Origin of the sequence: Nonlabens ponticola (assembly GCF_003966335.1) — a bacterium.
GTDB lineage: Bacteria > Bacteroidota > Bacteroidia > Flavobacteriales > Flavobacteriaceae > Nonlabens > Nonlabens ponticola.
The window spans coordinates 1015244-1245929 of record NZ_CP034549.1; the positions used below are offsets into that span (position 1 = coordinate 1015244).

Annotated in this window: 183 protein-coding genes, 7 tRNA genes and 2 riboswitches (2 of these 192 cut by a window edge); of the genes, 119 read left to right on the forward strand and 71 right to left on the reverse strand. The window is 41.8% G+C overall.

The features are described from left to right. The 3 genes from EJ995_RS04580 to EJ995_RS04590 all read right to left on the reverse strand — a co-directional run. A protein-coding gene (locus EJ995_RS04580) for a hypothetical protein (protein WP_126446054.1) crosses the window boundary here: on the reverse strand, positions 1 to 1122 show its 5' portion. It extends 390 nt beyond the left edge of the window; 1122 of the gene's 1512 nt are visible here — the first part of the coding sequence; its start codon is at positions 1120 to 1122; its stop codon lies beyond the left edge, outside the window. A gap of 381 nt (positions 1123 to 1503) precedes the next feature. Beyond that, on the reverse strand, positions 1504 to 2760 hold the full coding sequence (gene metK / locus EJ995_RS04585) for a methionine adenosyltransferase (RefSeq protein WP_126446056.1): 1257 nt from the start codon (positions 2758 to 2760) through the stop codon (positions 1504 to 1506). A gap of 242 nt (positions 2761 to 3002) precedes the next feature. Next, positions 3003 to 4238 (reverse strand): tail fiber domain-containing protein, encoded by a 1236-nt coding sequence (locus EJ995_RS04590; RefSeq protein WP_126446058.1) that lies wholly within the window; start codon positions 4236 to 4238, stop codon positions 3003 to 3005. A gap of 373 nt (positions 4239 to 4611) precedes the next feature. After that, positions 4612 to 4728, forward strand: a riboswitch (SAM riboswitch). Between the two features lie 123 nt (positions 4729 to 4851). Between EJ995_RS04590 and EJ995_RS04595 the strand changes: the two genes are divergently transcribed. The 15 genes from EJ995_RS04595 (at position 4852) to EJ995_RS04665 (ending at position 20836) form a co-directional block, all read left to right on the forward strand. Further along, entirely contained in the window at positions 4852 to 6144 is a 1293-nt protein-coding gene (locus tag EJ995_RS04595) for an O-acetylhomoserine aminocarboxypropyltransferase/cysteine synthase family protein (protein ID WP_126446060.1), read from the forward strand. Continuing rightward, entirely contained in the window at positions 6145 to 7125 is a 981-nt protein-coding gene (locus EJ995_RS04600; protein WP_126446061.1) for an alpha/beta fold hydrolase, read from the forward strand. A gap of 18 nt (positions 7126 to 7143) precedes the next feature. Then, on the forward strand, positions 7144 to 8235 hold the full coding sequence (locus tag EJ995_RS04605; protein ID WP_126446063.1) for a homoserine dehydrogenase family protein: 1092 nt from the start codon (positions 7144 to 7146) through the stop codon (positions 8233 to 8235). A 45-nt stretch (positions 8236 to 8280) separates the two neighbouring features. Further along, positions 8281 to 8691, forward strand: a complete 411-nt coding sequence (locus EJ995_RS04610; protein WP_126446065.1) for an RrF2 family transcriptional regulator — start codon at positions 8281 to 8283, stop codon at positions 8689 to 8691. A gap of 96 nt (positions 8692 to 8787) precedes the next feature. Then, positions 8788 to 9057, forward strand: a complete 270-nt coding sequence (locus EJ995_RS04615) for a DUF2061 domain-containing protein (protein WP_126446068.1) — start codon at positions 8788 to 8790, stop codon at positions 9055 to 9057. Continuing rightward, positions 9054 to 9674: a phosphoadenosine phosphosulfate reductase domain-containing protein gene (locus EJ995_RS04620; RefSeq protein WP_126446070.1), complete on the forward strand. Its 621-nt coding sequence runs from the start codon at positions 9054 to 9056 to the stop codon at positions 9672 to 9674. The genes EJ995_RS04615 and EJ995_RS04620 overlap by 4 nt, the downstream gene beginning before the upstream one ends. After that, positions 9667 to 10566 (forward strand): sulfate adenylyltransferase subunit CysD, encoded by a 900-nt coding sequence (gene cysD, locus EJ995_RS04625; RefSeq protein WP_126446072.1) that lies wholly within the window; start codon positions 9667 to 9669, stop codon positions 10564 to 10566. The genes EJ995_RS04620 and cysD overlap by 8 nt, the downstream gene beginning before the upstream one ends. After that, positions 10567 to 11811 carry a sulfate adenylyltransferase subunit 1 gene (locus EJ995_RS04630; RefSeq protein ID WP_126446074.1) on the forward strand — a complete coding sequence of 415 codons (1245 nt, stop codon included), beginning with the start codon at positions 10567 to 10569 and terminating at the stop codon, positions 11809 to 11811. Between the two features lie 308 nt (positions 11812 to 12119). Next, entirely contained in the window at positions 12120 to 13196 is a 1077-nt protein-coding gene (locus EJ995_RS04635) for an NAD(P)/FAD-dependent oxidoreductase (RefSeq protein ID WP_126448867.1), read from the forward strand. After that, positions 13189 to 13509, forward strand: a complete 321-nt coding sequence (locus EJ995_RS04640; protein WP_126446076.1) for a 2Fe-2S iron-sulfur cluster-binding protein — start codon at positions 13189 to 13191, stop codon at positions 13507 to 13509. The genes EJ995_RS04635 and EJ995_RS04640 overlap by 8 nt, the downstream gene beginning before the upstream one ends. Before the next feature lie 305 nt (positions 13510 to 13814). Continuing rightward, a riboswitch (SAM riboswitch) is annotated at positions 13815 to 13917 on the forward strand. Between the two features lie 197 nt (positions 13918 to 14114). Continuing rightward, positions 14115 to 15077 (forward strand): homocysteine S-methyltransferase family protein, encoded by a 963-nt coding sequence (locus tag EJ995_RS04645; RefSeq protein WP_126448868.1) that lies wholly within the window; start codon positions 14115 to 14117, stop codon positions 15075 to 15077. Further along, positions 15070 to 17784 carry a methionine synthase gene (gene metH / locus EJ995_RS04650; RefSeq protein ID WP_126446078.1) on the forward strand — a complete coding sequence of 905 codons (2715 nt, stop codon included), beginning with the start codon at positions 15070 to 15072 and terminating at the stop codon, positions 17782 to 17784. The genes EJ995_RS04645 and metH overlap by 8 nt, the downstream gene beginning before the upstream one ends. 14 nt (positions 17785 to 17798) lie before the next feature. Next, the gene (gene metF / locus EJ995_RS04655; protein ID WP_126446080.1) at positions 17799 to 18752 is read left to right on the forward strand and encodes a methylenetetrahydrofolate reductase [NAD(P)H]; all 954 of its coding nucleotides are present in this window, start codon (positions 17799 to 17801) and stop codon (positions 18750 to 18752) included. Between the two features lie 15 nt (positions 18753 to 18767). Further along, positions 18768 to 19961 carry an acyloxyacyl hydrolase gene (locus tag EJ995_RS04660; RefSeq protein WP_241234690.1) on the forward strand — a complete coding sequence of 398 codons (1194 nt, stop codon included), beginning with the start codon at positions 18768 to 18770 and terminating at the stop codon, positions 19959 to 19961. Further along, positions 19958 to 20836 (forward strand): head GIN domain-containing protein, encoded by an 879-nt coding sequence (locus tag EJ995_RS04665; RefSeq protein ID WP_241234691.1) that lies wholly within the window; start codon positions 19958 to 19960, stop codon positions 20834 to 20836. Before EJ995_RS04660 ends, EJ995_RS04665 begins: the two co-directional genes overlap by 4 nt. Here the strand turns inward: EJ995_RS04665 and EJ995_RS04670 are convergent. Both EJ995_RS04670 and EJ995_RS04675 read right to left on the reverse strand, forming a co-directional pair. Next, positions 20833 to 21432, reverse strand: a complete 600-nt coding sequence (locus tag EJ995_RS04670) for a DUF2911 domain-containing protein (protein ID WP_126446084.1) — start codon at positions 21430 to 21432, stop codon at positions 20833 to 20835. The genes EJ995_RS04665 and EJ995_RS04670 overlap by 4 nt on opposite strands. Positions 21433 to 21465: 33 nt before the next feature. Further along, positions 21466 to 22254, reverse strand: coding sequence for a tRNA pseudouridine synthase A (locus EJ995_RS04675; RefSeq protein WP_126446086.1), 789 nt, complete (start codon positions 22252 to 22254; stop codon positions 21466 to 21468). Between the two features lie 66 nt (positions 22255 to 22320). Here EJ995_RS04675 and EJ995_RS04680 point away from each other — a divergent pair, with 66 nt between their 5' ends. Together EJ995_RS04680 and EJ995_RS04685 are read left to right on the forward strand one after the other, a co-directional pair. Beyond that, the gene (locus tag EJ995_RS04680) at positions 22321 to 22620 is read left to right on the forward strand and encodes a DUF6364 family protein (RefSeq protein WP_126446088.1); all 300 of its coding nucleotides are present in this window, start codon (positions 22321 to 22323) and stop codon (positions 22618 to 22620) included. Then, on the forward strand, positions 22617 to 23021 hold the full coding sequence (locus EJ995_RS04685; protein WP_126446090.1) for a type II toxin-antitoxin system VapC family toxin: 405 nt from the start codon (positions 22617 to 22619) through the stop codon (positions 23019 to 23021). Before EJ995_RS04680 ends, EJ995_RS04685 begins: the two co-directional genes overlap by 4 nt. Positions 23022 to 23117: 96 nt before the next feature. Here the strand turns inward: EJ995_RS04685 and gldA are convergent, their stop codons facing one another. After that, complete coding sequence (gldA, locus tag EJ995_RS04690) at positions 23118 to 24020, reverse strand: gliding motility-associated ABC transporter ATP-binding subunit GldA (RefSeq protein ID WP_126446092.1); 903 nt, start codon at positions 24018 to 24020, stop codon at positions 23118 to 23120. A 332-nt stretch (positions 24021 to 24352) separates the two neighbouring features. Between gldA and EJ995_RS04695 the strand changes: the two genes are divergently transcribed. From EJ995_RS04695 to rlmN, 13 genes are all read left to right on the forward strand, one after another. After that, positions 24353 to 25168 (forward strand): prephenate dehydratase, encoded by an 816-nt coding sequence (locus EJ995_RS04695; RefSeq protein WP_126446094.1) that lies wholly within the window; start codon positions 24353 to 24355, stop codon positions 25166 to 25168. Next, positions 25165 to 26328 (forward strand): pyridoxal phosphate-dependent aminotransferase, encoded by a 1164-nt coding sequence (locus EJ995_RS04700; RefSeq protein ID WP_126446096.1) that lies wholly within the window; start codon positions 25165 to 25167, stop codon positions 26326 to 26328. Before EJ995_RS04695 ends, EJ995_RS04700 begins: the two co-directional genes overlap by 4 nt. Then, entirely contained in the window at positions 26325 to 27185 is an 861-nt protein-coding gene (locus EJ995_RS04705; RefSeq protein WP_126446099.1) for a prephenate dehydrogenase, read from the forward strand. Before EJ995_RS04700 ends, EJ995_RS04705 begins: the two co-directional genes overlap by 4 nt. Then, positions 27175 to 28257 carry a bifunctional 3-deoxy-7-phosphoheptulonate synthase/chorismate mutase type II gene (locus EJ995_RS04710; protein WP_126446101.1) on the forward strand — a complete coding sequence of 361 codons (1083 nt, stop codon included), beginning with the start codon at positions 27175 to 27177 and terminating at the stop codon, positions 28255 to 28257. Before EJ995_RS04705 ends, EJ995_RS04710 begins: the two co-directional genes overlap by 11 nt. Before the next feature lie 53 nt (positions 28258 to 28310). After that, entirely contained in the window at positions 28311 to 29315 is a 1005-nt protein-coding gene (rsgA, locus tag EJ995_RS04715; RefSeq protein WP_126446104.1) for a ribosome small subunit-dependent GTPase A, read from the forward strand. Continuing rightward, positions 29312 to 29794, forward strand: a complete 483-nt coding sequence (dtd, locus tag EJ995_RS04720; RefSeq protein ID WP_126446106.1) for a D-aminoacyl-tRNA deacylase — start codon at positions 29312 to 29314, stop codon at positions 29792 to 29794. The genes rsgA and dtd overlap by 4 nt, the downstream gene beginning before the upstream one ends. A gap of 69 nt (positions 29795 to 29863) precedes the next feature. Next, positions 29864 to 31771 carry a DUF3857 domain-containing protein gene (locus tag EJ995_RS04725; RefSeq protein ID WP_126446109.1) on the forward strand — a complete coding sequence of 636 codons (1908 nt, stop codon included), beginning with the start codon at positions 29864 to 29866 and terminating at the stop codon, positions 31769 to 31771. 7 nt (positions 31772 to 31778) lie between these two features. After that, complete coding sequence (locus EJ995_RS04730) at positions 31779 to 33755, forward strand: DUF3857 domain-containing protein (RefSeq protein ID WP_164549870.1); 1977 nt, start codon at positions 31779 to 31781, stop codon at positions 33753 to 33755. Then, positions 33752 to 34078, forward strand: coding sequence for a nucleotide pyrophosphohydrolase (locus EJ995_RS04735; RefSeq protein WP_126446114.1), 327 nt, complete (start codon positions 33752 to 33754; stop codon positions 34076 to 34078). The genes EJ995_RS04730 and EJ995_RS04735 overlap by 4 nt, the downstream gene beginning before the upstream one ends. A gap of 2 nt (positions 34079 to 34080) precedes the next feature. After that, positions 34081 to 35322 carry a 3-phosphoshikimate 1-carboxyvinyltransferase gene (locus EJ995_RS04740; RefSeq protein ID WP_126446117.1) on the forward strand — a complete coding sequence of 414 codons (1242 nt, stop codon included), beginning with the start codon at positions 34081 to 34083 and terminating at the stop codon, positions 35320 to 35322. Positions 35323 to 35390: 68 nt separating this feature from the next. Continuing rightward, a complete protein-coding gene (queA, locus tag EJ995_RS04745) occupies positions 35391 to 36443 on the forward strand; it encodes a tRNA preQ1(34) S-adenosylmethionine ribosyltransferase-isomerase QueA (RefSeq protein ID WP_126446120.1) in 1053 nt (350 codons plus the stop codon). Positions 36444 to 36541: 98 nt separating this feature from the next. After that, positions 36542 to 38248, forward strand: a complete 1707-nt coding sequence (locus tag EJ995_RS04750; protein WP_126446123.1) for a T9SS type A sorting domain-containing protein — start codon at positions 36542 to 36544, stop codon at positions 38246 to 38248. A 32-nt stretch (positions 38249 to 38280) separates the two neighbouring features. Continuing rightward, positions 38281 to 39327 (forward strand): 23S rRNA (adenine(2503)-C(2))-methyltransferase RlmN, encoded by a 1047-nt coding sequence (rlmN, locus tag EJ995_RS04755; RefSeq protein WP_126448870.1) that lies wholly within the window; start codon positions 38281 to 38283, stop codon positions 39325 to 39327. On the opposite strand, the gene EJ995_RS13135 is transcribed toward rlmN, so the two are convergent. Beyond that, positions 39324 to 39479, reverse strand: coding sequence for a hypothetical protein (locus EJ995_RS13135; protein ID WP_164549871.1), 156 nt, complete (start codon positions 39477 to 39479; stop codon positions 39324 to 39326). The two genes, rlmN and EJ995_RS13135, sit on opposite strands and share 4 nt — an antisense overlap. Here EJ995_RS13135 and EJ995_RS04760 point away from each other — a divergent pair. From EJ995_RS04760 to EJ995_RS04795, 8 genes are all read left to right on the forward strand, one after another. Further along, on the forward strand, positions 39441 to 40418 hold the full coding sequence (locus EJ995_RS04760; RefSeq protein ID WP_126446126.1) for a polyprenyl synthetase family protein: 978 nt from the start codon (positions 39441 to 39443) through the stop codon (positions 40416 to 40418). The two genes, EJ995_RS13135 and EJ995_RS04760, sit on opposite strands and share 39 nt — an antisense overlap. Positions 40419 to 40559: 141 nt before the next feature. After that, positions 40560 to 41864 carry a ribosome biogenesis GTPase Der gene (gene der / locus EJ995_RS04765; protein WP_126446129.1) on the forward strand — a complete coding sequence of 435 codons (1305 nt, stop codon included), beginning with the start codon at positions 40560 to 40562 and terminating at the stop codon, positions 41862 to 41864. A 43-nt stretch (positions 41865 to 41907) separates the two neighbouring features. Then, entirely contained in the window at positions 41908 to 44679 is a 2772-nt protein-coding gene (locus tag EJ995_RS04770) for an outer membrane beta-barrel protein (RefSeq protein WP_126446132.1), read from the forward strand. Between the two features lie 219 nt (positions 44680 to 44898). After that, on the forward strand, positions 44899 to 45396 hold the full coding sequence (locus tag EJ995_RS04775; protein WP_126446135.1) for a toxin-antitoxin system YwqK family antitoxin: 498 nt from the start codon (positions 44899 to 44901) through the stop codon (positions 45394 to 45396). Positions 45397 to 45452: 56 nt separating this feature from the next. Continuing rightward, positions 45453 to 46154 (forward strand): glycosyltransferase family 2 protein, encoded by a 702-nt coding sequence (locus EJ995_RS04780; RefSeq protein WP_126446138.1) that lies wholly within the window; start codon positions 45453 to 45455, stop codon positions 46152 to 46154. Next, entirely contained in the window at positions 46151 to 47638 is a 1488-nt protein-coding gene (locus tag EJ995_RS04785) for a cellulose synthase family protein (RefSeq protein WP_126446141.1), read from the forward strand. The genes EJ995_RS04780 and EJ995_RS04785 overlap by 4 nt, the downstream gene beginning before the upstream one ends. A 1-nt stretch (position 47639) precedes the next feature. Beyond that, positions 47640 to 49043: a glycosyltransferase 87 family protein gene (locus EJ995_RS04790; protein ID WP_126446144.1), complete on the forward strand. Its 1404-nt coding sequence runs from the start codon at positions 47640 to 47642 to the stop codon at positions 49041 to 49043. Between the two features lies 1 nt (position 49044). Further along, a complete protein-coding gene (locus EJ995_RS04795; protein WP_126446147.1) occupies positions 49045 to 49701 on the forward strand; it encodes a peptidoglycan-binding domain-containing protein in 657 nt (218 codons plus the stop codon). Positions 49702 to 49792: 91 nt separating this feature from the next. Here the strand turns inward: EJ995_RS04795 and EJ995_RS04800 are convergent, their stop codons facing one another. From EJ995_RS04800 to EJ995_RS04870, 15 genes are all read right to left on the reverse strand, one after another. Next, on the reverse strand, positions 49793 to 50449 hold the full coding sequence (locus EJ995_RS04800; protein WP_126446150.1) for a hypothetical protein: 657 nt from the start codon (positions 50447 to 50449) through the stop codon (positions 49793 to 49795). Between the two features lie 25 nt (positions 50450 to 50474). Beyond that, complete coding sequence (locus EJ995_RS04805) at positions 50475 to 52010, reverse strand: bifunctional GNAT family N-acetyltransferase/carbon-nitrogen hydrolase family protein (protein WP_126446153.1); 1536 nt, start codon at positions 52008 to 52010, stop codon at positions 50475 to 50477. A gap of 4 nt (positions 52011 to 52014) precedes the next feature. After that, complete coding sequence (locus EJ995_RS04810) at positions 52015 to 52422, reverse strand: hypothetical protein (protein WP_126446155.1); 408 nt, start codon at positions 52420 to 52422, stop codon at positions 52015 to 52017. A gap of 154 nt (positions 52423 to 52576) precedes the next feature. Further along, positions 52577 to 53545 (reverse strand): deoxyhypusine synthase family protein, encoded by a 969-nt coding sequence (locus EJ995_RS04815; RefSeq protein ID WP_126446158.1) that lies wholly within the window; start codon positions 53543 to 53545, stop codon positions 52577 to 52579. 48 nt (positions 53546 to 53593) lie between these two features. Beyond that, entirely contained in the window at positions 53594 to 54532 is a 939-nt protein-coding gene (gene speB, locus EJ995_RS04820; RefSeq protein ID WP_126446161.1) for an agmatinase, read from the reverse strand. 50 nt (positions 54533 to 54582) lie between these two features. After that, on the reverse strand, positions 54583 to 55977 hold the full coding sequence (locus tag EJ995_RS04825; RefSeq protein WP_126446163.1) for a type III PLP-dependent enzyme domain-containing protein: 1395 nt from the start codon (positions 55975 to 55977) through the stop codon (positions 54583 to 54585). An 85-nt stretch (positions 55978 to 56062) separates the two neighbouring features. After that, positions 56063 to 57040 (reverse strand): pseudouridine synthase, encoded by a 978-nt coding sequence (locus tag EJ995_RS04830; protein WP_126446166.1) that lies wholly within the window; start codon positions 57038 to 57040, stop codon positions 56063 to 56065. Positions 57041 to 57249: 209 nt separating this feature from the next. Further along, positions 57250 to 57849 (reverse strand): hypothetical protein, encoded by a 600-nt coding sequence (locus EJ995_RS04835; RefSeq protein ID WP_126446169.1) that lies wholly within the window; start codon positions 57847 to 57849, stop codon positions 57250 to 57252. Between the two features lie 133 nt (positions 57850 to 57982). Further along, entirely contained in the window at positions 57983 to 58378 is a 396-nt protein-coding gene (locus tag EJ995_RS04840; RefSeq protein ID WP_126446172.1) for a carboxypeptidase-like regulatory domain-containing protein, read from the reverse strand. 117 nt (positions 58379 to 58495) lie between these two features. Continuing rightward, a complete protein-coding gene (locus EJ995_RS04845) occupies positions 58496 to 58747 on the reverse strand; it encodes a hypothetical protein (protein ID WP_126446175.1) in 252 nt (83 codons plus the stop codon). Positions 58748 to 58773: 26 nt separating this feature from the next. Then, positions 58774 to 59724 carry a carbon-nitrogen hydrolase family protein gene (locus EJ995_RS04850; protein ID WP_126446177.1) on the reverse strand — a complete coding sequence of 317 codons (951 nt, stop codon included), beginning with the start codon at positions 59722 to 59724 and terminating at the stop codon, positions 58774 to 58776. Then, the gene (locus EJ995_RS04855; RefSeq protein ID WP_126446179.1) at positions 59724 to 60659 is read right to left on the reverse strand and encodes a geranylgeranylglycerol-phosphate geranylgeranyltransferase; all 936 of its coding nucleotides are present in this window, start codon (positions 60657 to 60659) and stop codon (positions 59724 to 59726) included. Before EJ995_RS04855 ends, EJ995_RS04850 begins: the two co-directional genes overlap by 1 nt. A 124-nt stretch (positions 60660 to 60783) precedes the next feature. Continuing rightward, complete coding sequence (locus EJ995_RS04860) at positions 60784 to 61722, reverse strand: mevalonate kinase family protein (protein ID WP_126446183.1); 939 nt, start codon at positions 61720 to 61722, stop codon at positions 60784 to 60786. A 13-nt stretch (positions 61723 to 61735) separates the two neighbouring features. After that, complete coding sequence (locus tag EJ995_RS04865; protein WP_126446186.1) at positions 61736 to 62794, reverse strand: diphosphomevalonate/mevalonate 3,5-bisphosphate decarboxylase family protein; 1059 nt, start codon at positions 62792 to 62794, stop codon at positions 61736 to 61738. Positions 62795 to 62869: 75 nt separating this feature from the next. Then, positions 62870 to 64123 (reverse strand): ABC transporter permease, encoded by a 1254-nt coding sequence (locus EJ995_RS04870; protein ID WP_126446188.1) that lies wholly within the window; start codon positions 64121 to 64123, stop codon positions 62870 to 62872. Positions 64124 to 64265: 142 nt separating this feature from the next. Between EJ995_RS04870 and EJ995_RS04875 the strand changes: the two genes are divergently transcribed. The 7 genes from EJ995_RS04875 (at position 64266) to rodA (ending at position 72154) form a co-directional block, all read left to right on the forward strand. Then, positions 64266 to 64835 carry a hypothetical protein gene (locus tag EJ995_RS04875; protein WP_126446191.1) on the forward strand — a complete coding sequence of 190 codons (570 nt, stop codon included), beginning with the start codon at positions 64266 to 64268 and terminating at the stop codon, positions 64833 to 64835. 158 nt (positions 64836 to 64993) lie between these two features. After that, on the forward strand, positions 64994 to 66541 hold the full coding sequence (gene purH, locus EJ995_RS04880) for a bifunctional phosphoribosylaminoimidazolecarboxamide formyltransferase/IMP cyclohydrolase (protein WP_126446194.1): 1548 nt from the start codon (positions 64994 to 64996) through the stop codon (positions 66539 to 66541). Positions 66542 to 66593: 52 nt separating this feature from the next. Continuing rightward, positions 66594 to 67628, forward strand: coding sequence for a rod shape-determining protein (locus EJ995_RS04885; protein WP_126446196.1), 1035 nt, complete (start codon positions 66594 to 66596; stop codon positions 67626 to 67628). A gap of 3 nt (positions 67629 to 67631) precedes the next feature. Beyond that, positions 67632 to 68459, forward strand: a complete 828-nt coding sequence (gene mreC / locus EJ995_RS04890) for a rod shape-determining protein MreC (RefSeq protein WP_126446198.1) — start codon at positions 67632 to 67634, stop codon at positions 68457 to 68459. Continuing rightward, positions 68452 to 68958: a hypothetical protein gene (locus tag EJ995_RS04895; protein WP_126446201.1), complete on the forward strand. Its 507-nt coding sequence runs from the start codon at positions 68452 to 68454 to the stop codon at positions 68956 to 68958. Before mreC ends, EJ995_RS04895 begins: the two co-directional genes overlap by 8 nt. Before the next feature lies 1 nt (position 68959). Next, complete coding sequence (gene mrdA / locus EJ995_RS04900) at positions 68960 to 70867, forward strand: penicillin-binding protein 2 (protein WP_126446203.1); 1908 nt, start codon at positions 68960 to 68962, stop codon at positions 70865 to 70867. A gap of 3 nt (positions 70868 to 70870) precedes the next feature. After that, on the forward strand, positions 70871 to 72154 hold the full coding sequence (gene rodA, locus EJ995_RS04905; RefSeq protein WP_126446206.1) for a rod shape-determining protein RodA: 1284 nt from the start codon (positions 70871 to 70873) through the stop codon (positions 72152 to 72154). Here rodA and EJ995_RS04910 read toward each other — a convergent pair whose 3' ends face one another. From EJ995_RS04910 to EJ995_RS04920, 3 genes are read right to left on the reverse strand one after another with little or no spacing between them, the layout of a single operon-like run. Then, on the reverse strand, positions 72155 to 72946 hold the full coding sequence (locus tag EJ995_RS04910; protein ID WP_126446209.1) for a DNA/RNA non-specific endonuclease: 792 nt from the start codon (positions 72944 to 72946) through the stop codon (positions 72155 to 72157). It lies immediately after the preceding gene. Next, positions 72943 to 74052, reverse strand: coding sequence for an ABC transporter permease (locus EJ995_RS04915; RefSeq protein WP_126446212.1), 1110 nt, complete (start codon positions 74050 to 74052; stop codon positions 72943 to 72945). Before EJ995_RS04915 ends, EJ995_RS04910 begins: the two co-directional genes overlap by 4 nt. Then, positions 74052 to 76190, reverse strand: a complete 2139-nt coding sequence (locus EJ995_RS04920) for a carboxy terminal-processing peptidase (protein WP_126446215.1) — start codon at positions 76188 to 76190, stop codon at positions 74052 to 74054. Before EJ995_RS04920 ends, EJ995_RS04915 begins: the two co-directional genes overlap by 1 nt. 124 nt (positions 76191 to 76314) lie before the next feature. Here EJ995_RS04920 and surE point away from each other — a divergent pair, with 124 nt between their 5' ends. From surE to EJ995_RS04945, 5 genes are read left to right on the forward strand one after another with little or no spacing between them, the layout of a single operon-like run. Further along, entirely contained in the window at positions 76315 to 77097 is a 783-nt protein-coding gene (gene surE / locus EJ995_RS04925; protein WP_126446218.1) for a 5'/3'-nucleotidase SurE, read from the forward strand. Further along, positions 77087 to 77386 (forward strand): hypothetical protein, encoded by a 300-nt coding sequence (locus tag EJ995_RS04930; RefSeq protein ID WP_241234692.1) that lies wholly within the window; start codon positions 77087 to 77089, stop codon positions 77384 to 77386. The genes surE and EJ995_RS04930 overlap by 11 nt, the downstream gene beginning before the upstream one ends. A gap of 3 nt (positions 77387 to 77389) precedes the next feature. Next, positions 77390 to 78502 (forward strand): lipid-A-disaccharide synthase, encoded by a 1113-nt coding sequence (lpxB, locus tag EJ995_RS04935; protein WP_126446221.1) that lies wholly within the window; start codon positions 77390 to 77392, stop codon positions 78500 to 78502. A 1-nt stretch (position 78503) separates the two neighbouring features. Then, the gene (locus tag EJ995_RS04940) at positions 78504 to 79145 is read left to right on the forward strand and encodes a C40 family peptidase (RefSeq protein WP_126446224.1); all 642 of its coding nucleotides are present in this window, start codon (positions 78504 to 78506) and stop codon (positions 79143 to 79145) included. An 8-nt stretch (positions 79146 to 79153) separates the two neighbouring features. Further along, a complete protein-coding gene (locus tag EJ995_RS04945) occupies positions 79154 to 81235 on the forward strand; it encodes a ComEC/Rec2 family competence protein (RefSeq protein WP_126446227.1) in 2082 nt (693 codons plus the stop codon). On the opposite strand, the gene EJ995_RS04950 is transcribed toward EJ995_RS04945, so the two are convergent. The 3 genes from EJ995_RS04950 to EJ995_RS04960 form a co-directional block, all read right to left on the reverse strand. Beyond that, entirely contained in the window at positions 81232 to 81759 is a 528-nt protein-coding gene (locus tag EJ995_RS04950; protein WP_126446231.1) for a thioredoxin family protein, read from the reverse strand. The two genes, EJ995_RS04945 and EJ995_RS04950, sit on opposite strands and share 4 nt — an antisense overlap. Before the next feature lie 76 nt (positions 81760 to 81835). Continuing rightward, complete coding sequence (locus EJ995_RS04955) at positions 81836 to 83431, reverse strand: peptide MFS transporter (RefSeq protein ID WP_126446234.1); 1596 nt, start codon at positions 83429 to 83431, stop codon at positions 81836 to 81838. A gap of 19 nt (positions 83432 to 83450) precedes the next feature. Next, positions 83451 to 85604 carry a S9 family peptidase gene (locus tag EJ995_RS04960; RefSeq protein WP_126446237.1) on the reverse strand — a complete coding sequence of 718 codons (2154 nt, stop codon included), beginning with the start codon at positions 85602 to 85604 and terminating at the stop codon, positions 83451 to 83453. 148 nt (positions 85605 to 85752) lie between these two features. On the opposite strand from EJ995_RS04960, the gene EJ995_RS04965 reads away from it, so the two are divergent. Continuing rightward, complete coding sequence (locus EJ995_RS04965; RefSeq protein WP_126446239.1) at positions 85753 to 87063, forward strand: hydroxymethylglutaryl-CoA reductase, degradative; 1311 nt, start codon at positions 85753 to 85755, stop codon at positions 87061 to 87063. Continuing rightward, positions 87063 to 87995 (forward strand): GYDIA family GHMP kinase, encoded by a 933-nt coding sequence (locus tag EJ995_RS04970; protein ID WP_126446242.1) that lies wholly within the window; start codon positions 87063 to 87065, stop codon positions 87993 to 87995. Before EJ995_RS04965 ends, EJ995_RS04970 begins: the two co-directional genes overlap by 1 nt. A 70-nt stretch (positions 87996 to 88065) precedes the next feature. On the opposite strand, the gene EJ995_RS04975 is transcribed toward EJ995_RS04970, so the two are convergent. The 11 genes from EJ995_RS04975 to gldJ all read right to left on the reverse strand — a co-directional run bounded on the left by EJ995_RS04975 (position 88066) and on the right by gldJ (position 99046). Next, a complete protein-coding gene (locus EJ995_RS04975; RefSeq protein WP_126446244.1) occupies positions 88066 to 90183 on the reverse strand; it encodes a peptidylprolyl isomerase in 2118 nt (705 codons plus the stop codon). Positions 90184 to 90369: 186 nt separating this feature from the next. Beyond that, positions 90370 to 91644 carry a hemolysin family protein gene (locus tag EJ995_RS04980; protein WP_126446246.1) on the reverse strand — a complete coding sequence of 425 codons (1275 nt, stop codon included), beginning with the start codon at positions 91642 to 91644 and terminating at the stop codon, positions 90370 to 90372. After that, positions 91644 to 91838, reverse strand: coding sequence for a hypothetical protein (locus EJ995_RS04985; RefSeq protein WP_126446248.1), 195 nt, complete (start codon positions 91836 to 91838; stop codon positions 91644 to 91646). Before EJ995_RS04985 ends, EJ995_RS04980 begins: the two co-directional genes overlap by 1 nt. Beyond that, positions 91831 to 92373: an LPS export ABC transporter periplasmic protein LptC gene (lptC, locus tag EJ995_RS04990; protein WP_206482267.1), complete on the reverse strand. Its 543-nt coding sequence runs from the start codon at positions 92371 to 92373 to the stop codon at positions 91831 to 91833. The genes EJ995_RS04985 and lptC overlap by 8 nt, the downstream gene beginning before the upstream one ends. A 32-nt stretch (positions 92374 to 92405) precedes the next feature. After that, positions 92406 to 93764, reverse strand: coding sequence for a hypothetical protein (locus EJ995_RS04995; protein WP_126446250.1), 1359 nt, complete (start codon positions 93762 to 93764; stop codon positions 92406 to 92408). Between the two features lie 18 nt (positions 93765 to 93782). Next, on the reverse strand, positions 93783 to 95033 hold the full coding sequence (locus EJ995_RS05000) for a hypothetical protein (protein WP_241234693.1): 1251 nt from the start codon (positions 95031 to 95033) through the stop codon (positions 93783 to 93785). Next, positions 95030 to 95755 carry a type III pantothenate kinase gene (locus EJ995_RS05005; RefSeq protein ID WP_126446252.1) on the reverse strand — a complete coding sequence of 242 codons (726 nt, stop codon included), beginning with the start codon at positions 95753 to 95755 and terminating at the stop codon, positions 95030 to 95032. The genes EJ995_RS05000 and EJ995_RS05005 overlap by 4 nt, the downstream gene beginning before the upstream one ends. Before the next feature lie 13 nt (positions 95756 to 95768). Beyond that, positions 95769 to 95843: transfer RNA gene (locus EJ995_RS05010), tRNA-Val, on the reverse strand. 55 nt (positions 95844 to 95898) lie between these two features. Continuing rightward, positions 95899 to 95971: transfer RNA gene (locus tag EJ995_RS05015), tRNA-Phe, on the reverse strand. Between the two features lie 93 nt (positions 95972 to 96064). Beyond that, positions 96065 to 97306, reverse strand: a complete 1242-nt coding sequence (locus EJ995_RS05020; protein ID WP_126446254.1) for a UDP-N-acetylmuramoyl-tripeptide--D-alanyl-D-alanine ligase — start codon at positions 97304 to 97306, stop codon at positions 96065 to 96067. Positions 97307 to 97369: 63 nt separating this feature from the next. After that, positions 97370 to 99046 carry a gliding motility lipoprotein GldJ gene (gene gldJ, locus EJ995_RS05025; protein WP_126446256.1) on the reverse strand — a complete coding sequence of 559 codons (1677 nt, stop codon included), beginning with the start codon at positions 99044 to 99046 and terminating at the stop codon, positions 97370 to 97372. A 194-nt stretch (positions 99047 to 99240) separates the two neighbouring features. Here gldJ and porU point away from each other — a divergent pair, with 194 nt between their 5' ends. The 7 genes from porU (at position 99241) to EJ995_RS05060 (ending at position 109470) form a co-directional block, all read left to right on the forward strand. After that, positions 99241 to 103086 carry a type IX secretion system sortase PorU gene (gene porU / locus EJ995_RS05030; RefSeq protein WP_126446258.1) on the forward strand — a complete coding sequence of 1282 codons (3846 nt, stop codon included), beginning with the start codon at positions 99241 to 99243 and terminating at the stop codon, positions 103084 to 103086. Between the two features lie 43 nt (positions 103087 to 103129). Beyond that, positions 103130 to 104302 carry a type IX secretion system outer membrane channel protein PorV gene (gene porV, locus EJ995_RS05035; RefSeq protein ID WP_126446260.1) on the forward strand — a complete coding sequence of 391 codons (1173 nt, stop codon included), beginning with the start codon at positions 103130 to 103132 and terminating at the stop codon, positions 104300 to 104302. A 3-nt stretch (positions 104303 to 104305) separates the two neighbouring features. Then, on the forward strand, positions 104306 to 104788 hold the full coding sequence (cdd, locus tag EJ995_RS05040) for a cytidine deaminase (protein ID WP_126446262.1): 483 nt from the start codon (positions 104306 to 104308) through the stop codon (positions 104786 to 104788). A 152-nt stretch (positions 104789 to 104940) separates the two neighbouring features. Continuing rightward, positions 104941 to 105939: a pyruvate dehydrogenase (acetyl-transferring) E1 component subunit alpha gene (gene pdhA, locus EJ995_RS05045; protein ID WP_126446264.1), complete on the forward strand. Its 999-nt coding sequence runs from the start codon at positions 104941 to 104943 to the stop codon at positions 105937 to 105939. A 3-nt stretch (positions 105940 to 105942) separates the two neighbouring features. Next, positions 105943 to 107697 carry a pyruvate dehydrogenase complex dihydrolipoamide acetyltransferase gene (locus EJ995_RS05050; RefSeq protein ID WP_126446266.1) on the forward strand — a complete coding sequence of 585 codons (1755 nt, stop codon included), beginning with the start codon at positions 105943 to 105945 and terminating at the stop codon, positions 107695 to 107697. A 101-nt stretch (positions 107698 to 107798) separates the two neighbouring features. Continuing rightward, positions 107799 to 108794: a M20/M25/M40 family metallo-hydrolase gene (locus EJ995_RS05055; protein ID WP_126446268.1), complete on the forward strand. Its 996-nt coding sequence runs from the start codon at positions 107799 to 107801 to the stop codon at positions 108792 to 108794. Continuing rightward, positions 108787 to 109470 carry an SDR family NAD(P)-dependent oxidoreductase gene (locus tag EJ995_RS05060; protein ID WP_126446271.1) on the forward strand — a complete coding sequence of 228 codons (684 nt, stop codon included), beginning with the start codon at positions 108787 to 108789 and terminating at the stop codon, positions 109468 to 109470. Before EJ995_RS05055 ends, EJ995_RS05060 begins: the two co-directional genes overlap by 8 nt. A gap of 205 nt (positions 109471 to 109675) precedes the next feature. On the opposite strand, the gene EJ995_RS05065 is transcribed toward EJ995_RS05060, so the two are convergent. Further along, entirely contained in the window at positions 109676 to 110815 is a 1140-nt protein-coding gene (locus EJ995_RS05065; protein ID WP_126446274.1) for a 5-(carboxyamino)imidazole ribonucleotide synthase, read from the reverse strand. Positions 110816 to 110875: 60 nt separating this feature from the next. Here EJ995_RS05065 and EJ995_RS13290 point away from each other — a divergent pair, with 60 nt between their 5' ends. The 6 genes from EJ995_RS13290 (at position 110876) to EJ995_RS05090 (ending at position 116360) form a co-directional block, all read left to right on the forward strand. Continuing rightward, positions 110876 to 111001: a hypothetical protein gene (locus EJ995_RS13290; RefSeq protein WP_262707153.1), complete on the forward strand. Its 126-nt coding sequence runs from the start codon at positions 110876 to 110878 to the stop codon at positions 110999 to 111001. 67 nt (positions 111002 to 111068) lie between these two features. Continuing rightward, on the forward strand, positions 111069 to 112172 hold the full coding sequence (locus tag EJ995_RS05070) for an adenylate kinase (RefSeq protein WP_126446276.1): 1104 nt from the start codon (positions 111069 to 111071) through the stop codon (positions 112170 to 112172). Between the two features lie 59 nt (positions 112173 to 112231). Then, positions 112232 to 113125: a tetratricopeptide repeat protein gene (locus EJ995_RS05075; RefSeq protein ID WP_126446278.1), complete on the forward strand. Its 894-nt coding sequence runs from the start codon at positions 112232 to 112234 to the stop codon at positions 113123 to 113125. A gap of 134 nt (positions 113126 to 113259) precedes the next feature. Continuing rightward, the gene (locus EJ995_RS05080; protein WP_126446280.1) at positions 113260 to 114429 is read left to right on the forward strand and encodes a T9SS type A sorting domain-containing protein; all 1170 of its coding nucleotides are present in this window, start codon (positions 113260 to 113262) and stop codon (positions 114427 to 114429) included. 194 nt (positions 114430 to 114623) lie between these two features. Next, the gene (gene obgE / locus EJ995_RS05085; protein ID WP_126446282.1) at positions 114624 to 115634 is read left to right on the forward strand and encodes a GTPase ObgE; all 1011 of its coding nucleotides are present in this window, start codon (positions 114624 to 114626) and stop codon (positions 115632 to 115634) included. A gap of 6 nt (positions 115635 to 115640) precedes the next feature. After that, on the forward strand, positions 115641 to 116360 hold the full coding sequence (locus tag EJ995_RS05090) for a hypothetical protein (RefSeq protein WP_126446284.1): 720 nt from the start codon (positions 115641 to 115643) through the stop codon (positions 116358 to 116360). A gap of 84 nt (positions 116361 to 116444) precedes the next feature. Here the strand turns inward: EJ995_RS05090 and EJ995_RS05095 are convergent, their stop codons facing one another. Genes EJ995_RS05095 through EJ995_RS05105 form a run of 3 tightly spaced genes read right to left on the reverse strand, consistent with a single transcriptional unit; the run spans position 116445 to position 118776 of the window. Continuing rightward, complete coding sequence (locus EJ995_RS05095) at positions 116445 to 116888, reverse strand: DUF1569 domain-containing protein (protein WP_126446286.1); 444 nt, start codon at positions 116886 to 116888, stop codon at positions 116445 to 116447. Positions 116889 to 116912: 24 nt separating this feature from the next. Continuing rightward, complete coding sequence (locus EJ995_RS05100) at positions 116913 to 117458, reverse strand: hypothetical protein (RefSeq protein ID WP_126446288.1); 546 nt, start codon at positions 117456 to 117458, stop codon at positions 116913 to 116915. After that, complete coding sequence (locus EJ995_RS05105; protein ID WP_241234694.1) at positions 117451 to 118776, reverse strand: exo-beta-N-acetylmuramidase NamZ family protein; 1326 nt, start codon at positions 118774 to 118776, stop codon at positions 117451 to 117453. The genes EJ995_RS05100 and EJ995_RS05105 overlap by 8 nt, the downstream gene beginning before the upstream one ends. Between EJ995_RS05105 and EJ995_RS05110 the strand changes: the two genes are divergently transcribed. The 29 genes from EJ995_RS05110 (at position 118757) to EJ995_RS05250 (ending at position 175185) form a co-directional block, all read left to right on the forward strand. Further along, positions 118757 to 119989, forward strand: a complete 1233-nt coding sequence (locus EJ995_RS05110; protein ID WP_126446290.1) for an ABC transporter permease — start codon at positions 118757 to 118759, stop codon at positions 119987 to 119989. The two genes, EJ995_RS05105 and EJ995_RS05110, sit on opposite strands and share 20 nt — an antisense overlap. Before the next feature lie 121 nt (positions 119990 to 120110). Beyond that, positions 120111 to 121100: a PLP-dependent cysteine synthase family protein gene (locus tag EJ995_RS05115; RefSeq protein ID WP_126446292.1), complete on the forward strand. Its 990-nt coding sequence runs from the start codon at positions 120111 to 120113 to the stop codon at positions 121098 to 121100. Between the two features lie 57 nt (positions 121101 to 121157). After that, positions 121158 to 122450, forward strand: coding sequence for a DUF2851 family protein (locus EJ995_RS05120; protein ID WP_241234695.1), 1293 nt, complete (start codon positions 121158 to 121160; stop codon positions 122448 to 122450). A 38-nt stretch (positions 122451 to 122488) separates the two neighbouring features. Then, entirely contained in the window at positions 122489 to 122716 is a 228-nt protein-coding gene (locus EJ995_RS05125; protein ID WP_126446294.1) for a PspC domain-containing protein, read from the forward strand. Positions 122717 to 122721: 5 nt separating this feature from the next. Further along, positions 122722 to 123720, forward strand: coding sequence for a potassium channel family protein (locus EJ995_RS05130; protein WP_126446296.1), 999 nt, complete (start codon positions 122722 to 122724; stop codon positions 123718 to 123720). A gap of 84 nt (positions 123721 to 123804) precedes the next feature. Further along, the gene (locus EJ995_RS05135; RefSeq protein WP_126446298.1) at positions 123805 to 125595 is read left to right on the forward strand and encodes an alanine/glycine:cation symporter family protein; all 1791 of its coding nucleotides are present in this window, start codon (positions 123805 to 123807) and stop codon (positions 125593 to 125595) included. 8 nt (positions 125596 to 125603) lie between these two features. Further along, entirely contained in the window at positions 125604 to 126455 is an 852-nt protein-coding gene (locus EJ995_RS05140) for a helix-hairpin-helix domain-containing protein (RefSeq protein WP_126446300.1), read from the forward strand. 17 nt (positions 126456 to 126472) lie between these two features. After that, positions 126473 to 127642 (forward strand): acyl-CoA dehydrogenase family protein, encoded by a 1170-nt coding sequence (locus EJ995_RS05145; protein ID WP_126446302.1) that lies wholly within the window; start codon positions 126473 to 126475, stop codon positions 127640 to 127642. A 101-nt stretch (positions 127643 to 127743) separates the two neighbouring features. Further along, a complete protein-coding gene (locus EJ995_RS05150; RefSeq protein WP_126446304.1) occupies positions 127744 to 129108 on the forward strand; it encodes an alpha-amylase in 1365 nt (454 codons plus the stop codon). A 100-nt stretch (positions 129109 to 129208) separates the two neighbouring features. Then, positions 129209 to 129403, forward strand: coding sequence for a 30S ribosomal protein S21 (gene rpsU, locus EJ995_RS05155; protein ID WP_126446306.1), 195 nt, complete (start codon positions 129209 to 129211; stop codon positions 129401 to 129403). Positions 129404 to 129468: 65 nt separating this feature from the next. Further along, positions 129469 to 130362, forward strand: a complete 894-nt coding sequence (locus tag EJ995_RS05160) for a tyrosine-type recombinase/integrase (RefSeq protein WP_126446308.1) — start codon at positions 129469 to 129471, stop codon at positions 130360 to 130362. Positions 130363 to 130504: 142 nt separating this feature from the next. After that, positions 130505 to 130578, forward strand: a tRNA-Thr gene (locus tag EJ995_RS05165). Between the two features lie 32 nt (positions 130579 to 130610). After that, positions 130611 to 130691: transfer RNA gene (locus tag EJ995_RS05170), tRNA-Tyr, on the forward strand. A 36-nt stretch (positions 130692 to 130727) separates the two neighbouring features. Then, positions 130728 to 130800 (forward strand) — tRNA-Gly (locus tag EJ995_RS05175). Between the two features lie 55 nt (positions 130801 to 130855). After that, positions 130856 to 130927 (forward strand) — tRNA-Thr (locus tag EJ995_RS05180). A 117-nt stretch (positions 130928 to 131044) separates the two neighbouring features. Continuing rightward, a complete protein-coding gene (tuf, locus tag EJ995_RS05185; protein ID WP_126446310.1) occupies positions 131045 to 132232 on the forward strand; it encodes an elongation factor Tu in 1188 nt (395 codons plus the stop codon). Between the two features lie 134 nt (positions 132233 to 132366). After that, a tRNA-Trp gene (locus tag EJ995_RS05190) sits at positions 132367 to 132439 on the forward strand. Positions 132440 to 132518: 79 nt separating this feature from the next. Next, entirely contained in the window at positions 132519 to 132716 is a 198-nt protein-coding gene (gene secE / locus EJ995_RS05195) for a preprotein translocase subunit SecE (protein WP_394342066.1), read from the forward strand. A gap of 9 nt (positions 132717 to 132725) precedes the next feature. Beyond that, complete coding sequence (gene nusG, locus EJ995_RS05200; RefSeq protein WP_126446314.1) at positions 132726 to 133280, forward strand: transcription termination/antitermination protein NusG; 555 nt, start codon at positions 132726 to 132728, stop codon at positions 133278 to 133280. Between the two features lie 66 nt (positions 133281 to 133346). Continuing rightward, a complete protein-coding gene (gene rplK / locus EJ995_RS05205) occupies positions 133347 to 133787 on the forward strand; it encodes a 50S ribosomal protein L11 (RefSeq protein ID WP_126446316.1) in 441 nt (146 codons plus the stop codon). 10 nt (positions 133788 to 133797) lie between these two features. After that, complete coding sequence (rplA, locus tag EJ995_RS05210) at positions 133798 to 134496, forward strand: 50S ribosomal protein L1 (protein WP_126446318.1); 699 nt, start codon at positions 133798 to 133800, stop codon at positions 134494 to 134496. Positions 134497 to 134506: 10 nt separating this feature from the next. Continuing rightward, on the forward strand, positions 134507 to 135022 hold the full coding sequence (gene rplJ / locus EJ995_RS05215) for a 50S ribosomal protein L10 (RefSeq protein ID WP_126446320.1): 516 nt from the start codon (positions 134507 to 134509) through the stop codon (positions 135020 to 135022). 52 nt (positions 135023 to 135074) lie between these two features. After that, a complete protein-coding gene (gene rplL, locus EJ995_RS05220) occupies positions 135075 to 135449 on the forward strand; it encodes a 50S ribosomal protein L7/L12 (protein ID WP_126446322.1) in 375 nt (124 codons plus the stop codon). A gap of 124 nt (positions 135450 to 135573) precedes the next feature. Further along, a complete protein-coding gene (rpoB, locus tag EJ995_RS05225) occupies positions 135574 to 139383 on the forward strand; it encodes a DNA-directed RNA polymerase subunit beta (RefSeq protein ID WP_126446324.1) in 3810 nt (1269 codons plus the stop codon). Between the two features lie 91 nt (positions 139384 to 139474). Continuing rightward, on the forward strand, positions 139475 to 143782 hold the full coding sequence (gene rpoC / locus EJ995_RS05230) for a DNA-directed RNA polymerase subunit beta' (RefSeq protein WP_126446326.1): 4308 nt from the start codon (positions 139475 to 139477) through the stop codon (positions 143780 to 143782). Then, positions 143782 to 144090: a DUF3467 domain-containing protein gene (locus EJ995_RS05235; protein WP_126446328.1), complete on the forward strand. Its 309-nt coding sequence runs from the start codon at positions 143782 to 143784 to the stop codon at positions 144088 to 144090. The genes rpoC and EJ995_RS05235 overlap by 1 nt, the downstream gene beginning before the upstream one ends. Before the next feature lie 345 nt (positions 144091 to 144435). Beyond that, on the forward strand, positions 144436 to 172200 hold the full coding sequence (locus EJ995_RS05240; RefSeq protein WP_126446330.1) for a T9SS type B sorting domain-containing protein: 27765 nt from the start codon (positions 144436 to 144438) through the stop codon (positions 172198 to 172200). Between the two features lie 48 nt (positions 172201 to 172248). Continuing rightward, a complete protein-coding gene (locus EJ995_RS05245; RefSeq protein WP_126446332.1) occupies positions 172249 to 173181 on the forward strand; it encodes a PorP/SprF family type IX secretion system membrane protein in 933 nt (310 codons plus the stop codon). Between the two features lie 15 nt (positions 173182 to 173196). Continuing rightward, complete coding sequence (locus EJ995_RS05250) at positions 173197 to 175185, forward strand: OmpA family protein (protein ID WP_241234696.1); 1989 nt, start codon at positions 173197 to 173199, stop codon at positions 175183 to 175185. 96 nt (positions 175186 to 175281) lie between these two features. On the opposite strand, the gene EJ995_RS05255 is transcribed toward EJ995_RS05250, so the two are convergent. Beyond that, entirely contained in the window at positions 175282 to 176901 is a 1620-nt protein-coding gene (locus EJ995_RS05255; RefSeq protein WP_126446336.1) for a peptide chain release factor 3, read from the reverse strand. 150 nt (positions 176902 to 177051) lie between these two features. Between EJ995_RS05255 and idi the strand changes: the two genes are divergently transcribed. From idi to EJ995_RS05275, 4 genes are read left to right on the forward strand one after another with little or no spacing between them, the layout of a single operon-like run. After that, the gene (gene idi, locus EJ995_RS05260) at positions 177052 to 177573 is read left to right on the forward strand and encodes an isopentenyl-diphosphate Delta-isomerase (RefSeq protein ID WP_126446338.1); all 522 of its coding nucleotides are present in this window, start codon (positions 177052 to 177054) and stop codon (positions 177571 to 177573) included. After that, positions 177570 to 177980, forward strand: a complete 411-nt coding sequence (locus tag EJ995_RS05265) for a 6-pyruvoyl trahydropterin synthase family protein (RefSeq protein WP_126446340.1) — start codon at positions 177570 to 177572, stop codon at positions 177978 to 177980. Before idi ends, EJ995_RS05265 begins: the two co-directional genes overlap by 4 nt. Continuing rightward, on the forward strand, positions 177980 to 178951 hold the full coding sequence (locus EJ995_RS05270; RefSeq protein WP_126446342.1) for a type I phosphomannose isomerase catalytic subunit: 972 nt from the start codon (positions 177980 to 177982) through the stop codon (positions 178949 to 178951). The genes EJ995_RS05265 and EJ995_RS05270 overlap by 1 nt, the downstream gene beginning before the upstream one ends. 37 nt (positions 178952 to 178988) lie before the next feature. Next, complete coding sequence (locus tag EJ995_RS05275; protein ID WP_126446344.1) at positions 178989 to 179255, forward strand: hypothetical protein; 267 nt, start codon at positions 178989 to 178991, stop codon at positions 179253 to 179255. On the opposite strand, the gene EJ995_RS05280 is transcribed toward EJ995_RS05275, so the two are convergent. The 7 genes from EJ995_RS05280 to EJ995_RS05315 all read right to left on the reverse strand — a co-directional run bounded on the left by EJ995_RS05280 (position 179250) and on the right by EJ995_RS05315 (position 184600). Continuing rightward, positions 179250 to 179966, reverse strand: coding sequence for a DUF4369 domain-containing protein (locus EJ995_RS05280; protein ID WP_126446346.1), 717 nt, complete (start codon positions 179964 to 179966; stop codon positions 179250 to 179252). The genes EJ995_RS05275 and EJ995_RS05280 overlap by 6 nt on opposite strands. A gap of 45 nt (positions 179967 to 180011) precedes the next feature. After that, a complete protein-coding gene (locus tag EJ995_RS05285; RefSeq protein WP_126446348.1) occupies positions 180012 to 181337 on the reverse strand; it encodes a DUF819 family protein in 1326 nt (441 codons plus the stop codon). Between the two features lie 109 nt (positions 181338 to 181446). Continuing rightward, entirely contained in the window at positions 181447 to 182394 is a 948-nt protein-coding gene (locus tag EJ995_RS05290; protein WP_126446351.1) for an alpha/beta hydrolase, read from the reverse strand. Further along, entirely contained in the window at positions 182391 to 183050 is a 660-nt protein-coding gene (locus tag EJ995_RS05295; RefSeq protein WP_126446353.1) for an SdpI family protein, read from the reverse strand. Before EJ995_RS05295 ends, EJ995_RS05290 begins: the two co-directional genes overlap by 4 nt. Beyond that, positions 183047 to 183310, reverse strand: a complete 264-nt coding sequence (locus tag EJ995_RS05300; protein WP_126446355.1) for an autorepressor SdpR family transcription factor — start codon at positions 183308 to 183310, stop codon at positions 183047 to 183049. The genes EJ995_RS05295 and EJ995_RS05300 overlap by 4 nt, the downstream gene beginning before the upstream one ends. A 360-nt stretch (positions 183311 to 183670) precedes the next feature. Next, positions 183671 to 183967, reverse strand: a complete 297-nt coding sequence (locus EJ995_RS05310) for a TIGR03643 family protein (RefSeq protein ID WP_126448876.1) — start codon at positions 183965 to 183967, stop codon at positions 183671 to 183673. Positions 183968 to 184018: 51 nt separating this feature from the next. Beyond that, the gene (locus EJ995_RS05315; protein WP_126446357.1) at positions 184019 to 184600 is read right to left on the reverse strand and encodes an alpha-ketoglutarate-dependent dioxygenase AlkB family protein; all 582 of its coding nucleotides are present in this window, start codon (positions 184598 to 184600) and stop codon (positions 184019 to 184021) included. Between the two features lie 96 nt (positions 184601 to 184696). On the opposite strand from EJ995_RS05315, the gene EJ995_RS05320 reads away from it, so the two are divergent. Both EJ995_RS05320 and EJ995_RS05325 read left to right on the forward strand, forming a co-directional pair. Then, complete coding sequence (locus EJ995_RS05320; protein ID WP_126446359.1) at positions 184697 to 185704, forward strand: 3-oxoacyl-ACP synthase III family protein; 1008 nt, start codon at positions 184697 to 184699, stop codon at positions 185702 to 185704. A gap of 222 nt (positions 185705 to 185926) precedes the next feature. Continuing rightward, entirely contained in the window at positions 185927 to 186289 is a 363-nt protein-coding gene (locus tag EJ995_RS05325; protein ID WP_126446361.1) for a CoA-binding protein, read from the forward strand. On the opposite strand, the gene EJ995_RS05330 is transcribed toward EJ995_RS05325, so the two are convergent. Then, on the reverse strand, positions 186276 to 187751 hold the full coding sequence (locus tag EJ995_RS05330) for a sodium:solute symporter (protein WP_126446363.1): 1476 nt from the start codon (positions 187749 to 187751) through the stop codon (positions 186276 to 186278). The two genes, EJ995_RS05325 and EJ995_RS05330, sit on opposite strands and share 14 nt — an antisense overlap. An 86-nt stretch (positions 187752 to 187837) precedes the next feature. Here EJ995_RS05330 and recR point away from each other — a divergent pair, with 86 nt between their 5' ends. The 4 genes from recR to EJ995_RS05350 all read left to right on the forward strand — a co-directional run bounded on the left by recR (position 187838) and on the right by EJ995_RS05350 (position 191346). After that, positions 187838 to 188455, forward strand: a complete 618-nt coding sequence (recR, locus tag EJ995_RS05335) for a recombination mediator RecR (protein WP_126446365.1) — start codon at positions 187838 to 187840, stop codon at positions 188453 to 188455. Further along, on the forward strand, positions 188455 to 189576 hold the full coding sequence (locus EJ995_RS05340) for a glycosyltransferase family 2 protein (RefSeq protein ID WP_126446367.1): 1122 nt from the start codon (positions 188455 to 188457) through the stop codon (positions 189574 to 189576). Before recR ends, EJ995_RS05340 begins: the two co-directional genes overlap by 1 nt. A 133-nt stretch (positions 189577 to 189709) precedes the next feature. Next, on the forward strand, positions 189710 to 191047 hold the full coding sequence (locus EJ995_RS05345; protein WP_126446369.1) for a dihydrolipoamide acetyltransferase family protein: 1338 nt from the start codon (positions 189710 to 189712) through the stop codon (positions 191045 to 191047). A 14-nt stretch (positions 191048 to 191061) separates the two neighbouring features. Continuing rightward, positions 191062 to 191346 (forward strand): hypothetical protein, encoded by a 285-nt coding sequence (locus EJ995_RS05350; protein ID WP_126446371.1) that lies wholly within the window; start codon positions 191062 to 191064, stop codon positions 191344 to 191346. Between the two features lies 1 nt (position 191347). Here EJ995_RS05350 and EJ995_RS05355 read toward each other — a convergent pair whose 3' ends face one another. After that, on the reverse strand, positions 191348 to 192484 hold the full coding sequence (locus tag EJ995_RS05355; RefSeq protein WP_126446373.1) for a glycosyltransferase family protein: 1137 nt from the start codon (positions 192482 to 192484) through the stop codon (positions 191348 to 191350). 30 nt (positions 192485 to 192514) lie between these two features. Between EJ995_RS05355 and EJ995_RS05360 the strand changes: the two genes are divergently transcribed. Next, on the forward strand, positions 192515 to 193351 hold the full coding sequence (locus EJ995_RS05360) for a glycosyltransferase family 2 protein (protein ID WP_164549873.1): 837 nt from the start codon (positions 192515 to 192517) through the stop codon (positions 193349 to 193351). 17 nt (positions 193352 to 193368) lie between these two features. After that, complete coding sequence (locus EJ995_RS05365; protein ID WP_126446377.1) at positions 193369 to 193776, forward strand: sugar 3,4-ketoisomerase; 408 nt, start codon at positions 193369 to 193371, stop codon at positions 193774 to 193776. Here EJ995_RS05365 and EJ995_RS05370 read toward each other — a convergent pair. Genes EJ995_RS05370 through EJ995_RS05380 form a run of 3 tightly spaced genes read right to left on the reverse strand, consistent with a single transcriptional unit; the run spans position 193747 to position 196490 of the window. Continuing rightward, complete coding sequence (locus EJ995_RS05370) at positions 193747 to 194688, reverse strand: glycosyltransferase family 2 protein (RefSeq protein WP_126446379.1); 942 nt, start codon at positions 194686 to 194688, stop codon at positions 193747 to 193749. The two genes, EJ995_RS05365 and EJ995_RS05370, sit on opposite strands and share 30 nt — an antisense overlap. Beyond that, a complete protein-coding gene (locus EJ995_RS05375) occupies positions 194689 to 195810 on the reverse strand; it encodes a glycosyltransferase family 1 protein (RefSeq protein ID WP_126446381.1) in 1122 nt (373 codons plus the stop codon). Then, positions 195807 to 196490: a cell division ATP-binding protein FtsE gene (locus EJ995_RS05380; RefSeq protein WP_126446383.1), complete on the reverse strand. Its 684-nt coding sequence runs from the start codon at positions 196488 to 196490 to the stop codon at positions 195807 to 195809. Before EJ995_RS05380 ends, EJ995_RS05375 begins: the two co-directional genes overlap by 4 nt. A gap of 121 nt (positions 196491 to 196611) precedes the next feature. Between EJ995_RS05380 and EJ995_RS05385 the strand changes: the two genes are divergently transcribed. The 3 genes from EJ995_RS05385 to EJ995_RS05395 all read left to right on the forward strand — a co-directional run bounded on the left by EJ995_RS05385 (position 196612) and on the right by EJ995_RS05395 (position 203144). After that, positions 196612 to 199650 carry a tetratricopeptide repeat protein gene (locus EJ995_RS05385; RefSeq protein ID WP_126446385.1) on the forward strand — a complete coding sequence of 1013 codons (3039 nt, stop codon included), beginning with the start codon at positions 196612 to 196614 and terminating at the stop codon, positions 199648 to 199650. A 6-nt stretch (positions 199651 to 199656) separates the two neighbouring features. Next, on the forward strand, positions 199657 to 201384 hold the full coding sequence (locus EJ995_RS05390) for a TonB-dependent receptor (RefSeq protein WP_126446387.1): 1728 nt from the start codon (positions 199657 to 199659) through the stop codon (positions 201382 to 201384). Positions 201385 to 201497: 113 nt separating this feature from the next. Then, on the forward strand, positions 201498 to 203144 hold the full coding sequence (locus EJ995_RS05395) for an amidohydrolase (RefSeq protein WP_126446389.1): 1647 nt from the start codon (positions 201498 to 201500) through the stop codon (positions 203142 to 203144). On the opposite strand, the gene EJ995_RS05400 is transcribed toward EJ995_RS05395, so the two are convergent. The 3 genes from EJ995_RS05400 to EJ995_RS05410 are packed head-to-tail and all read right to left on the reverse strand — an operon-like array spanning position 203126 to position 204525. Continuing rightward, the gene (locus EJ995_RS05400) at positions 203126 to 203560 is read right to left on the reverse strand and encodes a YkvA family protein (RefSeq protein ID WP_126446391.1); all 435 of its coding nucleotides are present in this window, start codon (positions 203558 to 203560) and stop codon (positions 203126 to 203128) included. The genes EJ995_RS05395 and EJ995_RS05400 overlap by 19 nt on opposite strands. Beyond that, the gene (locus EJ995_RS05405) at positions 203557 to 203973 is read right to left on the reverse strand and encodes a VOC family protein (RefSeq protein WP_126446393.1); all 417 of its coding nucleotides are present in this window, start codon (positions 203971 to 203973) and stop codon (positions 203557 to 203559) included. Before EJ995_RS05405 ends, EJ995_RS05400 begins: the two co-directional genes overlap by 4 nt. Positions 203974 to 203982: 9 nt before the next feature. Next, positions 203983 to 204525 (reverse strand): ClpP family protease, encoded by a 543-nt coding sequence (locus tag EJ995_RS05410; RefSeq protein ID WP_126446395.1) that lies wholly within the window; start codon positions 204523 to 204525, stop codon positions 203983 to 203985. A 217-nt stretch (positions 204526 to 204742) separates the two neighbouring features. Between EJ995_RS05410 and EJ995_RS05415 the strand changes: the two genes are divergently transcribed. Further along, on the forward strand, positions 204743 to 205426 hold the full coding sequence (locus tag EJ995_RS05415) for a DUF6090 family protein (protein ID WP_126446397.1): 684 nt from the start codon (positions 204743 to 204745) through the stop codon (positions 205424 to 205426). A gap of 48 nt (positions 205427 to 205474) precedes the next feature. Here the strand turns inward: EJ995_RS05415 and EJ995_RS05420 are convergent, their stop codons facing one another. From EJ995_RS05420 to EJ995_RS05440, 5 genes are all read right to left on the reverse strand, one after another. Further along, positions 205475 to 206497 (reverse strand): AI-2E family transporter, encoded by a 1023-nt coding sequence (locus EJ995_RS05420; protein WP_126446399.1) that lies wholly within the window; start codon positions 206495 to 206497, stop codon positions 205475 to 205477. Position 206498: 1 nt separating this feature from the next. Next, on the reverse strand, positions 206499 to 206738 hold the full coding sequence (locus EJ995_RS05425; RefSeq protein WP_126446401.1) for a DUF7218 family protein: 240 nt from the start codon (positions 206736 to 206738) through the stop codon (positions 206499 to 206501). 51 nt (positions 206739 to 206789) lie between these two features. Beyond that, on the reverse strand, positions 206790 to 207638 hold the full coding sequence (locus tag EJ995_RS05430) for an alpha/beta hydrolase (RefSeq protein ID WP_241234697.1): 849 nt from the start codon (positions 207636 to 207638) through the stop codon (positions 206790 to 206792). 1 nt (position 207639) lies between these two features. Continuing rightward, positions 207640 to 208185, reverse strand: coding sequence for a hypothetical protein (locus EJ995_RS05435; protein WP_126446403.1), 546 nt, complete (start codon positions 208183 to 208185; stop codon positions 207640 to 207642). 62 nt (positions 208186 to 208247) lie between these two features. Continuing rightward, a complete protein-coding gene (locus EJ995_RS05440) occupies positions 208248 to 209762 on the reverse strand; it encodes a helicase HerA-like domain-containing protein (RefSeq protein ID WP_126446405.1) in 1515 nt (504 codons plus the stop codon). Between the two features lie 106 nt (positions 209763 to 209868). Here EJ995_RS05440 and EJ995_RS05445 point away from each other — a divergent pair, with 106 nt between their 5' ends. After that, the gene (locus tag EJ995_RS05445; RefSeq protein ID WP_126446407.1) at positions 209869 to 210498 is read left to right on the forward strand and encodes a 7-carboxy-7-deazaguanine synthase QueE; all 630 of its coding nucleotides are present in this window, start codon (positions 209869 to 209871) and stop codon (positions 210496 to 210498) included. Here EJ995_RS05445 and EJ995_RS05450 read toward each other — a convergent pair. Continuing rightward, complete coding sequence (locus EJ995_RS05450; RefSeq protein WP_126446409.1) at positions 210495 to 211034, reverse strand: DUF2911 domain-containing protein; 540 nt, start codon at positions 211032 to 211034, stop codon at positions 210495 to 210497. The genes EJ995_RS05445 and EJ995_RS05450 overlap by 4 nt on opposite strands. A 161-nt stretch (positions 211035 to 211195) precedes the next feature. Here EJ995_RS05450 and gyrB point away from each other — a divergent pair, with 161 nt between their 5' ends. The 6 genes from gyrB (at position 211196) to EJ995_RS05480 (ending at position 220195) form a co-directional block, all read left to right on the forward strand. Next, on the forward strand, positions 211196 to 213133 hold the full coding sequence (gene gyrB, locus EJ995_RS05455) for a DNA topoisomerase (ATP-hydrolyzing) subunit B (protein ID WP_126446411.1): 1938 nt from the start codon (positions 211196 to 211198) through the stop codon (positions 213131 to 213133). Positions 213134 to 213230: 97 nt separating this feature from the next. Then, positions 213231 to 214310, forward strand: a complete 1080-nt coding sequence (locus EJ995_RS05460) for a DUF6588 family protein (protein WP_126446413.1) — start codon at positions 213231 to 213233, stop codon at positions 214308 to 214310. Positions 214311 to 214398: 88 nt separating this feature from the next. Next, positions 214399 to 215319, forward strand: a complete 921-nt coding sequence (mdh, locus tag EJ995_RS05465) for a malate dehydrogenase (RefSeq protein ID WP_126446415.1) — start codon at positions 214399 to 214401, stop codon at positions 215317 to 215319. A gap of 8 nt (positions 215320 to 215327) precedes the next feature. Next, positions 215328 to 215822, forward strand: coding sequence for a hypothetical protein (locus EJ995_RS05470; protein ID WP_126446417.1), 495 nt, complete (start codon positions 215328 to 215330; stop codon positions 215820 to 215822). Between the two features lie 284 nt (positions 215823 to 216106). Continuing rightward, positions 216107 to 219169, forward strand: a complete 3063-nt coding sequence (gene secDF / locus EJ995_RS05475; RefSeq protein WP_126446419.1) for a protein translocase subunit SecDF — start codon at positions 216107 to 216109, stop codon at positions 219167 to 219169. A gap of 120 nt (positions 219170 to 219289) precedes the next feature. Then, positions 219290 to 220195, forward strand: a complete 906-nt coding sequence (locus EJ995_RS05480; RefSeq protein WP_206482268.1) for an alpha/beta hydrolase — start codon at positions 219290 to 219292, stop codon at positions 220193 to 220195. Between the two features lie 38 nt (positions 220196 to 220233). Here the strand turns inward: EJ995_RS05480 and lgt are convergent, their stop codons facing one another. From lgt to folE, 4 genes are all read right to left on the reverse strand, one after another. Continuing rightward, a complete protein-coding gene (lgt, locus tag EJ995_RS05485) occupies positions 220234 to 221175 on the reverse strand; it encodes a prolipoprotein diacylglyceryl transferase (RefSeq protein WP_126446421.1) in 942 nt (313 codons plus the stop codon). A gap of 275 nt (positions 221176 to 221450) precedes the next feature. Next, on the reverse strand, positions 221451 to 221675 hold the full coding sequence (gene yidD / locus EJ995_RS05490) for a membrane protein insertion efficiency factor YidD (RefSeq protein ID WP_126446423.1): 225 nt from the start codon (positions 221673 to 221675) through the stop codon (positions 221451 to 221453). Then, entirely contained in the window at positions 221676 to 223163 is a 1488-nt protein-coding gene (gene cysS / locus EJ995_RS05495; protein WP_126446425.1) for a cysteine--tRNA ligase, read from the reverse strand. It abuts the gene before it with no gap. 75 nt (positions 223164 to 223238) lie between these two features. Continuing rightward, positions 223239 to 223910 (reverse strand): GTP cyclohydrolase I FolE, encoded by a 672-nt coding sequence (gene folE, locus EJ995_RS05500; protein ID WP_126446427.1) that lies wholly within the window; start codon positions 223908 to 223910, stop codon positions 223239 to 223241. A 219-nt stretch (positions 223911 to 224129) separates the two neighbouring features. Here folE and EJ995_RS05505 point away from each other — a divergent pair, with 219 nt between their 5' ends. Continuing rightward, a complete protein-coding gene (locus EJ995_RS05505) occupies positions 224130 to 226919 on the forward strand; it encodes a T9SS type B sorting domain-containing protein (protein ID WP_241234698.1) in 2790 nt (929 codons plus the stop codon). Positions 226920 to 227000: 81 nt separating this feature from the next. On the opposite strand, the gene EJ995_RS05510 is transcribed toward EJ995_RS05505, so the two are convergent. Both EJ995_RS05510 and EJ995_RS05515 read right to left on the reverse strand, forming a co-directional pair. Then, a complete protein-coding gene (locus EJ995_RS05510; RefSeq protein WP_126446431.1) occupies positions 227001 to 228524 on the reverse strand; it encodes an OmpP1/FadL family transporter in 1524 nt (507 codons plus the stop codon). Positions 228525 to 228539: 15 nt separating this feature from the next. Further along, positions 228540 to 229592 carry a hypothetical protein gene (locus tag EJ995_RS05515; RefSeq protein WP_126446433.1) on the reverse strand — a complete coding sequence of 351 codons (1053 nt, stop codon included), beginning with the start codon at positions 229590 to 229592 and terminating at the stop codon, positions 228540 to 228542. Positions 229593 to 229699: 107 nt separating this feature from the next. Here EJ995_RS05515 and proS point away from each other — a divergent pair, with 107 nt between their 5' ends. Beyond that, a protein-coding gene (gene proS, locus EJ995_RS05520; protein WP_126446435.1) for a proline--tRNA ligase crosses the window boundary here: on the forward strand, positions 229700 to 230686 show its 5' portion. It continues 492 nt past the right edge of the window; the window shows 987 of its 1479 coding nt (coding positions 1-987); it begins with the start codon at positions 229700 to 229702; the stop codon falls past the right edge of the window.

The following is a 230686-nucleotide window of genomic DNA, read 5'->3' on the forward strand; positions in this document are numbered from 1 at the left end:
TTTTGGTATGCCAACGTCTGCCGCAGAACAAGTGAAAGCATAGCCGTTAGTAACACCACCATCATAGTAATAGTTACCACTAGCAACATCATCACTCTCCATATTAATACCTGGCGAATCTACCGTCCAGAAATTGCGGAAGTTATATCCTGGATAAGTTCCAGCCCCAACTGCTCTTTCTCCAGCACCTAGAAAAACACATCCTTCTAATACCGCACTACCAGCAACGCCAGTAACTCCAGTCACATCAAAACCTGTATTACCTGCAACGACATTCATAAAACCAGATTGTTTCTGGATTAATTGAAAGGCACCTGTAATCGTTTCATAAGTGCCTACATTGTTTTCTAACCATCCTGTAGCGTTAAGCAATAAATAACCACCGCTATTATATGACACTCCTTGCTGACAATTTTGATACTGTACCACATCAAAAAACACAAGACCATAACCATCAACTTCACCTACATCGTTCATACCATTGATGATTACACTTTGAAGTACGAGATTTTGCGGTGTGGAGCCTAAAGATCCGGTGGCATCAAGATCAAAAGCTTTTGCGGTGCCTACAAAGGACTTGTCCACAGGATTTATTTTGCGGGATAAAGATAGATTTCTCACAGTACCACCGGTCGCTCCCTTAAATATCGGCTTGCTTTCTGAGTCTGCAAACAGCACATCCTTTTGCGCAAAACGACCATAAATAGTCGCATTATTCATGTCAATACTATTCGTTAAGGGTATAAAACCACTTATCTCATAAGAAAGATTTTCATCAAGTGTGATGACGCCATCTACAGGGTCTGGAAAATCACTTTCTTTTTCAATTAATACGGTGGTCTTGCGTTGCTGCTCATCGCTCTCAACATTGTTCCAATCGCCGTCAAAGTAACTGAATTGATTAAGATCCTTATTATAAGTCAATAGACCTTCAGCCGGATTTGTGATAGCGTCAATCTGCGCCTGTGTCATTCTAGGAATCAAAACTCCCGAAGTGTCAGATGCAATTTCGAGTGCTGCGGATGCGTGTGGATCTGCCGTGTTAATACCAACTTGTGCAGATGCTATGGCGCCAAGTAATAGAAATAAAAATGTAGAGTAGTAAGTGTAAAAAGTCTTCATGTACTGTGATCTTAGATTCCAAAAGTACAGGCATATCAAAGTGACAAAAACTCTATTAACATGTTGTTTGTAGTACAAAAACAGCTCTTAGTCGATAAAACTGTTTTACTAATCACATTAAACAATTGGCGTACAGCGTCTTACAATATTCACGCTAGGTAGAAGAGTGATATGATCCAGATTTGCATTTGTGATTTCCTTAACTCACTTAATCTATGAAAAGTGCTTTTAAACTTTTCAATGAATGGTTGTTAAAAGTAAATGGAAGATAAAAGTGAACAAAAGCATGCATTTGGTACTATTGAAAAAGCCAAAATACAATTGTATTCTGGCTTTAAATTTAATGCTAGCTTTTACAACAATAGCAAAGATTTCATCTATCTAGATTGAGAATCGTTCCTTGACCTTTTCTACAAAGTCTAACTTTTCCCATGTGAACAATTCCACCTCTTTGGTCACCTTACCATTGTATGGCGATTCAAAAACCTTAGTCATGGTACGTGGCTCGCGACCCATGTGACCATAGGCGGCTGTATCTCTATAGATAGGATTGCGCAGTTTTAATCTTTTCTCAATGGCGGCTGGACGCATGTCAAACAGTTCTGCGACGTGCTTTGAGATCTCACCATCAGTCATATCAACAGTAGAAGTTCCATAGGTATCTACAAGAATCGATGTAGGTTCTACAACGCCAATGGCATAGGATACTTGCACGAGTACTTCGCTGGCCAGTCCAGCAGCAACAAGATTCTTCGCAACGTGTCTCGCCGCATAAGCTGCGCTGCGATCCACCTTAGATGGGTCTTTTCCTGAAAAAGCGCCACCACCGTGCGCTCCTTTACCACCGTAAGTGTCAACAATAATCTTGCGACCAGTTAGACCAGTGTCGCCGTGAGGTCCACCAATTACAAACTTGCCCGTAGGATTGATGTGGTAGGTAATCTCATCGTTAAACAAGTTCTGCGCATATTCTGGTAGTTGATCTTTTACTCTTGGGATAAGTATCTCCACCAAATCCTTTTTAATCTGCGCCAGCATCGCATCATCATCCTCATTAAATGGATCGTGCTGTGTTGAGATAACAATCGCATCAATTCGCTGCGGTAGGTTATCATCACTGTATTCAATGGTAACTTGGGATTTTGCATCTGGACGCAAATAAGTGATGGCATCATTCTCACGACGCAGTTTTGCCAGCTCAATCAATATCTTATGAGAAATATCAAGTGCCAGCGGCATGTAATTATCGGTCTCGCTAGTCGCATAGCCAAACATCATTCCTTGATCACCAGCGCCTTGCTCTTCTTTACTCTCGCGATCAACACCTTGATTGATGTCTTGCGACTGCTCGTGAATCAAAGAAATAACACCGCAAGAATCACCAGAAAACTGGTATTCACCTTTAGTATATCCTATCTCGTTGATGATTTCACGGGCTATGTTTTGGACGTCTAGATAAGTGTCCGATTTCACTTCACCAGCAAGGACGACTTGTCCAGTTGTTACTAGCGTCTCACACGCGACCTTGGATTCTGGATCAAAAGCTAGAAAATTATCGAGCAGCGCGTCACTTATTTGGTCGGCTACTTTGTCTGGGTGACCTTCACTTACAGACTCTGATGTAAAAAGATATGGCATGTTTTAATTACGCTTTCGCGAAAGCGGAATCATCTTCAAACGCTATCGCACTATTATAAAATTGAAAAGGTAAAGAAAGACTGTGCAAGAAATACATCTGTTTTAGCATTTGTGTTTCTAGTAAAAGAAACGAGGTTGCAAGCAGTCAAATCAATCCTCAATGATGCAAATGTAAGCATAATCGCCACCTATAAAGTTTCGTCTAATAGATTTTCAAAATATCAATAGTCTAGGCATTGATACTATGGTCTGGCTTCAAGAGCTTCAATCCTTTTCTGTTGTTCTTTAATCGCATTAACCAGTATAGGGATGAGAGCGGTATAATCGACTGATAGTGTTTGCTCATCGTCATTACCCGTATGAACTACCTCAGGAAGGTCTTCTAACAAGTCTTGCGCCATGAATCCGTATTGCTCGCGCTCGCTGGCATCAGTTTTATAATTGTAACTGTAAGTCTTAAGCTTGAGAATCGTTTCAAGACCAAGTGATAGATCATTAATGTTTTCTTTTTTACGTCTATCACTTACCTGAGTTGCGTTCTGAAAGTAAAGAGTTCTCCACGGTCTGTCTGATCTACCTAAATCTTTAGTGTTTTGAATGGGGAAAAAGGCAAAATCAGTTAAGTGATAATCAACTTCTGATCCACCAGAAGGTCCTATGTTGATTCTCAGGCCACCATCTGCACCAGGGTCATTGGAGTGAACACCTTTAGTGTACACACGACGGAAATGTCTATCAGACCTACCAATATCATAAACACCATCTGTAGAAGAGAAGTTATTTGCGGCATCTATGCGTGGTAACAAATTGCTTTCTTCAAAATATAGTCGTCTTGAATTACCAAAGGCCATGCTTATTGTACCATTTATGTCAGTATGTTGCATATCAAAGAAGCTGCCATTGTTTATCATGTTGAAATCAAAGGAGGCAAAATCCAAACTTATACCATCACTTCCAGCTTCCGTTTTAAGAACCAGCGCTCTATTAGGATTTGTTACACCAGTACCTATCCCTATATTTCCATTTGCTGCTACTCGTATTCTTTCAATTGCGTTAGTTGCAATTGAAAGGCCTGCATTGTCACTGGTTCCAATGTAATTATTAGTATCAGCGCCAGGCGTTGTACCTGCGTTCCCATTTCTTGACCAATCATTGTTTGCTCCTGTTTGTGCCGCGTTGTCCCTACTTGTGGTCAATCTGCTCCAGCCTGTACCATTCCAATAATGATAACCAGTTCCTGTAATGCCATTAGTATTGTAAACTAATAGACTTTCTTCAATGGTTCCTTCTATTGGATTTTGACTATCAAGATCGGGAATATCTATTCTAGGAATCATGATTCCCTTATTTCCATCAACGGAATGCACATCCAGCATACTGGCACTATTAGGATCAATGGTACCTATGCCCACTTGAGCAAACAGTCCGGTTGTTGAAAAAAGGAGAGAGAAAATAATATAGCGTAAAGCATTATTCATAAATCATCGTATTGGTTCATCTATACTAACGGTGTTTTATCTAACTAGGTTTCAATAACATAGGTTAATGTGTTATAATTAACAGGTGTAATCACACATATTGTGTTTAATCCTGTAATTGAGCTCTTTGTCGGTTATTAAATTTTATAATACGTTAAGGCGTAACAAATGTGGAGAAATGCATGGATGTGTGTTAAATAAAGCAAAACTTTTAATACTAAAACATATTAGTTATACTATATCTTTGATCTAAATAGCTTTATTTCAATTAGTTGCGTTAATCCTACTAATTTACTAGGAATTAAACTAAAAATAATTTGGTCACGTCATTTTTGTTTTTGAATATTTGTACTCGACGTTCATAACCATATTGAAATTATCAAGAAAGGACGAGGGAACAGACCCATCGACTCCTTAGCAACCCTTCATTTTTGTCGACATTAAATGAAGAAGGTGCTAATTTCTGCCACGCAAGTGGACCAGATGATACTCATGTAAGTAGGTTATACTACCACACAGTTTCTTTTTTGATGTTATCTCACCACACTGGTGCGGCAACTCTGTATTTCAAACCGATTATGGACATTATTTATTGATGTTTAAAAGAAACAACATGTCAACTTCAAATTTTGCAACCCAGTCATTACACACAGGTCATGACTTCAAAAACAACGGTGGTACAAGAGCAGTGCCGCTCTATCAATCCACTAGCTATGTGTTCAACAACAGCGATCACGCAGCAAATCTGTTCTCGCTCGCCGAGCCTGGTTTTATCTACACCAGGATCAATAACCCAACGGTAGATGTGCTGGAACAGCGACTCACCGCTCTAGAAGGTGGTCTTGCAGCCGTGGCAACCGCCTCGGGAACCAGCGCCATTTCAACAACGCTACTTACCTTATTGCGTGCTGGCGATCATATCGTCGCTAGTAATTCGCTCTATGGCGGTACTTATAACTTGCTTTCGGTGACACTTCCTAGATTGGGTATCACGACCACATTTGTCAATCCTAATGATGATGACGCTTTCGCGAAAGCGGTACAAGAAAACACCAGAGCCATATTTGTAGAGTCTCTAGGTAATCCCAAACTTGATGTGTTAGATCTCAAAAAAATCAGTGTACAAGCCAAAGATGCCAAAGTGCCATTGATCGTAGATAATACAGTCGCCACACCTTACTTACTCAATCCTATTGAGCACGGCGCAAACATCGTCATTCATTCATTGACCAAGTATATCAACGGTAACGGTACAGCTCTAGGCGGCATCATCATCGACGCAGGAACCTTTGATTGGACAAACGGCAAATTCCCAGAATTTACAGAGCCATCGCCAGGATACCATGGTCTGGTTTACAGCGAAGCGCTGGAAGCTGCTGCCTTTATTGCCAAAGTGCGAATAGAAGGCCTGCGTGATCTAGGTGGTGCGATATCACCGTTCAATGCATGGCAAATCATTCAAGGTTTAGAAACCCTACAATTGCGTATTGAAAAGCACAGTCAAAGCGCACTGGAATTAGCTAAATGGCTACAAACTCAAGAACAAGTAGAATGGGTCAACTATCCAGGATTAGAGTCCAGCGATTACTACGATCTGGCAAAAAAATATCTGCCTAAAGGACAAAGTGGTATCGTTACTTTTGGAGTAAAAGGTGGTTATGAAAGTGCCAAAAAAGTAGTCGACAGCGCTCAGGTATTCTCTTTGCTAGCCAACATAGGCGATACAAAATCCTTGATCATTCACCCAGCAAGCACCACGCACCAGCAGCTTAAGGACGAAGATCAGCTTAGTACTGGTGTGACAAAGGATTTGATCAGACTATCCGTTGGTCTTGAAGATATAGAGGATTTGAAACAAGATCTCGTCAACGCATTTGCAGCCATCAAATCTGGAGTTACCGCCTAGATGTCAGTAAATCTTGAGACATATCAAATTCCAGATTTTGAATCGATCTCTGGTATCAAACAGGACGTCCATCTTACCTATAGAATATACGGGTGCGCGCTACACAGCGCACCCATAATTCTGGTCAATCACGCGCTCACAGGTAATTCTGATCTGGAAAGCTGGTGGTTTGAGATGGTAGGACCTGACAAACCGCTAGATACCAATCGCTTCACTTTACTAACAATTGATTTGCCTGGTAATGGTCATGATCGCGATGTAGATCATCTGGTTTACAATTACAAAGACTGGAACTTAGGCGATGTGGCGAGAGCATTTGTACGATTGTTTGAGCATCTTGGGATTCGGCAATTTCACTTAGGAATAGGCGGCAGCATAGGTGGCGCATTGCTTTGGGAACTGCTAGCTATCGAGCCTAGTTTATTTAAGACTATCGTGCCTATCGCGGCAGACTGGAAAGCTACCGACTGGTTGATCGCCTGTTGCTATGTGCAAGAGCAAATCTTGTCAACATCCAGCGCACCACTTGAGACGGCAAGAAAGCATGCCATGACTTTTTATAGATCGCCGCAAAGTTTAAAGCACAAATTTCAGCGAGCTCAAGTCAATGATCAGTTTAAAGTGAATGCCTGGTTAGATCATCACGGTAAAATTTTGAAATCCAGATTTACACTACCAGCATACAGGCTGGTCAATCATTTGTTGCAAAGCACGGATGCGGCGAGGTCACATAAAAGTATTGATGAAGTTGTAGGCAATACAGAAACCCAAGTTCATCTAGTTGCGATTGACAGTGATGGATTCTTTGTTCCTCAAGAAGATAGAGATACGCATCAACGATTTAGAGATACAGGAAAAGTGCATTATTATGAAATCAAAAGTTTGCACGGTCATGATGCATTCTTGATTGAGCACGATCAGGTCTCGCACATTATTAATCAAATTCTAGCTACCGTGGTAGTAGAAAATCCAGTCGTATAAAATGACGACGTTATAATTATGAAAGAAATTCACTTATATATATTCGGTATTGGTAATGTAGGCAGCAAGCTTATTGAACAAGTACTGCAATCACATTCGTTTTTTAAGATACGACATCATCTGGATGTAAGAATCGTTGGTCTAGCCAATTCAAGAAAAGTTCTCATTGAACCAGATGGTATTGATGATAACTGGAAGCACTCTTTTGAGAACGATGGTGTCGTCAGGCAACCTGATAGTTTTTACCAGCATGCCCGATATGTCGATGCCGTGCGTATTGCGGTTGATGCAACGGCCAGTAAAGAGCTGTCACACTTCTATCCAGAAATCGCTAGTGAAGGTTTCCACATAGTCACTGCAAATAAAATCGCCAACACGCTGGATCAGCAGTTTTATGATCACTTAAGAAGCGTGCTTAAAAACAATCAGGTTCAATTTTTATATGAAACCAATGTTGGTGCTGGCTTGCCCATTGTTCAAACGGTACAACAACTCACAGCTGCTGGTGAACAATTGCATGCGATCAACGGTGTGTTTTCTGGATCGCTAGGTTACATTTTCAACAGGTTTTCACAGGAAGATGTTGCTTTTTCGCAAATCGTGAAAGATGCCCTCGTGAATGGCTACACAGAACCTGATCCGCGTGAGGATTTATCGGGCAATGATGTTGCTCGCAAGTTGTTGGTGCTGGCAAGAGAAGCTGGTCGCAAATTAGAATTCAAGGATATTGAGATTGAAAATCTAGTACCAGCCGATTTACAAGAACTAGATACAAATGATTTCATAGAACGCTTGACGGAATTAGATGCAGATCTTGAGAAAAGAAAGCAAAATCTTGAACCTAATCACGTTCTCAGACACTTGGGAACTTTTAACGCGACAAACAACAAACTCAAGGTGTCCTTGCAGGCTGTTCCAGAAGACTCTGCGGCAGGACAATTGCGAGGCAGTGATGGCTTTTTTGAAATCTATTCAGAAAGCTATAGCGAGCATCCGTTAGTCATAAAAGGCGCTGGCGCAGGTCGTGAAGTGACAGCACGTGGATTGTTGTCAGATATTATCACGATCGCGAGATCGAGCGTAGCTAAACAGATTTTTGTCGAGGTGTAGCTGTCAATAAAATCCCATGTTTGATAATAATGGTAGCTTTGCCACGTGTTATCTAGAAAAACAAAGTACGGTATCAAGGCATTGACCTATCTCGCCAGACAGGAAAAGGAAAATCCTGTGTGCATCGCCACCATTGCCGAATCTGAAAATATACCGCATAAATTCCTGGAATCCATCTTGCTAGAGCTGCGCAAAAACAGTATTCTAGGCAGTCGCAAGGGAAAAGGCGGCGGCTACTATCTGCTGCAAAATGCAGATCAAATCAGGATGGCGACCGTGCATCGTATTCTAGAAGGTCCTATCGCTATGTTGCCTTGTGTGAGCCTTAATTTCTATGAAAAGTGTAACGATTGCCCTGATGAGGATGCCTGCGCGGTTAATCGACTCATGCTACAAGTGCGAGACAACACACTGGAAATACTCGAGAAACAAACACTTGCTGACTTGATTTCATAATCCAGCTATACTCAACAAAAACGTTTGCGTATTATTATCCTAGTAACCTTATAGGGTTTAAGGATTATGTCGTTAATTTGCACTTCATTTGAGTATATGATTCTGGATCAGTTTTTATACACCAGCGCCAAAACCCAAAAAACCACCACGGCAACTACCTCACAAGATTCAACGGTGCGCAGCATTGTAAAATCGGTTAGTTGGCGCGTTATCGGTACGATTGACACGGTTTTGATTTCCTATTTTTTGACCGGCGAGATCAACACGGCGTTTGCTATTGGTGGTGTAGAATTGATTACAAAAATGGTTCTCTACGTTGCCCACGAGCGCGTGTGGAACTGCATAAAATTTGGTAGACGACCATGATAGATCATAGCAATTATCAGGATTATAATTCCGCTTTCGCGAAAGCGGAACCCAGCAAAATTATCGATACAGTATTAGAGCAGGCGCACAAGCCTATAGTGACGACTAACTTCAGGCCGTATGAAGTAGCCATATTGCACGCTGTGGCAAGTGTGGATCCTAACGTACCAGTTGTGTGGTGCGATACAGGTTACAACACGCCGCAAACATACAGACACGCCATCGAGGTAATCGAGAAATTAGGTCTAGACGTGTCCACGTATGTGCCGCAACAAACGGTGTCTTATAGAAATGAAACGCTAGGAATACCTACGGTGGACGATTCCAATCATGCGGAATTTACTAGACAAGTCAAACTAGAACCTTTTCAGCGAGCGATGGCGCATTTTCAGCCAGATGTGTGGTTCACAAATTTGCGCGCAGGCCAGACCAATTTTAGAGATTCTATTGATGTCCTCTCATACAGTAAGGATGGCGTACTCAAGGTGAGCCCGTTTTATCATTATGATGATCAACAACTTGACGAATATCTAGCAAAACACGATCTACCCAATGAGTTTAAATATTTTGACCCAACCAAAGTCGAGTCAAACAGAGAATGCGGTCTTCATGCCTAAGGTTTTGATTACCAAGGAGTTGGAAGCCGAGGCGATCTATATCATACGTGAGGTCGTCGCGCAGTTTGAGAAACCAGTCCTTTTGTTCTCTGGCGGTAAGGACAGCATCACATTGTTGCATCTTGCCCGCAAGGCCTTTTTTCCCGCCAAAATTCCGTTCCCTTTATTACATGTAGATACAGGTCATAACTTTCCTGAGACCATAGATTTCAGGGATGAGTTGGTGGAGAAATATGATCTGGACTTGATCGTGGCTCACGTTCAGGACAACATCGATGCAGGAATCGTTAAGGAAGAAACTGGTCGCTATTCCAGTCGCAACCAACTGCAGACACAAACCTTGCTGGACGCCATTGAAGAACATGGCTTTGATGCCTGCATGGGCGGCGCGAGACGCGACGAGGAAAAGGCACGCGCCAAGGAACGTATTTTCTCTGTACGCAATGACTTCGGCGAATGGGATGAAAAAAACCAGAGACCCGAACTTTTTGATCTACTCAACGGCATGATCGAATTAGGCCAGAATGTGCGATGTTTCCCTATTTCTAATTGGACAGAATTGGACGTCTGGAATTATATAAGGAGTGAAAAAATCGAGATACCATCGATCTATTATGCCCACGAGCGATCTGTTTTTGAGCGTGACGGCTTGATCTGGAGCGACTCACCTTATGTATATCGCGATGATCATGAAGAGGTCGCAGTCAAATGGGTGCGATTTAGGACTGTTGGCGATATGTCCTGCACGGCAGCGGTCGCCAGCACCGCGACAGATATTGACACCGTAATTGAAGAAATAAGCGGCAGCACGATTTCAGAACGTGGTGCTCGCATCGACGACAAGCGCAGTGAGGCCGCCATGGAAACCCGTAAGCAACAAGGATATTTTTAAATGAATGTATTGAAGATTGCTACCGCAGGTAGCGTGGATGATGGAAAAAGCACCTTGATAGGCAGATTGTTGTACGACACGCAATCGCTACCTACGGACAAACTTGAGGCGATAAAAAAGAGCAGCGAGAAGAAAGGATACGATTACCTAGACCTATCGCTAGCTACCGACGGCCTTGTTGCAGAGCGTGAACAAGGCATCACGATTGACGTGGCGCACATCTATTTCTCGACACCAGACCGCAGCTACATCATCGCAGACTCGCCAGGCCATGTAGAATACACGCGAAATATGATCACTGGCGCCAGCACCAGCAAGGCCAGTATTATCTTGATCGATGCTAGAAAAGGCGTTGTCGAGCAGACCTTTAGGCATTTTTATATCAACCATTTATTGCAGACCAGTCACTTGATCATAGCGGTCAATAAAATGGATCTAGTAGATTATGACGAGTCCGCTTTCGCGAAAGCAGTACAACAATTCCAATCTCTGCTAGACAAACACCCGTCGGAAAAGCGAAAGGTGCATTTTGTGCCAGTAAGCGCACTCAAGGGCGATAACGTCGTGAGCAAATCTGCCGAAATGCCATGGTATCAAGGAAGCCCAATCTTAGAAAACCTATCCAAAATAGATACGATTGCGGAAGACTCGCAGAGTTTCTTACAAGTCCAGAATGTCATACGTCCCAAGACCGAAGAATATCATGACTACCGTGGTTTTGCAGGACGCATCAGAGGCGCACATTTATCAATCGGCGACCAGATTACCGTGCTGCCGTCCATGAAGACAAGCACCGTTGACGGTATTTATTTTAATGGCGCTAAGTATGACGAGGCGCCAGTGGGCAGTTCAGTTAGTGTGACTTTGAAAGATGAGGTCAACGTCGATCGCGGCGATATTTTGATGACGCAACCACCAGCCGATCTTGAACTAACCAAAAACATTCAAGCCACCATCTGCTGGATGGACAGCACGCCATTGCGACCGCGCACTAAATTTCACTTACAATACGGTACTCAACGCATGACTTGCCGTGTAGAGCAAATCACCTCAAAAAAATCAGCAGATTTCCACCAGGATATCATCGATGTCGATCAACTCGAACTCAATGACATCGCCACAATTCAGCTCAAACTGAGCAAACCTATTCCAGCGATCACATACGACCAATCAAAAGAACTCGGCCGCTTCATTCTTATTGATCCACAAAGCAGAAATACTGCTGCCGTTGGGTTCATTGAATAATGTGGTGTGAAAATAGATGATGGATTATAGATCAATGATCATGGAATAAATGTTTTTCAACTTCTACCGTAGGGCCACATCGAGGCTTCCGAAGAAAGTTTGTCCGCAGGATAGATGGAATAGACAATCAGCATATCGAACAAATGAATAGCATAGAACTCAAAGCAATTATCCATAATCTATATTCCATCAGCGCAGCGGTCTAAAATCCTCAACGCAACTGCTCATCCTAAACACTTGTTTACCTGCCATTTGCTCACGACCTTTGCAGCTGCTTAATTGGCGTAACATTTGCTATGGAAAAGGACATGATTACCACAGATATATTGATAATTGGAGCAGGCCCTACGGGACTTTTCGCCGTTTTTGAAGCTGGACTGCTGAAACTAAAATGTCATATCATTGATGCCTTGGCACAACCTGGCGGTCAGTGCAGTGAGCTGTATCCTAAAAAGCCTATTTATGATATTCCAGGTTTTCCTGAAGTTTTGGCTGGCGATCTAGTTGATAATCTAATGAAGCAAATCGAGCCGTTCCAACCTGGATTTACCCTAGGTGAGCGTGCAGAAACCATTGAGCGACAAGAAGACGGTAGTTTTATTGTTACCACTAATAAAGGCACTAAGCATCACGCCAAAGTCGTTGCTATTGCTGGTGGTTTGGGTTCTTTTGAACCACGCAAACCTATTATCGATTGTCTAGAGAAATATGAAGATAAAGGTCTTGCCTATATGATCAAGGATCCCGAAGATTATCGCGGTAAGCGAGTTGTCATCGCTGGAGGCGGCGACAGCGCCCTTGACTGGTCCATTTTCTTGGCAGATGTTGCCAGCGAGGTGACATTGGTTCACAGACGTGAAGAATTCCGCGGTGCGCTAGATAGTGTTGAGAAAGTAGAAGAACTGGTAGAGCAAGACAAGATCAGGTTGGTAACACCAGCCGAAATCCTTGACATTAACGGTGAAGGAAAGGTCGAGTCTGTTTTGTTGCAACACAACGACGAGGCAAAACGTATGGAAGTCATCGAGTGCGATGCTTTTATTCCACTCTTCGGTCTTGCCCCTAAATTGGGCCCGATAGCCGATTGGGGTCTCGAGATAGAAAAAAATGCGATCAAAGTTGATAACACATTAGATTATCAAACTAATGTTCCAGGCATCTATGCTATTGGTGATGTGAATACCTATCCAGGTAAATTGAAGTTGATCCTTTGTGGTTTCCACGAGGCGACATTAATGTGTCAAAGTGCCTACCAGCGAATTTTTCCAGACAAGCGTTATGTGATGAAATACACCACCGTAGGTGGCGTCAACGGTTTTGACGGTTCTAGAAAAGAAGCCGAAAAAGCAGTCGTCAAAAAAATAGGAAATAAGCAGAATGTCTGATATAAAAATGACCATCATCGATCGCGATGGCCAGCGCCACGAGGTCGATGCACCAACTGACATGAACATGAATGTCATGGAAGTCTGCAAGGCCTATGATTTACCAGTCCAAGCCGTTTGCGGCGGTATGGCCATGTGCGCTACTTGCCAGTGCTACATCATCAGCGACCACGATCTAGGCGAGCGCAACGACGATGAAGAAGCCATGCTTTGGGAAGCTCAAAACGTAAAAGACAATTCCAGACTGGGCTGCCAGATTCCGATTACTGAGGATTTGGAAGGATTGGTTATTGAGCTGGCGCCTGAGGAGTGATCCTCAATGTTAGATGTGAGCATTTTAAACATCCAACTCTTATCTTCCCTTAAGGGAAGACAATACTTCTATGATGAAATGATCTACAGTTTCGATCATTAGAGCAGTTGTTATAATATTCATCTCTTTTTGTATCCCTTTGCGGGAAATGCCGAAGTTTAAGGGTATCAGGACTGCCATTGGAAATAGTTTCGGTTGGCACCTCAATAGATAAAAAATCACCAAATTAGCACATTATCTAATTATCAAATTATTTGCGTAATCCAGCTTCATCGCCCATATTTGTATCAGTTCATTTGCATTTTGAGTTATAAAGAAAGGTTCAGGGATTAGACCCGTTGAGACCTTGGCAACCCTGCAACTGCAGAAGGTGCCTCATTCTACCACGCTTTTGTGGACAGATAACGAGCAATTAATCCGCACATCTTTCTTTTTTTGTATCGCTTTCGCGAAAGCGTAATTATTCTCAAATATCAAGTTAACCTTATAGATTTTCTATAGATCATACTTGGTTGCAAGTGAGCATTGAAAAACAAACACCAAGATTGGGAAACACAATATTATATAAGGCATTGCAAGAGCGTATCCTAGTGCTGGATGGCGCTATGGGCACGATGCTACAGCGACACAAATTTACTGAGGCCGACTTTCGTAGTGAGCGTTTCAAGAATTATCCGTATGATGTAAAAGGAAATAATGATTTATTGTCCATCACTCAGCCGGAAGCCATTGCAGATGTTCATGCGCAATATTTTGCGGCAGGTGCTGACATTGTGGAGACCAATACGTTTAGTGCAACCACCATCGCCATGGCAGATTACCACATGGAAGATCTGGTCGATGAGCTGAACATTCAAAGTGCTCAAATCGCACGCAAAGTCGCTGACGACTTCACGGCTCGCGAGCCGCACAAACCCAGATTTGTCGCCGGCGCGATCGGCCCAACCAATAAAACAGCTAGCATGTCGCCAGATGTTAATGATCCAGGCTATCGTGCGATCACTTTTGACGAGTTGCGCGTTGCCTACAAACAGCAAGCTGCTGGATTGATAAAAGGTGGCGTGGATATTTTGCTGGTAGAGACGGTCTTTGACACGCTCAATGCCAAGGCGGCTCTTTTTGCCATTTCAGAATTGAAAGAAGAACTAAATCTAGATATTCCGGTTATGGTAAGCGGTACGATCACAGATGCATCGGGAAGAACTCTAAGCGGTCAAACAGCAGAGGCGTTTATGATTTCGATTGAGCATATTCCGCTGTTATCTGTTGGTTTCAATTGCGCATTGGGCGCAAAACAACTCACACCTTATTTGGAAACCGTGGCAAGCAAATCGCCATTTGGCATCAGTGCCTATCCCAATGCAGGATTGCCTAATGCTTTTGGCGAGTACGATGAATCGCCAGAACAAATGGCATCTCAAATACGAGAATACCTCGACAAATCACTGATCAACATCATCGGTGGTTGTTGTGGTACGACACCAGATCATATTGCTGCCATCGCTAAAATCGCTGCAGAATACAAGCCGAGACCCATTCCTTCACTTCAAAAACTAGCGTATGCCTGATAAACAAGTGAACGAATTTAGACCACTCAAACTTAGCGGACTCGAACCGCTAGTCATTACTCCCGAAAGTAATTTTGTCAATGTAGGCGAGCGTACCAATGTAGCGGGTTCCAAAAAATTCTTGCGTTTAATCAATGAGGATAAATTTGACGAGGCACTGGAAATAGCAAGAGATCAGGTGGACAATGGTGCGCAGATCATCGACATTAACATGGATGATGGAATGATCAATGGCAAGGCTGCCATGGTCAAATTCCTCAATCTCATAGCAGCAGAACCGGACATTTCGCGGGTGCCTATCATGATCGACAGTTCCAAATGGGAAATCATCGAGGCTGGATTGCAGGTTGTTCAGGGAAAATGCGTGGTCAATTCCATCAGCCTTAAGGAAGGCGAGGAAGAATTTGTCAAACACGCCAAAGCTATCAAACGCTACGGCGCCGCCGTGATCGTCATGGCCTTTGATGAAGTAGGTCAAGCAGACACCTATGAACGCCGCATTGAGATTGCCAAGCGCAGTTACGATATCCTGGTGGATAAGATAAATTTCGCGCCAGAGGACATCATTTTTGACCTGAACATATTTCCAGTGGCAACTGGAATGGAAGAACATAAACTCAACGCACTCGACTTTATCAATGGCACGCGTTGGGTGCGAGAGAACCTGCCGCATGCCAGCGTAAGTGGTGGCGTGAGCAATGTGAGTTTCAGCTTTCGTGGCAATAACAAAGTGCGTGAGGCCATGCATAGTGCCTTTCTATTTCATGCTATAAAGGCTGGAATGAACATCGGTATCGTGAACCCAGCACTGCTGGAAGTTTATGACGATATCGATAAGGAACTGCTGGAGTATGTAGAAGATGTCTTGCTCAATCGTCGGGATGACGCCACTGAACGACTACTCGATTATGCCGAGAGCGTTACTCAAACAGTAAGAACCAGCACGATAGATAACAGTTGGCGTGAAACACCTCTACAGGATCGAATCACACGAGCTCTTATTAAAGGTATTGACGCCTACATCATAGAAGATGTCGAGGAAGCCAGACAAGTATCCAGCGCGCCGATCGAGGTCATAGAAGGTCACTTGATGACAGGTATGAATGTCGTCGGCGACCTGTTTGGTTCTGGAAAAATGTTCCTACCGCAAGTAGTCAAGAGTGCACGCGTTATGAAAAAGGCGGTAGCCTATCTGTTGCCCTACATTGAAGCAGAGAAAGAAAAGAATTTAAAAGAAAATCCTGATTTTCTTTCCAGCACCAGTTCGCCAAAGGTATTGATGGCCACCGTAAAAGGTGACGTGCATGACATCGGGAAAAACATTGTTTCGGTAGTACTTGCATGCAATAATTATGAGATCATTGATCTAGGCGTCATGGTACCACCAGAAAAAATTCTGGATGCTGCAATTGAACATCAAGTGGATATCATTGGCCTGAGCGGACTCATCACGCCGTCGCTGGATGAGATGGTTTATATCGCCAAGGAGATGAAACGACGCAATTTTGAGGTGCCTTTGATGATAGGTGGTGCGACGACTTCGCGAGCGCATACGGCCGTCAAGATTGCACCAGAATATGACGGAACCATCGTTCACGTGAATGATGCCAGTCGTGCGGTAACCGTCGCTGGAGAATTGACTGGTGATAAGGGTGATGACTATCACGCTTTCGCGAAAGCTAAAAAAGAAGAATACACTAAACTGCGCAATGACTTTTTAGGTAGGGCCAAGAAAAAGGATTTCCTAACGATTGAGCAGGCACGAGAAAATAAACTACAATTGGATTGGAGCAATTACCAACCTGTGAAGCCGAAGGAACTTGGCGTTCATGAGTTGGAAGCAATTGATTTAAAAGAAGTTGTTCCATACATTGACTGGTCGCCGTTCTTCCGCAGTTGGGATTTGCATGGTCGTTATCCTGATATTTTGACCGATGCCGTCGTGGGCGAGCAAGCGACAGATCTTTTTGCAGATGCTCAAGAAATGTTGAAGAAAATCATTGATGAGAATTGGTTAGTGGCAAAAGCACTCTACGGTTTGTTCCCAGCAAATTCCAATGAGCAGGATGACATAGAGGTCAAGGGAACTGATCAGGATTTTATATTCAGAACCTTGCGCCAACAATCCAAAAAAGCGGTTGGAAAACCTCAAATCGCACTATCTGACTTCATCGCACCACAGGAATCCGGCGTTCAAGATTATATAGGAGTATTTTGTGTGAGCACAGGTTTTGGTGTTCCAGAACGAGCTGCGCAATTTGAGAAGGATCACGACGATTACAATTCCATCATGCTCAAAGCTCTTGCCGACCGACTCGCCGAAGCGCTAGCCGAATATCTGCACCTAAGAATACGTAAGGAATTCTGGGGTTATGCCAGCGACGAGCAGTTGGAAAACAATGACTTGATCAAAGAAGCCTATAAAGGAATACGACCTGCTCCAGGTTATCCAGCCTGTCCAGATCACTTGGAAAAAGAGACGATTTGGGAATTGTTGCAAGTAGAAAAACGCATAGGCGTAAAGCTTACGGAAAGCCTTGCCATGTGGCCGGCAGCCAGTGTTTCCGGCTACTACATTGCACATCCAGAATCACGCTACTTTGGGCTGGGCAAGATTAAGGAAGATCAGGTCAAGGACTATGCAGACCGTAAAGGAATCTCTTTTGCGAAAGCGGAAAAATGGCTCAACCCAAACATCGCTGATTAATCCAGAAGAATTTAATGAAGATTACAGACCATATCAAAAACGCTGACGACACGCTCTTCAGTTTTGAAATTATACCGCCAGTCAAGGGCAAATCCATACAGGAATTGTACAATAACATCGATCCCTTGATGGAATTTAAGCCGCCATTTATTGATGTGACAACCTCGCGCGAAGAGTACATTTATATTGAAAAACAAGGTGGTCTTCTGGAAAAACGATTGACCAGAATGCGTCCTGGAACGCTAGGAATTTGTGCGGCAATCCAGAATAAATATGATGTAGATACTGTGCCGCACTTGCTTTGCGGTGGGTTCACCAAACAGGAAACCGAGTATTTACTGGTTGATTGTCAATACCTCAAAATTGAGAACGTCATGGCGCTGCGCGGCGATGCGAGAAAGGAAGAAAAACGCTTTGAAAGTACTGACGGCGGTCATGAGTTCGCAATCGATCTAGTCAAACAAATAGAAAATCTCAACCAGGGTAATTATTTACATGAGGTGATTGAGATCTCGTGCGATGTTGACTTTTGCATAGGTGTGGCTGGCTACCCAGAAAAACACGAGGAATCGCCATCCTTGCAATCAGATCTCAAGCGATTGAAAGATAAGGTAGACGCAGGTGCAGATTATGTGGTGACGCAAATGTTTTTTGACAATCAAAAATATTTTGCCTTTGTCAAAGCCGCTCGCAAGAGGGGAATTGAGGTGCCTATCATTCCTGGAATCAAGCCTATTGCCACAAAAAGACATCTTCAATTATTGCCGCAAACCTTTCATCTGGACATGCCGCAAGAATTAGTTGAGGCCGTAGAAAACTGCAAGAACAATAAAGACGTACGTCAAGTGGGCGTGGAGTTTTGCATTGAGCAGTGTCGTGAGTTATTGGAGCATGATGTACCTGTATTGCATTTTTACAGCATGGGAAAAAGCGATAATATTTATGACATTGCGCGCGCCATTTTTTAACGTAGTTTAGCGCAAATGACGTATCATGTTTTAATGTTGTTGGTTTGTTACGCCCTGCCTGTCGTGACCGCACTTGGGCAGGCAGGTTTCGCGAAAGCGGGCTTCTCACAATCTAATAGCAACTCTACCAGCAATGATAAAAATCTCGATAAAATTTTTACAATCGACGCTTCCTACCTGTACGGGACGATCCTGCAACACAATCCAGATATCTCGCATTTGATCACAGATCATCCTACGGCGATCCTTTTGAGTTATAACCGCAAGACTTATGGTGGCCAAGAATGGCAGTCGCGCTACAATTTCCCAGACTACGGTTTTAGTTTTGCCTATCAGGACATGAAAAATCGATTTCTAGGTGAGGCTTATGGTGCGTATGCGCATTATAACTTTTACTTTTTTAATCGCAACATGCAGTTTAGAGTAGGGCAAGGAATCTCTTACATGACGAGACCTTTTGACGTGGATAGCAATCCGCAGAATAATGCCTATGGTACCCGATTGACTAGTTCGACTTATTTGCTGGGTAATTATAGGAAAGAGAATTTATTTCATGGTTTTGGTTTTCAAGTAGGAGCGAGCATCATCCATTATTCAAATGCTAATGTGCGTGCGCCCAACAACTCTACTAATACATGGTTGTTCAACGCTGGTGTCAATTACACATTTAATCATGAAGAGATTCCAGAATATAAGATATGGCCTAAGAGAAAGTACACGGAGCCTATAGGATTGACAGCGGTCGCGCGTCTAGGTTTTAATGAGAGTGACTATCGCGGAAGTGGACAATATCCGTTTTATGATTTTAGCGTTTATCTGGACAAGCGCATCAACATCAAGAGCAGCCTGCATGCTGGTTTAGAACTTTTCATTGCAGAATTCTTAAAGGAATACCGTGATTACAGAGTTAATAGCTTTCCAGAAGATGATATTGATGGTGACGAGAATTTCCAGAGAGCAGGAATTTTTGTAGGTCACGAGTTGCACTTGGGAAAAACAAGTTTGCTGTCGCAGTTAGGTTATTACTACTACCAGCCCATACCTTTTGAATCCAGATTTTATAACCGTCTAGGATTACAACGCAGACTGACCGACAATATATTTGCCAGCGTGACCGTAAAAGCGCATGGCGCCAAAGCCGAAGGCGTTAGCCTAGGGATAGGCTACAGATTTGAGAATATCTTTAAATCAAAACTAGAGAAGTTATGAATTCAGAATTAGGACTTAAGAGTGAATTCAGAATTCAGAATGAAGAATCCAGAATTGGATTATGGATTATAGAATATGGAGAATGGAAGCTCTTCGCTCACAAGAATTTCAAGAAGGCGGTTTCGATCATCATATTTATGGCCGTTATATTAACAACAACCTCTTGCGATTCAGAAGAAGGCCTTAACTGTACCCAAGCTGCTGGTGATCTGGTAAGTACAGAGGTTGAGGTAGAACCTTTTAATAAAGTAGTCATTTTTGAGCGCATGGGCGCAACATTTATACACGGTGATGAGCAAAAAGTGGTTGTGCGCACTGGTGAAAACCTTTTAAATGACATTGAACTAAATGTGGTCGACGGTCAATTACAAGTGGTCAACAATAATGGCTGCAATGTGATGCGAGATTATGGCATTACACAAATCGAAATCACATCGCCCAACTTGACCGAAATAAGAACCAGCACTGGCGAAGACTTAAAAAGCGATGGTATCTTGAGGTATCCTAATTTGACCTTATTATCAGAAGATGAAAGTGTTGAAGAGGATTTCTACAACACAGATGGTCACATGCGTTTGAATCTGGATGTAGAAAACTTAATCATCATCTCAAATAATTTGAGTTATTTCTACCTAGAAGGAAATGTGGAAAATGCAGATATCACTTTTCTAGATGGAGATGGTCGCATCTATGCAGCAGATCTTGAGATCCAAAACGCACAGATCTTTCATCGAGGAACATCAGAATGGCGCATGGATGTAAAACAAAACATCGCCGGAACCATAAATGGCTACGGCGATGTGATATTGAATTCTAGACCTACCAACGTCGACGTTGATGTCACGTGGCGTGGTCGATTACTGTTTGAAAACTAGAGAAGCGTGATAGGCATTTCTGCTCTGTAATTTGCCCAGCCCATTTTTAAATGAACCACATTATCATCATTAGGTGAATACAGCGCGATGCTCAAATCCTCTAGGCTATCATCTACCGTGCTTACTGGAATTGTAATAGTCACGATGTCAAGAGCTGCATTGTGAGAGAAATTTCCCCAACCGTCATTCTCAGCATTAACATGAATCGTCCACTCATTCTTATTAGGAACCACAACTAGTGTGTAACGTCCTGCTACCAGTACCTGATCGCCTATTTTGGCATCTTGTAATAGCAGCAATTCTGTACTTTCATTAGCACCTAGACGCCATTTTTCACCGTATTTAGTAATACCAGCCTTGCGGTCATCACTTTCTCTAAAAAGCGTGCGACCCTTAAGTGATGGACGGCCGTATAATACTCTAATGGCTGGTTGCAGAGCAGCTTTTTGCTCGTCAGTTTTCGCGAAAGCTCTCTTAGGAGCATCTGCTGGAAAATAGGCGACATCCATCGGGCTCTTGTCGGCGCCAGCAAAATCTTGTGCGTTTACAGTAAAAGTCATTGCGGCTGCGGCAATGCATAAAATCAAATTTTTCATGTTGTTAATTATTTGAATTAAAGGTAAGAAACCTTAGATAAGATCTGTCTTGTATAGTATCAATCCGCTTGATGGTGCTATGTGCGATAGGTGGATTTTATTGCTGCCATCCAGTGTTTTCTCAAATTTTTTAAGAGTTAACTTGCCCATTCCCAGATCAAATAGCGCACCCATCATTAGCCGTACCTGGTGGCGTTTGAATCCTTTACCGCTTACGCGAAAGCAAAAGCTTTTCTCGGGAAAAAAGCTAGCTGTAAAGAGATGGTTCTCTTCGATATAACAGCTGTCAACCACGCTGGTGGTGATGGTTTCCGCTTTAGGTTTGTAGGTATATGACCAGAAATCTTTCTCTCCTATAAACATTTGGGCGGCAGTTTTCATAAGTTCTATATCCAGCTGTGATTTCATATAAACCATAAGCGACGCACAAAACGGATGGAACTTCTCGCCATGCGAAAATAGGTAGATGTATTCCTTGAGTTTTGCTGCCTGAATGATGTTGAAATCTGCAGTGGTTTCTTGAATTCCTAAGGCTCTTATATCACTGGGTAAGTTGAGATTGAATTCCTGTATGAACTCCTCAAGATCTGCGATAGGCTCGTCATCAAGAAATAATTCAATCGCTGTTTCATTTACTGACACACGAGCATCGGTACGACCTGCTGCCAGGATTTTGAAATTGGAATGATCAAACACAAATCTCAAGGTGCGCTGCACCATGCGCTCGACGGTAGGTAGATTTGGCTGCTTTTGCCAACCGTGGAAACGGAAGCCTAGGTATTGTAACTTAATGATGTAGTAGTGTCGCTGGTTGAATGGCATGTATCAAAGATAGGATTTGTAAGCGGTTGCGACTTTATACGTATCTTTATAAAATAGATACGTATAATGAAAAAGAAACTGACATTAAGTATAGATGAAGAAGTCATTAAGAAGGCTAAATCATACGCTAAGGAAACTGATCGCAGTCTGTCCGAATTGATTGAAGGTTATCTTGAAAAGATCACAGGTTCAAATCTTGTAAAAGAACCTGAGGCTACCTATGAAAAGCGTTCATCACAATCCGAGAATAAAAAACATGAAGCGAGTATTTATCGCAAAATGGCTGGCATCGTAAAATCTGATTGGGATCCAGTCGAGGATCGAGAGAAGTTTAGAGATGTGCGACTCGAGAAATATTTAAAATGAAGTACTTTGTTGACGTAAACATCATAATTGACCTATTTCTTACTCGTAAACCTTTTGTTGAGAATGCGGTTTTAATATTTGAAGCAGTCAAAAAAATAAATTGGACACTCTATACATCAGACAATGCTATAACAACTTCCTATTTCTATTTGAAAAAAGAGAATGGTGCGGTAGCTGCAAAAAAGACAATAGCCACTTTTTTGAGAGATATAGAGATTGTGCCTGTAAGTCGCGCGATGTTGATAACCGCAAGTACAAGTAAAATCAACGACTTTGAAGATGCTGTCCAATTTGAATGTGCCGCATCCATTAAAGGCATCGACGGTATTATCACCAGAAATAAAAAGGATTTCAAGCATTCTACCATTCCAGTATTTGCGCCTGAAGAGGTTTTGTTTTAGAGTACATAGTATTTAGTACAAAGTACAAAGACGCTTTTGAATACATTAGTTGCCTAGCACTTAACCAGGACCATTCAACTAATTTTGGTTATGTTTTTAATCACCAGTAAGTTCCTGAAACATCGTCTCAAGATTTTTGTTCCTCTTGTTTAAGGATAGAATCTTCAATTCATTATCGTGGGCAAAATCAAACACGCCGCTACGCTGGTCATCTTTGGTTTCAAAGATCAATCGGTAATTGAAGCCGTTCAGTTCTTTAACCTCACGCACCATAGGAATGCGTGCCAGCAATTCTGGTTCAACTTTGTAGTCAAATTCAACCTCGATTACTTGAGTGGCGTCGCTTTTTAGATTTTTCAAGTAATCGTCTGCGACAATCTTTCCCTTATTAATAATGATGACACGATCACACATTGCTTCAACTTCCTGCATGATGTGTGTACTCAATAAAATCGTTGTGCTTTCTGACACCTTGCGTATCAACTGTCTTATTTCCACTAGTTGGTTGGGATCCAGACCTGTGGTAGGCTCATCGAGGATAAGCACTTTTGGTTTGTGTAATAAAGCGTTAGCAAGTCCTACGCGTTGCTTGTAACCTTTAGAAAGCTCCTTGATTTTCTTGCCTTTATGAGAATCTAGACCAGTGAGTTCAATGACTTTTGTCACGCGATCCTTGAGTTGCTCAATGTTATATACACTGCCACTAAATTCTAGATACTCGCGCACATACATCTCTGGATATAGTGGGTTGTTCTCTGGCAAGTAGCCTATCGATTTCTGCACCTCTCGCGGCTCTTTGCTCACATCATGTCCATTGACCGTTGCCTCACCATCATTTGCATTGAGATAAGTGGTCAAGATGCGCATCATGGTAGATTTGCCAGCGCCATTGGGTCCCAAAAAACCAACGATCTCACCAGATTTGATAGAAAAACTAACATTATCCAGTGCTTTTAGATTACCATAATACTTTGATAATTGATCAACTTTTATAGACATAAGGTAAAGATAGGGATTGTTGGAATGTACAAATGAGTCAGATAGATGTTTAATAGGATTTTAAAAGTTACGCTTTCGCGAAAGCGTAATCGCCCAAAGCAGCATAACACGGTTTCTAAAACGTTGTAGTAAAATAATTATTGAAAAACGCTGCATTTTGCTTGTGGTTCAAAATAAGAGGTTTACATTAGTCACTTATTATGAATAACAATACTTATTTCTGGTACGGTTTCTACTTCTATTTTATGGAAGCGCGGACGGTATTGTAGAAATTCAAATTAATAATTTACAATAAAGTCCTGATCCAGTCAGGACTTTTTTTATAGATCAAAATGAAAGTAGCCATTCAAGGCATCGCAGGATCCTATCATCATCAAGCAGCAACAGCGCTGTTTGAAGAAGCCACCATGGTAGAATGCGACACCTTTGAACAGTTGGCACAATCAGTAGATCGTGGCGAGTCTCAGGCTGGTGTCATGGCGATAGGCAACTCTATTGCTGGTAGCATTTTACCAAATTATGGTTTGCTACAACAGTACCAACTTGTGATTACGGCAGAGTATTTCTTACCCATAAATCATTGCCTCATGGCGATCGCAGGTCAAACGTTGAAAGATATTGAAGAGGTTCAATCGCACCCAATGGCCTTATTGCAATGCAAGCCGTTTTTAAATGATCTAGAAAACACCAAGCTGGTAGAAACTGATGATACCGCAGCCGCAGTGATGAGAATAAAGCGGAACCACCTTAAAGGTGTCGCGGCCATAGCATCATCAATTGCAGCCAGCCTTTATGATCTTGAAATCATCGCACAAGACATTCAGGAAGAAAAGCTAAATGCCACCAGATTTGTTGTAGTTGAAAAAGCCTCGCAACCTGAGACTGAAAACTCCAACAAAGCAACATTAAATTTTACGACCACACATGAGGCAGGAAGCTTGAGCCGAATCTTGAGTCTATTTGCGCGTAAAGGTCTCAATCTATCCAAAATTCAATCCATTCCTATTCCTGAGCAGCCATTTCTATTCAGTTTTGTAGTGGATGTGGAATTTGTTGAGCTACAAATGTTTAAAGATGCCGTGCGTGAGGTGAAATCTCTAACCAAAGAATTTAATATTATGGGAATCTATAAAGCTGCCACGCTATGATCACACCAGCAGATAAATTAAATGAGGTTAAGGAATACTATTTTGCAACAAAATTGCGCGAGGTAAAGTCCTTAATCAATCAGGGCAAGCCTATTATCAATGCAGGTATAGGTAGTCCAGATTTGCAACCACCAGCGGCTGTAAATGAAGCGTTGATTGATGCATTAAACGATGAGAGAGCGCATCAATATCAAAGTTATCTGGGATTGCCCGAATTGCGAGAGGCGATGAGCAATTTTTATGCACGTCATTATAACGTCCGGTTAGATCCAGCAAGCGAGGTAATACCGCTCATGGGTAGTAAAGAAGGTATTCTGCATATTTCCATGTCTTTTCTCAATAAAGGTGATCAGGTGCTGGTTCCCAATCCAGGTTATCCTACCTACTCAAGTGCTACACGATTGTGTGAGGCAACGCCTATTTATTATAATTTGATAGATGAGAACGACTGGATGCCAGATCTTGAATCGTTGCAATCACAAGATTTGAGCAAGGTAAAAATCATGTGGGTCAACTATCCGCACATGCCTACCGGTGTGGCTGGTAGCTCTCAGGTTTTTGCACAGTTAATAGTCTTTTGCCAGAAGCATGACATATTATTAGTCAATGACAATCCCTATAGCTTTTTGGGATACGATAAAAAAATCAGCATCCATCAGTTTACAAATTCAAGAAACGCACAGGTGCTTGAATTGAACTCGGTAAGTAAGACGTTTAACATGGCAGGCTGGCGTGTAGGTATGTTGACTGGTAACGCCACACTCATTAAAGAAGTCCTTAAAGTAAAAACCAATATGGACAGTGGCATGTTTTATCCAGTTCAAAAAGGTGCGATCGCTGCTCTCAAGACTGAAGATGATTGGTACGCGACCCAATTAGAAATTTATAGAGAACGTAGATCAAAAATGGTTGAAGTTGCCAAAGCACTAGGTTGCGAACCCATAAAACAAGAAGGTGGATTGTTTGTTTTTTGCAAATTGCCTGTTGGTATCGACGACAAGCAGTTTGTCGATGATTTACTTCATGAGCATGATATTTTCATTGCGCCAGGAAGCATTTTTGGCAGTAATGGAGCTCGCTACGTTCGTTTTTCCCTTTGCGTGAAAATTGAAGATATAGAAATCATGCTCGACAGAGTTTCAAAAAAAGTTCAAGCATGAAAAATGTATATCTGATAGGAGTAGGATTGATAGGTGGCTCAATGTTGCTGGATTTGAGAGCTCATTATCCAGAAGCTGTCTTTTATGGAATCGATCATAATGATGATCATCTGGATCAAGCGATATCCTGCGGCGTTGTTGATCACAAAGCAACGATGGAAGATCTTATAAATGCAGATCTAGTCATCGTCTCAATTCCCGTAGATGCTACGGTCAATTTGCTTTCACAAGTTCTCGATAATATAAATGATGACAGTCTAGTCATGGATGTAGGATCGACTAAAGAGGCCATTTGCGCATCAGTAGCAAATCATAAAAACAGGCGACAATACCTCGCTACACATCCTATTGCAGGAACTGAATTTTCTGGACCACAAGCAGCGATAAAAGATCTTTATAAAGGCAAGACCATGATCGTTTGCGAGGTGGAGAAAACCGCTTTTGCACAACAGGAATTAGGCAAAGGATTATTGGAAAAGCTGGGTATGCGAGTTAGATATATGACACCAGCAGCGCACGACAAGCACATAGCATATGTGTCCCATTTATCGCATATTTCCAGTTTTATGCTGGGTAAAACCGTGATACAGGAAGAAGCTAACGAGCGCGATATTTTTGATCTCGCCGGTAGTGGATTTGAGAGCACTGTGCGATTGGCCAAGAGCTCGCCTGCCATGTGGACGCCTATCTTTGCACAAAATAAAGAGCACGTTATAGCTGGACTGGATGGTTATATTGATAATCTAGTTAGCTTTCGCGAAAGCTTAAAAAACGACAATCACACAGCCATTTATAACGAGATGGCGCAAACCAATAGAATTAAAACCATACTGAAAGGAATACAAAATGGAAAATAAGAAAGAACACAGAGCGTGGCTGGATGCCCATAACCTAGATCACCCATTAGTCATCGCAGGCCCTTGCAGCGCCGAGACAGAAGAGCAAGTACTCAAGATCGCACATGAATTAAAGGATAGTGATACGACTTATTTCAGGGCAGGAATCTGGAAGCCTAGAACACGACCGGGAAACTTTGAAGGAGTAGGCGCTATAGGTCTCAAATGGCTGCAACGCGCCAAAGAAGAAACTGGACTATTAACTACTACTGAGGTAGCCAACAAAGCTCACGTTGATCTAGCACTAGAGCATGATATAGATATGTTATGGATAGGTGCACGATCAACGGTAAGTCCATTTATTGTTCAAGAAATCGCAGATGCCTTACAGGGTACCGACAAGGTAGTATTAGTCAAGAATCCAGTAAATCCAGATCTTGCATTATGGATAGGAGCGCTAGAGCGTTTGCACACAGCTGGAATTAAGAATCTAGGAGTGATCCATCGAGGATTTTCTACCTATGATAAATCAAAATACCGCAACAACCCAGAATGGCAGATTGCGGTAGATTTCCAGACACGTTTTCCTGATATTCCGCTTATTTGCGACCCATCACATATTACCGGTAAGAGAGATATGATACTGGATGTTTCACAAACAGCACTCGACTTGAACTACGATGGATTGATGATAGAAACCCATTTTGATCCAGAGAACGCATGGAGTGATGCCGCACAGCAAGTGACGCCAGCCAGTCTGATCCAGATCACTAAAGACCTGAAGATTAGAAAAGAAATGGATGACGAGGCTGGATACCAGCAAAAACTAGGTCAATTGCGCGCACAAATCGATGTAATCGACAATACGTTGATTGAGACCATGGGTAAACGCATGAAAACTGCAGACTCCATTGGTGAGCTCAAAAAATCTAGAAACGTGGCTGTGCTTCAATCAAAAAGATGGAATGAAATTCTAGGCAAGATGATTCTTCTAGGTGAGGAGCAAGGATTGAGCGAGGAATTCATTTTGAGAGTCTTCAAAGCCGTGCACCAAGAATCGATCAACCATCAAGAAAGAGTAATTAAGGGGTAATTCCATTAGTTTTGTAATATGAGAAATTTCATTTGGTGTAGTAAAAACGATCTATGACTGGAACCGTCTATCGATCCACAGGAAGCTGGTATGAGGTAAAAGGCACTGATGGTGCTTTTTACTCTTGTAGGATAAAGGGTAAATTCCGTTTGCAGGGTATCAAGAGTACTAATCCTGTTGCGGTAGGTGATCAGGTAGATTTTGAGATTGAGAAAAAGGGTGATGAAGAGATAGGAATCATCAATGAGATTCACGAGCGTGATAATTACATCGTGCGCAAATCAGTCAACCTATCCAAGCAAACGCATATAATCGCTGCAAATGTCGATCAGGTTTTTTTACTGGTTACGCTTAATAATCCACCGACGTTTACCTCATTTATTGATCGGTTTCTGGTGACTGCCGAGGCCTATCACATTCCTGCTGTCCTTGTTTTCAATAAAGTAGATACCTATGACGATAGTCAAGATCAGGTAGCTATTGATCCAGAAACTGGTGAAGAAATGCTCACCATGACCGAGCTTGATGAGGTGCGTTACCTCATGAGTTTATATAAATCCATAGGATATGACTGTATTGCGATAAGCGCGGCAACGGGTAAAAATGTGGATCAAATTAAAGAGAAGATGACTGGTAAAACCAGCATGTTTTCTGGTCACAGTGGTGCAGGAAAAAGCACGTTGGCAAATGCCGTCCAGCCAGGTCTGGAGCTCAAAACAAAAGAAATATCAGACCAGCACAAGCAAGGGCAGCATACCACCACATTTGCAGAGATGTTTGATCTTGATTTTGACGCCCGATTGATCGATACGCCTGGTATCAAAGGATTTGGTGTAGTCGACATGGAAAGGGAAGAGATAGGCGATTATTTTCCAGAGATCTTTGAACTCAAATCTCAATGTAAATTCCATAATTGCCTGCACATTGAGGAGCCTAAATGCGCCATCAAGCAAGCGGTTGAAGAAGGCGCCATTGCCGCTTCACGTTATGAAAGCTATGTTCAAATAGTCCAAGGTGATGAGGAAAATTATAGACAGGACAAACACGTGCCTAAATGAGAGCGATCGTTCAAAGAGTGAAAAATGCCAGCGTCAGTATAGACGGTCAGATGAAAGGTCAAATTGATAAAGGCTTACTCATTTACCTGGGAATAACTCATGATGACACCCAAGATGATGCCGATTATCTAGTACGTAAAATTCTGGGAATGCGAATTTTCAATGATGAAAACGCCGTTATGAATTTATCAATTGAGGACACTGATGGTGAGATTTTACTGATTTCTCAGTTCACACTTTATGCACAAACGAGAAAAGGCAATCGACCTAGTTATGTCGCTGCTGCACGCCCAGAAGTCGCATTACCGTTATATAATTATGTTATTAGTCAGCTTTCGCGAAACCTGCCTGCCCAAGTGCGGTCACGACAGGCAGGGCGTAACAAACCAATAGCTACAGGTACGTTTGGTGCAGATATGCAGGTAGCATCCACTAATGACGGGCCTGTGACAATAATTGTTGATTCTGTTTCTAAATAGTTTTTGTGATATTGTTAAGACCCTAAGATAATTTTGTCTTAAAATAGATCCGTAGTATTTTACGCACTTATGAAAAATTTATTGCTGTTAATCCTTACAGGATTAATATTTCAGTCTGCCACTGCGCAGGATAATCGAAGCCTGATCTCTCTTTTTGTACCAGCAAATTTGAAGGAAAATGCAAATGCCGCCGTGCGTGACTATGATATTGTTGTGACCATTGAATCTCAGGATAAAGTCGTTATTGAAGAGAAACGGGTGGTGTCGGTATTCAATGAGTCTGGAATGAATAGTGTGGATGCTTTTCAGCACTACAGTGAATCCCTTGATATTCTAAATCTCAAGGCAACCATCTATGATGCTTTGGGTAATGAGATTGACGAGTTTAAAGAACGTGATTTCAAGGATGGAAGCGCTGTTAGTAACGGTACTCTATATAGTGACGCACGTGTAAAATATTTAGAATATACACCACGTAAATATCCTTTAACCATTGTTTTTGAATCTCGTGTCAAGAGCAGTAATACGGCATTCATTCCTAGCTGGACTCCTATATCAAACCGGTATGAGAGTGTTGAGTCGAGCACTTATAAAATCATCAATGAGACTGATATAAAGCTGAAAGAAAGGCAATTGAACTTTGAAAGTTATGACGTTGAGACCTTAGGAGATTTTCAATATAAACTTACCAATGCTCCCGCGTTACCTAGAGAAGTTTATCAGCCTTCTTTAATGAATGTAGTTCCACGAGTTAAGGTTGCATTGAGTCAGTTTGAAATGATAGGCGTCAAAGGGGTGAACAACGATTGGAAAGATTTTGGTAAGTGGATGTATGATGAGTTGATTAATGGAAGACAGGAATTACCACAAGAGGTTATTGATGAGGTGAATTCAATTACCCAAAATGCTACCAGCGATCTTGAAAAAGCAAAGATCATTTATGATTACATGCAAAAGCGTTCAAGATACATAAGTGTGCAGGTAGGTATAGGTGGTTGGATGCCGATAGAAGCGCAAGAGGTTCATAAAATGTCATATGGCGATTGTAAAGGACTTACTAATTATACTATGGCTCTACTGGATCAAGTAGGCGTTCAATCCAACTATGCGGCAATTTATGGCGGTAGAGAAAAACGCAGTATGGATCCCGATTTCTCTATGCTTGAAGGGAATCATGTTATCCTGTATCTACCAAATTTGGATAATGATAAAGATTACTGGCTTGAGTGTACTAGTACAACAGCGCCATTTGGCTACCTAGGAGATTTTACAGACGATCGCCACGCATTGATTGTGAAGGCTGATGGCGGCGAGCTCAAGAAAACTACTTCATACGCGACTCAAGATAATCAGCAACATGTCACTGGCGCCGTTAAAGTTCATAGCGACGGTACTGCACAGGCAAAAGTAAAAATAAGTAGCATAGGTGTTCAGTACGACTGGCGTTCAGGTGTATTGAGAGAAAACCTTAGCGCTCAAAAAGATCGATATCTGGATAATTGGAATCATTTGAATGGGTTGTCGATAAATCAAATTAATCACATTGAGGATAAAGACGCGATAAGATTAGATGAGCAATTAGAGGTGGAAATTGACAAGTTTGGAACTAAAATGGGCAATTTAATTCTGTTTTATCCTGTCATGTTTAATCGATTTAGCGATGAGCTACCTGAAGACTCGAGCCGTATACAACCTATTTCCATCGAGCGTGGTTATGTTGATGAAGACTCGTACGCGTTGGAGTTAGATGAAGATTTAGTAGTTGATGGATTACCCAATAATGTCGAAGTACAATCAGATTTTGGCAGCTATGAATTAGATTTTGTAAACGAAGAAAATCGTATTCAAGTGACTAGAAAACTTACTATCAATGAAGGGACTTTTCCTGCAGATAGGTATGAGGAATATCGTGAATTTAGAAATGCTGTTGTAGCTGGCGACAATGCTCGTGCTGCGCTCAAAAAGATTAAAAAGTAAATTATTTATGAATAGATTTTTAACTATCGGCCTGATCATTTTTGCTGGAATACTGTCTGTAGAGGCACAGGATTATGAATTTGGAGAGGTGCAATTGTCAGATTTTGAACAAACTTATGAGGATGCAGATGATATTCCAGATGCAGAAGTCTTATACCGCAAGGAGCACATCCAATGGACCTTGTCTGACGTAGGTCTCTATCAATATCGTAATGTTCATGAACGCATATTGATCAATAATGAATCTGGATATGATTATGCCACTAAAAAAGTGAGATTGTATAATGAAACCTCAAAGGCACGTGAGAAACTTACTAAACTTAAGGGACGTACCTACAATATTGTAGATGGAGAGATAGAAGAACAAAAATTGAGAAGCGACAATGAGTTTGAGAGAGATATAAGTGAAAACTGGAAAGAAGAGAGTTTTACCATGCCAGGTGTACGCGCAGGATCTATCATTGAATACAGTTATAGTATCCGCTCACCTTTTGGTAGCATCGATGATGTGATTATTCAATATGATATACCTATAAGAAAGTTGGATATCAATGTAGGCTTGCCCAAATATTATATCTATGAAGTTCAATTCAACCCATATGCGGTTTATGTTCCTAAAATTGCAGGAGAAGATCAAGAAAGTTGGAGACGTTCAAGCGGTGGTGCATCACAGTATGAATTGAGTGATAGGTCTCTAATTCTCGATACCGAGAATATTCCAGCGTTGAAGGATGAGCCAATGACCAAGAATCTAGAAAATTACCGATCAAAAATAATCATTGAAAGAGCTGGTAATCGTTTTCCAGGTGAGCCTATTCAGATGTTTTCATCTACATGGGAGCAAGTAGCAAAGTCAATTTATAAACTAGAAAAATTTGGCGGTGAATTGAGGAAATCTCGTTTTTTCAAGGATGATTTAGAAGTGATTGAACAAAAATATACGGGTAATGTTGAGAAGCTTGCCGCTATTCTAGATCATGTTCAATCTACGGTAAAATGGAATAACTATGTTGGTGTTACAGCCCAAAACGGTATTAAAGATGCCTATAAAAGTGGATCAGGCAACGTTGCAGACATCAATTTGCTGCTTGTGTCCATGTTGAGAGAAGCTGGTTATAGCGCAAATCCAGTCCTGGTAAGTTCACGTGATAACGGGATACCGCTGTTTCCTACTAGAAACGGTTTCAACTATGTTATTGCCCACGTTGATATGGATGGTAAAAACATCCTGCTGGACGCGACTGATGTGAATACAGGAATCAATAGCCTGCCTTTACGCGCTGTAAACTGGCAAGGTCGTCTTATCCAAAAAAATGGGAACTCTCAACCTATAAGTCTAGAACTAGGGATTTTCTCCAAAGAAATAAGTATGGTCAATGTCGATTTCAATGAAGATATGACGTTGACGGGAACGCTCAAGAAACGATATACTGATTATACGGCATACAGATTTAGAGATCGTTACCGCGGGCATGTCGATAGTGATATAATCAAGTACATTGAAGGCGATACTCGAGGTTTCAAGATTGATTCTTTAGAGGTAGAGAATATGAATAAGCCTGGCAAGCCACTCAACGTAAGCTGCAACGTTACTTATGAAAACGCTGTAGAGCAAATAGGAGATAAGATTTACCTTACACCACTTTTACATGAAGCGCTTAGCGAGAACCCATTCAAGCTGGAATCACGTACCTTGCCTATAGATTTGGTCTATCCACAGCAGACTAATGTAATCATAAATGTGAATATTCCAGAAGGTTATGAGATCGCATCCATGCCAGATAATACCCAATACAACTTCAACAACGGTATAGCGTCTTATAAAATGGTTGCTCAAGAAACAAACAATCGCATCTCAATAAATGCACAATTCACCATGACACAAAATAATGTGTTGCCTAAGGATTATTCCTCATGGAGAGAATTTTTTAGTGCGATCGTTGATAAAGATGCAGAAAAAATAGTACTTAAAAAAGTGTCATGAGTATCAAGAAATCTCAAGAACAAGTGGACGCCTGGATTAAAAACCATGGCATTCGCTATTTTAACGAGCTTACCAATATGGCTCAGCTAACCGAAGAGGTTGGTGAAGTTGCACGTATCATTGCCAGACGATATGGCGAGCAGTCTGAGAAGGAAAGCGATAAAATAAAAGACCTAGGTGAGGAACTGGCAGATGTTATGTTTGTCGTCCTATGTCTAGCCAACCAGACAGGAATTGACCTGCAAGAAGCTTTTGATAAAAAACTAGAGATCAAAACGCAGCGTGACCATGATCGTCATCTTAATAACGAGAAGCTCAAATAAACATGAGATTACAGCTACAGGCGAGCTCATCGCAACAAGAGCAAACTCCAATAATCAATATTACAGGATCAAAAAGTGAGAGCAACCGCCTATTGATCTTGCAGCAATTGTTTCCTAACCTGCAGATTAAGAACCTATCCACTAGTGATGATACGCAGCATTTACAGGAAGCCCTTGAATCAACAAACGAGATTCTAGACATAGGTCATGCAGGCACTGCCATGCGGTTTATCACTGCACTCATGGCAAGTAGCGACCTACAGAGAACAGTAACAGGTAGCGACCGCATGAAGCAGCGACCTATTGGGATTTTGGTCGATGCATTGAGATACTTGGGCGCGCAAATTGATTATGTAGAGAATGAAGGTTTCCCGCCATTGAAAATTAAGGGTAATCAACTTCATGGTGGTGAAGTCACCATGGATGCTGGTGTTTCTAGCCAGTTCTTAAGCGCCTTGCTGCTGGTAGCGCCACGGTTTGAGAATGGCTTGACCTTAAGGCTTTCAGGCAAATTGACTTCACGCCCCTATCTAGAAATGACGACAGGATTGATGCAACTTTTAGGTCTTGATGTAACGTTTGAAGGCCAAGTCATCAAGGTCAAACATCAATCACATATCACCGATCGGGAAATTGTTGTAGAATCAGACTGGAGTAGCGCTGGTTACTGGTATAGTTGGGTGGCGATGCAGCCAGCTGGCTACAGTGTGCAGCTCAATTCTTATAAGGACAGCAGTTTACAGGGCGATCGTGCACTGGTTGAGATATATGAGAAATTGGGTGTGCAAACCACCTTTAATTTGACAGGAATCGTGCTCACGTGCATGACCGATTTTGAACCGCCGCACTATCTGGAATTTGATCTCACGTCACAACCTGATCAAGCGCAAACAATCTTTGCTACTTGTTTGGGGCTTGGTATCAATTTGAAAATGAAAGGTTTGCATACTCTTAGAATCAAAGAAACAGACCGTATAAAGGCAATGGATGTTGTTGGGTCACGCTTTCGCGAAAGCAAAATTCTAACAACCACCGATACCATAGAAATAACATTCTCTCCAGATTCTAGCATTACACAAGAGTTCATCGTGGACACCTACCAAGATCACCGTATGGCACTAGCCTTTGCACCACTATGCTGCAAGACGACCGTGATAATTAACGATGCAGATGTGGTTACTAAAAGCTATGGCGAGTATTATAAGGATCTGGCTGCCGTAAAGGTCGATATAACAGAAATTTAAGCAGCGATTTACTTGACAACCCCTATGTCCAGATTGTATATTTGCAACTCAAAAATTAAACGTATTTAATGAAATTATCACAATTCGGTTACAAGCTCCCGGAAGAGTTTATCGCAAAATATCCAGCTGAAAATAGGGATGAGTCAAAGCTGATGGTACTGCACAAGTCCACTGGTAAAATCGAGCACAAAGTCTTTAAGGACGTCATCGATTATTTTGACGAGAAAGACGTTTTTGTGATGAATGATACCAAGGTTTTTCCTGCCAGATTATACGGTAACAAGGAGAAGACAGGTGCGCGTATTGAGGTGTTCCTTTTACGTGAATTGAACCCTACTACTAAGCTTTGGGACGTCTTAGTCGACCCAGCTAGAAAAATACGTATAGGTAATAAACTATACTTTGGCGAGGATGAGAGTCTGGTGGCTGAGGTTATTGACAACACAACTTCAAGAGGTAGAACTTTACGTTTTTTATATGACGGTACTTATGAGGAGTTTAGAAAAAAGCTTAAGGATCTAGGTGAGACTCCATTACCACGTGAGCTAGAACGTGAGGTAGAAGAATCAGATACTGAAAGATACCAGACCATTTATGCAGCAAATGAAGGAGCTGTCGCAGCGCCAGTTGCTGGATTACACTTTTCTCGTCACTTATTGAAGCGACTAGAAATCAAAGGTGTCAATGTTGCTACGGTAACTATGCACATAGGCTTAGGAACTTTTGCTCCAGTTGAGGTTGAAGATCTTTCTAAGCACAAGATGGACAGCGAGCAAGCTTTTATTACAGAGCCTACGGTCGCGATGGTCAACGAGGCGATAGACAATAAGCGCAACATTTGTGCGGTAGGTACGACTACCATGAGATCGCTTGAAAGTGCCGTAAGTAGTGACGGTCACTTGAATACGTACGAAGGCTGGACCAATAAATTTATCTTTCCGCCGTATGATTTCTCTATAGCAAATAGCATGATTACAAACTTTCACCATCCTAAATCTACTTTGATGATGCAGGCAGCTGCGTTTGCAGGTTATGATTTCTTGAAGGAAGCTTATGATGTAGCGATGAAAGAGGGCTATAAGTTCAGTACGTATGGCGATGCTATGTTGATTTTAGAATAATATTTTATATACAGTGATAGTTAGAACCCTTTATGCAATAGTATAAAGGGTTTTACGATTGCTTATTGTACCTTAACGTTCCCTATCTTCCTATAATTATGAAGTTTGTATCCCTAATATTTGTATTTGCTGTAATCGCAAGCCTACGCGTACAAGCACAGGTAACTAATGAGGTAACGCCACCTAGCTGGTCATTAACTGCAAAAAGTGAGGTTGCACCAATTGTTCTTCCTGCGATAGACGTGGATAAATTGTTGTTGGAAGATGAACAATCTTCAAATAATATCGCAAAGCCGTTACGTATAGGTGAGGCGATAGAGGTGAATATTGATTTATACAATGCTGGTGCATGGACCGTTCTAGAAAATGGCGATCGCATCTGGAGACAATCCATAGTTTCTCGCGGTGCGAAGTTCATGAAGGCAACACTTGATTTATATAGCTTACCTCAAGGCGCAGAATTATTTTTATACAACGACAGTCGTACTGATAAAATAGGGCCTTATACAGCTAGAGAAAATCAAGAAAACGGCGTGCTGGGAACCTGGATCGTTGAAGGAGATCATCTATGGATTGAATATTATGAGCCTGCAGCGGTTAGTGGTTTTGGTAGGGTTTCCATTGACGCCATCACTCACGGCTATGTAGAATTGCCTAAGCAAGAAAATTTTGGTAAGCTTAATGAATCTGGTAATTGTAATGTCGATGTATTATGTGACCCTAATGCTGGATCAACAGGTGATAAAGATTGGGATGACGCACGAGATAAGTATATTAATAGTGTAGCGCGTATCATCTATAATTTGAATGGTAGCACTTTTACCTGCACAGGTTCTATGATTGCCAATACCGGTGATGACACCACACCTTATTTCTTAACGGCAAATCACTGTCTTGGTGATGTAAACAATGGTGCAGGAAGCAGCTATGATGCTTCTGATTGGGCATTTGGTTTTCAATGGTTTACAAATACGCCCGATTGTGCGACCACGGCACCAACACAAGGACCGCAACAACCTACTCGAGTGTTGACTGGTGCGGCACTCAAGGCAAACAATGACAATAGCGATATGGCTCTTTTTCTATTATCGCAAGAGCCAGAAGAAGATTGGAATATTTTTTATGCCGGTTGGGACCACAGCGGTGATGTGCCACAAGAGCAATTGGGAATACATCATCCAGGATTTGACATTATGAAACTAGCGAGGAATGATCAACCTGCTGAATCTGTTTTGCTCAACTTTAATGGAAACTCGAGAACACAAGTCTGGCAAATCGCCGATTGGGATTATGGAGTGACCGAAGGTGGCTCTTCTGGAAGTTTTATTCTCAATGAAAACGATCAAATAGTAGGTCAATTAGCAGGTGGGTTTGCGGCATGTTCAGGTACAAATGATAATAATGATGCAGACTTTTACGGTAAGTTTGATGTGAGTTGGGATTTTGGTAGTCGATCCTCTCAACGTCTTAGAGATTGGCTGGATCCAGAAGATACAGGAGTTGAGGCGCTAGATGGTTCTTTCTTTAAGGATTTAGAGGACGAGATGCAACCACCGCCGCCGCCGCCACCAAATCCTGAATTTGACATTTTTGTATTTCCTAACCCTTCATCAGGTAGGTATTTTGTCGTGAGTGAAGAGCCTACTACCTACGAGATATTCAACCTCAATGGTCAACTTATCGTTGAAGGAAGTACCAATGATTTGAATGACGTCATCGACATCTCCTACGCGGCCAAAGGTATTTACATCGCAAGAGTAAAGAATGCTGGTAACACTATAGTTCGCAAATTAATCAAGCAGTAGTACGCTGCTTATTCCTTCAAGGAATGACACCTATGACCAAAACGGATAAAAAGGACATACGAGCATTAACCCTTGAAGAGTTACGCGATTATTTCGTGTCAAATGGTGAGAAAGCCTTTCGTGGTAATCAGGTATATGAATGGTTGTGGAAAAAAGGTGCGCACACCTTTGATGACATGACTAACTTGTCCAAAAACACTCGAGCATTTCTCGATGAGCATTTTGTCATCAATCATATACGCGTTGATGACATGCAACGCAGTCAAGATGGTACGATAAAAAATGCCGTCAAGTTGCATGATGGTCTTACGGTAGAATCTGTTCTTATTCCTACGGCAACTCGTACTACGGCATGTGTTTCCTCACAAGTGGGCTGTAGTCTCAATTGCGAATTTTGCGCTACGGCAAGACTCAAACGCATGCGTAATCTCAATCCAGATGAAATCTACGATCAAGTGGTAGCTATTGATCAGCAAAGTAGGCTGTATCACAATATACCTTTATCCAATATCGTATTCATGGGAATGGGCGAGCCGCTCATGAATTACAAAAATGTGATCAAGTCAATTGACAAGATTACTGGTGATGACGGTCTTGCCATGTCGCCCAAACGCATCACCTTATCTACTAGTGGTGTGCCCAAGATGATAAAAAAACTAGCAGACGAGCGACCTAAATTTAATCTCGCTTTGAGCTTGCATAGTGCCATTGATGAGAAACGAGTCAAGATCATGCCGTTCAATGAGCAGTTTCCGCTAGATGACATTAAGGATGCGCTCAAATATTGGTACGATAAAACAGGCACTAGAGTTACATATGAGTACGTAGTATGGAAAGGTATCAACGACACAAGAGAAGACGTGGATGCCTTAATCCAATTTTGCAAAGTGATTCCTTGTAAGGTGAACATCATTGAGTACAATTCAATCGACGATGCACGATTTGAGCAAGCAGCGCCGCAGGCTATTGATATGTATCAAACAGCACTTGAAAATGCTCGTATAGTAGTCAATGTACGTCGCAGTCGCGGTAAGGATATTGATGCGGCATGTGGGCAGCTAGCCAATAAATCGTCCTAGATAGAGTTGGACGATAACGCTTTCGCGAAAGCGTGCAATCTGAACTCACCTTGACCTGTTAGAATATTCCCTAGGATATTCAAAAACATTTCAGGACGCTTATCTTTACCACTATCAAAGTAGTCGAGCAAATAAAACAGCCCATCGCTCACGAGATGGAATTATTTGAAGAGAAATTCCGTCTCTCGATGGCATCTCGCATTGCACTACTTAATCGTATCACCTATTTCATTGTCAACCGTAAGGGCAAGCAAATGCGTCCCATGTTCGTGTTTTTGGTGGCCAAAATGATAGGCGATGGACAGGTAAATGATCGCACCTATCGCGGCGCATCAGTCATTGAATTGATACACACCGCAACACTAGTTCATGACGACGTGGTAGATGATAGTTTAAAACGTCGTGGGTTTTTTAGTGTCAATTCACTTTGGAAAAACAAGATTGCCGTGCTTGTAGGTGACTACCTACTATCCAAGGGTTTATTGTTAAGTATTGATAACAAGGATTTTGATCTACTCCAGATTATCAGCGTCGCCGTGCGCGAGATGAGTGAAGGTGAATTGCTACAAATAGAAAAAGCACGACGCCTTGATATTACAGAGGATGTTTATTACGATATCATTCGCAAGAAAACAGCAACCCTTATCGCTGCCTGTTGCAGTCTAGGAGCCGCTGCGGTATCTCCAGAAAGTGATGATGTAGAGAAGATGCGAGAATTTGGCGAGCTCATAGGCATTGCCTTCCAGATAAAGGATGATCTCTTTGATTATGGTAACCAGCGCATAGGTAAACCTACCGGTATCGACATCAAGGAACAAAAAATGACCTTGCCGCTAATTCATACACTCAACACGGTGAGCAATAAGGATAAACGCTGGTTGATCAATAGTGTCAAGCGCCACAATCGCGATAAAAAACGCGTGAGAGAAGTGATTGATTTTGTCAAGAATCATGGCGGCCTTGAATATGCCGTAGAGGTCATGATGGACTACAAGACTCGCGCTTTGGCTATTCTAGATACCTATCCAGAGTCAGAGTACAAGACCAGTCTTCATACGATGGTCGAGTATGTGATTGATCGTGATAAGTAGAGAGGTTTGTTGGGTGTTAGCTTTCGCGAAAGCAAAATCATAGCCATCCTATCAACAAATCACGAGCTTCATCATTTCTAACAAAATATAACAAAAGTTGCCCGCTTAAAAAAGTACCTTTGTGTACGCAAAACCAGCAGCATGAGTATAGTAGCGATTGTAGGACGTCCCAATACGGGAAAATCAACCCTTTTTAATAGACTAATCAAACGTCGTGAGGCGATAACTGATGCTGTGAGCGGTGTGACGCGTGATCGCCATTATGGTAAGAGCGACTGGAACGGTCGTGATTTTTCAGTTATAGATACTGGTGGTTATGCAGTAGGTAGTGACGACGAGTTTGAAGAAGAAATCGACAAGCAAGTAGAGCTTGCCATCGATGAAGCAGATGTGATCATGTTCATGGTAGATGCTGCAGATGGTATCACGCTAGAGGATGAAACCGTCGCGCAATTATTGCGCAAGATTGAGAAGCCAGTGATGCTGGTAGTTAATAAGGTCGATAACAATGCGCGCGAGCAAGATGCTTATGAATTTTATAACCTAGGACTAGGTGATTATTATTCCATATCCAGTATCAATGGTAGCGGCACAGGTGATCTTCTAGATGCGCTAGTTGAATTGTTACCGGAACCTCGCGAAGAGGTTGAGGTGGATCTACCCAGATTTGCAGTTGTAGGAAGACCTAACGCTGGTAAATCATCATTTATCAACGCACTCATAGGTGAAGAGCGATATATCGTGACAGATATTGCTGGAACAACTCGCGATAGTATTGATACCAAGTACAACCGTTTTGGTTTTGAGTTCAATCTTGTGGATACCGCAGGAATACGCCGCAAGAAAAAAGTAAAAGAAGATCTAGAATTTTACAGTGTGATGCGCAGCGTTAGAGCTATTGAGCATTGTGATGTATGTCTTGTGGTGCTAGATGCTACTCGTGGATTTGATGGACAGGTGCAAAACATCTTTTGGCTAGCAGAGCGCAACCGAAAGGGAATCGTCATATTGGTCAACAAATGGGATCTCGTCGAGAACAAGGATACCAATACCGTGCGCGATTATGAACGCCGCATACGAGAAGAGATGCAGCCATTTACTGATGTGCCTATCGTCTTTATAAGCGTACTTAACAAGCAACGTATTTTCAAGGCTATTGAAACGGCCGTTGAGGTTTATAAAAACCGCAGCAAACGCATCAAGACCAGCCAGCTCAATGAGACCTTGCTGCCTATCATAGAGAATACGCCGCCGCCATCATTGAAAGGTAAATTTGTCAAGATCAAGTTCATCACTCAATTACCTACACCACAACCACAATTTGCGTTCTTCTGTAACTTACCACAGTATGTGCGTGAGCCTTACAAGCGATTTTTAGAAAATAAACTGCGTGAGAAGTTTGATTTTACTGGTGTTCCCGTGAGTGTTTATATGAGAAAGAAATAATACTTTCTTATTTTTAACGTTTCTTACACAGACCAACCAATCTATGAGAAACGTTTTTTTATGCGTCGCTGTTCTTTGCAGCTTCATTTCCTATGCACAGCAGTTTGATATTTATGGAACTGTTACTGACAGTCTTACAAAACAACCATTGGCAAGCGCAACTGTTTTTTTAGAAACTATTCAAGATAGTACTCTAATAACCTACAGCATCACAAATGCAGATGGCCAATTTAGTCTCAAAGGAAATACAGATAATCAACGACTTAATTTCTTTATCAATTATCAGGGATTTAAAGATGTTTCTCGCATCATTAATTTGAATGGCGATTCAAGAGAAATTGATCTAGGAAATATTCAGTTGGTAGCAGATTTACAATCACTAGACGATGTTGTCGTGACCGCTCGAGTCGCACCTATAAAAGTGATGTCCGATACGCTAGAATTCAATGCAAAGTCTTTCAATACAAAAGCTGATGCAACGTTAGAAGATGTGCTCAAAGAATTGCCTGGAGTCGAGATAGATTCTGAAGGAAAAATTACCGTCAACGGTAAGCCCGTAAATAAGCTGCTAGTAGATGGAAAGGAATTTTTTGGTGATGATCCACAAGTTGCTTTAAAGAATTTACCTAAAGAAATTATAGATAAAATCCAGGTAAGCAATTCAAAAAGTGAAGAAGACAAAATTACCGGCGATTCTGGTGACGCCTCAAGCAGTGAGATTAATATTACTCTTGAAGAAGGAAAGAATAAAGGCTTTTTTTCACGTCTTACCGCAGGTGCAGGAACAGATGATCGCTATTCCACAAGTGGTATCGCAAATTACTTTAAGGACGACTTCAGGTTGACCGTCTTGGGTAGTGCCAATAATATAAATAGTCCTGGATTCACGTATGACGAGATATATGATGCGCTAGGATCTCAAGTCTATACGGCTACTAGAAGCTCTAATGGTAGCTTTGGGATCAATGGTATCAACTTTGGCTCAGGATCTGATGGAATTACTGAGAGTAGCACAGGTGGTTTTAATGTAAGCAATGACTTTGGTGAGAATGTAGAAACATCTGGTAATTATTTATACGGCCGTACCAATAACTTTAATGAGACCAGTAGCATACGCACGACGTTTTTACCAGACAGGACTTTTACCACGATTTCAAACTCTGATAGTAATAACGATAGCGACACTCACAACTATTCTGCTAATGCCCGTATCAAACCAGATACATTGACCACGATCAGTATCAATACCAACGGTAGTTATGGATCGTCAGATAATAATAGGAATAGCTCTTCTATAAATCAGGATCAAAATGGAGAAGTGATCAATAGTGTCATCACAACAAGCAATGCTGATAGATTCAATGTCACTAATAATAGTTCTCTATACGCAGGTCGTGGTAGTATCAATAAAAAACATTTTTATAGTCTTAATTTGGATCTAGATTATAACGATCTAGAGGAGACAGATCTTTTCTTTTCTTCTCGTACTTCAGGTAACGATGCCTCAGATGTAGATATTCAAGATCAACGCATTGAAATTGACAACCTAAGCACCAACATTCGAGCTACACCAAGATATCGTTACAAATTTAGTGAGGCATGGAGCACCACGGTAGATTATCGCATAGGTTATGAAAGAGAGGAAAATGAAAGACAAGTCTTTGATCAGGAATCTGGCTCATCAATATCAAATAATAGCTTGAGTAGTGACTTTAGAATAAATAGTCTTACCCAACGACCTACAATTAATCTTTCCTACCGTAAAGATGATAGAAGAATCTCTGCAGGAATAGGCTATTTCTTCACAAATTTAGACAGCGAAGAATTAGTTAACGACATAGAATTTGATCGTGATTTTAATGCAGTTTATACAGATATTACTTACTATGAAAAACTAGGAGAGTTCGCAAGTATCTGGCTCAACGTTGATAACAACCTTCAAATACCTGGTATAAGACAGTTGCAGCCTGTAGAAGACAGGACCAATCCTTTAAATATCGTGACTGGTAATCCTAATCTAGAAGCCAGTCTGATCACCAATTTTAATCTCAATGTGAATAATTTCAATTGGCAGGAGCGTCAGGGCTGGTTTGCTGGTATTAATTTTTCAACCACACAGGACGCCGTTAGAGCCATCACGGTTACTGACGATGACTTGATACGCCGCACTACCTATACAAATGTGGATGGTAATTTTAATGGTTATGCCTATTTTGACTACCGCAAGTCATGGAAAAAAGACGAGCGCACCTGGAAAGCTGGTGCAGGAATCAGTACATCTTTCAATCGCAATAGATCGTTTACTAATGGAGTCTTGTTTACCAGTGACAGGACATCTTTTAGGCCTGATTTTCAATTAAGCTATGAGCTGGATGACTTCATAGATGTAGAGGTAGATTACAGTATTGGATTCAATAATACTAGATACGATCTTTCTTCTATTGAAGATATTGAGTTTATAAATCATCAAGCTGGTATCGACTTCAAGCTGTACTATCCTAAGGATTGGACGCTGGCCATTCGCGGTGAGTACAATCTTTTTGGCAATGTAGATCCTAGTTTTGACAACGACAGTTTTGTGGTAATCGGTAGCTTGGGATACACCTTTGCAAAAGAGAAAGCAATCATCAGTCTCAAGGCCTATGACTTGTTCAATCAGGTTATAAATACGCGTCGAGTGGCGTCAGATGACTTTGTTCTAGACAGCAGCAATCTCGCTTTGCAGCAATATTTCCTACTCAGTTTTACTTACAAGCTGTCAAAGTTTGGCGGTAAAGGAAAAAGGGAGCAAGGTGGTGTTATTTTCCTTGATTAGTGAGATGTGATAGCTTTTCAACGGTGTTATGTTTGTGATAATTACGCTTTCGCGAAAGCGTAATCCAGAATAGATCTAGTGCAAGCCAAAAGCGCGCTAGATCGTCATTGATCTGTTGCTTTTTTCCTTAGGTATGATACTTTATTCCTGACTTGAAGTGGTAAATCCTACGTTATCAAAGGATTAGTGTACATTGAATAAAATCCTTAATTCAATGACATGAAGGCATTTGGTTTACTGCTCATTTTATCGGCCAATTTACTCACTGCCAGCTCGATTGAGATCGACAAAGAGTACGTGAAGAAATACACTGCAAGCGGTCAGCTGATTATGGAAGGCTGGACGGCTCAAGGACAAAAAGATGGCTACTGGAAATTCTATGACCGCAACGGTAAACTAGAATCCCGAGGTCATTTTTCGCGCAATCTGAAGACTGGATATTGGTATGAGTACAAGCAGGGTAAATTGATCCAAGAAGGACATTACCGAAATGGTAAAGCTACCAATTGGTGGACTTTCCATAACAAATCTGGATTTCAAAAAGTCAAAATGCAATACCGTCACGGCAAACCACATGGTTATGCGATGCATTATAAAAGATCGAGACTAAGTATGGTTTCAGAATATAAGGACGGCAAATTATTGGGACAATGGGACAGCGTGCGATCATTTAAAAAAGATCATCCTGATTTTTCCATGAGTGATTTAAGCCGTTGAGGTTTCTGCTCAGTTCTTCTAGAAGCCCTTATTTTTGCAAACTTTAAACCAACCACTTGAATTCCCAACTACTCATTAAAGTCATCATTCCTGCATACAACGAGGCAGATAGCATAGGCCTGGTTATTAAGGATATTCCAAACGTTGTTGATGAGGTTATTGTGGTTTCAAATAACAGCACAGATACTACCGAAGCTACAGCTACCCAAGCTGGCGCGACAGTACTCAAAGAGAATAGACGTGGTTATGGTTTTGCCTGTTTGAAAGGCATGGATTATATCAGCCAGCAGGAAAACAAACCAGATATCGTGGTATTTCTTGATGGTGACTACAGTGATTATCCAGAGCAGTTGACTCAGATAGTCGCACCAATTATTAATCAAGATATTGACTTTGTCATAGGTGCCAGAGATAAGAAATTAAGAGAAGCTGGTAGCATGACTGGACCACAGGTTTTCGGGAACTGGCTAGCGACTTCGCTTATGAAAATCATGTTCAACAGTAGGTTTACAGATCTAGGCCCATTCCGCGCGATAAAGTATGAGAAACTACTAGCGCTAGAGATGGAAGATCAAACCTATGGCTGGACGGTAGAAATGCAACTCAAAGCATTGAAGACAGGCTATTCTTACAAGGAAATCCCAGTCAAGTACCGCAATAGAATAGGCGTTTCTAAAGTATCAGGAACAGTCAAAGGTGCTATATTTGCAGGTGTTAAAATTTTAACATGGATATTCAAATACGGTCTTAAAAAATGATTCTCGAGTGGATATGTATCGTTGTGTATTCGGCATCATTGATCATGATTCTGTTTTACTCTTTTTCACAACTGAACTTGTTGATCAACTACCTACAGGCGCAGAAGAGATGTAAAAAGGCCAAAAAAGAAATTCTTTCTGCACCCGAGGATTTACCAATAGTTACCATCCAACTTCCTGTTTTTAATGAGCTGTATGTGATGGAGCGATTGCTGGAAAATATTGCCAAAATAGAGTATCCGCGAGAAAAACTAGAGATACAGGTCCTAGATGATTCCACAGATGAATCGCTTGCCATTACGGCAGCCCATGTTACAGAACTACAGGCAACTGGACTGGATATCAAACACATCACACGCACCGATAGATCTGGATTTAAGGCTGGTGCGCTCAAAGAAGGTCTCAAGATTGCACGAGGCGAGTTCATCGCCATTTTTGATGCAGACTTCCTACCAGAACCAGACTGGTTGCTTAAAACCATTCATCATTTCGATGATGCAGAAGTTGGCGTTGTCCAAACCAGATGGGCGCACTTAAATCGCGATTACAGTCTGCTTACCCAAGTACAGGCCTTTGCACTGGATGCGCATTTCACACTAGAGCAAGTAGGTCGCAATTCCAAAGGCCACTTCATCAACTTCAACGGTACCGCAGGAATCTGGCGCAAGGAAACTATCTATGACGCAGGAAATTGGGAAGGCGACACACTTACCGAGGATCTTGACCTAAGCTACCGCGCACAACTCAACAAATGGAAGTTTGTCTATCTAGAAGACGTCACCACGCCAGCTGAGTTACCCATTGTAATCAGCGCGGCACGTTCACAGCAATTCCGCTGGAATAAAGGTGGTGCAGAGAATTTTCAAAAGATGTTTAAGCGTGTTTTGGGTAGCGATCAGTCGTTCAAAACAAAGTTTCACGGCATCCTGCATTTGTTGAACAGCACCATGTTTTTGAACGTGTTTATCGTGGCGATTTTGAGCATTCCCATGCTCTACATCAAGAACGAGTACGAGCACCTCAAGGTGTACTTCATTGTCATGAGTTTCTTTGTGATAAGTACCATCATCTTTTTTGTGTGCTACTGGTTCATGTACCGCAACACCTATGGTGGCGGTTTCAGAAATTTCATCACCTATATAGGTATGTTTTTTACCTTTTTCTCGGTCGCCATGGGCTTTTCCCTGCACAATTCTATTGCGGTGATTGAAGGCCACATAGGCAAGCGCAGTGAGTTTGTACGCACGCCTAAATTCAATTTGGCAGCTGTTGGTGGCAACTGGAAAGCCAATAAATACCTGCGAAAAAACATAAGCAGTCACGTGATTATTGAGGGCTTGCTCATGTTGTACTTCATTTTTGGGCTGGTTTCTGCCTTTTTGGTAGGCGATCAAGGCGGCGATTTTGGACTGTTCCCATTTCACTTGATGTTGGTCATCGGCTTTGGTTTTGTGTTTTTCCGCAGTATAACTGACAAGTCCTAGCATGAAAGCCAGGCTGCAAAATGGCTTCGGCATTTTATTGATCCTTAGCTTTTTAGGGTACTCTTTCTTGAGCACGCTTTCGCGAAAGCAGTACTATCCAAGTCTTCTTACTTATATAGGTTTATTTGCGCTATTTCTAGCATTGTGCTGGATGGCCAAAACTGCTACCGAAAAAAGATGGGAACTATTTTCAGCCTGGTTAGGAAACTTTTTTAAGGCCAAATCATCCTTTGTGGCATGGCTGCTGGCTGGTGTTGTTTTGCGGTTAGTGCTCTTGTGGGTGACGCCATGGTTGTCGCAAGATTTTTTCAGGTTCATCTGGGATGGACACCTATCACTTAACGGCTTCAATCCCTATTTGTATTTACCCGACGATTTGATCGTATCAGGCGCAGATTTTATCCCAAATGCCGAGTTCCTGCACGCGTCCATGGGATCACTATCCAGCGGTCATTTTACTAACTATCCACCATTGAATCAATTTTTCTTTGCAGCAGCAGCCTATCTAGGCGGCGATAGTTTGCTGCATACGGTGATATGGATGCGCGTATTTATCATTTTGGCAGACGTCGTTACGTTTATCTACGGAATCAAACTCTTGCGATTATTGGGTAAACCAGACTGGTTGATCTTATTGTACTATTTGAATCCGTTTGTGATCGTAGAATTGACAGGAAACCTGCATTGGGAAGGCGTTATGGCTTGCTTCATGCTGATAGGTGTTTATCATTTTATATGCTATGATAAGTGGCGCAGCGGACTGTTTTTAGGTTTTGGCGTTTTGGTAAAATTGTTACCGGTGTTGGTTTTTCCTTTAGTGGTGCGGGCACGGAAATTCAAATGGATCGTACTGTTCTACATCACCGCTGCGGTAACGATCATCGCTGGATTTGCACCACTTGTTTCAGGTGAATTGATTGAAAAATACGCAGCATCGATTGGTTTGTGGTTTGGGACATTTGAGTTCAATGCGAGTATTTATTACGTCATTAGAGCGATTGGGTATGAGGTAACTGGTTATAATATTATTGGTACGGTCGGTAAGATCTTGCCGCTAATTACTATTGCAGTAATAATCTTGTTATCGCTATTGCGTCAAAACAAGTATCCCGAAGTCCTGTTGACCAGTATTCTACTTGCTTTCACGACATATTTGTTGCTCTCGACCACTGTTCATCCATGGTATTTGACGATTCCGTTACTGTTTTCTTTGTTTACCCGGTATCGATTTATGGTGGTGTGGAGTTGTCTGGTTTTTGTGAGTTATTCTGCTTATGCAAACGCAGATTATAGTGAGAACTTCTGGTGGATTGGTCTGGAATATGGTGTGGTCCTTTTTATATGTATTTTAGAGCTGACAGGAAAGAGTATTTTTTCTGCCAGAACAAACCAACTAAACCGCTGATATGAAGCAAATCATCATTTTTCTATTGGTCATTATTCTAGGTTTTATCGCCTATGATTTTTATAAGGATTGGAATCGATTTCATGCGCCTAATTATGAATACCAAAAGCCTGAAAATATAGATCTACAGTATCACGACGCGAGTGTGGTTTGGGATTATGTGAACGCCATTCAAGACGTGAATACCTATGTCAAACTGCAATACACCGCAAACGATATTGACGTGCGCGCACCAGAAGAAGATGATCTAGAAACACAAAACGCCATCGCAGAATATGCCAATAGACTCGCCAAGGTCAAATACTATGAAAATCTGCTAGTACAATCTGCTGCCTACAAACAGGACGGAATTGATAACGAAACAATCAAAGAAATAGAAGCCGGCCTGACGTCAAGAGAGACTCAAGAACAAGAGCGAGAACAACAACACTTGCAAGAACTTTATGATGCAGAGATAGCAACGAGTAAAAGTGTAGGTTCTCGCGGTGCATTGATTTATGAAGTCCAAAAAATCCTAGTCAATAAAGGATATGAAATTCCTGTCGATGGAGTTTTTGCCACAATCACCAGTAAAGCCCTAGCTGATTTTGAGTCAAACAACAATCTATATCCAGATGGTAAATTGGATGTTTTGACTTTTGATGCTTTATTGAAGTAGTTTGTAACCACTTCCAGCGACAGTCGAGAAGCGGTGACTTACATTGTGAATTGAAAAACTAGATTTATTTCGAATGACATTCATGACTTATTCAATAACAGCCCTCGTTATATTTTTCGATTAATCGCTTGATCTCTTCATCTTCAAAACGTTTCTTCATTTTAATTTCTTCGATAAGATTAGGGCAATCAGACATCAAGAGATTAGCATTTTTGTTCAGAAAAGATCCTTGATTACCGAATGCATTTACTTCTTGACCTTCTAACGTGACATATAAATAATTACCAATTGAGAATTTGTAGCTATCAGGTTGAGGGCTAGGTATATCACCGTAAAATCTACTACGGTATCCTGCTTCCTTTTTTACAGCTCTTATATCATATCCGTAATACGATAGGTCACCAGCGACAATTTCCAAAGCATAAATCCACTTAGCCTTCTTCTCAGTTCCGATGTCCAAGGGAACTATGACGAGTCTCTCTTCATTGTACTCTGGTATAGAAAATAGTCCTTTCTTTTCAGGAATCATGATATCAAGTAAAATGTACTCAATATCTTGAGGATCGATAATCATCTCGGCCTTGGTATCGGTTTGAGTGAGTTTTATAGGCTTATTTCTACCTCTTGGTATTTTGGCAAAACCATACAATTCCTCACCAGAATTTAAAACTATTACCAGTTCTGATCTATAGATCTGAGCCGTAGCAGCAGAGCACGCTAAAATGATTAGTAAAAGAAACGATCTCACGTGGCAAATGTACTTTGCCTACAACCTATTTCCTAACCACACTATACAAGTCCGTACGGCGGTCCTTGAGGTTTTTTACTGCACCGTGGTTGTGTAGTTTTTTGAGTAAGTCCAGGTCAACATCTGCCACGAGAATCATCTCTGTGTTGGGTGTCGCTTCTGCTTTGACGCCGTTTGACGGGAATGCAAAATCACATGGTGTAAAAACCGCGCTTTGTGCATAGGATATATCCATATTTTCTACCGCCGGCAGATTGCCCACGCTTCCAGCGATCGCCACATAACATTCATTCTCTACCGCTCGAGCTTGACAGCATAGGCGCACTCGTGCATAAGCGTTTTGAGTATCAGTCAAGAACGGTACAAATAGCATTTGCATGCCATCTTCTGCTAATAATCGGCTTAATTCTGGGAACTCACTATCATAACATATCAAGATGCCAATTTTACCACAATCGGTATCATAAGTCTGGATCTTACTACCATTGCTCAGACCCCAAACCTTTTGCTCATCAGGTGTCACGTGAATCTTTTCATACTGCTCAACACGACCATCACGATGGCATAGATTACCCACATTATAAAGCTGTCCATCGATAATCTCTGGCATGGAGCCAGTGATGATATTGATATTATACTTGATGGAAAGCTCAGAGAAGCGATCCCGAATCATGCCGGTGTATTTTGCCAGCTCACGTATGGCATCACTCACGCTATGATCATTATAGGCCGCCATTAGCGGTGCATTAAAATACTCTGGAAACAAAGCAAAATCAGATCTGTAGGCAGCGAGACTGTCCACAAAATATTCTACCTGCTGCATGAGTTCTTCAATGCCTGAATAAGGACGCATCTGCCATTGAATCAAACCAAGTCTAACAGTACTTTTTAAAGCCACCGTGTCAGTGACAGGCTGCGTGTAGTAGATGTTATCCCATTCCAATAGGACACCAAATTCCATGGACGCTTTATCGCCATCTAGGTAATTTTTGAGCACTCGAGAAACGTGAAAATCATTGCTCATCTGGAAGTTGAGCACAGGATCGTTGATCTCTTTCATGCGCACTTTCTCGATGTATTCTTTGGGTGACATCTCGCTAGCATAATTGTGATAACCAGGAATACGACCGCCAAAAGCGATGCCTCGCAAATTCAAATTCTCACAAAGTTCCTTGCGGTAATCATACAACCTGCGGCCTAGACGCATGCCACGATACTGCGGCTTGATAAACACTTCTATCCCATAAAGCACGTCGCCATCGTCATCGTGCGTGGTAAACTTATAGTTGCCAGTCACTTGCTCATAAGTGTACTGACCGCTAAAATCCTCATACTTTACAACAATCGACAGCGCACAGGCCACAATCTCATCATTGACCTTGAGCACCACCTGACCTTCAGGAAATTTGTCGATCAGGGTTTTGATCTGTTCCTTTTTCCAATAAGAATCAGGCAAGTTGGTATAAGAATCGATCATGGCATGTTTCAACTGGTCATAGTCTGCCAGCTCTAGAAATTCCAGTGATAGATTCTCGATTTTATCTTGAGATGTAGTGCTCATATTCTTAGTTACTGCTCACGCCATTAAAATCTACCGTATGAATACAGTAATCGGTTCCTTCACTGCAATTAAAACTCAATTTTGTCCATGCGGTACCGCGCTTGCTTTCCAGCGCTATGCCATTGTCGGTGCGTTCTAGATTGAATAGGAAATCCGGCAGTTGATCCGTTGTATTTACTGGTGCCGTGGCTATTGACATACCGTAGGCGTCAATGGCCTGTGGCTGGAATTTGGCTTTGGTAAATGACAATTTTGTCCAGGCACAACCTTCTTCACATTCTAATTCTATAGTATTGTCCTCGACAGATATAATGTTTATCTGGAAATCCTGTGAAACTTGTTTCTTGCTTTTCTTGGAGCCGCAACTTGCCATCAAGACTGCTGCAAGGACTACTAATATTATCTTTTTCATGTTATTTTGTTTTTATGTTTTTTGGATGTTACGCTTTCGCGAAAGCTGAATCCTCATCATCGCTTAAGCAAATCAATAAATCCTTATACCATCAAAATATTTTACTGCAAGTTGGCATCGTCTAATAATACCAAGTGTAGGAATACTTGAAAATCTACATATCCAGCAGATATGCAAAGATCAAGGGTGCGACTATCGTTGCATCACTCTCTATGATAAATTTAGGAGTGTTGATGTCCAGTTTTCCCCAGGTAATTTTCTCGTTGGGCACCGCACCAGAGTAGCTACCATAACTTGTGGTAGAGTCAGAAATCTGGCAGAAGTAGCTCCAGAAAGGCGTGTCCGTGCGTTCCATATCCTGGTAGAGCATAGGCACCACGCAAATAGGAAAATCGCCAGCAATACCACCACCTATCTGGAAAAATCCAATGCCGTCCTTGCTATTATCTGTGTACCAGTCTGCCAGAAAGGTCATGTATTCAATACCGCTTTTGACAGTACTGGCCTTGAGCTCGCCCTTAAGAACGTAGCTCGCAAAAATGTTACCCATGGTGCTGTCTTCCCAACCAGGAACAACAATAGGCAGGTTTGCTTTGGCTGCTGCATACATCCATGAGTTCTCAATTGGGATCTCATAGTGTTCTTCCAGCACGCCACTCAATAGTAATTTGTACATGTATTCATGCGGGAAATAGCGCTCACCTTTGGCCTCTGCATCTTTCCAGATTTTCACGATGTGTTCTTGCAGTCTCCTAAATGCCTCTTCTTCTGGAATACAGGTATCGGTCACTCGGTTCAATCCTTTTTCAAGTAAATCCCATTCATCTTGAGGTGTGAGATCGCGATAATTAGGCACACGTTTATAATGTGAGTGAGCCACTAGATTCATAAGATCTTCTTCAAGGTTTGCACCAGTACAGGAAACGATCTGCACCTTATCGCGGCGTATCATCTCTGCAAAGATTTTTCCAATCTCAGCCGTGCTCATCGCACCAGCTAGGGAAACCAGCATTTTGGATCCTTGGTTAAGTTGGTCTTCATATCCTTTGGCAGCGTCAACCAGTGCGGCGCTGTTAAAGTGCAGGAAGTATTTTTCTATGAATTCTGTTATGGGTTTACTCATGGTGTGTTTTTGCATTTTTGCAAACGTGTTTATATTTTATATGAGAGGTTAATCCTCGTCAATATTTTTCATCTTTTTCAAGCCTTCTTTCGCGAAAGCGTTATCTGCATCATAGCCATCTTCACCTTCTAGCGCGATGTCCTTAAATTTATAGCTGAGCATTTTGTAGTACAGTTTGGCCGCTAGAAAATCTGACGATTTCTCGTTAGGATTGGGGCACAATTCAACAATGTCAAATCCTACCACATTTTTCTCCTCAAAAACGGATTTCAAGAAATCCAGCGTCTCATACCAGAACAAGCCGCCTGGCTCTGGTGTGCCAGTTGACGGCAAGATGGATGGATCAAACGCATCTAGATCGATGGTGATGAATACATTTTCAGTCAAGGCCTCGACTACCTTTTCTTGCCAGTAGTCATCCTGAGCCATATCGTGAGCATAGAATGTTTTTTCATCTTCATTGACGCCTAGCTCAATGCTATCCATGGAACGTATGCCTACCTGAACAAGATTGGTGTTCTGGCTAGCTTCATAAACGGCACAAGCATGATTGCAGGTGCTGCCATCATATTCTTTGCGCAGGTCTGCATGTGCGTCAAGTTGCAAAACGCTCAAATTTTCAAACATCTCGCTAAAAGCTCTAATGCTCCCTATGGAAATGGAATGCTCGCCACCAAATAATGTTACAAACTTGTTGCGTTTGATGTATTTTTTGGTGGTTTGATGGACCGCATCGACCATGGCTTCTGGTGACGAATTCTCAGTTACAGCATCGGCAAGAAAAACGCCGTGTCTATAAACCTCGCTGTCGGTTTCAATATCATACAATTCCATATTGCGACTTGCATTCAGAAATGCTTCTGGACCTTTGTCAGCACCTTTTTGCCAGGTGCTGGTACCATCATAAGGTACCGGAATTAAAACAATGGATGCGCTATCAAGTGCGGCAAATTCATCCTCAATGCCTGCATAATTGTTATTGCTCATGGTAATAAATTATAAATCAGAGTATTAAATATAATAAATGAGATTCAGGATTATTGATATCCTAGGATTTCCAGCATTTGCTCAGAGCTTTGTTGCTCTTTAAAAACACGCGTGGTGATCGCTCCATCGTCATCGCGGTCGATCAAGACATGTTTAGGTGCTGGTATCAAACAGTGCTGCAAGCCACCATAACCACCTATGGTTTCTTGATAGGCACCTGTGTTGAAAAAGCCCACATATAATGGCTTGTCCTTATGATATTTAGGTAAATAGATGGCGTTGATGTTCTGCTCGCTATTGTAATAATCATCGCTATCGCAGGTCAAACCGCCTAAAAGCACACGCTCGTATTCATCATTCCATCTGTTCAAGGGTAGCATGATAAAACGCTTTGAAATCGCCCAGGAATCGGGTAATGTGGTAATAAATGAGCTATTGATCATGGACCATTTCTCACGGTCGTTTTGCTGTTTTTGATACAGGATTTTGTAGATCGCACCACCAGATTCTCCTACGGTAAAAGATCCAAATTCCGTAAATAGATGTGGTACATCGACGCCAGCTTCATCGCAGACTTGCTTGATCTGGCTCACGATTTCTTCTACCATGTATGCATAGTCAAACTCAAATGCAAGGCTATTCTTGATAGGGAAACCACCACCAATATTAAGACTGTCTAGAGTAGGGCAAATCTTTTTCAATTGAATGTATACCTTCAAACACTTATGCAGCTCATTCCAGTAATAAGCATTGTCGCGTATTCCTGTGTTGATAAAAAAGTGTAACATCTTGAGATTAACCTGATTATTTGGCTCAATCTGATTCTTGAAAAAGGTCAAAATGTTTTTATAACCTATGCCTAGACGACTGGTGTAGAATTCAAACTTGGGCTCTTCCTCGCTAGCGATGCGTATACCTACATTGAAATTGCTATCAGTTGCTTCAGTAAGTAGCGATAACTCTTCATAATTATCAATTACAGGAATACAGTTTTTCTGGCCGCTATCAATTAGGCTCGCAATGTTTTGAATGTAAAGATCACGTTTAAAGCCATTACAAATGACAAAGGTTTCATCGTTGATCTTTCCTTCTTTTTTGAGGCTTTGCACAATATTGATGTCAAAAGCACTGCTGGTCTCAATATGGATATCATTCTTGAGCGCCGTGTCTAGCACATGCTTGAAATGGGAACTTTTGGTGCAATAGCAGTAGTTGTAGGTGGCTTTGTAGTCCGCTTTCGCGAAAGCGGAATCAAACCAACCTTTTGCACGTTGAATATTGTCAGAAATTTTAGGCAAATAACTGAATTTCAATGGTGTGCCATATTCCTCGACCAATTTCATGAGGTCTATGCCATGAAATTGTAGGTGCTTGTTTTGTAATTCAAATTCTTCTGTAGGAAAGTGATAGGTCTGATCTATGAGATCTATGTATTTAGTATTCAATATATTGAGTCTGTGAGATTAAAAGTCGATTTCTCTAAAGATGCCCAAATGTATTGCAACCTATGTTAGCAAAATATTAAAAATGCTATATCATCTTAAGATTGATGATCTCTTGTGGCGTGAGGTATCGGTAATTGCCGCGAGGTAGATCTTTTTTGGTCAGCCCGCCTATGACCACACGATCCAAAACCTTGACTTCATAACCTACAGCATCAAATAGTCGTTGTACCAGATTGTCCTTGCCGCTGTGTACCTCAAGTCCTATCTCATTATTTTTACCGCCATCCACATAGCTTATTTCTTCTACCTTGAATACCTCGCCGTCAATGTTGATACCATTGCGTATTTTCATCAAGTCCTCATGCTTGAAGCTGCGATCCAGCGCGACGTGATAGATTTTGCGCAGTTTTTGATTAGGGTTATTGAGCTTATTGGATAAATTGATATCGCTGGTAAAAACCATTAAACCAACGCTTTGTCTACCGAGACGTCCTATATAATGTAATTTTGACTCACTGGCATTTGCCATAAGGTCATGTACGGTCTTACTGGCTTTCTCGCCAGATCTAGGCGTGATAAAACCTTTGGGTTTGTTGAGTAGTAAATATTCTTTCTTGCGAGGCTCGATAGATCTGCCATCAAACTTTACTTCATCGCTAGGCTGGACTTTGTAACCCATCTCAACCACAGGCTTGCCGTTTACGGTCACGCTTCCAGCTGCGATGTAAATATCAGCATCGCGACGGCTGCAAATTCCCGAGTTTGCTATGTATTTATTCAGGCGTATTCCTTTGGCATCACTTTTTGAGCTAGGCTTACTTTCTTTTTTCTTACGGTCTATGTATTCCTTCTTCGTTACTGGATTACCAGATCTTGAGGTGCCGATTACTTGATTCTTGCCGCCACGAGTATTTTTGGTGGGCGCAGCCTTGCGTCCAGAATTTGATCCTTTATGATCCTGAGATCCTGCATTGCGTCTGTTGCCGCCTTTTCCTGCAGCACCTTTGCTACCACCTTGACGTCCACTGGATTTTCCTCTGCTGCCTTCGTTACCTCTACTCATGACTCGTTATTTTTTGCAAAGGTACAATTTTGGGAAATGCGTGATTAAACTTAAATCTAAGTTTAAAATAAATCTGAACTTGAAACTGAAATTAAATTTGAACTTGAATTTGAACTGGAAACTAAAATGAAATGAAAACAAAATTTTAATCCAAGTCAGTATTTAGAAAAGCAAACATTTCAAATAAGGTCAGTTTCAACTTTTTTCAATCAATGATCGTGTAAATGTTCACCATTCTCACTATTCATTTCTGCAAGTTGTTGGCGTTGCTCTGCTAGCGTTTCTACGTTAAATTGTTTGCGCACTTCATCTGTGATCACAGTGGTATCCATGGGTTCCATAGTCCACGGTTCGTCACCCATTTTAAAATATTGAGTACCATAGATTTGTGGTTTGTTGACGCTTTGTAGGTATCTATCTGTCGCTGCAGCAAGCAACCATTTATTAGCTGTGCTGTCTAATTCAACACTGCGCTCCATCAAATTCATAGCCATCTTGTAGGCGGTAGAATCGCCGCCATGCTGAAATACCATCGCAGCATGATAATGATCTTTGCTGGTAACTACCAGATTAGAATCTAACATTTCATAAACTCTAACTTCTCTCAGGCTATCACGTCTCGTCACTTCTGGCCAATTGATATTATCAGTCATACGATCTGATTGGTCATTTTCATAGATTTTGGCAAGTTCGACATTGTCATTAACCAGTTCTTCTTGTTCAGGTTCAGTTTTTTCCTGTTCGCTTTTACAGCTTGCGAACAGTGTGATACTTAAAAAAGTTAGTATGATGATTCTGGTGGATTTCATGGCTTGGGTTTTAAATGGCTTTTGTGACGCGCAAATAATTTGCTAGTCAAATCGTAAGTTAAAAGGAATTGTAGATTAAAGCTAGCAATGCTAGTATTTGAGCAAACCAATCTTAGTATGTACTACTAAATTATCACTTTTTCTTTCTGAAAATACTTTTGAGGCCATTCCAAACCCTTTTATGAAATGGCGCCCTTTCAATAACGGTAAATGCAATTATTTCGCCGTGATTAAATTCAACATTAATAATTCTATTCTTCTTGTTTTGAAGAAGCTCATCATCGATGTTCAATTCCGTTGTTTCATATCCTATATTAGAATAAACTAGTGTTATATTTTTCAGTGAGTCTAGTTCTTTGGTCACATTCAATCTGTAATTGCCGTCAAAGTCTGACGTAGTTCCAGTTCTAGTTCCTTTAATAAATACGTTAGCATAAGGTAAAGGGTAAGCTTCCATATCGGTCAGCTTTCCCGAAATGTAAATACTATCTTTTTTAACAGCATTTTTATTGGTGATCGTTTCTTTCAATTTTATGAACTCTAGATCAAATTTTCTTTCCGTTTGTTCAGTTTTGATAGGCTCCGATTTCTCTTGTCCATAACTATTTAACGACAAGAAATTAAACAAGCCAAAATAGAAAGAATTCTAAAAGTTCAGTTTTAATTGTTTCTGTTCTTGTGACGGTTTAGCGAGTTGTTCTTTATTATAAAGTCCACAGACTTTTTGCTCTGAAAACAGATGCGTTTCTGCAACTTCAGAATCTGTCATTTTTCTGAAATCAACAATGGTATTGCTACACTTTAAACAAAGTCGTCCCATTTCATTTTTAGGCATGTCTGTCCAAACCTGATCGCATTGTTTTAAATTAGAAAGATTGATCTTAGTTACTCTGTACATTATGTCTAAGTTACAATTACTCCTATCTAATCCTCAAACCTCACCGTACTCTGTCGCTCGCGATTCACGTGCAACTGGGTCACGTCAGGTCTTGAATAGTGTCCAACAGCGTCAAAATTCTGTCGTTCTTCATAGATCCTATTGAAATCCAGGGTTGCCGTTATGATTTCTTCTTTGCCTATTTGCGGTTCAATGATCCACTCGCCATCGGGTCCAGCGATACAACTACCGCCATTGGCTAGCACATCAGGACAATTTTGTAGAATTTCTTCCAGATGCAAAGTGTCTGATGGCAAATCGGATCGAGTCATCATACTGCTTACTGACAGTACAAACGTGCGACCTTCACGAGCGATGAAACGTGTGATATCTCTCGTATTATGATCACTACCAGGCCAGCACGCCACGTGCAGATTGGTGCCTTGAGCATACATCGCAGCTCGTGGCAACGGCATCCAGTTTTCCCAGCAATTGAGTCCGCTCATGGTAAAGTCTTTCAACTTGTGCGTTACCAGACCATGACCGTCACCTGGCGCCCAAGTTAATCGCTCGTCATAGGTAGGTTGCAATTTTCTGTGGCTGCTCTTGATTTCACCGTTCTGGTTGATGTACACCATGCTCGCATAGATGCTGTGACCACCTCGATCTTGTGGTCGTTCGATCAGTCCTAAGTAGATGGCTATTTTGTTAGCTTTCGCGAAAGCACAAACAGCATCCAGATCTCCTGCTTCTAGATCGACCGAGTTTAATACATACTGACGGTGCAACTCTTTGACCACGGTTTTATTCCAAGCAGCGCCATCAGTCAAGGCTAGCCAAAATGGATAACCAGGTAACAATGCCTCACCAAAAACCACGAGTTCCGCGCCCTTATTTTTTGCTTGTTGCAGGCTGTCCAAAATCTTTTCTAGAGTTGCTTTCTTGTTAAGCCATACAGGCGAAATCTGGGCTAGGGCAACGTTGATCTGTGAGTTCATTACAGGTTGTTTAGTCGTTCTAAAATGGCTGGTAGGTCGATCAAAAGAATTGAGAAGACTCCAGCGACGATGATGATTTTTAATATAAAATGGATGAGTAGATACTCACGTTTGCGCCTTGATGACCACAGTAACGGCAGGCATACCAGCAGCGCACCGGTGATAAAAGTAAAATAGTAGCTCATGTAGCCAGTCTCAAAAAATAGAATTAGGACGGCGACTGGCACCATGGTTACCAATGTTATCAAGGTGTAGAACTGTTTGGCTTTGCGCTCGCCAAGAACAACAGGTACTGTACGATAATCTTGCGCTAGATCGCCTCTCAGGTTTTCTAGATCCTTGATAAGCTCGCGCATGCTGAGAATGAGAAACAAGAATAATCCGTGAACCAATATGACTGGATAGAAGTTGCGGTAGTACATGAACAGAACAAAGAATGGCGTGATGGAAAGCGCCGCTGCCATCAAATTACCTAAGAATAGCACTTTACTGAGCTTGTGAGAATAAAACCACATCGCAAAAATGTAGCCCATGTAAAACAGGCCAGCACGCCAGGAAACGATAAATCCTAAGGTTACCGAAATGGCATTAAGCGAGAAATAAACAGACCATAATGTGGAACGACTTACCTGATTTTCCAACAAAGTCTTTTGCGGTCTATTGATTAAGTCTTTCTCCTGATCGTAAAAGTTATTGATGATATATCCTGCAGATATCGCCGCAGCAGTAGCCACGATAATGAGCCAAAGGTTGTAATCTGCAACAACTTCCATTACTGGTCTATCGGTGGCCATAATGAATACGGCGGCTAGCAATTGTGCTATGGCAATGAGCGCAATGTTGTACAATCGCACAGAAGAAAACAGGCTGAGAACCTTTAAAGAAAGCTCTTTAAATCCAGAAGATGGTCGTGATGTAGCAGCCTCGTGATTCATGTTCAAATGTAAGTATTCTAGTTACTTTCTTTAATTTAAAAGCAGCCCGCTTGAATTGATTTTATTGATAGCAGGTCATAAAAAAACCTTGCCGAGGCAAGGTTTGAATATTATAGTTTGATTTCTAAAAATTATAAACTACTTCCAGCTTATAATCCTTTAGAGCTTTTTCTGCTTTCTCTAGATCTTCGGTAAAACCTAGGATGTAGCCACCACCACCAGAGCCGCAAAGCTTCAGGTAGTAATCACCTGTGTCCAGTCCTTTTTTCCACAGTGCGTGGAATTGCGTAGGTATCATAGGTTTGAAATTGTCAAGAACAGTACGAGAAAGATGTTTTACATTACCAAATAATCCTTTGACATCACCGCTCAAGAAGTCATCTACACACAAGTCTGTGTACTTCACAAACTGATCTTTCAACATTTTACGGAATCCTTCTTTCTTCATGTTTTCCATGAAAATATTGACCATAGGTGCTGTTTCACCTGTCATTCCAGAATCCAACAGAAACACAGCGCCTTTACCAGTCGCCAATTGCGATGGGATGCCAGCTGGTTCAATATTGTCTTTACTATTTATAAGGATAGGCAAGCTCAAGTAACTGTTCAATGGATCCAATCCAGAGCTCTTGCCGTGGAAGAAACTTTCAATCTTGCCAAAAATCTCTTTAAGTGTCAATAGTCGCTCCCGAGTCAAATTTTCAAGAACGGTGATTTTTTCTAGGGCGTATTTATCATAGATAGAGGCTACCAGCGCACCACTACTACCTACACCATAACCTTGTGGTATGCTGCTGTCAAAGTACATTCCTGCGTCAATATCTGCGCGCATGGATTGTACATTAAATGCTGGAAAATCAGGATCGCTGGCAGCTAGTTCTTCAATATGACCAGCCAGTCTTGCCAGGCTGCGATTAGAAGCTGCAGCGGTCTCGTCGAGCTCATCAGTAATCTTGAGAGCGCCGTTGTAAAAGTTATAAGGGATGGAAAGTCCTTTTGAGTCCTTAATTATCCCATACTCGCCGAACAACAAGATCTTTGAGTAAAAAAGTGGTCCTTTCATAGTAAAAATTCCTCTAGAGACGCGAAGCGCCATGACCTAGTTGGTCACAAATATAATGTTCCTTCTGACAATAGGACGCTAATTTACTCTTAATCAATTCATCAACCTGATCTGCATACTCATCTGGATATAGCATGTGTACGTTGGCACCTGCATCCAGTGTAAAACAAACAGGAACGCCGGTCTCCTTTCGGTAGGCCCAAATTTCCTCGATGATTGACAAGGTGTTAGGTTTCATCAGTATAAAGTAAGGATGAGAGGTCATCATCATGCTGTGCAAAGTCAAAGCTTCACTTTCCGTGATTTTAATAAAACTGTCATAGTCACCATCTTTCAAGGCTTTCTTAATACTGGTCAAGTTGTCGTGGGCTTGATGGAATCTCGCTTTCGCGAAAGCGTGCCCGTTCATCAGCTCATGACCTACCGTTGAGCTTACCGTCTTCTCGCCCTTGTCCACTAACAAGATGGTATCACGGTAGTTCTCAAAATTCTCGTGTAGCAAATTCTCAACGTTCACCCCATAAAGATTGCTGCTGTCTGGCGTTTGCTCATGCTCGCCCCAAACCACCAACTGACCATCCAGACTGCGGCACGCACTACCAGAGCCTAACCTTGCTAGAAAGCTGGCTTTGGCTTTATCATGTTTTCCTCCTGTAAGCTGCTGCTCAAAGTCCATCAAGCAACTTGCCATCGCCGCCATGCTGCTCGCACTGCTGGCAATACCACTACTGTGTGGGAACGTATTTAATGTATCAATCTCAAACTTATAATTCTTGATCCATGGGCAATAAGGCGTAATGCGCTCAAAAAATTCGGCGATTTTAGGTTCAAAACTGGGCTTAGGCTCACCTTCATAAGAAATATGGAAACCATGCTGATCTGCTAGAGTTGCTTTGATACTCGTTTCTGTATGACAATTGTTAAGCGTGAAACTAATCGACGGATTTGCTGGCAATTGCATACCATGCTTGCCCCAATATTTGACCAGCGCAATATTGGATGGCGCCTGCCATTTGGTCTTTAGTTTGTCTGCTAGTTGGATATCAGCTGTTAGGTGAAATTGTTGAGCCACTCATCAAGATTTGTGAGCAAAGATAAAGGATTGCCGTATGCTGATATAAAGTTTTTGCGTGAGCACAAAGCATGCTTACATACCTGTACGTATCGCCTCAACAGGATCCAGTCGAGATGCAGAAATAGCAGGAATAATACCGGCGATCAAACCAATGATTGCACTAATACTTGTTCCTAGAACAATGTTATCCCACGATAGGATAAATTCAAAATCTTCAGTAAACGAGGAAGCGATCACCGTTCCTAACCAGACAAACAGTAATCCAAATAGTCCACCAAACAGTGCTAGAATGATAGCCTCAAATAAAAATTGAGATAGGATAAATTTGTTTTTGGCGCCTAATGATTTTTGTATGCCTATGAGATTTGTTCTTTCCTTTACACTCACAAACATGATGTTGGCAATTCCAAAACCACCAACAAGCATCGAGAAACCAGAAATAATAATACCGATAAATGTCAATGTCGATGTGATCTGATCGATGAAGTCTGCAAATCCTTTTAATGGATTTGTAAAAAACGTGTTGATATCATCACCTTTGAGTCCACGTGCAGTGCGCAATCGCTGTTCCATAGCTGCGATAAATTGATCTTGATCTGCGCCGGGCTTAGGCTTCATGATCAAGGCACTTGTCGTAAAACTATTATTTGTATTGTAAATCCTGCGGACAAAATTCACCGGAACGTACGCAGACTCATCTTTATTAGGTCCAATAGTGCTAGCTCCAGCCTTTTCTAATACGCCAATGACGGTAAAACGATTGCCAAACAATCTCACACGTTTACCTATAGGATCAATGCCTTCAAATAAACTTTGTGCTACTTCATATCCTATGACTACGACTGGTGCACCGCTGGCGTCTTCATTTTCATTAAAGAAGCGACCACTACTTAGTTTGAGTTTTTCTAATTCATAATAGTCAGTAGTTCCAGGTATGATATTGATACCTACCGCTGTTTTGTCATCATACTTGATGTTTTCTGGAGCAGTAAATATCGTGTAGGTAATCGCTCCCAGATCAGGTAAGGATCGTTTGAGCATCTCATACTCTTCATAGCTTACATTAGGGAAATTCTGGTATTGGTAAGGTTCTAGTTCTGTAGGGCCAAAGGAAATCTTTAAAACATAGATCGTAGAAATATCTAAAGAACTAAGGCCATCTTTAATCTCACTTTCTAGACTATCAATTGCAGCGAGTACACCAATAATGGCAAAGATACCTATGGTGACACCTAGTAAGGATAAAAAAGTACGCAGCAAGTTATTGCGCAAGGCATTCACTGCAAAAAAGAAGCTTTCTTTAAGTACTCTTAGATATATGAGCATGAATTGATGCTTACTTAAGATTGGTTTTCATAAGGTTTGACTCTTATGAGCTTATAACGTTACACCAAATATAGATTTTTTGAATTCGCGTTTGTGTGTTGGCATATTTTTTGGAAAACATACCTTTGAAAAAAGCTACAAAATGAAAAGATTTAAAATATTAGGACTTCTATTACTAACAATAGGAGCAGTATCATGTGAGTCAGATGACGATTTGCCAGAAGTTCAAGAAATTGATCCTATCGTGATCACTTCAGATTCTAAGTTCAATGCTGGTGATGATGAATATGAAATTACAGGTGGTGTCGTGTCAAATGTTGCAACAAATGAAGGTGACCGATTTACACAACTCATATTTTTAGGCGATGGTCTGGAGTTCAATAGATTTGGGATTCAAGGTCGCGGTCCATTGGCACAGTTAGTGATTTATAATGATATCAACGTGAGCAACATTGCCGGTACTTATGAATTAAGTTCTACTGCGGCAACTGGAACTGCGGTGATCGTGTATTCTGAGGATTTCAATGTAAACGGTAGTCAAGATGCAGACGGTCGTGCTACATCAGGAACTGTAATCATTGAACGAGTTGGTGAAAACCAGTACATCGTTAATGTTGAGGATGGAGAGACTGAAGGTGAGGACGCAGATGATGACGATGACAATGAAAGTTTTGATCTATTCTTTGATGGTGAAGTTTACGTGGTGAACTAATCTATCTTCTTTAAGACTTATAAAAAATCCCGATCACTAGATCGGGATTTTTTTATGTTCAAACATGGTGTAAAAGATCATTTATAAGGTAGGTAGTTGTGCAAGGATAACGTTGCACATGAGTTATTTTTAAATCTTTAAAAATCTACCCGATATCCATGAGCAATATCAAAGCAAAATCCGCATTAATTTCAGTATTTCACAAAGATGGTCTAGAGCCTATTGTTAAGAAAATGAATGATTTAGGAATCACTATTTACTCTACTGGTGGTACTGAAAAGTTTATCACAGATCTAGGAATTCCCGTAACTCCTGTTGAAGACGTGACCTCTTATCCATCCATTTTAGGCGGCCGAGTGAAGACATTGCACCCTAAAGTTTTTGGCGGTATTCTTAATCGTCGCGATCATGATGGAGACAAAGAACAGCTAACGGAATATGATATACCACAAATTGATATCGTCATCGTTGATTTGTATCCATTTGAAGATACCGTTGCGAGCGGTGCTAGTGAGCAAGATATTATTGAGAAAATTGACATAGGTGGTATTTCGCTCATAAGAGCAGCCGCCAAAAATTTTAAGGACACACTCTGCGTAGCTACCATGCAGGACTATGGCAAATTGCTGGATGTGCTAGAAAAAGGTTCTGGATCAACAACGCTGGATCAGCGCAAGGAATTTGCAACCACTGCCTTCAATGTGAGCTCCCATTATGACAGCGCGATTTATGAATACTACGCTGGTGACGCATTGGACAAATCTCTCAAGATAAGCGAGACCCATGTCATGCCACTGCGCTATGGTGAGAATCCGCATCAGAAAGGCTGGTTCTACGGTGATTTTGATCAGATGTTTATCAAGCATCATGGTAAAGCACTTTCTTATAACAACCTGCTAGATGTTGATGCTGCAGTAAATCTCATGAGCGAGTTTGTAAATGAGGCGCCAACTTTCGCCATATTTAAGCACAACAATGCTTGCGGCATAGCTCAACGTGAAACTATTGAACAGGCCTACGTAGATGCTTTGGCTGGTGATCCGGTGTCTGCTTTTGGCGGGATTTTGATAGCTAATACGGCTATAGATGCTGCGACTGCTAGCAAGATTCATGAGTTATTTTGCGAGGTTGTCATTGCGCCATCCTTCAACCCAGATGCATTGGAGATTTTAAAGGGCAAGAAAAATAGAATTATGCTGGAGCTTGTTGATGGTGCGCTTTCGCGAAAGCGTAACAACCCAACACCAGAGGTGCGATCATCGCTTAACGGCTATCTAGTTCAAGATCCTAACTTAAAAACAGACACCGTTGCAGATTTATCTACCGCTACTGACTTAGAGCCGACTGCTGAGCAAGTAGAAGATTTATTATTTGCTTCTAAAATTTGTAAGCATACTAAATCAAATACTATCGTGCTGGTCAAGGATAAGCAATTGTGCGCCAGTGGTACTGGACAAACTTCTAGGGTTGATGCCTTGAATCAAGCGATTCATAAGGCAGAATCTTTTAAGTTTGATTTGCAAGGTGCTGTCATGGCAAGTGATGCATTTTTCCCATTTCCAGACTGTGTAGAGATAGCTGATAATGCAGGAATAAAAGCCGTAATCCAGCCAGGTGGATCTATTAAAGATCAACTTTCTATTGATTATTGTAATAAAAACGGTCTAGCGATGGTTTTTACAGGTACAAGACACTTTAAACACTAGAATTGTTTAGTTTTGCAATACCCTAATTACTAACGTTTTTCCGCTCAATTTTATGGGATTTTTTGATTTCCTCACAGAAGATATTGCCATCGACCTAGGTACGGCAAATACACTTATCGTGCATAATGGCAAGGTCGTCGTTGACAGTCCATCCATTGTTGCTCGCGATCGTACCACAGGCAAGATTATCGCTGTCGGGACTGAAGCGGCGATGATGCAGGGAAAAACCCATGAAAACATCAAAACCATCAGGCCATTGAAAGATGGTGTTATTGCAGACTTTGACGCGAGTGAGAAGATGATCTCGATGTTCATCAAGGAAATACCTGCATTGAAGAAAAAACTTTTCACGCCATCATTGCGCATGGTGATATGTATACCATCTGGAATTACTGAAGTTGAAATGCGAGCGGTAAAAGACAGTGCAGAGCGTGTAAACGGTAAAGAAGTGTATCTAATCCACGAACCTATGGCAGCTGCAATAGGTATAGGCGTCGACATCATGCAGCCTAAAGGTAACATGATCGTGGACATAGGTGGCGGAACGACTGAGATCGCCGTCATAGCACTAGGTGGTATCGTTTGTGATAAATCTGTAAAAATTGCAGGTGACGTTTTTACAAACGACATCGTTTACTACATGCGCACGCAACATAACCTTTACGTAGGTGAGCGCACTGCAGAGAAGATTAAAATACAAATAGGTGCCGCCACTGAAGATCTTGAAGTGCCGCCAGAAGAGATGAATGTCCAAGGACGTGATCTTCTTACTGGTAAGCCTAAAGAAGTAAAAATAGGCTATCGCGAGATTGCTAAGGCGCTTGATAAATCGATCTTGAGAGTAGAAGATGCGGTAATGGAAACACTATCGCAAACACCACCAGAACTTGCTGCAGATATCTATAATACTGGTATCTATCTGGCTGGTGGTGGATCCATGCTACGTGGACTGGATAAAAGATTATCTCAAAAAACAGATCTACCGGTTTATATCGCAGAAGATCCTTTAAGAGCCGTAGTACGTGGTACCGGTCTTACCCTAAAAAACCTTGATAAATACAAGAGCGTATTAGCTAATAAGTACTAGAACATGCAGCATATCATCAACTTTCTGATCAAGTACAGAAACTTGTTGTTATATCTGTTCTTGTTGACCGTTGCGACTGTTTTTACCATTCAATCGCACAATTATCACCGCACTACATTCATCCATTCTACGGGAAATGTTACTGGTAGTATTCTGGAAACACGCACAGGAATCTATGATTATTTTGATTTAGGTGTAGAAAATGAAAAGTTAGCTCTGGAAAATGCCCGCTTGAGGATGAAATTGCTGGCAACTGGTGATACACTGCTAGGTGAGGACACTAATTTTATTTTTGCCGATAGCATTCCTTATACCATCACACCTGCACGAGTCATCAACAATGGCTATGCAGATCTAGATAATTTTATCACGCTCGACATAGGTAGTGAACAAGAAATAAATTCAGACATGGGCGTGATTTCTAGCAACGGAATTGTAGGAGTGGTAGATGTGGTCAATTCTGATTATGCTCGTGTAATTTCTGTGCTTAACAGTGATATTTCTCTCAATGCTCAAATCAAGGGAACAAATACCATTGGATCACTTATTTGGGATGGAAAGGACCCTTATTACATGAATTTGATTGACGTACCGCGATTGGCAGCTGTAAGTAAAGGCGATACCATTATCACTGGTCAGTATTCCACGACATTTCCGCCAGATATTGAGATAGGTGTTGTAGAGGATGCTGTGTTGGTGGAGAATGGTAGTCGCTATCAAGTTAGCGTTCGTCTTTTTAACGATATGACCGATCTAGGCTATGTCTATGTAATTAAAAATCGAGATCGCGAAATCATTCAATCACTAGATACCTTAACCGTCAATGAATAGGAGTCTCTTGTCATTGGTTTTTGGAGCCATAGGATTGTTGCTATTGCAATTGTTTGTAACAGATCAAATTGGCTTTTTGGGTTTTATAAATCCTTTGGTTTATATGCTCATTTTTGTAGTGTATCCATTTGACAACAATAGGTTGCTCTTTATAATTCTCGCTTTTTTCTATGGGCTTGTTATGGACACTTTTCATGATAGCGGTGGCGCTCATGCAGCGGCATGTGTCACGCTTGCCTTTGCGAGACCGTATTTGCTCAAACTGGTTTATGGTGAGAGTTATTTGATGAAGAATCTCAAGCCGTTACGTACCGAGTTTTCTCGACTACTCTTATTTCTATCACTGGCAATATTATTGCACCACCTGGTGTATTACAGCTTTATTTTTTTTAACACTAGCGAGATACTTCATATTCTAAGGTACACGTTACTTGTTGGACTGGCCACGATGCTGGTGAATGTTGTAATTTTATTATTCGTCAAACCTCGAAAACGCTAGAGTGAAAAAGCTACTGCTACTTTTCTTTGTGACTCTCACTGGAATCATCTTTATTTCCAGACTTGCTTACCTGCAATTTTTTGAAGAAGATCTCAAACTTAAGTCAGAAATCAATGCGGTAAAAACTGTGTTTGACTATCCAGAACGTGGATCCATTTATGATCGCGATGGTGAATTGATGGTTTCCAATCAAGTAGCCTACGATGTAATGGTTATTCCTCGCGAGATCAAAAATCTAGATACTCTAGAGTTATGTTCTCTATTACAAATACCCAAGGAAAAATTAATCAAGCAACTAGAGAAAGCAAAAAACTGGTCCTATCGCAAACCTAGTCCAGTGGTGCCTCAACTTACTCAGATAGAATATGCATCGTTACAAGAACGATTGCGCAAATTTCCTGGTTTTTATATTCAACGACGATCACTGCGCAAATATCTTGTGGACCATAGTGCCAATGTACTAGGATACATACGTGAAGTTAATCAAGGTGTCATTGATGTAAATCCGTCTTATGAGATGGGCGACTTGATTGGTAAAAGTGGTATTGAATCTCAATATGAGAATGAATTGCGCGGTAAAAAAGGAGTTAAGCGCTTTTTAAGAGATAACATAGGTCGTCCTATTGAAAGCTATGAAGATGGTCGATATGACACTATTCCTGTGCCAGGAGTAGATCTTACGGTAACACTTGACAATGATTTGCAGGCGTACGCGCAAAAACTACTTCAAAACAAGCGCGGTGGCATTGTTGCTATTGAACCTAAAACAGGTGAGATTCTCTCGCTGGTGAGCGCGCCATTTTATGATCCTAGTATCACTATGGGACGTGACCGTTCCAAAAACATCAATGCACTCATAAGAGATACGATCACCAGACCTACCTATGATCGTGGTCTGCAAGCGATGTATCCGCCAGGATCACCTTTCAAGGTTCTCAATGCATTGGTTGCCTTGCAAGAAGGAGTCGTCAATACCCAAGAGAAGTTCTACTGTCGCCACGGTTACGATTATGGTGGTCGCAAGTCACTAGGTTGTCACGCTCATTCTAGTCCGTTAGCCATGGAAAAAGGAATAGCAGAGTCCTGTAATGCTTATTTTGCCCAAGTTTACAGACGTATTATCGAGAGCGCGCCCAATAGCCACAAGGGCATGGATAAGTGGAATAAGCATATAACGTCCTTTGGATTAGGTAATTATCTGGGATACGATTTGCCAGCCGGTCAAAAGGGTAGAATACCAGATGCAGATTACTACGATCGAGTATATCCTAGCGGCAATTGGTATGCGACCACAACGATTTCAAACAGTATAGGTCAAGGTGAGGTAGCGGCAACGCCTATACAGTTGGCAAACATGACTGCAGCTATTGCCAATCGCGGTTATTTCTATACGCCACACATTATCAAGGCAAAAAATGGTGAGCCTATTGATAATGAAGATTACACCACAAAACGTTTTACAACTATTGATGCCCGTCATTTTGAACCTGTAATTGAAGGAATGAATCAGGTGTATAAATCAGGAACTGCTATCGCCGTCCAGGTTCCAGGAATCGAGATCTGTGGTAAGACGGGAACTGCAGAAAATTTTGCCAAAATCGATGGTAAGACCACTCAACTTACTGATCATAGCGTGTTTATAGCTTTCGCACCTAAAGATGATCCACAAATCGCTCTAGCCGTATTTATAGAAAACGGTTACTACGGTTCCAGATTTGCCGCCAAAATTGCCAGCCTCATGGTAGAAAAACACATACGTGGCGAGATTACGAGAACCGATCTGGAAAAGTGGGTGCTAGAACACACGCTGGAGCATGAGTACGAGAAACCACTTCTGGGTGAGCCTTTCAAAATCAATGGTCCACCGGTGCGTGTAGAGGATTATCAACCTGTAAAAACACGTCCATAATACATGTATGCAGCCATAGGCAACAAGCCTAAATTTGACCTGTGGATCATCCTCATTTACCTGGCACTCATCGCTATAGGATGGTTGAGTATTTACAGTGCCGCATCTGTAGAGCAGTATGAATCCATACTTGATATGAATCAGGTTTATGGCAAGCAGCTCTTGTGGATAGGTCTCGCCGTATTTCTTATTGTTATTATTCTCGCTGTTGAGGTCAAATTCTATGAACGATTTGCTGGTATCATCTATGTCATTTCCTTGTTGTCCTTGGCAGGATTGTTCGTTTTTGGTAAAGAGATTGCTGGTGCGACCTCATGGTATGCCTTTGGGCCAGTGAGCTTACAGCCTAGTGAGTTTGCCAAATTTGCCACCGCACTTGCCGTGGCTAAGTACTTAAGCCAGCTGGATATCAATGTACGTGACCTCAAGCATCTTATTATAGTAAGCGGTATTATTTTACTGCCAGCCATCCTGATTGTACCGCAGCCAGATCCTGGTAGCGCACTCGTTTATAGCGCATTTTTCTTTGCCCTTCATCGCGAGGGTTTGTCGCTCTGGTTCCTAACGCTAGGCTTGGTGGCGCTAGCCTTGTTCATAGGCAGCTTGTTAATTGGCCCGATCTGGGTTACAGTGACTGTTATTGTTGTGTTGCTTTTGTTGTTTTTGCTTTCGCGAAAGCGTTACAAACAAAGACGTACTGCAAAACCAGCAGTCTCGTGGTACTTACTTGCCATGGTGGTCTGTGCGGCATTTGCCTTCTCTACACAATACGTGTTTGATAATCTCTTCCAGGAGCGTCACAGGAATCGTATAAATATTGTGCTAGGCCTAGTGGAAGACAGCCAGGGCGTGCAGTATAATATTATTCAAAGTGAGATCGCGATAGGTAGTGGTGGCCTTACTGGTAAAGGATTGCTGCAAGGCACGCAAACCCAAGGTGGTTTTGTGCCAGCTCAGGATACAGATTTTATATTCTCAGCCATAGGTGAAGAATGGGGTTTTCTAGGTGCAGGATTTACGGTGATACTATTCATGGCACTCGTCTATCGACTAGTCATCATGGCAGAGCGTCAACGCAATCAATTTGCTCGCGTTTATGGGTACTGCGTGGCAGGAATCTTCTTTATCCACTTTTTTATAAATATAGGAATGGTGTTGGGCTTGTTGCCTACCGTTGGCATACCATTGCCTTTTATGAGTTACGGTGGTAGTGGACTTTGGGGTTTTACCATACTGCTGTTCATCTTTGTAAAGTTGGATGCGCACAGAATGAGTTATGATCATTGATTACCAGCCGCGTCGCGCTGTTTGAGCCTCTAGTTTTTCCTCAATATCATGTGGCAATTGCGCAAAAAAGTCTGTACCAGTCATTGTTTCAATTTGATCAACGCTGATTAGATAGGAATTCAAGCTGGTATCTTGATCATCTTGAGATAGCAAATAGGCGAGAATCACTGGCTGATCATTGGTTTCCCTAAGTATAATTTTATAAAAGCTTCTGGGAACGGTAACATTTTCATTACCTATACTGGATAGATTATTTCCCAAAATACTACCGGTAACAATATATAGATCACCATATTGCTGCGCATAACGACGCACTTGCTGTTCTAGATCATTCCAGATACCAGCATTAAACTCATGAAGTTGTGGACTTATATTGCTAGTCAGGAATGTCTCGTTAAAATCCTGAATGCTACCACGTCTATCGCCAGCAGGAACTAGGTGACCACGATCATAACCACTGTTTTTATAATTGCGCCAGCTGGCAGCTCCTGTGGATACTTGGTCATCGATCTCAAAGTAAGGTCGTTTAAAATCTACCTGCTGGATGTCTGATGGACGCAGGACGTGCGCAGTCCATTCTGCCTGCTCATGTCTTTCATTATAGGATAGGCTGTAGGATTTGTGATGAATCACTTGATTTGTGCTGCTAGGCAAATAATCAGTCACATCTAGATCACTAGATCGTTGGTTTTCAAAATTTTCCTTGGAAATCGCCTCATTTTGATAGTCTTCTATGAGAATCATGCCTACAATTAGTCCGATGACAATGATTATCGTTAAAATCTTTTTCATGAGCTTGATTTTACATCCAGCGCATCTCGCAGTGCATTGCCAAAAAGCATAAAAGCCATAACCAGCGTCATGATCGCTACTCCAGGCACGATGGCTAGATATGCTTTATCCAGGATTATATATTGATAGTGATCTTTAATCATGCTACCCCAAGATGGAATAGGTGGTTGTGCACCTAATCCCAGAAAGCTCAGCCCACTTTCAATTAGAATAGCGGCGGCAAAATTTGCTGCACTTATGACAATCACCGGTGCCAAAACATTGGGTAATATGTGTCGATAAATGATACGCCAGTTCTTGAATCCCAAAGCTCGTGCTGCGGTGACGTATTGATATTCTTTGGCAACAATCACTTGTCCACGTACCACGCGTGCAACTTCAACCCACATGGTAAGCCCAACAGCGATAAAAACGGTGAAAAATCCTTTACCCAGCGCAATACTAATGGCAATGACCATGAGTAGCGTTGGTATCGACCAGGTCACGTTAATGATCCACATGATGGCCGCGTCGATTTTACCGCCGTAATATCCGGCAATAGCACCTAGCGGTATGCCAATTAGTAATGATATCAATACGGCTATAAAACCAATACTAATGCTTACTCGTGCACCTATCAACATGCGACTCAACAGGTCACGACCGTATTTGTCTGTTCCCAGCAGGAATGTTTTCTGGGATGTGTAGCTTTCGCGAAAGCTAACCAGATCAAGCCCATCAACATTTTTCCATTGCAGTGGCTCAAACGGCATCAAGGCATCGTCCACATCGTACGGCCGATAAAACACAGTACCATCGCGCATTTCCACCTCTGCAAAGGGAATTTCTAGATTTTCATTGTTGCTACCATTCCACCACGAGAAAAAATGCGATTCCTGATTTGTCGCGTTGGGAACTTCAATCATGTCCACGGTAAAGCCTGGTGGTTGTGAATGAATAGAGAGGTGCATCTGGTTTGCATACGGGCTATCGTCTGGCGCGAGCGCATACGCAAAAACAGCCAGAAAGGCATAAAAGGCAATGATGGAGAAACTCAAAACGCCCCAAAAACTTGATCTAAGTTTATGGAGCGCCTGTTTTCCTAAGGATTGAGAAGCTGTAGCCATTAATTTTTAAGCGACATGCCTGTAGTTTCTATGCCGTTGCCCTTTAGTTCTTTGAGAACCTGTACGGCTTCTTCTATATAAAGATCCTTTTGTACTGCTTTGTACCATCTATTGCGCTTATCAGCAAGTACGGTATCTGCTTCCATCAGTATGCCTTCATCAACCAGCGCCTTGACTCTCAGGTCATTCTTATAGTTGTCTAGTTCATCAAACTGTTCGGTTTCTGCCTCTAGGCGATCCAATCGCTTGCTATATTTTTCTAGCGATAGCGGTATAATGGACGCCTCACGCTGCTCGCTCAACCATTGTGCATTTTTATCAATCAGCTGGAAATAATTATTGGCATCGACACGCTTTTGTGAATTGGCTATGACTTGTCTTAAGTTAGGGAAGCCTGTAAATTTCTCAAATGAAGCATCTGCTATCTCATCATAAGGTAGCGGGAATTCCTCATCACGCTCTCCTATTTCTATGTAAGAATAACGATCTGGAGTTACCACGTCACTCTTGACACCTTCTAGCTGTGTGCTTTTGCCGTTAATACGATAAAATTTTTGTGTAGTCAATTTGATAGCGCCCAGGTCGCCATATTCTGTTGTGCGTACATATCGATTGAGATCGTCAAAGTTTTGAACCGTTCCTTTTCCAAATGTTTGCTTGCTACCTATCACGACTGCACGCTCATAATCTTGTAACGCAGCAGCCAAAATCTCTGAAGCACTAGCGCTTAATTCATTAACCAACACCACTAATGGTCCATCCCAAAGGATTTTACCATCATCAAAATCACTTAACGTTTGTACGCGATCATTGCTCGCTGCAACTTGTACTACTGGTCCATCTTCTATAAAAAGTCCAACCATTTCAACCACCTCGCGTAAAGAACCACCACCATTGTTTCTTAAGTCAAGAACTAATCCTGTAACGCCTTCTTTCTTCAATTTTTCAATCTCTAGAGCTACATCATCACCTGAGGCGCGACCTTGTTCATTTTCAGTATCAAAGTAAAATTTAGGTAGGTCTATGATTCCATAAGTAAAGTCATCTGCATCTTCAATGATGGCAGATTTTGCAAAGGTTTCTTCAATCAATACAACGTCACGCACTAGCGTGATTTCTTCAATCGAGCCATCTACTTTTTTAAGCGTCAGGATAACTTTAGTTCCTTTAGGACCTTTAATCAGTTCAACGGCATCACCTATTCTCATACCAACGATGCTCGTAGCGATAGAATCATTTTCTTGAGCTACTCTCAAGATTTCATCACCTTTCTCAATCATGCCGCTTTTCCACGCTGGACCACCAGAGATGATTTCCATAACGGCGATATTATCCATCTTTTTTTGCAATCTCGCGCCTATTCCTTCTAGTTGACCACTGATCGATGTGTCAAATCGATCCTTGCTGCGCGGTGCAAAGTAATTTGTATGTGGATCAAAGTGCGTGGTAATATTATTTAAGAACACAGAGAAGTAGTCAATACGTTCTACATCTTCAGTCAAATCAAAATTCTCTACCATGGATTTTTTTACTTCCATGCGAGCTTCTTTTTCCAGTTCTTCTAGAGACTTTTGCTCGTCCGCTGGTTTATCTTTTTGCGACTCAATCTTGTCATGATAAATACCAATAGCCGATAACTTCAATAACTTTTTCCAGTGCTGCTTTAAAGCCTTTTTATCAGTCGCATATGGTGCGTTCTCATAATCAGTATCAATTTCTTCATCAATTGTAAAATCAAATGGTTGATCGATTACTTCATAAAAAATCTTTTCAGACTCTTTTTGACGCTTTAATAATCTCTTGTGAACGATGTTGAATAAATCAACACGGCTGTCTCTTATCTGGTCATCGATCAGGAATTCAAAGGTTTTGAAGTCTTCATAATCGCTTTGTAAAAAATAGCGTTTAGCAGGATCCATCTCAAAAATGAAGTTGTTAAACACATCCTGTGAGAACTGGTCGGTCAAATCTGCAGGTGCAAAATGACTGCGTTTGAGCACATGAGATACCAGATTGATCAATAATTCTTCCTTTTGCTTGTCGCCTGGATCCACTGTATTGTTGGTAAAACTACAGCTGGCAGTAGCAATAAGTAAGGCTACAATACCAATGGCAAAATTATTCTTAAGGAATTTCATAAACATCTTCATTAGTGTAAGAGGCAAGGTGTAAAAATCGTGCCAACATTATCTAGCGGCAAAGTAAAGGACATACCTACAGTTCACAGCTAATTTACTTAATTTTAACCACCTTAAGAATGATATGACAGACAAAAAAAAGCCGCTCATCCTTGTAACCAATGATGATGGTATTACCGCCAAAGGAATAAGAACACTAGTAGATATCGCATCAAGTTTAGGTGAGGTCGTGGTTGTGGCACCTGACAAGCCGCAAAGCGCTATGGGTCATGCCATTACCATCAATGATACCTTGTACATCAAGGAATTCAAGATGCATGATTACGATCACAAAGAATACACTACCAGCGGTACGCCTGTTGATTGCGTCAAGATGGCTAGTCACGAGATACTGGACCGCAAACCAGACCTATGCATCAGTGGTATCAATCATGGTAGCAATAGCGCGATTAATGTCATTTACAGCGGTACCATGAGTGCGGCTATGGAAGCAGGAATAGAAGGTATTCCAGCCATAGGTTTTTCCCTATGCGACTATGCCGTAGATGCGGACTTTGAACCAGCCAGACCCTACATTAAGAATATCATTCAACAGGTTTTAAAACACGGCATGGCTAAAGGTGTTGTCTTTAATGTCAATATTCCAAAAGCCACTAATGAAGAAATCAAAGGCATCAAAGTGTGCCGACAGGCAAATGCCTATTGGGTAGAGGAATTTGATAAGCGCACAAATCCCTATGGTAAGGATTACTATTGGCTTACCGGTAAATTTGTCAACGATGATCACGGCGAGGACACCGATGAATGGGCGTTAGAGAATAATTATATTTCGCTAGTTCCTGTGCAGTACGATTTAACGGCGCACCATTATTTGCAAGAACTCAATACCTGGGAATTTGAAGATTAGAATATTAAAGGGATTTTTACTAGGTATGCTCGCAAACGCTGCAGGCATCTTCCTGTATATCTATTTTTTTACCAATCAGGCGTTTGAATACGTGATAGAAAATGCTATTGAGATGGGAATCATGGGTAGCTTGATTGGTTTGGGAGCCATCCTCAATTTGATCCTGTTTTTCTTTTTCCTGTGGTCTGGTTTTGGCAGGTATCGCAAGCCTGTACAAACTTATGAAGCACGTGGCGTTCTCATGGCTACCATCATTGCGGCATTTGCCATTTTATATTTTGAATTTTAGCCTATGAAATATTACATCATTGCAGGTGAGGCCAGCGGCGATTTGCACGGCTCACTATTGATGCAGCAATTGCAGGAGGTTGATAGCGAGGCACAATTTAGATTTTGGGGTGGTGATTTGATGCAGGCACAAGGCGGCACGCTCGTTAAACACTACAAGGATCTCGCGTTTATGGGATTTGTTGAGGTGTTGGGCAACCTGCGCACCATTTTCAAGAACATCAAGTTGTGTAAGCAGGATATAGAGTCTTACAGTCCAGATGTGATCATCTATATTGATTATCCAGGCTTTAATTTCAGGATTATGAAATGGGCCAGGAGCAATGGCTACAAAAACCACTATTACATATCACCACAAATATGGGCATGGAAAGAAGGTCGCATCAAGGCCATCAAGCGCGATGTGGACGAGATGTATGTCATCTTGCCTTTTGAGAAAGATTTCTATGAACAAAAACATCAGTTTCCTGTTCATTTTGTAGGTCATCCATTGATTGATGCCATCCAGCAGCGCGATCAGGTAGATCATGTGAAGTTCTTGAAGAAACACAAGCTGGATGATCGACCGCTTATCGCACTATTGCCGGGCAGTCGCAAACAGGAAATCAAGAGCATGCTCAAGGTCATGCTATCACTAGCTACAGATTATCCAGATTATCAATTTGTGATCGCTGGCGCACCAGGCCAAGATCTCGAGTTTTATGATCAGTTTACACAATCTAGCGACGTGCAAGTCGTTATGAATGAGACCTATGATTTACTGTCTTTGGCTCATGCCGCGCTGGTAACATCAGGAACGGCGACGCTAGAAACTGCACTATTTAAAGTACCACAAGTAGTATGCTACAAGGGTAGCACCATATCGTATCACATCGCAAAACGCATCATAAAACTGGATTATATATCGCTGGTCAACCTAATTATGGATGCACCAGTGGTCACAGAATTAATCCAAAAAGACTTCAATAAAAAATCCCTTTCCAAAGAGTTGGACTTGATACTTGATGCCACGCATCGCAATAAGATTTTTGCGGAATATTATGACCTTGAGAAAAAGTTGGGTGGCGCTGGTGCCAGCGAGCAAACAGCTGGTTTAATATATAAATCCCTAATGTAGGATGGAGATTTTTGGGATTACGCTTTCGCGAAAGCAAAATAATTATAAATCACTTTACATCGCAGGAGCATTGAGTTTGTCAATCATGTTTCTTGCAAGTTGCGGTAGTGCACGTCCTAAAGTTATCACGACCAAAAAGGAGGCGCTGCGCAAGGGAAAAGTCCAAAATAGATCTACATCGACTGCCAGTCGAGGCCAAGACAATTATGAAATATACCAGCCCGAAGATGATGAATTGTTGACGGTCGAGAGTAATTCCTTAATTGACGATGCGATTGAAAATGCTATGAAATATGACGGCGTGCGATATAAATATGGCGGTTCTACTAGAAAGGGCATGGATTGTAGCGGCTTGATTCATATTGCGTTTGATGAGGCTGGCGAGCAAGTGCCCAGAACGAGTGCCAGTTTTTATGCCGCAAGTGAGGCGATTGATATCGATGAGGTGCGCAAGGGTGATTTGATGTTTTTTGCCACGGGTCGCAACCGTAAAAAAATCAATCACGTGGCGCTAGTCGTGCAAGTCACGCCTGCCGAAATACGTTTTGTACACGCCACCGTTTCTCGCGGTGTCACGGTTTCTTCTTTTAATGAGCCGTACTGGTTGGGCAGATATATCAGTTCAGGAAGACTTATTCCTTAAATTAGGCCATGCGTTGGCTTGATTATCCGCTTTATAGATTGCTGGGATTCTTTGTATTGGGAATAATCTCGGCGCGTTTTCTTGAGTTTGATTTACTACAGTTAGGTGCTGTTTCAATAGTATTGTTTATCGCTTTTTTAACCAGCTTCTTCATTTTTAGGTTCAGCGTGGTATCCAAGTGGATTTTCACTTTAAGTAGCAGCCTGCTATTTACTGTAATAGGATTTTGTCTATATCAGATTCAAACTGAGGTTTTTCCCGAGAATCACCTTTCACAATTAGAGCAAACAAGCGCTGAGCAACTCATAGACTTCACGCTCACGCAACAACTAGCTACTAATCAATACAATCATAGATTCTATGCCAAATTACATTCTGTCGGCGGCACTCAGGTGTCTGGAAGCATTTTAGTTCTTTTCAAAAAGACAGATTCCGTTGCAGTAAAAGTAGGGTCAAGACTTATAGCTTTTGATGATATAAATGCCGCCAGCGATGGTCGCAATCCAGGAGATTTTAATTATAAGGAATATTTGAAATCTATCGACGTTTACGGACAGGTTTATGTAGATCTTCCCAAGATCTTGTCAGTAAGTTCTAAAACGGACTTACCATGGTATGTGCAGTTGAGGAACACACTTCTAGAAAAACTAGAATCCTCAGAACTCAAGGCTCAACCACGAGCGATGATTGAGGCGTTGATTTTAGGGCAACGTCAAAATGTTGATCCGGCAGTAAGTCGCAGTTTTAGAGATGCTGGAGTAATTCACATACTTGCACTTAGCGGTTTACATGTTGGAATTATTTTATTGATATTAAGGTTTGCCACTAGATGGATGCACCGATTGCCTTATGGTAGATGGTTGCAGGCTGCGTTGTTAATTGTATTGTTATGGTGTTTTGCGTTCTTGACAGGAATGTCGCCATCTATAACCAGAGCGGTCACCATGTTTTCTTTTGTAGCATTGGGACTGGCATTCAAGAAAAAGCCATCGGTATTTCATAGTTTGACGGCATCGGCATTGTTTCTACTTGTTCTTGATCCTCGATTATTATTTCAAGTGGGTTTCCAACTTAGTTATACAGCTGTTCTGGGTATCGTGTTGTTACAGCCATTATTCTTGTCCTTATTTCCTAAGAAAAGAAATTTCTTATACAGACTATTGATCAATACATTTTGCGTGACGCTGGCAGCGCAGCTGGCAGTAGCGCCACTTAGTGCATTCTATTTTCATCAATTGCCCGTATCTTTTATCATAGGGAATATGCTCTTGCTACCTGTATTACCTATCATCATTGGGTTATCCATATTGTTTTTTGTAACGCTGTTGAGCAATATACCAACCTCAGAATTTGCTGTGATTCTCAATTACATTTTTGAAACAATTATCGAGGTCATAAGTGTTATAGGGAGTTGGACCTCATTAATCATTAAAGACATCTATCTTGACAGTTGGCAGGTGGTACTTATCTATATCGCAATGTTGGGATTAGCTCTTTTTATCAAGCCTCATGTTGCTCGCAGTAAAAAGGAACAATTTATTCTCGTAAAGCCGAATAATATGTTGCATGTGTCACTAGTTGCCTTGATTCTATTAATAGGTGTTTCATTATATGATTCCATGAAAGATGAAGAATATTTCATGGTATTACATCAGTCACGAGCAAGTGCCATAACAATAGCAAATAAAGACCAGGCGCAGCTTTATTGTGCTGCTGGAAATATGGAATCGCAACGACGCGCAAACAGTATCAAACGATTGTCAAATGTTAGTTTTCTGCAGGGAAAGCATATCGTGATTGACTCACTACCCAATCTAGTATCCTATGGCGACCGCAGTATCTTGATAATTGATGAGTCGTCTGTTTTGGGAGCTCTGGATCAAGTACCAGAAGATGCCATCCTATTATTGCAAGGATCACCTAAGATCAATCTAGAAGAACTGATCATGAAAGTACAGCCGCAAATCATTATCTCTGATGGGTCAAATTATCCCAGCGATGTAAAGCGATGGACAGCCACTTGTGAGAAAATGAACGTCAAATTCTTTAATACGTATAATGACGGTGCAATTGATTTACTTAAACTCTAATCTTGGAGCTGGTAATTGAAGTTGGCTTGATAATCTGCCCAGTCCTTTCCTGTTCTTATGGATTTGTAGGTGTCGTCTGCCAGCATGGTGACATAGATTTCCAATTTTTTAGGACCCATCTTGCCTGGTACTGGATTGATCACATTGCCGCGCTCATCGAAGAAAATGAGCGTTGGATATTCAAAGATTCTTAGTTTTTCTGCGAGCTCGTGTTGGGCACCACGATAGCGGCCATAGTTTTTATTGCCGTACTTTTTTCCCTTATAGGTAATGGGTTCCTTTCCTTCTGCATCAAAGGCCACTGGATAGTAGTGTGTGTTGATGTAGTTGGCGAGTTCCGCTTTCGCGAAAGCGTGCTCATCCATCCACTTACAATTAGGACAAGACTCTGTGTAGGTCTTAAAAAGAATCTTGCGCGGCTCTTTTTTCTGCGCCGCGAGCGCGTCATTCATGCTCATCCAGTTGACCTGTGCATGAGCGGTGACAGCGATAAAAAAAAATAAGAAAGCTCCTAAAATCTTCATGTTGCAAATTTACAATCGCTTAAGAACAAAAAACGCACCAAAATGGTGCGTTCTCTGATACTTATATTGATTGGGACTATCGTATGCCGTGCATCTTGCTGATCATCCATTTATTGATGCCTAGCATTACCAGACCGGCTGCAACTGGAATCGCCGTAAATATTCCGAAGAAGACTGCAAGACCATACTCCTCAACAATAGGATCAAGATAACTAGCCGTCACACCTGCCGTGAGATTTGCAATAAAGTTAGCTACAAACCAAATACCGAACATAAGTCCTACTAGTTTGACTGGAGCCAATTTACTTACATACGATAAACCAACTGGTGAGACACAAAGCTCGCCGAGTGTATGTAATAGATAAGCTACTACCAGGAATATCATACTCAAGGACGCAGTTTTTGCACCTAAAGGAACATCCATCGATCCATAAGCCAGGAAGCCAAAACCTAAACCTAATAAAATCAAACCAATGGCAAATTTGACTGGGCCAGATGGATTGTATTTGCTTTCCCAAATTTTAGAAAATAGAGGTGCAAAGGCTATTATGAAGAAAGAATTTAAAATCCCAAACCATGATGCAGGAACTTCAGGTGCTGGATCGCTAAATTGTTGCTTAAGCATGTAAATAACGATAATCCATATAATTACGAAACTCGTTGCCAGCAGAATATTAGCCAATGCATATTTTTCAAATGTCTGTTTAAAGAGCATTGCCAAAACATAAGTGATAATTAACATAGGACCAACGGTCAAAATAGTATTAACAACTTTAAATATCGTGGCGCCATCACCTTCTAGTATTCTATCAGTATAATCATTTGCAAATATGGTCATAGAACTTCCTGCCTGCTCGAACGCCCACCAGAAGAAGATTGTAAAAAATGCAAACACACTAATAACTATTAGTCTGTCACGTGTAACCTTAGATTTCTTTGCCTCGTCAACGACATCTTCTACAATCTCAGAGGTTTTCTCAATTTCATCTTCAACGGCATCATCAAAATCTTCTGTTGAGTTAGGTGAAAGACCTATTCTACCAAATATCTTCTGTGCGTAATAAAATTGAAGCATTCCAAAGAACATGAAAATACCTGCTAGTCCAAAGCCATAATGCCAACCCCAATCTGGTGATTCACCTATGTAACCACATAATAAAATTCCTAAAAAAGCTCCTGCATTGATACCCATATAAAATATAGTATATCCGGCGTCTTTTTCCTTTCCTTGTGATTTATAAAGCTGACCTACAATGGATGAAATATTAGGCTTGAACAAGCCATTACCCACAATAAGTAATGTGAGCCCTATAAAGAAGAAGTTGCTTGTAAAACCTTCCAGTGCCATACTAGCATGGCCTAATGTCATAAGTAAGGCACCTATGACAATGGCATTTCTATAACCAGTGTATTTATCTGCAATGAAACCGCCTATTATTGGAGTTAAGTAAACGAGACCAGTGTACCAGCCATAGAGTAACGTTGCATCTGCACGATCCCAACCCCAACCACCATCAACTACAGCCGAGATTAAAAACAGAACGAGTAGTGCACGCATTCCATAGTAAGAAAAACGTTCCCACATTTCTGTAAAGAACAACACAAACAATCCAGATGGATGGCCTAAAACTGTTTTTTGATTTGTTATCGATCCGCCGAATCTATATTCCATAATTGTTGATTGAGAATTGTTATAGGTTTTCCTTAATAAAGTTGGTCATCTTGTTATAAAGATGAATGCGTGTATTACCACCGTAGATACCGTGGTTTTTATCTGGATAGATAGCCCATTCAAACTGTTTGTTGGCTTGAACAAGTGCTTCTATCATTTGCATGGTGTTTTGCACATGTACATTGTCATCGGCACTACCGTGAATAAGTAGATAATTACCTTTCAATTTCTCCACGTGATTTATTGGGCTGTTCTCGTCATAACCGCTGGCATTTTCTTGCGGTGTGGTCATGTAACGCTCTGTATAAATGGTGTCGTAGTATCTCCAGTTGGTCACTGGTGCTACCGCGATAGCTGTGCTAAAAACATCATTACCTTTTAAAATACAGTTAGAACTCATAAAACCACCGTAGCTCCAACCCCATATTCCTATGCGCTCTGCATCTACATAATCCATGTCGCCAAGTTGTCTCGCGGCTTCAATTTGATCCTCAACTTCATATTTACCTAGCTCTTTTTGTGTGACTTTTTTAAAGTCGGCGCCTTTGAATCCAGTACCACGCGGATCTACACAAACAACAATGTAGCCCTCATTTGCTAGCATACTGTGCCAGTAATCGTTGGCGCCATACCAGCTGTTGGAAACTTGCTGCGAGCCTGGACCACTGTATTGAAACATTAATACTGGATACTTTTTACTCGCGTCAAAGTCTAGCGGCTTGATCATATACATGTTGAGATCATTGCCGTTTACGTTGATGGTAGAAAATTCTTTAGGTGATAGTTTGTAATCTTCTAGCTTTACTAGCAAGTCATCATTGTTCTGTATTTCTCTAACGATTTTACCGTCTTTGGCTTGTTGCAAGGTGTAAACTGGTGGTCGCGTCGCACTTGAGTACGTATTGATGAAGTAAGTAAAGTTGTCACTAAAGGATGCTCGGTTAGAACCTACCATTTTTGATAATTTCTTTTTGCTTTTGCCTTTCAATGTAACTGAGTAGATTCCGCGATTGATACTGCCATCTTCTGTGCTCTGGTAAAAAATGCGTTTTGATTCAGGATCATAACCATAGTAGGACGTTACATCCCAATTACCGCTGGTCAATTGCTTTTTTTCTTTACCGCTAGCGTCGTATAAGTAGATGTGTCTCCAGTTATCTTTCTCACTAGTCCAAAGAAAGTCACCATTATCGAGGAATGTCAAATCATCGGTAACATCAACATAGGCATCATCATTTTCTGTAAAAGCGATACTAGCATTTCCTGCTGGATCTACATAGTAGAAATCCAAAACGTTTTGATGACGGTTAAGCACCTGCGCAGCTAGTTGACCAGTAGGCGAGTAGTTGATTCTAGCGATGTAGAATTCCTCATCACGTTTTAGGTCAACGACCTTGCGTTCTTTGGTAGCAACATCATAAACATTGAGCGCTACAACACTGTTTTTCTCACCAGCTTTAGGGTACTTGAACACATAAGGTGATTGATATAATCCTCTACCATAAACATCCATAGAAAACTCTGGCACCTCGCGCTCGTCAAAAGAAATAAAAGCTATCTGCTTTCCATCTGGGCTAAATTGGTAAGCTCTCACCAACGAGAATTCTTCTTCATAAACCCAATCAGTAACACCATTGATAAGCTCATTAGTCACGCCATCATCAGTTACCTGAATGGTTTCACCGCTTACAAGATCCTTGTAGTATAGATTGTTTTCAAAAACATAACCTACTTTTTTACCATCTGGCGAGAAAGACGCGCTACGCACCAGATTGTTGCTCAATGGTTGTAGTTGCTTAGTTTTTAGATTATAGATGTGAACCTTACTGTTGGCAGATCTTCTAAAGATTGGGATGCGCTGTGAGATGATCAACATTTGCTGTTCATCGTCGCTTAGTACATAATTCTGTATAGGCAGTTTCAAATCAATGCTGGAAACTAAGGTTTCTAGCTGGTCACCAGTCTTGTAGCTATACTTGTCAACGGTCTGGCTGCGGTCTGCATTGTAATTGAGAACAAGGTATTCCTCACCATTTTTAAGAGATCGCAATGACTGCAATCCATCGGTGCGAAATTCTCCCGTATAAATATCTTCAACTGTGATGTTTTGTTGCGCGATGGCAAGAGGTGCGGCCAGTAAAAAAGCCAGCATCCATAAGGTATATTTTATCATAAGTATTGTGTGATGCTCAATAAATATTCCGCAAATCGGAAGTTCTTCAATTTTACTAAAAATTTCCCAATTTACACGGGTTTTCTGCGATTATCATTGGGATTCCTTAAACTCACACATTGTATATTTACAATCTTACTATTTGCCCATGAGACAACCTGTTCAAGGATTTTCCAGACTTTCCAAAACCGAAAAAATTGACTGGCTCATCGCCCATAATCTCAACAACGATCCTACAGCTCGCGAGATACTCTTGCAATACTGGAACAGCGACGAGAAATTACAGGAATTGCACGATGGCTTTAGTGAGAATACCATCTCAAATTATTATTTGCCGCTAGGTCTGGCTCCCAATTTTTTGATCAATGACAAGCTCGTCACCATTCCTATGGTGATTGAAGAGAGTAGTGTGGTGGCTGCTGCCAGTAAGGCGGCAAAATTCTGGCTGGATCGCGGTGGATTCAAGACGACGATTAAGGGCACGACAAAATCTGGGCAGGTACATATTACCTATGCTGGATTGCGCAGTGAGATGGATGCTTTTTATGCTTTCGCGAAAGCTGACTTATTACAATCTACTGAGCAAATCAATGCTAGTATGAAAGCTCGAGGTGGTGGCCTGCTAGACTTGCAGCTGGTGGATAAAACCAAAGATCTACAAGGATACTATCAATTGCACGCGACATTTGACACGCGCGATGCGATGGGAGCCAATTTTATCAATACCATGCTTGAGCAACTAGCGACGACATTTAGAGAAAAAGCTGCTCAATTTCAGGGCTTTTCTATTGCTCCACCAGAGGTTGTTATGAGCATCTTGAGCAATTATGTGCCAGATTGTACTGTTCATGTGGAGACTAGATGCAGTATCGATAAATTGGGTATCATCAACGGCATTAGCGGTGCAGACTTTGCCCGCAAGTTTGTGCAAGCCGTTGATATCGCCATTGCCGAGCCTTACCGAGCGGTAACACACAATAAAGGAATTATGAACGGCATTGATGCCGTGGTGCTTGCCACGGGAAATGACTTTAGAGCTGTAGAAGCTGGTGTTCATGCCTATGCCGCGCGCGATGGGCAGTATCGCAGTTTGACGCGCGCTAGAGTAGAGGACAACGAACTGATTTTTGAAGCAGAATTCCCATTGGCTTTAGGAACGGTTGGTGGATTGACTTCGCTGCATCCACTGGCAAAATTATCCTTACAAATTATGGGCAATCCCGATGCTCGTGAACTCATGTCTTTTACTGCCGTTTGTGGATTGGCTCAAAATTTTGCTGCATTACATTCATTAGTAACCACAGGAATCCAGGCAGGACACATGAAAATGCATCTAGCAAACATGCTGGAACAAGTAGGCGCAACCGATGCTGAAAAAGTCAAGTTAAGAGAAGCTTTTTCAAAGACCACACCTAGCTATTCTTCCTTAAAAGAAGAAATACAGAAACTAAGATCCTGATGCAAAAATCACAGTTGGTCGAGATAAAAGAGGAACGTTTTACCGCAGTAGGAAAATTCTTGATTACGGGTGAGTATGCTGTGCTGGACAACGTTGATGCATTAGCAATCCCTTTAAAGTTAAAGCAGCACCTATCTATTGAGCCCAAAGCTGAAAGTCAGATTGAGTGGATCGGTCGTGATGTAGATCAAAGCGTCTGGATGCATGAAAAATTCAAGATTGATGATACAGGAAGTGTCACACCAGATCCTGATAGCGCCTCAAAGCTTATTGAAGTGTTGCAAACTGCTTTGCAGCTAGCAGGAAAGGAAGGTTTTTCAAGTGGGTTTACGGCAACCACAACATTAGATTTTGATAGACAGTACGGCATGGGAACCAGCAGTACTTTTATTGCTATGGTTGCTCAATGGATCGGTTGTGATCCTTTTGAATTACAGTTCAAGACCTTTGGCGGTAGTGGTTATGATATCGCATGCGCGACGGCGAGCAAACCTATCATCTACAATTACAACGATGCTCAACCAGAATATGATACCATAGATTTCAATCCTAGCTTCCATAAGAATCTCTTTTTTATTTATTTGAATCAAAAACAGAACAGTCGTGATAGCATCGCCCAATTTGATGCCAGTAAATTGTCTGGCGAGATACGAGAAGAGCTGAATACGTTGCCTAAAAAACTAGTAAACGCTCAAGACGATCTTATACAATTTCAAGAATTGATTGTCCGTCATGAATTATTGATTAGTGAATTGATAGGTCTGGAACCAGTGAAAGAAAAACTCTTTGCAGACTATAATGGCGCCATCAAATCTCTAGGTGGTTGGGGTGGCGATTTTATTCTTGCGGCTGGTGATCCTGAAACACCTACTTATTTTAGGTCTCGAGGTTATGAAGATATTTATCATTGGAACAATTTGATTGCTCATTGATAAAATCAAAAAGTACAATAGCAAAAAGCCTGCTCATCGAGCAGGCTTTGATATTTACAGGCAGTAATTCCTAATAGAATACCGCTCTTTTATCTTCAATATCTGTTGCTTTTTTAAGCGCCTCAACCAGTGCAGATGTAGACTGATTTGCCGTGCGTTGCGCAACGATTCTAGCATCATTGGTATAATTCTCAAGTTCTGGTGCATTTTCGACACCTGTAACTTTAATCATAAAGACACCTTTCTCACCAGCAATAGCTTTTGAGGTAGCGCCTTCTTTTAAACCAAAAGCAGTTCCCACCACTCGTGGCTCTTGACCTACACCAGCAATGACTGGTGATTGACGGCTTATACCATTAGCAGTTTGGACAGTCACATTATTATTAGTCGCAACACTGTTCAAGTCAGTAGCTTTGATCTTGTTGATGATGATGTCTGCTTTTTTCTTGTTTCTCAAGATAGGTGTGACCTTGGCGCTAGCTTCTTCTGGAGTCATAACACCAGCCTTGCTTATTTTATTCACCTTGGCAACGACATAACCTTGCGTAGTTTCAAAACGTTCTACATCACCTACTTCACGACCATCTTTAAATGCCCATTGCACAATAGCACGATTGCGGCCTATTCCTGGTAGGTTTTCGTCTAGTTCTTTCAAGTTTAAAACAGGACGTGGCGTCACATTGTATTCTTTGGCTAACTCGTCAAAGTCACCATCTTCTGCTGCTTGTTGGAATTTTTGGGTATTGGTGTAATTCTGTTTGTTGGTAGCTTTAGATGGAATAGATTTCTTTGCAACAGTAGCTAGTTTCAAGGCTTCTACAGGAGCAGATGTCTCATCGATACGTATCACGTGATAACCAAAATCACTTTCAGTCACGCCTACAGTTCCTTCATTATTTGCATAGAGGAATTTTGTGTAGCCTGGTGCAAAATTTGCCGCATTACCAGAATACACAGTCCAGCCTATATCTTGAGCTAGGATGTCGTCCACATTTTCCTCATAGTAAGCAAATCTCGTGTCATACTTATCCTTGCTTTGACCTATAGTTCCTAGAATGCTATCTGCGAGTTTTTTTGCCTCGTTCTTAGTACGATTCATATCAGATCCTGCACGAGTTGCGCCAGAATAAGGCACTAAGATGTGACGGTTCTTCACGCTGTCACTAATGGTTCTTTTTTCTAGAACCTTAGTAATTTTAGAATATTCACCGTCTTTGTAAGGACCGTAAACTTCGCCAGTTTCAGTTTGTGCGAGTCTTGCTTGTGCAGCATTAAGATTAGAAACTAGAACATAACGATCATTGTATGGCAAGTCAGAGTTTGCATTTACAAACGCTTTAGAATTATCTGTGGTTTTCAAGCCTGGAGCATCTTCAGTTTCCTTAGTTTGCTCGTTGTATTGGTTTTGCTTGCCGTTAAGCAATGCAACCATCTCGTCATTGAGAGCCGCAACATCCTCATTGGATGCTTTGTCCTCAAACAATACATAAGTGATGTCTCTTTCGGCTTCAGCTTTAAATTGAGACTCGTGATCCTTGATGTAGCTTTTGATTTCAGATTTAGTTACTTCAACAGTTGAATCTGGAATGCTGCTGTAAGGTATGTTTACAAATTGAAAATCACGCTTATCATTCTCCATGCGATAGGCTAGCGCGCCATCAGCATTTGTTCCTATCACGCCTGATTTAAGAAGGGCAAAAAATTGAGCCTGGCGCACCTGGCTTGCTGCATTGTCAAGATCTTGTTGCCATCCTGCTGGATTGGATTGAGATACCTGATTTACAAACTGTGCAAATTTGGTTTCAGAAAATTGACCGTTCTCATCTTGAAATTGTGGTGCTCTAGAATAAGCGGCTTTTAAGTAATTACGCACTTGCTCATCAGTCACCTCAATGCCAGCTGCGTCAATCTGCTCTGCAAGAACGGCATCGCGTACTTTTTGATTCCACACAATATTTGCTGCCTGTACGGTAGATATACCTTGACGCTGATTCATAGTCGCCTCGACACTGTTGCTAAATTCCTGACGGCTCAACTCTGTATCACCTACATATCCTATCACGTTCTCGTTACCGCTAGAAAAACTTCCTTGACGTATCAAATCGCCTATAATAAAGGCAAATAATGCCAGTGCAATGATGATGATCAGGAACAAGCCTTGAGATCTAATTTTACCTAAAACGGCCATGCTATATTTTTTAAATTAAAACGGTGGCGAAAATAGTCTTTTCCGCCAAATTATTAAAGTGAATGCCACCCTATTTCACCGCTGAAATCACTTGTAAAGGTCTGTTGTTTGTTGAGTTGTGGGTTGATGAGTCAGCTTTCGCGAAAGCGTAATTCTCACCATCTACATTTTACTACAAAGCTTGCGTTATTCTTCACGCACTATAACAAGTTTAACCAGGTCGATCTTATTATGGGATTTTTCTAGGATCGTAAATTGAAACTGGTCGATGATGACTTCTTCACCTTCATCAGGAATATTTTCTGTCACGTGGACAATCAAACCGCCTAGTGTCTCGTATTGTTCACTTTCTGGTAATTCTAGTTTGTAACGTTCATTCAAATAGTCGACCTCGATTCTTGCGCTCAACTTGTACTCGTCATCACTTATTTGTGAATCGATCAATTGATCGCTGTCATGCTCATCCTCGATCTCGCCAAATAGCTCTTCTACAATATCTTCAACGGTGATTAATCCGGATGTACCACCATATTCATCCAGCACGATGGCAACACTCTTGTGGCGTTTGATGAGTAGATTTAAAACGTCCTTGACCAGCATGGTTTCTGGAACGTTTACAATATTACGGCGTATGCCAGCAATGTTTTCAGGTGATTTAAATAGGTCAAAACTATGAACATAGCCAGTGATGTCGTCAATGGTATCATCATGGATTAAGATCTTGCTCAATCCGGTGGCGACAAACTTTTTACTTAGTTCCTTGATTTCGGTATCGCTGTGTACGGCAATCATCTCAGTACGTGGTACCATAACCTCACGAGCCTTGAGCCCACCAAAATCCAGAGCATTCTGGAAAATCTGTATCTCAGTATCGACATCTTCCTGCTCTTGGGCGCTTTCCATTTGCTCTGTGATGTAGTTTCCTAACTCCAGTTTAGAGAACGACAGTTGTATCTCATCACCATCTGTCTTGAAGAAGGTCTTGAGAAAAAAGTCTGATATCTTGATGCAAAACCATGAAATAAACCAGAAGGCTAGGTAGAATAGATAGGCTGGGATCGCAAAGAACTTGAGTAACTCATTAGCATAGATCTGGAAAAAGACTTTAGGTAAAAACTCCGCAGTGAGTAGAATTACCACGGTAGAAATCAAGGTTTGAAGCAATAGCAATTGAAAACTACCTTCTAACAACGATGGATAGAATGATTGTAGCTGTGCCGTGAGCAAATCACCCATGACAAACCCGTAGACGACCAGCGCGATGCTGTTCCCTATGAGCATGGTAATGATAAACTTAGATGGTTGTGCAGTAAGATTGCGCAACACTTTGCCTATAAAATCCTGCTGTCTTTTCTCGAGCTCTATATGAATCTTGTTAGAACTCACATAAGCGATCTCCATACCTGAGAAAAAGGCACTGAGCACCAGCATGGTGATGATAAGAAGAATTTGTAACAGCATTATGGCTTATTGCGTTCTTCAAATCTACGACGGAAACGCCTCTTGAAGAAAAACATAAATACGGCGATGGCACCCATGAATAGGAGAACATAGGATCGAGATCGATCTATGTTCCATTCATAGATAGCAGTAGCAAAGAACAATAATGCAAATGCTACGTAGGCATATTCAAAGTATTTGAAAAATTTACTCATCAGTTTTGTTTACGTAAAAGGTGTCGTTTGAATTGCGTACCAGCGCATCAGTCAAGGCTTCATTTGAATCAAGGATATCACCAGTGCTTTTTCCCGTTGTGTCAAAGTTGATGGTAAATTCTTCATTGGTAAAAATCCATTCGGCTTTTTGATCCCAATAAAGCTGGTCACCATTAAAAACGGTTCCATCGCTAGATACTATTGTCACATTGCCTCGCATATCTACCAGCTCTACAGCTTGATACAAGATGCCGTAATCTGATGTAATGGTAGTAAACACAGTGCTGTCTAGCGGCTGTTCATATACTTTGACGTACACGCCATCTGGAAATTCCATATAGGGAAAGGCATCGTTGGTAAAGTCCAACATGCGTGGGCCTGCTAATGTAACCTTGATATAACCGCTGTCTGTATGTTTTAAAAGCATGTTCTCGATCTCGCCGATAGGTTCATTTGAGACTACCTGCATTTTTTCTATCTCCTTGAGATTATCAGTACATGCATAAAAACAGATCACGGCAATTGCCGTGATCATCGTTTTTAATATGTAGTGACAGGATTTTATCACTATGGTATTCTTACGGATTCTCCTATCCAGCATCCTATAGATATCGTACTACCAGAATTATATTTTTCACTCATGAAAATATCATTCTTTTGTGGCGCGCTTGCGTTATAGCTAGCGACTGATTTAAGTGCATTACCCTTGATTGAAGGGTCAACGGCAGCAGCTTTGCGAGCATATCTTGCAGCGACCCAATAAACAGCACGCTTTTCAAGAGTTGTGCTTCCACAGCTATTGGCACTATTTGCAACCATACTTGCGATTTGTAAATATGGTGCGCCAAAGGAAGGCTTTGCCTCATTAGACTTGATGAACTCTCTTTTTGCCTGGCTGTACTTACCTTGATCTTTAAGAACAATACCTTTCTTGTAATGAATTTTTGATACAAGATCATTACTCACACCTAATTCAACTGCTTGATCCCAGTACTTGAACTTCTCAGTCGTCGTGCTTGCGATGTTTCCTAGACCATAAGCAGTCTTACCACTAGGTCTCAACTCATGCAACGCTTTTACAGATGTGATATACAATGGGGCATCAGTACAATCTTTTGACTGTAATCTTTTAAGAACGTTAGATAACCAGTTCTCATCAGCTTTTTTGTTATCAAATTCTGCCTCATATAATGGAATCAATTTGTCACAATCTGCTAGTTCACCTAGCGTTTTGTTTACACTACCCATCACGATGCCGTAATTCTTGATATTGGTTTCCTGAGCATCGATCTGCTCAAGTTCTTTGTCTGTAATAGTGCCAGCGTTTTGCTTGTCTAGCAAATCACTCAATATCTTACTACGTTCATCCTGCACATTCTCAATTTGTAGCGTTAACGCATCATAAATATCAAAAAAGCCTTGAAGATTTACCTTTTCTGCCTCATAACGCTTTTCAGCTAAGGTGAAGTAGGTAATCATCGCATTAGGATCTGTAAATTCATCTGGATTATTCATGAATTCATTCTCTAGCATCTTGTACTGCTCGTCATCAGAGCCTATCTTGTACTTATACATCGTGCGAGCGATCTCCATGTTCTTTTTAGGAACATTTATCTTATCAGGGAACCTATCAACTTGACCATGTAACATGTCTAGTAGACCTTTAGCATTTTCAGCCTCTGTACCGATGTTTTTTCTAAGTCTGTGCTCGTATATACGCTCACCGTATTGATAAATGGCTGCGCTTGCCGTAGGACATTGCTTAACTAGTGGATCTAGTTGTTTGTATGCCTCATCATAATTTCTTGCTTTTGCGTTTTCCGCAAATATTTGTAACATCACATTACAATCGTCTGCCTGTTGCGCTTCCGCGAAAGCGAAACTGAAAACAGCTGTTGCAGCAACTAAAAGGTTTCTCGTTTTCATAATCATTTTAATTTGTTGTTAGTTGTAACGTCTCTTCTGGAACCACTTATCGCTAAGTGAGATGCCTATCGAGATACTGAAGAAATCTTCCTTGATTAATCCTGCATCTTGAGTGCCGCGTTGACCGTATTCAAGCCCAATGTTTGCACTGGAGAATGAGGCACCGCGCCCGATGGGTAATCCTAATCCAAAAGATATGCCAAACTCTGAAATGTCCTGACCGCTCAACTCAATACCTGTTTGCTCATAACGCAGGCCGCCACGATAAACCACTCGATCCCAATAGCTTGTAAGCGAGTTGAACTTAGGAATATAAAATCCACCTAATCTATAGGATGCGGCGTCATTGTAGTTCACATTGTCAGGCGCAAACGATCTTGTCACCTGCGAGCCTGTACCACGACGTGAATATTCACCAGCGAGATTCCACTGGCGTGACTTGCCATACCCTATACCAATGGTAAGGTCTGACGACAGGTTTAAATCTTGTTTTTGCTCATCGCTTTCATCAGTATCGACGATAGCCTCGGCAAGGTCTGCTTGAAGTACAAAGCGACTCAATCTGCGAGTGTTTCTTGCGGTGATATCGCTTTGAGGTTGAAAGGTGACAGCGCCTTGTAGGTTGTTGCCATTTTTCAAACGCTTATCATAGTGCAGACCAAAGTTGAAAGAAACGCCGCCTATGTCTGATTCGTTCTCAATTCTAGTACCGAACTCGACACCATCCAATGCAATACTTGACCTATTGACTTGCTGTCCAAAATTGTATCTAAACTCACCACCAATGCTAAGTTCTGGAGTAAGTTTTGCACCAGCGGCAAAATAGGCTCTATTCAAACTTCCTTCACCAGTAAAGCGAGTGTATCTGACGTCATTCACCTCACCAATGGTGTAACCAACTGATTGGAATGGAATGAGTCCAAAACCAAAGCCAGCCTTGCGGCCCAATGGGATTCCCAGACTTACATATTCAATAGATGTTGCATCATACTCATCATCGCCAGCATTTGAACTGGCAAAAGTTTCTGTATGAACGCCACCAACGGTGAACGAGGTAAGACGTAGTCCTGCATAAGCTGCTGGATTATTAAGGTTGATGTGCACACTATCTGCATAGGTGCGCACACCAGCCATACTGCGATTTTCAATTGTGCCTCTAAATGTTTCCTGACCTAGACCAAAAAAGGAGTAAGGTGATGAAGTGCGTGACTGTGCGGTACTCAATACTGTAGCAAGTAAAAAAGTCACGATTAAAATACTTCTTGTCATGAATTGTTCTTGTAAAGATTATAGATGCCGTGTAGCATCAAAAAAGGCGTGGCAAAGAAACGGCTTTTGAGTTGTTTTTTCAATAGCTGTGAATCACCACCTGTGAGTAAGACTTGAGTGTCCTTAAACTTGTTATTGTAACGGGAAATCATGCCGTCTATTTCAAGAGCGGTGCCTTGAATTACTCCGGTACTGATAGAATCATTAGTGTTTTTTCCTAGGAATCCTTTTACACGGCTAGGTTGCAGTAATGGCAGCTTTGCAGTGTAATCATTTAAAGATTTGAATCTCAAGTTCAATCCAGGTGAAATGGCGCCACCTAGATATTGATTGTCTTTGTCAATAAAGTCATAGGTAATGCAGGTGCCAGCGTCAATAATAAGTTTAGCACCTTTTTCAAAAGAGGTATGAAAAGACCCAGCAACCAGTGCAAGACGATCGTTGCCTAGAGTAGTGGACTCATATTTATTGGTAAAGGGTAGCTTGATGGTATGATTTATATACATTACCCCAACTAGACTCTCAAGGTGGTGCAATAGTTTAACGTCAATGGTGCCAACCTGACAAACGCAGGCTGCATTGAGGTCATGATAGTTTGAAAAAAGTCTAGAAAGATGATCGATAAACTCTGGCTCCTGGCAACGAGTAACATCATAGATGGTGGTCTCGTCAACGACGGCCAACTTTATGGACGTATTGCCTATGTCAACTGCCAGGATCATAAGGTAGGTGTAGTGTGGAATACTGGATTCGAACCAGTGACCTCTACCCTGTCAAGGTAGCGCTCTAAACCAACTGAGCTAATCCCACAATTTCAATGTTTGTATAGTAACAAAAAACCCAATCTTTACGATCGGGTTTGTTGTGGTACCTCCAGGAATCGAACCAGGGACACATGGATTTTCAGTCCATTGCTCTACCAACTGAGCTAAGGTACCTTTTGCTGTAAAGCGGTGGCAAATTTACATAAATAAATTTGTGGCAAAAGGAATTTGTCGCTTTTTTGAAGAAAACTTTTAAGCGATTGTATTTTAACTGATTAGTCGCTCTAGTGCCATTCCTCGTGATCCCTTAATCAATATTGTCTGGTCTTTGTTGTAATCTAGTAGCTTATTCTTGTCGATGTCGTCGATGCTTTTTAACTTCAGTGCCTTGGTAGAAGCAACATTCACAAAATTAGCACCGATCAAAATGATGTTTTCTATATCGAGTTCTTCTGCATAATCACAGATGGATTGATGTTCTATCCTAGCGTAATCTCCTAGTTCAAACATATCACCTAGAATAGCTGTGCGCGTACCAGAGTATTGAGCTAGGTTCTCTAAAGCAACTCGCATACTGGTAGGATTAGCATTGTAAGCATCTAATATTATGAGGCTAGAATCCTGTTTGATTAATTGCGATCTATTATTAGTAGGTGAGTAGCTTTCCAGGCCCTTGATGATCGCATCCTTAGGAACCTTCATGATTTCACCAACCTCGATAGCCAATAGCATGTTGTTGAAATTATATGCTCCTGTTAGTTGAGTTTTTACCAGCGTTCCCTTGTAGTTGAATTGAATAGGTGAGGCCTCTAATAACTGTAAATCGGTTGTGAAAATCCTGTTTAATTCTTTTGTTCTTGCAAGTTGTTCATCATCGCTGTGCAATACGATGGCTGTCTTGTGGTGCTTGTTTAAGTATTTGTAAAGTTCACTCTTGCCTTTTTTCACGCCTTCTATACCGCCAAATCCTTCTAAGTGTGCCTTACCAAAATTTGTAATCAATCCATAGTCAGGATCTGCAATTTGAGATAATGCGGCAATTTCTCCTTGATGGTTGGCGCCCATTTCAACCACTCCTATTTCCGTTTGCTTATCAAAAGACAGTAGTGTCAATGGAACACCTATGTGGTTATTAAGATTGCCAACGGTTCCTTTGACCTTATATGACTGTGATAAAATGCTCAATATAAGTTCTTTGGTAGTAGTTTTTCCATTACTACCTGTTAGGCCTATCACAGGTAATCCTAATTCCTTACGATGATAAGAGGCCAGTTCCTGAAGAGTTTTAAGCGTATCACTGACGACGGTGACATCGGCACGGTTTTCAAATGATGCGTCGCTACTTATGGCGTGACTTGCACCTTGCTCAAGAGCTTTTGCTACATAGTCGTTACCATCAAAGTTATCACCTTTCAAAGCAACATATAAAACTCCTGATTGAAGTTTCCTTGTGTCTGTACAAATTCCGCTACTTGCGAGAAAAAGTAGGTAAAGTTCATTTATAGCCATGTGGTAAAAGTAAAAAAGCCCTTTTTTAAAAAAGGGCTTTTTGATAGTGAGTTTAAAGAGCTTTTAGTTTCTTGGACTCTTAGATTTCTTTGATTTGGAACCAACACGTGACATAGCACATCTAAATCCTATATCATCTCTAGCCATATCTTGTGGGTAGAATCTTCTCGTTGCTGGATCTAACCAGTAAGCTCTATCTCTCCAAGAACCACCCTTAATCACACGAACCTCATTATCAATAAGAGTCGTACGGCTATTATCAGCATCGTATTCTCTGATTACATTACCTTCTGCATCAACAGTAACTGAGTGTTGTGGAGAGTTATACATTTTCTCTCGTTGATCAGGAGAAAGACCTGCATAGCTTTGTGAAGATTGTGCGTCACCGTCACGGTAATCACGGTTATCACTACGGTCAAAATTAGTTCTTAGGTACGTTTCTTCATCGTCAATGTCTATTTGTCTAATCTCTCCAGGTAGATTGCGGGCAATCACCTTACCATTACTTAATGTATCGTAAACAATATCATCAGCTGTAACTACAGCAACTTTTCCATCAGGACCTATTTGATTCTTAGTGTAAACATTACCGCGATAGTAGTTGAAGTCGTTGTATTCATCATCTATAATAGGGCGATAAACATCAGCCACCCATTCAGACACGTTTCCTGCCATGTCGTACAGCCCGTAATCGTTAGGCGCATAATTCTTAATAGGTGCAGTAATATCAGCTCCATCATCACTCCAACCTGCAATACCACCATAGTCACCATCACCTTGCTTAAAGTTTGCTAAGTGGTCACCACGATTATTGCGTTTACCACTTCTAGTGTATTGTCCATCCCATGGATATTTTTTACGACCGCGGTACGAGTTGTACTCTCTTAAACTGCTTTGTCCTAGAGCTGCATATTCCCATTCAGCCTCTGTAGGCAAACGGTAAGCTGCAGGAAGTAAGATTCCTTGCTCACGTCTTACATATAAACCAGTAGTGTCACTATTGTTTCTGCTTGCTTGTTTGCCACGTTGCTTTTCTAGAGCCAATGATTTACGACCACCACGAGTAATACTATCATTACCGCCATAAGTAAGAGTTGGCGCATTTAAATAAGTCTCTGTATTAAAAAGTGCACCGTCATTAGCTTTGCCTAAGAGGTCCTTTGGTAGATATCCTTGATCTACTAAGATTTTTTCATTTACACGATCAGTTCTCCAATTTGAGAATTCTACCGCCTGGATCCATGATACACCTACTACTGGATAATTGGCGTGAGCTGGATGACGCAGGTAGTTGTTTGTCATGGCGTCATTGTATCCTAGACGATTTCTCCAAACAAGAGTATCTGGCAAAGCTCCTAGATAGATGTTTCTATATTGCTCATCTTCTGGTGGGAATACTCTTTTAATCCAATCGAGCATTTCTAAGTACATACCGTTAGTGACCTCAGTCTCATCGATATAAAAAGATTGAACGTGCTGTTGGTTAGGAGTATTATTCCAGTCGTGCATCGGGTCATCTTTAACACGACCCATGGTAAACGTACCACCTTCTACAAAAACTAATCCTGGACCAGCATCCTGATCCTTATAATCAGTATTGAGTTCAAAGCCATCTCTTCCATTAATGTCCCAACCCGTGGCGCGAGAATTATTAGAATAATCATTGCCGCCACCGCAACTAACTAATGCAGCGCCAGTTAAGGCAGCTACTATAAAATTTAAAACAAAGTGCTTTTTCATCTACTTGTTTGATTTGAAAAACGAGTCGCAATATAATAACTAACTTGTTCTAACTGACCTATTGTTATCAACTTATGTATGCGATTGCTAGTTAAAAAAAGGAGAACGGCATTTGGCTCGCTTTATTTTACAGTCTATTATTTTTTTAATCCTTGTGTCAATAATATACCTTGCGATGCAACGTTAGTTACTTGATGAAATTTACATTATCGCTTTTTTTCCTTATTTCATGGGCTTTTGCCTTAGGTCAGTCACATTCTTACCAGTTGGATTGGCAAGATTCTCAAACGCTTGCCGTCGGGCAATCGACGATCACCGTGCCGGCTTTCAAGGATCATTTGGTTTATGAAAATGGGAATATCTTATTCTCTGATATTTTATCGATAAACGGTAGCATTGATCCATTATCGGCACGTTTAAGCAATTTGCAGACTGAAATTATCTCGAGAGCAGACTTGCAAGATCTCGATGAGAGCAATCTTCCCGTGAGTCCCAATTTGATTGTTGGGAATGCGCTTTCGCGAAAGCGTAACTACATACAAATACAATTGCATCCTATATATAGGAGTAATGGCAACATCTATCGGGTAACTTCTTTTACGGCAAATTACAGTATGGCAACCGCGACGGCGGCTCCTAAGAATACTACCTTGACTAATTCTATTCTTGCTAGCGGTGATTGGTATCGTTTTAAAGTGGAGCAAACAGGCGTACATCGTATAACACAAGGTTTTCTTTCAAGTTTAGGTATGGATGTCGATAATATAGATCCACGTAATTTGAAAATTTATGGACAAGGCGGCACATCACTACCTTTAACTAATGAGGATAATCGATTTTATGATCCTGCGGAAATTGCCATACGGGTCAATGGTAGTGCTGATGGGTCTCTAGATAGCGGTGATGAAGTGCTGTTTTATGCAGTCGCAAGCGATACAGAATTTATTGAGGACAACGATAGTTTTATCAATCCTTATGACGATGATACATACTACTACATAACCGCTAGTGGTGGCGCGGGAAAACGGATTGCCGCTTTTAACCAACCAACACAAGCGCCAACGGTTACTTATACTTCTTATGAAGTGGTTAAACATGTGGAGACTGATGAACGTAACATTGGTCAGATAGGTCGATTATGGTATGGTGAACGTTTTAGTATTGAGCCCGAGCAAAGTTTTACGCTGCAATTTGATAATGTTCTTGCTTCCAGGCCTGCAAGGTTGCGAATCACAACTGGAGCTATAAGCGATATACGTACCAGCATGTCTTTTTCAATTAATGGACAGTCGTTAGGTGTGACTAGTTATACTGGGCTGTCTAACGATAACATATCAGTCGCTAGACGCAACACACTGATCAATAATACAGATGTCAACTTGACCAGCGATGAAGCGGTCGTGACCTTGTCTTATGATAACGCAGGAAATCCTGGTGCGCAGGCATATCTGGATTATATCCGCATTGATGCATATCAGGAGCTTACTGGCATAGGTAAGCAATTCAAATTCTATGTGCCTGAAAGTGCGGTGCGATCTGGTGTTGCTCAATATGCTGTGAGTAATGCCAGTGAGATAAGTGCTGCATGGGATATCACCGATAGGTTCAATATTAGGAGCATAGAGAATATTGACAATGCTGCGCAATTCAATTTTAATGCGCCACAAGGAAGTTTACGCACCTATCAAGCCGTTGTACCAAGTGATTATCATAGTCCAGTATTACCACAAGATGCCCGTGTAGGTAATCAAAACCTCAAAGGGACGATTTTTAACAATAGTGGTGGCTCATTTGTAGATATTGATTACTTGATTATCACACCTGATTTTTTACAGAATCAAGCCCAACGACTGGCTAATTATCACATACGTGACGGTAATCTCAATACTAAGGTTGTCTTGCTACAAGATATTTACAACGAGTTTTCAGAAGGCAAGCAGGACATAAGTGCGATCAGGAATTTTGTTAAGTACGTCTATGACAATGCATCAGATCCATCAAGAAGGGTTCAATATCTCAATATGTTTGGAGATACGAGCTTTGATTATAAGGACAGGATTGCTGTCAAGGATAATATTGTACCATCATTTTTGTCTGCTAACAGCACCTCTACGGTAGGATCTTATTGCACAGACGATTTCTTTACGTACATGGATCCCGAAGAAGGAACAGGCGCAACCAATAATCTTATGGACATCGCCGTAGGTCGAATGATTGTATCGACCCAGCAAGAGGCTAGAGAAATGGTAGATAAGATCGTAAGCTACACGGCAAGACCAGCGTTTGAACGCTGGCGCAATGATGTTACCTTGATAGGTGATGACGTCGATATTCCTAGTGATGATATTTTGCAGGAAAGTGTGAATCAGTTAGCAGACGATATTACCGAGAATCGACCAGATTACAATGTACGCAAAATACTTCTAGATAGTTATGATCAGGTGAGTACTGCTGGTGGTGAGCGCTATCCAGACGCTGTGGATGATATACGTAATGCGTTTGAGCAAGGATCACTGGTAATCAATTACTTTGGTCATGGTAATGAAGATGGATTGTCGCAAGAATTTGTGGTCACGCAGTCCCTAGTCCGCAATTTGCGCAATGCTAATACGTTGCCGTTGTTTATTACGGTAACCTGCGAGTTCACCCGTTATGATAATCCGTTAAGAACAAGTGGTGGCGAGATTACCTACCTCAATCCTCAAGGTGGTGCAATATCGCTTGTGGCAACTAACAGACTTATCTTCATCAGTGTTGGTGTTACTTTAAATGATACTCTAGATCAATACCTCTTTGGGTTCAATAATGTTGAACCTATCTCGATGGCCGAGGCACTTAGGCTCGCTAAAACCGATCCAGCACTTGCAAGAAATGGCACACGTCGAGTGGTTGCGTTTATTGGTGATCCAGCATTAAAACTAGCATTTCCATCACCAAGAGTAGCCCTAACGGCAATTAATGGGCAGCCTATCGTCACTGCAAACGATCAGCCACAATTAAGAGCACTTGATCGAGCTACCGTATCTGGTGAGGTGCAAGATCTTTCGGGTAGATTGATCCCAGATTATAATGGTACGGTGTCGGTAACCTTATTTGATAAACCAATAGATCGCACCACGTTCGCAAATGATAATAGCCGTGACAGTGATGGTGATATCATTAAATTGAACTTTGACCAACAAGGTGAGGTTCTCTTTCGTGGTCAGGCGACTGTTGAGAACGGATTGTTTAATGTAGAGTTTGTGCTGCCACGCGACACGCAAATACCTTTGGGGAACGGTCGATTATCCTTTTACGCTCAACGAGACCAGCCGTTAGAAGATCAAAATGGATTTTCTGAACAAGTCATCATAGGTGGCATCAACGAGGACGCACCAGAAGATAATGTCGGGCCAGAAATAGAATTGTTTATGAACGATCGCAATTTTGTAAGCGGCGGCATCACAGATCCTAATCCATTAATACTGGCATTTCTTGAGGACATGAATGGTATCAATACAGCAAGCGGTATAGGTCACGATATCATAGGTATTCTAGATGGTGATGAGACTAATCCTTTCATTCTTAACGATTATTATGAGGCCGACGTGGATGATTTTACTAGAGGTAAGGTGTTTTTCCCATTGCGAGATATAGAACCTGGATTACACACGCTAACTGTGAAAGGCTGGGATACCTATAATAATAGCAGCACCCAAGAAATACAATTTGTAGTGGCAGCTGGCGACGGTATTGAGCTTACTAGAGTTCTCAATTATCCTAATCCGTTTAGTACCTATACAGAGTTTTGGTTCAATCACAACCGTCCTTTTGAGCCGCTGGATGTTCAAGTTCAAGTGATGACGGTAACCGGTAAAGTCGTGTGGACTCAAAACCAGATTATCACAACAACCGGATTTACTTCTCGCGAGATAACTTGGGATGGTATGGACGATTTTGGTCAACGGTTGGCAAAAGGTGTTTACATTTATAAGATAACTGTTAAAAGTTCGTTAGCAAATGAGACGGCGAGCAAAATTGAAAAACTGGTCATCCTTTAGTAAGATTGATTACTATATATTTGACCACGGCTAATATTCCTACATGAAAAGATTTCTTCTTCTATCAACAACCATTTTAGTATTACTAGTTGATATAAATCCAGTACAAGCACAAGATTCTAGAGTTATTACGACGGCACTACCGTTTTTACGCATAGCAGGTGATGCCCGCGCAGGTGGTATGGCAGACATGGGTGTGGCAACAAGTCCTGATGTATGGTCACAACAATGGAATCCAGCAAAATATTCTTTCATTGATCGTGAATATCAGGCTGGTATCGCATATACACCTTATTTAGGGCAGCTTGTTAATGATATAGGTATTGGACAAATTGCGTTTGCTAATAAGTTTAATGAGCAAAGCGCATTTGCAGGTAGCATAAGGTATTTCGGTTTAGGTACCATTTTTATTACTGAAGATGGTGAGACAGGAACTGAGGAAAGCCCGAATGAATTTGTCATCGACGGTACTTACTCACTCAAATTGTCAGAGCAATTCTCCATGGCGGTAACAGGTCGCTTTCTACGCAGTGATTTGCGTATTCAATCACAAAGTAATGACGCTAGTGCAGCGAGCAGCTTTAGTGTAGGTGTAGCCGGTTACTATCAAAGTGAGGAGATTCCATACAACGACTTCTCAGGTAGATGGCGTGGTGGTTTTAATATATCAAACATAGGTCCTAAGATTTCTTATGATACTGGTGGGCAAGAGAATTTCTTACCTACCAACCTAGGATTAGGTGGTGGTTTTGATTTTATCTTAGATGATGGATTTAGCAAAATAGGAGTAACTGCAGAGCTTAATAAATTACTTGTGCCAACACCACCAATTAGAGACCTACAAGATCAAGATGAGGACGGTGATAGACAAGAGATTCTACAAGGACAAGATGACGATGTAGATTTCTTCTCGGGTATCTTTCAATCATTTGGCGATGCGCCAGGTGGTAGTAGTGAAGAGCTGAAAGAGATTACCTGGGCACTTGGAGCAGAGTATACTTATGACGACACATTTGCCTTGCGTACAGGTTATTTCAATGAGAGTGATGAAAAAGGTGGCCGTCAATTCTTGACATTGGGAGCTGGTTTCAAATTCTCTGAAATTGTGCTTGATCTATCTTATTTATTTTCGACAAGTGCAGTACAATCGCCATTGGAAGGAACGTTGAGGTTTGGTCTCACCTTCAACTTTGGTGACGAGTACGTTCAATACTAGGTTATCAAGAAACTTGAGTTACATACCGTCGTCCACTTATATGACGATATTGATGAATTAGATCAAGACAGCCGCGATCTGATGAAAGAAGCGATTGTAGCTAGATCAAATGCCTATGCGCCATATTCAAAATTCACGGTAGGTTGCGCCATTAAATTAGATGATGGTACTATAATTCACGGTAACAATCAAGAAAATGCTGCGTACCCATCAGGTTTGTGTGCAGAGCGTGTGGCAATATTTGCTGCAGGCGCTAACCATCCAGGTAAGGCGATTGTCAAAATGGCCATCACTGCAAGCGGCATCGACAACAAGTTTACTAAGCCAGTACCACCATGCGGCGCCTGTCGTCAAAGTATTGCAGAATATGAGATGCGCCAGCAACAACCACTAGAATGTTATTTCATGGGTGCTAGCGGCAACATCGCTCATGTAAACAGCCATAAAGAATTGCTACCCTTAGCATTCGACAAAAAGTACCTATAACGTTTTCGCATTCTTTTCGTTTCGCATAGGTTTTTCTTTCCGTTTTTATAGGCTATTTTTGTTAGTGCATCACAGGATAATGATCGTTCATTGTTTGGGTGTTTATGATAGTTACGCTTTCGCGAAAGCATAATAACAACAATCTTTTTTACATGAAAAAAGTCGATAAGGAAGTATTATTAAACTGGTATGAAGAGATGCTCTTCTGGAGAAAGTTTGAGGACAAGCTAGCCCAGGTTTACATACAGCAAAAGGTGCGTGGATTCCTGCACTTATACAATGGTCAAGAGGCAATTCTTGCAGGCGCGTTGCATGCGATGGACTTATCAAAAGACAAGATGATCACGGCTTACCGTAATCACGTACAGCCTATAGGTATGGGCGTTGATCCTAAGCGAGTCATGGCAGAGCTTTATGGTAAGGCTACTGGAACATCCCAAGGTCTAGGTGGTTCCATGCATATATTTTCTAAAGAACATAATTTCTACGGTGGTCATGGTATCGTTGGTGGACAAATTCCATTGGGTGCTGGTATAGCCTTTGGCGACAAGTATCACGATCGTGATGCGGTAACTTTAACCTTCTTTGGTGATGGTGCTGCGCGTCAAGGATCGTTACATGAAACATTCAACCTTGCCATGCTATGGAATTTACCGGTGGTATTCTGCGTAGAAAACAATGGTTACGCAATGGGAACAAGTGTTGCGCGTACCGCAAACCATACAGAGATCTGGAAGCTAGGTCTAGGTTATGAAATGCCTTGTGGACCTGTGGACGCCATGGATCCAGAAAAAGTTGCTGAGGCGATGCATGAAGCGATCGAAAGAGCAAGATCTGGTGGCGGTCCTACATTTCTTGAATTGAAGACGTACCGTTATAGAGGTCACTCCATGAGTGATGCTCAAAAGTACCGTACTAAAGATGAGGTTGCCGAATACCAAAAGATCGATCCAATCACTCAGGTAAAAGAGCGATTATTGGATCAAAACGGCGTGAAGGAAGCGGACATTAAAAAGATCGATAAAAGAGTTAAGGAACGCGTTGCAGAGTGTGAGAAATTTGCCGAAGAGTCACCGTTCCCAGATAAGAATGTGATGTACGATGCTGTTTATGAGCAGGACGATTATCCATTTTTACCAGCAAAATTATAAGCAATGGCAGAGATTATAAACATGCCGCGATTGAGCGACACGATGGAAGAAGGTGTTGTAGCATCATGGCTCAAGAAAGTAGGCGATAAGGTAGAAGAAGGTGATATCCTTGCGGAAATTGAGACCGATAAAGCCACAATGGAGTTTGAGTCGTTCTATGAAGGAACGTTATTGCATATAGGTGTTCAAGAAGGTGAGACTGCTCCTGTAGATCAACTACTTGCGATTATAGGTGAAGAAGGCGAAGATGTACAAGCTTTGCTAGACGGCAATGCTGGCGGCGATGACGATAAGAAAGAAGATAAAAAAGACGAGAAGTCAGACAACAAAGAATCTAATAGCAATGATTCTGAAGAGGATAATTCAGACGATTCAGAAGACTCAAGTTCAGATTCAGACTCAAGTTCCGCTGATCTTCCTGATGGTGTAGAAATCATTACCATGCCGCGATTGAGCGACACGATGGAAGAAGGTACGGTTGCTTCATGGCTCAAAAAAGAAGGAGATAAGGTTGAAGAAGGCGATATTCTTGCCGAAATTGAGACCGACAAGGCAACCATGGAGTTTGAATCATTCCACGAGGGTACATTGTTAAAAATCGGTATTCAAGAAGGTGAGACTGCTGCGGTAGATAGTTTACTAGCCGTCATAGGCCCGGAAGGAACAGATGTTTCCAGTATCGATATGAAATCATCAGGTTCATCATCTAACAGTAAAAAGTCTGAGAAGAAAACTGACTCTGAAGCTGAGGACAAAAAATCGGACGATAAAAAAGAAGAAGAAAAAAAGAGTTCTTCAAGTACAAAAGCAACGGCAGATTCTAAACCAGCATCTACACCAGCATATGGTGATGTGCAATCGCAAAGTCATCCAGATGCATCTGGTGCTGGCAGTGATGGTGAACGCATTTTTGCATCACCGCTTGCCAAGAAAATGGCAAAGGATAAAGGTATAAACCTATCCAATGTAAAAGGTTCTGGTGAAAACGGTCGTATTACCAAAAAAGACATTGTAAACTTCAAGCCTGGTAGCGCACCAGCAGCTGGTCAAGCACAAGCATTTGAAGCCGTAGGCACTGAGACTTGGGAAGAAGTTCCTAACTCACAAATGCGTAAGACGATTGCAAAGCGCCTAGGTGAATCAAAATTCAAAGCACCGCATTACTATCTAGGTCTAGATTTAGATATGGACAATGCTATTGCAAGCCGCAAGGCCATCAATGAATTACCTGATACTAAGATCAGTTTTAACGACATGGTGATCAAGGCAGCAGCCATGGCACTGCGCAAACACCCTAAGGTCAATACATCATGGACTGATAAAGCTATTAGGATGGCAAAGCACATCCATATAGGTGTTGCCGTGGCGGTTGAAGATGGTTTGCTGGTTCCAGTATTACCGTTTGCAGATCAAATGAGCATGCAACAAATAGGTGGTAAGGTCAAGGAACTCGCTGGTAAGGCACGTTCTAAAAAGCTGCAACCTAAAGAAATGGAAGGCAGCACGTTTACTATTTCTAACCTGGGAATGTTTGGTATTACAGAGTTCACCTCTATTATCAATCAGCCTAACAGTGCGATAATGTCAGTAGGTGCCATTGTACAAAAGCCAGTTGTCAAGGATGGACAGATCGTTATAGGTAATGTGATGAAGATTACACTTGCCTGCGATCACCGTACCGTTGATGGTGCAACCGGTGCCGCATTCCTGCAAACGTTCAAAGCCTATATCGAGAATCCTATCGTGATGTACGTATAGAATTTTATTTACAACAGTAAGCCGATCTTTGGATCGGCTTTTTGCTTTATAACGGTTAGTGCCGTTTGCTTTTATTATTTTTAGAAAAATCAATTTTAGTTATGAAAAATCTCTCAGTTTTAATCGTTGCGTTGATTCTAGCATCTTGTGGTACGTCCAGGCGCTTGGAAAAAATGGATTTGGCTACTGCCAAGATCAAGGAGCGTAAGGTCTATTTACCTACTGCAAACCCTACTCAAATTGCCATTGACGTTCAATATTTATCTAGTGATGAGCTCAATGGTCGTGAGACTGGCACAAAAGGCATTGAGATGGCCGCAGACTATCTTAAGGAAAGACTTCAAACAATAGGTATTGAACCATACGGTTCAGGCTATTTTGATGCATTCAGCTCTGGTGATCTCAAAGGTTACAATGTGGTTGGGATGTTACCAGGTAGCGATCGTGAATTGATGAAAGAAACCATCGTGATAGGTGCACACTATGATCACATAGGTATCATCAGTGCTGTTGATGGCGATAGTATTGCAAATGGCGCTAATGACAATGCAACGGGAACCGCAACGGTGTTGGCCATCGCAGATGCTTTCAAAAAACTGGACTTCAATCGTAGAAAAGTAGTATTTGCATTATTCTCTGCCGAAGAAAAAGGACTCATAGGCTCAAGAAAGCTTGCTGAAAAAATGAAAGCCAATGGTGAGAATGTCGTTGCCATGATCAATTTTGAAATGACGGGAACGCCTATGGTTGATAAAGAATACATCACTTACCTAACAGGATACGATACTTCTAATATGGGTGAGATTTTTAATCGTGAGTATGAGAAATTCAAAGTGACTGAAAAACTGGAAGCTGCTGCTAAAATGAATCTCTTCCGCAGGTCCGATAACTATAGTTTTTACGAGGTGTTCAAGATACCAGCGCAGACTTTCTGCACCTTTGACTTTACCAACTTTGATCATTATCATCAGGTAGGAGACGATATATCACAGGTTAGTGCTAGGCACATGGCAGACGTTGTCAATGCTGTTATGCCAGGTCTTTTTGAGATTATCAATGATGAGGTACCCGTTTTGACAGCTGCTATCGATGAGTAAAAACGTCGTTATCACAGGAACCAGTCGCGGCATTGGTTTTGAATTAGCTCAGCTATTTGCTAGCGGTGGTTATAAAGTGTTTGCGCTTTCGCGAAAGCAAAATAGCATCCAGCAACTGGACAACTCAAACATCACAGCCATTTCATGCGACCTCGCAGATGAGAGTAGCATCATTGAGTCTGTAGAGCAAATTGAAAAAACCGTTGATCAAGTCGATATTCTGATTCATAACGCAGGAATGCTAGTCAATAAACCCTTTGCAGAACTAAGCAAATCTGACTTTGTGAATTGTTATGAGGTCAACGTTTTTGGAGTAGCGCTGTTAACACAGAAGCTACTGACATTATTGCACGACGCATCGCATGTAGTAGCCATAAGCTCTATGGGTGGTATCCAAGGTAGTGCCAAGTTCCCGGGTCTTGCAGCCTACAGCAGCGCAAAAGGTGCGGTCATAACGCTTTTTGAACTATTGGCAGAAGAATATAAAGAATCCGGTCCATCATTCAATACACTAGCTCTAGGAGCCGTACAAACCGAAATGCTTGCCGAGGCTTTCCCTGGATATGAAGCACCACTGCAACCTAAAGAAATGGCTCAATATATCATGGATTTTGCGCTTACTGGTACTAAGTTTTATAATGGTAAAACACTTGAGGTGAGTAGTAGTACGCCTTAAGAATATCGAATATTGAATAACGATCAACGATTTTTGATTGGAGATTTTTGATATTTGAATTAATGCGATAGACGTCTTAATCAATCCTTTCCATTGCCAGCAGAATTCTCTTCCTGAATTCAAATTTTGAACCTAATTCTTCCATAATAATTAGCTGTCACCAATCTTCAAACTACAATAACCGATAACCGATAACCGACAACCACTAACTACTCACCACTTTAATTTTCCCTTTCACAATCTCAGCAAGTTTGCGGGCTTTTTCAATATCGTCTGCGACAATCGTGACATGTCCCATTTTTCTAAAGGGCCTGGTTTCTTTTTTACCGTAAATATGTGGTGTGACGCCATCCATGGCAAGGATCTCGTTGATGCCGTCGTAAACGACGTTGCCTGTATGACCTTCGGCACCTACTAGGTTGACCATGACTGCCGGCAGGACCGTATCTGTAGAACCTAAAGGAAGGTCCAGTACACAGCGCACATGTTGCTCAAACTGATCAGTCACAGCTCCTTCAATACTGTAATGACCAGAATTGTGCGGTCGTGGTGCGACCTCATTGACTAGTAATTGGTTGTTTTGAGTCAAGAACATTTCTACCGCTAATAATCCTACATGATTGTAGGCATGTGAAACCTGTAAGGCAAGTTCGCGTGCTTGTTTTGCGATGTTATCATCTATTCTCGCTGGACATAATACATATTCAACTTGGTTAGCTTCTGGGTGAAATTCCATCTCTACTACTGGATAGGTGGTCATGTCACCACTAGCATTGCGTGCAACGATGACAGCAAGCTCTAGTTTGAAGTCGATCATGTCTTCATAGATACATTCCTGATCAGGCAGGTCATTTAAATCATCTTTAGAACGTATGACTTTGACGCCTTTGCCGTCATAGCCGCCTTCGGCACTTTTCCAGATGTATGGAAAGCTGCGATCCGTAACCTTTGGCGTTTCTAGGACTTCAAAAGGTGCGGTAGGAATATTGTACTCTTGATAAAAGGTCTTTTGGGTAGCCTTGTTGCGTATCAGGTTCAGGACCTTGGAACTAGGTGAAACGGCAACGCCTTCTTTTTCCAACTGCTCTAGCGCATCAACATTGACGTTCTCAATCTCGATGGTAAGCACATCAACTTGCCGGCCGAATTCCAGCACGGCCTCGTAGTCCATGATGTCTCCTTCAAAAAAAACGGTGCTGCCCTCAAAAGCTGGCGCCGTATCGTGTTTGTCCATGACATAGGTCTGGATATCCCATTTGCGCGTTGTGTACAGCATCATCTTGCCCAATTGACCACCGCCTAGAATACCCAACCTGAAATCTGAAGAAAAAAGTGTTTGTCCCATTTTCCAAAAATAACTTTTATCATTCTTAATCTTAAAATTTAAGACGCGTTAGTGATTGTAGTGAAAATCCTTTTTAATGCGAGCGCAATAAGCGATCGTATCAAAAAGATTGTAGCGCAAAGTACGGCCGCAGGCAACGCCCAAATGATCACCGATCCATTCTTCAAAGCAATCGCAAATGGCTAATTTATTATACAAACGAACTCTAAAATGACTTTTTCTTAATCCTTATCTTTGCTCAAAATTCCCTGCGTTGATCAAGATTCACGACCTGTATTTCAAACCATTTTTATCGGCTCACGAGATACAGCAGGCTGTGGAAAACCTCGCCTATCAAATCAACCGAGATCTCAAGGACTCACGTCCCATTTTTATAGGTGTGCTCAACGGTAGCTACATGGTGCTGGCAGATTTGACACGCAAATTCCAGGGTGACTGCGAGGTCGCGTTCTTGCGAACGAGTAGTTATGAGGGCACGCAATCTACAGGAACCATCAAACTGGATATCGAGTTGGATGTTGACCTAAAGGATAGAACGGTGATCGTGGTAGAGGATATTGTGGATACGGGTTTGACGGTTGATATGCTTTCGCGAAAGCTGAATTCCCACCAGCCTGCAGCACTACACATTGCGACCCTATTTCTCAAACCAGATGTGTACAAGCGAGACTTTAAAATCGATTATGTAGGACAGAATATCGAGAACAAATTTGTCGTGGGATACGGCATGGATTATAATAACTTAGGGCGCAACCTGCCCGAACTTTATGTACAAACTTCACGCATGAAAAACATTGTATTATTTGGCCCACCAGGTGCTGGAAAGGGAACACAAGCAGAACGTCTCAAGGATAAATACGGGCTGGTGCATATTTCTACCGGCGACGTTTTTAGATACAACATCAAGAACGAGACTGAGCTGGGAACGCTAGCAAAATCATACATGGATAAGGGTAATCTTGTACCAGATGAGGTGACTATCAAGATGCTCAAGGCTGAAGTTGAGAAAAATCCAGAAGCTAATGGTTTTATTTTTGACGGTTTCCCACGTACTGATGCTCAAGCAAAGGCACTTGATGAATTACTACAATCGCTGGATACCGAAGTGAGCGGCATGGTCGCTCTAGAAGTTCAGGATGATGTACTGGTAGATCGTTTGCTAGAACGCGGCAAGAGTAGCGGTCGTCTTGATGATGCTAATGAAAAGGTGATTCAGGATCGTATTGCAGTCTATTACAAGCAAACGGCACCACTTAAAGAGTTCTATCAAAACCAGCGTAAATACTATGGTGTCGATGGCGTAGGTAGCGTCGATGAGATCACTGATCGATTGAGTGTGGAGTTTGATAAGCTGTAAGAATTCAATTACCTTAATCAGATTAAAACCTCTAAAAAGGACTAATTGAATTTAAGCATATGTCAAAATCTCTACCCGCATTAATTATATTTTTTCTGATAAGTTCTTTAGGTAGCTCGCAGATAAAGAATGATCTGACTTTTGAATCTTCTATTGGTGAAGCATTTGAAAAGTACAGTGTTTTAAGAAGTAACGATCCAAATGAATATGTTCTTGGCATCGTCTATTTTGACGCGACTGCAGGAATGTCATTTCGTTATCTAGGAAACCTAAATGCTCAAGATGATGATACTCTCCAATTTGAAGGTATTCCTAATGGGATGATGATTATGCGTATAGAGTCAAATTGGAACAAATCTCATATTCTTTCTGACGACGATGTAGCAGTTTTAAAACTAGAGGAAGATTTTGTCACCAGTTTAAGTGGTTTATTAAAAAATTACAATCCTGAGAAGAAGGATTTGAAATATAAATATGATTTAGGATTTGCGTTCAATCACTCAGGTGATGGCAACGCAGCTTTACCATACTTAATGGAAGTTCATGCTGAGGACCCATTATACGAGAGGCTGCCGTTTGAAATAGCTTTTGCGTACAATGCAAGCGGACAGTATGATAAGGCACTAAAATTTATAGATTCAAGCGATGTAATTGTGACTGAAGATATATTGCTATTGAAAGAGTTGAACTTTGCCTATGCAAACTCAGATCAAATAGATAAGTCCATAAAATTATATGATGAATTAAAATCAAAGGACTTTGAAAAAGAGTTAAAAGCAGAAATTGCCTTCAATATCGCAGGGCATTATTTCAGGTCTTTAAACAGAGATGAATTTCTCAAATGGAAAAAAGAAACTAATACCTACAACAACACTCAATTAGATGGTATTCTTGATCAATTAGAAGCGCAATTAAAGATTGAGATAGAGAAAAGCACTACGGGTGAAAACTAGTATTGCAATTTTAAGAGGTAAAAAATAAGTAGTTGCGAAAACAACCGAAAACGTTTTCGTAAAACATTTAGTTCTGTTAGAGCAACTTGAGTTGATCTAGTTATTTTTAACAGAACTTTTTATTTTAATTAATTATGAAAAAACTTTTACTTTTTTGTGCATTGATATTCAGTGCAATGGCCCTGAACGCCCAGACGATTGGTATTGTGGGACCAGCTGCCAATGGATGGCCTGGTGATGACAATTCAACGCCAGATATAGAGCTTACCGACAATGGTGATGGTACACATACTATTGAAGGCTTGACGCTAAATACCGGTGCGGCAAAATTTAGAACCAACAAGAATTGGGATGAGCCTAACTATGGTGGTGATACATTCCCATCAGGAAATGTGACTGGCGGTAATATCCCTGTAGCAGCTGGCGTCTATGATATTACGTTGGATTTAAATAGTAATACCTATACTTTTGAAGACGTCTCAACATTTACTGAGATTGAACTAGTTGGAACTGCAGATGGTGACACAGCTTTTGAAATGGCTACTACTGATGGTGTCAACTATACATTGAGCACTACTCAATTGGGTGATACTATGCTACAATTTAGAGAAGTGGGAACAACAACAACTTACTCTTCTGCTGATTTTCCATCTGGTACTGCTACAGAAGGTGGTGAGGCGATCAATTCAACTAGTGGTTTTTACAATGTTTCATTTAATCTTGAGACTCTAGCCTATTCTTTTGATATTCCGTCTATAGGTCTAGTAGGTCCAGGCGCCGCTGGATGGCCTGGAGAAGAGAATCAGACACCAGACATCATGATGTCAAGTGAGAATGGAGATGTTTATGTGCTAGAAGATCAGGTAATTAATGATGGTGATATCAAGTTTAGACAAGATCAAGACTGGAGTGTCAATTGGGGTGGCACGGCATTCCCAGAAGGCCCTGCAGTTTTGAACAGTGGCGATAATATTCCTGCTACTGCTGGCACTTACGATATTACCTTCTCAAGGTCTAATTCTACTTATACGTTTACATCATCAACCGCATCAAATGATGATGTAGCTTTTGCTGGTTTCAAAGTATATCCTAATCCATCAAGTGATGTATGGGTTTTTGAAAATCAAAATGAATTGATTGCTGGAGTTTCTGTATATGATCAAACAGGTAAACTAATTTACGAGAGCGACGACAATGCATTGCGTACTCAGTTCAACGCAGGTAGTTTGAGTACTGGATTATACATTGCTCAAGTAACACTTGCCAATGGCTCCCAAAGAGCGATACGATTGCTCAAGAAGTAATTCATCCTTAATCGTTATTCAAACCGCATCTAGCCACATCTAGATGCGGTTTTTTATTGATTCAATCCTTGATTTGCCCTAATTGATGTATGCTTTAAATTGTACGTATTTTTGCAAACTGAAAGAACTTAACCTATTACTGCATATTGTATGCATGGTCATTTTAGGAATTGTTCAAATTTTCAATCTAAGTTATGACTGAAGGAAATTTTGTTGACTACACTAAAGTAAACCTTGAATCTGGTCGTGGTGGTAAAGGCAGTACGCACTTGCACCGTGAGAAGTACATCGAGAAAGGTGGTCCAGATGGCGGTGATGGTGGTCGTGGTGGTCATATCATATTGCGCGGGAATAAAAACCTGTGGACGCTGTATCATTTTAAGTATAAGCGTCACTTCAAGGCAGCTCAAGGTGGCAACGGTGCAAAACAACGCCGTACAGGAGAAGATGGTGAGGACATTTACATTGATTTACCGTTGGGAACTGTCGTACGTGATACAGAAACTGGTAAGATCGTTCACGAGGTACTGGAAGATGGTGATGAGTTTATCATCTGTGAAGGTGGATTAGGCGGTCGCGGTAACTGGCACTTTAAAAGTTCCACGCGACAAACGCCACGATATGCACAGCCTGGAACTGAAGGTCAAGCGGTAGACGTGACTTTTGAACTTAAAGTTCTTGCAGATGTAGGTCTGGTAGGATTTCCTAATGCTGGAAAGTCAACGTTGCTATCAGTTCTTACCGCTGCAAAACCTAAAATTGCCAACTATGAATTTACCACGCTTAAACCTAATCTAGGAATTGTTGAGTACCGCGATTTTCAAACATTTGTCATTGCCGACATTCCTGGTATAATTGAAGGCGCTGCCGAAGGTAAAGGAATAGGTCACCGGTTCTTAAGACATATAGAACGTAATTCTACGCTCTTGTTTTTAATCCCAGCAGACTCAGACGATATCAGTGCAGAGTATGAGATACTACTCAATGAGTTGCGCAAATACAATCCAGAAATGCTGGATAAGGAACGATTTGTAGCTATTTCTAAAGCAGATATGCTAGATGAGGAACTCATGGAGCAAATGCGAGAGGAGCTAGACAATCAAGGTGCCTTTAATGGTGCACCATACATGTTTATAAGCTCGATAAGTCAATATAATATGCAACAGCTCAAGGATCGCTTGTGGCAAATGCTTAATGAAGAATAAATGATTATGAAATCAATTTTACTAGTTATCGCTCTTTTTCTCACGGCAAATTTCAGCGTCGCTCAAGATTATTTAGGAACCTGGAGTTTTCAAAGTATTGATACAGCTTCTCTTGATGAAGAAATTCCAGAAGAGACAATCACTACATTATCAGCTGTATTTCAGTTTTTGAAGGTTACTATAAATCCTGATGAAACTTTTGAGATCTCGATGATGGGTCAATCAGACTCTGGATCGTACACCGTTGATGGTGACCAACTTTTACTAGGTCCTTCAAGTGAGAAGTTTACCGTCAAAGAAAATGGCCTTGCTCAACTACAGATGGGAAACGCACGATTGTTATTAAGCAAAGGCGCCATTGACGTACCGGCTAAAAAATACATTCTAAAGGACGATTATGAACCTATCGCTTTTACTGCAAAACAATTAGTCGGTAAATGGAAATCCCTAGAAGTCAAAGCTTCTGCTATTGAGGAATCGCCAGAAATGACTGAAACCATGCTAGCAACACTAGAGACGGAATTTAACGAGGACTTTTCGGCAAGTTTTGGAGCGTTGGGATTCACCCAAGAGTTGATATGGTCTCAAGGTGATGCTGATGGTATACTGCTATTAGGTATAGAAGGATCAGAGCCAAAGACCTATGAAATTAACTTTGTAGATGAAAGTCACCTCATGATGACACTTGTCAAGACAGGAACCATCCTGTATCTAAAGAAGCAATAAACTATTTAGGCTACACAAAATTCATGCAGAATTGGTGGTGATTCTCATTTACGCTTTCGCGAAAGCGTGATCAAATACAAACTTCTAAACACCAAATTGCCTAAAGTGATGATCTAGATGCTTCCACTGTAGAGTGCCCCATTGATCTTTGGTGAAGTGTCCAAATACAGGATGAGGTCGACGGTCTTCATTGTCACGGTCGTACCACAACTCTTGCATCCATTGATCTAGCTTTTCTTTCTCGCTTGAAAAGTCATAATTGTCAGTGGCTTGAAAGACTTTAGGAGTAGGCGCATTTCTCTTAAAGGGTTTCTCGCTGTACATCATCTTTTTAAACAGCAATTTGACAATCCAGTTAGGTTTCATGTTGAACTTATCTTTCCCTAGAGCTGTTTGAATAGGATATTGACAATGCTGAAACATTTGTGCTGCATTCATCTTTCCCCATTCTGGTTGTGCGCTAGACTCAATCTGTTGTAGTCTAGCTCTCAGTTCTTCATAGGTTTGCTGTTCAAAAAATGATTTCATTTTCCAATCTTTTTATAAGTTACGCTACAAGTTTTTCAGGTTAGCTTTTAATTTCTTAGCCCTTTTTGCAAATTCATTAATATAGTCAACGTCCTCATCTGAATAATTTATGGAGGTTTCTAAAAGCACCGAATCCTTCAAAATCAAGTATGTGGCTTGCCATATCTTCTTTTGCTCCTTCCAAAAATTCTGTTTGATTTCACTGTAGACCAATGTGTCGTTTTTGTAGTAGTAATTCTCATAAAAATAAAGATCATCATTGCCACCGGTATACTCAACCATTGCCATCTTATGATTGTCCATGTTGAATACTTCAAGGTAAGATCCACCAGTAGGTTTATGCCAAAGAATTTTGTTCTTTCGATATTTATGAAAAGTATGGTGAGCGTGAGAGCCTTTAATTAATTCTACAGATTTTATTGAATCCACATATTGCAAAATTTCATCAACCTCGGAATCTAGAATTGAAGATTGTGCGTAAAGAAAATATGCGTTAAATAGAAATACGAGGCATAATCCTAAAGTCTTTAAATTCAGTTCAGAGCAATATGTTTGGAGTGCTTTATTCATAAAGTAAATACGCTTGTCGCATCTCGTTGTATTCTTTCAATCCGTCTTGCCATGTAGATGTAATTTCTTCTGCGCTCATGCCTTTCTCTATTTGTTCTTGCAGTACGGTTGTTCCTGCCAACTTGGTAAAAAAGTCATTAAAGAAAGCTTGTTTGTAAGGCGCCTTGCTATAGGCATCGACTAGAAATTCTAATTCGATTTTATCAAGTTTAGGATAATCACGCAAATCAACGCCAAAACATCGTTTCCCGTTAAACATTGGTCTTTTGGCACCTACATTAGGCGTTGGTGTGAATGAGAAATCACGATACTTTGCCAGCGATGGTGATCCATAAACTTGAAACTGCATGTTAGTACCACGACCTACACTAACATCAGTCCCTTCAAAGAAGCATAGGCTGGGATATAAATTGATGGATTGAGCATTGGGTAGGTTAGGCGATGGCGCGATAGGCAATTCATAGGGTAAGTCACGGTTGTAATTTTTCATGGCGATCACCTGCAATTTGCACTGCTCGCCATAAGGCAACCATTTTTCGCCATTGATCATTCGTGCATATTCACCTATTGTCATACCATGAACCACAGGCACCGGATGCATACCTACAAAACTCTTATGCTTAGGTTCTAGGATAGGTCCATCGATGTAATTACCATTGGGATTAGGTCTGTCAAGTACGATGAGTTGTTTTTTATTTTCTGCACAGGCTTCCATGACATAGTGCAGCGTTGAGATGTATGTATAGAATCTTGCACCTACATCTTGTATATCAAACAGGATAATATCCACATTATCTAATTGATCTATTGTAGGTTTCTTGTTAGCACCGTAAAGGGAAATGATAGGCAAACCGCTGCGCTTGTCAATTCCATCTTCAATAGCGGCACCAGCATCTGCCGTGCCTCTAAAACCATGTTCTGGAGCAAAAACCTTGACCACATCAACGCCTCGATCCAGTAAACTATCCACTAGGTGTACATATCGTACTTGTACGTTGTCATCCCATGTAGCTCTTTCCTCGACCGTATGGCTATTAATCACGCTGGTTTGATTGCCTACAATGGCAATTCTCTTTCCTTTGAGTAGCGGCAGCCAATCATCAACTCGATCTGCTGCTGGTACAGCAATGTTTTGGAGTGGATTGACCTTGGTGATCGACTTAGTTTGAGAAGAGACTTTAGGGTTATCGACAGCATCTTTTCCTTGGGTTTTATTTTTGTTATTGATGCTGGCATCGCAGGATTGCAGCATCACGGCCATAAGGATTATGGTATATTTGAATACTTTAAAAGAAGGATTGAATCTAGAATATTTCATAGCGCGTCGAGTACAAAGTAGTACCGCTTATAAAAATAGCGTAAGCGCACCGATAATTAAAATTGCCATCGCTGCAATTGCCATAGGTATGATCGTTATGATCATCGCCGTTGCCACAGGTGTTGGTCTGCAAAAAAAGATCAAGGAAAAGGTGAGTGCATTTAACGGCGACATAAGTATCTCGTTATTTGATCGCAATAACAGTATTACAACCACAAGACCTATCTCTCGTGATCAACCTTTTTACCCAGATTTTAACGAGGTGCCTGATGTGAGCCATGTGCAAGCGGTAGCTACCAAGGGCGCCATGATACGTACCGCAACAGATTTTGAGGGCGTGATTCTTAAAGGTGTTGGCACAGATTATAATTGGGATTTGTTTGATGATTTTATCATTGCGGGAACGCGCCCAGATGTAAGCCTAGAAAAAACATCTAAGGACATCCTCATATCAGATGATATCGCACGCCGGCTCAATCTCAAAGTAGGTGACAAGGCTCGCACCTATTTTATGAAACCTAATGAAGAGCCCATAGGTAGAGCATTCACCGTTTCAGGTATCTATGATAGCGGTCTTGAGGAATACGACACGAAATTCATTATCGGCGATTTGCGCAACATCCAGAAGATCAATAAGTGGCAGGATGATGAGGTCGGTAAGTTTGAAGTTTTCGTCAACGATTTCAATGATATCGATCGGATAGGTCGTGAGGTATATCTGGAAGTACCACAACTGCTGGATGCTCGCACGATCAAGGATATGTATCCCACAATTTTTCAGTGGTTGGCATTGCTGGATGGCAATATCTACGGCATCATTGGCATCATCTTGATTGTCGGTATCATTAATATGATTACGGCGTTGCTGGTGTTAATATTGGATCGCACAGCAATGATAGGATTGCTCAAATCGCTAGGTGCGACAGACTGGAACATCCGCAAGGTCTTTTTGTACAATGCCATGAGTTTAATTCTGCAAGGACTTTTTTGGGGTAATTTAATAGGATTGGGATTGGTGGCAATTCAATATTTCCTGGCGCCGCTCACGTTGGATCCAGCGACCTATTATGTTTCACAAGCGCCCGTTTACATCTCTTGGTGGCATGTGTTGTTGCTCAATTTGGGTACGATCACCATTTGTCTTCTTGTATTGATCTTACCTACACTAGTCATTAGTCGCATCTCACCAGTAAAGGCTATGCGCTTTGAATGATTTTATGTGAGTTACGCTTTCGCGAAAGCTAACAAACCCAACTTCACTAGACTAAATAACAAACATTGATGTAGCAATTACCTGCCTGCAAAATCCTAAATTTGCAGCGCAAAATTATTTCATGAAATACGCTGAAAATATCCTTGAAACCATAGGAAACACGCCACTAGTAAAGATGAACAAGTTGGTAGAAGATTTACCATGCTTGGTGCTGGCAAAATATGAAACCTTCAATCCAGGAAACAGCGTCAAGGACCGTATGGGTCTTAAAATGATTGAGGACGCAGAGGCCGACGGACGCCTCAAACCAGGCGGAACCATCATTGAAGGAACCAGCGGCAACACAGGAATGGGACTCGCACTAGCTGCCATTATAAAAGGCTACAAGCTTATATGCGTTCTCAGCGACAAACAATCCAAAGAAAAGATGGACATCCTCAAAGCAGTAGGTGCACAAGTTCACGTATGTCCTACAGATGTCGCACCAGACGATCCACAAAGCTATTATTCTACCAGCAAGAGATTAAGCGAGGAAATACCTAACTCATGGTATGTAAATCAATACGATAATCCTTCCAATTGTAAAGCACATTACGAGAGTACCGGTCCAGAAATCTGGGAACAAACTGATGGTAAAGTAACTCACTTTGTAGTAGGTGTAGGAACCGGCGGTACGATTTCAGGAGTAGGGACTTATTTAAAATTGCAAAATCCAGACATTAAGGTTTGGGGAATTGATACTTATGGTAGTGTGTTTAAGAAATATCACGAGACAGGTATTTTTGATGAGAATGAGATCTATCCTTATGTTACTGAAGGTATAGGCGAGGATATCCTACCACTCAACGTGAGATTTGAGGTTATCGATGGCTTTACCAAAGTAACTGATAAAGATGCTGCCATCTACACACGCAGACTGGCCAAAGAAGAAGGTATGTTCTTAGGGAACAGCGCAGGAGCGGCGATCAAAGGATTGTTACAAATCCATGAGCAAACGCCATTTACTAAGGACGATGTCGTGGTGATATTATACCACGATCACGGCAGTCGTTATGTAGGTAAATTCTTCAACGATGAATGGATGGCCCAAAAAGGCTGGTTAGAAGAATAGGATCACCTAGACTAAGTCTATAATTGCTAGTGTTTGATTACTATGCTCTAAATTAGCATGTCAAGACAGGCATCAATGCAAGAAGATTTCATCCACTACTTATGGAAGTTCAAGAAATTATCTGGCCTGGCACTGCATACAACTACAGGTGACCCAATAGTGATCAAATCACTAGGTAGCCATAATTTTCACTCAGGTCCGGACTTTTTTAATTCTAGGCTATTGATAGGTAATCAATTATGGGCTGGTAATGTAGAGATGCATATCAAGGCGAGCGACTGGTACAAGCATGGTCATGATGACGACCCTGCATATGACAACGTAATCTTGCATGTAGTGTGGAAACACGATGCCGAAATCTCTCGTCGTGACGAGGTCAATATTCCCGTATTAGAAGTTTCTAGGTATGTTCCTGATGAACTCATTATTTCCTATACTAAGCTATTTGCTTACAAGAACAATCAGTTCATCAATTGTGAGAAATCCATAGGTAGAGTAGATCAATTTCATGTAGATCAATGGCTTGATAAACTTTTTATTCAACGTCTAGAGCAGCGTTATCACAAGATCATTAAATCCCTTGAAATGAATAATGGCGATTGGGAATCGACATTTTTCCAGTTGCTATGTCGCAGTTTTGGTACTAAGGTCAATGCAGATGCTTTTGAGCAACTCGCCACAAGTATACCGCAATCTACATTGAGGAAACTTGCTACTGACGCTTTCAGCCTGGAAGCTGTCATGTTAGGACAAGCAGGTCTTCTTGACAAGGATCATCAAGATAATTATGCAGGAGAGCTTTTGAGGGAATACGCTTTCGCGAAAGCAAAACATCAACTACAACCTATCCACACACCACTCAAATTTTTCAGACTGCGACCAGCCAATTATCCTACCGTGCGCATCTCGCAATTGGCGCAATTGTATCATCGGAATCCGTTGCTATTCGGAGAATTATTATTGACAAATGATTTAGGTCAAATGAGATCATTGTTTAAGGCGAGAGCTTCTAAATATTGGGATACTCATCACGTCTTTGACAAAGAAACAACCTCTCGCGAGAAATTACTGACTGAGATTTTGATCAACCTTATAATCATCAACTGCGTCATTCCAGCCAAGTTTGCCTTCATCAAGTACCAAGGCAACAATGATTTTGAGCCTTTGCTAGAGCTGATGCGTCAATTACCCAGAGAAAAGAACACTATAGTTACAGGATACAATAAGCTTATTACTGTAAATGATGCGTTACAAAGTCAGGCAGTTTTACAATTAAAACCGAACTATTGCGATGTCAACAAATGTCTGAGTTGTGATATAGGCGTTAGACTTATGACGGCTGGCTCATAGATAATTGTGGACGCGTTTATCTTGCTTAACTTTGTCTTATGCGAATAGTAACAGAATTGCGTCATTACATGGAGAAGTACGGCTTCTATGTCTCAACGCGCATGGCAGATAGATTAGGTATGCGCGCGCGCAACGTGCGCATCACATTTATCTATTTTACGTTTGCCACATTGGGAGCAGGATTTGCTGTTTATCTTGTTATTGCCTTCTGGTTGCGCATCAAGGATTTGATTTATGTCAAGCGCAGTTCAGTTTTTGATTTATAGAACCTATGCGCAGTAAATTATCCATTGCATTTCTATTACTAGCTGGTGTCCTACTCATGGGTGTCGTGGGATACAAGATTTTATTAGATTTATCGTGGGTCGACTCGCTATACATGACTGTCATCACGGTTACCACAGTAGGCTACCGCGAGATGGGTGACCCTAGTGCCAGTGCTAAGTTATTTACCATCTTTATTATTTTGACCAGCGTGGTGATCGTTGGTTATTCAGTATCGGTCATTTCAGAATACTTGTTGAGCCGTAATTCTATAAAATCACGCCGCGAGAGAGAACGAAAAAAATATGTCAAGTCTATGGAACATCATGTTATAGTATGTGGTTACGGTCGCAATGGTAAGCAGGCAGTGGCAAAACTTGAAGATTATAAAAAGCCTTTTGTCATTGTTGAGAAAGAGCAAGAAGTAATTGACAACTGCTATCTCGAGAACAAGCATTTTGTGCGTGGCAATGCTAATGAGGATGAGGTGTTGCTGCAGGCTGGTATTGAGAAGGCCGCCGTTCTTATAACTGCGTTACCAGATGATGCAGATAACCTGTTTATCGTATTGAGTGCACGTCAACTCAATAAAGACCTCAAGATTATCTCGCGCGCTAGTGAAGAAACAAGCTACAAAAAGCTAAAACTTGCTGGTGCCGACAACGTTATATTACCTGACCAAATAGGTGGTCAACATATGGCGTCTTTAATTGTAAGTCCCGACTTAATCGAGTTCTGGGACAATTTGAGCGGTGGCCATGCTGGTATGAATCTAGAACAAATAAGCTTTGAGCAAATGTTTGATCACGAACGTCCTTGTTCTATTATAGATCTCAATCTGCGTCATGAGACAGGCTGTACGATTATTGGCTATAAAACAGTCGATGGTGAATATGTGGTGAATCCTAATCCCACGACTAAGATCGTTCCAGGTTCTAAAATTATCGTTGTAGGTAATGTTGATCAAATCGCAAAACTGCAGAAGTTTTATCGCATCCTAGAATAGGCCTTACATTTCATTAACAAAACTTTTATAAAGCAAGATTTTTATGCATCTTGCTAGCTTTTACAATCAAATAAGCATTATTCCATGAATAAAATTCTTACGGTACTTACTATTGCGTTGACGATGGCTCAAATGTCGTTTGCACAATTAACGGTAGATCATACAATTACTGACGAATCTACAGAGATTAACACATCTGTCATAAAGCTTGATGTTCAAGGTGGTCAGCAGCCGTATAAATATTACTGGTCAGAAAGAAAGATTGACACACTTACAAGCACTATTAAGGGTGCTGAAGAAGGAAAAACTTATTCTGTTAGAGTAGAGGATGCCAGCGGTGCAAGTGTTGAAGAGGTTATTGATGTGCCAGCAGTGTCTTTACCAGAAAAGATGAGTGCGGCATTTGCACCTGTAGTAGGCTTCATGGACAAGTACTTTTTCTTTGATCCATTTCATAGTCTTGGATTATATGATAATAAAGTAAAAGACGCTAACGGTGATGTAGTATTAAACCCTAATGGTACGGTCAAGACTATTAAAGTACCGTTCATGGTTATTTGGTTGATCCTAGGAGCTTTATTCTTTACGTTGCGTTTCGGCTTTATCAACATACGAGGTATCAAACACAGCTTAAAGTTAGTTCGTGGTAAATATGATGAGCCGGATGCTGCTGGTGAGGTGACTCACTTTCAGGCTCTCGCTACTGCTGTTTCAGGTACGGTAGGTCTAGGTAACATTGCAGGTGTTGCCGTAGCGATCGCTACAGGTGGACCAGGTGCGACATTCTGGATTATCCTTGCAGGTTTATTGGGTATGTCTTCAAAATTTATTGAATGTACTCTAGGTGTTAAATATAGAGAAGTAGCCGCAGATGGTACTATCGCTGGTGGACCAATGGAGTATCTCAAAAAGGGATTTGCAGAAAAAGGTCTAGGTGGTCTAGGTAAAGGGTTATCCTTATTGTATGCCATCATCATTATGCTAGCGGCGTTTGCAGCTGGATCCATGTTTCAGGCCAATCAAGCAACCGCTCAACTGGCTAGCGTCATGGGCGTTGACGGTACTGCCAAAACCATTATAGGTGTATGTATAGCGGTGCTGGTAGGTATTGTGATCGTTGGTGGTCTGAAGGGTATCGCAAAGGTTACAGATAAGGTCGTCCCATCCATGGCAGGTCTTTATATAGTGATGTGTTTGATTGTTGTGATCGTTAATATTGGTAGTGTGGGCGATGCCTTTGGTCTCATTATCGATGGTGCCTTTCAATCAGACGCTATCTACGGTGGTGTGTTGGGTGTAATGGTATTAGGTTTCCAGAGAGCGGCATTTTCAAATGAGGCTGGATTGGGATCTGCGTCCATAGCACACTCTGCAGCAAAGACAAATCACCCAGTGGCCGAAGGTTTTGTAGCCCTACTAGAACCATTTATTGACACAGTAGTTGTTTGTACGCTCACAGCATTAGTATTGATTTTCACAGGCGTTTATGCTGATCCATCAGCTCAAGGATCTGCGCTGACTGCGATCGCATTCTCGCAAGTAATCCCAGGAGCAGATTACTTATTGACCATAGCAATTTTCTTATTTGCATTCTCTACAATTTTGACATGGTCCTATTACGGTGTCAAGGCAGCTCAAAGTATTTTTGGAGCCAAGAAGGTAGTGAGTATTGTTTTCAAGATTGTTTTCTTACTTACCGTGGTCTTAGGAGCTTCCATAGGATTGGGAGCCGTAATTGACTTTGCAGATATGATGTTCTTGACGCTGGCCATACCTAACTTGATAGGTCTTTACATGATGTCGGGTGGCGTTGCTAAGGATCTCAAAACGTACTTTAGCAAGGTTAAGTCTGGTGAGATACCGCAGACTAATTAATAAATGACATGAATAAATTTAAATCCCTCTTTTTGTTTCATAGGAGACAGCAAAGAGGGATTTTTGTATTAGTAATTATCCTAGTTATCCTTTTAGGATTTAAGTGGTATCAGTCGCAACAACCACTAGAGCCATTAGCGATTGTAGATAATAGCAAGTTTCAAAAGCAAGTGGATTCCTTAAAGCAAATCGCTGCTAGGAAACGTGATACGATTTATCCTTTCAATCCCAATTACATCACAGATTATCGTGGGTACAAATTAGGATTGAGTGTTCAAGAGTTGGATAGATTGTCACGCTTTCGCGAAAGCGGAGACTTCATAAACTCTACCGCACAATTCCAGCAAGTAACTCAAGTCAATCAACAGTGGCTGGATAGCATCTCACCATACTTTAAATTTCCTGCGTGGGTTACACAGAAGAGTCAACCTAGATATTCCAATAATTATCGTGCGATAAAGGTCATGGATATCAATCGTGCAACTGCTGATGATCTCAAAAAGGTTTATGGGATAGGTCCTGCATTATCAGGACGTATCATCAAAGAACGTGAGAGATTGGGTGGATTTATAGATTTTATGCAGGTACGTGGCGTGTACGGCTTGAGTGATTCTACCATGATCAAGGTGAAGGAGAGTTTTACATTATCGCCTAAGAGCGGCTTCAAAAAAATGGCGTTAAATACGGCAACTAGCGATGAGCTGTTAAGCGTACCTTATTTCAACGACTATCTAGTTGATGCGTTACTCAAGCAAAGAGCACTTAGAGAACGTTTTAATAACTGGGATGAGGTGATGCTTACATCACGTTTCCCACAAGAGAAATTATCACTAATACAGCTATATTTGACGCTGGATTAAAAAGAACCAATTACCCTATGTATCAATCATATTTTAGTGAAGAGCACAACGCCTTCAGACAAAGTTTCAGAGATTTTTTAAATAAGGAAGCCGTTCCTCACATCGATCGATGGGAAGAGACTGGCCAGATAGATCGAGAGATTTTTGAGAAGATGGGTGAGATGGGCTACTTTGGATTATACTATCCAGAAAAATATGGTGGTCTGGATCTTGATTTCTTCTATACCGTAATCTTTCTTGAAGAAATGCAGCGCATCAATTCTGGTGGTTTTGCAGCAGCTATGTGGGTACAAGCATTTCTAGGTGCGCAGCACTTACTTAAAGAAGGCGATGAGCGTATCAAACAGGAATACCTCGTTCCTACACTTACAGGTGAGAAAATAGGATGTTTAGGAATTACCGAGCCATTTGGCGGTAGTGACGTGGCAGGAATGCGTACCACAGCGGTTAAAGATGGTGATGAATGGGTCATTAATGGCTCAAAAACATTTATTACAAATGGTGTTTACAGTGACTATCTAGTTATAGCTGCCAAGACAGATCCAGAGGCAAAAGGTCGTGGTATCAGCATCTTTGTTATGGACCGCGAGACACCAGGAATAAGCGCTACAAAACTTAACAAGCTAGGCTGGAGAGCGAGCGACACTGGCGAGATAGGATTCAATAATGTGCGAATTCCAGCTGAAAATCTCATGGGTGAGCAAGGCAAAGGCTTTCCGTACATTATGCAGCACTTTGCGCTAGAGAGACTTATTATGGGTATTAATTCACACGCTCGTGCAGAGTATGCGATTGAATACACTATAGGCTATATGAAGGAGCGATCGGCTTTCGGACAATCATTAGATAAATATCAAGCGCTGCGCCACAAGCTGGCAGACATGATGAGTGAAGTTGAGATGGCAAAGTGCTTTAACTACAATATCGCTGCCGAGCTGGACAAAGGACTCTATCCAGTAAAAGAGGCCAGCATGTCAAAACTTGTTAGCACAAAAATTGCTGACGAGACAATCAACAGTTGCTTACAATTTCTAGGTGGTTACGGCTACATAGAGGAATATCCACTAGCACGCATGTTGCGCGACAGTAGATTGGGACCAATTGGAGGTGGTACAAGCGAGATTATGAGAGAAATTATTGCCAAAATGACGATCGATGGCAAGGATTATAAGCCTGCTGCAAAATAGGAATTTTGCGATAACGTTTTCGTAGTTTGAATTATCAAATCCTTAGTTTTTACTAGGGATTTTTTACATTATGGTAGTAATTAACCCCTTAAACTAGCATAATGAAAAAATTTAGGCTTCATTTTTTATTTCTATTTGCAGTTTTCGGACTGCTCTCATGCTCTGAAGATATTGAGGAACTAGAAGAAAGTACACAATTAAATCAACCTGTTGTAGAAAGTAAGGCAGCCAGCCCCAATGGTGTTATGATGCAAGCATTTTACTGGGACGTTCCTGCTGGAGGAACCTGGTGGAACACGATTAAAGGCAAGGTGCCAGCGTGGTCAAATGCTGGAATTAACGCTATCTGGCTACCGCCAGCTTCTAAGGCTCAAAACGGCGGTTATTCCATGGGATATGATCCTTTTGACTACTTCGATTTTGGACAGTATAATCAAATGGGAAGTACGCAGACACGCTTTGGATCTAAGAGCGAATTAACTAGCTTGATTACCAAAGCACACCAAAATAACATAAACGTTTATGCGGATATTGTTCTTAATCACAACAGTGGTGGTGCGCTAGAGTATAATAATTTTGCTGGCAGCAATACCTATACAGACTATGCACCAGCATCAGGTATGTTCTATAGGTCTCAATATGATTTTCACCCTAATGATTATCATCACAATGACTCTGGAAAATTTGGTGGGTTTGCAGATTTGTGCCATCATAAAGGTTATGTTCAAGATCAATTGTACCGTAACTCCAACAGTGTTGCAAAATATTATAAGAACGTGATGAAGTTTGATGGCTGGAGATTTGACTATGTAAAAGGTTTTGAACCTTGGGTCATTCAAGAGTGGAATAGGAATGCTGGCGGTTTTAGCGTTGGTGAACTTTGGGACGGTAATGCTGCTACTCTGGAAAATTGGGTGAATCAATCAGGTAGTAGTGCTTTTGACTTTGCGTGTTATTACCGTATGAAAGATGCTTTTCAGGGAAACAATTTATCTCTGCTCAATGGTGATATGTTATTAAAGCGCAACCCTGGCAAAGCGGTGACTTTTGTAGCAAATCATGATACTGACGAGATTTTTAATAACAAATTGTTGGCGTATGCCTACATTTTAACGCATGAAGGATATCCAACTATGTTTTATAGCGATTACGAATCGTGGTTAGATAAAAATAAACTCAATAATTTAATCTGGATTCATAACAATCTGGCTGGTGGTACGACTAGCTATCTTCATGCTGACAATGATGAGTATGTGGCACGTCGCAATGGATATAACAATAATGGTATCATAGTTTATCTCAACATCAGCAACTCGTACAAGGAACGCTGGGTTCAGACAAATTGGGGATCACGTCGTATAAAGGATTACACGGGTAATTCTAATTGGGAGCCAGTAACCCAAGGTAATGGTTGGGTAAAGATCCAGGTACCACCTAATAGTTATACTGTGTGGTCTGTAAAATAATATTGTTGATGATTACGCTTTCGCGAAAGCGTAATAAATAACTTGCAATTAAAGATATTTATGTATTTTTGCCGTCCCAAAGAAAGGAGGTGATGACACTATGTTAATTATACCAGTTAAAGACGGAGAAAATATCGATAGAGCCCTGAAGCGTTTCAAACGTAAATTTGATCGCACAGGAAAAATGCGCGAATTGCGCAGACGTCAGCAATTTACAAAACCGTCAGTTGCAAAACGTGCTCAAAAAATCAAAGCAGAATACATTCAGCACTTAAGAGATCAAGAGAATATCTAGATCATAAGTAAAGAATTTTAACAAAGCGATCAGGTAAAATCTTATTTTTATCTGATCGTTTTTTTATGCAAGAAAGTCAATTTGAAAAATATCTGAGACTAGAAAGACAATATAGTGTCCATACAGTAGAGGCTTACAGTAATGATGTTGCACAGTTCCTTGATTTTGTCACAGAAAATTTTGAAACAGATGCTGCACAGGTCAATTATCCTATGGTGAGGAGTTGGCTTGCTGTACTATTAGAGCAGCAGGTAAGTAATCGTAGCATCAACCGTAAGATGTCGTCCCTCAAGACTTATTTCAAATACTTGCAACTCAGCGGCATTGTCGACAGCAACGTCATGAATAAGCACAAGAGTTTGAAAGTTAATAATAACATTCAAACGCCCATGTCACCAGACGAGATTAAAAGTCTCTTATCACAACCAATAGATGAAACAGACTTTACCGCCGTGCGCGATAGATGTGTCATGGAACTATTATACACCGCTGGCCTGCGACGAGCAGAGCTCATTTCATTGACAATTGCTTCTATTGATCATCAAAAAAAGCAGTTGATTGTAAACGGTAAGCGCAACAAGCAGCGATTGATACCGCTGCTTCCTTCAATGCTAGAAAGGATTAATAATTACAAGGTACTGCGGGAACTCCATTATTCCTCAAGCACCGTTCAGGAATTGTTTATCACTTCAAAAGGCAAACCGATTTATCCTACATTGCTATATAGAATTGTGACTACACAACTAAAAAGCATAAGTAGCAAGACCAAAGTAAGTCCTCATATCTTAAGGCATACGTTTGCCACTCATTTAATCAATAATGGCGCAGAGCTTAATGGAGTAAAGGAGTTGTTGGGTCATGCTAGTTTGGCAAGCACACAAGTCTATACTCATTCCAGTATGGAAGCGCTCAAGAAAGTTCACGCACTGGCTCATCCACGCAATAATAAGAAACGGTAAGTCACCTTAATCTGGAGTCTTTGACTGTAGATGTAAGTCATTTAAAATTTTACTTATAATTTTTTTGGTAATTAAAAAATAGGCTTACATTTGCAGTCCGTTAGAAATAACGGAATTTTTGGTGCCTTAAATTGTACCATAAGCCGATGTAGCTCAGCTGGCTAGAGCAGCTGATTTGTAATCAGCAGGTCGTGGGTTCGAGTCCCTCCATCGGCTCAAGTTTTTTGAAAAATTGAATTAATTAATTTGGGGAGATACTCAAGCGGCCAACGAGGACGGACTGTAACTCCGTTGGGAAACCTTCGCAGGTTCGAATCCTGCTCTCCCCACTTTTTTAATTACTGTGCCGATTTATTGGTGCAATTGCGAGAGTAGCTCAGTTGGTAGAGCGTCAGCCTTCCAAGCTGAATGTCGCCGGTTCGAACCCGGTCTCTCGCTCAAAATAGAGTAATGCCTTTCTTGATTTTAGAATGATAAAGTCATGAAAAAACAGGCCGGTGTAGCTCAGGGGTAGAGCGTTTCCTTGGTAAGGAAGAGGTCACGAGTTCAAATCTCGTCATTGGCTCAAAAGTATTGAAGAAAAAAATAGGTCTTTAGCGAGGCCATTTACAGTATAAGCTGATGTGGTTTGTAGCCAGTTGGTTTTAAATTGAAACACTAATATAAACTAAGATTATAAGTTATGGCAAAAGAAACGTACGATCGTTCGAAACCGCACCTTAACGTAGGTACCATTGGTCACGTTGACCACGGTAAGACTACGCTTACTGCTGCAATCACTAAGGTTCTTGCTGATGCTGGTTTTTCTTCAGCAACAAGTTTTGACCAAATTGACAACGCTCCTGAAGAAAAAGAGCGTGGTATTACAATTAACTCTTCACACGTTGAGTATCAAACAGAAAACAGACACTACGCACACGTAGATTGTCCTGGTCACGCCGATTATGTAAAAAACATGGTAACAGGTGCTGCTCAAATGGACGGTGCTATTCTTGTAGTTGCTGCAACTGATGGGCCAATGCCACAAACACGTGAGCACATCCTTCTAGGACGTCAGGTAGGTATTCCACGTATCGTTGTTTTCCTTAACAAGGTTGACATGGTAGATGATGAGGAGCTACTCGAGCTAGTTGACATGGAAGTACGTGATCTATTGAGTTTCTATGAGTATGACGGTGACAATGGTCCTGTTGTATCTGGATCTGCACTAGGCGCACTTAATGGTGAGCAAAAGTGGGTTGACACAGTACTTGAATTGATGAAAGCCGTTGATGAGTGGATAGAAGAGCCGGTTCGTGATATGGACAAGCCTTTCTTGATGCCTATCGAGGACGTTTTCTCTATTACAGGTCGTGGTACTGTAGCAACTGGTCGTATTGAGACTGGTGTTGCTAACACAGGTGATCCTGTTGAGATTATTGGTATGGGTGCTCAGAAGTTGAACTCTACTATTACAGGTATTGAGATGTTCCGTCAAATCCTTGATAGAGGTGAGGCTGGTGATAATGCGGGTATCCTATTGAGAGGTATTGAGAAGTCTCAAATCTCACGTGGTATGGTAATCACTAAGCCAGGATCAGTAACACCACACGCTAAGTTTAAAGCTGAGGTTTATATCTTGAAAAAAGAAGAAGGTGGACGTCACACTCCATTCCACAACAACTACCGTCCACAGTTCTACGTTCGTACAACTGACGTGACAGGAAACATCAAGCTTCCTTCAGGTGTTGAAATGGTAATGCCAGGTGATAACCTTACTATCGAAGTTGATTTGATCCAACCTATTGCAATGAACATAGGCCTACGTTTTGCTATCCGTGAAGGTGGTAGAACAGTAGGTGCTGGTCAGGTTACTGAGATCCTAGACTAAGGAAATTAAATAAATAAAGTATCCTGTTTAATCACGCAATTAGACAGGATACTTTCCCTTTATTAAGTGGGTTATAATAGTTGCGCTTTCGCGAAAGCGGAATGATCAAACAAACATCCTGCTTCATTAAGATTGCGGGTTTAGCTCAGTTGGTAGAGCACTGGTCTCCAAAACCAGGTGTCGGGAGTTCGAGCCTCTCAACCCGCGCAAATTTGAAGTCAGATATTTACTTTACGTGATGTCTGATTGAGTAATGGACATTAAAGTTCAAACACGTTAAACGATTATGGGATTAGCAACTTACATTAAAGAATCTTACAACGAACTGGTTAATCATGTGACATGGCCTACATGGGCAGAGGCACAGAAGAACACAGTTACCGTTGCAGTGTTTTCTATCGTTTTTGCACTCATTATTTATGGTATTGATACTGTATTCAGTACAGCGATTACCAACTACTTTGAATGGATTAAACAAGCTTAATACTACAACATGGCAGAGGATACAGATGTAATGAAGTGGTATGTTGTTCGATCAGTAAGTGGTCAGGAAAACAAGATTAAAGAGTATATCGAGGACGAGATAAATCACCACAATCTCAATGATTACCTACAGCAGATTTTAGTGCCTACTGAAAAGGTTATTCAAATACGCAACGGTAAAAAAATTAATAAGGAGAAAGTATATTTTCCTGGTTATATCATGATTCAAGCTAGGCTTGAAGGTGAGGTTCCTCACATTATTAAGTCTGTCAACGGTGTCATAGGTTTCTTAGGTGAGACTAAAGGCGGTGAGCCAGTTCCTTTGAGAAAGTCAGAGGTAAATAGGATGCTAGGTAAAGTAGATGAGCTTGCTGAGCAAACAGACAATATTGCCATACCATTCAAAATTGGTGAGACAATTAAAGTGGTTGATGGACCATTCAATGGTTTCAATGGGACTATTGAAAAAGTAAATGAAGAAAAACGCAAACTTGAAGTTATGGTCAAAATCTTTGGACGTAAAACTCCACTAGAGTTGAGCTATATGCAAGTTGAAAAAGTATAAATGTTACAGTTTATAGATATGATAGAGGCTTCCACTTTTATTATATCAAACATTGAAAATTAAGAAATGGCTAAAGAAGTATCTAAGGTTGTAAAATTACAAGTTAGAGGTGGTGCAGCAAACCCATCTCCACCTGTAGGACCTGCACTTGGTGCGGCTGGTGTAAACATTATGGAGTTCTGTAAGCAGTTTAATGCTAGAACCCAAGATAAAGCTGGTAAAGTATTGCCAGTTGCAATCACTGTTTACAAGGACAAGTCTTTTGACTTTGTTATTAAAACACCACCAGCAGCAGTGCAAATTCTAGAGGCAACAAAATTAAAAGGCGGTAGCGGTGAACCTAACCGTAAGAAAGTAGGAACTATCAGTTGGGATCAGATAAGAACGATCGCAGAGGATAAGATGCCTGACTTAAATGCCTTTACTGTAGAAAGTGCCATGAAAATGGTCGCTGGTACTGCCAGATCAATGGGTGTTAACGTTAAGGGTGGATCTGCACCTGCTTAAAACTTAGAAGATGGCAAAATTGACAAAAAAACAAAAAGAGACTACTGCCAAGGTAGATACGTCGCAGACATATTCTGTAGCTGATGCATCTAAATTGGTTAAGGATATCTCGAAAGTAAACTTTGATCCTTCTGTAGATCTTGCAGTTCGTTTGAACGTAGATCCACGTAAGGCCAATCAAATGGTAAGAGGTGTAGTTACATTACCTCACGGTACGGGTAAGGATGTTAAGGTTCTTGCTCTTGTAACACCAGACAAAGTAGCCGAGGCTGAAGAGGCTGGAGCCGACTATGTAGGTCTTGATGAATATCTTGACAAGATTAAAGGCGGTTGGACTGATGTTGATGTAATTATCACAATGCCAAGTGTAATGGGTAAGTTAGGTCCTCTAGGACGTGTGTTAGGTCCTCGTGGCTTAATGCCTAACCCAAAGACTGGTACAGTTACTATGGATGTTGCTAAGGCAGTATCTGACGTGAAGGCTGGTAAGATTGACTTTAAAGTTGATAAGACAGGTATCGTTCACGCAGCGATTGGTAAAGCATCATTTGATGCTGAAAAAATTGCTGGTAACGCACGAGAATTAATTAACACGTTAGTTAAGCTAAAACCGACAACGTCAAAAGGAATATATATCAAGAGTATATATATGTCTAGTACTATGAGTCCTAGTATCCAGATTGACACTAAACGTTTTGCAGACGACTAAAACCTAAATCATGACAAGAGAACAAAAAGCAACTGTTATAAAAGACTTGACTGCTACTTTAGGTGATAGTTCAACTATTTATCTAGCGGATATATCTGGGCTCAACGCTTCTGATACGTCAAATTTACGTCGTGCTTGTTTTAAAGCAAACGTGAGCATATCTGTAGTTAAGAATACGCTGCTCGCAAAAGCAATGGAAGCTTCTGAAAAGGATTTTGGTGAATTACCAGAATTGTTGAAAGGCAACACTTCTATAATGCTTTCTGAAGTGGCTAACGCTCCAGCTAAGGTTATTCGAAACTTCCGTAAGAAATCTGATAAGCCTGTGCTTAAAGGTGCTTACATTGAAGAAGCGATCTATGTAGGAGATGATAAAGTAGATGTCTTGAGTGACATCAAGTCTAAGGAAGAAATGATTGGTGAGATCATAGGTCTACTTCAAAGCCCAGCTAAAAATGTGGTTTCTGCACTTAAATCAGGTGGTGGTAAACTTGCTGGTATCCTTAAAACGCTATCTGAAAAATAGCAATCAATTAGTACGCAATTAATTATTTATAAATTTTATTAAAACGATAGAAATGGCAGATTTAAAAGATTTCGCAGAGCAGTTAGTTAACTTAACTGTGAAAGAAGTAAACGAATTAGCAGACATACTTAAAGAAGAGTATGGAATTGAACCAGCAGCAGCAGCAGCTGTTATGGCTGGACCAGCTGCAGGCGGCGGTGAAGCTGCTGATGAGCAGACTGAATTTGATGTAATCCTAACTGCTCCAGGTGGCGCTAAGCTTGCTGTAGTAAAACTAGTTAAAGAATTAACTGGTGCTGGATTGAAAGATGCAAAAGAACTTGTTGATAGTGCACCATCTCCAATTAAGGAAGGTGTTTCTAAAGATGAGGCAGAAGCACTTAAGGCACAGCTAGAAGAAGCTGGTGCTGAGGTTGAGTTGAAGTAATTCTTCACAACCCAACATTATCGGTTTAGACCTGTGAGCGTGGCTCACAGGCCTAGACCATTTTGCGTATAAAGATGAGACGTCGTCTACAACGCTTTTTTTAACCTTTTAATACCGTGCATTAATGCTAGCAACAAACACAGAAAGAATTAATTTTTCGACGGTAACAAGCAAAGCAGAATATCCTGATCTGCTGGATATCCAAATCAAATCGTTTCAGGATTTCTTTCAATTAGAAACTAAATCTGATAAAAGAGAAGTTGAAGGTCTATACAACACCTTCATGGAAAACTTCCCGATTACAGATACTCGCAACCAGTTTGTATTAGAGTTTCTTGACTATTTTGTAGATCCACCACGATACTCCATTCAAGAATGTATCGAGCGTGGCCTTACTTACAGCGTGCCACTCAAGTCACGCCTTAAATTATATTGTACTGATCCAGAACATGAGGATTTTGAAACCATCGTTCAGGATGTTTACTTAGGTACAATTCCCTACATGACTCCATCTGGCACATTCGTTATAAACGGTGCAGAAAGAGTTGTTGTATCACAACTACACAGATCTCCAGGTGTATTCTTTGGACAGTCGTTTCACGCAAATGGTACAAAGTTGTACTCTGCCCGTGTAATACCATTCAAGGGATCATGGATTGAATTTGCTACTGACATCAATAGTGTTATGTATGCATATATTGATCGTAAGAAAAAATTACCTGTAACAACGCTTTTCCGTGCTATCGGTTTTGAAAGAGACAAGGATATCCTTGGAATCTTTGACCTTGCGGAAGAAGTAAAAGCTACAAAAACCGGACTTAAAAAATACCTAGGTCGTAAACTTGCCGCACGTGTTCTTAGAACTTGGCATGAGGATTTTGTTGATGAGGATACGGGAGAAGTTGTTTCTATCGAGCGTAATGAGATCGTTCTTGATCGCGATACAGTTCTTGAGAAGGAACATATTGATGAGATACTAGAAGCCCAGGCTAAAACTATTCTTCTTCATAAAGAAGATAATCAGTCTGCTGACTACGCGATCATCCATAATACACTACAAAAAGATCCAACTAATTCTGAAAAAGAAGCAGTTGAACATATCTATAGACAATTACGTAATGCCGAGCCGCCAGATGAAGAAACCGCACGCGGTATCATCGATAAATTATTTTTCTCTGATCAGCGATATAATTTAGGTGAAGTAGGTCGTTACCGTATGAATAAAAAATTGGGTCTTGATATCGCAATGGACAAGCAAGTCTTGACCAAAGATGATATCATTACCATTATCAAGCACTTGATCATGTTGATCAACTCTAAAGCAGAGATTGATGATATTGACCACTTATCAAACCGTCGTGTACGTACGGTAGGTGAGCAGCTTAGTTCCCAATTTGGTGTTGGTCTTGCTCGTATGGCAAGAACAATTCGCGAACGTATGAACGTACGTGATAATGAGGTGTTTACACCTATTGACTTGATTAATGCAAAGACTTTGTCTTCTGTAATCAATTCTTTCTTTGGTACCAACCAGTTATCTCAGTTCATGGATCAAACTAATCCATTGGCAGAGATTACACACAAGCGTCGTTTATCGGCACTAGGACCTGGTGGACTCTCGAGAGAAAGAGCTGGATTTGAGGTTCGCGACGTTCACTATACGCACTATGGCCGCTTATGTCCTATTGAAACTCCTGAAGGACCTAACATTGGTTTGATTTCTTCACTTGCTGTATTTGCTAAGGTGAACAGCATGGGATTCATTGAGACTCCTTATAGAAAGGTCAACGACGGTGTGGTAAATCTTGAAGAAGAACCAATCTATCTAAGTGCAGAAGAAGAAGAAGGAATGCACATAGCACAGGCAAACTTACCATTGAAGAAAGGTAAGATCGACCAGGATAATGTAATTGCTCGTATGGAAGGTGACTTCCCAGTAGTTGATCCTAGTGTTGTTGCTTATGCAGACGTTGCTCCTAATCAAATTGCTTCTATATCTGCGTCATTGATTCCATTCTTGGAGCATGATGATGCAAACCGTGCCTTGATGGGATCAAACATGATGCGTCAGGCAGTACCACTATTGAGAGTTGATGCTCCTATTGTTGGAACAGGACTTGAAAGACAGGTTGCTAGTGATTCAAGAGTATTGATAAATGCAGAAGGTCCGGGTAAAGTAGTTTATGTAGATGCACAAAAGATCGTCATAGAATACGATCGTACAGATCGTGAGAAGCTAGTAAGCTTTGATGCAGACGAGACTTCTTATAACTTGATCAAATTCCGTAAGACCAATCAAGGTACTTCTATTACTTTGAAGCCTATCGTTCAAAAAGGCGATAGAGTTGAAAAAGGTCAAGTGCTGTGTCAAGGTTATGCAACTGAGGCTGGTGAATTAGCACTAGGGCGTAACATGAAAGTGGCATTTATGCCATGGAAAGGTTACAACTTTGAGGATGCGATTGTAATTTCAGAGAAGGTTGTACGTGAGGATATCTTTACTTCTATTCACGTGGATGAATATTCACTTGAGGTTAGAGATACTAAACTCGGTAACGAGGAACTTACTGCAGATATACCTAACGTGTCTGAAGAAGCTACGGCAGATCTTGATGAGCACGGTATGATACGCATTGGTGCAGAGGTTGAACCTGGTGATATCCTTATAGGTAAAATCACACCAAAAGGTGAATCTGACCCAACTCCAGAAGAGAAACTTCTTAGAGCCATTTTTGGAGATAAAGCAGGTGATGTGAAAGATGCATCACTCAAGGCTTCTCCATCACTTAAAGGTGTAGTGATCGACAAGAAATTGTTCTCACGCGCTGTCAAGGATAAGAAGAAAAGAGCGCAGGATAAAGAGGATATCGCAAGATTAGAGCAAGAGTATCAATCAAAATTTGATAACCTACAATCTAGACTTGTTGAGAAACTTTTTGAAATCGTTAGTGGTAAAACATCACAAGGTGTATTCAATGACTTAGGAGAAGAAGTTCTTCCTAAAGGCAAAAAATACACTCTCAAAATGTTGAACTCGGTAGATGATTATACGCACTTAGTTTCTGGAACATGGACAACTACTAAGGAGACTAACGAGATCATTGCAGATTTACTGCACAACTATAAGATTAAAGAAAACGATCTTCAAGGATCATTGAGACGTGAGAAGTTTACCATCAGTGTTGGTGATGAGCTTCCTGCTGGTATCATCAAACTTGCTAAAGTTTACATCGCTAAAAAGCGTAAACTTAAAGTAGGTGATAAGATGGCTGGACGTCACGGTAATAAAGGTATCGTGGCACGTATAGTACGTCAAGAGGACATGCCATTCCTTGAGGATGGAACTCCTGTTGATATCGTTTTGAATCCACTAGGTGTACCATCTCGTATGAACATCGGGCAAATTTATGAGACCGTTCTAGGATGGGCTGGTGAGAAATTGGGCAAGAACTTTGCGACACCAATTTTTGACGGTGCAACACTAGATCAAATCAATGGATACACAGATGAGGCTGGTATTCCACGCTTCGGTCATACCTATCTATATGATGGTGGTACTGGAGAGCAGTTTGATCAACCAGCAACCGTTGGTATCATCTACATGCTTAAACTGGGTCACATGGTTGACGACAAGATGCACGCTAGATCTATCGGTCCTTACTCATTGATCACTCAGCAGCCACTCGGTGGTAAAGCACAGTTTGGTGGTCAGCGATTTGGTGAGATGGAGGTTTGGGCACTAGAGGCATACGGTGCTTCAAGTACTCTCCGCGAGATCTTGACCGTTAAGTCTGATGATGTGGTAGGAAGAGCTAAGACATATGAGGCCATTGTTAAAGGTGAGCCTATGCCAGAGCCTGGATTACCAGAATCGTTCAATGTATTGATGCACGAGTTAAAAGGTCTAGGACTAGACTTGAGACTCGAGGATTAATTTTACCAGTAAGGATTGTGGTTAGTTAGCTTTCGCGAAAGCAAAATAGCGACAATCCTCACTACTTCTAACTTAAAATAGTACCATAAATATGGCTAGATATAACGAAACCCAAACGCAGAAGAAATTTTCTAAGATTTCCATAGGTCTTGCATCTCCAGAATCAATCCTTGCAGAATCAAGAGGTGAAGTCTTGAAACCTGAGACGATTAACTATCGTACACACAAACCTGAGAGAGATGGTTTGTTCTGCGAGCGCATCTTTGGTCCTGTAAAGGATTATGAGTGTGCCTGTGGTAAATATAAACGCATACGTTACAAGGGTATCGTGTGTGATCGATGTGGTGTCGAGGTAACTGAAAAGAAGGTGAGACGTGACCGTATAGGACACATCAATCTGGTAGTTCCTGTGGCGCACATTTGGTATTTCCGTAGTTTGCCTAATAAAATAGGTTACCTACTAGGATTACCATCTAAGAAACTGGATATGATCATCTACTACGAGAGATATGTAGTGATCCAGCCAGGTATCGCAAAAAATGAAGAAGGTGAAGAAGTTCAAAAAATGGACTTCCTAACTGAAGAAGAATACTTAAACATTCTTGACACGTTGCCACAAGAGAACATGTATCTCGAGGACAGCGATCCTAACAAATTCATCGCAAAGATGGGTGCAGAATGTTTGATCGATCTTCTACAACGCATTGATCTTGAATCATTGTCTTACGACCTGCGTCACAAGGCAAATAACGAGACGTCAAAGCAGCGCAAGATGGAGGCACTCAAGCGTCTTCAAGTTGTTGAGGCTCTCAAGGAATCAAACGAGAAGCGTGAGAACAATCCAGAGTGGATGATTATGAAAGTGGTTCCAGTAATACCGCCAGAATTACGTCCATTAGTACCACTAGATGGTGGTCGTTTTGCAACGTCTGACTTGAATGATTTGTATCGTCGTGTGATCATACGTAACAACCGTTTGAAACGATTGATGGAGATCAAGGCGCCAGAGGTAATCTTGCGTAATGAGAAGCGTATGCTTCAAGAAGCAGTTGACTCACTTTTAGATAATACTAGAAAATCAAGCGCTGTAAAGACAGATTCTAATCGTCCATTGAAATCTCTTTCTGACTCATTGAAAGGTAAGCAAGGACGTTTCCGCCAGAACTTACTGGGTAAGCGTGTTGACTATTCTGCACGTTCAGTAATTGTTGTTGGACCAGAATTGAAATTATATGAGTGTGGTATTCCTAAGGATATGGCTGCAGAGCTTTACAAGCCTTTTGTAATACGCAAGCTTATTGAGCGTGGTATTGTTAAAACGGTAAAAAGCGCCAAGAAAATTATAGATAAGAAAGAACCAGTGGTTTGGGATATTCTGGAAAACGTCCTGAAAGGACATCCAGTTCTGTTGAACCGTGCGCCAACGCTACACCGTCTAGGTATACAGGCCTTCCAGCCTAAGCTTATTGAAGGTAAAGCGATCCAGCTACACCCATTAGTATGTACAGCATTTAATGCAGACTTTGATGGTGACCAGATGGCAGTACACTTACCACTAGGTCCAGAGGCTATTCTGGAAGCACAACTGTTGATGCTTGCATCACACAATATCTTGAATCCTGCCAATGGTAGCCCAATTGCGGTACCATCACAGGATATGGTATTGGGTCTATATTACATGACCAAGTTGCGCAGATCAGAAGGTGATCACATCGTCAAAGGTGAAGGTCTTACCTTCTACGGTCCAGAAGAATTGGTAATTGCATTTAATGAGAAGCGAGTTGACATTAATGCGCCAGTAAAATGCCGTATCAAGTTATTGCAAAAAGATGGATCTTATAAAGCCGAGATCATTGAGACTACTGCTGGACGTGTTCTCTTTAATGAGAAAGTGCCAGACGAGGCTGGTTATATTAATGAGGTACTTACTAAGAAGGCCCTGCGCGATATCATCGGTGATATTCTTAAGGTAACTGATGTTCCTAGAACAGCAGCATTCCTTGATGAAATCAAAGATCTAGGTTATGGATTTGCATTCCGTGGTGGATTGTCATTCTCTCTAGGAGACATTATGATCCCAGCAGAAAAGCAATCTATGATTGATAATGCTAATAAGAAAGTAGACGCCATACGTGGTAACTACGGTATGGGTCTCATCACTCAAAACGAGCGTTACAATCAAGTAATTGACGTATGGACTGCAACAAATGCAGAACTTACTGAATTGTCAATGAAGAACATTAGAGAAGATCAACAAGGATTTAACTCTGTGTTTATGATGCTTGACTCTGGTGCACGTGGATCTAAGGAACAAATCAGACAGTTGACTGGTATGCGTGGTCTTATGGCTAAGCCTAAAAAGTCTAACTCTGGTGGTGGCGAGATTATTGAAAACCCTATTCTTTCTAACTTTAAGGAAGGTCTTTCAATCCTTGAATACTTTATCTCAACGCACGGTGCTCGTAAAGGACTTGCAGATACAGCCCTTAAAACGGCAGATGCTGGTTACTTGACTCGTCGTCTGCATGACGTTGCACAAGATGTAATCGTCAATACGGTTGATTGTGAAACATTACGCGGTATCGAGGTGGCACCGCTCAAGAAGAATGAAGAAGTAATGGAGCGCCTTGGTGCTCGTGTAGTAGGGCGTACTGCCTTGAATGACGTTGTAGATCCTGCAACTCAAGATGTTATCGTTGCAGCTGGTGAATTGATTACAAATCAACTCGCTGATGTAATTGATGAGTCAGATCTTGAGTCAGTAGAAGTTCGCTCTCCGCTTACCTGTGAAGCAGATAAAGGCGTTTGTGCAAAATGTTATGGCCGCAACCTTGCTACTAATAGAATGGTAATGAGAGGTGAGGCTGTAGGTGTGATCGCAGCACAGTCTATTGGTGAGCCTGGTACACAGCTTACACTACGTACATTCCATGTGGGTGGTGTTGCAGGTAACGTTTCCGAAGAGAATACGATTGTTGCTAAAAACGATGGTATCCTTGAAATCGATGACTTGAAAACAGTCAAAGGTGAGAGTAGTGATGGTAAAGCAGTAGAGGTAGTAATATCTCGTACAGCTGAGGCTAAATTAATGCACCCTAAGACGGGAATTCTTCTTAACTCCAATAATATCCCTTATGGATCAGAGCTGTATGCAAAGGTTGGAGCCAAGGTTAAGAAAGGTGATCTGATTGCTAAATGGGATGCCTTTAACGGTGTGATCATTTCAGAATTTGCTGGTAAGATCAAGTTTGAAAATATCATTCAAGGAACAACCTTCCAGGTAGAGACTGATGAGCAAACAGGATATGAGGAGAAAGTAATTTCTGATTCGCGTGATAAAAAGTTGATCCCTACGTTGCATATTGTTGACACGAAAGGTGAAACACAAATAAGTTACAACCTACCAGTCGGAGCTCACCTGATGGTAAATGATGATGAGAAGATCAAAGTAGGTAAAGTGCTTGTTAAGATACCACGTAAATCTGCCAAAGCAGGTGATATAACCGGTGGTCTTCCTCGAGTTACTGAATTATTTGAAGCGCGTAATCCTTCTAATCCAGCAGTAGTGACTGAGATTGATGGTGTCGTTTCTTTCGGTAAGATCAAAAGAGGTAATCGTGAAATTATCGTGACTTCTAAGACTGATGAGGTTAAGAAATACCTAGTAAAACTATCTAATCAAATCTTAGTACAAGAGAATGATTATGTTAGAGCAGGTATGCCGTTGTCTGATGGTTCTATTACACCTAAAGATATTCTTGCTATCAAAGGACCTAGCGCTGTTCAACAGTATCTAGTAAATGAGGTACAAGAAGTATATAGGTTACAAGGTGTGAAAATCAATGACAAACATTTTGAAGTTGTTGTACGTCAAATGTTGCGTAAGGTTAAGATCGTTGATCCAGGTGATGGTGTATTCTTGGAGAACCAATTGGTTCACAAGGAAGACTTTATCAAAGAGAATGATAAACTTTATGGTATGAAGGTAGTTGAAAGTGCTGGTGATTCTGATACCTTGAAAGAAGGGCAAATCATCACTCCACGACAACTGCGCGATGAAAATAGTAAACTTAAGAGAGAAGATAAGAATGCGGTAGTTGCAAGAGATGTAGAACCAGCAACAGCAGAGCCTGTGTTGCAAGGTATTACACGCGCATCACTACAAACTAAATCTTTCATTAGTGCTGCATCATTCCAGGAAACTACTAAAGTATTGAATGAGGCTGCGGTTAGCGGTAAGGTCGATACCCTAGAAGGACTGAAAGAGAATGTAATCGTGGGACATAGAATACCAGCTGGTACTGGAATGCGTAACTATGATGATATCATCGTAGGTAGTAAAGAAGAATTTGAAAATTTACTGCAACGCAAGGACGAACCACAAGTAAACTATAATTAATGAGTAAGGAGAGGAAAGATCACAAAATCAACATTGAAATAGATCCAGAGGTTGCAGAAGGTCAATACAGTAATTTGGCCATTATCAATCATTCAGTTTCAGAGTTTGTTGTTGATTTCGTGAATATCATGCCAGGTAATCCAAAAAGTAAAATCAAGTCAAGGATCATATTGACTCCTCAACATGCTAAACGTTTAGCAATGGCGCTGTCTGATAATGTTCAAAAGTTTGAAAAAATGCATGGGACTATTAAGGACTATGATAAACCTCCTATTCCATTAAATTTTGGCCCGACGGGTCAAGCATAATCAAAAGCCTGATGTTATCATCAGGCTTTTTTATTTTATATATATTCCTCATAAGAAAATTCGATAGCTTTGGTTTTTGCGACACCATTGAGTCGCTTCTAAGGCTATTTTAGATATTTCATATAGAAACACCCATAAGCTAAAATTAAGCCTGCTCATGCGCCTCAAAACAAGATTTTAAAAGGTGTACTACTAAATAAGTTTTTCTTACCAGTGTTTGGTCGATTATATCTGATCTTAAGCGATACGTTTCGTTAATCTTAGGAATAATTAAAGATTTCAGTTAAGATATACTTAATTTAGTAGGTAAAACCCTATCCAAGGGTCGTTTTAAAAAATGTCTATATGAATAACTTTACTCGTTCCCTATCTGTTTTAAGGAGTACTAGTTTATTGAAGTTCCCTATACTTCTAGCGATTCTACTAGCCTCATTGCAGTCTATAGCTCAGTCAGATCCAGTATTCCCTAATACCGCGAGACTTATTGAAGGTACTGATTTGCAGGAAGGTGCTGTGTATTTATTGCCTAATGCGGTAGAAGCCGGCGTTAATGGTACTGAAAACGCAGATGCCTTGTTAACCATTGTTGATATTATAGGTACTGCATCGGTAAATTCAATCGATATTACTCAAATAGAGCAAACCTATTTTGAGCCTAGTATTACATATCGAGCGGCTGGTGACGCGGTAGAATTCGAGATGATCTTTATAAGATCTGGCTCTGCAGAGCCAAATCTTGAAGATGCAGTAAAGCTGCCTATCGATAGTTATTCGATGGCGGTCATAGATTTAGATGGTGCTGAATTTGCTAACATACTTGTACCTGCGAGTTATACACTAGATAATAATACGCAACTTACTGATATAGTGACACCTGGTGATCCATATGTTCAGTTTACCAGCCCTCAAAATCCATTTGCCGCTGGAGCCAGCATAGCAAATACTGAATACATTGTTCAGGTCAATTATGTTGACGTAAGCCGGGTCAACTTTATCCTAGGTAGAAATGTCAATGCTACCTCTACCAGAAATATCTCCATAAGTTTTTTAGGTGATGTTAATTTCACGGCCCAAAACTCTACAACTAACGAGGTGAATAATCCGCCTCTGGTCGTTAACCAACAAGGTTCTACACGTTTTAATACAACCAGTATAAGCTTTGATCTACTTGATGGATCGTCTGATCCCCAAGGAAATATAGATCCCAGCACACTGTTTTTGGTGGATCCGAATGATGCAAATAACTTTGGTGAGGTAGGTACGCCTCTCACAATTCCAGGTCAAGGAACCTATGTCGTGCAAAACGATGCTACTGTGACCTTTGATCCAGAGACTGGTTTCTTGGGGAACGCAGTCGTCAATTTTAGGGTAGAGGATCTGCCAGGCGCTACTTCCAATACTGCTAGCTTAATTGTTAATGTTGATAGGGATTCTGATGGTGACGGGATTGATGATTCGGTCGATCTTGATGATGATAATGATGGTATTCCAGATCTAATTGAAGCAGGTGGTCAGGTCAATGACTCTGCAGATTGTAGTGGTGGTCAATTGAATTTTGCTGCGGCAAATGCAACATTGGAGTCAGGTAGTGATAATGGCGTTGTTGATGAAGGTGATGTTTTTAGATTTGCCAATGTCCAGACTAATCCTGGAGTGGATGCTTTAATTACCATTGTTAATTATGACAGTGCGCAAATTGTCGATATAGATGATGAGACCGTTGGAGTTGGTTTTGCAGAAGGTTTTCAACCACGTATTCAATATATAGGTGCTGGTAATCCTGGCGTTGATTTACTTTTTAGTTTCGTAGAGTCGGGTACTAATAACCCGGTAACGCTAGATTCATTTTCTGGTGTGGTAAATGATGTGGATGGAACTGGCGTTCGTGAGGCATATGTTATAAACGATCCAGCCTTTTACGCTCTTAATAATCCAACCAATCTTGTCGCTACTAATTTAGGTGGCGGCAACATAAGATTTTCGGCTGATGGTCAATCAGATCAAGCCAGTATTGGAACTGCTCCCGAATATCAAGGTTATTTTCAATTCAACAATGTACAGCAAGTACCTTTGCGTGTAGAGTTTTTAAACCCTAACAACAACACGCGAACAAGACAATTTAGTATACTCATTGATGAGTGCGCTATCAATTCTTTTGATGAGCCACTTGTAGTAATTGATACAGAAAATGCACCAGATAGCGATGGCGATGGCATTGATGATTATCTGGATTTAGACTCTGATAATGACGGTATCTATGATGTGGTAGAGGCCGGTCATGACGCAGCACAATCAAATGGTGTATTGACTGGACCGGTAGGAACAGACGGTATTCCAGATGCAGTGCAAGATGCTGGCGATGAGGATAGCGGCGAGGTCAATTACACACTTGTAAATTCAGATTCTGTTGGTGAGCCAGATTATTTAGATCTTGATAGTGACGGTGATGGATGTACTGATAGTAATGAAGCCTATGCAGATTCAAATGCTGATGGCGACGATGATGGTCAATTCGGTAGTGGATTACCCGCTGCGACAAACAATAATGGTACAGTAGCTTCCGCTAGTTACAATGCACCTGCGGACCAGAATTCTAATAGTGTAGCAGACTTTCGCGAAAGCGGTCCAGACGTCAATGGCGACAATAGGCCAGACGCCTGTTTTCCTCCTGTAGATTCTGACGGAGATACCGTTTTTGACAATAGAGATCTTGACGATGATAATGATGGTATCCTTGATATAGTTGAGGAATTAGGATTTGACGACAGTAATTGTGATCAACCAGAGGTAAACATAATCGGGACTAATGCAAACCTTGAATCGGGAACCGCCGGTGAGATAGGTGCTGTTTATAGATTTCCCAATGCTATCCCATCGCAAAATCGTGACGTTTTAGTTACGATTGTTGATAAGTCAGATGCGGCGACCCTTATCGATATTGATACACCTAATGGAAATCAATTGCGCAACGTTGCCTTAAGACCTCGTATAAGGGACAACAATCTTACTGATGGTGTAGCCGCAACCGTGACTTTTGAGCTTACTGTTGTTGAAAATGGACAAAATACACCACTGACGATTGAAAGATTTGGTGGTATTGCTGGTGATATAGATGGTGTCAATCCTGGTAATGAGGTGGTTACCATAATTGATCCAGATTATCTTGCGGTTGATGAGACTACTTTGCTTTCGCGAAATGACTTACCTAACGATCGCTACGAGTATCCTAGTCCCGTAGGAGCAAATAATGTGACCGAGGAGAGAAAAGCGGTCTTTTTTGCCTACAACTCTCCGAGAACCTCTGTAGAAATACAATTAGGTGTAAACGGATCCTCTGATTCTGGTACAACTACAGATGACGAGCGATTAGGTCTAGTAACTTTTGGTGAATGTACGATCAACACCTTACCAGACCCTAATCTTGATGTAATAAATGGCCGCGATCCAGACGGTGACGGTATCCCAAATTCCCGTGATATTGACGCTGATAACGATGGTATCATTGATATAGTTGAAAATGGAAACGGTGATCTTGACGCAGACGGTGATGGCATAATTGATGGCCCAGTAGGCAGTAACGGTGTTCCTGATAGTGTTGAGAATGGTGGTGCTGATTCTGGAGACGTTGATTTTCCAGATGATTTTGACAATGATGATATTTTAAATTTCCTTGACCTTGACTCTGACGATGACAGCATTGCAGACAATGTAGAAGGTCAACCTACAGATTCTTACCAGACTCCAGTAGCAGGCGATGGCAATAATAATGGTCTGTTAGATATCTATGAGCAAGGTGGTACCACTGGTATTGACCCAGAAAATACAGATGGTACAGATGGTCCTGACTTTTTAGACCTGGACTCTGACAATGATTCCATCAGTGATCTAAATGAGGCAAACGATGACAACCTCGATGGTATAGCAGATATTCAGCCCTCAGGAGATGATGTAGATGAAGATGGTCTTGACGACGCTTTTGATAGCGATGCAAATGATTTTGGAGATTTAAATGGTGGGTTTGTAGATACAGACCCTGCTGCAGATCTTACTAATAGTGATGGCGCTGATGATGTAAATTATCGTGACACAGATGATGACAATGATGGGACGCTCACTAGCGATGAGGTTACAGACCCAAATAATCCAGAAGATGGAAACGGTAATGGAATTCCAGACTTCCTAGAAAATATAGACACAGATGGTGACGGAATTCAAGACGATGTTGATGTCGATGATGACAACGATGGTATTCTAGACACGGTCGAAGGTCAAGGTGATCGTGATAATGATGGTATTCCTAATTCTCTCGATCTAGATTCTGATGGCGATGGGCTACCAGATAATATCGAGGCTCAAACTACCTTAGGCTATGTAGTGCCTCTAGATAGTGACAATGATGGTATTCCAGATGTAAATGCAAATGGTTTACCTACTTCTTATGATTTTAATGGTGACGGTTTAGGGTTACTACCTGTAAATACTGACAACGCAGATCAGCCTGACTACCTGGACTTAAACTCTGATAATCAAGGTGATAACGATACAGTTGAGGCTGGCATCACGCTAACTGGCGATGACACAGATGGTGACGGTCTAGATGATGCTACAGATGAGACTGACTCACCAGCTGGCAACTATGCAGATCCTAATGGAACCATTGATGACCCAGCGCTTCTACCAGATACCGATGGTGATTTGAATTCTGGAGGTAATGTTGATTTTAGAGATAGAACCTTGCCTAACGATGCAGATGGTGATGGCGTTCTGGACAAAGATGATCTTGATGATGATAACGATGGTATCAGTGATATTACGGAAGGTTTAGAGTTTTTCGTTGATGATTCTGCTACGTGTAGCGGTATCGATTATGAGTTTAACGGCGGCACATTAATCGCTGGAACTGCAGGTCAAGTAGGTGCTAGATATAGATTTAGCAATGTGGCGCCTGGCCTTGACGCTATTATACAAATCACCCAACGCAGTGCAGGTGCTACACTTGCAAGTATCGATCAAAATTTAGGTGATGGTTCTGCATGGCAGCCATCCATCAGCTACTCTGCAGCTTCAAATGGTGATCTTACCATGACATTTAGAGTAGAGCTGGTAACTACTGGAACCCAAACGCTTGCCACGGTTGATCGCATAGGTGGCGTCATTCAAGATATTGACAGCGATGGTACCGGTAGAATTAGAGAATTTTATAGATTATCAAACTTAGATAATTACACCGTTGACGCTAACACTAGAGTCATCGCTCAAGAGCTAGGTGGTGGTCAGTTCCAGTTCCGTGCAAATGGTACTGGTAGCGCGCCTATTGAGCCTATCGACACAGATCCTGCTTACAAGGTGTTCTTCCAGAGACAAGACGTAAATCAGTTTACCTATGTAATAGGTGTAACTAAAAATATTAATCAAGCACAGACTAGATTCTACAGCGCTCGATTTGACGAGTGTCGTATTAACACATTTGACGAGCCAGTAGTCGTTATCGTCAATGCACCAGATACTGACAATGATGGAACCCCTAATTATTTAGATACAGATTCAGATAATGATGGTTGTAATGATACCATTGAGGCTGGTTTTGTTGATGCTTTCGCGAAAGCGGACGAAGACGGATTCCTAGGTAACGGTACACCAGTTGTAGAACCATCAAATGGTTTAGTGACAAGTGGTAACAATGGCGAAGGTTACACAGAACCTAGAGACGCAAACAACAATGGCATTTTTGATTTCTTAGAAGCTGGATATTCAGAGGCTTGTAATGATACAGACGGCGATGGTATAAATGACCTAGTCGACATCGACGATGACAACGACGGTATCTTGGATACCGATGAGGATGCAGATGATGATGGTGACGGCAACCCGTTCACGGATCCTACGGATACTGACAATGATGGTATCCCAGACTTCCTTGACCAGGATGCAGATGGTGATGGTATCCCAGATAATGTAGAGGGCCAGACCACCGATGGTTATGTGGAGCCTAGTGGCAATGATACCGATGGCAATGGTCTTGATGATGCCTATGAGGCGACTCCAGGCTCTGGTGATGGTATCAATGTAGAGGATACGGACACTGACGGCACACCTGACTATCAGGATACGGACTCAGACGACGATGGCGTCAACGATATCTTTGAGGGAACCGATAGAGACGGTGATGGCACTCCAGATGTGGTTCCAGCAGGAACAGATACGGACAACGACGGTATCGACGACAACTTTGATGATACTGATGGTTATGCAGATCCTAACGGTAACCAGGTAACAAACGATCCAGAGACAGAGCTTGCCAATATTGATGGTGATGAGCAGCCCAACTACCGTGATAGAGATGATGATGGTGACAACGTGCTTACCGCAGACGAGAACCCAGACCCTAACGGCGATGGCGATCCTAGCGACGCGCAGGATACCGACAATGATGGCATCCCAGATTATCTGGATACGGACGATGACGGCGACGGCATAGACACCGCAGATGAGGACTATGACGGTGATGATGATCCAACGGATCAGGACAGCGACAACGATGGCATCCCAGATTACTTAGATGATGATGATGACGGTGACAACGTTCTTACCGCAGATGAGACCCCAGATCCTAACGGTGATGGTAATATCGACGACGCACAGGATACTGATAGTGACGGTATCCCAGATTACCTAGATGAGGATGATGACGGCGATGGCATTGATACGGTCAATGAAGATTATGATGGTGACAATGATCCAACAGATCAGGATAGCGATAGTGACGGCATTCCAGATTATCTAGATGAGGATGATGATAACGATGGCATCGATACGATCGACGAGAATCCAGACCCTAACGGTGATGGTGATCCAGCCGATGCACAGGATAGCAATGGCGATGGTGTTCCAGACTACCTGGATACTACAGATATCGATGGTGATGGAATCGTGGATTCTGTCGACATCGACGATGACAACGACGGTATCTTGGATACTGATGAGGATGCAGATGATGACGGTGACGGCAACCCGTTCACGGATCCTACGGATACTGACAATGATGGTATCCCAGACTTCCTTGACCAGGATGCAGATGGTGATGGTATCCCAGATAATGTAGAGGGCCAGACCACCGATGGTTATGTGGAGCCTAGTGGCAATGATACCGATGGCAATGGTCTTGATGATGCCTATGAGGCGACTCCAGGCTCTGGTGATGGTATCAATGTAGAGGATACGGACACTGACGGCACACCTGACTATCAGGATACGGACTCAGACGACGATGGCGTCAACGATATCTTTGAGGGAACCGATAGAGACGGTGATGGCACTCCAGATGTGGTTCCAGCAGGAACAGATACGGACAACGACGGTATCGACGACAACTTTGATGATACTGATGGTTATGCAGATCCTAACGGTAACCAGGTAACAAACGATCCAGAGACAGAGCTTGCCAATATTGATGGTGATGAGCAGCCCAACTACCGTGATAGAGATGATGATGGTGACAACGTGCTTACCGCAGACGAGAACCCAGACCCTAACGGCGATGGCGATCCTAGCGACGCGCAGGATACCGACAATGATGGCATCCCAGATTATCTGGATACGGACGATGACGGCGACGGCATAGACACCGCAGATGAGGACTATGACGGTGATGATGATCCAACGGATCAGGACAGCGACAACGATGGCATCCCAGATTACTTAGATGATGATGATGACGGTGACAACGTTCTTACCGCAGATGAGACCCCAGATCCTAACGGTGATGGTAATATCGACGACGCACAGGATACTGATAGTGACGGTATCCCAGATTACCTAGATGAGGATGATGACGGCGATGGCATTGATACGGTCAATGAAGATTATGATGGTGACAATGATCCAACAGATCAGGATAGCGATAGTGACGGCATTCCAGATTATCTAGATGAGGATGATGATAACGATGGCATCGATACGATCGACGAGAATCCAGACCCTAACGGTGATGGTGATCCAGCCGATGCACAGGATAGCAATGGCGATGGTGTTCCAGACTACCTGGATACTACAGATATCGATGGTGATGGAATCGTGGATTCTGTCGACATCGACGATGACAACGACGGTATCTTGGATACTGATGAGGATGCAGATGATGACGGTGACGGCAACCCGTTCACGGATCCTACGGATACTGACAATGATGGTATCCCAGACTTCCTTGACCAGGATGCAGATGGTGATGGTATCCCAGATAATGTAGAGGGCCAGACCACCGATGGTTATGTGGAGCCTAGTGGCAATGATACCGATGGCAATGGTCTTGATGATGCCTATGAGGCGACTCCAGGCTCTGGTGATGGTATCAATGTAGAGGATACGGACACTGACGGCACACCTGACTATCAGGATACGGACTCAGACGACGATGGCGTCAACGATATCTTTGAGGGAACCGATAGAGACGGTGATGGCACTCCAGATGTGGTTCCAGCAGGAACAGATACGGACAACGACGGTATCGACGACAACTTTGATGATACTGATGGTTATGCAGATCCTAACGGTAACCAGGTAACAAACGATCCAGAGACAGAGCTTGCCAATATTGATGGTGATGAGCAGCCCAACTACCGTGATAGAGATGATGATGGTGACAACGTGCTTACCGCAGACGAGAACCCAGACCCTAACGGCGATGGCGATCCTAGCGACGCGCAGGATACCGACAATGATGGCATCCCAGATTATCTGGATACGGACGATGACGGCGACGGCATAGATACGGCGGATGAGGACTATGACGGCGATGATGATCCAACAGATCAGGACAGCGACAACGACGGCATTCCAGATTATTTGGATACGGATGATGACGATGACAACGTGCCTACGGCAGATGAGAACCCAGACCCTAACGGTGATGGTAATATCGACGATGCACAGGATACTGATAGTGACGGTATCCCAGATTACCTGGATGAGGATGATGACGGCGACGGCATTGATACGGTCAATGAAGATTATGATGGTGACAACGATCCAACAGATCAGGATAGTGATAATGACGGCATTCCAGATTATCTAGATGACGATGATGATAATGACGGCATTGACACGATCGACGAGAATCCAGACCCTAACGGTGATGGTGATCCAACCGATGCACAGGATAGCAATGGCGATGGTGTTCCAGACTACCTGGATACTACAGATACCGATGCTGATGGAATCGTGGATTCTGTCGACATCGACGATGACAACGACGGTATTTTGGATACCGATGAGGATGCAGACAATGACGGTGACGGCAACCCGTTCACGGATCCTACGGATACTGACAATGATGGTATTCCAGACTTCCTTGACCAGGATGCCGATGGTGATGGTATCCCAGATAATGTAGAGGGCCAGACCACCGATGGTTATGTGGAGCCTAGTGGCAATGATACCGATGGCAATGGTCTTGATGATGCCTATGAGGCGACTCCAGGCTCTGGTGATGGTATCAATGTAGAGGATACGGACACTGACGGCACACCTGACTATCAGGATACGGACTCAGACGACGATGGCGTCAACGATATCTTTGAGGGAACCGATAGAGATGGCGATGGCACTCCAGATGTGGTTCCAGCAGGAACAGATACGGACAACGACGGTATCGACGACAACTTTGATGATACTGATGGTTATGCAGATCCTAACGGTAACCAGGTAACAAACGATCCAGAGACAGAGCTTGCCAATATTGATGGTGATGAGCAGCCCAACTACCGTGATAGAGATGATGATGGTGACAACGTGCTTACCGCAGACGAGAACCCAGACCCTAACGGCGATGGCGATCCTAGCGATGCGCAGGATACCGACAATGATGGCATCCCAGATTATCTGGATACGGACGATGACGGCGACGGCATAGACACGGCGGATGAGGACTATGACGGCGATGATGACCCAAAGAATCAGGACTCAGACAACGACGGCATTCCAGATTATTTGGATACGGATGATGACGATGACAACGTGCCTACGGCAGATGAGAACCCAGACCCTAACGGTGATGGTAATATCGACGATGCACAGGATACTGATAGTGACGGTATCCCAGATTACCTGGATGAAGATGATGACGGTGATGGCATTGACACAGTTGATGAGAATCCAGATCCTAACGGTGATGGAAACGTCGATGATGCACAGGATACTGATGGCGATGGCATTCCAGATTATTTAGATGTTGATGATAGGGATGGTGATGGTATACCAGACGCATTAGATATTGATGATGATAATGACGGTATTCTTGACAGTGTAGAGAATGGTGGGCAGGATCCTTTTGAGGATGACGATAATGACGGTGTTCCTAATTTCAGAGATACTGACTTTGGTGCAGATGCTAACAACGACGGTGTTGTAGATAGCTTTGATAGTGACGATGATGGAATCATTAATCAATTTGATCAAGATTCAGACGGTGATGGTATTCCAGATAATGTCGAGGCTCAGTTTACTGATACTTATCAGGAACCAACTGGTGCAGACAATAATAATGATGGTCTCAACGATGATTATGCTCCTAATGGTATAACTCCAGTTGATTCAGATAATGATGGTACACCAGACTATTTGGATGATGATTCAGATGATGATGGCATTACTGATGCTATAGAAGGCTTTGATTTTGATAATGATGGTGTCGCAGACTCTGTTCCTAGCGGTGTCGACAATGATGGCGATGGTTTCGATGATAATTTTGATGCTACCACAGATCCAGCGGACGCCTACGATGATCCTAATGGTAATTTAGTTTCTAATGACCCTGCAAATGAACTGAACAATACAGATGGCGAGGATGAACCAGATTATCGTGATACAGATGATGACAATGATAATGTCTTAACTGATGTAGAGGTAACTGATAATGACAATCCAGAAGATTCTGATAACGATGGTATTCCAGATTATCTGGATGCAGATGATCGTGACGGTGATGGCATTCCAGACACTGTAGATATTGATGATGACAATGACGGGGTTTTAGACAGCGTAGAAAACGGTGGTAATGATCCATTTAATGATACTGACAATGATGGTGTAGCAGATTTGTTTGACACAGACTTTGGTCCAGATTCAAATAATGATAGTATCGTTGATAGTTTTGATAGCGATCTTGATGGTATCATCGATCAATTTGATCAGGACTCAGATGACGATGGTATTCCAGACAATGTCGAGGCACAGACTACTTCAGGATACACCGCACCTACCGGTAATGACGATGACAATGATGGTCTTGACAACGCATATGAGGCAAATGGTATAACACCTGTCGATACTGATAGTGATACGATCCCAGACTATTTAGATGATGATTCTGATGATGATGGTATTTCTGATAATATAGAAGGATTTGATTTTGATAATGATGGCGTTGTTGATATCGCTTTCGCGGAAGCGGACAATGATAACGACGGTCTGGACGACAATTTTGATTCAACCACAGATCCAGCTGATGCTTATGATGATCCTAACGGAAACGTCGTCTCTAACGATCCAGCTAATGAGCTAAATAATACTGACGGTGCAGATGAACCAGATTATCGTGATGCTGATGATGATAATGATGGTGTTGATACGGATGACGAGGTAACAGATAATGACAACCCAGAAGATTCTGATAACGACGGTATACCAGACTATCTAGATGCAGATGACAATGACGGTGATGGTATTCCGGATACTGTAGATGTAGATGATGATAATGATGGTATTGCAGATGTTGTTGAAAATGGCGGCAACGATCCTTTCGGAGATGACGACAGTGATGGTATCGCAAATTTCCTAGACGTTGATGGTACTAATGATTCTAATAATGATGGAATTGTTGATGACTTTGATCAAGACTTAGATGGTATCGTCAATCAGTTTGATCTAGACGCAGATGGTGATGGATTGACAGATGTATTTGAATCAGGCAACGCTGCTCTTGACACAAACGATGATGGATTAATCGATAGTCAAGATGCTGGATTCACCGACTCTCCTGCAAATGGACAAGCCGATAACACAGAAGGTACAACACCAATCGACAGTGATGGTGATGGCGTTGCCGATTATCTTGACATTGATTCAGATAACGATGGTATAATTGATAATCTTGAAATTCAGGATTCTGCAAATACGACAAGGCCAACAGGACAAGATGATGATGGTGATGGAACTGACAATGCCTATGATGCTGATAATGGAGGAACTCCAATCTTAACACCAGAAAATACTGATAGTGATACACAACCAGATTATCTAGATATCGACTCCGATGACGACGGTATTATCGATAATATTGAATGGCAGACAACTTCTGGATATTTAGAACCTACTGCCGATACTGATGGCAACGGTCTGGCAGATAATTATGAGACTAGAGCAGGTTCTAATACCCCAATTAGACTTCCTGTAAATACTGATGGGGCTGATAATCCAGATTATCGAGACCTAGATTCAGACGATGACGGTCTTACAGATAATGACGAGGTTTACAACTTGCCTCCAGCAAATCTTGATTCAGATAATGATGGTCTAGATGACGCCTATGACAATGATGACGTGGGTGGACTTGATGGTCCTGATGCGGCTACAAACGGCAACATGAATGGTCCAGATGGTGGTAGCGTTCAAGATTTCCCTAATGTTCAAAATCCTTTAACTGCAGAGGTTGATTTCAGAGACGAGACGGACCCTAATGTCCCAGTAGATACTGATGGTGATTTAGTCAATGATAGCAATGACATTGATGATGATAATGATGGTATTCTTGACTCTATCGAGAGTTTAGGATTCGTGCCTACTAACGTTATGGGTGACGACTGTGGCTTGCCAGGTGCAAGTTTTACTAATCCTACCTACGTAGCTTCAAGTGCACCAGATGGCACAGTCGGTGCGATCTACAGATTTGAGGATGTAGCTACCTACCCAACCGTGGGAATGGTAGATGCTTTGATTGAAATTACCGAAATCACTGGTGGAGCGACCTTGGTAACCATTGATAATGAAACCACAGGTGATGTGAATGCATGGCAACCAGAATTCACCGTACCTACACCTCAAGGAAATAATTCTAATATGTCATTCAGAGTGACATTTGTATTAGATAATACTAACACGAGGTTTAATGTTGGCAGATTTGGAGGTACTATTTATGACATAGATGGTGCTAATGCACGTGAGTCGGTCATTTTAAGTAGACCGGGATTGTATGCTGTTGATAATGAAACTTTGCTTACTGTAAATCAGGATCAGTCTTCAGGCGATGTGACTATTGTCGGACCCGATGATACCTATGTAGGAGTAGATTTATCGGCTAGGCTTGCTGTCTATTTCAACTACTATAATAGTTCAAGTTTTAACATCGAGTTCTCTGGACAATTACTCAGTACTACTTCCAACGTCTACTTAGGATCGGTTTTGTTCGATGTTTGTTCTATAAATGGACTTTTTGAAGGCAACACGGCTTCGGCTAATCCTACGCAGACTACTGGTACTAGTGAACCATCTGGTCCAGGTACATTCGCAGTTTATACTGTTAATGATGGTATAGATAGTGACGGTGATGGTATTTCAGATGAATTAGATATTGATTCAGATAATGATGGAATTCCTGATAACCTAGAGGCCCAAACCACAGAAGATTATGATGCGCCTGGCACAACAGACTCAGATGGTGATGGTCTATTAGATCCATATGAAGGAAGCGGTGATGAAGGTTTGACTCCAGTAGATACTGACGATGATGGAACTTCAGATTATCTAGACCTTAATAGTGACGATGACAACTTCTCTGATCAACAAGAATCAGGTAATGCACCTGCCGTTTCAGAGGCTGACTCAGATGGCGATGGTTTGCTAGACGACTATGACAACGTTGACAACACAGGAGTAGCGTTTGATAGTAACGATATTTATGACAATGGTAGTAGTGATTTACCAAACACTCAAAATCCTACTACAGATGAAGTAGATTATCGTGAAGCGGCGGACAATGATAATGACGGTGTGCCGGACACAGAAGATCCAGATGATGATAATGATGGAATATTAGATACTGTCGAGGCTGATGGTAATGATCCTTTTGCTGATTTGGACGGCAACGGAATACCTGATTTCCAAGATGTAGATGCCACTAATGATAGCAACAATGATGGTATTGTTGATGCATTTGATACTGACCTGGATGGTAGAATCGACCAGTTTGATCAAGATGCAGATCACGATGGTATTCCAGACAATGTGGAAGCGCAGCCAAGCGATGCAGGTAGTTATGTAGAGCCCATAGGTGACTTAGATGGTGACGGTATCGATGATGCTTACGGTCCAGCAGGTATCACACCAGAAAATACAGATGGGACAGACTTACCTGACTATAAGGATCTAGATAGCGATAATGATAATGTGCCTGACCGGATCGAAGGTGATGATCTTGATAATGACGGTGTCGCTGACACGGCATTTATTGGAGATACTGATAATGATGGTTTGGACGATGCTTTCGATGGAAGTGTTGGTGACCTTGGTGATCCTAATGGTAGTTTGGTTACCAATGATCCTGCCAATGAGCTCAACAACAGTGATGGTGCCGATGAACCAGATTATCGCGATACAGATGATGACAATGACAATGTTCTGACAATCAATGAAGATGTAGATAATGATGGTGATCCAACAAATGACGATACTGATAATGACGGTACACCGAACTATCTAGACATAGATGATGATGGCGATGGTGTCGCTACAGCGGAAGAAGATTATGATGGTGATAATGACCCTACAAATCAGGATACAGATGGTGATACTATTCCAGATTATCTAGATGAAGATGATGATGGTGATGGTGTGAATACCATATTTGAAAACCCTAATCCTGACAATGATCTTGACCCAGATACTGGTGATACACAAGATTCTGATAATGACACAATACCAGACTACTTGGATATTGATGATGATGAGGATGGTATCAATACGATTGATGAGAATCCAGACCCTAATGGTGATGGCAATCCAGACGATGCAATAGATAGCGATGGTGATGGTACGCCTGACTATTTAGATGCAGATGACCTTGATGGTGATGGTATTCCAGATACCGTAGATCTTGATGATGATAATGATGGTATCCTAGATTCTGTTGAGAACGGTGGCAATGATCCATTTGCAGATACGGACAATGACGGTATTCCTGACTTTATTGATGTGGATGGTGCAAATGACGCCAATAATGATGGTATCGTGGACTCATTTGACACAGATGGAGATGGTATAATTGACCAATTTGATCAAGATGCAGATAATGACGGTATTCCAGATAATGTAGAAGCACAAACTACAGATGGATATATAGCTCCTTTGCCAGGACCTAATAACGATGTAGATAACGACGGTGTAAATGATGCCTACGGTACTGCTGGATTAACTCCAGTTGATAGTGGTGGATCACCTCTGCCAGATTATCTCGATCTCGACAGTGATGGTGACAACGTTCCAGATCGCATTGAAGGTGATGACATTGATAATGATGGAGTTGCTGATACAACCTTACTGGGAGATTCTGATAATGACGGTCTCGACGACGCTTTTGATGGTAGTGTAGGAGACTTTGAAGATCCTAATGGTAGCATTGTCGATGATAATCCTAGAGTTGAGTTGAATAATACTGATGGCGAGGATGAACCAGATTATCGTGATACCGATGATGATAATGATAATGTTTTAACCATTGACGAGGACGTTGACGGAGATAATGATCCTACAAATGACGATAGCGACAATGACGGTACACCAGACTATCTGGATACGGACGATGATGGTGATGGCATAGATACTGCCAACGAGGACTATGATGGCGACAACGATCCTACCAACCAGGACAGTGACGGCGATGGTATCGCGGACTACCTGGATACGGACGATGACGGCGACAACATAGATACTGCCGATGAGAACCCAGATGTTGATGGTGACGGCGATGGCGCCGATGGCCAGGACAGTGATGGCGACACGATACCGGACTACCTAGACCAGGACGATGACGGTGATGGCATCGACACGATCTTCGAGGACTACGACGGTGACGATGATCCTACCAACCAGGACAGCGACAATGATGGTACACCAGACTACCTGGATACCGATGACGACGAGGATGGCATCAACACGATCGATGAGAACCCAGACCCTAACGGTGATGGCAATCCAGACGATGCGGTGGACAGCGACAATGACGGTACGCCAGACTATCTGGATACCGATGATGCCGATGGTGATGGTATCGTAGATACGGTAGACCTGGATGATGACAACGATGGTATCCTGGATACGGATGAGGATCCTAACCTAGATGGTGATGACAATCCATTCACCAATCCATTGGACAGCGACAACGATGGTCTTCCAGACTTCTTGGACCAGGATGCAGACGGCGATGGTATCCCGGATAACGTTGAGGGACAGACCACCGATGGTTACATACCACCAAGTGGAAACGATACAGACGGCAATGGTCTGGATGATGCCTATGAGAATACGCCAGGAAGTGGCGAGGGCATCTCAGTTGTAGACACGGATGAGGACGGTACACCTGACTATATAGATGAGGATAGTGACGATGATGGCGTGGATGATCTATATGAGGCTACAGACCGTGATAATGACGGTATTGCAGATGTGCTTCCATCAGGAAACGATGCAGACGGCGACGGTCTTGACGACAACTTTGATGCGAGCAACGGCTTTGATACGCCTAACGGTAATCAGGTCACTACAGATCCAGACACCGACCTGAACAATACGGATGGTGATGAGGAGCCAAACTACCGTGATACGGATGACGATGGCGACAATGTAGATACGATCGATGAGAACCCAGATCCAAACGGTGACGGTAATCCGGACGATGCGCAGGATAGCGACAATGACGGTACACCAGACTATCTGGATACGGACGATGATGGTGATGGCATAGATACTGCCAACGAGGACTATGATGGCGACAACGATCCTACCAACCAGGACAGTGACGGTGATGGTATCGCGGACTACCTGGATACGGATGATGACGGCGACAACATAGATACTGCCGATGAGAACCCAGATGTTGATGGTGACGGCGATGGCGCCGATGGCCAGGACAGTGATGGCGACACGATACCGGACTACCTAGACCAGGACGATGACGGTGATGGCATCGACACGATCTTCGAGGACTACGACGGTGACGATGATCCTACCAACCAGGACAGCGACAATGATGGTACACCAGACTACCTGGATACCGATGACGACGAGGATGGCATCAACACGATCGATGAGAACCCAGACCCTAACGGTGATGGCAATCCAGACGATGCGGTGGACAGCGACAATGACGGTACGCCAGACTATCTGGATACCGATGATGCCGATGGTGATAGTATCGTAGATACGGTAGACCTGGATGATGACAACGATGGTATCCTGGATACGGATGAGGATCCTAACCTAGATGGTGATGACAATCCATTCACCAATCCATTGGACAGCGACAACGATGGTCTTCCAGACTTCTTGGACCAGGATGCAGACGGCGATGGTATCCCGGATAACGTTGAGGGACAGACCACCGATGGTTACATACCACCAAGTGGAAACGATACAGACGGCAATGGTCTGGATGATGCCTATGAGAATACGCCAGGAAGTGGCGAGGGCATCTCAGTTGTAGACACGGATGAGGACGGTACACCTGACTATATAGATGAGGATAGTGACGATGATGGCGTGGATGATCTATATGAGGCTACAGACCGTGATAATGACGGTATTGCAGATGTGCTTCCATCAGGAAACGATGCAGACGGCGACGGTCTTGACGACAACTTTGATGCGAGCAACGGCTTTGATACGCCTAACGGTAATCAGGTCACTACAGATCCAGACACCGACCTGAACAATACGGATGGTGATGAGGAGCCAAACTACCGTGATACGGATGACGATGGCGACAATGTAGATACGATCGATGAGAACCCAGATCCAAACGGTGACGGTAATCCGGACGATGCGCAGGATAGCGACAATGACGGTACACCAGACTATCTGGATACGGACGATGATGGTGATGGCATAGATACTGCCAACGAGGACTATGATGGCGACAACGATCCTACCAACCAGGACAGTGACGGTGATGGTATCGCGGACTACCTGGATACGGATGATGACGGCGACAACATAGATACTGCCGATGAGAACCCAGATGTTGATGGTGACGGCGATGGCGCCGATGGCCAGGACAGTGATGGCGACACGATACCGGACTACCTAGACCAGGACGATGACGGTGATGGCATCGACACGATCTTCGAGGACTACGACGGTGACGATGATCCTACCAACCAGGACAGCGACAATGATGGTACACCAGACTACCTGGATACCGATGACGACGAGGATGGCATCAACACGATCGATGAGAACCCAGACCCTAACGGTGATGGCAATCCAGACGATGCGGTGGACAGCGACAATGACGGTACGCCAGACTATCTGGATACCGATGATGCCGATGGTGATAGTATCGTAGATACGGTAGACCTGGATGATGACAACGATGGTATCCTGGATACGGATGAGGATCCTAACCTAGATGGTGATGACAATCCATTCACCAATCCATTGGACAGCGACAACGATGGTCTTCCAGACTTCTTGGACCAGGATGCAGACGGCGATGGTATCCCGGATAACGTTGAGGGACAGACCACCGATGGTTACATACCACCAAGTGGAAACGATACAGACGGCAATGGTCTGGATGATGCCTATGAGAATACGCCAGGAAGTGGCGAGGGCATCTCAGTTGTAGACACGGATGAGGACGGTACACCTGACTATATAGATGAGGATAGTGACGATGATGGCGTGGATGATCTATATGAGGCTACAGACCGTGATAATGACGGTATTGCAGATGTGCTTCCATCAGGAAACGATGCAGACGGCGACGGTCTTGACGACAACTTTGATGCGAGCAACGGCTTTGATACGCCTAACGGTAATCAGGTCACTACAGATCCAGACACCGACCTGAACAATACGGATGGTGATGAGGAGCCAAACTACCGTGATACGGATGACGATGGCGACAATGTAGATACGATCGATGAGAACCCAGATCCAAACGGTGACGGTAATCCGGACGATGCGCAGGATAGCGACAATGACGGTACACCAGACTATCTGGATACGGACGATGATGGTGATGGCATAGATACTGCCAACGAGGACTATGATGGCGACAACGATCCTACCAACCAGGACAGTGACGGTGATGGTATCGCGGACTACCTGGATACGGATGATGACGGCGACAACATAGATACTGCCGATGAGAACCCAGATGTTGATGGTGACGGCGATGGCGCCGACGGCCAGGACAGTGATGGCGATACGATACCGGACTACCTAGACCAGGACGATGACGGTGATGGCATCGACACGATCTTCGAGGACTACGACGGTGACGATGATCCTACCAACCAGGACAGCGACAATGATGGTACACCAGACTACCTGGATACCGATGACGACGAGGATGGCATCAACACGATCGATGAGAACCCAGACCCTAACGGTGATGGCAATCCAGACGATGCGGTGGACAGCGACAATGACGGTACGCCAGACTATCTGGATACCGATGATGCCGATGGTGATAGTATCGTAGATACGGTAGACCTGGATGATGACAACGATGGTATCCTGGATACGGATGAGGATCCTAACCTAGATGGTGATGACAATCCATTCACCAATCCATTGGACAGCGACAACGATGGTCTTCCAGACTTCTTGGACCAGGATGCAGACGGCGATGGTATCCCGGATAACGTTGAGGGACAGACCACCGATGGTTACATACCACCAAGTGGAAACGATACAGACGGCAATGGTCTGGATGATGCCTATGAGAATACGCCAGGAAGTGGCGAGGGCATCTCAGTTGTAGACACGGATGAGGACGGTACACCTGACTATATAGATGAGGATAGTGACGATGATGGCGTGGATGATCTATATGAGGCTACAGACCGTGATAATGACGGTATTGCAGATGTGCTTCCATCAGGAAACGATGCAGACGGCGACGGTCTTGACGACAACTTTGATGCGAGCAACGGCTTTGATACGCCTAACGGTAATCAGGTCACTACAGATCCAGACACCGACCTGAACAATACGGATGGTGATGAGGAGCCAAACTACCGTGATACGGATGACGATGGCGACAATGTAGATACGATCGATGAGAACCCAGATCCAAACGGTGACGGTAATCCGGACGATGCGCAGGATAGCGACAATGACGGTACACCAGACTATCTGGATACGGACGATGATGGTGATGGCATAGATACTGCCAACGAGGACTATGATGGCGACAACGATCCTACCAACCAGGACAGTGACGGTGATGGTATCGCGGACTACCTGGATACGGATGATGACGGCGACAACATAGATACTGCCGATGAGAACCCAGATGTTGATGGTGACGGCGATGGCGCCGACGGCCAGGACAGTGATGGCGATACGATACCGGACTACCTAGACCAGGACGATGACGGTGATGGCATCGACACGATCTTCGAGGACTACGACGGTGACGATGATCCTACCAACCAGGACAGCGACAGTGACGGTACACCAGACTACCTGGATACCGATGACGACGAGGATGGAATAAATACCATTGACGAGAACCCAGATCCCAACGGTGATGGTAATCCAGACGATGCGGTGGACAGCGATAACGACGGCACGCCAGACTATCTGGACGCTCTAGACAGAGATGGCGATGGCATACCAGACCTATTTGATATCGACGATGATAATGACGGTATACTTGATGTTGTAGAAGGAGATGTTGATACAGACGGTGACGGAATTATTGATTCACTAGATCAGGACAGCGATGGTGATGGAATTCCAGATAACGTAGAAGGACAGTCTAGTTTTGATTACATCAATCCATCTGGTGTTGATGATGACGGTAACGGTTTAGATGATGCTTATGAGAATACACCTGGCTCTGGTGAAGGCGTAACACCTCAAGACACAGATTCAGATACTGTTCCAGATTATCTAGACACAGACAGTGATGACGATGGTGTATTTGACAGTACAGAAGGATTTGATTTTGACAGCGATGGACGTTCAGAGGTATTTCCTTCTGGTTCAGACATTGATCAGGATGGTCTTGACGATGCGTTTGACGGCAACAATATGGGTTATGAAGATCCTAATGGAGCTCAAGTAATTGATGATCCTCTTAATGATTTGGTTAACACTGATGGTGCTGATGATCTGGATTATAGAGATACAGATGATGATAACGATGGTATTCTCTCAGCAGATGAGGATAATGATCCTAATGGTGATGGTGACGGTGCAGATGCAAATGATGCAGACGGCGATGGCACGCCAGATTATCTAGATCCAGACGATAGCGATAATGATGATGACGGTATTCCAGATAACATTGATATCGATGATGATAATGATGGTATCCTTGATACGGTTGAAGGCACAGGAGACTTTGATGGTGATGGTGTTATCGACGCATTTGACCTGGACAGTGATAACGATGGTATTGCAGACAATGTAGAAGGTCAATCAACAGATGGTTACATTGCTCCTTCTGGAAATGACGATGATGGCAATGGTCTAGATGACGCTTACGAGGTAATTCCTGGTTCTGGTGAAGGTGTTACACCTAATAATCAGGATGGTGATGGCAACCCAGACTATATTGATATCGACTCAGATAACGATAATGTCGACGATTTCATTGAAGGTTTTGATTTTGATAATGATGGTATTCCTGATATCGCTTTCGCGGAAGCGGACACAGATAACAACGGGTTTGACGATGCATTTGATGGATTAACAGATGGATATGATGATGTGAACGGTCAAGTAGTGGACACAAATCCAGCAGAAGATCTATTGAATAGCGACGGTGAGGACGAGCTTGACTTTAGGGATACTGATGATGATAATGATGGTCTGTTGACCTTTGATGAAATTCCAGATCAAGATGGCGATCCAGATACCATAGATCCATTGGATTCTGATAATGATGGCATTCCAGATTATCTAGATGCTTTAGATACCGATAATGATGGTGTTCCAGATGCAGATGATGTTGATGACGATAATGATGGTATCCTTGATGTAGTAGAAGGTAATGGTGATTTTGACGGCGATGGTGTAATTGACTCATTAGATCTTGATAGTGATAACGATGGTATTGCAGACAATGTAGAAGGACAATCAACAGATGGATACATCGTTCCTTCAGGAAATGATGATGATGGCAATGGTCTTGATGATGCTTACGAGGTTACTCCAGGATCTGGTGAAGGCGTAACACCTAATAACCAGGATGGTGATGCAAATCCAGATTATCTAGATATCGATTCTGATAATGATAATGTTGACGATTTCATAGAAGGCTTTGATTTTGATAATGACGGTATTCCTGATATCGCTTTCGCGGAAGCGGATGCAGATAACAACGGGTTTGACGATGCATTTGATGGATTAACAGATGGATATGATGACGTGAACGGTCAGATTGTCGATACCGATCCAGCAGAAGATTTATTGAACAGCGACGGTGAAGACGAGTTGGACTTTAGAGATACTGATGATGATAACGATGGACTATTGACATTTGATGAGAATCCAGATCAAGATGGTGATCCAGATACTATTGATCCATTAGATTCCGATAACGACGGCATTCCAGATTATCTAGATGCAAGAGATACTGATAATGATGGTATTCCAGATATAGTTGATATCGATGATGATAATGATGGTATTTTGGATTCAGTGGAAGATCCTAATGTTGATGGCGATAACAATCCAGATACTAACGCTTTGGATTCTGACGGCGATGGCCTACCGGATTCTTTAGACTTAGATTCTGATAATGATGGTATTCCTGATAATGTTGAAGGACAAACTACTGATGACTATGCGAGCCCATCTGGAAATGATGATGATGGCAATGGTCTAGACGACGCTTATGAGGAAAATCCAGGTGACGGCGATGGTGTTGATCCTAATGATCAGGATGAAGATGGTATTCCAGATTATCTAGATGAAGATTCAGATGAGGATGGTACACTTGATAATGACGAGGCTTACGATGATGTGACTGAAGTTGGTGATAACAACAATAACGGTCTTGACGATGCTTATGAAGATGATCTGGCAGGAGATCCTTATGATGATGTCAACGGCGCTCTAGATAACGGTGCTAGTGATACTAATAATGATGATCTACCAGATACTGACGAGGTCGACTTTAGGGAAGCTATCGGTACGATCACAGGCTTCGTATTCAACGATGTTGATGGCGACGGCGTGTATGACGCAGATGTGGACGAGCTGTTCCCAGCAGGAACCGAGGTTGTACTAACCAGAGGTGACGACGATGATGACGAGGACAACGACCTAACCTTCACGGTAACGGTTGGTGAAGACGGAAACTGGAGTGCAGAAGTACCGGTAGGTGACTACACGGTAGACGTTGACGAGAGCACGCTTCCAGATGGTGGTGCAGGCTATGCACTGACCACTGGTGACAGTGATCCACAAGATGTGACTGTAAACAACGGTGAGACTACAGAGACTACGCCTGATGGATATCAAGCAGTAGGAACGATCACCGGCTTCGTATTCAACGATGTTGATGGTGATGGCGTGTACGATGAAGATGTGGACGAGCTGTTCCCAGCAGGAACCGAAGTGATCCTAACCAGAGATGACGACGATGATGACGACGACAACGACCTAACCTTCACGGTAACGGTTGATGAAGACGGAAACTGGAGTGCAGAAGTACCGGTAGGTGACTACACGGTAGACGTTGACGAGAGCACGCTTCCAGATGGTGGTGCAGGTTATGCACTGACTACTGGTGACAGTGATCCAGAAGAGGTGAGCGTTAACAACGGTGAGACTACAGAGACTACGCCTGATGGATATCAAGCAGTAGGAACGATTACAGGCTTCGTATTCAACGATGTTGATGGTGATGGCGTGTACGATGAAGATGTGGACGAGCTGTTCCCAGCAGGAACCGAAGTGATCCTAACCAGAGATGACGACGATGATGATGACGACAACGACCTAACCTTCACGGTAACGGTTGATGAAGACGGAAACTGGAGCGCAGAAGTACCGGTAGGTGACTACACGGTAGACGTTGACGAGAGTACGCTTCCAGATGGTGGTGCAGGCTATGCACTGACCACTGGTGACAGTGATCCAGAAGATGTGACTGTAAACAACGGTGAGACCACCGAGACTACGCCTGATGGATATCAAGCAGTAGGAACGATTACAGGCTTCGTATTCAACGATGTTGATGGTGATGGCGTGTACGATGAAGATGTGGACGAGCTGTTCCCAGCAGGAACCGAGGTGATTTTAACCAGAGGTGACGACGATGATGACGACGACAACGACCTGACCTTTACGGTAACGGTTGATGAAGACGGAAACTGGAGCGCAGAAGTACCGGTAGGTGACTACACGGTAGACGTTGGCGAGAGTACGCTTCCAGATGGTGGTGCAGGTTATGCACTGACCACTGGTGACAGTGATCCAGAAGATGTGACTGTAAACAACGGTGAGACTACAGAGACTACGCCTGATGGATATCAAGCAGTAGGAACGATCACAGGCTTCGTATTCAATGATGTTGATGGTGATGGCGTATACGACGCAGATGTAGACGAGCTGTTCCCAGCAGGAACCGAGGTGATTTTAACCAGAGGTGACGACGATGATGACGATGACAACGACCTGACCTTCACGGTAACGGTTGGTGAAGACGGCAACTGGAGTGAAGAGGTACCAGTAGGTGACTACACGGTAGACGTTGACGAGAGCACGCTTCCAGATGGTGGTGCAGGCTATGCACTGACCACTGGCGACAGTGATCCAGAAGAGGTGAGCGTTAACAACGGTGAGACTACAGAGACTACGCCTGATGGATATCAAGCAGTAGGAACGGTAACAGGCTTCGTATTCAACGATGTTGATGGTGATGGCGTATACGACGCAGATGTAGACGAGCTATTCCCAGCAGGAACTGAAGTTGTACTGACCAGAGGTGACGACGATGATGACGAGGACAACGACCTAACCTTCACGGTAACGGTTGGTGAAGACGGAAACTGGAGTGCAGAAGTACCGGTAGGTGACTACACGGTAGACGTTGACGAGAGCACGCTTCCAGATGGTGGTGCAGGCTATGCACTGACCACTGGTGACAGTGATCCAGAAGATGTGACTGTAAACAACGGTGAGACCACCGAGACTACGCCTGATGGATATCAAGCAGTAGGAACGATCACCGGCTTCGTATTCAACGATGTTGATGGTGATGGCGTGTACGATGAAGATGTGGACGAGCTGTTCCCAGCAGGAACCGAAGTGATCCTAACCAGAGATGACGACGATGATGACGACGACAACGACCTAACCTTCACGGTAACGGTTGATGAAGACGGAAACTGGAGTGCAGAAGTACCGGTAGGTGACTACACGGTAGACGTTGACGAGAGCACGCTTCCAGATGGTGGTGCAGGTTATGCACTGACTACTGGTGACAGTGATCCAGAAGAGGTGAGCGTTAACAACGGTGAGACTACAGAGACTACGCCTGATGGATATCAAGCAGTAGGAACGATTACAGGCTTCGTATTCAACGATGTTGATGGTGATGGCGTGTATGACGCAGATGTGGACGAGCTGTTCCCAGCAGGAACCGAAGTGATCCTAACCAGAGATGACGACGATGATGATGACGACAACGACCTAACCTTCACGGTAACGGTTGATGAAGACGGAAACTGGAGCGCAGAAGTACCGGTAGGTGACTACACGGTAGACGTTGACGAGAGTACGCTTCCAGATGGTGGTGCAGGCTATGCACTGACCACTGGTGACAGTGATCCAGAAGATGTGACTGTAAACAACGGTGAGACCACCGAGACTACGCCTGATGGATATCAAGCAGTAGGAACGATTACAGGCTTCGTATTCAACGATGTTGATGGTGATGGCGTGTACGATGAAGATGTGGACGAGCTGTTCCCAGCAGGAACCGAGGTGATTTTAACCAGAGGTGACGACGATGATGACGACGACAACGACCTGACCTTTACGGTAACGGTTGATGAAGACGGAAACTGGAGTGCAGAAGTACCAGTAGGCGACTATACGGTAGACGTTGACGAGAGTACGCTTCCAAATGGTGGTGCAGGCTATGCACTGACCACTGGCGATAGTGATCCAGAAGACGTGAGCGTCAACAACGGTGAGACCACAGAGACTACGCCTGATGGATATCAAGCAGTAGGAACGATCACAGGCTTCGTATTCAACGATGTTGATGGCGACGGCGTGTATGACGCAGATGTGGACGAGCTGTTCCCAGCAGGAACCGAGGTTGTACTGACCAGAGGTGACGACGATGATGATGACAACAACGACCTGACCTTCACGGTAACGGTTGATGAAGACGGAAACTGGAGCGCAGAAGTACCAGTAGGCGACTATACGGTAGACGTTGACGAGAGCACGCTTCCAGATGGCGGTGCAGGCTATGCACTGACCACTGGCGACAGTGATCCAGAAGACGTGAGCGTCAACAACGGTGAGACCACAGAGACTACGCCTGATGGATATCAAGCAGTAGGAACGATCACAGGCTTCGTATTCAACGATGTTGATGGCGACGGCGTGTATGATGCAGATGTGGACGAGCTGTTCCCAGCCGGAACCGAGGTGATCCTAACCAGAGGTGACGACGATGATGACGACGACAACGACCTGACCTTTACGGTAACGGTTGATGAAGACGGCAACTGGAGCGCAGAGGTACCAGTAGGTGACTACACGGTAGACGTTGACGAGAGTACGCTTCCAAATAATGGATTTGGCTATAGCCTAACAACAGGTGATAGCGATCCAGAAGATGCTAGTGTTGAAGCTGGTGAACTTACAATTACCGATGATGATGGTTACTTATTTACACCATTTGACGATAATGACGGCGATGGCATACCTGATGATATCGATATTGACGATGATAATGATGGTATACTTGATTCAGTCGAAGGTGATAAGGATACTGATGGTGATGGATTAATTGACTCATTAGATCAAGACAGCGATAACGACGGCATTCCTGATAATGTAGAAGGTCAAGAAACGGGAGATTATATACCACCATCAGGTGTGGATAGTGATCAAAACGGTCTGGACGATGCTTATGAAGATGAGCCAGGAGATGGAGATGGAATCGATCCAATCGACTTTGATGACGATGGTACTCCAGATTATAACGATCTAGATTCTGACGATGATGGTGTTGATGACAGCATTGAAGGATTTGATTTTGATAATGATGGTGTCGCAGATGTTCAACCTAGCGGTGACGATGTTGATAATGATGGTCTTGATGATGCATTTGATGGTGATACCACAGGTTACGGTGATCCAAATGGTGTGTTTGTAGTAGATAATCCAGCGGAAGATCTAAATAATACTGACGGTGATGAAGAACCAGATTATAGAGATACAGATGATGACAATGATGGTATTCCAACTGAGTCTGAGGATGGAAACATCAATGGTGACTTAACCGACGATGATGGTGACCGTGATGGTATTCCTGACTACCTAGATGTTGATGGTGGTAACATTGAAATATTTAATGTGTTGACACCTAATGGTGATGGTGAAAATGACATCTTTGTAATTGATGGTATTGAAAACTTTGAGAACAATGTCAAGATTTTCAATCGTTGGGGTGTAGAGGTTTACAATGTGGATAATTATGACAATGTGAATAGATACTTTAGAGGTGTGTCTGATGGTCGCGTTACAGTTGCCACTGACGAGTTATTGCCTGTAGGTACCTACTACTATGTCATTGAGTACACTAACGACGATAACCAGAATGTTCAACTTGCAGGTTACCTGTATATAAATAGATAAATGAACTAGTCTTGCGATTGTGAGCCTAGTAATTTTAATAGACAAAGCATGAAGAAATTTATAATTGTTTTATTGTTTTTTGCTTTCGCGAAAGCGGTAACAGCCCAACAGGATCCTCAATATAGCCAGTATATGTACAACCCTATTGTTGTGAACCCAGCTTATGCGGGTAATCGAGGCGTAGCAAGTATAGTAGGTTTACACCGAAGTCAATGGGTAGGTCTAGATGGTGCTCCTAGGACACAAACGTTATCGTTTCATACGCCTATATCTGACAGTCGAGTAGGATTAGGATTGAGCGTGGTGAATGATGAATTGGGGCCTAGTGATGAGACTTATTTTGCAGCAGATTTTAGTTACACTATTCCCGTAAGTTATAATGGAAATTTAAGTCTAGGGCTTAAAGGTGGAGCGCATTTGTTAAGTGTTGATTTTAGTAGATTGAATGCGCGTGAGGTAGATGATGCTTTATTGGAAAATAATATTGATAATAGACTATCACCTACGGTTGGAGTTGGTGCCTACTATCACACTGATAGATTTTATCTAGGTTTGAGTACTCCCAATCTTTTAAGGACAGAGCATTTTGATGAAGAAAATAGCGCTAGCACTGCCTATCTAGCAGAAGAGCGTATCCATTATTTTGCAACCGCAGGTTACGTATTTGATTTGAATGATAATATCAAATTTAAGCCTACCACGTTGGTTAAGGCTGTTGCTGGTGCACCACTTCAAGTGGATGTTACGGCAAACTTTTTGTTCAACGAGCGATTAACGCTAGGTGCAGCGTACAGATGGAGTGCAGCAGTAACTGGGCTAGTAGGATTTCAGGTAAGCGATTCTATGCTAATTGGATTTGCTTATGATCGGGAAACTACTGAGCTGGGAAATACCGTATATAATGATGGTAGTTATGAACTCTTCATTAGATTTGAGCTATTCGATAGATACGACAAACTTATTACACCTCGATTCTTTTAAAGGAACTAGATTATGATGAAACATTTACTTTTTGCTCTATTGCTATGTATGGGAACCTCACTGGTAGCCCAGCAAAATAAGATTGAGCGTGCCAATAAGGATTATGATCAGCTCGCGTTTATTGATGCGCAACAATTGTATAAGCGTATTGTTGAGAATGGTTATAAGAGTCCAGAAGTTCTTGCTAAGCTAGGAGATACTTATTATTTCAATGATGACTTGCAAGAATCTTACAAGTGGTACAACCAGCTATTTGAGCAATATACGGACAACATCAAGCCAGAGTATTATTTTAGATATGCCCAGTCTCTCAAATCTGTAAGAAGGTATGATGAGGCAGACCAGCTCATGGCAAAGTTCAATACCTTCAAAGGGTACGACTCAAGAGCTGAGGCTTACTCAACGCAGCCGGATTATCTACAAATTATTGATTTTCAATCTGGAAGATTTGATGTAAAGAATGCTCGTGAGATCAATTCTTATACAGCAGATTTTGGCCCAGCGTTCTACGATGATCAAAATAAGGTTGTGTTTGCAAGCTCAAGAGATACTAATTCTTTAATCAAGAGAACTCACAGTTGGAATGAGCAGGCGTTTCTAGAATTGTATGATGCCAATCGCAATAGCATTGGAGAGTTGAGCGATGCCGAAAAATTTAGTGGAACATTAAATACTAAGTTTCATGAAAGCACGCCAGCTTTTACCGCAGATGGTGAAACTGTTTACTTTACAAGAAATAATTACCTGGATGGTGATTTGCGTCAAGATATTGATGGATTGACAAAGCTTAAGATTTATAAATCTACTCGCAAGGGTAAGTCATGGACTAAGCCTATTGAGATGCCATTTAATAGTGATAGCTACAGCACCGCGCATCCGGCACTGACTCCAGATGGCAGCAAGATGTTTTTTGCAAGTGATATGCCTGGCAGTACAGGATACGATGAAGAAAACAATTTTACAAGATCTGATATATGGATGGTCACGATAGGTGCTGACGGTAGCTATGGCGAGCCAGTTAATGTAGAGTCTGTAAATACCATGGGACGTGAGACGTTCCCATTTGTTAGCAAGAATAATGTTTTATACTTCGCTTCTACAGGACATCAAGGTCTTGGTGGACTGGATGTTTTTGCAAGTTCCATCAATCCAGACGGTAGTATGAGTGAGGTAGTGAACATAGGTAAGCCGGTGAATACACCTTATGATGATTTCTCATTTATTGTAAATGATGATACTAAAATTGGATACTTCAGTTCTAATAGAATTGGTGGTATGGGCGATGATGATATATACCGCTTTGTACAATTAGAAGACTTGAGAGATACTTGTGAAATACTAGTTACTGGAACTGTAACTGATGAGCAAACTGGAGAGCCGCTAACAGGTGCAACGGTTACCATAATGGATTCTAATAACAATCAAGTTGACGAGGCTGTAACTCGAGCTAATGGTAAATATGTATTTAAACTTGAGTGTGATAAGCAATACTTTGTAAGAGCTGATAAAGAAGATTACAGAGCAGAAGAAGATCTGTTCACTACGCCTCAAACAAGTGATTTCATCGATATTCCTCTAGCATTGTCTAGCCGATTAGTTCCTGTATTAGAATGTGATGATCTCGCTGATGTTTTGGATATTGAGCAAATCTATTTTGATTTTGATAAGTCAAACATAAGACCAGATGCTGCTCTAGAGCTGGCTAAGATTCAAGCGTTCCTAGAATTATATCCAGAAACTAAAGTTGAGATAAGATCGCACACGGATAGCCGCGCTAACGATGCTTATAATGATGCATTGTCTGAACGTCGCGCGCAAAGTACGAGATCATGGTTAATTAATAAGGGAATTGATGCAAATCGTATCACGGCGAAAGGATACGGTGAACAACAATTGGTAAATGAATGTGCTAATGGAGTAGATTGTACACCAGCGCAACACCAGCTGAACCGTAGATCAGAATTTATAGTTTCTGGTTTAGATAAGTATAACGAATGTGACTAACTGACGTTGTAATCGTTGACCAATAAAAATGCCCTTTGTATTCTTACAAAGGGCATTTTTATTAACTACTAACTACTAACTACTAACTACTAACTACTAACTGTCAACTACTGAATACTCCGCAATTGACTCAAACTCTGAGACAAAGTGAAACTTGATGCTCGGGTATTTTTGTTGTGTCATTTGTAGTGAGAAACTAGAGTCTGCAAAGAAAACCAATTGGCCTCGCTTGTCATGAGCTAGGAATTTAGCCTTAACTCTTTTAAAATCCTTGAATTCATCACTATCAGTATCTGCTGTATCTACCCAACATGCTTTATACACATTGAGGTTCTCATAACTACAGGTAGCGCCGTACTCATGTTCCAGACGATACTGGATCACTTCAAATTGCAAGGCGCCTACCGTACCTATCACCTTACGGCCATTAAGTTCTAGTGTAAATAATTGTGCAACACCTTCATCCATGAGCTGGTCAATACCTTTAGCCAGCTGCTTAGACTTCATAGGATCAGCATTATTAATGTACCTAAAGTGCTCTGGAGAGAAAGATGGAATTCCTTTATAATGTAACTCTTCACCACTGGTGAGCGTATCGCCTATTTTAAAGTTACCAGTGTCATGCAAGCCCACAATATCACCAGGAAAAGACTCATCAACGATTTCTTTTTTCTCTGCAAAAAAGGCATTGGGACTTGAGAACTTAAGATTTTTATTGAGGCGTACATGCTTATAAGCTGTATTGCGTTCAAACGTACCACTCACAACTTTAATGAATGCGAGGCGATCACGGTGGCGTGGATCCATGTTAGCATGGATTTTAAACACAAAACCACTGAAGTCTTTTTCATCAGGTGCAACAAGTCGTTCCTCTGCTTTTTTAGGTCTAGGTGCTGGCGCGATGGCTATAAAGCCATCAAGTAATTCTTGCACGCCAAAGTTGTGCAACGCACTCCCAAAAAATACTGGTTGCAATTCACCATTGAGATATTCCTCTCGATTGAATGTTGGATAGATTCCAGTGACAAGCTCTAGCTCTTCACGCAACGTGTCTGCTGCCTTGTTGCCTACCAGATCATCAAGTCGGGAATCCTGTAGATCACTAATCTCAGTTGTTGTCTTGTGATCCTTAGTGGTATTTCCCGTAAACAAGTGAACATCATTCTCACGTATATTGTAAATACCTTTAAGATCATAACCCATCCCAATTGGGAAACTCAATGGTGTAACACGTAGGTTGAGTTTTTGCTCAATCTCGTCCATGAGGTCAAAGGCGTCTTTTCCCTCGCGATCCATTTTATTTATGAATACGATCATCGGGATATTTCGCATGCGACATACCTCGACAAGTTTTTCAGTTTGTTCCTCAACACCTTTGGCAACGTCAATCACCACGATTACACTATCAACCGCCGTTAGCGTTCTAAAGGTATCTTCTGCAAAGTCCTTGTGACCAGGTGTGTCAAGAATGTTGACTTTGATGCCATCATATTCAAACGCTAGTACAGATGTAGCTACCGATATACCACGCTGGCGCTCAATCTCCATAAAATCACTTGCTGCACCTTTTTTGATTTTATTACTCTTTACAGCTCCAGCCTCTTGAATGGCACCACCGTAAAGCAGTAATTTTTCAGTTAGGGTTGTCTTACCAGCATCTGGGTGCGAAATGATCCCAAAGGTGCGCCTGCGCGCTATTTGATCTTTAAATTTCATAATAGGTCTAAGAAGTTGCAAAAATACATTTTCAACAGGCACTATACCACAAGTATCGTACATTCATAAACCTCTCTTTGCTACATGTTTCTTAAAGAGCAGTGACCATTGTCAATTCCTTGAAACTCATGTCGTATTTTTGATGGATATATGAGTAAAGTACAAGAGAAAGTTATTCTGGTCAATGAGCGAGACGAGCAAATAGGGCTCATGGAGAAGATTGAGGCACATGAGAAAGCGCTACTTCATAGAGCATTTTCAGTCTTTGTGATCAATGATAAGAATGAGATCATGTTGCAGCAGCGAGCACAACATAAATACCATTCACCAGGCCTATGGACCAATACATGCTGCAGCCATCAACGAGAAGGTGAGACAAATCTTCAAGCTGGTAAACGCCGTCTTATGGAAGAAATGGGTTTTACAACTGATCTTAAAGAACTATTTAATTTTATTTACATCGCACCTTTTGATAATGGCCTTACGGAGCATGAGTTGGATCACGTGATGGTAGGTAGTTATAATGACGCACCACAGATAAATCCCGACGAGGTCGCAGCCTGGAAATGGATGACAGCTCACGACATTAAAAATAGTATGGAGAGCAATCCAGAACTCTATACCGAGTGGTTCAAGATCATCTTTGATAAATATTACGAGCATATATCATGAGAATAACGGCCTACAGGAAAGCACATTTTAATGCGGCTCACCGCTTATATCGCAAGGATTGGAGTGATGAAAAAAACGAAGAGATATTTGATAAGTGCAGCAATCCACATTATCATGGTCATAATTATGAGCTAGAGGTAGGCGTGACCGGTGAGGTTGATCCAGAAACAGGATATTTAATTGATCTCAAGATTCTTAAGGATATTATTAAGGAACAGATAGAAAATCACCTTGATCATAAAAACCTCAACGAGCAAGTTCCAGAATTCAAGGACTTAAATCCAACTGCCGAAAACATCGCATTTGTCATCTACAATAGGATACGTAAACACCTTGATCCAAAATATGATCTAGAGATTAAGTTGTTTGAGACACCGCGCAATTTTATTTTATATAAAGGTGAATAATGACATGGTATCCACTCACATTTGAACCTATTTTACTAGAGAAAATCTGGGGTGGACAGCATTTAAATCAATTAAAGAATATACAGCCACCTATCGACCAATTAGGTGAAAGCTGGGAAATAAGTACTGTTCCCGGTAAGGTAAGCGTGGTTGACAATGGTGACTTAAAAGGACACAATTTACAGCAGCTGCTCGACACCTATCCAGAAAAAATATTGGGTGCCAGACTAGCAGCTCTCTACGGTAACAAATTCCCCTTACTCATAAAGTTTATCAATGCGGCTCAGGATTTATCCATACAGGTACATCCAGATGATGAGATGGCTGGCAATCAACACAACAGCTTTGGCAAGAGCGAGATGTGGTATGTCATGGATGCCCGTCCAGGATCACAGTTGACAATAGGATTTGAGAATAATGTTGATGAGTTAGCTTTCGCGAAAGCGGTACAAAACAAAACACTGCCACAACTACTCAATAATATCGAGGCAAGACAAGGCGATGCTTACATGATCGCTCCAGGAACCGTTCATGCTATCGGTGCAGGAATTACACTGGCAGAAATTCAACAAAGTAGCGATATCACATACAGAGTGTACGATTATGACCGCAAGGACAGTAAAGGGAATACGAGAGAACTGCACATTGATGCCGCAATGAAGGCTAGTAATCTTGCCGCTGGAGCTGATCATAAATTAGCTTATGATGTAACACAAACAGGCATTCAAACATTAGAAAGTAATCAATATTTCACTACGAGAATTGCACAATTCACGGGTCAATTTGAAGTTCCACACACGGCAGATTTCTTTACTATATTGATTAATGTAGGTGTCGCAGTGAATATTTTGCATGATGGTAATTCATACCGTTGCCATCACACACAAACCTATTTATTACCAGCCGCGATGAACCCATCAGTCACTATTGAGTGCGATACAGAAGCACGTGTTTTAATTGTGACAGTCTAGCTGGTTATTCACTATTTTTGCACCAAATTTTTACAACATGGCAAGTATTAGAGACCTTAAACAGGACATCAATTATGTTTTAGGAGATATTATTGAAGCAGCATTGATTCATCAAACGGCAAACCCAGATGAAGATGATGCAAAGTCTGAACAAATAATTGAAGACTGTATCAGCACTTTTGACGAGTTAATCGCCCGAGTAAATGATAAGAGTGTTGAGAATAGAAGTGCTCACTTAAAGCAGGTGCGCGCAGATCTTGAGACTAAAGGAAAGGCACTGATAGAAAGAGTAAACGGTCTATAGATTACTTTTTGACTCCTTAATCAATTCAGACAATCGTGTTCCATACATACTTGTCTGAATTTTTTTTGGCATTTGTTTATAAATACTGTCTAGTAAGACAGGATTAGCGTCAAATCCTTCCTGTAACAAAATATACGGTGCTACCGCTTTTTCCTTGTGAAATGTCGCATAGTTCACCGCATATAGAATGCGTTTCTTCAAATACTTCTCGTATTCAGTATTAAGTGAATCGATGGATGCTTGCGAGGGATTTTCTTCTTGATTTAAAGACATGCTGCGCTTCATGAGGTTTGTATAAACTTCATTGAGCTTGTCTTTGTTCTTATTGAACTCTGCTAGCACGATTTGATTTTTAGAACCCGTAATGACAGCATCTTTTTCAAAATTGTTGAGTGATGAGTTGATGGTCATAACTGTGTCTTCTGCAAAAAATGCGATGCGATCATCGTATTGTGTCCCATCTTTCACATCTAGATATAGATAGAGTAATTGCGGCTCGTCAATGGTGGCGCTCAAGCTATAATCACCAGAACCGTCAAGCGATACAGAATCAATGGTAATAAGGCTTGTGTCCACCGTTTTTTGCAGTAATACCTTACCTACCTTTAAACCATCAATAGAACCGCGTACCGTTAGGTTACCATTATCCTTGTCATCATTGCAAGAGATGAGAAGTATAGAAAAGGCGATTATAAATAGGGACAATCTCATAGCATCAATTAAGGCTGCAAATATGCATCTTACTTTTAAATGCTCCTACACAGGTGCTGCCATTTGTAATAAAATTGTACAAGCAATAGCGCCTACTGTACCTACTACATATCCAAATACTGCTAATAACACGCCTACGGTCGTCAATGCTGGATGAAATTGAGCGGCAACAACTGGCGCGCTTGCCGCGCCACCTACATTTGCCTGGCTACCTACCGCAAGGAAAAAGTAGGGCGCTTTGATAAGTTTAGCAACAAGTATCAATAAACCGGCGTGAATACTCATCCATATGATGCCAACTAAAATTAGATACGGATTTTCCAATATTTGCCTCAAGTCCATTTTTACACCTATGGTGGCTACAAGAATGTAAATGAAAATACTACCTATGCGTGACGCACCAGTGCCTTCATATTTTTTCATGGGCGTGTAGGAAAGTAAAATTCCAATAGTGGTAGCGATAGAGATCAACCAGAAGAAGGAACTGGTCAAGAAGCTCAGGTAGATATTGCTAGCGATACTATCAATGTCACTCATCGTTTGAGACAGGTGATTACCCAAAAGATGCGCAATGGCGACCGTGCCAAAACCAATTCCCAGCATTACCATTATATCCGTGATCGTTGCTTCTCGCTTGACGCTGCTAGAATAATTAGATACCTTTTCTCTAAGCCTGTCAATCGCACTAGCGTCGGCGCCAGTCCATTTATCAAAACTTGCGGCCTTGCCTATTCCCAACAGCAATATTGCCATCCATAAGTTTGCTACAACGATGTCTACCAGCACCATACCACCGTACAATTCCTGATTAAATTCATAAATCTCGAGCATGGCTGTTTGATTAGCGCCACCACCTATCCAGCTACCAGCAAGCGTAGAAAGTCCACGCCACACGGCGTCAAAGCCAGCACCATCGACCGTATCTGGTGAGATGTAGGTAAAAACTAGAACAGCAATCGGCCCGCCTATAATAATACCAGCAGTTCCTGTGAGAAACATGATCAAGGCTTTGGGTCCTAGATTGAAAACGGCCTTCAAGTCGATACTCAGCGTCATAAGAACAAGTGCAGCTGGCAATAAATATCGAGTAGCGACATAGTAAAGTGATGAACTATACTCGACCACGACTCCATTGTCATCAGATATTTTCCAGTCTGCTGCAATGATACCTGTAGAGCTTAAGATCGACGGCAATAAATAGCACATGAGCAATGCTGGTACGACCTTGTAAAATTTATGTAGGACGCCACTGTCTCTTGACGAGGTGTAGAACACGACTGCTAGACACAGCATCAGTATGCCAAAGGTGATCGCATCGTCCGTAATCAATGGTGATGTGTCGACGATCTTATTGATTTCCTGCAAGCTCATGATTAAGAATTTGAGCGGCAAAATACGATATTATGATTTTGGACTATTGATTTGTGATAATGCTTTTAATAGTTACGCTTTCGCGAAAGCGTAATACCAACGACCTCACTTACTTCACAAAATCAACAATACGTTGTACTAACTCTTCATGCAACGGGAAATTGGGATCGCTATAACTCTTTGCGTTTTCAAGAGGATCACTGCCCACCTTTTTAAGTACATGATTCATATCTTTAATAATGTAGTAATCTGCTTGTGGCGCTGCTGTGTGGAGTAATTTGGCCTGTTTGATATCAATCTGGGTGTCTTGATCACCGTTGACAATAAGCACTGGTAATTCTAATTTTGAAATAACAAGGGCTGGATCATGCGACATCCATTCTTTCATAAATGGTTGTAGGCTAGGATTGAAGATAGAGTTGAGGTAGGCAGGATAGTCAGTCACTAGGCTATCTTGTGCTTTCATTTTATTAAATACAGTTTCTACCTGTTTGTCAAGACCTGGTGATTGCGCGCCTACTTGTTGTATAATCGATTTGTCGATTGTCTCACCTGGACCAGCAATACTTATAAAACCATCAACTTCATCATTTAAAGCGAGCATGGCAACCAGTGATCCTTGACTATGCCCAGCCATGTAAATTTTATCAAATCGTTTGTCGTCAACAAAGTGATTGATTACCGACGATGCATCTGTTACAAAATCTTGAAACTTAATATCATCAACACTGCGTCGTTCTTTAAGTCTGGTGGCTGTACGCTTGTCATATCTATAGGTGGCGATTCCTTCCTTTTGTAAAGCTTGTGCGAGCTGCTTGTGGCTATCATTTTTAGTCATCATGCTGTTGCCATCACGATCATTAGGGCCACTACCGGTAAGCAGTATCACCAGCGTTTTGTTGGCTTGGTTTTCTGGCATGAGCAAGGTTCCTTTTACGTCTTCATTGATCGTTACATCTGTTGACAACGTTGATTCTTTTTCAGCAGGTTTTTTACTGAAGGCATCTTGTCCAAAAACGATTGCTGGAAATAAGAATAGAAGTAGAAACTTTTTCATGATGTAATTTTTTTGAATTCAGTATAGCTATAAATGAATGAGGTTAACGTGATGACAATTGTTGTGCCAAGCAAGATGTAAAATGTCCATTGATCTGTTAAGGTCAATGCTGATATTATGATCAATGCACCAGCTGCCATAAATAAGTAACCACCTAGTTGGTGAGTAGCTCGCCATACTTGATCGTTTTCCAGTGTCCATGGCGTGCGTATGCCAACAAAATAATTTGATTTTATTGATGGCAGGTAATTTCCTAGAATGAGAAATAACAGACCAACAGCAGCATATATCCATTGAATACCAATGCTAATAGTATCGCCGGCCGCTTTTAAATCAATATAGTAGATACCAAATACTGCGATAATGCACATAGCAGCAGCAAACCCTAATCGCAACTTAATCCATACAGAACCCATTTTTTCAATCTGCTTCTTGGGATCTATGGCAGGTAAATATTTAAGTAAGAAATAAATCAAGCCAGTGGTCGCCGCTGGTAAGATCCACAGTTCAGATTTATGACCGTATCGATTGACGTTTCCTTCTAGATCAAAATGCATGGGCACTTGATCAGGTAAACCAGCATAGATAAATGCTAGATAAATAAATGGCAGTATTGTTAAGATGATGATCATAATCTCAAAACGTCTAGAAGTCATGACTGCATATTTTTAAAGGTTAGTATCCATGATAGTAATTGATCCATCACCGTGGTGTTGATCGAGTAGTAGATAAACTGCCCTTGTTTGTTGCCGTGAATTAAGTCGGCACGCTTGAGCAAATCCAGATGATGTGAGATACTAGGTTTGGACATTTCAAATTCTTGTGCGATCTCGCCTGCATTAAGATCCTTTTGCTTTAAAAGTTCTAGTATCTGCCTTCTTGTAGGATCGTTAAGTGCTTTTAAAAGCGAGTTCAAGCTATTAAGTATTTAGGCAAATATCTAAATAACTCTTTAATGATCTCACTTCCAAAATGTTAAAAATTTATGTTGTCGGGAACTAGATAAGCTGAATATGAATTTTAAGAAACAAGAAACAAGAAACAAGAAACAAGAAACAAGAAACAAAAGCCTAAGAGCCAATTGGTTGATATACAATATTCTTAGCGTAAAAAAAGATAAAGAAGGCTCTCGTGTTCAGGAATATTCAATTTCTTACCGTCAACCGTCAACCGTCAACCGTCAACCGTCAACCGTCAACCGTCAACCGTCAACCGTCAACCGTCAACCGTCAACCGTCAACCGTCAACCGTCAACCGTCAACCGTCAACCGTCAACCTATCTCTTAGAAATCTTATTATGTGTAATCTGTCGCTGTCGGTTTGCTTTAAAAGTATCCATTTCTGGATCGCGCAATGCTCTGTGCTTTGTGCTGCGACCTTGAACGCGCTCGCGCCACATTCTAAAGCTGCTGGCTTTCATCTGGTCGCGCATGATTTTGATGACTTCTTGCTCAGAAACGCCAAATTGGAATTCAATCGCACTAAAAGGCGTGCGATCTTCCCATGCCATTTCTATGATGCGATCTATCGCTCGCTCGTCTAGATCCCGTAGGATATCTTTTGCCTTACTCATACCTGCAAGATAGTCGGGCATCGCTTTCTATTCTTGCAAAAAGACGTTAAACTAGAGTACTACCTTTCTAAAGGTAAGATTGATTCGTGGCTGGATCTCTCGCTTGGTTTTGGCGATTTGATGCTTGTACGTGTGCTGCGTCTCGCCACTCATATAAAGTAAACTTCCATTCTTTAGTAGTAGTTTGAAACGTTTTTCCTTATCGTCATTATGCTTCAAGTGAAAATAGCGTTGCGCACCAAAACTGATGCTCGCAATAGACGGATTTTTACCCAATTCTTTCTCATTATCTGCATGCCAGCCGTTAGAATCCTGACCGCTGCGGTACAAGTTAATCAGGCAGATGTTGAACTGCGTGCCGCAGGCTTTTTCAACATCGGTTTTGATCTGGGTAAGCCGTTCTGTCCACGGCAGTGGCTCAAACTGGATGCCGCTGTAACCATAGGTCAATCCTGCATCGCCATACAACTGGGTTAATCGAGGCTCGTCATAGGTCTTGCCGAATACGGTAATCTTATTCTGTCGCCATGGCGTTTCTTTTTGCAGGGTAGCTTGTAGGTGTTCCGCTTTCGCGAAAGCATAAAAAGCATCATCATACTGCACGCTGGCATCTGGAATTTTCAGGTCAATCATAGGGTCAACTTACTATGCATGCATATTAAAACTAATGTTATATCGTGTTTGAACCATGGGCTAGGCAGTATATTGCGCGACAATCAAATTTATACTATGTATACATCGCGAATAGCGGGAATGGGTAAATATGTTCCTGAAAATATAGTCACAAACGACGATCTCTCAAAAGTAATGGATACCAACGACGCGTGGATTCAGGAACGCACTGGTATCAAGGAACGTCGCCACATCAAGAAAGGCGACGGTAATACGACTGCCGTGATGGGTGTCAAAGCTGCTGAAATAGCACTGGAACGCGCCCAAGTTTCTAAGGATGATATTGATCTCATCGTTTTTGCCACGTTATCACCAGATTATTACTTTCCAGGTTGTGGCGTGCAGGTTCAGGATCTTATGGGGATTCACACCTGTCCAGCGCTGGATGTGCGCAATCAGTGTAGTGGTTTTATTTATGCTATTTCGGTCGCAGATCAATTTATAAAAACGGGCATGTATAAAAATGTCCTTGTGATAGGATCAGAAAACCATAGTGGTGGCCTGGATTTCACGACTCGTGGTCGTGGCGTGAGTGTAATCTTTGGTGATGGTGCCGGCGCGGCTGTACTCACAAGATCTGATACAGACGGTCATGGCGTGTTGTCGACACACTTGCACAGTGAAGGTAAACATGCGCTAGAACTCTCATTGAAAGGTCCTTCTACTTTGCATTGGGTTCCAGAAATAATAGAGGAAAATCCTCAAGAGGATATTCCTTACTATCCATATATGAACGGCCAGTTTGTATTCAAGAATGCGGTGGTTCGTTTTAGCGAGGTAATCATGGAAGGTTTGAAAACAAACAACCTGCAGGTTGAAGACATTGATATGTTGATACCACATCAAGCTAATTTGCGCATCTCTCAATTCATCCAGAAGAAATTCCAGCTAGCGGACGATAAGGTCTATAATAACATACAACGCTACGGTAATACCACGGCAGCCAGTATTCCTATCGCATTATGCGAGGCATGGGAAGAAGGTAAGATCAAGGAAGGTGACACGGTAGTGTTGGCAGCCTTTGGTAGTGGGTTTACATGGGGCAGCGCTATTATGAAGTGGTAGTAGGAAATTAAAGCGCCATTGTTACCATAACAAAATCCCGAGCCTGCAAGCTCGGGATTTCTAGTAACCAAATAAAAACACTAACCATTAATTATGAGTTATTTGGTCATGTATGAATCGATGTAAAATCGATTTCTTATCAAATAAATCAATAAAGGTTTATCACTTCCTTCACTCAATAGACGATCATATCGTCGTAATGTTACACTGTAAGTAATAATTATGTCTAAAAAAACACTGGTGCTAGGCGCCTCGCTTAAGGAAGAGCGATACTCAAACGTGGCGATCTACAGGTTGCGCAAATTCAATATTGATACAGTCGCAATTGGTCTGCGAGAAGGTCTGGTCGATGATGTAAAACTGCATACAGATCTAGTGCCGTTTCAAGGAATTAATACGGTGACCCTTTATTTGAACCCTAAGAGGCAAGAGGCTTACTATGATTATATCATTAGCTTAAGACCTGAACGTGTCATCTTTAATCCAGGCACAGAAAACCCAGAGTTTTACAAGATGCTAGAAGAAAATAACATTAAGGTTGAGGTTGCTTGTACGCTAGTCATGCTGGGTACTAATCAGTATTAGCAGTTAAATCTTCCTGCTGGGTAAACCAACTACCTATCCATAATCCTGCAACCGTAATCGCACCGTTCAAGATCAGAATAAAAAAACCGAATTTAAAGTTGGCTTGCGTTTCTGCCAGATAGCTTATCGCATAGGTAACAAATGGTGAGGCGATGGCGATGATAGGTATCAGTTTATGATTGACTTTGACTTTTGTTAAGATCCCAAAACCAAACATACCCAACAGCGGTCCATACGTGTAACCAGCAAACACAAACAATTTGTTGATTACACTCGCATCTTGAATGATGTATTCAAAACCTACAATCACAAGTATCAATACTATTGAAAATCCTACGTGAAACAGTTTGCGTAGTTGTTGTTGTTTCTGTTCTGCAAAGTTTTTTTCAAGCTTTACTATATCAACGGAGAAAGAAGTCGTGAGTGAAGTCAACGCGCTATCAGCACTGGAATAGGCGGCCGCAACCAGTCCTAGAATGAACACAAGTCCCAACCCGATACCTAGACCATTGTCCATCGCTACCGCTGGGAACAATTGATCCTTTGTGGCTGTTAGGAATTCCGCTTTCGCGAAAGCGGTAAGCAAAACGCCCAATGCAAGGAACACAAGGTTCACGATGGTTAAAACAATAGTGAACCAAAAAATGTTTTTTTGAGCATCACCAAGACTGCGGCAGGTCAAGTTTTTTTGCATCATATCTTGATCCAGTCCAGTCATTACAATGGCGATAAAAGCACCCGCTAGAAATTGCTTGATAAAGAATTGATCGCTTTTCCAGTCATCCCAAAAGAAGATTTGCGAGTACTCGCTTTCACTCACAAAACTGATTATTCCACCTATTCCATTGAGGTCTAGACTATCACTGACGTAATAGATCGCCACGCCTACTGCAATAAGCATAAACAGTGTTTGCAAGGTGTCAGTCCATACAATGGTCTTGATTCCTGATCTAAAAGTATAAAGCCAGATGAGAACCACGGTAAAAGTCACCGTTTGCCAAAATGCAATTCCCATCGCATCAAAAACGAAGGTCTGCAATACACCAGCCACTAGATATAGCCTAAAACTAGCGCCAACGATGCGTGATAAGAGAAAAAAGCTGGAGCCTGTGTACTGCGCAGCACTACCATAACGATCACCTAAATAACTGTAGATAGACGTCAAGTTCATGCGATAATACAGCGGCATGAGTATTAAGCCTATGACGGCATAGCCCACAATGTAACCTAGCACTACCTGAAAATAATTCATCGATCCAGCCTCAACAGCACCTGGAACCGATATAAATGTCACACCACTTAACGACGCGCCTATCATCCCAAAGGCCACGATGTACCATGGCGACGATCTGTTGCCTCTAAAGAAGGTCGAACTATCAGCCTTACGGCCTACCACAAAGGAAATAATTACCAGCACGGCAAAATACGTGGCAATGGTTAGTAAGATTTGGGTAGAGCTCACGGTTTAAATTTTGCTGCTAAAATAGTCATAGCAATCTGCATATCACCGACCAATATTCACGATTGGGCACGCTATATTTGTGAGACATGAATTTTTCCTCAAAAATCCTAGAAGAAGCCGTACATCAAGTATCTCAATTGCCTGGAATAGGTAAACGTACAGCGCTGCGGTTGGTACTGCATCTCATGCGACAACCAGAACAGCAAACTGATGCGCTTTCTAAGGCCTTGACAGATATGAGGCATGATCTCAAATTTTGTAAAAAGTGTCATAATGTGAGCGATACAGATTTTTGTGAAATCTGTGCCAGCCACAATCGGGATCATACATTAGTTTGCGTGGTAGAAGACGTGCGCGACGTGATGGCCATTGAAAATACGAGCCAGTATCGAGGTTTGTATCATGTTTTAGGTGGTAAGATCAGCCCGATGGATGGAATAGGCCCGCAAGATTTGAAAGTAAGCTCACTGGTCAATCGCGTGAAAAACGATGAGGTTAAGGAAATCATTTTTGCATTGAGTCCAACCATAGAAGGTGACACGACAAATTTTTACATCTTCAAGCAATTGGGTGATTTACCAGTCAGCACATCGACTATTGCACGTGGTATTGCCGTAGGTGACGAGCTAGAGTTTGCAGATGAGGTAACGCTAGGCCGCAGCATCTTGCAACGCATTCCTTATGAAACCAGTGTGAAAAGCTGATGACGCAACTATCGATCATAATCTTGAACTACAATGCTTCGGCTTTTTTGGAGCTTTGTGTCGAGAGCGTGTTGGTAGCCACACAAAACATAAAATCTCAGATCATCGTTGCTGATAACGCATCGACAGACAACAGTTTGATGCGCATCAAGCAATACTCAAATCAAGTTGAGATTATTGAGTTTGATAAAAATTATGGCTTTTCTAAAGGGAATAACCTGGCAGTGCAGCAAGCAACAGGAGAGTACATCTGTTTGTTGAATCCAGATACGATAGTAGGTAGCAATGTTTTTGATGAATGTTACGCTTTCGCGAAACCTGCACTGAGTGGAGTCGAAGTGGCGCAATCCCAAGTAGGCTTCATAGGAGTACAGTTGATCGATGGTAGCGGCACGTATTTACCAGAAAGTAAGCGTCGTGTTCCCACTAAAAGTGGTGTAGCCTTAAAAAAGATAGGTGTTGATTCAAAATATTATGATCAACGGTTTACCCAAGATGAGCGAGCAAAAACAGAGGTCTTAGTCGGTGCATTTATGATGGGCAAAAAATCCACCTATGAAAAGCTAGGCGGTCTGGATGAACGGTATTTCATGTACGGCGAGGACATTGACCTGAGTTTTACTGCTTTGAAGAACGGTTTTCATAATTGGTATCTAGGAGATCTTAAAATCATTCATTTTAAAGGAGAAAGCACTATACAAGATAAAAAATACCGCGAGCGATTCTACAACGCGATGCAATTATTCTATGCTAAGCATCATCCTGAAAGCAAATGGAGTCAATGGCTGGTAAATAAGTTTGCACAAGTCATGATAAATAAAACACCAAAATCAATTGAACAAAAAATCGATGTTGATAGAAGACAAATAGTAATTTCTGAAGATTACGATTCAGATAGATTTGAGGTGTTTACACTAGACCAACTATTGGAAAGCAATTTCCTTACGGATACCGTGAATCTTGAAATCATTTGGGACACTAAAACCATTGAACGTCAAGAGATCATTTCCTTCATGAGTTTTCATGGAAATAGGTGGACCTATAGATTTCTAAATCATTCTCGCTCAACCATTTCGGGAAGCGATTCCAGCAATTCACGAGGTGTTGTTAAGCAATTCTGATTAAAAGTTGTGATTCATTGAATTATTGATAACAATATCTTAAAACATTATAGGCACAATGCGATTACCTCAAAACAGAGATTGATTATTAGTATTTTTGCAAAAGTTAAAACCTAGCTAGAACACTTTATATATGGCACGATACGAATTAAAACTTCCTAAGATGGGTGAATCTGTAGCAGAGGCTACAATTACTACATGGCTCAAGAACGTTGGTGATGCTATTGAGATGGATGAGCCAGTGCTAGAAATAGCGACTGATAAAGTCGATAGCGAGGTGCCTAGCGAGGTTGATGGTGTCTTGTCTGAGATTCTTTTTGAAGTTGATGACGTCGTCCAGGTAGGTCAAACCATCGCCATTATAGAGACCGATGCCGCTGAGGCTAGAGCATCAGTTCCTGATCAAGTAAAAGAGGTGACAGCTGCTGCACCAGCAGGCTATGCAGAAGAAGCAACACAGACTGCTGCAGAGCAAGTCAATAAAGGTCTAGAAACTGCTGGCAAATACGACTACTCTAATAGTGATCAGTTCTACTCGCCATTAGTAAAAAACATCGCCAAGGAAGAAGGTATCGCAGTATCTGAATTGGAGAGCATTTCAGGTACAGGAAAGGACGGTCGTGTAACTAAGCACGATATTCTAGCTTATGTAGAAGACCGCAAATCCGGCAAACCAGTAGCTCAAGCAAATGTCGTCGCTGATAAATCAGCTTCAGCAACAGTAAAATCTGCACCGGTGGCAGCACCAGTTTCTATGAACGGTGATGATGAGATCATCGAGATGACTCGCATGGGTAAATTAATCTCGCACCACATGGTGGCAAGTGTGCAAACTAGCGCGCACGTACAAAGTTTTATTGAGTGCGATGTGACCAATATCTGGAACTGGAGAAAAAAGAACAAAGAAACATTCAAACAGCGAGAAGGCGAGAATCTCACTTTCACGCCAATATTTATGGAAGCTGTGGCAAAAGCCATCAGAGAGTTCCCGATGATAAATATTAGTGTTGATGGTGACCGTATCATCAAACGCAAGAATATTAATTTGGGTATGGCAGCTGCCTTACCAGATGGCAACTTGATTGTTCCAGTAATCAAAAATGCAGATCAGCTCAATCTTGTGGGTATGGCAAAATCTGTTAATGATCTTGCAGGCCGTGCACGCGATGGTAAACTCAAACCAGACGATACTCAAGGTGGTACTTATACGGTGACTAATGTAGGAACATTTGGTTCTATCATGGGTACACCTATTATCAATCAACCACAGGTCGCCATACTTGCCTTAGGTGCTATTAGAAAAGTACCAGCAGTCGTAGAAACACCAGAAGGTGACTTCATCGGTATACGTATGAAGATGTTCTTATCACACAGCTATGATCATCGTGTTGTAAATGGTGCTCTAGGTGGTCAATTTGTGCAGCGAGTAGCACAAATTTTAGAATCTTTTGACACTGATCGCGAGATCTAAAGAATCCAACAATTATGGCAGATCAAATCCATCTAGAAGATTTCGATTACTTCAAGGGCGCCAAAGTATTGCATTATTTTGAGTTCAATGATCCAATGACGGTTAAGGACGAGTATTTCAATGAACTTGAGATACACGCGTTAACCATCTGCAATTATGATGGTGAGCAGACCATGCTTTTTTATTTTGATGAGGATTTAGAGATCGTACATGAACACGAATTCATGATCACCAAACAAGCAAAAGAAAAAGCAGCCGAAGATTTCTCTGGAATCGATATTAACTGGAAGAATAAATAGCCTAATTATAGACCTCTAGAAATCTAGATGCGATCTTGACACAGTCATGCATTTCTAGCACCAATTCTCTAGCTTGCCTTCCTTTTTCCAGCAATGTTTCAGGATTCTCGATCAATTCTACCAGTTGTGCCACGAGGTAATCCACATCAGGTTGTGCATCAATAACTGGTACTTGATCTACTGCGTGATACGTTTTGTAGGCGTTTCCAGCACCGGCAAATACTACCTTTCCTTTAAGCATCGCCTCTAGAGCATTATATCCTTGATCATAACATAATACCTGATCTAATAATATGTGAGCACTAGAAAAACTATTTATGTATTCGTGATACGGTAAGTTTTCGGCAATCGTGATTTTAATTTGGTCATTATATTTTTCTTTGATACGCTTCAACGCCTCTTCAAAGTAATAAATCCCTTTTTTGTAATAGTTGGGCCTATTGATTCCCATAAAGATCTCGATAGTTGATAGATCGGTGTTTAGAGTCAATTCGTGTCTTGATGTTTGCACTGGTGCAGGAATGATTTTGGTCGCTTTTTTTTGATTGGTAAGTGCCATTGCATAGTCGACATTACTAGGAATGACAGCCTCGCAATGTTGCACTAGCCAGTGGTAATTCTCTTGATATCCTTTTTCCAGATACTTGTAGGTATGACCTAAATATGGTTTTAACCTTACATCTTTCTTCACTGGATCTAGAATGGAATATCCTTGATGATCATTCATTAGATATTGAGCGTATTCTGCATCATCACCACAGGCCGCCAGATAGCACTTACCATTATTAGCTACTAACCACTGCATCATTTTGAGCTCTACTGCTGGCTCGCAACCTAGTGCATTAGAATTGATGAACTGTACTATATCGTGGTCTTTGAGTTTGTTTTTGCTTTCGCGAAAGCTTGCATACCTCAAGTTATCTTCAAGATTACGACCTGTGAGTTTCCACCAGGCTACTTTGAACTTTTCACGGAACCAATTCCTACGGAACCAATCGCTGCCAATGAAAACATCTACCGGATAATTTTTAAACCCATCACCATCACCAACTAGTGTCACTTTATGACCCAACTGTTGCAAGCCATGTTTCAGGGCATTGTGATAACCGCTGTATTCTCCTACCAGCAAGATGCGCATAAAAAGTATCTTTGGGATAAAGATACACGCTTGCAACCTTACACGACAGACGATCTTGAGATTCTCATCGCGACCATGGATCGTGAGGATTTGTCGTTTCTGGAAGTGATGTTTTCAAAACCGTTAGAACAGATTCATGCTAACATTTTGATAGTTAATCAAAATCAGGATAGCAAATTGGTATCTAAGAATCCCAACATCAAAGTGATTAACGATGTCGGTCGAGGTTTGAGCCGCAGCCGTAATATGGGTATTAAGAACATGACAGGTAAGTTGGGCTGGATACTCGATGATGATTGTATCATATTGCCAGATTCCATCCAAAGTATCGTGGATGCTCACAATGATATTCCATCTACAATAATCACTTTTCAAACGGAAGTCCTAGAAACAGGAGACCCTTATTGGAATTATCCTAAGCAACCTACTTTTTTCCAGCATCAGGATTTGAAGTTGATGGAAAAAGTCCTGTCGCCAGAGATTACATTTAAAAAAGAATTGATGACTCAAGAAGCTGTGTTTGACGAGCGTTTTGGATTAGGGGCACAGTTTGAAGACAGCGAAAACCTAGTTTTCCTAAGTAGCTTGAACAAGTTTGACATTTCCGGAGCTTTTTATCCAAAAATGATCGTTAAGCATGGCCAGCACAATAGCAGTGATGAGCCAGCTGCAGACCGCGTCATATATGCTCGCGGCGCGCTAGCAGCATTCTTGAAGCGATCTGTATTTTTTCACGCTTGGAAATACGCGTTCTTTCTATTGAGAAAAGGTCTGGTGAAATCACCTCGAGAACTGTTGAGGTCAAAATCCTTATTTCAAAAAGGAGCTGAGAGTTTTCAGAAAAGCGAGCTTTTAAATAACAATTAATTACCGACCTTTATTTAATGGATTATACCATCATCGACATTCCTAAAATTACTGATCCACGTGGTAATCTCGCGGTAGTTGAAAAGGCTTCTATACCATTTGCAATCAAGCGTGTGTATTATTTGTACGATGTTCCTAGTGAATCTCATCGTGGTGGTCATGCACATAAAGAGTGTTATACCATGCTTATCGCAATCAGTGGCAGTTTTATCGTGCAGCTCAATGATGGTAAAACTACTACTGAGGTATTTCTCAACAAACCAGCCAAAGGCCTTATCGTGCCGACTATGGTATGGCGAGAACTTACAGATTTTTCTAGCGGTGCGGTATGTCTCGCGCTAGCTTCTCATGATTTCTCTGAAGAGGATTACATCAGGGATTTTGACAAATTTAAATCACTTGCCGCTGCGCACGTGAAATCCTAGATTTCCTAAAATACGCTGTGTTTTTCGCAAAGATTTGAGCTGAATACGATTCATCTTGAGTAGTGATTGCTGCTTTTTAGTCAAATGATTGACATCTACTATATTTTGATACTTATGCGCGCCTGAGATATCATTTACCAATCGATAAGCTATTGCAATACCATACCTATTCAGGCTCAAATATTTTGATAAAGCATTATTCGTACTCGCATAATCATCATAATCGCTAAAATCAGGATAGCGTCTTTGGGACATGGCTACCTTGTTGGATCGATTTTCAGCGCTTTCATCCACATAAAGAGTTATCTTTTTTGAGAACGCTATTTTCAAATGAATTCCTATCCGGATAAACCAATCGATATCTTCAAAGTGGGTATAATCGGTATTGAATAGCCCAACTTTTTCCAAGGCACTAGTCTCTATAACGATGGATGAACACCGCAAAGTAGGATTTAGGTAATTGTATTTAAAAAAAGGCTCTAGTAAAACCTGAGGTTCAGAGTTTTTAAGATTAGAAAACTTAGTCTCAAGTGTTTTTCTTTTTCGTTTCAATAGATAGTTGGTCGCAAAAACCTGAGCAGTAGGGAACTTTTCAAATAATTCTTTAATCGTTGCTAGATGTTCATTTGTCCAATAATCATCCGCATCTAATAATGCAATTTGAGTAAAATCATTCTCTTGTGCATAGGCAATTCCTGCGTTGCGCGCAGCGCTCACACCTTGATTATTTTGATGAATTACTCTAATTTTTTCATTCACTAATTGATCGGCGATACGCTCGCTACCATCATTACTGCCATCATCAATGATTAAAACTTCTCTCGCGGCATAAGTTTGGTTAACGGCAGACTCTACCGCTCGCTGCAACGTGCTTGCTTTATTATATACAGGAATAACAACAAGAATATCCATTTAAAGAGAGTTGAGATGGTGTAGCAATAAATTTACCGAATTCTCATCACTGTACTTTGTAAGAATAGACTTCCGGGAATTAAAATCTTGATCAGTGAAATCGGTTGTCATAAGTTGATCAACCGCTTTCTGTATTTCTAATTTATTATTTGCGACATGAACCAAAGGACGCAAAGAATTCTCTGTTAGCATCTCGTTATTAGCAATGACGTGTTTTCCATTGAACAGCACATTCAATAATTTTAATTTCAAACCAGTCGCTTGGGTAGCCAGCATCATGTGAATTTGGGCCGCGCTTATCAATTCAGAAAGTTTGGTTTCACTTGGATTTGCTATCAGTTCAACGTTAGGTGCCTTTTCTATTTTTGATACCAATCTATTGGATGGTAATCTACCTGTGATCTTTAATTTGTGATCCAGATCATGCCATAGTTCTAGCAACTCAAACACGGCTCGCTCATTTTCAATAACATTCAAACTACCGTGAAACAGCGCAAAAAGCTCATCGCTCGCTTCATGTTTTGAGATTTGTTGACCATGAAATGCAGGAATAAGAGCAACCTGCGTTTTAGGATATTGTTTTTCAAAATGTGATTGATCATTAGAACTTATCGTCAGCAACAGCTGCGCATGCTCAAGAACGGTCTCATATTTTTTAAGTAATTGAGAATCAAGGTTGTAATACAATGATCTAGGAAAGCTTGCTTGTTGTGCAAGATGTTTATAGTACTCGTGTTCCACATTAGCGCATCTTACCACTTTTATTTTAGAGCTTAAGGATGGATGATCCAGGTAGTTACAAGTATGCAATCCTTCAAATAAGATAGCGCCTGGAGCTTCTTGTAATCGTTTTAAAAGCGACTCACTTTTTCTAGAATTTACTATGTACGGTTTACTAGGTGAGATACCAGTGATGCCTGTTTTTCTTGGGTAATAAAATACCTGCTCGCAATATCTCTCAAGCAGTTGGGCAGGCAAACGATTGCCATATTGAAAGCAATGTAAAGTGATACTTACATTACGCTCATGCAGTGCTTTGATCTTATAAAAAACGTCAATAACACCACCGTAATTAGCTGGATAAGGAACGTCAAAACTTACAATATCCAGGTGCGTGATCATACGGTTTTTTGAACCACCTCAAATACTTCACCATCATCACACTTGATCGTTTTTGATGGGTATTTAAGAATCAAGGCATAGTCATGGGTTGCCATGAGAATCGTGTTGCCGTTCTTGTTAATAGTTTGCAGTACCTCCATGATCTCAACGCTGGTTTGTGGATCTAGGTTACCGGTAGGCTCGTCTGCAATGATAAGCTCTGGATCGTTGAGTAGGGCACGAGCAATGGCAACGCGCTGCTGCTCGCCACCAGATAATTCATGCGGGTATTTAAAACCTTTGGTTTTCATGCCTACCTTGTCCAGCACCTCATCAATTTTTGAAGTCATTTCTTTTTTGTCCTTCCAGCCGGTTGCTTTAAGTACAAACTTTAGGTTATCGTGAATTGTCCTATCGGTAAGTAATTTGAAATCCTGAAAGACTACGCCTAGTTTGCGGCGCAGGTAAGGAATCTCTTTTTCGCGCAAGCGTGATAAATCAAAATCCACGATGCTGCCCTTTCCTTTTTTAAGAGGTATATCGCCATAGAGCGTCTTCATCAAGGAACTTTTACCGCTACCCGTTTTACCTATCAAATAAACAAATTCACCCTTATCAATTGTAAGGTTGATGTTCTTTAAAATCAGGTTGTCACGTTGATAAATATCTACGTCACTAAGGGTTAAAACGTGCGATGCCATGCAGGATTATTTGAGGTAAAGTTACACAAAGCTGTGAATAACCTCGCTTATAATTAATGTGCAAATCCTGCGTTAGTCACATGTAGGATTTTAATTTTACCTACTTGCAAACGACGCACACATGAAAAAATTGATAGTTGCTTTAATGACGATGGGATGCCTGCATCTAGGTCACGCACAGCAGTCAAAAATCTATACCGATAATCTCGCCACCTATAATCAAGCGCTGGATTTATACCAGGAAGATCAATACATCACGGCCCAGCGATTGTTCCAGCAGGTGCGTGAGCAGTCCAGCGATGAGACGATCAAGGGTAATGCAGCCTACTATGCGGCAAACTGTGCCGTGAGACTTAACCAGCGCAATGCAAATGATCAGGTTGAGGAATTTGTAGAGGAATTTCCTACCAGTACAAAGCGCAACAGCGCCTACATCGACGTGGCAGACTACTACTTTGAAAACGGTAACTATCGCCAGGCGGCGTTGTATTATGAGAAGGTTGATGAGAGCACGCTTTCGCGAAAGCAAAAAAACAAATATGCCTTTAACACTGGATACACGCTAGTACAAAGCAAGAAGTTTGACGAGGCAAAGCCGTACTTGAACCGTGTAAGTGACGACCCGGAATATGGCTGGCAGGCCAAATATTACCTAGGCTACATCGCTTATGAAGGCGACGATCTAGAGCAAGCAGAAGAGTTGTTCAATGAGGTCGAGGAAGCACCTGAAACAGATGCAAAGCTGTCTTATTATCAAGCAGATCTCAATTACAAACTAGGACGTTTTGACGAGGCGATACGGTTGGCGCAAGAGCAGTTGCCTAAATCTAATCGTCAAGAGCAATCGCAGCTCAACCGCATCATCGGGCAATCTCTTTTTAATAAAGGCGATTATGCTGCAGCCTTACCTTATTTGCAGGAATATCGCGGCACGCGAGGCAAGTGGAACAACAATGATTACTACCAGTTAGGTTACACTTATTACAAGCTAGACGATTTTGAAAATGCGGTGGCTACCTTCAATAAGATCATCGACGGCGAGAATGCAACGGCACAAAATGCCTACTACCATCTAGGGCAAAGCTATATCAAATTGGATCGCAGCGAGGACGCGCTCAATGCTTTCAAACGAGCAAGCGAGCTGGACTACGATGATCAAATTACTGAAGATGCGCTGTACAATTATGCAAAACTGAGCTATGAGAACGGCAATCCATACGACAGCGTTCCTGCCGTAATCCTTGATTATGTTGAGAATTATCCTGATGCCGGCAACATGGCTGAAATGAATGAACTGCTAATTGATTCTTATTTCACCTCAAAGAATTATGCAGAAGCGCTGGAACTTATGGAAGATGGCCGTATCAAGGGCAATGAGAATGTCTATGGTAAGGTAGCTTTATACAATGGGCTTAATTTATTTACCGCTGGTAACTATCAAGAAGCTATCGATAATCTTGACAAGTCTATTAAATACCTGAAACAAAAAGACTTGCTCAAAAAAGCAAGATTTTGGAAAGCCGAAAGTTTTTATCAGCTCAATAATTACCGCGACGCGCTGGATGCCTTTAATGCAGCTCAAAAGATCAATGCATCTATTGGCGAGGACGACTTGCTCAACTATGATCTAGGCTACACGCACTTCAAACTCAAGAACTACTCGCAGAGCATCAGCTCTTTTGAACGTTTTGCAACGGGCAATGGCGATGACGCGGTGCGTGTCAATGATGCCTACATGAGGATAGGCGATGCAAACTTTGTGTCAAAACAATACTGGCCAGCCATGGAGGCCTATAATAAAGCCATTCAAGGCGGCGCGACCAGATCTGATTACGCAAGTTTTCAAAAGGCATTATCCTATGGTTTTGTTAATCGAGCAGACAGCAAGATTGAGACGCTCAACGATTTCTTAAACAATTATCCATCATCACCTTATCGAGATGATGTGTTATATGAATTAGGGAACACCTACATCAATAATGATCGTGTAGCAAACGGTTTGAGTACATATGATCGATTGATTCAGGAATTCCCTAACAGTAGTTACACTTCACAAGCCATGATGCGCAAGGGATTGCAGTTGTACAATGATGGTAACTTGAATGAAGCGCTCACGGTTTTTAAAAGTGTTGCCAGTAGATATCCAGGCACACCACAAGCTGTTGAGGCAGTGAGCAGCGCACGATTGGTGTATATCGATCAAGGTAGAACAGACGAGTATGCTTCATGGGTGCGATCACTAGACTTCATCGATGTCACAGATTCTGAGCTGGACGATACAGCCTATGAAAGTGCAGAACAGGCTTTTTTACAAGGCAAAAACAGCGCAGCGATAAGAGGTTTCAACAGCTATCTTAAGCAATTTCCTAACGGTAAATATGCTTTGCAGGCGCATTTCAATCTAGCACAGGCATACTTCACGGCTGGCGATAAGCAGACCAGCATTCCTCACTACCAGTATGTGGCACAACGTGATCAAAGTGAGTATCTGGAGCCATCGCTGGCACGATTGGGCGAGATATTGCTCAATGATGCAGTAAGCAGTGGTGCTGATCGTGGTTCCGCTTACGCGAAAGCGATACCTATCCTAATCAAACTGGAAAGCATCGCAGATTTTCCACAAAACGTGGATTATGCAAGATCAAACTTGATGAAAGCCTACTACGAGACTGGACAGTTCAACAAGGCCATCAATTATGCAAATAAAGTATTGTCAAATGCAGGAACTGATGATGCTGTCAAGGCAGATGCCTATGTGATTATCGCAAGATCTGCTTTCAAGGAAAACGATATGGATCGAGCTCGATCTGCTTATCAAGATGTATTGAGAACCGCCAGCGGCGCACTCGCTGCCGAGGCTACTTTTTACAAAGGCTTCTTTGAGAATAGAGCAGGTGATCATGAAAAGGCAATCAATACCATTCAAGGGCTTTCTAAAAACTACGGTAGCTATAAATTATGGAGTGCGCGAGGTTTAGTGGTCATGGCACAAAGTTATGATGCAACAGGTCAAACACTTAATGCTGTGACCTTGTTGCAAGGTGTGATCGACAACTTCCCACAGTATCCAGATGTGGTAAGCAACGCACGCCAAGAGTTGAACCGTATCAAGGCGGTACAATCAAAAACTAATTCTTCCATTGCACCATCAAATAACTAGAACTAGATGAATATCAAATATATAATTGCAAGTGCCATTTTTGTAGCTGCCTTAACGGTTACCGCACAGGATAAGGAAGAAGATCGATTGAATGGTGGTAGCATCACAGTAGTCAAGGCTTATGATCCATCAGTGAGCGATGCGTTTAAGGTAAAGAGCGTACCGCAACTTAATGATACGACTCGCATTGAGAAAAAAGCAGTTACCTATAGTATTTTTTCGGTTCCTGTGGCTTCTACCTTTACACCTGCCAAAGGAAAACTGTCAAGACTTAAACCTACCAAAAGGCCGCAATATTTTGATAACTATGCTCGACTAGGTCTTGGTAACTACGGCAATATCTTGGCAGAGTTTTCTGGTAATGTGGAGATTGATCGAGACAGCGATTTTGGGATTTACCTCAATCACAACTCATCTCTTGGCGGTATTGATGAGGTAGTCCTAGATGACGGCTTTTTAGACACGGCACTTGACTTATCCTATGGTGTTAGATCACGCGATATAAGTTGGAGTATTACGGGTGGTGCCAGATATCAATCGGCAAATTTGTACGGTGTTTTTGATCCTTTTAATGCTGCGCTGGCTGTCAATGATCCTGATGACATTGATGTCAATACTAACTATTTATCTTATGGTATAGGCGGTAACATAGATTTTAAGGAAAGCATTTTTAGCGAACTCAATTTAAAAATAACAGGACTTACCAGCGGTCAAGAAGCTGCCGAGGCGCGAGCGACTATAGGTTCAAAATTTACAGTTGACGTACAAGAAACTGAAGTCGATCTAGGCGTAGAATTGGATTATTTAACGGGTTCATTTGATCAGCAAGGTTTGATCGCTGCACAGAGTGATTATGCGTATTTCAGCACGACGGCAAATCCGAGAATAAATATCTATGATGATTTATATAAAATTGAACTTGGTGCCAAAGTCAACTATCTATCAGACATAGAAAACAGCGATGGGCAATTACATATCTATCCAGATATCAACGCGAGCTACAAATTATTAGATGAGAACGTGATCGCCTTTGCGCAGATTTTAGGTGGACTTGATATCAACAGCCTGCAACAATTTGCAGATCAAAATGTATTCCTGGCACCAGCCATAGACATCATTCCTACAGATAGACAACTGGATTCAAAAATTGGTTTGAAAGGTAGAATTACCAACAACCTGGGCTACAAAATATATGCAGGATATAGAAAGGAAAACGACCGCGCTTTCTACACAAAAGATATAGGTCAATACGTACCCTTGAATGCAGAAGCCTATGAATATGGTAATGTATTCTACACGCAATATGGTGATTTGAGTACCACGCTGTTGGGCGGTTCCTTGAGTGTCGATGTGAACTCACAGTTCAACCTCACCTTCAGCGCGCAGAGTATGAATTATGATGTTTCAAACGGTGAATCCTTTGAGAACGTAGCCTCACAACTACCAGACTTCACTGCAGATGTTGTAGGAACTTTCCAGGTTAATGATAAGCTAGATCTAGGAACGACAGTTTACTTTGTAGGTGATCGCGAGGTGTATCGATTTGGTACAGGCGTGGAGACGCTGGACTCATTTGTCGACCTTAATCTAGATGCCAACTACAAGCTCAATCCGCGATTGTCGCTGTTCTTGCGAGCCAATAATTTGACAGGCGGCAACTATGAATACTACCTCGATTACCCAGTGCAGGATCTACAGATTATGGGTGGTGCCGTTTATAAGTTTGATTTTTAAGTTAGTTACGCTTTCGCGAAAGCGTAACAACCCAAAGACTTCTCTATTTTACGAATAGTAAAATCAAATTCTATAAGCAGTGAGACAAGAGGCATTTTAGTTATTTTTAAGCCATGAAAAAACTAACCCTTATCGCGCTGGCTGCAATCTTAGCTGGCTGCAACAACGATCCAGAGCAAACTAACGATGTTGATACCATTTATACCAACGCCACTATCTACACGGTAGATAATGAATTTTCTACCGCAACGGCCATGGCTGTTAAAGACGGAAAAATCTATGCCATAGGTAATGAAGAGTTGGATTCTCTCTCAGCAAATGAGAAAGTAGATTTAAAGGGACAATTTGTTTATCCAGGTTTGATTGATGCACACTGTCATTTTTATAGATTGGGACAACAAACGCGCCGCGTAGATCTCACAGGTACAAAGAGCTACCAAGAAGTCCTCAACCGCATTGCAGAGTTTCATGACCGCACCGGCGTGGACTTTATCATAGGTCGCGGTTGGGATCAAAACGATTGGGAAAACAAAGAGTTTCCTAACAATTATGAGATATCGTTGATCTATCCTGACATTCCTGTAGCGCTAACACGCATCGATGGTCACGCGATGATTGTTAATGATGCAGCTCTTAAGCTGGCTGGTATCGATGAGAATACCGTGGTAGAAGGTGGCGATATAGAAAAGAAGGACGGCAAACTCACAGGTATCCTAGTGGACAATCCTATGGATATGGTCACTGCTGTGTACCCAGAAGAAACTCGTGAGGATCAAATCAATGCCTTACTTGCTGCACAAAAAGAAAACTTCAAATACGGTATCACCACAGTTGATGATGCTGGACTTGATCGCAATGTCATTGAGCTCATCGACAGCCTGCAACAGGCAGGTGACCTCAAGATGAAGGTTTATGCAATGATTAGCAATACACCTGAGAATCTAGATCACTACTTAGATGAAAAAGGTATCGTTAAGACAGATCGATTGAATGTGCGCAGTGTCAAATTTTACGGTGATGGCGCTTTGGGTAGTCGTGGTGCGGCCATGAGAGAACCTTACAGCGATAGGGATAATCATTACGGTGCTTTATTGAGCAGTCCAGAAACGTTCAAAGAAACGGCCGAAAGAATTGCACGATCTGATTACCAGATGAACACACACGCCATAGGTGATAGTGCGAATACTGTGGTTTTAAAAACCTACCGAGAATTACTCAACGACATGCCTGATAGACGATGGAGAGTTGAACACGCACAAATCGTCACGCCAGAAGATTTTGAATACTTTGACAGTGATCGCATTTTGCCAAGTGTTCAGCCTACTCACGCAACCAGTGACATGTACTGGGCAGAAGATAGAATAGGAGAAGAGCGTATGCAAGGTGCCTATGCTTTCAAGAAGCTCATGGAACAATCTGGTATGGTTGCGTTGGGAACTGATTATCCCGTAGAACAGGTAAATCCATTCTTGACGTTTTATGCGTCAACAGCGCGTAAGGATACTAGCGGTTTCCCGGAAGATGGTTTCATGGCAGATCAAGCACTTTCTAGAGAAGAAACGCTTAAAGGTATGACCATTTGGGCAGCCTATTCAAACTTTGAAGAAGATGAAAAAGGAAGCCTAGAAAAAGGCAAGGCTGCAGACTTCATGATCCTAGACAAAGATCTAATTACCATGCCTATTGATGAAGTACCTAATCTAAAAGTGAAGGCAACTTATATAAATGGCGAGCAGGTTTATCAGCCTACTTCTTCATAATCTGCTTCCTCGATTTCTGGATGCTCGTTATCAAGTTTCCAGTCCATGTACTTGTGTAGATCAGTATCGATCCAGCCAGTCACGATGGTCAAGAATGTCATGTCGTCTAGAAAACCTAGACCTGGAATAAAGTCAGGTATGAGGTCAAAAGGGCTTACGATATAGAGAAAAGCCGCCGCAATTGCCGCAATGGTAAACCAAGGAACCTGAGTATAAGCGCCCTTGCGGTAATCCTTTACCATGAGCAACATGATGTCATAGATTTTGGTATATCGCTTCAACATTTTTACACCTTTGAAAATGCGGGAAAGAGCGCTCTCCTTAGTCATCGCACGATCCACATCTGCAACTGATGTTTCTTCAGTAGCTTCCATGGCATACTCTTCATCTGGCATTAAAAATTCTTTCCAACTCATGAGGCAAATATTTGATTAAAATCCTTGAACGACTTGAACTCTAGGGCATTACCGCTAGGATCTTTGAAAAACATGGTGGCCTGCTCGCCTGGCTGGCCTTCAAATCGTATGTAAGGTTCTATGATAAATTGTATGTTTTTTTCTTGTAACGCTTTCGCGAAAGCGTGAAAATCTTCCCACTCTAGAACAACACCAAAGTGTGGTACTGGCACTGCCTTTCCATCTACTGCATTCACGGCCTCAGGCGCAATGTTGTCTGAAATGTGTATCACCAATTGGTGACCAAAAAAGTCAAAATCTACCCAATGATCACTGCTGCGACCTTCTTTCATACCCAATGTATCACGGTAGAATACTCTAGTCGTGGTGATTTCCCTTACTGGAATAGCGAGGTGAAATGGAGTGAGTTTCATGTTGGTAAATTATACGATTGCGTCAACTATACCGTATTCTAGAGCTTCATCTGCGCCCATCCAGTAATCACGGTTAAAGTCTTTCATGATCTTATCAAATGGCTGGTCACAGTTCTTCTCATAGATTTTGGCTAGTAACTCTCTTGTTTTCAAGATCTCGTTAGCTGATATCTCAAGGTCTGTTCCTACACCACGAGCACCACCACTAGGCTGGTGAATCATTACACGACCGTGCTTTTGAATATGGCGCTTCCCTTTCTGACCACCAGACAATAATAAACTACCCATACTTGCCGCAAGACCGCTACATACGGTGCTTACGGGACTTGCAATTTCTTGCATGGTATCATAGATGGAAAATCCAGAAGTCACATAACCGCCAGGACTGTTGATCACAAATGTGATCTCATCATTACTCAAAGAATCTAGGTAAAGCAAGCGATCTACACAATGTCTTGCAGTCTTGTCATCCACCATTCCCCAAATGAACAATTTGCGCTGTTCAATGTAGGTTTCGTCAATTTTATCTTGAAGTTTTATCGTTTTACTCATTGATTATATTTTATAAAAATGCATACAAATTGATGCCATATTTTCATTTTGAAAATGAATATTTCAAATATAAACTTATTGATTTACTTGCTTGTCCTTAGTAATCTTATTTTAACTGTCCTGCTAAGGCGTCACTATTAATTAAAATGCTTTGATGCTTAAATCATAGTTCCGTACTGCTTATTGCTATATTGGTCTAATCATTTAAACAAAAATCATGGGATTCTTTTTCAAAAGAAAAATCGCTAAGAATATTCTTTATTTTCTAAGTGAAATTGTAGTTGTAGTCATTGGAATTTTTATCGCATTCCAATTGACTGAGTGGAAAGAGAAAAAGCAAAATAGCGAAAAGGAGATTGTCGCCTTACAGCGTATCCAAAATGACTTGAAAAGTGATGTTGCTGTTTTTTTATTCCAGCAAAAAGATTTAATTAAAAATAGTGATTACTTGAAAGATGTGCTGTACCATGATAAAACAGACAATCTAGATTCCTTGAGATTAAAGGCTACTTCTTATTATGCTCATTTAAAATTTAACTCGGAATATGTGAGTTTAAAGTCTAGCGGCAACTTGAATTTGATTAAAAACGATAGCTTACGAGGTTCCATTGTTGCTTACTACGAAGCCAATTACGGATTATTTGATGAGGTTGCAGATGGTCATAAAAACCTTGTAAATACTACTATTGAGCCCTATCTCATACAAAATTTTGTAATCGACTCCACTTATCTTGTAGATCCAAAAGTGGTAAAAGCTAAGTTAGAACATCCCATGTTTATCAATATTCTCACAAACCAAATTGCTTACACGAAGGTGCTAACAGAAGGTTTGACAGAGCGTCCTGCCAAGTCAATCATCAAATTCATTGATCAAAAATTGGATAATCAAAAATTTAAATAAGATTTAGAATCTATGGGCGAAAGTTCTATTTTGATAATTGAATCGATGTCAAATGGTTTCTCCACGCTTCCCATATTCCTTTTTGTAAATCTGCACTAGCAGTAGAAATAAACTCACTAGCAATGGGCCAAAAATCAAACCCAGAAACCCAAATAAAGGTACACCTACAATAACACCAATCAAGGTGACCATAGGATGAATATCTGCCAGGCGTTTTTGAACAATCAATCGGAATACATTGTCTGTGGAGCCAACAACCACGGTACCATAAATCAATATACCTATCGCGCCTTGTGTATCGCCTTGCGCCATGAGCAATAGGAAAACAGGAAGTATTCCTAGCGCTGTACCTACAAAGGGTATCATACTACCTATAGTAGTAATACCGAACCAAAAGAAGGCATTCTCAACACCAAAAATCAAATACCCTATCAGTGCGACCACACCTTGCATGATAGCCACGAGTGGAATTCCCAGCGCGTTTGATTTCACAAGAGCAATACAATCGTCGCCTAGTGCTTGTATGTTTTCTTTTTTTAGGGGTAGATAGGTCATACTTGCATTTTGCCATGTTTCTCGTTCTACCAGCATGTAGTAGATGATAAAAATCATGATACCTAATGCAATAAAAATATTGAGTCCAGAACTTGCGACACCACTTACTAATGATGACAAGGTGCTCTTTATTTGATCGCTGTCAATGGATGGCCCTATCTCATAACCTATATATTCTTCAACTTTGTTTATTTGCGACTGGATTTGATTGGTAATCTCGCTGGTATTATTGAGGGCTTTTTTAATTCTAGAATAAAATAACAATCCCAATCCAGCAATAGGTATAAGAATTCCTATTATAGATGATATTATCAGAGTCACAGCTGCAATGGATGGTCGCCATTTCAATTTTTCTAACTTACGCTGTAAGGGAACTAAAATAACGTACAGTGTAATGCCAGCGAGTACACCACCCATATATGGAAACATTTGCCAGGTGATCATAACGGCTGCACCTACCAATACGAGAATGATAAATGCCTGTCTTATAATATCTGGTGCTATCTTGTTTTTCATACTAGTGGTTGCGCAGTGCTTCAATTAATTCTGACTTGCTCATTTTTGAGCGGCCGTCTATACCTATCTTTTTCGCCTGCTCATAGAGTTCTTCCTTGGTGCGCTCTTCATAAGTGCTGGCCTTACCACCTTTTTTTCCGCTATTTTTAGTGTTGGCAATGCGTGCGGCCTTTTCTTTGGAATATCCCTGATCTCTTAAAGCCTCGTATTGGTCTTCATTCTTAATGCTAGGTCGTCCCATCTTTTTGTTTTAAAAGTAACCTAATGAGAACGGCTAGTCGTTAAAGATTTTTCAATTCTCGAGAAATGCGATGATTCGCGAGACAACTTCAGGTGTGTGTAGGCTGTGACCACCAGTTTCAGATACAAAAGTCTCGCTGTTCTCAAGGGCTTCTGCAATGGGTTGCAGGCTGTCTATGGGAACGATAACATCAGCAGGACTGTGGATGAGCAATGCAGGCGTTTTAATATCTCGAGCAAAGGTCGCTGTCTCAAACTCCTCAATATGAAAACCATACAGGCTCTTGAGTAAGTTATCCAATTCCTGATAGACCTTGCTGTTAAAACCAACTAGTTGCTGGTATCCTTTAAAAATCACCTCAAGCCTGTTGGGACTACCCAACAAGACGAGCTTATTAATAAACTTATGTTGATGCTGTGATTCTTGATATACGGTTGCCATGGCGCCAACACTATGGGCAATCACGATTTGCGGCTCGTATAATTCTATCACAGTGGTGATGACCTTTGAGTATTTTACTGCTGTAAATTGCTCGCCATCGCTGGCGCCATGAGCAGGTGCGTCAATAGCAATGATGTTGTACCCTTTTTCCTGTAACGGCTCTATAAGATATTTCCAGCGCCAGGCGTTTGATTCCCAACCGTGAAACAATAAAATAGTGTCGCCATCGCCTTTCCAGTGATACAGTTGGATAAGGCCATCTTCAAAAGCAATTTTTTGTTTGCGTGCAGTATCCAGATAAGATTCTTGCAGCTTACTCAGTCGACCTTTTCTGGGCACGCTAAAGACCTTAAGAGCGAGAGCGGCACCACGCTTTCGCGAAAGCAAACTCAACGCATTAAAATAAAAGCCATACAATCTAGGTATGGCTTTGTTTACAATGGATTTTGCGTCGGGCATGTTACCAACTTATAAAAACATATTGCGGTGTTGCCGTATCTGGCACCATGCTTTTTTCAATGGCTGCGCTTATATCGTACTTGACATCTGCCGGTAACTGATCCTTATCAATGGTGAAGTAAAAATTCTCGTCATTGATCCATACCGCGGCGCTATTGATCATGTTGTCAATACTGCTCACATTGTAAGCCTCGCTTATTTGTTTGAAATTACTATCGATCGTGATGCCTTTTTCAGTCGTGTAACGATTATCACGTACTCGTACATTCTCAATGGTCGAGGTGCTGTCCATCGCCTCATAGGGCGTCAAGGTAAGTAGGTGCACACCACCTTTTTCATAGATCTCAATCGCGTTGGGACCATTTACAAACTCATCACCAGCAACGCTTCTTACAATGCTGTCGTTTGCAAAAACGCTGTCTAGTTGGCGCACTTGAATATCTTTAGTAAGACCGCCTATGCGGTCCTTGCTCCATTCAAATGGATCTTGTTCATCTGCACAACTGGCAAAAATTACAACGGCTAATAAAATCAGTACTTTTTTCATAATAATTTTTAAGATGAGCAAAATTACAATGCTGGTTTAAGACTAGGAATTTAAGTCAAGGTTTATTTAAGCGCCTTACCCAGAATTCCCATCACGCCTCTTATAAAAGTAGCGCTGGTCAATACTTTGATAATCGGGTTTTGTCTAGTGCTTTTGCGTCTGGTAGTGGTTTTGGGCTTTACACGTTCTTTTTTGGCCTTTTCCTTTATTTCTTCCTCATGGGCTTTTTCAATTTTTTCCTGGAGTAGTTCTTCTGCGCTCTCGCGATTGATGACCTCGTTGTATTTATCAGTTAATTCAGAATCTGCGATGAGGTCTGACAATTCCCGATCTGTCAAGACATCCATGCGACTTTCTGGTGCACGCAGCAAGGTGGCTGCCAGTGGGCTAGGACGACCTTTCTCGTCTAGTGCAGATATGAAAGCTTCACCGATACCTAGCGATGTCAACACATCTGCAGTATCATAATAAGGAGTAAGCGGGTAATTTTGTGCGGTGAGTTTGATGGCTTTGCGATCCTTGGCAGTAAAGGCACGCAAGGCGTGTTGTACTTTAAGACCTAACTGACTCAAGACACCTTCCGGAATATCAGTAGGATTTTGAGTGACAAAGTATAGGCCTATTCCTTTGGAACGTATCAATTTTACAATGCTCTCGATTTGATTGAGCAATGCCTTGCTGGCGTTGTCAAAGATCAAGTGTGCCTCGTCAATAAATAATACCAGCTCTGGTCTGTCTGCATCACCTTGCTCTGGAAATGTAGAGTAAATCTCTGCTAACAAGCTCAGCATAAAGGTTGAGAACAGTTTAGGTCTGTCCTGGATATCGGTAAGCCTGATGACGTTGACATAACCATCACCATTCTTGTCCTTGCGCACAAGATCTTTGACATCAAAACTGCGCTCGCCAAAAAATATGTCAGCGCCTTGCTGCTCCAGCTCAATGATTTTTCTCAAGATTGCACCAGTAGATGAGGTGGAAACACGACCATATTCTTCTTGAAATTCTGCCTTGCCTTCATTGGTGGCATATCGCAGTACTTTCTTTAAATCCTCAAGATCCAGCAGCGGTAATTTGTTATCGTCACAGTATTTGAAGATCACACTAATTATTCCAGCTTGGGTCACGGTCACATCCAGTATACGTGATAATAGTACTGGGCCAAATTCGCTTACCGTAGCTCTCATGCGCACACCATCTTGATGCGAGATGGTCATGATCTCCGTTGGGCTCGCTCGCTTCTTAAATTCTAGATCAATTTTCTCGTGACGCTCATCAATCTTAGCATGTCCTGGACTAGGCGCGGCAATCCCTGATAAGTCACCTTTTATATCCATGAGCAAACTAGGTACGCCATGTTGCGATAGCTGCTCGGCTATGATTTGTAGGGTTTTTGTCTTTCCTGTTCCAGTAGCACCAGCAATAAGTCCATGTCTATTCATGGTCTTGAGTGGTATCTTGACATGGACGCCAGTTATCGTTTCGCCATCCAGCATGGCTGCGCCCATGATGATAGACTCACCTTTGTGCTTGTAGCCGTCAAGTATGTGTTGCTTGAAATCTTCTTTATTTGCCATGAATCTGGTATTAAGGATCAAGCAAAAATAGGATTTTTAAGTTCTCACGGGAACGCCTACTAGATACTAGTCGATTAGGTTGTAAAAGATTAATTTTGCCGCGCTTATGGATGCACAAATTAAAGAGCAAGTTGATCAAGGAACCATGCTGCCGCTCATGGAAGAATTCTACACCATTCAAGGTGAAGGATTTCATACGGGAACGGCTGCCTATTTTATACGGGTAGGCGGTTGTGATGTAGGTTGCCACTGGTGTGATGTTAAGGAAAGCTGGAACCCAGACACGCATCCACCAACTGATATCAAAAGTATCGTGGATCACGCGGCATCTTATAGCAACACGATCGTGATTACTGGTGGTGAGCCGCTCACGTGGAACATGCAACCACTTACAAGCGCGCTCAAGGATCGCAATCTACAGGTTCACATTGAGACCAGCGGTGCCTATCCATTGACAGGAACTTGGGACTGGATTTGCCTATCTCCTAAAAAAATCAAGATGCCACTTCCAGAGATCTATAAAGAAGCACACGAGCTCAAGGTGATTGTTTACAATAAGCATGATTTAGCTTTCGCGAAAGCGGAATCCCAAAAAGTCTCATCAAACTGCCAGCTATTCCTGCAGCCAGAATGGTCTGTGCAAGAAAAGATGATCCCGTTGATCACAGATTTTGTTATGGAAAATCCTGAGTGGCGCGTGTCGCTACAAACGCACAAGTACTTAAACATACCTTAATCAGACTCTACATCCATGTGGATGCTGGCGATGACATTGTCCCAACCTAAGAATAATCTACCACCATCAATCTCATCTACAAACGAGATGGAGAAGGATTCAATCGTTTCTGGCGCTGGCATGACGTCCATAGGAACCTGCAGTAAGTTGAGCTCCTCATTGTAATTAGTACCCCATTGTGTGGTTTGCTTATTGAGAATGAGCTGCCAATTTTCCTCGCCAGGAATAGTATAGATGCTGTAAGTTCCTGCTGGTACTTCTTGATCAGCAATTTTTACTGGTTTGTAAAAGGTGATCTCGGTGGCTTCATTGGCACCGGTTCTCCAGACTTGGTTGTAAGGAACCAGTTTGCCAAATACTTCACGATCATTTTTTGACGGTCGGCTATAAATGACACGAGCGATAGCAGCACGATCTTCACCACGATAAATCACGACATCCAGCGGGCTTTTATCAAGGCCTGAGAATTTGAGATCTTGACCTGTGGATAGACCAGAAACTAGCGCGATAATGAGCAGAATGATAGTGTTTTTCATGATGTAAAAGTTCTATTCAAATTAATGATGTTAATCACTGTGTCCTTATTAATAGTATGTTAATAACTTAGAGGTCAAAATGCAGGGCAAATCCCTGTAAACACTAACGTTTCGTTATATTTGTTTAGTACCCAATTATAGTAAATAATCACACTGATTTTATGAGTGAAGAAAACAAGAAAAATTACGGCGCCGATCAAATACAAGCGCTGGAAGGAATGGAGCATGTGCGCATGCGCCCGTCAATGTATATAGGTGATGTAGGAACTCGTGGTTTGCACCACCTAGTGTATGAGGTTGTCGATAATTCTATCGATGAGGCCCTTGCTGGTTATTGCGACAATATAGAGGTCATCATCAACGAGGATAACAGTATCACAGTGACTGATGATGGTCGTGGTATTCCTGTTGATATTCACAAGAAGGAAGGCGTGTCTGCATTGCAGGTTGTAATGACCAAAATTGGTGCTGGTGGTAAGTTTGATAAAGATTCTTACAAGGTTTCTGGTGGACTGCACGGTGTTGGTGTAAGTTGTGTGAATGCACTCTCAGACCATTTGAAGGCTACCGTTTATCGTGATGGTAAAATATGGGAGCAAGAATATGAACGTGGCAAAGCCATGTATCCAGTAAAAGCCGTAGGCGATACAGATAAACGAGGTACGATGGTAACGTTCTTACCTGACCGCTCAATCTTCCAACAAACTACAGAATATAACTATGTAACGCTAGCCAATAGGTTGCGTGAGCTTGCTTTTCTTAATAAGGGAATCAAGATCGTTCTTATAGATCGACGCGTCAAGGATGAGAACGGCAATATTATAGAGGAAGTTTTTCAGTCAGAAGAAGGACTGAAAGAATTTATACGTTTTCTAGATGATACGCGTCATCCAATTATTGAGGATGTGATTTCCATGGAAGGTGAGAAGAATGGTATTCCGGTTGAGGTAGCCATGATCTATAACGATAGCTACTCAGAGAATTTGCACTCGTATGTAAACAACATCAATACGCATGAAGGTGGAACACATTTAAGTGGTTTCCGTCGCGGGTTGACTACTACACTTAAAAAATATGCAGATAATTCTGGATTGTTGGATAAGTTGAAGTTTGATATTCAAGGTGATGATTTCCGTGAAGGTCTTACAGCTATTGTATCTGTAAAAGTGCAGGAGCCGCAATTTGAAGGACAGACCAAAACCAAACTAGGTAATCGCGAGGTAACCAGCGCGGTTTCTCAAGCGGTATCTACCATGCTAGAAGATTATCTTGAGGAGCATCCCAATGATGCGAAAACTATTGTGCAAAAAGTAATCCTTGCCGCACAAGCACGTCACGCAGCCCGTAAGGCACGCGAGATGGTACAGCGTAAAACCGTGATGAGTGGTGGTGGACTACCAGGAAAACTTTCTGACTGTTCTGAAACTGATCCAGAGAAATGTGAAGTATTCCTTGTCGAGGGTGACTCGGCTGGTGGAACGGCGAAACAAGGTCGTGACCGTGAGTTTCAAGCAATTTTACCATTGCGTGGTAAGATCTTGAATGTGGAGAAAGCCATGCAGCACAAGGTTTTTGAAAATGAGGAAATACGCAACATATTTACCGCATTGGGTGTCACTATTGGAACCGAAGATGATTCTAAAGCGCTGAATCTTGAGAAACTGCGCTATCACAAGGTAGTCATCATGTGTGATGCAGATATTGACGGTTCTCACATTGCGACGCTAATACTTACCTTCTTTTTCAGATACATGCGCGAGCTTGTAGAAAATGGTTACATCTACATTGCAACGCCGCCATTGTACCTAGTGAAAAAAGGCGCTAAGAAGCGTTATGCATGGAGTGATAAAGAACGCGATGAGATTGCGGAGGAATTTGGCGGTGGTGCAAATATCCAGCGCTACAAGGGACTAGGCGAGATGAATGCAGACCAATTATGGGATACCACCATGAATCCTGAATTTAGAACACTGCGTCAAATAACGATTGACAGCCTACCAGAAGCTGATCGTGTATTCTCTATGTTGATGGGTGATGAAGTGCCACCTAGACGTGAGTTTATTGAGAAAAATGCTATTTATGCAAACATAGACGCCTAATACTGTTCAGGTTAAAACTATTATAATCCCGATGTGACACCGTTGCATCGGGATTTTTTAGTTCTATACTTGTGAGAAACATCTTTATATTACTACTATGAAAAAAGTACTGCTCACCTTCATATTAAGTGTCACTGCACTAATCGCAACTGCCCAAAATGGTATTACTGACGTGCTCGCCGCTGGAGTTGGAGCAGCAACGCTTTATACCGAATCCTATATTACGCCAGCTGCAGAAGCGTTTACCTATAATCAAGCTGCAGGTTGGTATAATGACTCCCGAGCACTTGATCAATGGAAATTCAAAGTGCAAATAAGAGCCAACGGTACATTCTCGCCAGATGAAGAGAGATCATTTGTATTAGATCCTGCGCAATACGAGGCACTAATTCAGGAATCTTATGATGAGCGCAATATTTTTGGTGCTGACGTAACCGTCACTTTTCAAGACGGTACTCAAAGACCACGTCGAGTTGCAACAGCACTAGGAACTAACGATCCAGACGAGTTTTTAGTAGTGAATACACAACTAGATCTTTTTGGTGTAGAAGAAGAATTTGAGATACAACTAGCACAAGGTTTGGGAAATGCAGGTTTAGACTTGGTTCCGTCTGCTTTTTTACAAGCTGGCGTTGGTCTAGGCTTTGGACTTGAAGCCAAGGTAAGATACACACCAGAGATCGAGGTAGATGAGGCTCGTATTCAATTATTAGGTGGTGGACTGCAATGGCAGTTGAGTGAAGTCCTAGATCCAGAAGATAAATTGCCACTAGAATTCTCCGTACTAGCAGCATATACACGTATTGATGCGTTGTATGATTTTGAAGATGGAGACTTGATTGAAGGAACTAATCAACGATTAGAGTCTGATACTAACAGTTATGTATTCTCTGCCATAGTGGGTACTGATTATAAAGTGCTCAATTTTTATGGTGGACTCAACTATGTGACTGGCAATACTCAAACTGATGTTTTAGGTACATATAGAGCGAGTACCACGTTTTCTGGTTTCACTTTGAGTCAAACATTCGTAGATCCTATATCAGTCGAGAGTAGTGTAAGCAGCCTTGTAGGAACAGTTGGGACTAAATTATCTTTAGGCTTTTTTGAAATAAGTGCAGATTATACGTTGGGAGCCTACGATACGGCAACCGCTGCGCTTAACTTTAAATTCTAGCATTAATAGAATTCGTATTTTTAACACATACTTAGAGCAATCAAATTATCTAGGTAGTATACTTAATTCAAACATTTAAAAACACATTATGAAAGTTACCGTAGTAGGAGCAGGCGCAGTAGGTGCCAGCTGTGCAGAATATATCGCGATCAAGAATTTTGCTAGCGAGGTTGTATTATTAGATATCAAGGAAGGTTTTGCTGAAGGTAAAGCTATGGATCTGATGCAAACTGCATCATTAAACGGTTTTGATACTAAAATTACTGGTGTAACAAATGATTATTCAAAAACTGCAGATTCCCACATCGCAGTCATCACATCAGGAATACCGCGCAAGCCAGGTATGACGCGTGAAGAATTGATAGGAATCAACGCAGGCATTGTAAAATCAGTTTCAAAAAGTATAGTAGAACAGTCACCCAACGTGATCCTAATCGTCGTATCAAATCCTATGGATACCATGACTTATCTAGCACATAGAGAGACTGGATTGCCTAAAGAACGTATCATAGGAATGGGCGGCGCACTAGACAGCGCACGTTTCAAATACAGACTTGCCGAAGCTCTCGAGGCTCCTATATCAGACGTTGATGGAATGGTAATAGGTGGTCACAGCGATAAAGGTATGGTGCCATTGACCAGACTGGCGACACGCAACAGCGTCCCAGCTTCAGAGTTCTTGAGCGATGAGCGATTGAACCAAGTAAAAGAAGATACTAAGGTAGGTGGCGCAACGCTAACCAAATTATTGGGTACCAGCGCATGGTACGCACCTGGCGCGGCTGTATCTGGATTGGTACAAGCAATTGCTTGTGACCAGAAAAAGATTTTCCCATGTAGCGCATTGCTGGATGGCGAGTACGGATTGTCAGACCTTTGTATAGGTGTGCCAGTAATTCTAGGAGCAAACGGTATCGAGAAAATCGTTGAGATTGAACTGTCGGACGATGAGAAAAACCATCTACATGAAAGTGCCGAAGGTGTCAAGAAAACAAATGCACTGATCTAGAAAAGATCATGTCAATTATTCAAAACAGGTCATGGACGCGACTCAAATTAGTGCTGCTCACCATGACCTGTTTTCTTATTACCGCTTGTCCAGAGTCCATCTACACTACTTATAAATTGGATCGCAAGGACGCCAGCCAGACGGCCGATGGCTTTTATAAATGTGAATTGGGTACCCTAACGCAGCTAGAAATCAAAGTAGGACATTTCTATAATTATGATAGAAAAACCTATCGTGGACCATTAGTTCTGATTAAGAAAAAGGACGATCCTAGAAACGCTATCCAGTTTTTGAAGAAAATACAGTCTGCAAACTATGGAGTATTACATTTGCTGGATTCCATACCTGATGATGTGCAGCGCAGTTTTTCTATAAATGAGATGTACGTGTATGGCCTGTCACCATTGTTGCATGACCAGCCCAATAAGCCATCCAGAAAGGCATTTGATCTAGTCACTATTTACACTGCACAAGGCAAGAATTTTGAGTTTATAAGCAAGTAGAATAAGCTATTTGTGTGATGGAATCTTTATCATTTTCCCATTACTTTGTGACCTCGTTCAAGAGCTAGCGTGCAACGAGCCAGTAAAGTGATACCGCTACTTTTTTATGTTGACTGGTTTGTTAATGATTACGCTTTCGCGAAAGCGGAATTACCCAGCTACCGCATCAATTTCACAAGGTGCTGATTACCAGTTAAATTGACTGCAAAATTTTAATTGTCTAGCGATCGATGAAAGCCTATATTTGCTCGTTCAAATTTTAACAACAATTAAAGATTTAGAGAATGCAAAATAAAGGACTGATCAGATTTTTTGCGATCATTTTTGCAGTAGTAAGTATCTATCAACTTACCTACACCGTTATCACCAACAAGGTTGAAAACGAGGCTGAAACTTATGCAGATAGCAGTGTCGATGAGGCCGCGCCAGATGCGAGTGCTCAATTTGAGGCCGCTAGAAAAAGATACCTCGACAGTGTGGCAAACCTTGAAGTTTGGGGTGGTTACACGACCTATGCAGATGCAAAGGATGATGAGCTCAAGAAAGGTCTTGACCTTAAAGGTGGTATCAATGTGATCCTCCAAATCTCTATAAGAGATCTTCTCGTGGGAATGGCAGATGGATCGACTGATGGGAACTTCCGTACGGCGCTTGATCGTGCAGATGAGCGCATCAAGGATGGTCAGCAAGATTACTTTGACTACTTCATTGAAGAGTTCAACGCCATTGAAGGTGCGCAGTTGGCATCACCAGATATTTTTGCAAATCAAGAGATGGAAGGTCGTATCAATTTTGATATGACAAATGATGAGGTTGAACCTATACTACGTGAGGAACTGCAGTCGTACATGGTGAGTGCTTTTGATGTATTGAGAAAGCGTATCGACAAATTTGGTACAACTCAACCTAATATCCAGCAGCTAGGAAATTCTGGTCGTATTCTTATCGAATTGCCAGGTGAGAAGGATGTAAAGCGTATCAAGCAACTACTCGTGAGTACTGCAAAGCTTGAATTCTGGCACGTGTATCGCGCGCAGGATGTGGTTCCTTACCTCGTCGCAGCAAACAACTTCTGGGCAGAAAAACTTACTGCCGAAAATGAGACAGCTGTCGATGATCAAGAGGATGAAATTGAAGCCGATGCTGATGATGTTATAGAACAAGATAACTCTATTGAGAGTCTATTGAATGATGATAATCTGGATGTTGACGAGGATGAAGATCTGGTTGATGAAGACAGATTGAATCAAAGTCCTATCATAGGCCGTATACTAGCACAGGGAAATCCTGGTGGTCCTATCATCGCTACCTTTAGAGCTAGTGATCAGGAAATTGTTGAAGGATTCTTGAATGATCCACAAGCCCGTGGCAACTTGAGTGCAGAGCAGCGCAACGTACGTTTTGCATGGGGCCGTCCTATTCTTAATGAAAAGTTGGGCTATGAATTGATTGACCTATATGCCATACGTGGTAACGCGCAAAACGAGGCGCCACTTTCTGGTGGTGTGATAACTGCAGCGTCACAAGAATACGACTTGAATAGTAATGTGATCGTGAACATGTCCATGAATGGAGAAGGCGCACGTATCTGGGAAGAAATGACGACTGAGGCGTTCCAAAATCAAACGCAAGTAGCGGTTGTTCTTGACAATACGGTTTACAGCGCACCTGGAATCAATGATGGTCCTATCGCTGGTGGTAACTCTCAAATCTCTGGTAATTTTACGGTTGCTGAGGCTGAAGATCTTGCTACGGTACTTAAAGCTGGTAAACTTCCTGCAAAAGCAGAAATTATTCAAAGTGAGATTATTGGCCCATCACTAGGTCAAGAAGCAATCAATAGTGGTTTATGGTCATTTGCCATTGCCTTGGTACTAGTGCTTGTGTGGATGTTCTTCTACTACGGTCGCGCTGGTTTGTATGCAGATGTTGCCTTGCTGGTAAATATCTTGTTCATTTTTGGTGCGTTGGCATCATTTGGAGCGGTATTAACATTGCCTGGAATTGCAGGTATTGTATTAACGATAGGTATATCGGTAGATGCTAACGTACTGATCTTTGAGCGCATACGTGAAGAACTTGCCAAAGGTAAATCACAAGCCGATAGTATCAAGGACGGTTTCAATAACGCATTGAGTTCTATTCTAGATGCAAACATCACGACGTTCTTGACGGCAGCGATTCTTTACATTTTTGGTACGGGTCCTATCCAAGGATTTGCTACAACCTTGATGATCGGTATTCTTACTTCATTGTTTACGGCCATCTTTATCACGCGTCTATTTATTGACGGTTATGGTAAGAATGGTAAGTCGTTAGCCTTTAGTACTGCGGTTACTAAGAACTGGTTCCGTAATGTGGATATAGACTTCTTGAAGAAGCGCAAGACAGCTTACTTGATTTCTGGTGTGTTTATCATAGGAAGTTTTATCTCACTAGCGACCTTGCAATTAAATCTTGGTATTGATTTCACTGGTGGTCGTAAGTATACGGTACGTTTTGATCAGGAAATGAATGCTACCGAGGTGACTAGCATCTTGAGTGCAGATGATGTCTTTGGCAGTGCAGAAGCCAAAACCTATGGTGCAGAGAACCAACTTGCTATTAGTACCAAATATGGTATTGATCAGGACGATAGTGAGGTAAGCAGTGAGATTGAGACTAAGCTTTACAACAACCTACAGCAGTTTCTGCCAGACGGTATGACTCAAGAAGAGTTTGTGGATGTAAGTATTGAGGATAAAGAATATGGTATCATGTCTAACTTCCAGGTTGGGCCTACCATAGCTGATGATATCTTGACAGGATCTCTATACGCGATTTTCGGGTCACTGATTGTAGTATTCCTCTATATCTTATTGCGTTTCCGTAGATGGCAGTTCTCATTGGGTGCAGTTGCAGCTGTGTTCCATGATGTCATTATTGTATTAGGAGTATTCTCTGCTACCTATAGCTTCTTACCGTTTAACATGGAGATCGATCAGGCATTTATTGCAGCGATCTTGACCGTAATAGGTTACTCCTTGAATGATACGGTGGTAGTGTTTGATAGAATACGTGAGTTTATTGCAGAGAAAACCAATTGGGATTTTGCAAGAACAGTGAACGGTGCGATAAGCAGTACGATCTCTCGAACGTTGAACACGTCATTGACTACTTTGATCGTACTTCTAGCAATCTTCACCTTTGGAGGTGAGAGCATACGTGGTTTCATGTTTGCCTTGATCATAGGTGTTATTGTGGGAACATACTCATCTGTATTTATCGCAACGCCTATCATGTATGATAGCTTGAGAAAATCAAAGGATCGCCCAAGAAAAGCGATTCCAGAAAAGGAAACGAAGTAATATCTAGTTCCTAGTATAACTGACAAAAACGCCTGAGATATCTCAGGCGTTTTTGTTTCTACAAATCTTATTTTAAAGGCTTAATTTTAAACCAATTACTGTTTTAAAAGTCTCAGATTAATGAAACTATCTATTGTTTTTTCTTTAGCTATTCTACTATTCGGTTGCAGCAGCCAAGACGATGATTTGACAACACAAGACGAGCCAACTGTTGCGTATCTAAAAGCCACTATTGTTTATGATGAGATAACTGGCGTGGACGATAATTTGTTGAGTTTTGATGTCTATTATCCAAATACGGATGATGCCGCCTTGCGTCCGGTAGTTTTTTACGTCCATGGTGGTGGGTGGCGTATAGGCGATAAAGCCAATAGTCTAGAGAACAAGATTGCTTTAGGCCAGCGAGAGGATTACATCCTAGTGAGTACTAATTACCGATTGAGTCCTAGTATTGCTGCCAATGATCCAGATAGAATAAAATACCCTATCCATAACAAGGATATTGCAACTGCTTTTAGGTGGGTCTATGATAATATCGCTCAATATAAAGGCAATCGAGAGCAAATTGCTTTATTAGGTCATAGCGCCGGTGCACAGATGGTTTCTTTAATGGGCACCAATGAGCAATTTCTCAACGAAGTAGGATTAGGTTTAGGTGATTTAAGCGGTGTCGCCAGTATTGATACAGAAGGTTATGACGTTCTAAGCCAGGTAGAAGATGGAAATGAAATATATATCAACGCTTTTGGAACAGATGAGCAACAAAATCGTGCAGCATCGCCACTATTGAATATTAATGATGTTGCTGATTACCCACCATTTTTTATTGCCAAAAGAGGCAGCAGTAGGCGCATCGCACAAGCCGATGATTTTATAAATAGCCTTGAACAAGTAGGAACTACCGTTGAGCAAATTACTGCCAACCAATATACGCATCAGGAAATCAATGTAGCCATAGGTATGATTGGTGAGACTGCCGTAACTGAGCCGCTAGCGGAATTTTTGGAGCGATGTTTTACAAGGTAATTCCCTTTAACGAAGGATTACTAAACATGTAATTATGCTTACAACGTCCTCTTATCTGTAAACCAGCTATCAGGTCTAAACATTAGGAACAAACCAAAAAGCACGAATGGAATACTCAACATCTGACCCGTATTGAGGCCAAAAATAAACTCGTCGCCACCTTCTACTTGTTTCACCTTTACATACTCTACAAAGAAGCGCACGGTAAATAACAGCACGAAAAACAAACCAAGGATATAGCCGCGTTTCTGGTACTTATCTGTTTTCCAGTACACGAGATACAGAATGATAAATACAGCTATATAACCTAAACCTTCATAGATCTGTGTAGGATGCCTGAATGGTATGGAAGCTAGCAAGTCTGTATATTGCGGTTGATTGACCAGCGCGTCTATTGCCTGATCTGTATCGCGTATGCCTGTTTGATACAAGGCATCACGCACTTCATCTGCACCAGTATCTCTCACAAATTTGAACGCCCAATCAACATCTGTTTTTTTACCGTAGATCTCGCTATTCATGAGGTTACCCATGCGCACAAAAAATCCACCTATCGCGGTAGGAACCACCAATCGATCCAGCGACCAGAACATGTGTTTTTTAGTATGCTTGCGGCTGTAAAAGAACATGGCAATAATAATTCCCAGCGCAGCACCATGACTAGCCATACCAGCAAAACCAGTCCATTCAAAAGGATTTAATCTAAACGGTAGAAAAACATGCAGTGGATCTGTAAATAGAACGCTTGTTTCATAAAACAAGTAATGACCTATACGCGCACCAGCAAGACAGCCAACAACGGTATACATGAATAAGGGATCCATTTTATCCTTGTCAATGCCTTCTCTATCAAACATAGGCTTGATAATGTACCAGCCTAGTACAAAGGCAATCACATAAGAAAGACTGTAAAAGTGAATGGTAAAAAATCCTAGATCAATTCCCTCTAGCGGATTCCAAATTACTTTGAGTGGTAGCATGAATAGATATTAGCACCGCTAAAATACTACATTGATTTGCGATGGGCGAATGTGACTTGAACGTAGTTTCAAATAAGATGATAATGTCGTCTAGACACTGAAATAAATTCAGTGTGACAGCAAGTAGTTTTGTCCTGCTGAGCTCTTGATATGTTCTAAAACCACCATTTCGAGCGGCAGTCGAGAAACGGTGGTAGGTCTAGTCGAGACACTGAAATAACACTTCGACATAGCTCAATGTAAAATCCAGCGTGATAGCAAATATTTTGTCTATTTCACGGCACAGGATCATAACCCTTGCCGCCCCATGGATGACAGCTGGCGATGCGTTTTATTCCTAGCCAGCCACCTTTAAAAAGTCCATGTTTTTGCAGGGCTTCTAGCGTATATTGAGAACAAGTAGGACTATATCTACAACTTGCTGGTGTATAAGGCGATATGGCAGCACGGTAAAATTGCACCAACCAGATAAATGGCATCGTGTACCAGCGCGGTTTCATTTACTTGATAGTATAAGTCGTGCCGTCTGCGCCGTCCTTGAGTTGGATGCCAGCTTCCTGTAACTCATCACGTATCTTATCACTTGTCTCAAAATCCTTACGAGCCCTTGCGGTAGCACGCAGATCGATGATCAATCGCATAGCCGCGTCCATAGGTGCTTCATTAGTAGCTGTGTTTTGTTCTTCTTTTAAAGGAATTCCCAATACATCTTCCATGAAAGCATGTAACTGCGCTTTCAGTAGATTGAGATCTTCGGCAGTGATGGTCTCGTTATTTTCCTTAACGGCGTGAATCTTTTTGACGGCTTCAAACAATTCTGCTACAAGAATAGGTGTATTGAAGTCATCATTGAGCGCAGCGTAGCAACGGCTATTCCAGCCTTTAAAATCAACAGTCGAGGTAGAAGAGACTTCTAGATCATCCAATAGTTTTACGGCTTCTTTAAGTCGATTCAAGCCTTTTTCTGCAGCTGCGATGGCATCATTACTAAAATCTAAAACAGATCGATAATGCGCCTGCATCATAAAAAAGCGTACCACGCTAGGCGCAAACGCCTTTTCCATAAAGTCGTTGTCGCCTGTGAAAAGTTCGGCTGGTAGGATGCTGTTACCGGTTGACTTTGACATTTTTTTGCCCTCAAGCGTCAACATGTTAGTATGCATCCAGTAATTGACTGGGCTGTGACCATGTGCCGCCTCACCTTGTGCAATCTCGCACTCGTGATGCGGGAATTTAAGATCCATACCACCACCATGAATGTCAAAGGTCTCGCCTAGATATTTGGAACTCATCACCGTACATTCTAGGTGCCATCCTGGGAAACCATCGCCCCATGGACTAGGCCATCTCATAATATGTTCTGGAGATGCTTTTTTCCACAAGGCAAAATCCTGTGGGTTTTCTTTCTCGCTTTGCGCTGCAAGTTCACGTGTATTGGCGATCATGTCTTCCAAATTGCGACCGCTCAATTTACCATACTGGTGATCCTCATTGAATTTGATCACATCAAAATAAATGGAGCCATTACGCTCATATGCATAACCTTTATCCAGAATCGATTTGATGATCTCAATCTGTTCTACGATGTGTCCCGTTGCGGTAGGCTCAATATTAGGCGGTAACGCATTGAATTTTTTCATCACGTTATGAAAGTCCAGCGTGTATTGCTGCACTACTTCCATAGGCTCAATTTTTTCTAGTCGTGCCTTTTTTGAGATCTTGTCCTCACCTTGATCTGCATCGTCGGTCAGGTGTCCAGCATCAGTGATATTACGCACATATCTCACCTTGTAGCCCAGGTGCAATAGGTAGCGATAGATCATGTCAAAGCTTATGAACGTACGGCAGTTTCCTAGATGCACGTTGCTATATACGGTAGGTCCACAAACATACATTCCTATGCGTCCTTCATGGATGGATTTGAATGCCTCTTTCTCGCCGCTCATAGAATTGTAGAGCTTCAATTCTTGCTGTTTGTATAAAGCCATGATCTGTGGTTAGTTGTTTTTGGGTTTGTTACGCTTTCGCGAAAGCGTAATTATCATCATCATCACTGCAATTATCTAGAATTGCGTGGGCATCTTGATGTAGTCTAGAAACTCTCTTTTTACCTGGACGTCCTTAAAAGCACCGCCAAATTCTCCGGTCACCGTACTGCTATCAATATCGCGTATGCCGCGGCTATTAACGCACAAATGTTTTGCATCAATAACGCAGGCAACGTCTTGTGTATTGAGCACCTGTTGTAACTCACGTACGATTTGAATGTTTAATCGTTCCTGTACTTGTGGTCGTTTTGCATAATAATCCACTATGCGGTTCATTTTTGAAAGGCCTACTACATTGCCGTTTGATATGTAGGCGACATGGGCGCGACCCACTATTGGTAATAAGTGATGCTCACAGGTAGAGTAAAGGACGATGTTCTTCTCGACCAGCATCTCGCCATATTTGTACTTGTTTTCAAAGGTGCTGGCGCTAGGTTTTTTCTCTGGTCGCAGGCCTCCAAAAATCTCATTCACAAACATCTTTGCAACGCGATTGGGCGTTCCTTTCAAACTATCGTCTGTCATGTCCATGCCCAAAGTTTGTAGGATGTTGTGCACATCTTTTTTAATGGACTCAATCTTTTCTTGATCAGTCAAGTCAAATGCATCCTCGCGCAATGGTGTTTGCTCGTTTGAGGATAAGTGATCCTGATCATCTATGTCTGTAATCAAATCTTCTATTTTCATGGGTAAATTATTGCCATCAAACATGGCAACTAGATACAAATTTACGACTTACAGGGCAATAAATGGACGCCAGCATGCATTCTAAAGGCATGCGCTTTTACCGCCTTTTGCATCTTTAAATAGCGATATTTGAAAACGGAATACTTACCCATGAGAATAATACTCTTCATTCTTTTCACAATAACGGCGATCGCAGCGCGAGCCCAAAGTGAAATTAGGATGCCGACCTCAAATAACGATGGCAATGGTTTCCTGTTTGTAGGTTGCAATGATGCTGTTTTTACAGATTCTGGTGGTTCTACCGGTGATTATGATTTTCTAGAAGATGGATTGGCGGTTTTTACACCTGCGGTAGAGACAGACCGTATGATCCTAGAATTTACCCAGGTTGATATTCTAGCTAACGATGTACTCACCATTTATGATGGTGATTCTACTAATGATCCAATACTCGCAACAATTACTAACACCACTAATGCGCCAACGGCGCCTTTTCAAGCCAGTGATAGAAATTCAAACCCTAGTGGTAGTCTCACGGTACGCTTTAGGTCAAACAGTACTGGCGAGAGCTCAGGCTGGGTAGCCAATAGAACCTGTTTTGATCCTTGTCAAGATATACAGCCGGTAATCACCACAGTGCCAGCGATCGATAGCGATGGTGTACTGCGCATTTGTCAAGGCGATCAGGTAGAATTTACAGGTGATGCAACTTTTAGTAACGATGGTACTGGAGCAACGTATGAGTGGAATCTGGATAATGGTCGTGGTTTTAATACGGGACAAGTACAAAATGAAACTTATACGGAGGTTGGAATCTACCGCACGCAGTTGAGAATAACAGATACTGAAGGTTGTCAAGATCGCGATATAATAGATCTAGTGGTTCAAGTTTCTAATGATCCAGACTTTGCGGGAACAAGAGCGGTCGATGATGAGATATGTCTAGGCGATTCTACCACGCTTACTGGTGTTGTAAATCCTGTAGAATTCAGGATTGATCCAGCGCCGCCAGTCACCGGACAAACGTTTTTACCTGATGGCAATGGAGTGAGTTATGAAACCTGTATAGATGTGGAGATTTTTTCACCGGGTCAAAGGCTTACTGATCCTAGTGATCTAGATGAGGTCTTTATTAATATAGAACATAGCTTTATAGGTGATTTGAGTATCTTATTACGTGCACCCAATGGATCTACGGTCACATTGCTTCCTGTTCCTAACGGCGGTGGTGCTACTTACTTGGGCCAGCCTATTGATGATGATGAAACTAATGAACCAGGTAATGGATTTGAATATAGAATTACAGAAAGAGCAGGAGCTGCACAGACATTGAGAGCGGCTGCGGCAAACTTCCCAAGTTTTAGATCACTACCTAGCGGTGACTATCGTCCTGAAGAACCATTTAGCACCATTCAAGGGACAAATCTTAATGGAGAATGGTGTTTGATAGTTACCGACAATGAAGACCAGGACAATGGCTACATTTTTGAATGGGGCCTTACATTTAATGAAAGCATCATACCCGACGATCTCAACTTTACACCAACTACGGTGCGAGAAGAGTGGCAGACAGATGCTACCATAGAAGCTGTCAATGGCAATGAAATTACCGTGAGACCAGATGTAGTGGGAGCCAAATGTTATACCTATGAGTACGAGGATAACTTTGGTTGTGTTTATACTCAAGAAGTTTGTATTGAAGTAAATGATTTGCCGCAAGCTAGTGACGTTCCAGTCTTCCTTCCAGTTTGTAATGTGCCTGATGAACAAAATCGTGTAGATCTTACCCGTGCTGATGATATAATTCTTGATGGACAGGCTAATAATATATCTGTCAACTACTTCAGGTCACAAAGCGATGCGGATAACGATGTGAATGTAATCAATGATCCAGAGGACTATGCCGTGAATACCAACAACGAGATCATTTTTGCTAGAATAACTGACGCAAGTACCGGATGCTACAGTACCATAAATTTTGAATTAACATATGTTGATCCACCAGTTGCAAGTACACCTGATGAGGTTATTGTTTGCGATGATGGTACTGGTAACGGTTTTTATGAATTGTCAAATAGCGATGCTCAAATTTCTAATGGCCAGACAAACACAAGCGTACGTTATTATGAAACCGAAGAAGATGCTAATCAGGACTTAAATCCTTTGAGCAATGATTTTTCATTAAATCAAGATTTGATTTTATATGCTCGCTTGCAAAATTCTAGTGATTGTTTTGATATCATACCATTAAGCCTTGACTTTACACCCGCGGCAAATTCACAACTTGCCGAGACAGCTGTATTATGCAGAGATAATGATGGTGTGTTGATAAGTGGTCCTGCGTTACTTGACACACAGCTATCAAACGTCACATATAACTTTGAATGGCGCGTAGACGGCGTCGTACTAGTTGGAGAAGATAACAGCTCACTATCGGTCGAGTCACCTGGACGATATGCTGTTCAAATTACGGACATCGCCACTGGATGTCAAACGTTTGATCAGTCTGTTGTGCGTCAAGCTGGACCGCCAGAAACATTTACCGTAGATCTGAGATCACAACCTTTTGATATGAATCAAACCATTGTCGTAGAGGCTACAGGTCCCGATGAATATAGATTCCAGCTGGATGATGGTTTATTTCAAAATTCAGGAACTTTCAACGATGTGAGACCAGGTTTACATACCATCACGATTGCTGAGGTTAATGGCTGTGGATCTGTAAGTACTCAGGTATTTGTTTATGGCTATCCTGATTTCTTCACGCCTAACGCTGACAACTTTAACGATACCTGGAATGTAGTAGGTGGCGATCTATTGCAAGGATCGCAAATATTTATTTTTGATAGGTACGGTAAGTTTCTCAAGGAATTATCTCCAACTGGCCCTGGTTGGGATGGAACTTTCAATGGTGAGCCATTGCCTAGCTCAGATTATTGGTTTAAAATAAAGTATCTTATTGATGGCAGGGCAGGAGAAGCTGGTGGTCACTTTGCATTAAAGAGATAGTCGCCTAAAAAAAAGCACCTCGATTGTTGAGGTGCTTGTGTTTGTTCTGCTTTCGCGAAAGCGTAATACCTAAAAGTCTTACTAGAAATTAAAACCTACCGTTAGTACCACATTACTATTCTCGTTAAATACCTGACCATTTGTGGTGAAAATCCCATTATTGAAAACGGCTTGAGAGTAATCACGCTCAGAATAATCATAGGATAGATCGATCGTAGTTTTACCTAAATTGTAGCCCAGACCTAAGCTGTAGCCTGTAAGATCGCTCATGATATCCTCATTCTCATATGGTGAGCCTACAGTTCTATAACCGCCGCGCAAGGTGAGCCTATCAATGCGATATTCTCCGCCTATTCTCAAGGTATTTGCACGCGTAAGCAGGTCTTCTGCCTGTGCATTATTTCCAGCAAATAATGGATCACTTTCAGGACTGAATTCTAGGGAACTGTAATCTCTACTACTATAATCTACACTAATCAATCCTTGCTGTCCAAAAATATAAGCAAGGCTACCCGTGATTTGTCCTGGTGTACGCAAGTCGAACGGAGCATACAAATTGACAACATTAGGTCTTACTTCATCAAAAAATTCAGCGCCATCTTCATCGACACTTCTAGTAAATATTTCTTGAGATAAGGATTCTTCAATATTGTACCAAGTAGGTGATTCATAAGTTGCACCAATGCGCAAGGATTCAGTTACCTCACCTATAAATCCTAATTGGAACGAGAATCCAGCACCGTCTGTTGTAAGAAGATTGTTGTACTCAACATCTGTAACTGATGCATCGTCGTTATTGTTAAATTCAGTAAAGTTGGTAAATCTGCTGTAATTAATGTAGTGAGAGTTGAGGTTAAGTCCTAGACTCCATTTCTCATCCAATTGAATAGCACCGTTTACACTTATTTTACCTTGACTGCCTGAGCTCAATATGTTCAACGCCTGATTAAAAGAACCACTTCCAGTATTAGACGAATATTCTGTATTATCAGCTTCATTATCGTCAGGATCGATTATAAACGATTGAAATCCAAGAAATCCTTGTTGTGCTCCAAAACTAACATTCTCACCCAAGAAAAGATATAAATCATCTATACTCTCACCATCGCGTGTCTCAAAATTATCTAATTCAAATCCATTGGCGCTATTGACAAAAAAGTCACCTATACTATTGCTGTTGACACCACTAAAAAATACATTATCGTCATACGATCTTGTGATATTATAGTTAAGACCTAGCGAGAATTTGTTTAAGGTAGCATCATCTGTGCTTTTGAATACAAATACGACGCCAGCTTGATTGAGGTCTAAGTCGCCTTCACTAGAATTATTGAGTTGACCTAAGTATGCTGTATCATTATTTTGATCATTATAGCCTAGTGAAAAACTAGCAAAGTGATTGTTGAATATGACAGACCCTGCTGGATTTTCTCCTACGGCAGTTAAATCACCACCCAAAGCACCAAAGGCACCGCTAAGTCCTCTATAGCGAGCAGTACCGAACAAATCATCCTGAGTACCATAAAGCAAACCATCGTTTAAAGTTTGCGCGTTAGAAAAAAGCGCACCTCCTAAAAGAGCGCTTAAAATTAATATCTTTTTCATTGTATTTTTTTTGAATTATCCTCTGCGACCGCCAGACCTGCCACTAGATCTACCGCCTGATGATCTACCACTTCTTGAAGAAGACGATCTAGCACCGCTGCTGCGTGAAGAAGACGATCTACTAGGCGATGTCGATGATGATCTTCTAGGGACACTGGTTGATCTCGCACGTGTATTGCTTGGACGAGCCGAACGTGTATTTGTTGATCTACTGCGACCATTGTTAATAACGCTGCGTCTACTAGTAGTTCTTTCACTACCTCTAACTGTTCTACCTCGATTATTTGATCTTGTTACAGATCTTCTGCGATCGTCAGTAATCCGGCCTGAGCTACCATCAACTCGTCTGCCGCTGTTACGATAACCGTTGGAGAACGCTATATTCCTTCTATTGTAATAACCACCGTAATAAGGATTTCCATAAAATCCGTTGCCGTAAAAACCGTTATAGAAACCACCAAATCCGTATCCATAACCGAATCCTAGACCAAATCTAGGTCGTCCCCAACCCCAATATGGATTACCGAAGCCGCCACCCCAGCCGAAACCGTTATAAAAACCAAAACCATTATTGAAACCCCAATAAGGATTGCCAAATCCGCCACCCCAACCGAAGCCGTTGTTCCAACCAAAACCATTGTAGAAACCAAATCCATTATTCCAACCCCATCCGTTATCGTAATAGTTAACTGTTACTTGTGATGGATTGCTGCCCCATGCAGGTTCACCACCACCATAACTAGCAGTATAATTAGGATCTGCTGGATTATAACTTTGAGAACTGTAAGATTCTACATCAGTGAATATGCTATCAGATGGTTGTGCTTTGCCGTATCGTTCAGCTTCTTGAGAAAATAACGATTCGTAATATCCAGCGCTGTTTTGCTGATAATTTGGTGTTGTTTCCTGAGCAACTGGTTGTTGTTGTGCTACAGATCTATCATCAGAATAAATACCATCATTGTAGCTGGCATCTGTATAGGAACCGCAAGATGCCAAACTTGCCATTAATGCTCCTGTAAATAACAACTTAATATAAGAACGGAAATAAAAAGTATTTTTCTTCATGGCAATAATTTTTGATAGCATTTGATAAAAATAAGTAGTTTTGCCAGCAGCATAAAGCTTTTAACATAACGTCAATACTAGCACAAGTTCTGTGCCAAACACCTGTCATGTCCAAAAACCTAACCTCAAGAGAAGAAGACTATTCCAAATGGTATAACGAGCTGGTAGTCAAAGCAGACCTAGCAGAAAATAGTGCTGTGCGTGGTTGTATGGTGATAAAGCCATATGGATATGCCATCTGGGAGAAAATGCAGGCAGAACTTGATCGAATGTTCAAGGAAACTGGTCATCAAAATGCCTATTTTCCTTTGTTTGTACCTAAGAGTCTTTTTGAGGCTGAAGAGAAAAATGCTGAAGGTTTTGCCAAGGAATGCGCCGTTGTCACACATTACCGACTGCAAAATGATCCGGATAATCCAGGAAAATTACGAGTCGATCCAGAAGCCAAGCTAGAAGAGGAGCTTGTGGTAAGGCCTACCAGTGAAGCAATTATATGGAACACCTACAAAGGCTGGATACAATCATATAGAGATTTACCATTACTTATAAATCAATGGGCAAATGTGGTGCGATGGGAAATGCGTACGCGACTCTTTTTAAGGACTGCAGAGTTTCTATGGCAGGAAGGTCATACGGCACATGCCACAAAGGATGAGGCGCTTAAAGAGGCGCAGCTTATGAATAATGTATATGCAACATTTGCACAGAACTTCATGGCCATACCAGTGATAAAAGGAACCAAGACAGAGAGCGAGCGTTTTGCAGGAGCTGATGAGACTTATTGTATTGAAGCATTAATGCAGGATGGTAAAGCCTTGCAAGCAGGTACCAGTCATTTTTTAGGACAAAATTTTGCTAAAGCCTTTGATGTCAAGTTCACCTCCAACGAGGGCAAGCAAGAGCATGTCTGGGCAACTTCTTGGGGCGTCTCCACTCGATTGATGGGAGCACTCATCATGACGCACAGTGATGACAAGGGCCTAGTATTGCCACCTAATCTAGCTCCCAATCAAGTCGTTATTGTTCCTATATATAAAAGCCAAGAGCAATTAGAAGAGTTACAGCCTACAGTTGATGAGATTATCAAAGAGTTG

Bases quoted from the DNA above. Each gene is read 5' to 3' on its own strand.
- EJ995_RS04835 (WP_126446169.1), bottom strand. From the start codon at position 57,849: ATGAAATCCACCAGAATCATCATACTAACTTTTTTAAGTATCACACTG.
- EJ995_RS04700 (WP_126446096.1), top strand. From the start codon at position 25,165: ATGATCACACCAGCAGATAAATTAAATGAGGTTAAGGAATACTATTTT.
- der (WP_126446129.1), top strand. From the start codon at position 40,560: ATGAGTATAGTAGCGATTGTAGGACGTCCCAATACGGGAAAATCAACC.
- EJ995_RS04960 (WP_126446237.1), bottom strand. From the start codon at position 85,604: ATGATAAAATATACCTTATGGATGCTGGCTTTTTTACTGGCCGCACCT.
- queA (WP_126446120.1), top strand. From the start codon at position 35,391: ATGAAATTATCACAATTCGGTTACAAGCTCCCGGAAGAGTTTATCGCA.
- EJ995_RS05000 (WP_241234693.1), bottom strand. From the start codon at position 95,033: ATGACAAGAAGTATTTTAATCGTGACTTTTTTACTTGCTACAGTATTG.
- mreC (WP_126446198.1), top strand. From the start codon at position 67,632: ATGCAGCATATCATCAACTTTCTGATCAAGTACAGAAACTTGTTGTTA.
- EJ995_RS04940 (WP_126446224.1), top strand. From the start codon at position 78,504: ATGGAGATTTTTGGGATTACGCTTTCGCGAAAGCAAAATAATTATAAA.
- EJ995_RS05310 (WP_126448876.1), bottom strand. From the start codon at position 183,967: ATGAGTAAGGCAAAAGATATCCTACGGGATCTAGACGAGCGAGCGATA.
- EJ995_RS04635 (WP_126448867.1), top strand. From the start codon at position 12,120: ATGATTACCACAGATATATTGATAATTGGAGCAGGCCCTACGGGACTT.
- EJ995_RS05505 (WP_241234698.1), top strand. From the start codon at position 224,130: ATGCCGACCTCAAATAACGATGGCAATGGTTTCCTGTTTGTAGGTTGC.
- EJ995_RS05240 (WP_126446330.1), top strand. From the start codon at position 144,436: ATGAATAACTTTACTCGTTCCCTATCTGTTTTAAGGAGTACTAGTTTA.
- tuf (WP_126446310.1), top strand. From the start codon at position 131,045: ATGGCAAAAGAAACGTACGATCGTTCGAAACCGCACCTTAACGTAGGT.
- EJ995_RS04920 (WP_126446215.1), bottom strand. From the start codon at position 76,190: ATGAAATTCCTTAAGAATAATTTTGCCATTGGTATTGTAGCCTTACTT.
- EJ995_RS05130 (WP_126446296.1), top strand. From the start codon at position 122,722: ATGCGCAGTAAATTATCCATTGCATTTCTATTACTAGCTGGTGTCCTA.
- EJ995_RS04860 (WP_126446183.1), bottom strand. From the start codon at position 61,722: ATGAAAGGACCACTTTTTTACTCAAAGATCTTGTTGTTCGGCGAGTAT.
- surE (WP_126446218.1), top strand. From the start codon at position 76,315: ATGACAGACAAAAAAAAGCCGCTCATCCTTGTAACCAATGATGATGGT.
- rplK (WP_126446316.1), top strand. From the start codon at position 133,347: ATGGCTAAAGAAGTATCTAAGGTTGTAAAATTACAAGTTAGAGGTGGT.
- EJ995_RS04630 (WP_126446074.1), top strand. From the start codon at position 10,567: ATGAATGTATTGAAGATTGCTACCGCAGGTAGCGTGGATGATGGAAAA.
- gldJ (WP_126446256.1), bottom strand. From the start codon at position 99,046: ATGAAAAAGCACTTTGTTTTAAATTTTATAGTAGCTGCCTTAACTGGC.
- rodA (WP_126446206.1), top strand. From the start codon at position 70,871: ATGTATGCAGCCATAGGCAACAAGCCTAAATTTGACCTGTGGATCATC.
- rpoC (WP_126446326.1), top strand. From the start codon at position 139,475: ATGGCTAGATATAACGAAACCCAAACGCAGAAGAAATTTTCTAAGATT.
- EJ995_RS04680 (WP_126446088.1), top strand. From the start codon at position 22,321: ATGAAAAAGAAACTGACATTAAGTATAGATGAAGAAGTCATTAAGAAG.
- EJ995_RS05470 (WP_126446417.1), top strand. From the start codon at position 215,328: ATGTCAATTATTCAAAACAGGTCATGGACGCGACTCAAATTAGTGCTG.
- EJ995_RS05270 (WP_126446342.1), top strand. From the start codon at position 177,980: ATGACATGGTATCCACTCACATTTGAACCTATTTTACTAGAGAAAATC.
- EJ995_RS04600 (WP_126446061.1), top strand. From the start codon at position 6,145: ATGTCAGTAAATCTTGAGACATATCAAATTCCAGATTTTGAATCGATC.
- EJ995_RS05290 (WP_126446351.1), bottom strand. From the start codon at position 182,394: ATGAAAAAGTTTCTACTTCTATTCTTATTTCCAGCAATCGTTTTTGGA.
- rplA (WP_126446318.1), top strand. From the start codon at position 133,798: ATGGCAAAATTGACAAAAAAACAAAAAGAGACTACTGCCAAGGTAGAT.
- EJ995_RS05105 (WP_241234694.1), bottom strand. From the start codon at position 118,776: ATGAAATATTCTAGATTCAATCCTTCTTTTAAAGTATTCAAATATACC.
- folE (WP_126446427.1), bottom strand. From the start codon at position 223,910: ATGAAAATAGAAGATTTGATTACAGACATAGATGATCAGGATCACTTA.
- EJ995_RS04980 (WP_126446246.1), bottom strand. From the start codon at position 91,644: ATGCTGTTACAAATTCTTCTTATCATCACCATGCTGGTGCTCAGTGCC.
- mdh (WP_126446415.1), top strand. From the start codon at position 214,399: ATGAAAGTTACCGTAGTAGGAGCAGGCGCAGTAGGTGCCAGCTGTGCA.
- EJ995_RS04750 (WP_126446123.1), top strand. From the start codon at position 36,542: ATGAAGTTTGTATCCCTAATATTTGTATTTGCTGTAATCGCAAGCCTA.
- EJ995_RS05140 (WP_126446300.1), top strand. From the start codon at position 125,604: ATGAATAAATTTAAATCCCTCTTTTTGTTTCATAGGAGACAGCAAAGA.
- EJ995_RS05115 (WP_126446292.1), top strand. From the start codon at position 120,111: ATGAAATACGCTGAAAATATCCTTGAAACCATAGGAAACACGCCACTA.
- lgt (WP_126446421.1), bottom strand. From the start codon at position 221,175: ATGCTACCACTCAAAGTAATTTGGAATCCGCTAGAGGGAATTGATCTA.
- EJ995_RS05385 (WP_126446385.1), top strand. From the start codon at position 196,612: ATGAAAAAATTGATAGTTGCTTTAATGACGATGGGATGCCTGCATCTA.
- EJ995_RS04695 (WP_126446094.1), top strand. From the start codon at position 24,353: ATGAAAGTAGCCATTCAAGGCATCGCAGGATCCTATCATCATCAAGCA.
- EJ995_RS05080 (WP_126446280.1), top strand. From the start codon at position 113,260: ATGAAAAAACTTTTACTTTTTTGTGCATTGATATTCAGTGCAATGGCC.
- EJ995_RS05075 (WP_126446278.1), top strand. From the start codon at position 112,232: ATGTCAAAATCTCTACCCGCATTAATTATATTTTTTCTGATAAGTTCT.
- EJ995_RS05445 (WP_126446407.1), top strand. From the start codon at position 209,869: ATGGATGCACAAATTAAAGAGCAAGTTGATCAAGGAACCATGCTGCCG.
- EJ995_RS04955 (WP_126446234.1), bottom strand. From the start codon at position 83,431: ATGGAATATAGATTCGGCGGATCGATAACAAATCAAAAAACAGTTTTA.
- EJ995_RS05345 (WP_126446369.1), top strand. From the start codon at position 189,710: ATGGCACGATACGAATTAAAACTTCCTAAGATGGGTGAATCTGTAGCA.
- EJ995_RS04815 (WP_126446158.1), bottom strand. From the start codon at position 53,545: ATGAGTAAACCCATAACAGAATTCATAGAAAAATACTTCCTGCACTTT.
- EJ995_RS05265 (WP_126446340.1), top strand. From the start codon at position 177,570: ATGAGAATAACGGCCTACAGGAAAGCACATTTTAATGCGGCTCACCGC.
- EJ995_RS05120 (WP_241234695.1), top strand. From the start codon at position 121,158: ATGTCAAGACAGGCATCAATGCAAGAAGATTTCATCCACTACTTATGG.
- EJ995_RS04810 (WP_126446155.1), bottom strand. From the start codon at position 52,422: ATGAAAAAGATAATATTAGTAGTCCTTGCAGCAGTCTTGATGGCAAGT.
- EJ995_RS05150 (WP_126446304.1), top strand. From the start codon at position 127,744: ATGAAAAAATTTAGGCTTCATTTTTTATTTCTATTTGCAGTTTTCGGA.
- rlmN (WP_126448870.1), top strand. From the start codon at position 38,281: ATGACCAAAACGGATAAAAAGGACATACGAGCATTAACCCTTGAAGAG.
- EJ995_RS04830 (WP_126446166.1), bottom strand. From the start codon at position 57,040: ATGAGTAGAGGTAACGAAGGCAGCAGAGGAAAATCCAGTGGACGTCAA.
- EJ995_RS05480 (WP_206482268.1), top strand. From the start codon at position 219,290: ATGAAACTATCTATTGTTTTTTCTTTAGCTATTCTACTATTCGGTTGC.
- EJ995_RS05095 (WP_126446286.1), bottom strand. From the start codon at position 116,888: ATGAAATCATTTTTTGAACAGCAAACCTATGAAGAACTGAGAGCTAGA.
- EJ995_RS04740 (WP_126446117.1), top strand. From the start codon at position 34,081: ATGAGATTACAGCTACAGGCGAGCTCATCGCAACAAGAGCAAACTCCA.
- EJ995_RS04885 (WP_126446196.1), top strand. From the start codon at position 66,594: ATGGGATTTTTTGATTTCCTCACAGAAGATATTGCCATCGACCTAGGT.
- EJ995_RS04975 (WP_126446244.1), bottom strand. From the start codon at position 90,183: ATGGCCGTTTTAGGTAAAATTAGATCTCAAGGCTTGTTCCTGATCATC.
- recR (WP_126446365.1), top strand. From the start codon at position 187,838: ATGAATTTTTCCTCAAAAATCCTAGAAGAAGCCGTACATCAAGTATCT.
- nusG (WP_126446314.1), top strand. From the start codon at position 132,726: ATGGCAGAGGATACAGATGTAATGAAGTGGTATGTTGTTCGATCAGTA.
- EJ995_RS05275 (WP_126446344.1), top strand. From the start codon at position 178,989: ATGGCAAGTATTAGAGACCTTAAACAGGACATCAATTATGTTTTAGGA.
- EJ995_RS04710 (WP_126446101.1), top strand. From the start codon at position 27,175: ATGGAAAATAAGAAAGAACACAGAGCGTGGCTGGATGCCCATAACCTA.
- EJ995_RS04995 (WP_126446250.1), bottom strand. From the start codon at position 93,764: ATGAAAACGAGAAACCTTTTAGTTGCTGCAACAGCTGTTTTCAGTTTC.
- purH (WP_126446194.1), top strand. From the start codon at position 64,994: ATGAGCAATATCAAAGCAAAATCCGCATTAATTTCAGTATTTCACAAA.
- EJ995_RS05430 (WP_241234697.1), bottom strand. From the start codon at position 207,638: ATGCCCGACGCAAAATCCATTGTAAACAAAGCCATACCTAGATTGTAT.
- rplJ (WP_126446320.1), top strand. From the start codon at position 134,507: ATGACAAGAGAACAAAAAGCAACTGTTATAAAAGACTTGACTGCTACT.
- EJ995_RS05425 (WP_126446401.1), bottom strand. From the start codon at position 206,738: ATGGGACGACCTAGCATTAAGAATGAAGACCAATACGAGGCTTTAAGA.
- EJ995_RS05450 (WP_126446409.1), bottom strand. From the start codon at position 211,034: ATGAAAAACACTATCATTCTGCTCATTATCGCGCTAGTTTCTGGTCTA.
- metK (WP_126446056.1), bottom strand. From the start codon at position 2,760: ATGCCATATCTTTTTACATCAGAGTCTGTAAGTGAAGGTCACCCAGAC.
- pdhA (WP_126446264.1), top strand. From the start codon at position 104,941: ATGAAAAAAGTCGATAAGGAAGTATTATTAAACTGGTATGAAGAGATG.
- EJ995_RS05355 (WP_126446373.1), bottom strand. From the start codon at position 192,484: ATGCGCATCTTGCTGGTAGGAGAATACAGCGGTTATCACAATGCCCTG.
- EJ995_RS05515 (WP_126446433.1), bottom strand. From the start codon at position 229,592: ATGAAGAAAAATACTTTTTATTTCCGTTCTTATATTAAGTTGTTATTT.
- EJ995_RS05090 (WP_126446284.1), top strand. From the start codon at position 115,641: ATGAAATCAATTTTACTAGTTATCGCTCTTTTTCTCACGGCAAATTTC.
- EJ995_RS04965 (WP_126446239.1), top strand. From the start codon at position 85,753: ATGAGACAACCTGTTCAAGGATTTTCCAGACTTTCCAAAACCGAAAAA.
- EJ995_RS05245 (WP_126446332.1), top strand. From the start codon at position 172,249: ATGAAGAAATTTATAATTGTTTTATTGTTTTTTGCTTTCGCGAAAGCG.
- EJ995_RS05285 (WP_126446348.1), bottom strand. From the start codon at position 181,337: ATGAGCTTGCAGGAAATCAATAAGATCGTCGACACATCACCATTGATT.
- EJ995_RS05390 (WP_126446387.1), top strand. From the start codon at position 199,657: ATGAATATCAAATATATAATTGCAAGTGCCATTTTTGTAGCTGCCTTA.
- EJ995_RS04785 (WP_126446141.1), top strand. From the start codon at position 46,151: ATGATTCTCGAGTGGATATGTATCGTTGTGTATTCGGCATCATTGATC.
- EJ995_RS05125 (WP_126446294.1), top strand. From the start codon at position 122,489: ATGCGAATAGTAACAGAATTGCGTCATTACATGGAGAAGTACGGCTTC.
- EJ995_RS04590 (WP_126446058.1), bottom strand. From the start codon at position 4,238: ATGAATAATGCTTTACGCTATATTATTTTCTCTCTCCTTTTTTCAACA.
- EJ995_RS04870 (WP_126446188.1), bottom strand. From the start codon at position 64,123: ATGCTCATATATCTAAGAGTACTTAAAGAAAGCTTCTTTTTTGCAGTG.
- dtd (WP_126446106.1), top strand. From the start codon at position 29,312: ATGAGAGCGATCGTTCAAAGAGTGAAAAATGCCAGCGTCAGTATAGAC.
- metF (WP_126446080.1), top strand. From the start codon at position 17,799: ATGAAGATTACAGACCATATCAAAAACGCTGACGACACGCTCTTCAGT.
- lpxB (WP_126446221.1), top strand. From the start codon at position 77,390: ATGAAATATTACATCATTGCAGGTGAGGCCAGCGGCGATTTGCACGGC.
- EJ995_RS05340 (WP_126446367.1), top strand. From the start codon at position 188,455: ATGACGCAACTATCGATCATAATCTTGAACTACAATGCTTCGGCTTTT.
- EJ995_RS05415 (WP_126446397.1), top strand. From the start codon at position 204,743: ATGGGATTCTTTTTCAAAAGAAAAATCGCTAAGAATATTCTTTATTTT.
- EJ995_RS04770 (WP_126446132.1), top strand. From the start codon at position 41,908: ATGAGAAACGTTTTTTTATGCGTCGCTGTTCTTTGCAGCTTCATTTCC.
- rplL (WP_126446322.1), top strand. From the start codon at position 135,075: ATGGCAGATTTAAAAGATTTCGCAGAGCAGTTAGTTAACTTAACTGTG.
- EJ995_RS05410 (WP_126446395.1), bottom strand. From the start codon at position 204,525: ATGAGTAAAACGATAAAACTTCAAGATAAAATTGACGAAACCTACATT.
- rsgA (WP_126446104.1), top strand. From the start codon at position 28,311: ATGACTGGAACCGTCTATCGATCCACAGGAAGCTGGTATGAGGTAAAA.
- metH (WP_126446078.1), top strand. From the start codon at position 15,070: ATGCCTGATAAACAAGTGAACGAATTTAGACCACTCAAACTTAGCGGA.
- idi (WP_126446338.1), top strand. From the start codon at position 177,052: ATGAGTAAAGTACAAGAGAAAGTTATTCTGGTCAATGAGCGAGACGAG.
- EJ995_RS05370 (WP_126446379.1), bottom strand. From the start codon at position 194,688: ATGGATATTCTTGTTGTTATTCCTGTATATAATAAAGCAAGCACGTTG.
- EJ995_RS04620 (WP_126446070.1), top strand. From the start codon at position 9,054: ATGATAGATCATAGCAATTATCAGGATTATAATTCCGCTTTCGCGAAA.
- EJ995_RS05235 (WP_126446328.1), top strand. From the start codon at position 143,782: ATGAGTAAGGAGAGGAAAGATCACAAAATCAACATTGAAATAGATCCA.
- EJ995_RS04850 (WP_126446177.1), bottom strand. From the start codon at position 59,724: ATGAACTCACAGATCAACGTTGCCCTAGCCCAGATTTCGCCTGTATGG.
- EJ995_RS04970 (WP_126446242.1), top strand. From the start codon at position 87,063: ATGCAAAAATCACAGTTGGTCGAGATAAAAGAGGAACGTTTTACCGCA.
- EJ995_RS05250 (WP_241234696.1), top strand. From the start codon at position 173,197: ATGAAACATTTACTTTTTGCTCTATTGCTATGTATGGGAACCTCACTG.
- EJ995_RS05020 (WP_126446254.1), bottom strand. From the start codon at position 97,306: ATGGCTATAAATGAACTTTACCTACTTTTTCTCGCAAGTAGCGGAATT.
- cysD (WP_126446072.1), top strand. From the start codon at position 9,667: ATGCCTAAGGTTTTGATTACCAAGGAGTTGGAAGCCGAGGCGATCTAT.
- EJ995_RS05295 (WP_126446353.1), bottom strand. From the start codon at position 183,050: ATGACTTCTAGACGTTTTGAGATTATGATCATCATCTTAACAATACTG.
- rpsU (WP_126446306.1), top strand. From the start codon at position 129,209: ATGTTAATTATACCAGTTAAAGACGGAGAAAATATCGATAGAGCCCTG.
- EJ995_RS04640 (WP_126446076.1), top strand. From the start codon at position 13,189: ATGTCTGATATAAAAATGACCATCATCGATCGCGATGGCCAGCGCCAC.
- EJ995_RS05350 (WP_126446371.1), top strand. From the start codon at position 191,062: ATGGCAGATCAAATCCATCTAGAAGATTTCGATTACTTCAAGGGCGCC.
- cysS (WP_126446425.1), bottom strand. From the start codon at position 223,163: ATGGCTTTATACAAACAGCAAGAATTGAAGCTCTACAATTCTATGAGC.
- EJ995_RS05325 (WP_126446361.1), top strand. From the start codon at position 185,927: ATGTCTAAAAAAACACTGGTGCTAGGCGCCTCGCTTAAGGAAGAGCGA.
- EJ995_RS04670 (WP_126446084.1), bottom strand. From the start codon at position 21,432: ATGAAAAATTTGATTTTATGCATTGCCGCAGCCGCAATGACTTTTACT.
- EJ995_RS04895 (WP_126446201.1), top strand. From the start codon at position 68,452: ATGAATAGGAGTCTCTTGTCATTGGTTTTTGGAGCCATAGGATTGTTG.
- EJ995_RS05395 (WP_126446389.1), top strand. From the start codon at position 201,498: ATGAAAAAACTAACCCTTATCGCGCTGGCTGCAATCTTAGCTGGCTGC.
- porU (WP_126446258.1), top strand. From the start codon at position 99,241: ATGAAATTTACATTATCGCTTTTTTTCCTTATTTCATGGGCTTTTGCC.
- EJ995_RS04595 (WP_126446060.1), top strand. From the start codon at position 4,852: ATGTCAACTTCAAATTTTGCAACCCAGTCATTACACACAGGTCATGAC.
- EJ995_RS05510 (WP_126446431.1), bottom strand. From the start codon at position 228,524: ATGAAAAAGATATTAATTTTAAGCGCTCTTTTAGGAGGTGCGCTTTTT.
- EJ995_RS04775 (WP_126446135.1), top strand. From the start codon at position 44,899: ATGAAGGCATTTGGTTTACTGCTCATTTTATCGGCCAATTTACTCACT.
- EJ995_RS05055 (WP_126446268.1), top strand. From the start codon at position 107,799: ATGAAAAATCTCTCAGTTTTAATCGTTGCGTTGATTCTAGCATCTTGT.
- EJ995_RS04685 (WP_126446090.1), top strand. From the start codon at position 22,617: ATGAAGTACTTTGTTGACGTAAACATCATAATTGACCTATTTCTTACT.
- EJ995_RS04730 (WP_164549870.1), top strand. From the start codon at position 31,779: ATGAATAGATTTTTAACTATCGGCCTGATCATTTTTGCTGGAATACTG.
- EJ995_RS04950 (WP_126446231.1), bottom strand. From the start codon at position 81,759: ATGAAGATTTTAGGAGCTTTCTTATTTTTTTTTATCGCTGTCACCGCT.
- speB (WP_126446161.1), bottom strand. From the start codon at position 54,532: ATGAGCAATAACAATTATGCAGGCATTGAGGATGAATTTGCCGCACTT.
- EJ995_RS05380 (WP_126446383.1), bottom strand. From the start codon at position 196,490: ATGGCATCGCACGTTTTAACCCTTAGTGACGTAGATATTTATCAACGT.
- EJ995_RS04735 (WP_126446114.1), top strand. From the start codon at position 33,752: ATGAGTATCAAGAAATCTCAAGAACAAGTGGACGCCTGGATTAAAAAC.
- EJ995_RS04795 (WP_126446147.1), top strand. From the start codon at position 49,045: ATGAAGCAAATCATCATTTTTCTATTGGTCATTATTCTAGGTTTTATC.
- EJ995_RS04665 (WP_241234691.1), top strand. From the start codon at position 19,958: ATGAATTCAGAATTAGGACTTAAGAGTGAATTCAGAATTCAGAATGAA.
- EJ995_RS05400 (WP_126446391.1), bottom strand. From the start codon at position 203,560: ATGAGTTGGAAAGAATTTTTAATGCCAGATGAAGAGTATGCCATGGAA.
- EJ995_RS05460 (WP_126446413.1), top strand. From the start codon at position 213,231: ATGAAAAAAGTACTGCTCACCTTCATATTAAGTGTCACTGCACTAATC.
- EJ995_RS04915 (WP_126446212.1), bottom strand. From the start codon at position 74,052: ATGGCTACAGCTTCTCAATCCTTAGGAAAACAGGCGCTCCATAAACTT.
- secDF (WP_126446419.1), top strand. From the start codon at position 216,107: ATGCAAAATAAAGGACTGATCAGATTTTTTGCGATCATTTTTGCAGTA.
- EJ995_RS05005 (WP_126446252.1), bottom strand. From the start codon at position 95,755: ATGATCCTGGCAGTTGACATAGGCAATACGTCCATAAAGTTGGCCGTC.
- gldA (WP_126446092.1), bottom strand. From the start codon at position 24,020: ATGTCTATAAAAGTTGATCAATTATCAAAGTATTATGGTAATCTAAAA.
- EJ995_RS04645 (WP_126448868.1), top strand. From the start codon at position 14,115: ATGGGCACGATGCTACAGCGACACAAATTTACTGAGGCCGACTTTCGT.
- EJ995_RS04790 (WP_126446144.1), top strand. From the start codon at position 47,640: ATGAAAGCCAGGCTGCAAAATGGCTTCGGCATTTTATTGATCCTTAGC.
- EJ995_RS05145 (WP_126446302.1), top strand. From the start codon at position 126,473: ATGTATCAATCATATTTTAGTGAAGAGCACAACGCCTTCAGACAAAGT.
- EJ995_RS04985 (WP_126446248.1), bottom strand. From the start codon at position 91,838: ATGAGTAAATTTTTCAAATACTTTGAATATGCCTACGTAGCATTTGCA.
- EJ995_RS04855 (WP_126446179.1), bottom strand. From the start codon at position 60,659: ATGAATCACGAGGCTGCTACATCACGACCATCTTCTGGATTTAAAGAG.
- EJ995_RS05100 (WP_126446288.1), bottom strand. From the start codon at position 117,458: ATGAATAAAGCACTCCAAACATATTGCTCTGAACTGAATTTAAAGACT.
- EJ995_RS05420 (WP_126446399.1), bottom strand. From the start codon at position 206,497: ATGAAAAACAAGATAGCACCAGATATTATAAGACAGGCATTTATCATT.
- EJ995_RS04725 (WP_126446109.1), top strand. From the start codon at position 29,864: ATGAAAAATTTATTGCTGTTAATCCTTACAGGATTAATATTTCAGTCT.
- EJ995_RS04705 (WP_126446099.1), top strand. From the start codon at position 26,325: ATGAAAAATGTATATCTGATAGGAGTAGGATTGATAGGTGGCTCAATG.
- EJ995_RS04845 (WP_126446175.1), bottom strand. From the start codon at position 58,747: ATGTACAGAGTAACTAAGATCAATCTTTCTAATTTAAAACAATGCGAT.
- obgE (WP_126446282.1), top strand. From the start codon at position 114,624: ATGACTGAAGGAAATTTTGTTGACTACACTAAAGTAAACCTTGAATCT.
- EJ995_RS05440 (WP_126446405.1), bottom strand. From the start codon at position 209,762: ATGGCAAATAAAGAAGATTTCAAGCAACACATACTTGACGGCTACAAG.
- EJ995_RS05405 (WP_126446393.1), bottom strand. From the start codon at position 203,973: ATGAAACTCACTCCATTTCACCTCGCTATTCCAGTAAGGGAAATCACC.
- lptC (WP_206482267.1), bottom strand. From the start codon at position 92,373: ATGATCACGGCAATTGCCGTGATCTGTTTTTATGCATGTACTGATAAT.
- EJ995_RS05135 (WP_126446298.1), top strand. From the start codon at position 123,805: ATGAATAAAATTCTTACGGTACTTACTATTGCGTTGACGATGGCTCAA.
- EJ995_RS05315 (WP_126446357.1), bottom strand. From the start codon at position 184,600: ATGATTGACCTGAAAATTCCAGATGCCAGCGTGCAGTATGATGATGCT.
- EJ995_RS05375 (WP_126446381.1), bottom strand. From the start codon at position 195,810: ATGATCACGCACCTGGATATTGTAAGTTTTGACGTTCCTTATCCAGCT.
- EJ995_RS05280 (WP_126446346.1), bottom strand. From the start codon at position 179,966: ATGAGATTGTCCCTATTTATAATCGCCTTTTCTATACTTCTCATCTCT.
- EJ995_RS04605 (WP_126446063.1), top strand. From the start codon at position 7,144: ATGAAAGAAATTCACTTATATATATTCGGTATTGGTAATGTAGGCAGC.
- EJ995_RS04910 (WP_126446209.1), bottom strand. From the start codon at position 72,946: ATGAAAAAGATTTTAACGATAATCATTGTCATCGGACTAATTGTAGGC.
- EJ995_RS05435 (WP_126446403.1), bottom strand. From the start codon at position 208,185: ATGAAAAAAGTACTGATTTTATTAGCCGTTGTAATTTTTGCCAGTTGT.
- EJ995_RS05065 (WP_126446274.1), bottom strand. From the start codon at position 110,815: ATGGGACAAACACTTTTTTCTTCAGATTTCAGGTTGGGTATTCTAGGC.
- EJ995_RS04875 (WP_126446191.1), top strand. From the start codon at position 64,266: ATGAAAAGATTTAAAATATTAGGACTTCTATTACTAACAATAGGAGCA.
- EJ995_RS05060 (WP_126446271.1), top strand. From the start codon at position 108,787: ATGAGTAAAAACGTCGTTATCACAGGAACCAGTCGCGGCATTGGTTTT.
- secE (WP_394342066.1), top strand. From the start codon at position 132,519: ATGGGATTAGCAACTTACATTAAAGAATCTTACAACGAACTGGTTAAT.
- porV (WP_126446260.1), top strand. From the start codon at position 103,130: ATGAAAAGATTTCTTCTTCTATCAACAACCATTTTAGTATTACTAGTT.
- EJ995_RS04660 (WP_241234690.1), top strand. From the start codon at position 18,768: ATGACGTATCATGTTTTAATGTTGTTGGTTTGTTACGCCCTGCCTGTC.
- gyrB (WP_126446411.1), top strand. From the start codon at position 211,196: ATGAGTGAAGAAAACAAGAAAAATTACGGCGCCGATCAAATACAAGCG.
- EJ995_RS04675 (WP_126446086.1), bottom strand. From the start codon at position 22,254: ATGCCATTCAACCAGCGACACTACTACATCATTAAGTTACAATACCTA.
- EJ995_RS04615 (WP_126446068.1), top strand. From the start codon at position 8,788: ATGATTCTGGATCAGTTTTTATACACCAGCGCCAAAACCCAAAAAACC.
- yidD (WP_126446423.1), bottom strand. From the start codon at position 221,675: ATGAAACCGCGCTGGTACACGATGCCATTTATCTGGTTGGTGCAATTT.
- EJ995_RS04805 (WP_126446153.1), bottom strand. From the start codon at position 52,010: ATGAGCACTACATCTCAAGATAAAATCGAGAATCTATCACTGGAATTT.
- EJ995_RS05050 (WP_126446266.1), top strand. From the start codon at position 105,943: ATGGCAGAGATTATAAACATGCCGCGATTGAGCGACACGATGGAAGAA.
- EJ995_RS05365 (WP_126446377.1), top strand. From the start codon at position 193,369: ATGGATTATACCATCATCGACATTCCTAAAATTACTGATCCACGTGGT.
- EJ995_RS05320 (WP_126446359.1), top strand. From the start codon at position 184,697: ATGTATACATCGCGAATAGCGGGAATGGGTAAATATGTTCCTGAAAAT.
- EJ995_RS05160 (WP_126446308.1), top strand. From the start codon at position 129,469: ATGCAAGAAAGTCAATTTGAAAAATATCTGAGACTAGAAAGACAATAT.
- rpoB (WP_126446324.1), top strand. From the start codon at position 135,574: ATGCTAGCAACAAACACAGAAAGAATTAATTTTTCGACGGTAACAAGC.
- EJ995_RS05255 (WP_126446336.1), bottom strand. From the start codon at position 176,901: ATGAAATTTAAAGATCAAATAGCGCGCAGGCGCACCTTTGGGATCATT.
- EJ995_RS04945 (WP_126446227.1), top strand. From the start codon at position 79,154: ATGCGTTGGCTTGATTATCCGCTTTATAGATTGCTGGGATTCTTTGTA.